The following is a 224,502-nucleotide window of genomic DNA, read 5'->3' as shown; positions in this document are numbered from 1 at the left end:
TAGTTGGTTGCGGGGGCCGGATTTGAACCGACGACCTTCGGGTTATGAGCCCGACGAGCTACCGAGCTGCTCCACCCCGCGTCCGAATTGTACTGCCACCACAAGAGACAGAGCAGTTGCCCCTTGCTGTCTTCGTCTCCACCGCAGGCGCTAGCGCTTGCCATGGATACAAATAGTTGGTTGCGGGGGCCAGATTTGAACTGACGACCTTCGGGTTATGAGCCCGACGAGCTACCGGGCTGCTCCACCCCGCGTCTGAGGTCGCCAATAATAGGCGCCGGCGCTCAGATTGCAAGTAAATATCCTAAAAAAACTTCATTCGAAGATTAAACCGGCACAAATCGCAGGAATTTGCAACAGAGCGCCGATTTTTCAGACAAGCAGGTTTGGGGCCAGCTTGGCGCACTACACTCAGATGGTTTGTAACTCCTCGTTTTGGGTAGGTTTATCATGCGCATCTCCGCCGGTCATTGCCGTCAATTGGGGGCCACACCCGAGCACGACGGCGTCAACTTCGCCATCTGGGCTCGCCTCGCCAGCCGGGTCGAACTGCTGCTGTTCGCCAGTGCCGACGATACCACCCCTGAGGTGATCCCTTTGTCACCCCGTCTCAACCGCACCGCTTACTACTGGCACATCCATATAGAGGGCATCGAGCTCGGTCAACGTTATGCCTATCGCATCCAGGGCCCCTGGCGCCCCTACTACGGCACCCGCTTCGATGCGGACAAGGTGCTGCTGGACCCTTATGGCCGCAGCATCGAGCTGGGTGCCAACTACGATCGCTGGGCGGCGGCCCGCCCCGGCAGCAACCTGGCGGAGTGCGCCAAAAACCGGGTGGTGGACACCCGCCACTACGACTGGGAGGGGGACAAGCTGCCCGCCCACTCCCTCTCCCGCTCAGTGATCTACGAGCTGCACCTGGGGGGCTTCACCAAGTCGCCGAGTTCAGGGGTCGACCCCGCCTTGCGCGGCACCTACCTCGGTCTCATCGAGAAGATCCCCTACCTGCAATCCCTCGGCGTCACCGCGGTCGAGCTGCTGCCGGTGTTCCAGTTCGATCCTCAGGACTCCCCCAGAGGGCTCTCCAACTACTGGGGCTACAGCCCCATGTCGTTCTTTGCCCCCCACGCCCAGTACGCCAGCGGCGAGGATCCCCTCACCGAGTTTCGCGACATGGTCAAGGCGCTGCACCGGGCCAACATCGAGGTGATCCTGGACGTGGTCTACAACCACACCGCCGAGGGGGGCGACGATGGCCCCACCTTCTCGTTTCGCGGCATCGACAACGAGGCCTATTACATCCTCGACGCCAATCAGAAGGACACCAACTATTCGGGCTGCGGCAACACCTTCAACGGTGCCCACCCGGTGGTGCTGCGCATGATCATGGACAGCCTCCACTTCTGGCGCCAGGAGATGCACGTGGACGGCTTTCGTTTCGACCTGGCGGCCATTTTGTCGCGGGACGAATCGGGCCAGCCCCAGGCCAATGCGCCGACCCTGCGCACCATCGATACCGATCCTCGCATCGCCGACATCAAGCTCATCGCCGAGGCCTGGGATGCGGGGGGCCTCTATCAGGTGGGCAGCCTGGCCGGCGCCCGCTGGCGCGAGTGGAACGGTCAGTTCAGGGACGACGTGCGTCGCTTTCTGCGCGGGGATGACAATGCGGTGATGCCCTTCGTGGAGCGGCTGTGCGGCAGCCCGGACATCTACCACTACCATCACGCCGATCCGGAGAAGAGCATCAACTTCGTCACCTGCCATGACGGCTTCACCCTGTGGGACTGGGCCAGCTACAACGGCAAGCACAACGACGCCAACGGCGAGCAGAACCGGGATGGCTGCGATCACAACTTCAGCTGGAACCACGGCCAGGAGGGGCCGAGCGAGGATCCCCAGATCAACGCCCTGCGGCTGCGGCAGGCCAAGAACATGATGGTGGCCACCCTGCTCTCGGTGGGCTCCCCCATGCTGCTGATGGGGGACGAGGTGCTGCGCACCCAGCACGGCAACAACAACGGCTACTGCCAGGACAACGACACCTGCTGGATGCAGTGGCAGCCCGACGCCATGGGCCAGGAGATGTTCCGCTTCATGAAGGAGCTGATCCAGTATCGCAAGCACCTGTTCCAGCGCCCGGAGCAGGAGAGCATGCCGCTGTCGCTGACCGAGATCCTGCGCCACAGCGAGATCTGCTGGCACGGGGTCAACGCCGCCCAACCCGACTTCAGCCCCCACTCCCACGCCATCGCCATGTCGGCCCTGTCGAGCGAAACCCGGCTGGCCCTCTACGTGCTGTTCAACGCCTACTGGGAACCGCTCACCTTCAACTTGCCGAGCCCCCCCAAGGGAGTCGGTGGCTACTGGCGCCGGATCCTGGATACCGCCCTGCCCTCGCCCGAGGACATCAGCACCTTCGGCATGCCGCTGGAGGGGCTGACCCGGGAGTACCTGGCCCAGCCGCGCAGCAGTTGCCTCTTCATCTGCGGCGCCGACGACTTCTACTAAGGGGTGGCTTGCGGCCAGCAAAAAGCCCACCCCGGGCAACCGGGGTGGGCTTTTTCATGACGCCAGTCTGTCAGGCCAGCTGGTGCAGCACGCTGGTCGCCGCAAGCTGGGCGATGATGAGGCCGCACAGGGCGGTGGAGACCACCACCGGCGCCGTCTCCTGCTGGCGATAGAGCGGGCTGAACCAGAGCAGCAAGGCCGCGATCAGCAGGGCAGCCTGGGTCAGCACGCCAGGGATCAGCGCATCGAGGCTGGCGCTGCTCCCCTGCCAGCCCACCAGCACCGCCAGCCAGAGCAGGCTCAGGATGGCGGCCACCAGCCCGGCCAGCGGCAGCAGGGTATTGAACGCCTGCAGGCGGTGACGGGCCCGCAGCAGCATCAGGTGGGCAAAGGCCGCCCCCAGCAGCACCATCTGCAGCAGGCCGCCGAGCCAGCCCTGGATCTGCAGCAAGCCGATGCCATAGACCAGCAGCGGCATGGCCGGCAGCCAGAACAGCGTGGCGGGAATGGCGCGCTTGCCCTCCAGCCGGGACTGGGCCAGCGACAGCACCACCCCCAGGATCAGGGCGGCAGCACCACTCCAGATCAGCCAGTCGGCCGCCTTGGCCTCCACCGCCAGCATCAGGGAGAGGCCGGTGATCACCCAGACCGAGAAGAGCTGGGTGGTGATCCGCGAGCGCTGGCCCGGGCAGAGATCACCGCGCCAGAACACCAGGCCCAGGGCGATGAGGGCCCCCAGCGCCATCAGGCCGGTCAGGGGAAAGAGCCAAAAAGGGAGTTGGACGAACATGACGCCTCCAGCAGCAAGGATTCAGAACGCGCCGATGGGCGCCGGATGAAGGGGCCGAGTATACCCAAAGCCGCCGCCATCCCCAATCCCTCCCGGGAGCACGTCCACCATTGATGGCTGGCGATCAGATGCCGGCAACGGGCGCCGGCCGCCTTGCCTGCCAAGATTTCAAGGCCCTCGCCATCCGCTGCGACCCGAGCCGACAGCGCTCAGCCCTGGCCGCGGGCCAGCGCCACCACCCGGGCGAACATCTGGCGCAGCACCGGCGGGATGTGCTCGCCACCGAGCCGCTCCGCCTCCTCCACCACCGCCAGCGCCATGCCCGGCTTGCTGCGATGGTGAATCGCCTTGTTGATGATGCGCCCGGCATTGAGGGTCGAGCGCCCCCCCACGCCGGCTTCACGCCGGAACACCGCCTCGAAGCCGTTGTGATAGAGGTAGTGCTCTATGTCCGCCGCCGGCAACTGGGTCAAGCGATCCCGCTCCCGCTCACCCTTGAGCAGGGAGCGGGCCGAAGTGGCGTACTTGACCCCCGCCTCGTCGCCGTCGGTGAGCAGATGCCACTCGATGCCAAAATCCCGCGCCACCTTGATAAGCGGAGACTGGCCACACTGGGCGAACTCGATGATCCGCACCCCCTCCGCCCGCAGACTGTAGCCGCAGATCTGGGCGAGCTCGGAGAGCAGCCAGATCTCGGTCTCCCCCTCCACCAGCAGCCAGCAGCGGGCAAACATCGACATGGGGCGGTTGATGCGCACATGGAAGGCTATCTTGCGCAGATCGTCGCTGCTGTAGCGCTCGCCCCCCAGCTGATGGCAGACGATGTCCTGCTGGCGGCGCACCAGCCGACGGATCTGGTTGAGGGGCAGCGAGGAGAGCAGGTCCCCCGAATTGGTGGTGAGCAGCTTCTGCCCCGGCAGCTGCTCCAGCAGCCCCCAGGCCAGCGCCAGCATGGTGGGGTGCAGGCGGCTCTCCGGGTCTTCCAGGATCATGATGGGGCGCGCCCCCTGCTCCAGCTCCCGGTTGCCGCGCGCCTGCAGCAGGGTGGCCGCCATGCCCGCCATCGCCAGTTGCAGCGCCCGGTTGTCGGCATTGCGCAGCAGCGCCTGCAGATTGCCGGGGTTGCGCAGGGTCATGGGGCGATTGACGATCTCCCGCTGGCTGCGCGGCTTGTTCTTGATGGGGGCCAGCGCGTTGAAGTAGTGATCCATCAGCTGGCGCACCGCCTGCAACGCCTCCTTGAGCTCGGGCTCGCCGATGCGCTGGGGCTCGTCGATCAGCTTGTCGGCCAGCTCGCTCAGCCGGTGCTCGGAGAGATCCCCCCACTGCAGGGTCTCCACCCCGTTGCGGGCGGTGCGGGCATCCCGCAGCCGGAACACCGGGTTCATGGTGATGAGCAGGCAGACCAGCTCATGGGCATCGTCGATGGGCAGGCTCTTGCCGATGCCGTCGAGAAAGTCGTGGGTGGTGGTGACGGTGCCGTCACTCTGCAGTTCGGCGCTGGCGCGGTAGTGAATGCGGTGAAACTTGTCCTTGTGCTTGACCCAGGCCGCACCAAGTCTAGCCAGCCGGCGGGAGTGCAGGCACATCTGGGGTCTGTGCTCGCTGAAGGTGAGCACCAGTTGCAGGTGGCGGGCCGGCTCGAGTTCGGGGTCTTCAGGCTGGTGAAAGTCATCGCTGCTGAACTGATAGGGCTCGGCATCCTGACCCAGAAGACACCAGAGGGCGCGCAGCAGGCTGGACTTGCCCCAGGCGTTTTCGCCGATGAGCACTGTGGTGTTGTCCAGCCCGAGCGAGAGGCGATTTATTCCGCGAAAACCTTTGACTTCAATGCGTTCCAGAAACATGCGGCCATATCCAGTCCATCCTGATGGCGCAATAGTGGCAAAGTTGTCGGGAAAATCCTATCGGGTCGTGGCGATTTTCAGCGGGAACTGTGAGGAACGAGCGGTTCGGGCGGGGTCGGCATGCCAAGGCGGCCCTGGGGGGCATTCCAGTGGCTGAACCAGAGGTGGCGGGTACGGGTCTGACGTTTGCGATGATTCAAGGGCAACTCCTGTGCAGGTTGAAGGAACGAGGCTCCTCCTCGTTGCCAACCAATCTGCCGCCTATCTGTGACAGGAGGATGACAGCTGGCTGCGCCACTGGCCTGGGGTCAGACCAAACGCCTCCCGGAAGCGGTTGCCAAGATGAGCCTGGGACGAGAAGCCGCACTGGATGGCGATGCTGGCCAGGGAGTCGGCGCCGGCCAGCAGCTGCTTGGCCCGCTTGAGCCGCAGCCCCAGCAGGTAGCGGTGGGGAGGACAGCCGAGGCTCTGGCCGAACATGCGGGCGAAGTGGTATTCGCTCAGACCCGCCTCCTGCGCCAGCTCGGCCAGAGTGACAGGCTCCGCCAGATGGGCCAGCAGGTACTCCTGCACCCGCCGGATCACCGCCGGCGCCAGGCCACCACGCACCTCGGGCAGGGGCGGCGCCTCCCGGGTGTGGTGGCGATAGGCGTGCAGCATCAGCATCCAGGCGCCGTGGGAGAGCGCCATCCGATCCACCTGATGCTGCCAGTCCAGCTGCATCAGCTGGCCCTGCACCAGGGTGGCGGCCTTGGGATCGTCGATGAAGGTCTTGTCTTCCAGCAGCAGGTGGCGCCCCTCCTTGTCGCACACCTCTTCGGCGATGCGGGTCAGGTGGGCCGGGGTGAAGTAGAGGTGGAAGAAGCGAAACTCCTCGCGCACCAGCCACTCGGATCTGTGGTGATCCGGCATGATGCACACCTTGCCGGTGCCGCCGTGGCCGCCCGGGCCGTCCAGCCGCTCGGTCTGCTCGCCCCCTTGCAGGTAAACGCTCAGGGTATGGTGGCCCGGCTTGTGGTAGCGGGTCTGATCATAACAGTTGCGCCAGCTGGCGACGCCAAGGCCGGGTTCCAGCCAGCAGGCGTTCTCCAGTCGCGCGCCCGTGCTGACCAGTGCATCGAATACTCCCGCCGGCTTAGTCTGCAGCACCCGCTCTGTTCCTCTTGTTGCTTGCCTGATGGCCCTTGTGCGCCATCTTAACGCGGCGCGGCGGCAAAGACTGCGGCTGCCTGCAAAAAACCGCAAGATGGTGTAAGCCCGCCACCGCCGCCCGCGGCATGCTGATCCCATGTCGTTGTCATCTCACCGGATACCCCATGAATCTGATGCTCTATCTTGCCACCATCCTTATCTGGGGCAGCACCTGGATCGCCATCGCCTGGCAGCTTGGCCCCATTCCTATCGAGGTCTCGGTGCTCTATCGCTTCGCCCTGGCGGCGCTGGCGCTGTTTGCCCTGCTCACCGCCAGCGGCCGTTTCCCGCGCCTGCCCTGGGCGGGCCAGCGTTATGCCGCCCTGCTCGGCGGCCTGCTCTTTTCCACCAACTTTCTCTGCTTCTATCACGCCACCCTCTACATTCCGAGCGGCTTGTCGGCGGTGATCTTCGCCAGTGCCAGCATCTTCAACGGCCTCAACCTCTGGCTGTTCGAGGGGAAAAGACCCGGCCTGCGCTGGCTGCAAGGATCCTTGCTGGGGCTCCTTGGCACCCTCTTGCTGTTCTGGCCGGTGCTGGCGGATGCGCAACTGGGTGCAAACGGCTGGAAGGGGCTGCTGCTCGCCTGCGGCGGCACCCTCTGCTTCTCGCTCGGCAACCTGGTCTCGGCCCGCGGCCAGCGCCAGGGCTACCATGTGCTGCAGCTGGTGCCCTGGGGCATGGTCTACGGAGTGGTGTTGCTGCTGGGCTGGGTCACCCTGCTCGGCCAGCAGCTGGTGATCCCGACCGACGGTCACTACCTGGCGGCCATGGTCTATCTCGCCCTGTTCGGCTCTGTCATCGCCTTCACCGCCTACCTCACCCTGGTGGGGCGGATCGGCGCCAGCAAGGCCTCCTACGCCACCGTGCTGTTCCCCCTGGTGGCGCTGACGCTCTCCACCTTCTACGAGGGGTTCGTCTGGCAGCCGGTGTCGGTGGTGGGGGTCATGATCAGCCTGCTTGGCAACCTTGTGATATTCGCACCGCCCCTGCGGGAGTGGCGCCTGCGCCCCGTCAGGACGGCGAAGGATGCTTGATCCCAACCCCGTCAGCCCCTAAGGTAACGCCTTCCTACGAAGACGACGGGAGGCGATATGTTACTGGAAGGGCTGGAGACACTCTGCCTGCTGGCCAGCGAAGGCACCATGGCCAAGGTGGCCAGCCGGCTCTATATCAGCCAGTCCGCGGTGAGCAAGCGCATCGCCCAGCTTGAACAGCGCCTCGGCAAGAAGCTGGTCGAGCCGGACGGGCGCCAGATAAGGCTCACCCCCCAGGCACAAGAGCTGCTGGCCCGGGTCGCACCCAGCCTCGCCGAGATGAAGGGGGTGCTGGCCGACAGTCAGACCCTCACCGACCTGACTCCCCTGCCCGTCGCCTGCTCCGAGACCCTGCTGGCGGGTTACCTCGCCCGCTTCATGCACGACTACCTGCGACAGGATCCCCATCTCGCCCTCTCCACCCACCATACCCCGGTCATTCTGGCGCGAGTGCGCAGCGGCGATGCCCTGCTCGGCATCTGCGCCGGGCGCCTGCCACCTGGCCACGGCCTGGAGGCCAGACTGCTGCTGGAGGAGCCCTTCTATCTGGTGGAGGGCGATCAGCGCGAGGGCGAAAACGCCGATCAAGGGCTGCGTCAGATCCTCACCATGGACCTGGACAACCCCTCCAACCGCTACCTGCGCGAACCGCTGGCGGCCCGTGGCCTCATCCCCGCCATGGAGCTCGACTCCTACCTGGCGCTGATCGAGCTGGCCAAGGCCGGCATCGGCCCTGTGCTGCTGCCGGCCGGCCTGCTGGCGCTGGTCGGCGCACAGGGGACCCAGGCTCGCCCCCTCGCCGGGCTCGCCCGCCCGCTGCACCTGGTCTATCGGCCAAACAGCCTCAAGCGTGCACGCATCGCCCAGCTGGTGCAGGCCCTGCAAGCCCACTTCCAGCCGCTGGCCGGCTGAGCGCCACAATGCAAAGGGGCCCGATCTTGCGGATCGGGCCCCCTTGTGTTGACTGCCAGTGTCAGCGAAAAGCGCTTACCCCAGCCAGGCAAACAGCTCGGGGTACTGGCTCCACACCAGCTTGGCGGACATCAGCAAGGAGACGGTCACCAGCAGCGGCTTGATGAGCTTTACCCCTTGCTTGAGTACCATTTTCGAGCCGAAACGGGCGCCGATGAACTGGCCCAGCGCCATGCAGAAGCCGACGCTCCACACCACCTTGCCCCCCAGCGCGAAAAACAGCAGCGAGGCGATGTTGGAGGTGAAGTTGAGCAACTTGGTGTGGGCGGTAGCCCGCGCCATGCCAAAGCCCGCCAGCGCCACGAAACCGATGGCAAAAAACGATCCTGTGCCCGGCCCGAAGAAGCCGTCATAGAAGCCCACCCCGCCGCCCACCAGCAGGGCGAACGCCATGGGAGCGAGGCGGCGGGAGCTCTCGGCATCGCTCACTCGGGGGGAGAAGAAGAAGTAACAGGCGAAGGCCATCAGCAGGAAGGGCAGCAACCGCTCCAGGATGGCGGCGTCGATGGTCTGCACCGCCAGGGTGCCGAGCGCCGCGCCGATGAAGGTGCAGATCACCGCTGGCCAGATGATGTGCCACTCCAGCAGCCCCTTGCGGGCATAGAACCAGGTGGCGGAGAAGGAGCCAAAACTGCTCTGCAGCTTGTTGGTGCCGAGCACCAGCGCCGGCGGCATGCCGGTGGCGAGCAGGGCGGGCACCGTCAGCAGGCCGCCCCCACCGGCAATGGCATCGATAAAGCCGGCCACCAGGGCCACGCCGAACAGGGCAAGCAGGGTAAACAGTTCCAATTCCATCCATAGCCTCACAACATTGACGGGGCCGGCAAGGGCCCGCACGGCGCAGGCTCGCCATGAGCCTGATGAACAACGCTGGTCGTTATCCTAATGGGGCTTGGCTCATGAAGCTAACGAAACAGTGGCAGGCAATTGATTCCTGATTTTCATCAATTAATCATCCCTGTGAAACGGCTGGCAAGCATGCCGGCTCCCTCACCCCCCTGCTCAGGCAGCATCGGGGGCACAGGTCGCCTCATTGCCCTTGATGTCGGCCAGCGCCTGCTGCAGATGAGCTTCATCCTCGCCGGGGGCCCGGCTGACCCGGCCCGCCATGTAGCGGCTGCTGAAGAGATTGAACCAGAGCTGCAGTGCCTGTCCCGCCGCCAGCTCGCCGGCCACCTCCAGCACGCAGGCCGCCACTTCGGCGGTGCACAGGTGCTCGTCGCAGTGCGCTACCCGCATGCCATAGGTGGAGAGCGCATCGGGCTTGATGGAGAGCACCGGAAAGCCGTCCAGATAGGGGCTCTTGTTGAACATCTTGCGCGCCTCGGGCCAGGTGCCGTCCAGCAGGATGAACAGCGGCTTCTTGCCTGGGAGCGGGGTCACCACCGAGGTGAGCCGGGCCGGATCCTTCTCGCAGGCGGGAAACACCACATAGGGTTGCCAGACGGGATCCGCCAGCAGGGCCAGCAGCTCGGGATGGGGCTTGGTACGCGACCAGAGAAACGCCCAGGTGGTATCCGGCAGCACATCGGCGATGAGGCGGCCGGTGTTGGAGGGCTTCATCGGCTCGCTGTCGTACATCAGCAGGCAGAAGCCGGCCTCGGCCTTGAGCTCGGGGCGCCATTCGCAGGCACACCAGTCGTCGCGCAGCTGGCAGGCTTCGCAGCGCGGCACGCTGCCGCCACGGGCGAGAAAGGGTCGGGTCGAGACGCTCTTGCGCCAGATGCGCAGGCGATTGACGGCGTGATCGGGAATTGGCTTCATGGAACGCGGCTCTGGCGATGCCTGTGGCAGGACAAAAAGGGGGGCAGATTGTAACGAGCCGTCCACCGCGCAGCAAGGCCCCCCATCCGGGGCAAGCCGGGAGGCCACACCTCTCTATACTTGGTCGTCAACCCATGCACCCACGCATGGGACACAGGAGGACGACGATGGCAGAACAAGATATTGCCCGCGAGCACGCCCTGGCCGAAGGCACTACCTTCACCTGGCACGAGCTCTATCTGCCCGATGCCGAGGCCGGGATCCGTTTCTACACCGAGGTGCTCGGCTGGGAGAGCCAGACCATGGCGATGGAGGGCGGCGACTACCCCATGCTGGTTGCCAATGGCAGGCCGATCGCCGGCGTGCAGGCCACCCGGGGTCATCCCGAGATGGCCGGCGTACCACCCCACTGGGCAACCTATATCGCGGTGGATGACGTCGATGCCAGGGTACTCAGGGTCAACCAGCACGGCGGCAGCGTGGTGGTGCCCGCCATGAATATCCCGGGGGTCGGGCGCATGGCGCTGATTGCAGATCCACAAGGGGCGCACATCTGGCTGTTCACCCCGGAAGCTATGTGACATCGCCCACCGCAACAACGACAGAGGGGCCCGCAGGCCCCTCTTCATCATTCAGCTCACCCTGCTCGGACGCCGGCCTCAGACCGCCTTGCGCAGGATCTGCTCAAGGTAGTCGGCGAAGCGGTGACCGTGATGCTCCAGCAGTTTCGGGAACATGGAGATGGAGGTCATGCCCGGGAAGGTATTGATTTCGTTCAGCAGGATCTCGCCCTCTTCGGTCAGGAAGAAGTCGATACGCGACAGGTGGGTCAGTTTGAGCTGACGGAACGCCTTGAGCGCGTACTCGTGAATGGCGTCAGCCTGCGCCTGGGTCAGCCCCTCGGCGCGCAGTGCGGTCTCGGTGTGACTGGCGCTGCTGTACTTCTCTTCATAGGTGTAGAACTTGTCCTGCGGCACGCAGATCTCGCCCGGATAGGTGGCCACCAGCTCGTCACCGTACTGGTACACCGCCACTTCCAGCTCGCGCGGCTTGACCGCTTTTTCGATCAGTACCTGCTCGGAATAACCGAAGGCATCGGCAATGCCCTTCACCAGATCCGCTTCGTTGCTGGCGGAGTAGCAGCCAACGGAAGAGCCCTGGGAGGCCGCCTTGATGAAGACCTTGCCCCACTTGGCCAGCGCGGCTTTCGCCTCGCTCAGCGCCGCGTCGTTCTGCTCGGTCAGGAACAGATAAGGGGTGTTGGGGATGCCGATGGCGGAGAGCCACAGCTTGGTGCTGATCTTGTTGAAGCAGATCTTGCTCGCCTCGGCGTCGCAGCCCAGATAAGGCAGGCCCGCCAGCTCGAGGAAGGATTGCAGGTCGCCGGTCTCGCCAGGGTAGCCGTGGATGCAGGGCACCACGTAATCCACCGGCCGGGCCACGCTGTCAAACGACAGCAGCTTGTCCAGCCCCAGCTTGCATTCGCGGCCGTCGGCGCTGAGCCAGCGGTCGGCAAACATCTCGACCCGGGTCACGTCGACCCCAGGCAAAAGACCGAGCTGTTGCTCGAGAAAATTTGCGCTTCGCAGAGAGACTTCGTGCTCGGAGCCACCGCCGCCGCACAGCAGCAAGACATGCATGTTCTTCATTAGATGTGATCCCTTGGGAAAAGCGGCTTCGCCATCACCATTTAAAACCCAACCGCATTAAAACCGGACGAAGCCAGATACGAAGATAAGTGCGGGCCAGTGTAGCAAGGGAGATCAAGCCTTGTCAGCCGATGGGAGCCCCATCCGCCGACAACGGCCATAAAAATTCCCGCCTGTGTCAGAAATTGGATGAAAAGAGCTCAACGCGGCGGATCGAGCCGGCCGTTGCCGTTGCCGTTGACCCGAAACCAGCCGGCGATGCTGTAACGCTCCTGGTTGGCGGGCAACACCTCGTGGGGGAACTCTTCGGATAAAAACAGCACCAGCCGCCCGCCCCGGGGCGAGACATCCATCAAAAACTGCTCGTCGTCATCGTACATCCGCAGCACCCCGCCCGCCTGGGGTTGCCACTCGTTGTTCAAGTAGAACACCGAGGTGAGGCGGCGGTTGGAGCGCCCGGCGAAGGCGTCGCGATGGGTGGCATAGAAGTCGCCGCTGCGATAGCGGGCAAAGTGGGCCTCGTAGTCGAACAGCCCCAGCATCAGCATCCGGTTGGCGGCCAGCCGCAGTGCCTCCATGCGGGCCAGATAGTCGGCCACCGGCGCGCCGAGGGAGGGTTCGAGCCAGTGGATCTGATCCCGGCGAATGGCGCGGTTGTCCTGATGCAGGGCATCGCGGCCGATCCCCGCCGGCCGCCACGCATCCGGCAGACACGCCTTGAGAGCATCCACCTCGGCGGCGGTTAAAAAATCATCCACTATCACCCATCCCCGGGTGTAAATGGCGTCCATGACGGCTTGATAGTCCAAGATTGACTCGCAACAAGTGGAGAGAGGGCGCTTTTTAGCGACTTCCAGGGCAAGACACAAACCGGTTTGCTTATCCTCAGAAGTCCCACCATCAATACGCTATCCGGGCGCACAAGGCCCCCATTATCTGGTCGCCCTCGCCAGCCTGTGATCCGGCGCACTCAAATGGCCTCAGACCGGGCCAGATCTTTCATGGCAAAGGGGAAAGCGGCGCTTGCTCCGCGCCGTCGTGCCCGTTACCGTGGAGCAATACGCCCTGAATGGGCCCCATGCAACAGGAGTGCTTCATGTCATTGCCCGACCTTATCCTGCAACGCCTTGACGGTACCGAACTGCCCTTGTCCACCCTGCAAGGCCAGGTCGTGCTGGTGGTCAACGTCGCCAGCCGCTGCGGCTTTACCCCCCAGTACACCGGACTGGAGGCGCTTTATCGCGAACTGGGCCCACGCGGGCTGGTGATCTTGGGCTTCCCCTGCGATCAGTTCGGCCATCAGGAGCCGGGAGATGCAGAGGAGATCGCCCGCTTCTGCTCCCTCGACTATCCGGTCAGCTTCCCCATCATGGCCAAGTGCGAGGTCAACGGCGAGCAGGCCCACCCCTTCTATCAATGGCTCAAGAAGGAGAAACCGGGCCTGCTGGGGCTGGAGAGCGTCAAGTGGAACTTCACCAAGTTTCTGATCGACCGGGATGGCAAGGTGGTTGACCGCTTTGCCCCCACCACCAAACCCGAGAGCCTGCGAGACGATATCCTGGCCCTGCTCTGAGGCCGCGGCACGCGGCGGCCGGACAACGCGACACGGCTGCTGCGTGCAGGGCGCGCATCTGCTATATTACGCCCCCGTTATCATTTCCATCTTGTGGCGGGTGCCAGCGCACCTGCCATCCGCTGAGCCCAAGGCTCACCAGAGGAGTCTCTCTCGAACATGTCATTCAACGAACTGGGTCTGTCTCCGCACATCCTGCGGGCCGTCAAGGAGCTGGGTTACGAACAGCCAACCCCCATCCAGCAACAAGCCATCCCCGCCATTCTGGCCGGACAGGATGTGCTCGGCGGCGCCCAGACAGGCACAGGCAAAACGGCCGGTTTCACCCTGCCCATGCTGCAGCGCCTGCTGGCCAACCATGGCCGTGGCCGCCGTCAGGTACGGGCCCTGGTCCTGACCCCGACCCGCGAACTGGCTGCCCAGGTGGGTGAGAGCATCATCAAATATGCCCACCACCTGCCGTTTCGCACCCTGATCGCCTACGGCGGCGTCAGCATCAAGCCCAATCTGGATGCCATCAAGCTCGGCATCGACATCCTGGTGGCTACCCCGGGCCGTCTGCTGGATCTGCTGACCCAGGGGGCGCTGACCCTGTCCGAGCTGGAAGTGCTGGTGCTGGACGAAGCGGATCGCATGCTCGACATGGGCTTCATCGTCGACATTCGCCGTATCATGAAGGCACTGCCGGCCGAACGGCAGACCCTGCTGTTCTCCGCCACCTTCTCAAGCGAGATCAAGGCGCTGGCGGATGATTTGCTCAACGACCCCACCCTGATCGAAGTGGATCCCAGCAACACCGCCGCCGAGCAGGTGACCCAGCGCATCATCCAGGTCGACCGGGAACGCCGCCGTGAACTGCTCTCCCACATGATTGGCCGCGGCAACTGGCAGCGGGTGCTGGTGTTCGTGCGTACCAAGCAGATCGCCGATCGCCTGGCCCAGCAGATGCAAAAAGACGGGCTCGATACCGTCGCCATCCACGGCGACAAGAGCCAGGGTGCCCGCAACCGGGCGCTGGCGGATTTTCGGGAAGGCAAGGTGCGGGTGCTGGTGGCGACCGACATCGCCGCTCGCGGCCTCGACATCGATCAGCTGCCCCACGTGATCAACTTCGAACTGCCCCAGATGGCGGAGGATTACATCCACCGCATCGGCCGCACCGGCCGCGCCGGCCGTGGCGGCGAGGCCATCTCGCTGGTGAGCCAGGACGAGCTGGGCCAGCTCAAGGGGATAGAGGCGCTGATCGGCCAATCCCTCTCGGTGGAGATCCTGGAAGGGTATGAGCCCAGCGGCAAGCCAAGCCGGCAGACCCTGCCGGGCAGCAAGCCGGTACAAAACCCGCCGCGCGCCCGTGGCGCCGCCAATGCCAAGGGTGGCAACGGCAAATCCGCCGCAGGCAAGAGCAAGGCGAAGAGCGATGGTGGCAAGAAGCCAGCCCCAGCCCGCAAGCGGGAAGTGGTGGGCGAGGATATCGGCTTTACCCCCATGCGCCGCCTGCCCAAGGCCCAGCGCGACGACTATCAGGACAACTCCAACGAGGAGTAACAGGCCGCCCTGACCCCGTCATAAACAAAAAACCGCCCGAGGGCGGTTTTTTACTGGGCCGGCACCGCCGGCCTGTCAGTGCCAGCCGTCGCAATGGACATGTGCAGCAATGGATAGGGTCTGCCCTGCCCGTCCAGCGCCGAGCGCCCCACCACCTCGAAGCCCAGGCGGCGATAGAAGCCGAGCGCCTGCTCATTCTGCTCGTTGACGTCCACCCGGCTCGCCCCCAGCCGGTCGATGGCATCGGCCACCAGCAGGCGACCCACCCCGCCCCCGCGCAGTGCGGGGTCGATGAACAGCATCTCGATGTTGCCCTCGTGCACCCCGCAAAAGCCAGCGATCCCCTGCTCACTGCGGGCGCAGGTGAGGGTCACAGCGTCGAAGTAATGTGCCAGGATGAGCTCGCGCAGGGTGGCGATCTCCTCATCCGGCAAAAAATGGTGGGTGGCGCGCACCGACGCCTCCCACAGCGCGATCAGGGCCTGATAATCCGCGCGTACGGCCTGCTCCAGTCTCATATCGTACTCACTCAACAGATTGGTTGTTCGGGGCCAGCCCGGCCGGCGCCATGGCGTCGACCTGCTTGAGGACAAACCCCTTCTCGATACCGGCCTTGAAGCCGAGCGATGCATAGAGCCGGTGGGCCGCCTCGCGCCCTTCCCCCGACAACAGCATCACCTTGTAGCAATCCTGCTGCCAGGCGAGCGCGAGGGCATGGGTCAGCAACTGCCGGCTGATGCCCCGGCGCCGAAACGCAGAGGCCGTCACCACGTGCTCCACCATGCCAAACGGCCGGCCGCCATTGGTCAGGGTCGCTACCACGCCGAGCTGGCAGGTGGCCGCCAGCTGGCCATCCACCTCCGCCACCAGCAGGTGAAGATGAGGCTGCGCCAGCAAGGCCGTCAGCGCCGTGCGGGCCGCATCCGGCGCAAGCACAGGGTCATGGGGGCGCAATTCTCGATAGAGCGCCAGCAGACCGGCCATATCCTGCAGGGTACAGGCCCTGATGAGCGTCATCTTTCTTCTCCTTGAGCTGCGGGCGATGCGGCTTCACGCCTCGCGGGGGGCAAACATGATGATGGCCATGCCGCACAGGGCCACCAGCGACCCCACCAGATCCCACAGGCTGGGCCGGATGCCGTCCACCAGCCAGAGCCAGAGGATGGCCACGAAGATGTAGACACCGCCATAGGCGGCATAAACGCGCCCGGCCGCAGTCGGGTGCAGCGACAGGAGCCAGGCAAACAGCATCAGGCTCAACCCCGCCGGCAGCAGCAGCCAGACGCTGCGCCCCTGGGTCAGCCAGAGATAGGGCAGATAACAGCCCAGGATCTCGGCCAGCGCCGTCACCAGAAACAACCCCATGGTTTTCAACTCGCCCATCGGCTACCCCATTGTTCAACAACCTGCTCGACAACGTGTTCGGCAAAAAGAGCAATGGTAAGCCAAATGGCCGGGCCAGGTAAGCAGGACCAGGCAACAAACCCGAGGGGAAAGATAGCGGATACATGCACGGCCGGCCTTCCCCCGCCAGCACGGGGGAAGGCCGAGTCATCAGCGGGTCTTGACCGCCTGCAGCAGGACAGACAGATCCGGCCCGAACTGACGGGTGCGAATGGCCTCACGGATATCACTTTCGCTATAACGGCTGGCCGGATAGAGCAGCACGCAGGCAGTGTCGCCGGGCTTCAGAAAGTGGGTCTCGCCAAACGGGGTATAGCGGGTGGCCCCGATGCTGATGAGGGCATGGGTCGGACGTCCGGCCTGGGCCAGCAGCCCCTGGATGTGCTCGGCCGGCCCCTCGTCCCGCTGATGGTTGAACTTGTCGATGGCCCACGTCAGCAGCTGGCCGTGGAAATAGCTGTAATCCACCGCTGCGCTATCGACACCGTAGGGGTGCAGCTCACCGTCCCGCTCCAGATAGCAGGCGATGCGGTAGTCATCGAGCTCGCAGCCGGTGGCGAAGTGGGACAGGGGCAGCAACGCGGGGGCCAGCCCCTTGCTCTCTTCGCCCCAGTTCTTCTTCTCGCTGATCTTTTTGGCGTTGGGACGACGGATGGAGCAGTCGTTGTAGGCACCAAAGGCGCGCGGATGGATGGCCACCACCTGCTCCCCCGCGTACTCCAGCTCGCACCAGATCGCCACTTCCGGCTCTATCTGCACCTTCTCATCGCCGCTCACCGCTGCTTCCGGCAAGAAGATGGCGTTGCCGCTCAAGGGGAAGACGCCGAGCTGGCCGGGGTGGCCCGGCACGTAGAAGGGGAACAGCGCCTTGGGGGCGCTGGTGTCGCGCACCACCACCGCCACGAAATCCGAGGCCTCGCCGGCCTGCTCCAGATGACCGGCGAAATTGCCCGCCACCCCGAGTCCGATAAACTTGCTCTCTGCTGTCACTTGCATCTTCTCACCTGCCTCTTGCCAAAGCGAAGGCAGCGGCCCGGCACGGGGCGGCTGCCGCAAACGTGGCGAGGATTAAAACACAGGGATCTGCCCTCGCCCAGCCTGCACGCCCCATCCTGTGCGCCAGCGCGAACTTTTGCCGGCCGCTCGGCGAGCTTGTGAGCAACCGCCATGCCCGAACTGACTCGACCGTGTGCGGTGCCAGCCCTTGATCACGGCGACAGGCTGCGCATTGATCAACCATGGCCCCCGGAAACAGATCGTTTCCACATCCTGCCGCCTTGCCCCTTGGGCCCGCCCGCCAACTTTGCTAGGCTGCCCGCCATGCCAATCCGCACACTCAAGGATGCCTGCCGATGTCAGCACAGCACTTTCAGGGCCGCTTCGAGGTCGAGTTCAAATACAGGCTCGGCGATGTCGAGGCCTTCACCACTGCCCTCGCCGCCCTCAATCCCGAGGTGATGCTGGAGCGCAACCAGGAGCAGGACACCTACTTCGACACGCCGGACCGCAGCCTGAGCGCAGCGGGCAAGAGCCTGCTGATCCGCGCCATGCAGCCCTCCGGCATCCGGCTCTGGATCGTGAAGGGGCCCGAACCCGATCGCTGCGAGGCGGTCAACATCACCGACGCCGACAAGGCCATCAGCATGCTGCACACCCTGGGCTACCAGCCGATACTGACCCTTCGCAAAGTGCGCAGCATCTATTTCGTCGGCCCCTTCCACGTCACCCTGGATCACCTGGCGGGGCTTGGCGATTTTGCCGAGCTGGCCATCATGACCGATGACGAAACCCTGCTGACAGATTATCGCCAGCAACTGCTGTCCCTGGCCGCCCAGCTCGGGCTGGACCCCGACCGGCTGGAGAGCCGCTCCTATCGCACCCTGTGCGAACAAGCCACCACCCCATCACCAGAGAGACATTCATGATCGACAAACTCGCCTGGCTGACCTTCAAGGATCAGCAACTGCTCTGTGCCCGCTCCCACGGCAAGCACATCTACTACATTCCCGGCGGCAAGCGCGAAGCGGGAGAGAGCGACGAGGCGGCGCTGATGCGCGAAATCGAGGAAGAGCTGGCCGTGGCCCTCAAGCCCGACACCCTGGCGTTTGCCTGCGAGTTCAGCGCCCAGGCCGACGGCAAGCCGCAGGGGGTCAACGTCAGGCTACGCTGCTACACCGGCGAGGCTGACGGCACTCCCGTCGCCTCGGCGGAGATCGCCGAGCTGCGCTGGCTCGACAGCCGCCATATGGCCGAGATCTCGCCGGTTTCCCGGCTGCTGTTTGCCTGGCTGGTCGAACAGAAGCTCATCCGCTGAGGGAAACCCGCCTGGAGGGCGTGATCGGGCGCACCCGGCGAGCGACAACGACTTGAAATTGGCGGCAGAAACGGCGAGTCTAGCCAGTCATCCTGCCGCCGGTCCCGTTGGCGGCAGGCGCCGCGGCAGACCGGGCCGGCGGCGTGAACTTCGTTGACAAGGACTCCTGATGGACATAGTTGAGGTTGATACCACCCAGGGCATCAAGCCTGCCCTCATCACTTTGCTGCAAGACAGCGTCGCCAGCGGCGCCTCGGTGGGCTTCCTGCCGCCACTGACCGAAGAGCAGGGGCTCGTCTATTGGCAGGGCATAGAGACGGAGCTGGCCGCGGGCAGCCGCCGGCTCTGGGTCGCCTTCCTGCAACACCAGCTGGTCGGCGCCCTCCAGCTCTCGCTGTGCACCAAGGCTAATGGCCGTCACCGCGCCGAGGTGGAAAAACTGATGGTGCACAGTCTCCACCGTGGCAAGGGGGTCGGCCGTGCCCTGATGGCCAGCATGGAGCAAGGGGCCAGAGAGGCCGGTCGCAGCCTGCTGGTGCTCGACACCCGGGTGGGCGATGCCGCCTCCCGCCTCTATCGCCAGCTCGGCTACCAGGAGGCGGGCCAGATCCCCGCCTTTGCCCGCAGTGCCGACGGCACCCTGGCGGCCACCCTCTTCTTCTACAAGCAGCTCTGAGCCGCGCACCGCCTCCGCTCTGCACGCCTCTACACGGCACACAACAGTGCGCCCTCCCCATGGAGAGCGCGTTGCGTTACCCCTTCAGCTTTCAGAAAACAATCAAAACAGCATCAAGATTAATTTTGAGTCTGCTATAGCCCCATTTGCATATGATTGTTCCTTCACCTCACCCTAGACGAGGCGTATGGTGTGGCAGGAAGACCCGTTTGCATACCAAACGGATACCGCTCACTGCCTTGAGGAATACTGCATGCCTATCCTGCCTCGTACCGTCACCTCCCCCAAAAAGTTCATCATCGGCCACGATCTGCTGCCCCAACTCCATGATCACGTAAAAGATTTCGGCGACAACGCCCTGCTCGTCAGCGACGAGTTCATTCTGGAGCGAGTACGGGAAGAGGCACTGGCCGGCCTGCTGCAGGCAGGTCTGAAGGGGGCGGTCGAGAAGTTCAACTACGAATGCACCGACATCGAGATCCGCCGTCTGTGCGATCTGGCCGAACAACAGGGGGCCAACGTCATCGTCGGCATCGGCGGCGGCAAGACCCTGGACGTTGCCAAGGCGGTGGCCTTTTACCTGCGCCGCCCCGTGGTGCTGTTTCCCACCATTGCCTCCACCGATGCCCCCTGCACCGCCCTCGCGGTGATCTACAACCCAGCGGGAGAGTTCGAGCGCTATCTGTTTCTGCCCCAGAACCCGGACGTGGTGATCGCCGACACCGCCATCATAGCGGCGGCCCCCGCCCGTTTCTTTGCCGCCGGCGTGGGTGATGCGCTCGCCACCTACTTCGAGGCCCGTGCCTGTTACCAGGCGGACGGCATCAATCTGGTGGGCAAGCGCCCCTCCCGCACCGGCCTCGGGCTGGCCCGGCTCTGCTACGAGCTGCTGGGGGAGAACATCGAGCTGGCGATGGACGCGGTGCGCCACCATGTCACCACCCCGGCGCTGGAGCAGACCATCGAAGCCACCATCTATCTGAGCGGTGTGGGCGCCGAAGCGGGCGGCCTGGCGGCGGCCCATGCGGTCAACAACGGCATGTCGGTGGTGGCGGATCTGCATCGGGCCCAGCACGGCGAGAAGGTGGTGTTCGGCTTGCTCACCCAGCTGGTACTCGAGCGCGCGCCCCAGGCCGAACTGGATGAGGTGATGCGCATCATCCAGCTGGCCGGCCTGCCCATGACTCTGCAGGAGATGGGGCTGAGCCGTTTCGTGGAGAGCGAGTGGCGCCAGGTGGCCAAGCTTGCCTGCGATCCCCTCGACACCATGGGCAACATGCCGATGAGCGTCAGCGAGCAGGATGTCTACCACGCCATGATCGCGGCCAATGCCATGGCCGAGCGCTACCGGGCCCGCCACCCACGCGCCTGATCGGCACTCAAGCCAAGCCGTGATCACACCAACAAGGCCGGCCCCTGCGGCCGGCCTTGTCATTCCCTGCCCGACCTGCTGCAATGGCCCCTTTATCCTTGGGACAAGGAGTCACCATGATATTGGAAGTCGCCCCTCTGCAGGTCATCCCCGATCAGGCTGCCGCCTTCGAGCTGGCCTTCTCCCAGGCCCAGCGCATCATCAGCACCATGCCGGGCTACGGCGGACACCAGCTCCAGCGCTCGCTGACTGATCCCCACCGCTATCTGCTGCTGGTCAACTGGCAGCGCCTCGAAGATCACACCCAGGGCTTTCGTGGCTCACCCCAGTACCAGCAGTGGAAGGCCCTGCTCCATCACTTCTACGATCCCTTCCCCACGGTCGAGCACTACCGGCAGGTCACGTTCGATGAGGCAGAGCAGCGGGAACAGGATAACGGCCTGATCTGAACCGGATGCCCGGTGTCAGGGCCAAGGTGACGGCTGAAGCGACATTGCCTCGTTCGGTGTGCAACCAGATAAGCGGCGCAGGAGTGGACTGTTAACTAAGAGATGAGGAAAGATGATCAGGGGGCCAAGCAGAACGTGGATCATCCACGCCCAGACTTGGCCCCTGATGGCGCGATCAGGCCAGCCGTTCGGCCCGCGCCTTGATCAGGGGGGCGGCAAAAGCCTCCTGGGCCGCGATCAGCTGCAACTCATAGGCATCGGCCTGCCAGGTGTGCAGCAGTACCGTATCCACCGCCGCGTTGGTGCGCTCGAACGCGCTGACGGCATCGTAACCCGCCTGCAGATTGGCCAGCATCAGCGCGCTGATGAGATCCCCCACGCCCACCGGCTGGCGGGCAAACTCGTAGAGCGGGCGGTCGATCAGATAATCTCCCTCGGTGGTGGCCAGCAGCATCTCGAAACGACCCGGCTCACGGGCAGCGCGTCCAAGATGCTTGACCAGCACCATCTTCACCCCGCGCGCCAGCAGCTGATGAGCGGCGGCCCGCGTGTGCGCCAAATCCGTCAGATGGACGTCGCACAGGGTCTCCAGCTCCAGCAGATTGGGGGCCATGATGTCGGCTGCCGGCAGCGCTTTTTCGGTCAAAAAACGGGTCACCCCAGGGGCGACGATGCACCCTTTTTCCGGGTGGCCCATCACCGGATCGCAAAAATAGATGGCGGCAGGATTGGCGGCCTTGACCGCGGCCACCACCGCCAGGATCTCGTCCCCCTGCTCCGCCGAGCCCAGATAACCGCTCAGCACGGCGTCACAGTGGGCCAGCACCTCGATGTTCGAGAGCCCCTCGCACAGGGCGCTGATATGCCCTGCGGGCATCGCCATTCCTTGCCATCCGGCCGCATATTGGGTGTGATTGGAGAACTGCACCGTGTTGATGGGCCATACCTCCATACCGAGACGGCGCATGGGAAACACGGCGGCGCTGTTGCCGGCACAGCCGAACACCACGTGGGACTGGATAGAGAGAATGCGTTTCATCGACATCACCGCAGAGAAGAGTCAGGGGAAAAGCGCAATATATCGGATGAAGATATTGATCTTCCACCCTTGATCAGCACAAACCCTTATTTGGTCGGCAAAATTCTCGATGACGCTGGTTGCCATTGCCATCACCGTCCCCCTCTTTACTGACATGCCGCAGTTTGCAAGCACGGCGATGGCAGGCATGGTTCGATAAGGTGATAGAAAACTCTTGTTTGATGGCATATGAGATTAATAAGTGAGCTTTTTTGTGCGCAGAGCCATGCGCTGACGAGTAAACCGGCAGATACCTGCGGCAGCCCCGGCCATCGGCCAGCAAGGCAGCAAGGCAGCAAGGCAGCAAGGCAGCAAGGCAGCAAGGCAGCAAGGCAGCAAGGCAATTGTGGAAGGAGGCCACGGCGTCGGTGCAAGTGAAGGTATAACCAGCCGGCCAAAGGACAGATCGGGTTGGTCGGCCCGATCCGGTTTATCAGGGGCGAGCGAAGTGGTAGACCCAGCCTTCGTCCAAAGCCATCTCGGCAGGTGGCGCCACCAGTGCCGGCAGCAGGGAGACGCTCCCCTTGGCGGCGTGTTGCAGCGCCATCAGGGCGCAGATGGCGGCGTCGTAGCGATCGGTCCCCGCCGTCACATCGGCCGGCAGATGCGGCAACAGCTCGGCGCGCACCGCCGATGCCTTGCCACCCACCTTGGCAAGGGCAGGATAGACCTCCAGCACGGCGCGGTCGGCCTGTGGTTGCTGCTTGGGCACCAGCTGCAAGTCGGCCAGTCGGGGCAGCATGGCGAGCGCCAGGGTCGCGTTGTTGCCGAGCCTGTCGAAGGTGGCCGAGAGCGGCTTCTTGCCATATTGCCGGTGCAGCCAGCGCTCGCAGTCCCGATAGGCATAAGGGTTGTCTATCTCACGCTGGGGCACGGCGCACTCGGTCGCCCTCCCCGCCAGCAGCTCGCCCAAGGCGCGAGGAAACGCCAGCGGCGCGTCGATCCCGAGCGCCAACTGCGGGCAGGCCAGCACCTGCAGCAGGTGGATCTCGTCGTGCAGTGCCGGGCGCAGCAAGGCATCCAGATCCGGCGCAACCCGTGAGCTCAGTCGAAACAGGGGCGATACCCCAAACCAGTGCAGCCGCTGTTCACGCGCCTGCCACCCCACCACGGCCACCGCCTGGGCACTGCCCTGCCAGCCTCTTACGTCCCAGCCGATGCCGATGGCATCCATGTGTTCCATTGTCATGCCAGTGTCACCTCTGCACGCTATCAATGCAGCACAGGGTAATGGCTGGAGCCCCTAAAGCAAGGTTGGCGGCGCCGCTTAGAAGGATTTCTTGAAATTGATCAGCGGCAAGATGGGGAAAACCCCGTTCTCGGCGTAGTTGGCGAGGCCAATCTGTAGACCGTCCAAATGCTTGGTGGCGTTGATGAAGCCCAGCTGGAAGGTGGTGCGCTCGGCATAGTTGACGAAGCCGACGTTGGCCAGGGCATTGCCCTTGGCGATGTTGACGGCCCCCCAGTTGAGGCCCTGCACATTGTTGGTCAGGTTGACGAAGCCAAGGTTGACGCCCTTGTCCTGACCCTCGTGCCAGTTGACCGCGTTGATCGCCACCCCGCCGAACTGGTGGCGTACCCGGCCGGCGCCGAGGAAGATGCCAAGCTGCAGACCGGTGAATTGATCCACGTCGGAGAGGGCGAAGACCGGCAGATCGATCCCCTTCACCTGACCGGTGCGCCCATAGAGCACAGAGGCTCTGGCCCCCTCGACCTGATGGGACGCGGGCAGATTGACGCCGGGCAAGGAGAGCTGGACAGGGGTACTGGCGTGGGCAACGCCGCCAAGGGCAGCAGCCCCCAGGGCAAGCAGCAGGCGAGCAGGTTTCATCGATGCATTCCTCAAGACTCAGGGAGTGGCGTCAGCCTACCAGCCCCGCGGCCTGGGAACGAGACCCGACGGACGTGGCTGCGTCACCCCTCGTCTGAATCAGGCCAATCAAACTGGACAGATCAGAATCAATATTTCGCCAAAAATTAACATTTATATTATTTACATCAAGCCTCATTTGGTAACACAATGCCTAAACGTGCGTTTGAACAGAGCAAACGACACGTGACGACTTAAGGATGTAGTCGAACGGATGTAACCGAAGAATGGGCCCATCGGCCTTTTGCAATACCCTTCTGCCAACCACGGAGACACGCGATGAATATGGACGTAATCAAGACCTTTACCGAGCAGATGCAAGGCTTTGCCGCCCCCCTCACCCGTTATAACCAGCTGCTGGCCAGCAACATCGAACAGCTGACCCGGCTGCAGCTGGCCTCCGCCAACGCCTATGCCGAGCTGGGACTGAACCAGCTGCAGGCCGCCGGCAAGGTGCAGGATGCCCAGAGCCTGGCGGCCCTCGGCACCGTCCAGCTGGAGACCGCCAGCCAGCTCTCCCGCCAGATGCTGGACGACATCCAGAAGCTCAACACCCTCGGCCAGCAGTTCAAGGACGACCTCGACGCCCTGGCTGCCGACGGCATCAAAAAGAGCACGGGCAAGGCCTGATATCCCCCTGGCTGCCCGCGACGGGCAGCCACATCTCCCCATGCTCCGTCACGACAGGCTCGCCCTGCGCCGGGGATGGGTGAAGGAGAGAACATGAGCCAATCATCTTACGGCCCGCTGTTCGAGGCCCTGGCCCACTACAACGACAAGCTGCTGGACATGGCCAAGGCGCAGACAGAGCGCACGGCCCAAGCCCTGCTGCAGACCAATCTCGACGATCTCGGCCAGGTGCTGGAACAGGGGAGCCAGCAGCCCTGGCAACTGATCAATGCCCAGATGAACTGGTGGCAGGATCAGCTCAAGCTGATGCAGCACACCCTGCTCAAAAGCGCAGGCCAGCAGAGCGAACCGCTCATCGCCCCCGAGCGCAGCGATCGTCGCTTCAAGGCCGACGCCTGGAGCGAGCAGCCCATTTATGACTACCTCAAGCAGTCTTATCTGCTGACCGCCAAGCACCTGCTGGCTTCGGTGGATGCCCTCGAGGGAGTGCCCCAGAAGAGCCGGGAGCGGCTGCGTTTCTTTACCCGCCAGTACATCAACGCCATGGCCCCCAGCAACTTTCTGGCCACCAACCCGGAGCTGCTCAAGCTGACCCTGGAGTCTGACGGCCAGAATCTGGTGCGCGGGCTGGCGCTGCTGGCCGAAGATCTCGAGCGCAGCGCCGATCAGCTCAACATCCGGCTGACCGACGAGTCCGCCTTTGAGCTGGGGCGGGATCTGGCGCTGACGCCGGGCCGGGTGGTGCAGCGCACCGAGCTGTATGAGCTCATTCAGTACAGCCCGACCACGGAAACGGTGGCCAGGACGCCGGTGCTGATCGTGCCGCCCTTCATCAACAAGTACTACATCCTGGACATGCGGCCCCAGAACTCTCTGGTGGCCTGGCTGGTCGCCCAGGGCCAGACGGTGTTCATGATCTCCTGGCGCAACCCGGGTCCGGCCCAGGCCGACATCGATCTCGACGACTACGTGGTGGACGGGGTCATCGCCGCGCTGGATGGCGTGGAGGCGGCCACCGGCGAGCGGGAAGTGCACGGCATCGGCTACTGCATCGGCGGTACCGCCCTCTCCCTGGCCATGGGCTGGCTGGCTGCCAGACGCCAGAAGCAGCGGGTTCGATCCGCCACCCTGTTCACCACCCTGCTCGACTTCTCCCAACCGGGGGAACTTGGCATCTTCATCCACGAGCCCATCATTGCGGCGCTGGAAGCCCAGAACGAGGCCAAGGGCATCATGGACGGGCGCCAGTTGGCGGTCTCCTTCAGCCTGCTGCGGGAGAACAGCCTCTACTGGAATTACTACATCGACAGCTACCTCAAGGGGCAGAGCCCGGTGGCGTTCGATCTGCTGCACTGGAACAGCGACAGCACCAACGTGGCGGGCAAGACCCACAGCAGCCTGCTGCGCCGGCTCTATCTGGAGAACCAGCTGGTGAAGGGGGAGCTCAAGATCCGCCACACCCGCATCGATCTCGGCAAGGTGAAGACCCCGGTGCTGCTGGTCTCGGCCATGGACGATCACATCGCCCTCTGGCAAGGAACCTGGCAGGGCATGAAGTTGTTCGGTGGCGAGCAGCGCTTCATCCTGGCTGAATCTGGCCACATCGCCGGCATCGTCAATCCGCCGGACGCCAACAAGTACGGCTTCTGGCAGAACGACGCCGAGACCGCCAGCCCCGAGGCGTGGCTCGCCGGAGCAAGCCACACCCCAGGCTCCTGGTGGCCGCAGATGGCAGCCTTCATCCAGAGCCGGGAAGAGGATCCCGTCCCCCTCCCTGCCCGCATCCCGAGCGAAGGGCTGGAAGCGGCGCCCGGCAGCTACGTCAAGGTCCGGCTCAACCCGGTCTTTGCCCAGACCCCCGAGGAGGAGCCAGCATGAGCACGCTTCCCTTCGACGTGGGCCAACAGGCCAGCCTGACCAAGCGGTTCGGGGCGGCAGAAGTCGAGGCGTTTGCCGGACTGTCGGAGGACTTCAATCCGCTGCACCTGGATCCCGCCTTCGCCGCCACCACGCCGTTCGAGCGCCCCATCGTGCACGGCATGCTGCTGGCCAGCCTCTTCTCGGGGCTGCTGGGCCAGCAGCTGCCGGGCAAGGGCACCGTCTACCTCGGTCAGAGCCTCGCCTTCAAGCAACCGGTGTTTGTGGGAGATGAGGTGACGGCAGAGGTGGAGATCATCGCCCTGCGCAGCGACAAGCCCATCATCACCCTGGCCACCCGCATCCTGACGGCCACCGGCGCCATCGCCGTCAGCGGTGAAGCCGTGGTGAAGTTCGGCTGAAAAGGGTTTGCCCCATGATCTCAGTCAGCCCGGCCACTGCCGGGCTGACTGCTATGGTGTGCGCCCCAAAAATGGTCTTGCAAACCACAATTGCCCGCAGAGAGGTGCCCTTGCCCTTTCTTTGGCGGCCCGAACTGCCTAAAATAACCGCCCTGCTGTTTCAGCCATTCATCCACTAGAGGATTTCCCATGGAGACGTTTCTGCTCGAAGGCCACCCCTTCGTTGCCTTGTGCGACCTTATCAAACATCAGGGTTGGGCCGATTGTGGCGGTGCGGCCAAGGCGCTGGTCGCCGAAGGGCTGGTAGAGGTGGACGGTCAGGTCGAGACCCGCAAACGCTGCAAGATCGTGGCCGAGCAAGTAGTCAACTTCAACGGCATGAAGGTCGTGGTGAAAGAGGGCGTCAGCCCGGAGATCCTCTGATCCCGATGCTCTGCCACGCAAGTGCTACCCAGCACAGTGGCCGAGCAAGTGGTCAACGTCAACGGCATGAAAGTGGTCGTGAAAGAAGGCGTCAGCCCGGAGATCCTCTGACCTCGCTTGAATAAGGGCGCCGACGCGCCCTTTGGCATTAGCTGGCCTTGATCGACAGGGTCAACACGAAGCGCGCCATCGCCTCACCTCCGTTCAGTGACGGACAGGTGGCCACCACCTGGATGGGACGGTTGATGCGCTGACCGCTGGCCAGCGACTCGTCGATCATGGCGTCGATCTCCTCCCCGGCCGCACAGTCAAATTGCACATCCCCCTCGGGCCGTTTCAAAAACTCCCCCTGCACATCCTTGAAGGCGAAGTGCACCTTCTTGCGCCGCTGCCGCCCCTTCTCCATCACCAGCAGACCGCCCACCAGATCGGCGCCGGTCGCCAGCGCGCCGAAGTACATGCTGCCCAGGTGGTTGCGGGTGCGCCAACCAAGCGGAATGCGAATGCGCAGCGCCTTGGCGTTCATCTCTTCGATGACGGGGGCACAAAAACCGATGACGGGGATGTAGCGCCAGGCAAAGAGCCGCAGTGCCAGGTTGGCCTTCAAACGTTGCAAATCCATATGCGAACTGATCCGATGAGTTGATGTAAACAACATGTTGCCAGCATGGCTGGCGTTCGACAAGGACGCGGATCACGCTTGCCACCATTTCACCACCCAAAAAAGAGGGAACCGCACGGGTTCCCTCTGCTCATTCCTGTGGCGGTCGATCAGGCCCGCTTCTCTTCCAGCCAAGCTCCCTGGCTCTGCATCTCGAACAGCTGGGCATAATGGCCACCCAGCGCCATCAACTCGCCATGGCTACCCCGCTCGTTCACCTGACCGCGTGAGAGCAGCAGGATCTCGTCCGCATCGACGATGGTCGAGAGGCGGTGGGCGATGGCGATGGTGGTACGGCCGCGCCGTGCCGCCGCCAGCGCCGAAGAGAGGGCCAGCTCGGTCTGGGAGTCCACGCTGGCGGTCGCCTCGTCCAGAATGAGGATGCGCGGATCGCCCACCAGGGCGCGGGCAAAGGAGAGCAGTTGACGCTGGCCGGCGGAGAGGTTCTTGCCCCCCTCCTCCATCAGGGTGTTCAAGCCCTCCGGCAGGCTCAGCACGAACTCGGCCAGCTGTACCTCGGTCAGCGCCTGCCACAGGCGCGCCTCGTCGATGCCGTCGCGGCCGAGCCGCAGGTTTTCCGCCAAGGTCCCAACGAAGATGAAGGGATCCTGCTGCACCAGCCCGATACTGCGGCGCACCGCCGAGAGCGACAGGCTCGCCATCGGGTGATCATCGAAGCGGATGATGCCCTGATCCAGCGGGTAGAAGCCCATCAGCAGGCTGATGATGGTGGACTTGCCGCTGCCGGTATGACCCACCAGCGCCAGCATCTGGCCCGGTTTGGCGGTAAAGCTCACGTCGCGCAGCACCTGCTGCTCACCATCGTAGGAGAAGCTCACCCGCTCGAAGCGCGCCTGCCCCTTGAGCGGGCGCATCTCGCCGTCGGTGCTCTCGCGCGCTTCATCGAGCAGGGCAAAGACCCGCTCCCCGGCCACCATGGCCTGCTGCAACTGGTTGAGCTGGTTGGTCATCTCGATGAGCGGCTCGATCATCCGCCCCAGATAGCTGATGAAGGCGTAGAGCACCCCCACCTGGATGGCGCCCTCCGCACTCAGCCCCTCGCGGGCAAACAGCGCCAGCAGGCCGATCAGCACCATCATGTAGAACAGATCGATGAGCGGACGCAGCAGGATGCCGTTGATCTTGAGGCTCTTGAGGCGCGCCGCCCAGTGCTGCTGGTTCACCTCGGCAAAGGCATTGGCGAAATGGCGCTCCTGCACCATGGCCTGAATGACCGGCATCCCCTGCAGCGACTCGTTGAGGCGGCTGTTGATGTCGGAAAGCAGGCTGCGGGTCGCCCGCACCACGGGCACGCTCAGTTTCTGATAAAGCCACATCACCCCACCCACCGCCGGCAACAGACAGGCACACACCAGCATCAGCCGCAGATCCAGCAGCGCCATGGAGATGAGGATGCCGCACAGCAGTACCACCTTCTGCACCAGCAGCCCAATCACCTGCACATAGAGGTTCATGATCGCCTCGGTGTCGTTGGTGATGCGGGAGATGAGCGAACCGGAGCGATGCTGGTCAAAGTAGCGGGCCGGCAGCCGGATGGCGGTGGCAAACACCTGCTCGCGCAGCCGCTGCACCACCGCCTGGGCAATGCGGTTGAAGCGCAGAGATTGCAGGTAAAAACCGGCCGCAGACAATACCTGCAGGCCGAGATAGCCGGCGGCGATGGCCGCGATAGCGGGCCATACCAGCTGGCGCGGCGCCAGGTAGTCATCGATGAACAGCTTGATGAGCAAGGGACCGGCCACTTCGGCGCCGGTGGCCAGCAGCAGGCAGATCCCCGCCTGAATGAGCCAGCGTGGATAACGGGCGCAGTACCCGAGCAGTCGTTTGATGGTCGGGTTCACAGGTGCTCCTCCACGTCTTGTTTCAGCCGCTGATGATGAGGCATCAGGCCAGCATACCAGCACTCAGGCTCAGCGCCACACCGAGTGAAGGCGCTCTTGATGAGTGGACTCACAGGCTCTCCTCCACGTCTTGCTCGAGACGCTGGTAACGCACCATGTCGGCGTACCAGCCGTTGTGGGCCATCAGGGCGCCGTGGCGACCGCGCTCACTGACATGGCCCTCTTCCAGCACCAGGATCTCGTCGGCCTGCTCCACCGCCGTCATCCGGTGGCTGACCAGGATCAGGGTACGCTTGTGGGCCTTGAGGGCGTGCAGGATCTGCTGTTCGGTGTGGGCATCCACCGCCGAGAGGGCATCATCGAGCACCAGGATGGGTGCCTCCAGCAGCAGGGCTCGGGCAATGGCGAGCCGCTGTTTCTGACCGCCGGAGAGGGTCACCCCCTTCTCCCCCACTTCAGTCTCATAGCCTTTGGGGAAACGGCTGATGTCGTCGTGCACGCAGGCGATGCGCGCCACCCGCTCAATCTCCTCCCGGCTGGCATCGGGGCGGCCGAGGGCGATGTTGGCGGCAATGGTGGTGGAGAAGAGAAACGGCTCCTGCGGCACATAGGCAAACTGGCCGCGCAGCTCACCCAGCGCCAGTTGCGAAATGGGCACCTCCCCCATGCGGATCTCCCCCGCGGTAGGGTTGGCGAGTCGCATCAACAGCTTGAGCAGGGAACTCTTGCCCGCGCCGGTGCGCCCGACGATCCCCAGCATGCCACCGGCTTGCAGGGTGAAATCCACATTGCGCAGCAGAGTGCGCTGCTCGAGCTGGTAGCTGAGCGCCACGGCACGCAGCGGAAAGGCCGAGGCGAGCGCCACCGGCTGGGCCGGCTCTTCGATGTCGCTGCGCTCGGCCAGCAGGCTTTCAATTCGCGAATAGGCAGCGCTGCCGCGCTCGATGATGTTGAACAACCAGGCGATGGCGAACATGGGCCAGATCAGCTGGCCGAGGTACATGGTGAAGCTGGTTAGCTCCCCCAGGGTCAACTCATCGCGCAGCACCAGGGCGCTGCCGCCGGCCACTGCCAGAAAGTAAGAGCAGCCGATGCAAAGGTAGATCACGGGATCAAACTTGGCATCGATGCGGGCCACCGCCATGTTGCAGGCGCCCGCCTCCCGGGTAAGCTCGGCAAAGCCGCGATCTTCAAGCGATTCCACCGCATAGGACTTGAGCACCCGCACGCCGGAGAGCGCCTCCTGGGTCTTGTTGTTGAGCCGGGAGAAAGCTCCCTGCGCTGCCTTGAACTCCTTGTAGATCTGGGTGCCAAAGCGGTTCATGAAGAATGCCATCACCGGCAACGGCAACAGGGAGAGCAGGGTCAGCTGCCAGGAGTACTGGCTACACATGATGGAGAGCACCAGCACCCCCACGATGATGGAATCCACCAGGGTCAGCACCCCTTCCCCGGCAGTCATCTCCACCGCCTGGATGTCGTTGGTGGCGTGGGCCATCAGATCGCCGGTACGGTGGCGCTGATAAAAGTCCGGGCTCATGCGGGTGAAGTGGCTGAACAGCCGGTTGCGCAGCACATAGGCGAGCCGATAGGAGGCGCCAAACAGCATGACTCGCCACACGTAGCGCAGCAGATAGATGAGCAGGCCAAGACCGAACAGCCCGGCCAGATAGCCCGTCAGGGTTGCACTATCAAGGGACCCTTTGGCGATGCCATCCACCACCCAGCCCACCACCTTGGGGGGGATCACGGTCAACAGGGCCACCATCATCAACAGGGAGATGGCGATCAGGTAACGCCGCCACTGCTCCTTGAAGAACCAGCCCAGCCTTGCAAATACGCTCACGTAGATATCCTTTGTCGCGACCGGCCCAGGGCCGGCGCCCATCACGGGGAAACTCAATGCAATCGCCCCCGGCTGGGGGCGATACGAGGGTGTCATGATAGCCTGAAGCAAGCGGCTTGAGAATTATTGCTATTTCACCTGTTACAACAAGCGATCATCACGCTGTCCGAAGCCGGCGTACGGTGTTTCATGCTGCTCCCCGGTGAGCAGGAAGTGGGACACCTCCTCCCGGGTCAGACTGAACACCTGTTGCAACTGCTCCAGATCCTGCTCGGTCAGCTCCTCCTGCTGGCGCAACCGCCACTCCAGCTCACCGGCCATGATCTGCAGACGGGAGGCGGAAATATTGGCGGAAACCCCCTTGAGGGTATGCAGCAACCGACAGGCGATGTCGGGCTGCTGACGACGCAGGGCGGAGCGGATCTCCCACAGGTCGTCCTTGTGCTCCGACATGAACAGCTTGAACAGGATCTGCAGCGCCTCCTTGTCCTGCTCCAGCCGCCTAAGGGCATCCTCCAGATCCAACACTCCCATCAGGTCGGGCGGTTTCACTTCGAGCGGCACCCGTCGCTCGCCACTGGCGCTCTTCACCCACTGCAGCAGGTTGTTGTAGAGATCGAGCTTGCTGACTGGCTTGGTGACATAGCCGTTCATGCCGACTCCGAGGCAACGCTCCCTGTCCCCCGGCATGGCGCTGGCGGTCAGGGCGATGATGGGTACATCGTGCTTGTCGACCATCTTGCGGATCTGGCGGGTGGCATCCAGCCCGTCCAGCACCGGCATCTGCAAGTCCATCAGGATCACGTCGAAGGGCTGCTCGGCCACCCGTTCGACCGCCTCCCGACCGTTGCCCACCACGGTCACCAGGGCATCGACCCGGCGCAGGTATTCGATGATGAGCTGCTGGTTGACCCGGTTGTCCTCGGCCAGCAGTACCCGGATGCCTTGCAGCAGCTCGCGAAAATGCTGCTGATCCCCCTGTGCCTCGGCCTGACGGAACTGCTGATCGTGGGAGCTGCCGTTGAGCAGCTCGTCCACCTTGGCCAGCAGGGCATTTTCGGTCATCGGCTTGGGCAGGAAGTGGGTCAATCCCATGCTCTCCATCCGCCCATGCAGCCCCTCCTTGGCCCAGGCACTGGTCATCAGGATCGGCAGACGGCGCCACTGACTGTGCTGATACATCTCGAGCGCCAGATCCAGCCCGTCTTCCTGCCCCATGCGCCAGTCCAGAATGGCCAGCCGGATATTCTGCCCCTCTTCCCGCAGCACCTGGCGGGCCCGGGAGAGGCTGTTGACCGCCATCACCCTGGCACCGGCCCGACCCAGGATATCCTTGGCCAGATCCAGCACCAGCTCGTTGTCATCCATCACCAGCACCAGCGGCTGATGTTCGAAGAAGACCCGCCGCCCGGAGACACCATAGACCGCCTTGGTCATGGGGATCTCGAACTGAAAGACCGAACCCGTTCCCGGCTTGCTCTGCACCGTGATCCGGCCCCCCATCAGTTCGACCAGACGCTGGGAGATGTTCAGCCCCAGCCCGGAGCCGCCGTATTTGCGGGTATTGCCTGCCTCCAGCTGGGTGAAGGGCTGGAACAGCTGAGCCTGTTTCTCCTCGGCGATGCCGATGCCCGTGTCACGCACGCTGAAACGCACCTGCATGGGGTGCTGGTTGACCAGGGTGATGGCTACTTCCACCTCGCCCCGCTCGGTAAACTTGATGGCGTTGTTGACCAGATTGACCAGCACCTGGCCGAGGCGCAGCGGATCGCCGCGCAGAAAATCCGGCACGGCCGGTGACTTGTTGATGATGACCTCGACCTGCTTGCGCTCGGCCAGGTCGGCAAACATGCCGGCCAGCGAGTCAATCTGCTCGCTCAGATCGAAGTCGATCTCCTCCAGGGTCAGCTTGCCGGACTCCACCTTGGTCAGATCCAGAATGTCGTTGATGAGCAGCAGCAGGGTATCCGACGAGGATTTGATCTTGCTGAGGTAGTCCCGTTGCTGCTGATCCAGCTCGGTTTGCAGTGCCAGCGAGCTGAACCCGATGATGGCGTTCATGGGGGTGCGGATCTCGTGGCTCATGTTGGCCAGAAAGTCACTCTTGGCCTGGGCCAGCAAGCCAGTCTGGCGCGACAACTCGCTCAGCTTCTGGTTGCGCCGCCACAGGGTCACCGCCACCAGCCCGAAACAGAGCATGGCCCCCCCCAATACCATCAGATAGAAGCGGCTCTTGAGGGAGGAAGCCTGCTCCATCTTGCTCTGCTTCCAGAGTGACAGCCCCTCCAGTTCGTGCATGTCGATCACCTGGTTGCGCAGCACGTGGTACTCCACCACCTGATGGCTGACATCCTCGCTCAGCTGGGCCAGCCCCGCCACTTCGGGATGGGCGGGATAGGCCGTCTTGAGGCGGCGCTGCAGGGCCTGCAGCCGCAGCTGCTCCCCCTTGTCCCAGCTGCGTTTGAGGTAGTGACTGAGCTGGGCCAGCTCGGTCAGGTCGATGGCAAGCGGAGAGTCTGCCGGCAAGGTGGACAGCAAGCCGTTGAGCTGCTTTTGAAAAGGCTGCTCTATGTACTCGATCGCCATCTCCATGGAATAAAGCTTGGCCAAGTCGAGCAAATAGCTGTCGATGTCGTGCAACAGGGATTGGGAGTGGGGATTGTCGGCAGAGTCGGGATCGTTGCGCACCTGGCGCACGAAGCTGTCGAGGTTGCTCGACAACTGGTTGAGACGTTGTTGTACGTTGCCGTCGTTGGCCTTCTCGCGGCCAAGCAGATAGACGGTGTCGGTATTGACCCGGTTGAGGATCAACTCTGCGGCAACGCTGAGCTCGGAAGCCTTCTGCTGCTGGCTGAGCAGCTGCCAGCAATAGCCGGAAAATGCCAGCAGCGATACGATGATCAGGCTAAGCACAACACGATTGACCCGTGTCACATTATTCATCCCGTCTCGATTCTCATGTCATGGCCACGCATCCACCGACATCATGTCGACACAGGATAACTGGCTGTGAAAGATAACTGACTACTATGTTACCGTTACTCTGCCCTGTCAGTGCAATAAGATGTTGCAGGGCTTATGCATACAGGAATCAATTATGTCATTTATCACTACCTATTGTAGCCATTGCTTCACCAGGAACCGTCTGCCTGAAGAAAAAGTGGATTCAAACGCGAAATGCGGCCGCTGCAAGAGCGGGCTGTTCGCCACCACCCCGGTCAACGGCCTGGAGCAGCAGTTCGATACCCTGATCCAGTCTGACATCCCGGTCGTGGTCGACTTCTGGGCCAGCTGGTGCGGGCCATGCCTTCAATTTTCACCTGTTTTTCAACAAGTTGCCAGTGAACTTGAACCAAGACTCCGTTTCGTCAAAGTCGATACCGAGCAACAAGCCGCCATTGCGGCCCGTTACGCCATTCGCAGCATTCCCACCCTGATGGTCTTCAAGCAGGGCAAGATGGTGGCACAGCGCAGTGGCTCCCTTCCTCCCAGTCTGTTCAAGGAGTGGTTGCACAGCTTCATCTAGGCTACAAATGATACCAATATGTTTAATTTGTGTTTATTTAATGTTTTCATTTACCTTGACTCTGTGAGTCCCGGCATGCTTTGACCAGTTCCCCCTGTTTCAAACGGGGGGATGAATGTAATCTCGGCAACACAACAACAACCATAAATTAACCGAGAGAACAATATGCACACATCTGCAGTACCCTCCACTACCCCATCACGCTGGCTAGACATCAAATCCGGGATCGTCATCCTGGATGTGTTGCTGCTCTGTGCCATGCTGGCCTGGCTCCCCTTTGACCCCAACGTCAACAAGGGGCTGGGGATCCTGGTCTTCATCGCCATCCTCTGGCTGACTGAAGCAGTCAACATCACCATCACGGCTCTCTCCATCCCGGTACTTGCCACCCTGCTCGGGGTCTTTGACATGAGCAAGTCGCTGACGGATTTCGCCAACCCGGTGCTGTTTCTGTTCTTCGGCGGCTTTGCACTGGCCGCCGCACTCTCCAAACAGGGGCTGGATACCCAGATCGCCGCCAAGGTGATGCAGCTTGCCAGGGGCCACCTCGGCTGGGCCGCCATCGTGCTCTTCACCATCACGGCCGCGCTTTCCATGTGGATCAGCAACACCGCCACCGCCGCCATGATGATGCCGCTGGCCCTCGGCATGCTGAAAGGTCTCGACGCCCACAAGGAGCGCCGTACCCTGGTCTTCGTCCTGCTGGGGGTCGCCTACAGCGCCAGCATCGGCGGCATCGGCACCCTGGTCGGCAGCCCGCCCAACGCCATCGCAGCTGCCCAGATGGGGCTGGGTTTCACCGACTGGATGAAGTTTGGCATCCCGGTGGTACTCATCTTCATGCCAGTGGGCATCGGCCTGCTTTATATGGTGACCCGTCCCAACCTCTCCCATCAGGTCAGCACCGAGAAGGTCACCATCCAGTGGACCGGTCAACGCAAGATCACCTTGCTCATCTTCCTGACCACAGTACTGCTGTGGATCGGCTCCCAGCCCATTGCCAAGGCAATGGGGGGCATTCCCCAGTTCGATACCCTGATCGCCATGGGTGCCATTGTGGCCATTGCCATCAGCCGAGTGGCCAGCTGGGATGACATCAACCAGAACACCGACTGGGGCGTGCTGATGCTGTTTGGTGGTGGCCTCACCTTAAGCGCCATCCTGAAGCAGACCGGGGCCAACGCCTTCCTGGCGGAGCACCTCTCCAACGGTCTGGCCACCATGCCGATCTTCATCATCCTGCTCTGTCTGGCCGCGTTCGTGGTATTCCTGACCGAGCTGGTCTCCAACACCGCCACCGCCGCCCTGCTGGTGCCGCTGTTTGCCGGGGTAGCCCAGGCGCTGGGCGTATCGCCCATCGTCGTCTCCGTGCTGATCGCCGTCGGCGCCTCCTGCGCCTTCATGCTGCCGGTGGCCACCCCGCCCAACGCCATCGTGTTCGCCAGCGGCCATATCAAGCAGCGTGAGATGATGCGGGCCGGCCTGGTGCTGAACCTGGTCTTCACCGTCATTCTGACCCTGCTCGCCTACTTCATGGGTGACATACTGCACTGATATCCGAGTACCAAGGCCCCTGACGGGGCCTTTTTATTGCCTCTTCTGTATGCAGTTTCGGCCAGACAGCCCTCCTTCTCACCCGTTCACCACCTGTGAACAGCCACTGTTCTCAGCCAAAAGAGCCGTATGGTGAAGGTGGGTGTTTGACGTTTTCTCTTGTACTCTCTTTTCCGCAATCCCCCATCACCAACACCGCCCACTCAAAATAAAAAACCCCCGCATGGCGGGGGTTTGCTGGTTTACCGTCTGGTTAACCGATGCTGCAGGGTTTCAATTGCCAGATGCGATCCACATAGTCCTGGATGGAGCGATCGGAGTTGAATTTGCCCATGGTGGCCGAGTTGATGATGGCCTTCTTCGCCCACAGGGCCGGATCCCGATACCAGCTATCGATCAGCTTGTGGGCTTCCGAGTAGGAGGCGAAATCGGCCAGGGTCAGGTAGGGATCCCCCCCTTCCAGCAAGGAACGCTTGATGGAGGAGAGCTCGCCCGGACGACCCGGCGTGAAGTAGTCGGTATCGAACCAGTCCAGCACCGCTTTGAGCTCGGAGTTGGCATAGTAGAAGTCGTACGGGTTGTAGCCGCGCCCCTTCAATGCCTTCACCTCGTCCACGTTCAGACCGAAGATGGCGCAGTTCTCGGCTCCCGCCTCTTCGGCGATCTCGATGTTGGCGCCGTCCAGCGTACCGATGGTGATGGCGCCGTTCAGTGCCATCTTCATGTTGCCGGTACCGGAGGCTTCGTAGCCTGCGGTGGAGATCTGTTCGGAGACATCAGCCGCCGGGATCAGCTTCTCAGCCAGGCTCACACGGTAGTTCGGCATGAACACCACTTTCAGCTTGCCCTGGATGCGCGCATCGTTGTTGACCCGCTCCGCCAGCTTGTTGATGGCGTAGATGATGTCTTTGGCCAGCTTGTAACCGGGCGCCGCCTTGGAGCCGAAGATGAACACCCGCGGGTGCATGTCATAGTCCGGGTTGGCCAGTAGGCGACGGTAGAGCGCCATGATATGGATGAGGTTCAGCTGTTGACGCTTGTACTCGTGCAGGCGCTTGATCTGGACGTCGAAGATCGCCTCCGAGCTCACCTCGATGCCGGTTTCGGCCTTGATCACCTTGACCAGCTTTTCCTTATTGTGGCGCTTGATGGTCATGAACTGCTGCTGGAACGCCTTGTCGTCGGCAAACTTGACCACGCTGCGCAGCTTGTCGAGCTGCAGCGGCCACTCTTTGCCCACCACCTCGTTGTACAGCTCGGCCAGTTCCGGGTTGCAAGCCAGCAGCCAGCGACGCGGGGTCACCCCGTTGGTGACGTTGCACATCTTCTGGGGCCACAGCTCGGCATACTCGGGGAAGAGATCTTCCTTCACCAGTTTGGAGTGGATCTCGGCCACGCCGTTGACCTTGGAGGAGCCGATGACGCACAGGTTACCCATGCGCACCTTGCGCACATCACCCTCTTCGATGATGGAGAGCTTGGCCTTGATGGCGTCGTTACCCGGCCACTTGGGTTCCACCAGCTCGCTCAGGAAGCGGGCGTTGATCTCATAGATCACCTCAAGATGACGGGGCAGCACCTTCTCGAACAGGCTGACCGACCACTTCTCCAGCGCTTCCGGCAGCAGGGTGTGGTTGGTGTAGGAGAAGACCTGATAGCTGATGGCCCAGGCCGCGTCCCAGGTCAGCCCCTCTTCGTCCACCAGCACCCGCATCAGTTCCGGGATGGCCACGGTGGGGTGGGTATCGTTGAGCTGGATGGCAATCTGGGCGGCAAAGTTGCTGAAGTCGGCGCTATGCACCCGCTTGTAGCGACGCATGATGTCCTTGATGGAGCAGGCACAGAAGAAGTACTGCTGGATCAGGCGCAGCTCTTTGCCCGCATCGGTCTCATCGTTCGGATAGAGCACCTTGGAGATGGTCTCGGCCTGTGCTTTCTCCGCCTGGGAATCGATATAGCCACCGGCGTTGAACACGTCCCAGTCAAAGAACTCGGAGGCGCGGGATTCCCACAGGCGCAGGATGTTGACGGTATGACCGCCAAAACCGACCACCGGGATATCCCAAGGCACCCCTTTGATCTTGCGGCCGGCGTGCCACACCTTCTTGAGGCCACCGTTGTCGCCAAAGACGGTCTCCACATAGCCGTAGAGCGGGATCTCCTGCACGGATTCCGGGCGGCAGATCTCCCAGGGGTTGCCATATTCACGCCAGGAGTCGGGGCGCTCAATCTGGCGACCATCCTGAATTTCCTGACGAAACAGGCCGTGCTCGTAGTGGATACCATAGCCAACCGCCGGGTAGTTCAGGGTCGCCAGGGAATCGATGAAGCAGGCAGCCAGACGGCCCAGACCGCCATTACCGAGCGCCATGTCGGGCTCTTGTTCACACAGATCGGTCAGTTCCAGACCGAGTTCACCCAGCGCCTCTTCGCAAATTTTGTACAGGGAGAGGTTGTGCAGGTTGTTGGAGGTCAAACGCCCCATCAGGAATTCAGCAGAGAGATAGTGAATCGCACGAGTATCTTTCTTGAAGTGAGTCTGCTGAGTACGGGTCAGGCGCTCGTACACCTGTTCGTTGACGGCGGCTGCGGTCGCTTTCCACCACGCTTCTGGCGAGGCTTTCTGTTCGCTTGTACCCAAGGTAGAACGCAGGTGACGCACGATACTCGCCTTGAGCTGATCTTTATCCAGTTGGAGATCCTGGTCTGTCTTCTTCTTGGTAGCCATAAACCATTTCCTTCGTTACAGAATAATAAATTGTTATCCCATCAGGGACCGGCGCTGTTGTTATCTCAGAATATGTTCCGGCGTGGGCATACTAGCTAAAGCCGCTGGTTTAAAAGTTAACGCAAGTCACACTTTAACGCATAAAAATGACAGTTCAAGCTTGAAAACCCTTTCCTGAAAGCTGTCATTATGAATCTTTAATTTCATTAAAAATCATACAGTTAATCTCTTCATGAAAATATAAATACGTGAATAGGTTTTCAATGATTGCCAAGTGCTGAAAATCCTTGAAAATAACTGAAAATTCAGCGCACATTGAAAACGATTTCAATGTGCGCTGTTCATGAAAAGCAAAGACCAAGGCTGTGCGGTTGATTTCAGCGGGTCAACCATGGGCCTTGAACTGGTTGCTCATGGGGTCATAGTGATAGCCTATCTGCAATAAGCGGGTAGCCAGCTGATCTTCCGTCATGTCGTAGTAGGCCAACAACTCTTCCAGCCCGTCACACTCCAGCCGCAGCTTCTCATTGATGATCCCGAGCAGGATATTGGCATCCAGTCGTTGCAAGGTGCTGACGTCCATCTCATCTCTCCTCTGTGCAAGACATACTGTATAACCATGGGCGTCCCCTCCTGCTTTGTCCATAGGCTAAAAAACACCCACCGCCAACATCAAATAAATAACCTTTACAATCAACATCATAGAATCAACCACTGCCAATTCGATCACATTTTTTACCACAAATGGCTTGTCACTGGCACCAACAGCAACTACTGTATACACATACAGCATGGTTATTCATACAGGACAAACATATGAGCCAGCCCATGAGTCAGCACCCGATCATCACCTCAGCCGGGATGAGCAATCCCTGGCCCACCCGGCATCAAGGCAACATGGATGATGAGCGTTATAGCGCAACGATTGCCCATGAAGCCCTGCTGCTTGATGAGCTGGTGAGACTGAGCCATGGTGATACCGGCTGGATCCTGTTGATCGCGCCACCCGGCCTGCCAATAGCCAAGCAGCTGCAGGCACAGGGGATCAATCCCGCCAGAGTATTGGTGGTACACAGCCCCAAAATCAAAAACTGGCAACGTACGCTGGAACAGAGTCTGGGCAACGGCCGCTGCGCCGCCGTGCTGACCTGGCTGCCGGAGCAGGTCATGCTGGATCGCGCCAAGTTGAGCAAGTTGGGACAACGCTGCGGGGTACTGACCCGTTTCTTCGAGCCGGCCGCATCCTCTCCTGTCCACAGTGGTTCACTGGTCTATGGCGGGCAGGATGTCTATCTCAACCACTGACATGCCAAGAATGTGAGGAGACGTCTTGTCGGATTGGCTGGTGAGTTGAACGGGTTTTTCGGTGAGCGCTGAACAGCCCAGCAATCACTCAGTGACAAGAGCCCTGCAGCCATCAGACAACAGCGGCAAGTGCCTGCCGACAGACGGAAGTGGAAGCCGGTTTTGAAAGCGAGGCGCAGAGCTCCTCACAGTGAACATAGTTGGCAGTTAGCCGGTGGCCGTTGACTCAGTCGACTGCACGCAGGCCAAAAGAGAAGGCGACCCTGGGGTCGCCTTCGTTCTGTCTGTTATGACGGCTGCTGTATGACGGCTACATTCATGACGGTCACGTGCCGCGTCAGTTCACGCTGAGCCTTGAGACAAGTCTCCGGACCGTGAGTGAGCAGCCATCAAACAGCTTTCGCTCACGCCAGTTTGCCATCGAGCTCGGCAATCTTGGCAGACCAGTAAGCCGGGCCTGTCTCATGGATATTGTTGCCCCGGGAGTCGACCGCCACGGTCACCGGCATATCTTCCACCTCGAACTCATAGATGGCTTCCATACCCAGGTCGGCAAAGGCCACTACCCGCGCTTTCTTGATGGCCTTGGCCACGAGATAGGCGGCACCACCGACGGCCATCAGATAGACAGCCTGGTGCTGCTTGATGCTCTCGACCGTCTTGGGGCCTCGCTCGGATTTACCGATCATGCCGATAAGGCCGGTTTCTCCCAGCATCATGTCGGTGAACTTGTCCATCCGGGTGGAGGTGGTCGGGCCGGCCGGGCCGACCACTTCGTCACGCACGGCATCGACCGGGCCGACGTAATAGATGAAGCGGTTGGTGAAATCGACCCCTTCCGGTAGCCCCTCACCTTTTTTCAGCATGTCGGCAATGCGTTTGTGAGCGGCGTCGCGACCGGTCAGGATCTTGCCGGAGAGCAGCACGGTATCCCCGCTCTTCCAGCTGGCAAGCTCTGCCTTGGTGATGCCGTCGACATTGACACGGCGCACGTTGCCGCCAGCCGAGCGGGAGATCTCCGGCCAATCTTCCAGCTTCGGCGGTGTCAGCTCGGCCGGGCCGGAGCCATCCAGTTCGAAGTGCACGTGACGGGTCGCCGCGCAGTTGGGGATCATCACCACCGGCTTGGAAGCGGCGTGGGTCGGCGCAGATTTCACCTTCACATCCAGCACGGTAGTGAGACCGCCGAGGCCCTGGGCACCGATCCCCAGCTTGTTGACCTTGTCATAGAGCTCGACCCGCAGCTTCTCTTCGGTGGTTTGCGGGCCACGGGTGATCAGCTCCTGAATGTCGATATGCTCCATCAAGGCTTCTTTGGCCAGTACGGCCGCCTTCTCGGCAGTACCGCCGATGCCGATCCCCAGCATGCCGGGTGGACACCAGCCGGCGCCCATGGTCGGCACGGTTTTGAGCACCCACTCCACCACGTCGTCGGAGGGGTTGAGCATCACCATCTTGGACTTGTTCTCGGAGCCGCCGCCCTTGGCCGCGATGCTCACCTCCACCTTGTCACCCGGGATCATGTCGATGTGCACCACGGCCGGGGCGTTGTCCTTGGTGTTCTTGCGACTGCCGGCGGGGTCGGCCAGCACGGAAGCGCGCAGCGGGTTGTCCGGATTGGTGTAGGCACGGCGGGTGCCCTCGTCAACCATCTCCTGTACCGTCATGTCGCTGTCCCACTGCACCTGCATGCCGATCTTGACGAAGCAGGTGACGATGCCGGTATCCTGACACAAGGGGCGATGCCCTTCGGCGGACATGCGGGAGTTGATCAGGATCTGGGCCAGGGCGTCCTTGGCAGCCGGGTTGATCTCGCGGTCATAGGCAGCCTTGGCGGCCTGCACGAAATCGAGGGGGTGGTAGTAGGAGATGTACTGCAGGGCGTCGGCGATGGAATCGATAAAATCCTGTTTTTTAATGATGCTCATATCATCCTCACTGGTCCTTGTCTCCGGCTCGATGCAGAGCAAGGGCTTCCATATGAGCCGTGCTTCGGTGGGGTGGTGCCAGGCGGCTTGCCTGTCGGCCCGATAAGACAACGGCGTGTTTTTTCTAAAAATTCCGGCGGCTATGATACGCTTGCCACCCCCGTACCGGCTAGGGAGCAGGCTGTAAACTGTTGCCTGTGTAACAAAAAATGAAACCAACGCTGCATATCCACCATTTTGATCACCAGACAGCGCTCCATGCCCTGTTCGCACGCCTTCATCATCTGCCCTGGGCCATGTTGCTGGAATCCGCCGGCCCGCAGGGAGCAGACAACAGCTTTGACATCATCACCGCCGATCCGCTGGCCACTTTGCAGACCGAGGGAACGCTGACCCGCATCGCGCAGGGTGATCAGCACGAATCCCGTGAAGATGATCCGTTGACGCTGCTGGCCCAACGCCAGCACACGTTGCTGGGAGAGGTCATCAGTCAAGCGACGCCCCTGCCCTTCATCGGCGGTGCACTCGGGCTGTTTGGCTATGATCTGGGCCGCCGTTTCGAGCGTCTGCCGAGCCTGGCCGCCCGTGACGTGACCATCCCGGACATGGCGGTCGGCATCTATGACTGGGCCCTGCTGCGGGACGTGGCAACGGGCCAGTGGCAGCTGGTGCACTGGGGCGATGAAGCCGGCCTTGCACGCCGCCTGCTGTGGCTTGAGGCGCAGCAGGCTACCGCCACTGAGCCCTTTGCGCTTCAGGGAAGATGGCAGAGCAACATGAGCCGCGCGCAATACGGTGACAAGTTTGCCAAGGTCCAGGCCTATCTGGCCGCCGGGGACTGCTATCAGATCAACCTGACCCAGCGCTTCAGCGCGCCCTATCGGGGCGACGAGTGGCAGGCCTATCAGGCGCTGTCACAGGCCAACCGCGCCCCCTTCTCGGCCTTCCTGCGCTTGCCGCAGGGCGCCATATTGAGCCTCTCCCCCGAGCGCTTCCTGTTGCTCGACCAGCGCCATATCGAGACCAAGCCCATCAAGGGCACCCGCCCGCGACTGGCCGACCCGGAGCAAGATCAGGCCAGTGCCCTGGAGCTCGCTGGCGCCGACAAGGACAGATCGGAAAATCTGATGATCGTGGATCTGCTGCGCAACGACATCGGCCGGGTGAGTCGGCCCGGCTCGGTCAGCGTGCCCAGCCTGTTTGCGGTAGAGTCTTTTCCGGCGGTGCATCACCTGGTATCCACCATCCACGGCGAGCTGGACGCCCAGTGGCAGGCGGTGGACCTGCTGCGCGCCTGTTTCCCCGGCGGCTCCATCACCGGCGCCCCCAAGATCCGGGCCATGGAGATCATCGAAGAGCTGGAGCCCCAGCGGCGCAACGCCTACTGCGGCAGCATCGGTTATCTGAGCCAGCATGGCCGGATGGATACCAGCATCTGCATCCGCACCCTGATCGCCGCACAGGGACAGCTCCACTGCTGGGCCGGTGGCGGCGTCATTGCCGACTCCGACGTGGACGACGAATATCAGGAAACCTATGACAAGGTGGCCCGCATTCTGCCGCTGCTGGACACACTGCGTTGAAAACCTGACAAAATGGATCACAGCAACTGGAGCGAAAAAGAATCGAGATGGAACGTGCCGAACTGCTGACCCGCTTTTTATTGCAACGCCCCGCCCCCGCCCACCGGCTGACGGTGGCCGGGCTCAAGCCCGCCGCCGTGCTGCTGCCGCTGGTCGAGCGGGCCGACGGCCTGCAACTGCTGCTGACCCGGCGCAGCCCGCACCTGCGCCACCACGCAGGGCAGATAAGCTTCCCTGGCGGCAGGCAGGATCCGGACGACCGGGACTTGATCCACACGGCGCTGCGGGAAACCCAGGAAGAGCTCGGCATAGTCCCTGCCCAGATAGAGGTGCTGGGCACCCTCACGCCCCTCAACACCGTCTCCCAATACGACGTACTGCCGGTGCTGGGGCTGGTCACGGCCGACTATCAGCTCACCCTGAGCCCGGACGAGGTCGACCAGGCTTTTGAGGTGCCGCTCAACCACCTGCTGGATCCACGCCACCATATCGCGCTCACCATTCCCAGAGCCGATCACCTGCACACCATCTACTGGATCCCCTGGCAGCACCACTTCATCTGGGGCGCCACCGCCAGCATGATCCGCCAACTCTCCCGGCAACTTGCCATATAACATTTTGCCTACAAATGATTGTGCAACATTCGTGCATTAACATTAAACCAACGTATGTTTTTATAAAAAATAATTGATTAATTCTTCTTTCGATCACATTTCCACAAAAGAATGCGGGTTTGAGCCCCATAAAGGTGAATTTGATCAACATTTTTGATTAAAAAAACCGTATCCTTGCGCCGATTCAATAAAAACCACAATTCGGGGTGAGACACATGTCTAATACTGTCACCGGCGCACAGGACGTTGCGACCTCACAGGAGCAAGGATCCCGCTCCATCCAATCGCGTGGTTGGACCAAGCAAGACACCAGCTGGGTGATCAGCCTGTTCGGCACCGCCGTCGGCGCCGGCATTCTGTTTTTGCCCATCAACGCCGGCATGGGTGGCTTCTGGCCACTGGTGGTGATGGCGCTGCTGGTCGGCCCCATGACCTACCTGGCCCACCGCGGCCTCGCCCGCTTCGTGCTCTCCTCCAGCAGACCCGATGCCGACATCACGGAAGTGGTGGAAGAGCACTTCGGCGTGGGTGCCGGCAAGTTGATCACCCTGCTCTACTTCTTCGCCATCTACCCCATCGTGCTGATCTACGGGGTAGGCATTACCAACACGGTTGAGAGCTTCATGGTCAACCAGTTGCAGATGACGGCGCCCCCGCGCTGGATCCTCTCCATCGTGCTGATCATGGGCATGATGTCGGTGATGCTGGCCGGTGAAAAACTGATGCTGAAGGTGACCGAGTTTCTGGTCTACCCGCTCATCGCCATCCTGGTGGGGATCTCCTTCTACCTGATCCCGGACTGGACCGGCGCGGCCCTCTCCCAGATGCCGTCCGGCAAGGACTTTGCCATCACCCTGTGGCTGACCATTCCGGTGCTGGTGTTCTCCTTCAACCACAGCCCGGCCATCTCCAGCTTCTCGCTGGCCCAGCGCCGCGATCACGGCGAGAACGCGGTCGAGAAATCTGACGCCATCCTCAAGCGCACCGCCACCATCCTGCTCGGTTTCGTGATGTTCTTCGTCTTCTCCTGCGTGATGAGCCTGACTCCGGCACAGCTGGCAGAAGCCAAGTCCCAGAACATCGCCGTGCTCTCCTACCTGGCCAACCAGCACGCCAGCCCCATCATCTCCTACTTCGGTCCGCTGGTGGCGTTCGTGGCCATCGTCTCCTCCTTCTTCGGCCACTACCTGGGTGCCCGTGAAGGCCTGAAGGGGATGATCGTCCAGAACCTGCGCAAGTCCGGCAAGGAGCCGAACCACAAGAAGGTCGAGATGTTCATCATCGCCTTCTTCATCCTGACCCTGTGGGGCACCGCGGTGATCAACCCCTCCATCCTCGGCATGATCGAGTCGATGGGCGGCCCCATCATCGCCACCATCCTGTTCATCATGCCGATGTACGCCATCAAGCGCGTACCGGCCATGGCGAAGTATCAGGGCCATATCAGCAACGTCTTCGTGGCTGTGATGGGGATGACGGCCATCTCCGCCATCCTCTACCAACTGCTCGGCTGACACTCGGCCATACCAGCAACAATGCCAGCCGGGTAACCGGCTGGCATTTTTTATGGTGCCAACAGCAGCGGATGATGACTCTCCAGCAGGCGAGCATGCACAGGCATCTTGGCCAACCCGCCACTCGCAAAACACCGGCCCTGCTCCCCATCCCTCCTATTCCCCTCTTATCTCGTCATCCCCCCCGAACGGCAACCGGCAATTGGCTAGCCCGTAACGCGTGCAGCTTATACAAGCCGGTGTCACGCAGCCTGCCTGACCATGCGTTCATCCAGGCTCTTGATGCGCCTGCGGTATTCACTGCAGCCTGCTCCCCTCATCTCACGAAGATGCGGACCGGACCAGACCAGCCCCCAGATCACCAGACCATAAAAAACGCCCTCGAATGAGGGCGTTTTCAGTGCGGTGAAGACGGTGCTATCAGGCTTCGCTATTGGGCACCGGCGCGGCATCCAGCAGGGTTTCATCTTCGGCCATGCAGGCCGCGGCGGTGAACAGCACGTCGGTGGAGCTGTTCAGGGCAGTCTCTGCAGAATCCTGCAGTACCCCGATGATGAAGCCCACGGCTACCACCTGCATGGCGATGTCGTTGCTGATACCAAACAGGCTGCACGCCAACGGGATCAGCAGCAGGGAGCCGCCGGCCACGCCGGACGCACCGCAGGCACTGATGGTGGCGACCACGGAGAGCAGAATGGCGGTGGCCAGATCCACTTCCATCCCCAGAGTGTGTACCGCCGCCATGGAGAGCACGGTGATGGTGATGGCGGCACCGGCCATGTTGATGGTGGCACCCAGCGGGATGGAGACCGCATAGGTGTCTTCCGGCAGGCGCAGCTTCTCGGCCAGCGCCATGTTGACCGGGATGTTGGCGGCGGAGCTGCGGGTAAAGAAGGCGGTCACGCCGCTCTCTTTCAGGCAGGTCAGCACCAGCGGATAGGGGTTGCGCTTGATCTTCCAGAACACGATCAGCGGGTTGACCACGAAGGCGATGAACAGCATGCAGCCGATCAGCACCACCAACAGCTGGGCATAGCCGAACAGGGCGTCAAAACCGGTTTCCGCCAGGGTGGAGGCAACCAGGCCCAGAATGCCGAGCGGCGCGCAGCGGATCACCGCTTTCACGATGGTGGAGACGCCGTGGGACAGGTCGGTGATCACCGCCTTGGTGCCCTCGCTGGCGTGGCGCATGGCGATGCCAAGACCGATGGCCCAGGCCAGAATGCCGATGTAGTTGGCATCCAGCAGCGCCTTGACCGGGTTGGTCACCACGTTGAACAGCAGGGTCTGCAGTACCTCGGTGATGCCGCCCGGCGGGGTGATCTCGGCACTGTTGGCCACCAGATGCAGGTTGGAGGGGAACAGGAAGCTGGCCACGACGGCGACCGCAGCAGCCAGGAAGGTACCCAGCAGATAGAGCAGCAGGATCGGTTTCATGTTGGTCTTCTGGCCCTGCTTGTGGCCGATGATCGCCGCCATGACCAGTACAAAGACCAGCAGCGGGGCGACCGCCTTCAGGGCACCGACGAACAGGCTGCCGAGCAGACCCGCTGTTTTGGCCCATTCCGGCATGAACATGGCAAGGAGGATACCGAAGACCAGACCGACCAGGATCTGGCTAACCAGGCTGGTACTGTTGACCAGTCTTACGAGGGGGTGTTGTTGTGTCATCAAATAGTCCCTGAGCACCGAAGTGCGTGAATCATTAGTCCTGTTGGCAACCGCTACGCCAGGCGACACCCATGTCACGGCTGGCGTCATCTGCTCCGGCAAGCCTTCTGTTGAGCCTGTCCGGTAACACACGGGATTGCGGACAAGGAATATCCCATCTGCAACCGCTTTTTTCCATATAATCACTGAAAAATATCCGGTTTACCTCACAAAAAAACCACAACAATGCGATAACACAATATCAACAGCATTCAAATGGATGCCCTTTTCCCTCGTTTGGCCATCCAGACACTCCCTGGCGGTGGTATCATGACGGTTTTTGCGCTGGAGCCCTGCCATGATCTCATCCCTGTTGACCCGTCACTTCGGCTTCGATCGGTTAAGACCGGGACAGGAGGCGGTGATCAGCCGATTACTGGCTGGCCAGAGTGCCGCCGCCATCTTCCCCACCGGCTCCGGCAAGTCCCTCTGTTATCAGTTGCCGGCGCTTGCCCTGCCCCATCTGACCCTGGTGATCTCGCCGCTGATCGCGCTGATGCACGATCAGCTCGCTTTTTTGCGCAGCAAGGGGATCGCCGCCGCCACCCTCGACTCGAGCCTGACCCCGGAAGAGAGCCGCCGGGTGATGCAGCAGGCCAGCGATGGCCAGCTCAAGATCCTGATGATCTCGGTAGAGCGGCTCAAAAACGAACGCTTTCGCCGTTTCATCCAGCAGGTGCCGCTGTCGATGCTGGTGGTGGATGAGGCCCACTGCATTTCGGAGTGGGGCCACAACTTTCGCCCAGATTATCTCAAGCTGCCGGATTACCGCCGTGAATTGCAGATCCCGCAGGTGTTGCTGCTGACGGCCACCGCCACCCCGGCGGTCATGGCCGACATGCAGGCCAAATTCGAGATCGAGGATGAGGGGCTCATCGTCACCGGCTTTTATCGCGCCAACCTGGACTTGGCCGTGGTGCCGCTGCCTGACGAGGCTCGCGATGGCTGGCTGCATGCCGAGCTGGCTCGTGACCCGGCCGCACCGACCATCATCTATGTCACCCTGCAACACACCGCAGAGCAGTGCGCCGCCCGCTTGCAGCAAGCCGGGATCAGGGCGCGCGCCTATCACGCCGGGCTCGATGCCAACCTGCGCAGCCAGATCCAGCACGACTTCATGGCCGGCAAGCTGGACTGCATCGTGGCGACCATCGCCTTCGGCATGGGGATCGACAAGGCCGACATTCGCCGGGTGATCCATTACGATCTGCCCAAATCCATCGAAAACTACAGTCAGGAGATAGGCCGCGCCGGCCGGGATGGTCTGCCTTCCCGCTGCATGGTACTGGCCAATCGCAGCCAGTTGCCGGTGCTGGAAAACTTCATCTATGGCGACACCCCGGACAGAGCGGCCATCGTCACCTTGCTCGAGATCCTGCTGCAAAGCGGCAGCGAGTGGGAATTTGGCTTGCTGCGCCTCTCCAACGACACCAATATCCGCCAGCTGCCGCTCAAGACCCTGTTGGTCTACCTGGAGATGGCGGGCATCATAGCGCCGGCCTACAGCTATTTTGCCGAGTACCGCTTCAAGTTCGTGCTGGACAAGGCCGACATCCTGGCCCGGTTCAATCCGGCGCGACGCCAGTTTCTGGAGCAAGTGTTCGCCAGTGCCCCGCAGGCGCGCAGCTGGTGCACCATGGACTTCGAGGCGCTCTGGCAGGGTTATCAGGGGGAGCGGTCGCGGGCCGCTGCCGCGCTGGATTATCTGCAGCAGCAAGGCTGGATCGAACTGGAGAGCAAGCAGATGACCGAGGTCTATCGGGTGCTGCAACAAGATCTGGACATAGCACCGCTGGCCGATCAGCTGCACGGACTGTTTGAAAAGAAAGAACAAAGCGAGCTGGCGCGTCTGCAGGCATTGCTGGGGTTCTTTACCTCCAGCAGTTGCCTGAGCCATGAGCTGGCCCGCTACTTTGCCGATCAGGCCGCGCCCACCCATTGCGGGCACTGCTCGGTCTGTCGCGGAGAGGTGGCGCAGCTTCCCTCCTTACCCAGCCGGACACTCCCCAATGAACAGGGGCTCAGAGCCTGGTGCGATCCACTGGTGGCCCTGTGTCACAGCCGGGATCCCCGCATCCTGACGCGTTTCCTGTGCGGCATCACCACCCCGCTCACCACCCGGCTCAAGGCCAGAAGCCTGGCTGGATTCGGCCAGCTGGCGTCCCACTCCTTTGCCGATGTGCTGGCGGCCGTATCCAACATTTATACCGCTCGCCAACAGGGACAAACGGCTTAAACATCGGGTAGAGCCCAAAAAATAAGACCCTCGCATCTGCGAGGGTCAAGCCAACGGAAACGTGCTTAAACAGAGCTTTGCATCAGCAACCAGCCACTCTCTTGCTAAAGCGCTGACTGCCTGACACAGGGCCAATCTAGAGCAGTCGCAATGTAGCGTCAATGTAAAAATTAGAGCTAAAACACCAAACAAAACACTTTCCGTGCACGTAAACGTAACACCATTTCGTCTCGTCTACGCCCTGCCCCTTGCCCCGTCTGTGCTGCAGCCAGTTTCCCAAATAAACGCGATGTCATTTCCATTTTCTGACAAACATTTATTTTTTATGTCTTTGACATTTACCTCACTATCGTGGCAAAAATAATTTAACAGTCAGTAACATAGGTGTGTCACTGATTGCGCCTTCCCGCATTGGGTCGGGAAGTACCCTTGCAAATTTAAACCAATAGTTGGTGATGGATTACTGGGGGCTGTTGACTAGGCTTAATGAGGTAAACAGAACAAAAGTAGTGATCCACTCTTTTCAGGGTAAGCGACTATAACGAGGGCAAAGTTATGGGCATCTTCGAGCATTATCAACAGCGATATGAGAAAGCCAGGGAAGAGGAATACACCATCCAGGAATTTCTGGATATGTGTAAGCAGGACAAATCCTGCTACGCCTCCGCCGCCGAGCGTTTGCTGGTCGCCATCGGCGAACCGGAAATGATCGACACCTCGGTCAACCCCAGACTCAGTCGCCTTTTCTCCAACCGCGTCGTGGCACGCTATCCCGCCTTCAAAGATTTCTACGGCATGGAAGAGGCCATCGAACAGATTGTCTCCTATCTCAAGCACTCGGCTCAGGGCTTGGAAGAGAAGAAGCAGATCCTCTATCTGCTGGGGCCGGTTGGCGGTGGTAAATCCTCGCTGGCAGAGAAACTCAAATCCCTGATGCAAAAGGTACCTGTCTATCGCATCAAGGGCTCACCGGTCAACGACCACCCCTTCTGCCTGTTCGACATCGAAGAAGATGGCGAGATTCTGGAGAAGGAGTACGGCATCCCGCGCCGTTATCTGCGCCCCATCATGTCCCCCTGGGTTGCCAAACGACTGCACGAGTTTGGTGGCGACATCACCAAGTTCAAAGTGGAGAAGGTCAATCCCTCCATCCTCGACCAGATTGCCATCGCCAAGACCGAACCGGGCGATGACAACAACCAGGACATCTCCTCGCTGGTCGGCAAAGTGGATATCCGCATGCTGGAGCACTTTGCCCAGGATGATGCCGACGCTTACTCCTACTCGGGCGCGCTGTGCAAGGCCAACCAGGGGATCATGGAGTTCGTCGAGATGTTCAAGGCGCCCATCAAGGTGCTGCACCCGCTGCTGACCGCCACCCAGGAGGGCAACTACAACGGGACCGAGGGGCTCTCCGCCCTGCCCTTCGACGGCATCCTGCTGGCCCACTCCAACGAATCCGAGTGGCAGCAGTTCCGCAACAACAAGAACAACGAGGCTTTCCTCGACCGGGTCTACATCGTCAAGGTGCCTTACTGCCTGCGCGTGTCGGAAGAGGTGAAGATCTACGAGAAGCTGCTGGTCAACAGCGAGCTGACCGATGCCAAGTGCGCCCCGGGCACCCTTGAACTGCTGGGCCAGTTCTCCGTGCTGTCGCGCCTCAAGGAGCCGGAAAACTCGAGCCTCTACTCCAAGATGCGGGTCTATGATGGCGAAAGCCTCAAAGACACGGATCCCAAGGCGAAGAGCTATCAGGAGTATCGCGACTACGCCGGGGTGGACGAAGGGATGAATGGCCTGTCGACCCGCTTCGCGTTCAAAATCCTCTCCCGCGTCTTCAACTTCGACCACGCGGAAGTGGCAGCCAACCCGGTGCACCTCTTCTATGTGCTGGAGCAACAGATCGAGCGCGAGCAGTTCCCGCAAGAGCTGCATGATCGCTACCTCGAGTTCATCAAGGGCTATCTGACCCCGCGCTATGTGGAGTTCATCGGCAAAGAGATCCAGACCGCCTACCTCGAGTCCTACTCCGAGTACGGTCAGAACATCTTCGACCGCTACGTCACCTACGCCGATTTCTGGATCCAGGATCAGGAGTACCGTGACCCCGAGACCGGCCAGCTGTTTGACCGCGCATCGCTCAACAGCGAGCTGGAGAAGATTGAGAAACCCGCCGGGATCAGCAACCCGAAAGATTTCCGCAACGAAATCGTCAACTTCGTGCTGCGTGCCCGGGCCAACAATGCAGGCCGTAACCCCAACTGGACCAGTTACGAGAAGCTGCGCACCGTGATCGAGAAGAAGATGTTCTCCAACACGGAAGAGCTGCTGCCGGTTATCTCCTTCAACAGCAAAACCTCAGCCGAGGAGCAGAAGAAGCACGATAACTTTGTCGAACGGATGATGGAGAAAGGCTACACCCGCAAACAGGTGCGACTGCTCTCCGAATGGTATCTCAGGGTACGCAAGTCATCCTGACCCTGACTGTTCAAGGGGGAGTTATGGCGCATTTTATCGACCGCAGGCTCAACGGCAAAAACAAAAGCGCTGTCAATCGGCAGCGCTTCATCCGCCGCTACAAGAAGCAGATCAAACAAGCGGTCTCTGATGCTGTCTCCAAGCGCAGCATTCAGGACGTAGACACGGGTGAGAGCATCAGCATCCCGACCAAGGATATCGGCGAGCCCCATTTCCATCAGGGGCAAGGCGGCAAACGGGAGATGGTGCATCCCGGCAATGACCAGTTCGTCTCCGGTGACAAGATTGACCGCCCCAAGGGAGGAGGTGGCGGTCAGGGCTCTGGCGAAGGGCAGGCCTCCAACCAGGGAGAAGGAGCGGACGACTTCGTCTTCCAGATCTCCAAGGATGAGTATCTCGATCTGCTGTTTGAAGATCTCGAGCTGCCACGGCTGCAGAAGACCCAGCTCAACCAGCTGATGGAAGTCAAAACCTACCGGGCGGGCTACACCTCCAACGGGGTGCCGGCCAACATCAACGTGGTGCGTTCGCTGCAAAATTCGCTGGCCCGTCGGATGGCGCTGCAGGCCGGCAAGAAACGCCAGCTGCATGAACTGGAAGATAGGCTGGCCCTGCTGGCGGCAGATCCCAACGAACATTTTGCCGAAATAGCCCAGCTCGAGAAGGAGATCAGGGAGCTGAAAAGACGGATCGACGCGGTCCCGTTTATCGACACCTTCGATCTCAAATTCAACAACTTCGTCAAGCGGCCCGTCCCCTCCAGCCAGGCGGTGATGTTCTGCCTGATGGACGTGTCAGGCTCCATGGATCAGGCCACCAAGGAGATGGCCAAGCGCTTCTACATCCTGCTCTATCTGTTCCTGAGCCGGACCTACAAAAACGTCGAGGTGGTCTATATCCGCCACCATACCCAGGCCAAGGAGGTGGACGAGCATGAGTTCTTCTACTCCCAGGAAACCGGTGGCACCATCGTATCCAGCGCCCTCAAGATGATGAACGACATCATCAACGAGCGTTATCCTGCCCATCAGTGGAACATCTATGCGGCGCAAGCCTCGGATGGCGACAACTGGGCCGACGATTCGCCACAGTGCCGGGAGATCCTGGCGCGGGACATCATGCCGCGAGTGCGGTACTACTCCTATATCGAGATCACCACCCGTGCCCACCAGACGCTGTGGCACGAATATGAATCGGTCGCCAGCGAGTTCCCTCACTTCGCGATGGAGCACATTCGCAAGGTAGAGGATATCTATCCGGTATTCCGGGAGCTGTTCAAGAAGCAAGCGGCGTGAGGGAGGCCATATGGTAGAAACCGCAAGAAAAGTCGCACCGCTGGACGATGGCCCGGACTGGAACTTCGACCTGCTGGACATTTACCATCAGGAGATCGCCCGGGTCGCCAAGTTCTATCGACTGGATACCTACCCCAACCAGATCGAGGTGATCACGGCAGAGCAGATGATGGATGCCTACTCCAGCGTCGGCATGCCCATCGGTTATCAGCACTGGTCATTCGGCAAGCGTTTCATTCACACCGAGCGCAACTACAAACGTGGCCAGATGGGGCTGGCCTACGAGATCGTCATCAACTCGGATCCCTGCATCGCCTATCTGATGGAGGAGAACACCATGCCGATGCAGGCACTGGTGATGGCCCACGCCTGCTACGGCCACAACTCCTTCTTCAAGAACAACTACCTGTTCAAGACCTGGACCGATGCCTCCTCCATCATCGACTATCTGCTGTTTGCCAAGAACTACATCACCGAGTGTGAAGAGAAACACGGCATCGATGCGGTGGAAAAGTTGCTCGACTCCTGCCATGCCTTGATGAACTTCGGTGTGGATCGCTACAAGCGGCCCCAGAAGATCTCGCTGGCCGAAGAGAAGCGCCGCCAGAAAGCACGGGAAGACTATCTGCAGACCCAGGTCAATGAGCTGTGGCGAACCCTGCCCAAGCAGCACAAGGCCTCCGGGGTGGAAGACAGACGCTACCCGGCTGAACCACAGGAGAATATTCTCTATTTCATCGAGAAGAATGCCCCTTTGCTGGAACCCTGGCAGCGCGAGATAGTGCGCATCGTGCGCAAGATCAGCCAGTACTTCTATCCGCAAAAGCAGACCCAGGTGATGAACGAAGGGTGGGCCACCTTCTGGCACTACACCATCCTCAATCACCTCTATGACGAGGGCAAGATCAGCGATCGCTTCATGATTGAGGTGCTGCACAGCCACACCAACGTGGTCTACCAGCCCCCCTATAACAGCCGCTACTACTCGGGGATCAACCCTTACGCCCTCGGCTTTGCCATGTTTACCGATCTGCGCCGCATCTGCGAGAACCCGACCGAGGAGGACAGATACTGGTTCCCCGATTACGCCGGCAGCAACTGGGTCGATACCCTGCATTTCGCCATGCAGAACTTCAAAGATGAGAGCTTCATCAGCCAGTTCCTCAGCCCCAAGGTGATGCGCGACATGAAGCTGTTCGCCATTGATGACGACGATCTGAAGAACTATCTCAAGGTCTCCGCCATCCACAATGACGAGGGCTACCGCCAGGTGCGCAATACCCTGTCGGCCCAATACAACCTGAGCAATCTGGAGCCCAACATCCAGGTATTCAACGTGGCGGTGAAGGGAGATCGCTCGCTGACGCTGCGCTACGTGCCGCACAACCGGATCCCGCTGGGGGACTCCCGTCACGAGGTGCTCAAGCATCTGCATCAGTTGTGGGGGTTCGATGTGGTGCTGGAACAGGACAATGGTGAACTGCCTGCCGATATCATCGGCCGTTGCCCGGAGAAAAAACCGGCTTGAACAAGCAGCCATCCACCATAAAAAAACGCGCCATTCGGCGCGTTTTTCTTGCATCAGAATACGATCAGTTGTCGCACAGATTACTCGGCATGTCCTGACGCAGACGGGTCCACAACTTGCCTGACTCGATGCCGTACTGACGTACCGTCATGAACACGGCTTCGTGATTCTTGGTCTCGGCCAGGTTCAGCAAGGTCTTGTAGTAGGCATCGGCTGCTTCACGGGCCTGCTTGTCGGAGAAGTAGTAACGGCCAACCCGGCTATACAGGCCCTTGAAGCCGTTGAGGATCAGGGCATAAATCGGGTTGCCGGAGGCAAAGGAGAGCTGGTGATGCAGGCGATAATCAAACTCTGCATAGGCTTCCGGGGAGTTCTCTACCGCGTCGGCACCGCGCAGGATCTCGGCGGCTTGCTCCGGATTATTGCGGATCGCGCCACGAATGAAGATGGTGCAGATGTTGGTGCGCGCCGACAGCAGCTGGGCCACCAGGTCCGGCACCTTGTCCTGATCCAGCCTGGCCAGGGTCTCCAGAATGTTGAGTCCCGAGGTCTCCCAGAAGTTGTTCACCTTGGTCGGTTTGCCATGCTGAATGGTGAGCCAGCCATCACGGGCCAGACGCTGCAGCACTTCACGCAAGGTGGTTCGAGTCACACCAATCAGCTCGGACAGCTCACGCTCGGCCGGCAAGATGGATCCTGGAGGAAAGCGATTGTTCCAGATGGACTCGATGATATATTCCTCGGCAAACCCTGCAGGGCTCTGCGCTTTTATGACCATGTAGTGACTCTGTTGTAGTACGTAAAAAGGCTCACGAATAATAGCAAAGCAGGGAGGGCTGGCAAGCAGAAGGTCGGTCCTCTGCTCACATAAGCAGGCCATTTTGTTAAAAATATGTATTGATTCCTGTGATGGGTGCCAGCTAACCCCATCGATTGGCGATAAAACGGCCAATCTCGTGGGCAAGGCCGACTATGTTATTTATAGTTAATGCTCTTTTTGATTAAAATCATGAGGAATCAATCTGATAAGGGACAACATCCGGATGTTCTGGTCAAGCCTGTCTTGACTGCATAGACGCAGATACCAACCACAACACAGAGACCCATTATTATGCCAATCAGCTTAGGGCAAGCCTTTGCCAGGAACTTTCTGGGCAATGCGCCCCAGTGGTACAAGGCCGCTATTCTTCTATTCCTGCTGATCAACCCGATCGCCTTTTACCTCGATCCCTTCATCGCCGGCTGGCTGCTGGTCGTCGAGTTCATCTTCACTCTGGCCATGGCCCTCAAGTGCTATCCGCTGCAACCCGGCGGTCTGCTGGCCATTGAGGCGGTGCTGATCGGCATGACCTCGGCAGAGCAGGTCAAACATGAGCTGGTGGCCAATATCGAGGTACTGCTGCTGCTGGTTTTCATGGTGGCCGGCATCTATTTCATGAAGCAGCTGCTGCTCTATGTGTTTACCAAGCTGCTGATCCGGATCCACTCCAAGATCCTGCTTTCTTTGGCATTTTGTCTGGTCTCCGCCTTCCTGTCAGCCTTCCTCGACGCCCTCACCGTGATCGCCGTGGTGATCAGCGTCGCCACCGGTTTCTACGCCATCTATCACAAGGTCTCTTCTGGCAAGGAGTTCGGCAACCCGCACGATCACACCGATGATGACGCCGTCAACGAACTCAATCGCCAACATCTGGACGACTTTCGCGCCTTCCTGCGCAGCCTGATGATGCATGCCGCCATCGGTACCGCCCTCGGCGGTGTCTGCACCCTGGTAGGAGAACCGCAGAACCTGATCATCGGCGAACAGGCGGGCTGGAACTTCGGCGAGTTTGCCATTCGCATGTCTCCGGTCACGGTACCGGTGTTCATCTGCGGCCTGCTCACCTGTGTTCTGGTCGAGAAATGTCGCTGGTTTGGCTATGGTGCCAAGCTGCCGGACGCGGTACGCCGCATCATGGAGGATTACAACCGCTATGAAGAGGCCGGACGTACCGCCCAGGACAAGGCCAAGCTCATAGTGCAGGCCATGATCGCCCTCTGGCTGATCCTGGGACTGGCCATGCACCTGGCGGCGGTGGGCCTCATCGGCCTGTCGGTCATCGTGCTGGCTACCTCGCTCACCGGCATCACCGAGGAGCACTCCCTCGGCAAGGCATTCCAGGAGGCGCTGCCCTTTACCGCCCTGCTGGCCGTCTTCTTCAGCGTGGTCGCCGTCATCATCGACCAGCAGCTGTTCAAGCCGGTGATCCAGTGGGTGCTGGCCGCCGAGCCGGACGCCCAGCTCGCGCTCTTCTACCTGGCCAACGGCCTGCTCTCCATGGTCAGTGACAACGTCTTCGTCGGTACCGTCTACATCAACGAGGTGAAGACGGCACTGCTCAACAACGCCATCAGCCGCGAGCAGTTCGAACTGCTGGCCGTGGCCATCAACACCGGGACCAACCTGCCGTCGGTGGCTACCCCCAACGGCCAGGCCGCCTTCCTGTTCATGCTGACCTCGGCGCTGGCACCGCTGCTGCGCCTCTCCTACGGGCGCATGGTGTGGATGGCGCTGCCCTATACCCTGGTGCTGGGACTGGTGGGTTTCTTCTCGGTGGAGATGCTGCTCGGGCCGCTCACCGACTGGTTCTATCAGGCTGGCTGGCTGGTGCTCGACAACGTCACGCCGGCGGCGCTGCCCGCCCTGCATTGATACCATAAGGGCCCATGCGGGCCCTTTCCTTTTGGCCCCTGCTCTGCTCTAATTCAGCCACTGTTTTTTCTGTGAGATCAACCAGATGATAGAGTTTCTGCGCCGTATTGCCGCCCATCGCCTGGCCTGGAGTCTGCTTGCAGCCTCTGCCCTGTTCCTCGAGTTGAGCGCCCTCTTCTTCCAGCATGTGCTGGGCCTGCATCCCTGCGTCATGTGCGTCTATGAGCGGATCGCCACGCTGGGAGTCCTCACCGCAGGGCTGCTCGGCATGGTGGCACCGCAGAAATGGTACGTGCGCTGGAGCGCTCTGCTGCTGTGGGGATCCAGTGCCTTCTGGGGCCTGAAACTGGCGCTCAAGCATGTGGATTATCAGGTCAATCCCTCCCCCTTCAACGTCTGCGAAGGCTTTGTCGACTTCCCGAGCTGGGCGCCGCTGGATCAGTGGATCCCCTGGATGTTCTACCCGGATGGCGATTGCAGCGAGGTCACCTGGCAGTTCCTGAGCTTCTCCATGCCTCAGTGGCTGGTGGCCATCTTCGCCGCCTACCTGCTGGTGTTCGTTGTGGTGGCCATCGGCAATCTGGTCAAGGGTCGCTGCTGCAGCTAAGCCCGATAACAGCACAAAAAAGAAGGGAGCCAGCGGCTCCCTTCTTTTTTATGTCATTCGGCTTCATCAGCCCAGGTGGCAGAGTGCTCAGGAAGCCGCCTTGCTGGCGTTCATTCTGGCCTTCACCATGCCGATCACCATGGGCAGCAGCGAAATGCCGATGATGCCGAAGATGAGCAGGGTAAAGTTCTGACGCACCACCGGCAGATTACCGAAGAAGTGGCCGGCATAGACGAATGAAAGGACCCACAACAGACCGCCCACCAGATTGAACGCCAGGAAGCGCGGGTAGGTCATGGCACCCATGCCCGCCACGAAGGGCGCGAAGGTGCGCACGATGGGCAGGAAGCGGGTGATGATGATGGTCTTGCCGCCATGCTTGGCGTAGAAGGCATGGGTCTTGTCCAGGTAATCCCGCCGGAAGATCTTGGAGTCAGGATTGCGGAACAGCTGCTCGCCGAAGAAGTGACCTATGGTGTAGTTCACCACGTTGCCGAGCACCGCGGCGATGATCAGCACGGCGGCCAGGGTATGCACATCCAGCACGCTGCCCACGGTGAGCGCACCGGCGGCGAACAGCAGGGAGTCACCCGGCAGGAAGGGAGTCACCACCAGTCCGGTCTCGCAGAAGATGATCAGAAACAGGATGGCGTAAACCCAGATCCCATAGTTTTCAAACAGCTCTTTCAAGTGCACATCGACGTGCAGGATAAAATCAATCGCAAACAGGATCAGATCCATTTTCTCATACCCATAAAGTGAACGGCGTGGAGTCTACGCCAATGCATTGAGCGCCACAATCTCCCCCACCATGCTCTTTCTTATCACGCCCAAACACAACCGGCATGACACTTTTCATCAAATCGATGGCGATGCAGCAGGGACGGCCAAGTCGGCCTACTCCCGCTCGGTGAGCGCCGCCCTCACAACACCGGGCAGGCATAACTCCCAACCCCACAACAGGAGCAGCAGCAGGGTCGCATCGTCGAGCCAACCAACGAATGTCACCACATCGGGGATGAGATCCAGCGGGCTGATGCCGTAGAGCAGGACCAGGATCACCAGCCCTCTGGCCCACCAGGGGGTATCGGGGTGACGAAAACCCCGATAGAGGCGGCGCAAACGCCGCCAGATCAGCCAGCGTCGGGCACCCGGCAAGGCACTCAACTCTCGATCAACTCGTTGCGCAGCCGCTGGATCTGGTCTCGCAGCGCAGCCGCCTGCTCGAACTCCAGATCCCGTGCATGCTGGAACATCTGCTCTTCCATTCGCTTGATCTCCTTGCTGATCTCGCTGGCGGAACGAGCATGGTACTCCCCTTGTGGCTCGGCGGCCTTGCGGCTGCCCCGCCCGCTCTTGCCTGCACTGCGACTGCCTCCCATGTCCATCACATCTCCCACCGACTTGTTGAGCCCCGTCGGGGTGATGCCATGTTCGAGGTTGTGAGCATGCTGCAGGGCGCGGCGCCGCTCAGTCTCTTCGATCGCCACCTGCATGGAGTTGGTGATGGTATCCCCGTAGAGAATGACCTTGCCGTTGAGGTTGCGCGCCGCCCGGCCAATGGTCTGGATAAGGGAGCGGGTGGAGCGCAGGAAACCCTCTTTATCCGCATCCAGGATCGCCACCAACGAGACCTCAGGCATATCGAGCCCCTCCCGCAACAGGTTGATCCCCACCAGCACGTCGAACTTGCCAAGGCGCAGATCGCGAATGATCTCCACCCGCTCGACGGTGTCGATGTCGGAGTGCAGATAACGCACCCGCACCTCGTGATCCGCCAGGTATTCGGTCAGATCCTCCGCCATCCGCTTGGTGAGGGTGGTGACCAGCACCCGCTCCTCCACCGCCACCCGCTTGCGGATCTCGGAGAGCAGGTCGTCCACCTGGGTGGTGACCGGACGCACCTCGATCTCGGGGTCCAGCAGACCGGTGGGGCGCACCACCTGCTGCACCACATCGCCGCCGGACTTCTCCAGCTCGTAGGGGCCAGGGGTGGCCGAGACAAACACCGTCTGCGGCATCAGCGCCTCGAACTCGTCGAACTTGAGCGGCCGGTTGTCGAGCGCCGAGGGGAGCCGGAAGCCGTACTCCACCAGGGTCTCCTTGCGGGATCTGTCCCCTTTGAACATGGCGCCGATCTGCGGCACCGTGACGTGGGATTCGTCGATGATGAGCAGGCCATCCCCCGGCAGATAGTCAAACAGGGTGGGCGGCGGCTCGCCGGGCGCACGGCCGGAGAGGTAGCGGCTGTAGTTTTCGATGCCGGAGCAGTAACCCAGCTCCTGCATCATCTCGATGTCGAACTGGGTACGCTGGCTGATGCGCTGCTCCTCCACTAGCTTGCCCAGCGACAACAGCTGCTCACTGCGGCTCTTGAGCTCCTCCTTGATGTGCTCGATGGCCCCCAAAATGGTCTCGCGCGGGGTAGCGTAGTGGGTCTTGGGATAGATGGTGTAGCGCACCACCGTCTGCTCGATGGCGCCGGTCAGCGGATCGAACAGGGAGAGGCGCTCCACCTCCTCGTCAAACAGCTCCACCCGCAGGGCCAGCTTGTCCGATTCGGCGGGGTAGATGTCGATCACCTCCCCCCGCACCCGGAAGGTGCCGCGCTGGAAGGCCATGTCGTTGCGGGTGTACTGCAGCTCGGCGAGACGACGCAGGATATCCCGCTGATTGATCAGGTCCCCCACTTTCAGGTGCAGCATCATGCTGAGGTAGGCTTGCGGATCCCCCAGACCGTAGATGGCCGACACCGAGGCGACGATCACCACGTCGCGGCGCTCCAGCAGTGCCTTGGTGGCCGACAGCCGCATCTGCTCGATGTGATCGTTGATGGAGGCATCCTTCTCGATGAAGGTGTCGGTGGTCGGCACATAGGCTTCCGGCTGGTAGTAGTCGTAGTAGGAGACGAAATACTCCACCGAGTTGTCGGGGAAGAACTCCTTCATCTCGCCATAGAGCTGGGCCGCCAGGGTCTTGTTGGGAGCCAGGATCATGGTGGGACGATTGAGGGTGGCGATGACGTTGGCCATGGTGAAGGTCTTGCCCGAGCCGGTCACCCCGAGCAGGGTCTGATGGGCAAGGCCGGATTCGATGCCATCGAGCAGCTGGGCGATGGCCCTTGGCTGATCCCCGGCGGGTTGAAACTGGCTGGCCAGCTGGAATAACTTGCTCATGACGACTCCCGGCAAAAAAACGCAAGAGCAGAAGTGTACTCCGAGATGGGGTGGACTGGGTATCCACTCTGCCGGAAGAAGCGGCTATTGACCTCGAAATACGACCTCTGTATGATGCTCCTCCTTGCCTGATGTTCCCCCGTAGTTCAGTCGGTAGAACGGCGGACTGTTAATCCGTATGTCACTGGTTCAAGTCCAGTCGGGGGAGCCAATCTCCTCACCATCTCGGTGCAAGTTATCCACTTTAGTGCTTTCCTCTGCCAATTTTAATGCACAAGCCGTATCCCGCGGTGACGCCTCCCTTTTGATTCCCCATCCGCCCCGGCAGCGTTTTGTTCTGCTGCGCCTAACTATTTGATTTTTATAGAAACAATTTATCTCAGGTATTTTTTGAACAGTCCTTGCAACCCAGTATTGGCGCGGGATACAGCCTGATCACCAAGTTTCATGAACAGGGTTATCCACAGATTCTGTGGGTAAGTAGAGCAAAGCCAATGACGGCCTAGGCTGGCAGGCGATTGCCAGCGACGGGCGATGTTTTTCCCTGCCGACCTGATTTTCTGCTGTTTTTGAGCGCCCCCCTGAATGGGTTGCCATCGCCGCCGACAGATGCCTTTTGCAGATATCTTTTCGCCATCCCGCACAACATGGGTCACTCCCTCTCGACATCCACCGATCAGCTCCCGGACTCATGCCCCCCCCTTCAGTCAGATGTGCTGAAAAACCAGGAAACCGCCCAGCCAAACAGCAGAGAATAAATTTTCAAGCAGAGCGGAAAGACGAGGATCACAGATAGCAGGAATCACTAATTGACAGCGGGGCTGACAGAGGGAAATAGAGGTCATCACCAGACCCGCCCCGCAGTTTCCCCCACACAGGCGGGTCGCGTGGCGGGTTAGTGCCGATTAATCCTCCTTTGACGCTTCTTTATTGGTGAGGGATCCGGCACAATATCGGCCCCACTTTTTTCCTCGGTTTTTCCGGGCATGACCATAGATTTTGTGACACTGCTACATCAAAGCGACTCCCTGCTGCTGTTCGTGGTACTGGCCTTCGGCCTGCTGCTCGGTAAAGTCAGGTTCGGCAACTTCCAGATCGGCAACACCATCGGCGTGCTGTTTACCGCCCTGCTGTTCGGCCAGATGGGTTTTGAATTCACCGCCACCACGGAGAATGTCGGCTTCATGCTGTTCATCTTCTGCGTGGGGATCGAAGCGGGGCCGCACTTCTTCAGCGTCTTCCTGCGTGACGGCATCCACTACATCACTCTCACCCTGGTGATCCTGCTGACCGCCCTCTTCCTCACCGTGGGGCTGGCCAAGTTCTTCAACCTGGGGCCGGGCATGGCGGCCGGCATCCTGGCCGGCTCGCTCACCTCGACCCCGGCGCTGGTGGGCGCGCAGGATGCCCTGCGCAGCGGCCTGCTCAACCTGCCCCATCAGACCGACATGCAGTCGGTGCTCGACAACATGGGCATCGGCTATGCGTTGACCTATCTGGTGGGGCTGGTCGGCCTGATGCTGGTGGTGCGCTATCTGCCTTCACTGGCACGGCTCGACCTCAACACCGAGGCGCAGAAGATCGCCCGCGAGCGCGGCCTCTCCGACAACGAGAGCCGCAAGACCTACCTGCCCATCATCCGTGCCTACCGGGTCGGCCCGGAACTGGCGGCCTGGATCGGCGGCCGCACCCTGCGCGAAACCGGCATCTACCCCCACACCGGCTGCTATGTGGAGCGGATCCGCCGCAACGGCATCCTGGCGAGCCCGGATGGCGACGCCGTCATCCAGGAAGGGGACGAGATCGCCCTGGTGGGTTACCCCGAGAGTCACGAGAAGCTCGACGTCAACTACCGCAACGGCAAGGAGGTGTTCGACCGCAACCTGCTTGACCTGCAGATCGTCACCGAAGAGATAGTGGTGAAAAACGATGCGGTGGTGGGTCGCCATCTGGTGGAGCTCAACCTCACCGAGAAGGGCTGCTTCCTCAACCGGGTGGTGCGCTCCCAGATAGAGATGCCGTTTGATCGCAACATCATGCTGCAAAAGGGCGACGTGCTGCAGATCAGCGGCGAGAAACAGCGAGTCAAGCTGCTGGCCAACAAGATCGGCTTCATCAGCATCCACAGCCAGACCACGGATCTGGTGGCCTTCACCACCTTCTTCGTGCTGGGGCTGCTGATAGGCTCCGTCTCCCTGGTGTTCGGCCAGCTGGAGTTCGGGCTGGGCAACGCCGTCGGCCTGCTGCTGGCGGGGATCCTGATGGGCTACCTGCGCGCCAACCACCCCACGGTCGGTTACGTGCCGCCGGGTGCCCTGCGTCTGGCCAAGGATCTTGGCCTGGCGGTATTCATGGTGAGCACCGGCCTCAAAGCCGGCGGCGGCATTCTGGATCACCTGAGCCAGGTCGGTGCCGTGGTGCTCTTCTCCGGCATGCTGGTGACCACCCTGCCGGTGCTGGTGGGTTACCTGTTCGGGGTCTGGGTGCTGAAGATGAACCCGGCCCTGCTGCTCGGCGCCATCACCGGCGCCCGCACCTGCGCCCCGGCCATGGACGTGGTGAACGAGGCGGCCAACAGCTCCATCCCGGCGCTCGGCTATGCCGGCACCTATGCGGTGGCCAACGTCATGCTGACCCTGGCGGGCTCCTTCATCATCGGCTTCTGGTTCTAGCGCCAACGGTCTAGCACCAGGCCCGCCAACCCAAGGGGAGCCGTTATGGCTCCCCTTTTCGTTTATGCCGCTCTCCTTTTCGCCTAAGCCCCACCACCTCGCCCCCGCAGGATAGGGCCTATCGTGCTATGTGCCCCTCACCGACCAAACCCAATGAGCTAAAGCGCCCGCCCCATGCCGCTTACACTCAATGAAACACACGAGGGCATCGTCATGATACGGTTATGGATCCTTCTGGGCTGGCTGCTGTGCGGCCCGCTGCAGGCCGCCACCGCAGCGCAAACCTCCCCCGCAGAGGAAGCCGAGCCCGAGCCGGCCGCCCTGGCCTTCAGCAGCGACCAGCTGGCCCAGCCCCTGCTTGGCGATCTCGATGCCATGCTGGCACGGCGCACCATCCGGGTGCTCACCACCTACAACAAGACCGGCTATTTCATCTACAAGGGGGTGCAGCGGGGCGTCACCTACGACGCCTTCATCGAGGTGGAGAAGCGGCTCAACGAGCAGTTGCGCAAGCAAAAGAGCCTCAAGCGCCATCTCAAGCTGCACCTGGTCTTCATCCCGGTAGCGCGCGAGGCCCTGCTGGAAGCCCTCATCGCAGGCAAGGGCGACATCGCCGCCGCCAACCTCACCATCACCGAGCGGCGCAAACTGCAGGGGGTGCTCTTTACCGATCCTCTGCTCGAGAACGTGCGGGAACTGCTCATCTCGGGACCGGCCTCTCCCAAGGTGGAGAGCGCCGCCGATCTGGCCGGCCAACGGATCTACGTGCGCCCCTCCTCCAGCTACTTCGAGAGCCTCACGGCCTACAACCAGGCCCACAAGGCGGCGGGAGAACCGCTTGTCGACATCCAGCCCGCCCCGGAGGCGCTGGAAGATGAAGATCTGGTGGAGATGGTCAATGCCGGCCTGCTGCCCTTCATCGTCATGGACGAGCACAAGGCCCGGTTCTGGCAGAAGATCTTCCCCGCCATCCGCATCCATGAGCAGCCGGTGTTCCGGCAAGGGGGGGGTCATCGCCTGGGCGGTGCGCAAGGAGAGCCCGCAACTGCTGGCCATGCTCAACGAACAGATAGCCGCCCTGCGCGGCAAACACAGTGGCGACGCCATCCTGGCCCGCTATCTCAAGCAGAACAAGTTCGTCAAGAGCGCCGCCGCCGATGCCGAGCGCCAGAAGTTTCTGCAGGTGGTGGATCTGTTTCGCGAATATGGCGAGAAGTACGAGGTGGACTGGCTGCTGATGGCGGCCCAGGGCTATCAGGAGTCGGCCCTCAATCACAAGGCGCGCAGCCACGTCGGCGCCATCGGCATCATGCAGATCATGCCCGCAACCGGCAAAGGGCTCAAAGTGGGCGACATTCGCCAGCTCGAGCCCAACATCCACGGCGGCGTCAAGTACATGCGCTGGATGATCGACCACTACTATGCAGACGAGCCCATGACGGCCCTCGACAAGGCACTCTTCTCGTTCGCCTCCTACAACGCCGGCCCCGCCCGGGTGGCGCGGCTGCGCACCGAGGCCAAGAAACGGGGGCTGGATCCCAACGTCTGGTTTCACAACGTCGAGTACGTGGCGGCGGAGAAAATAGGGCCGGAAACCGTCACCTACGTCGGCAACATCTACAAGTACTACATCGCCTACAAGCTGGTGATGGAGCAGTTGCAGCGCAGGCAGCAGGCGACCGAGGCTACCAAGCAGCAGGGCACCGGCGGCGACCAGGTCTCCGCCGCGCCCGCATCACAGGGATAAGCCAGCCCGTCATCCGCGAGGCTCCCCGTCTGACGGGAGCCTCGCGCCTTTTCAGCCGTCGCCGCAATACCATCCTGACCTCCTTCAGCCCCGTCATGACCCTGCCTCACCCTGCCGTGACCAGAATGAACACAATGACCACAACAGCCTTAATAGCCATTACGGTCAGATTGTTTGCCGACCAATCACGATTAATTAACCTTCCAGCAACAATCACAAGGAGAACACCATGTTGCAAGGAACCCTCAAACGCACGTTGCTCTGCTGCCTGCTGGGCGCCAGCCTCGGCGCCCAGGCCAAGATCGACGAAATCCACTTTCTCATTCCGGGCGGCGCCGGCGGCGGTTGGGACAACACCGCCCGCGGCACCGGCGAGGCGCTGACCAAATCCGGCCTCATCACCACCGCCTCCTACCAGAACATCTCGGCCGGTGGCGGCGCCAAGGCCATCGCTCACCTCATCGAGACCTCGGCCCAGTCCGACAAGACCCTGATGGTCAACTCCACCCCCATCATCGTCAAATCCCTCTCCAAGGAGCTGCCGCAATCGTTCCGGGATCTCACCCCGGTGGCCGCCATCATCGCCGACTACCAGGCGCTGGCCGTGCCGCTGGACTCCCCCTATCAGAGCTGGCCCCAGCTGCTGGCCGCCTATCAGGAGAACCCCGCCAAGGTGAAGATTGCCGGCGGCTCCGCCCGTGGCAGCCTGGATCATCTGGTGGCGGCCATGACCTTCAAGAATGCAGGGGCCGATGCCGGCAAGCTGCGCTACGTGGCCTATGACGCCGGCGGCAGCGCCATGGCGGCGGTGCTGGCAGGAGAAACCCAGGTGCTCTCCACCGGCTTTGGCGAGGCGATGGAGGCGGTCAAGTCGGGCCAGATGCGGATCCTCGGCATGACGGCCCCCACCCGGATGCCGGATGCGAGCGAGGTGCCCACCTTCAGCGAGCAGGGCAACCCGACTGTCTTTGCCAACTGGCGCGGCTATTTCGCCTCCCCCGCCGTCAGCGCCGACAAGTCGGCCGAATTCGCGGCCCTGCTCAAGCAGATGTATGACAAGCCGGAGTGGGAGACGGTCCGCGCCCGCAACAACTGGACCAATCTCTACCAGGCCGGCCCCGAGTTCACCGCCTTTCTCATCCAGCAGGAGCAGCAGATCGGCGGCCTGATGCGCGAACTCGGCTTCATCAAGTAATCCCACTGTCGGCGGGCCTGGCCCGCCCATCGGAGTCATTGTCATGCACCTGACCAAGGAGCGACTCGGGGGGCTGCTGTTTTTGCTGCTCTCCCTCGCCTACGGCTATCACGCCACCCAGATCCCCGGCTACCCCGGGGACGAATATGAACCCTTTACCGCCAGCACCCTGCCCTATGCCCTGGCCGGCGCCGGCGCCCTGTTCTCCCTGCTGCTGATCTGCTTTCCGGGCGGCGAGCGGCTGCAGCGGGAGAGCGGCAACTGGCGGCTGGTGTTCGCCCTGCTGCTGCTGATGCTGGCCTACGGCCTGGCCCTTGGCTGGCTCGGCTTTCTGGTCGCCACCACCCTGTTTCTCATCGGCGGGATCCGGCTGATGGGCGAGCAGAGCCTAGCCTTCGCCTGCAAGGTGAGCCTGCCGTTCACCCTCATCTTCTGGGCCCTGCTCACCAAGGGGCTCAACGTCTACCTCGAGCCGGGCCGGCTGTTCACCCAGTTGCTGGGATAAGGAGAACCCATGTTAGACGGCATTCTGCAAGGACTGGGCACCGCCATGATGCCCATCAACATCTTCATGGTGATCGTCGGCTGTTTCGTCGGCACCTTCATCGGCATGCTGCCGGGCCTTGGGCCCGTCACCGCCATCGCCCTGATGATCCCCATCACCTACGGGCTGGATCCCGCCTCCGGCATCATTTTGATGGCCGGGGTCTATTACGGCTCCATGTTCGGCGGCTCCACCTCCTCCATCCTGATCAACACCCCGGGCTGCTCCGCCAGCATGATCACCGCCATCGACGGCTATCCGCTGGCCTGCAAGGGGCAGGCGGGCAAGGCGCTGGCCATCGCAGCCTACGCCTCCTTCACCGGCGGCACCCTGTCTGCCATCTTCCTGATGGTGGCGGCGCCGCTGCTGGCCAAGGTCTCCCTCTCGTTCCAGTCGGCGGACTACTTCGCCCTCATGGTGCTGGGGCTCTCGGCGGTGGCGGCCTTTGCCGGCAAGGGCCAGGTGCTCAAGGCGCTGATCATGGCGCTGTTCGGCATCATGCTCTCCACCGTCGGCATCGACCGCAGCGTCGGGGTGGACAGATTCACCTTCGGTCTGCCGGACTTGCGCGACGGCTTCTCCTTCCTGCTGCTGGCCATGGCCACCTTCGCCCTGGCAGAGATCCTGATGACGGTGCTGCGCCCGGGCAAGGACACCAGCAAGGAGGAGGCGCGCAAGATCCAGCAGCTCGGCTCTCTCAAACTGAGCAGGGACGAGGTCAAAGAGATAGCGCCCCCCATAGCCCGCTCCTCGGTGATGGGTTTCCTCATCGGCGTGCTGCCGGGGGCCGGTGCCACCATCGCCTCCTTCATGGCCTATGGCGCCGAGCGCAACTTCGCCAGCAAGCGCAGGCAGGAGGAGTTCGGCAAGGGCAGCCTGACCGGTATCGCCGCCCCGGAGGCGGCCAACAACGCCGCCTCCAGCGGGGCTTTCGTGCCGCTGCTGACCCTGGGGATCCCGGGCTCCGGCACCACGGCGCTGATGCTGGGGGCCCTCATCGCCTACGGCATCCAGCCGGGCCCGCGCCTGTTCATGGAGCACCCGGACGTGTTCTGGTCGGTGATCATCTCCATGTATCTGGGCAACGTGGTGCTCTTGATCCTCAACCTGCCGCTCATCCCTTATCTTGCCAAGATCCTGCAGGTGCCACGCCCCGTGCTCATCCCCATGGTGCTGCTGTTTTCGCTGATCGGGGTCTATCTGGTCTCTTTCAACACCATGGACATCTATGTGATGGCGCTGGTGACGCTGATCGCCATCGGCCTGCGCCTGCTGGACTTCCCCATGGCGCCCATGCTGCTCGGCTTCATTCTGGGGGGCATGCTGGAGGACAACCTGCGCCGGGCCCTGGTGATCAACGACGGATCCCTGAGCTTCCTGTGGGAGCGCCCCATCACCCTCGCCTTTACGCTGATCACCCTGGTGATGCTGCTGTTGCCGGTGTGGCAGTGGTGGCAGGCGCGCCGCGCACCGGCCGCCACACTGCAATCCGAGCCGAGCTGAGTTGGCAGATCCCACACAGCAAAAGAGCGCCGACAGGCGCTCTTTTTATTGGCAAGACGAGATGGGTGGCTATCCCGCTCAGGGCTGGCGATAACGTCGCTCCGGCCGGCCCACGGTGCCATACTCCAGCTCCGGGCTCGCCAGCTGCTGGCCCACCAGAAACTCCAGATAGCGGCGCGCCGTGGTGCGGCTCACCCCGACCCGGCCGCCGATCTCCTCGGCGCTGGCCCCCTGTGACCCCAGCGCCGCCAGCACCCGCTGCAGGGTGAGCCCGTCGATCCCCTTGGGCAGGCCGCCCGCCGCCACCTGCTGCAACGGCGTCCCCAGCAGGGCGTCCACCGCCTGCTGATCGATGTCGGCCAGCGCCGCCAGGGCGGCGCGGCTTTGGCAATATTTGTCGAGGGTATCGCGCAGCCGCTCAAACACCACGGGCTTGAGGATGAAATCCACCACCCCGAGCCGCATCGCCTCCTGCAGAGCGCCGGCCTCCCGCGCCGCAGTCAGCAGTATCACGTCGAGGGAAGCTCCCGCCTGGCGCAGCTCCCGCAGCAGGGCAAAGCCCTCGCCATCGGGCAGCCAGACGTCCAGCAGTACCAGATCGGGCTTGAGGATCTCTATCTGCTCTCTGGCATCGAACAGGGTGAGCGCCACCCCCAGCACCTCGAACCCCGCCAGCCGCTGCACGAAGCGGCGGTGGATCTCGGCAATGGCCGGGTCATCCTCGATGATCAGGATCTTGATCACTCACACCTCCTTGGGAATGTAACAGACGACGCAACTCCCCTGCGTCGTGGCTTCGATGGTGATCTGCCCCTGCAGGGCATCCAGGGTCTTGCGTACCAGCGCGAGGCCGATGCCGTGATCCGGCTCCGCCTTGCTGCTGACTCCCCGCTCGAACAAACGATCCGCCAGCGCGGGATCGATCCCCCCCGCCCCGTCTTCCACCTCCAGGATCAGATCCTGGCCGAGATCGCTCAGTGCCACCCGCACCGGCTGGTAGGGGGCGCCGTGGCGACGGGTCGCCTCGAAGGCATTGTCGATGAGGTTGCCCAGTACCGTCACCAGCTGGGAGCCGCTGATGCGAAGGGGGATGTCGTGCAGGCGGGAGTCCGGGTCCACCTCCAGCACCAGCCCCAGCTCGTGAGCCCTGTGGTATTTGCCGAGCAGCAGGCCGGCCACCTTGGGCTTGGCGATGGCGCTCAGCAGGAAGCTGAGCAGGCTCTGCTCGGTGGCCGCCTCCCGCCCGATGAAGGCAAGCGCCTCGCGGGTGGCCCCGAGCTCGATGAGCCCGGCGATGGTGCCGAGCTGGTTGTGGTGTTCGTGGGTCTGCACCCGCAGCAGATCGCTGTAGGCCTGCACCTGGGAGAGCTGGGCGCTCAGTTCGGCCAGCTCATCCTTGCGCCGAAAGCTCGACACCGCGCCGATCAGCTTGCCATCGCGAACCAGCGGCAGCCGGTTGACGATGAGGGACTGGCCGTTGAGCACTATCTCCTCGTCAAACTGGGGGCGCGGATCCTGAATGAGGGAGAGCATCCGACTCTCCGGCAGCAGCCGGGTAACGGGCTGGCCGATGGCAGCCCGGGCCGTCTGTTCGTCGAGGCGCAGCAGGCGGATGCCATTGGGATTGAGGGAGGTGAGTCGCCCTTGCTCGTCGATGGTGAGTATCCCCTCGCGCACGGTGCGCAGGGTGCAGTCGAGTTCGGCATAGAGGCGGCCGATCTGCTCGGGCTCAAAGCCAAGGATGGCACGTTTGTAACGGCGGGCCAGCCAGGCGGCGGCCAGGCTGTTGAGCAGCACGATGAGCAGGGTCATGGCGAGACCGAAACGCAGGAAACCCTGCAGGTCCGCCTCGATATCCCGCACCAGATAACCGACCGAGACCACCCCGATGATCTGGCCGAGCTCATCGCGGATGGGGCTCTTGCCGCGCACCGAGACCCCGAGGGACCCTTGCGCGCGGGAGATGTAGGCCTCCCCCTGCAGCGCCCGCTTCGGATCATCCCCCATCATGGGTTGGCCGATGCGATCCGCATTGGGGTGCACCAGCCGGCGCGCCTCTTTATCGCCGATGACGATGTAGCTGGCGCCGACCTCGGCGCGGATCCGCTCCACCAGCACGTTGAGGCGGGCGGTGTCGGCCCGCTTCACCCCGGCCAGCACGCCCGGCTCGCGGGCCACCAGCCGCGCCACGTCGAGGGCCTGATCCCCCACCTCGCGGTAGCGCTGCTCGGACACATAGTAGTAACTGGCCCCGCTCAGCAGCACCAGCTGCAACAGACTGACCAGACAGAGCATGAGGAGGATGCGTCCTTGCAACCCCAGCTTCATGCCTCCTTGTCGCCTCGCAACAAGTCGAGCAGCAGGCTGCCATCGCGCAGGGCCTTGTGCACCTGCACCGAGGTGGGCTTGGTGGGATCTTCGTAAAAGTGGGTGGATTCAATCTGCAGCCGCACCAGGTATTCGGCCGGCAGCTGGCTTGCCAGCGACTGGTGCAGCATGGGGAACAGCAGCCGATCGGCGCGGGTGATTTCGCCTCCCAGCAGCAGCTTGCCCGGATTGAGCAGGCAGATGAGGTTGGAGAGCACCCGGGAGAGCCGTCCCGCCGCCTGATGGAGGATGTCCTGGCAGAGGCTGTTGCCCGCCAGCGCCAGCTCGCACAGCTCGCGGATGGTGACGCTCTCCGGCAGATCGTACTCCTGCATCCGCTCGCGCAGATCCCGGTACTGGGCTTCGAGCGCCTGATTGGTCACCAGCGTGCAGGCACAGCCAAAGCCGCCGCAATAACAGCGCTGACCGTAGGGCTCGAGCTGCAGGTGGCTGAGATCGCCGAGCAGGGCCGATTCGCTCTCGATGAGCTGGCCGTTGACCACCATGCCGACCCCGATGTCGTTGTGCACGAACACCAGCACCGCATCGGCGCAATTCTTGGCGGCCCCCCACTCACGCTCGGCCTGGATCCAGGTGCGCACGTCGCCGCTAACCAGCACGGGCACCGCGAACGCCTCCTGCAGGGTGGGACCGAGCGGCCAGTTGCGCAGATCGTAGAAGGGGAAGTGCTTGACCATGCCGGAGTGGCGCTCCACCTGGCCCGGCAGGCAGAGGGCGATACAGGCGAGGCGCAGCGCCTTCTTGGGCAGGAAGCCCTCGATGGCCCGCACCAGGCTGGCCAGCAGGTCGGCGCGCTCCCCTTCGCTGAAGACATGGCGATGACGGGCAAGCGAGCGGCCGGCCAGATCGAACAGCGCCATGTCCACATAGCCGCGGCCAAGGCGCATGGAAAGAAACTGGAAGCGGCGCTCGTTGATACGCAGCAAGGTCTGGCGGCGACCGCGCCCCACCGAGCTCTCGCCACAGGTGACCACCAGACCGCCGTCGAGCAGCTCGCGGGTGATCTTGGTGATGCTGGCAGGCGAAAGGCCGGTCAAGCGGGAGAGATCGGTACGGGACAGCTCCTTGTGCTCCTCCAGGCTGGCGTAGACCAGGCCATAGTTGAGCTGACGGATCAAATCGATACTGCCTTTCACGATCTCATTCATAGGGTACGGGGCAAGGGCTGACACAGAGGGGGGCAATTTTCACATATTATTGGTCAATCCCCAAATAAAGTGCGGCCTGAACCGGGGTTCAGGCCGCATCTTGTGAGGGACATCCCCCTCTTGTCACCCCATCAGTAGCGGAACTGGGAGACCAGCTTGCGCAGTTTGTCGCCGGTGCTGGCGAGATCGCGGGTGGTGCTGTTGGACTCGACCGCCGCGTCGGTCAGCTCGCTGACGATCTGCTGAATGGCCACCAGGTTCTTGTTGATCTCCTCGGAGACCGCGTGCTGCTCCTCGGCGGCGGTGGCTATCTGGATGTTCATGTCGTTGATGGTGCTGACCGCCATCACCATGCTGTCGAGGGAGGTGGCGATGTGGCTCGCCTCCTGCACCGTCTCCTGGCTGCGCTCCTCGCTCGCCTGCATCACGTCCACTGCCTGCTTCACCCCGCCCTGCAGGCGCTGCAGCATCTCGTTGATCTCCTTGGTGCTCTGCTGGGTGCGACCGGCGAGCGATCGGACTTCGTCCGCCACCACCGCAAAGCCGCGCCCCTGCTCGCCGGCCCGGGCCGCCTCGATGGCGGCGTTGAGCGCCAGCAGGTTGGTCTGCTCGGCAATGCCGCGAATGACCTCCACCACGGATCCTATCTTGGCGGTCTCCTGCGCCAGCTGCTCGATGACGCCGGAGGCGGTGTGCACCTCGCCCACCAGCCGGTTGATGCTGTTGATGGCGGTGCCCACCACGCCGCGAGCGGCATCGGACTCGCGCGCCGCATCGCTGGTGGCGGTCGCCGCGTTGGAGGCGCTGGCCGCCACTTCCTGGGCGGTGGAGCTCATCTCGGTCACCGCGGTGACCACCTGATCGGTCTCCCGGCTGTGGCCGTGCATCTGATGGTCATAGTGCTCGCTCAGGTGGTGCAGCTTTTCCACCGCGCTGAACAGATGATTGCTGGTCTCCCCCACCTGGCTCACCACCGACTGGATCCGCGTCACGAAGCGGTTGAAGGCGGTGGCCAGCTGACCAATCTCGTCATGGCTCTGCACCTTGAGGCGCTGGGTCAGATCCCCCTCCCCGTCGGCGATGTCGTTGAGGGCCGAGACCGCGTCCGCCAGCGGCCGGGTGACCCGGTTGCCGATCACCACGGTGGCGGCCAGGGTCACCCCCAGGATCACCAGGATCAGCAGCACGCTGCTCTGCAGCGAGTCGCGCATGTTGCTCTCGCGCTCGGTGCGCAGCACCGCCAGCTCGTTGTCGATGTCGTCGATATAGAAGCCGGTGCCGATGACCCACTGGTACTTGTCGAGCACCAGGTTGAAGGAGAGCTTGGGCGCATCCCGGCCGATGGAGGGCTTGGCGGTCCAGTATTCGGAGAAGCCATCCCCCTGGCGCGCCGCCTTGACGATCTCCTGGATCAGCAGCTTGCCCTTGGCATCCTTGTCCTGCCAGCGGTTCTTGCCTTCCATCTCGGGGCGGGTGGGCAGCAATATGGTGTTGCCCTGGAAGTCGTAGACGAAGAAGTAGCCGTCACTGCTGTAGCGCAGCGGCCGCAGCAGCTCGGTCACCTGCTTGCGCACCGCCGGGCTGTCCGGCTGGTTGTAGACGGCATCGATGGCAGTCTTGGCCAGCATCAGGTAGCTGCTGAGCAACGCCTTGCGATCCTTGATGGCATTTTCTCGCGCCACCACCAGATCGGCTTCTAGGTCACTCTTTGAAATCATGTAGTTGCTGAGATTGACCACCAGGGCCATCAGGAGCACGGGGACGGCTCCCAACAACAGAATTTTCTGCTTTAGCGTCATCTTTCACATCCTTGCAGCTATTTTTATGGGCGTTCCGTTCCTACCAGACCAGTATAGGATGCTGGTCGACGGGGACCCGCTTTCGCTACAATCCCCGCCCTCTATATCTATCGACTCTGATGGCCAGACACATGAACAAATGTCCTTGCGGTTCAACTCTTTCTCTCGAATTGTGCTGTGGATCACTGCATCGGGGCGCCGCCGCCCAGACCCCGGAGCAGCTGATGCGCTCGCGCTACAGCGCCTTCGTGCTGGGATTGGGGGAGTACCTGGTGCACAGCTGGCACCCTGACTATCTGGGGGATCTGACTGCGGAGCAGCTCGCCCAGACCGACACCCAATGGAACGGGCTCGAGATCATCGCCAGCCAGGGCGGCCCTGATGACACCCTCGGCATGGTGGAGTTCAAGGCCTGGTTCATGGAAGGTGAAGCGCGCCACTGCCTGCATGAGCGCTCCCGCTTCGTGCGCCATCAGGGGCGCTGGGTCTACACCGACGGCGAGCAGGATCCGGCGCCGCTGCGGGTGGGGCGCAATGACCCCTGCCCCTGCGGCAGCGGCAAGAAGTTCAAGAAGTGCTGCGGCTGAGCGCCGTGACTCGTGTCGACAGAGGGGGCCCGGCGGCCCCCTCTGCTGTTGCTGGAGTGTGACAACAATCACGATTTGCTCATTAACACCCCTTAACTTGAGCGTTTGCGAACATTAACTTGGCCCATATCAAACATTTTCGCCCAGAGACAGGCCACACTGGCACCATCTGGAAGAGATGAGACGGGCAAGAATGAAAAGAATAACCACACAAGTCGTCATCATAGGGGGTGGCGCCACCGGAGCCGGCATCATGCGCGATTGCGCACTGCGCGGCATCGACTGCATCCTGCTTGAGCGGGACGACATCGCCGCCGGCACCACGGGCCGCAACCACGGCCTGCTCCACTCCGGCGCCCGCTACGCGGTGACGGATCAGGAGTCCGCCCGCGAGTGCATTCAGGAGAACCGCATCCTCAAGCGGATCGCCAGCCACTGCGTCGAGGACACCGGCGGCCTCTTCCTCACCCTGCCGGAAGATGACATCAATTTCCAAACCACCTTCATGGATGCCTGTGCCCGCGCGGGGATCGAAACCCGTCAGCTCGATCCCCGCGAAGCCTTGCGCATGGAACCCAACGCCAACCCGGCGCTGATCGGCGCCATCCAGGTGCCGGACGGCACGGTCGATCCGTTCCGCCTGGCCGCCGCCAACGTGCTGGATGCCAAGGAGCACGGCGCCCGCATCTTCACCCACAGCAAGGTGCTCGGGCTTTTGCGCACCCAGGATCGGGTGCACGGGGTCAAGGCGATCAACACCCGTACCGGTGAAGCGTTCGAGGTGGAGTGTCAGGAGGTGATCAACGCCGCCGGCATCTGGGGCCAGCAGATCTGCGAATACGCCGATCTCGGCATCCGCATGTTCCCGGCCAAGGGATCCCTGCTCATCATGGATTACCGCATCAATCAGCTGGTGCTCAACCGCGCCCGCAAACCGGCGGACGCGGACATCCTGGTGCCGGGCGATACCATCTCCCTCATCGGCACCACGTCGAGTCGCATCGATTACCACAAGATTGACCAGCTCACCGTCGAGCCTGAAGAGGTGGAGGTGCTGCTGCGCGAGGGGATCAAGCTCGCCCCCATCATGGCCCGCACCCGTCTGCTGCGCGCCTACGCTGGCGTTCGCCCGCTGGTGGCGGTGGATGGCGACGAGTCCGGCCGCAACATCAGCCGTGGCATAGTGCTGCTGGATCACGCCGAACGTGACGGCCTCAAGGGGTTCAACACCATCACCGGCGGCAAACTGATGACCTACCGGCTGATGGCCGAATGGGCCACCGATCTGCTGGCCAAGAAGCTGGGCAACAGCAAGCCCTGCCGCACCGCCGAACTGAGCCTGCCCGGCTCACGGGATCCGGAGAAGGTCTCCGCCCCCGGCCTCTCGGTGCCGGCCGAAGGCTCGGCCCAGTACCGCCACGGCGAGCGGGTCATCGCCTTCTTCCGCGACAATCCCAAGGCCAACGCCCTCATCTGCGAGTGCGAAATGGTCACCGCCGGCGAGATTGAATACGCCCTGCGCGAGCTGGATGTGGACAACCTGGTGGATCTGCGCCGCCGCACTCGCCTCGGCATGGGCCCCTGTCAGGGGGAGCTGTGCGCCTATCGCGCCGCCGGTCTGATGCAGGAGTATGGCAAGGCCGACGGCCGTCAGGCCTGCGTCATGCTGCGCCAGTTCCTGGAGGAGCGCTACAAGGGTACCCGCCCGGTGCTGTGGGGCGATGCCCTGCGCGAAGCCGAATTTACCTACTGGATCTACGAGGGGCTGTTCGGCCTTGGCGAGTGGACGGCCCCCCACCTGGTGGCCGAGCCGCCCTTCCCGCTCGACGCCAGCACCGCAACCCCCACCAAGGAGCGCAGCCATGAAATTTGACAGCATCGTTATCGGCGGCGGCATGGCGGGCCTCTCGGCGGCCCTGCGCCTGGCCGAAGCCGGCCAGAAGACACTGCTGATGGCCTCCGGCCAGAGCGCCCTGCACTTCTCCTCCGGCTCGGTCGATCTGCTGGAGAGCGAGGGGGATCCCCGCGCCGCCCTGCCCGCCTTCATGGCCGCCAACCCCGAGCATCCCTACAACAAGGTGGGGCTGACCCATATCGCGGCGAGCCTCGATGATCTGCAGCGCCACTGCGCCGCGCAGGGATTGCCGCTGTTTCGCCAGGAGCGCAACCACCAGCGGCTGACCCCCATCGGCACCCTCAAAGCCACCTGGCTCTCCCCCGACACCTGCGCCTGCGTGACCGATGCGCCGGCCCCCGACGCCATCCTGCTGGCCACCCTGGAGGGATTTCGCGACTTTCACCCCGAGCTCGCGGCCGCCAACCTGGCGACCCACACGCGCTTCGCCCACTGCCGCATCCTGACCGGGGAGCTCCGCCTGCCCCAGCTGGCCGAGTTCAGCCGTAATCCCCACGAGTTTCGCTCCGCCGACATCGCCCGCCTGTTCGACAAGCAGGGCAATGGCCAGCGTGACCTGCTGACGGATCTGGCCCGCGAGATCAGCCGCCTGGTGCAGGAGAGCGGCGAGCCGCGCTGCCACCACCTGGTGCTGCCCGCCTGCCTGTCACTGGGGCTGGTCGGCCCGCGCCTGGCGGAGCTGGAGCAGCGCACCGGCTGCATCATCAAAGAGGTGGCCACCATGCCGCCGTCCCTCATCGGCATGCGGATGCAGGAGGCGCTCAAGCGCCGCTTCATGGCCCTTGGCGGCACCTTCCTCACCAGCGAGCGGGTGCTGGGCGCCCGCTATGACGGTGACCGGGTGATTGGCGTGCACAGCCAGAATGGCGACGATCAGCTGTTCGAGGCGGACCACTTCGTGCTCGCCTCCGGCAGCTTCTTCAGCCGCGGGCTGGAGTCCCGCCTGCGCGGCATTCGCGAGCCCATCTTCAACGCCGATGTGCTGAGCCTGCCCGAGCGCGACGCCTGGGCTGGCCGCCGCCTGTTCGACCACCACCCCTTCATGGGCTTCGGGGTCAAGACCGACGACAAGCTCAGGGTACTGCGTGGCGGCAAACCACTCACCAACCTCTACGGCGCCGGCAGCGTGCTGGCGCACTACGATCCCATCAAAGAAGGTTCCGGCTCCGGCGTGGCCGTTGCCACCGGCTGGCAGGCTGCCGGTCACATTTTGAGTTCAGCCCAATGATGATTTTGTCCCACATCCCGTGCCTTCATACCCAACGGGAGGAGAACTGACATGCTACTGGATCATGCCAACCAAACTTTCGATCAGTGCATCAAATGCACCGTCTGTACCGCCTACTGCCCGGTGGCCAAGGCCAACCCGGCCTACCCCGGCCCCAAGCAGGCAGGCCCGGATGGGGAGCGGCTGCGCATCAAGAGCCCCGAGCTCTTTGACAGCGCCCTCAAGTACTGCACCAACTGCAAGCGCTGCGAAGTGGCCTGCCCGAGCGGGGTGCGCATCGGCGACATCATCGCCAAGGCCAAGCACCAGTACAGCGGCTTCAAGCCGGGGATCCGCGAGTTCGTGCTCTCCCACACCGATCTGATGGGCAGCATGTCCACCCTGATGGCCCCGGTGGTCAACTTCACCACCGGCCTCAAGCCGATGAAGCTTGTGCTGGACAAGGCGCTGGGGGTCTCCTCCCACCGCGATCTGCCCAAATACTCCCAGGGTACCTTCCGCGGCTGGTACAAGAAGCAGAAAGCGAGTCAGGCCCGCTTCGAGCGCCAGATCGCTTACTTCCACGGCTGCTACGTCAACTACAACCACCCGCAGCTCGGCAAGGAGCTGGTGCAGGTGCTCAACGCCATGAACATCGGCGTCCAGCTGCTGGAGCGGGAGAAGTGCTGCGGCGTGCCGCTGATTGCCAACGGCTTCATGGACAAGGCCAAGCAGCAGGCGGCCTTCAACATCAAACAGCTGGAGAACACCCTGCTTGGCAACGAGATGCCGCTGCTGGCCACCTCCTCCACCTGCGGCTTCACCCTGCGCGACGAATATCCCCACCTGCTGGAGCAGGACAACCACAAGGTGCGCGATCGCATCTCGCTGGTGACCCGCTTCCTGTGGAACGAGTTCTACAAGGGCAACAAGCCGGCGATGAAGCCGCTCAATCTGCACATCGCCTACCACACCCCCTGCCACATGGAGAAGATGGGGGGCGTCATCTATACCCTCGAGCTGCTGCGCGCCATCCCAGGGGTCAAGGTGACCGTGCTGGACTCCCAGTGCTGCGGCATCGCTGGCACCTACGGCTTCAAGTCGGAGAACTACCAGACCAGCCAGGCCATCGGCGAAGGGCTGTTTGATCAGATAAACCGGCTCAAACCCGATCTGGTCATCACCGACTGCGAAACCTGCAAATGGCAGATCGAGATGAGCACGCCGTTCCCTTGTGAACACCCCATCCATCTGCTGGCCCGGGCACTGGCGTGATCCCCTTGCAATGCCGGGCCAGATCGCCCTGGCAAAGGGGCCGATAAGCAAACACCAGATAGAAAAAGAGCCGGCAATTGCCGGCTCTTTTCATTCACATCCGCCCCATCAGGGGTGCTGGATGATCAGGCTGTGCTGATCCAGCATGCTCTGCAGAATGTCGTGGGACGAGGTACCGCCAAGCTGCCAGCTGCTCAAGTCCACCCCCTTCAGGGTGATCTGCTGGGTCACCTGACCATCCCCTGCCGGCGATACCGAGAGGTTCACGTCGCTCAGGCCGTTGCTCACGCTGGTCACCGACGCCTGCAGGTGGCCTAGCAGGCCGTCCACGCTGCTGTCGGTCACCCCCTTGAGCAGGTCCGCCAGATCGATCCTGTCCCCCTCTTCCGGATGGAAGTCGGTGATGGTGTCGATGGCGGGCTGGCTCGCGTTCCCCGCATCCCCCTGCTGCCAGACGAAGAGATCGCTGCCGGCGCCGCCGATGAGGATGTCGTCACCCTTGCCACCCAGCAGGCGATCATCCCCCGCGCTGCCAAACAGCCAATCCCCCTGATCCGAACCCAGCAGGGTATGACCGGCCTGGGTATGGATGGTCACGGTATCGAGGGGGGAGCTGATGGTGGCCCCCCCTGCGCTCGACTCGGCACTCAGCCCCAGCACATGGTCTCCCGCCGTCAGACCGTCCAGGTAGAGCGGCAGCGAATGGCCACCCGGAATAAGCCAGTCACCGTTGCCGTCGGCATGGCCGACCGGCTGCCCCTGCTCATCCAGCACCTGGGCCCCCGCCAGGCCGCTGATGCGCAGCGACAGCTCGCCCGGTGCCGGGTTCACCACGCTGGCGGTCAGATTTAGGGGCACCATGGCGCCCTGCAGGGCATGGATCTCGTGCATCCCCACCGTCAGGCTCGGCAGATCCGGTTCGGCCGTCACCGTGATGGTCACCTGATCGGTGTCGCTCAAGGGCCCGCCTGCACCGCTGTTGCCCTGATCCGAGGTGGTGATGGTGAGGTTGTCCTCGCCCCAGAAATCCCTGGCCGGTTCATAGTGCAGGTTGCCGGCCAGCAGCTGGTTGAGGTCGGCCAGCGATCCCACCAGGGTCATCTCGTTGCTGCCCGTTCCCTGTACCGAGACCGCGCCCGCCGCCCCCAGCAGGGTCAGCACCCCGTGCTCGACCCGCAGCACCATCGCCATGGGCGCACTGCCGGCATCCACATCCTTCACGCTGATGCCGGATAGCGACAAAGATCCATCCTCTTTCACCGTCATGCTGCCGGGCAGCTGATTGACCGGCGCATCGTTGACCGGCAGCACCTCGATGGGCACCACGTCGGTGTCGCTTAAGGGGCCGCCGCTGCCGGTGTTGCCGCGATCATTGGTCACCATGGTGAGCTGATCCTGGCCGTTGAAGTCCTGCTCACCCAGATAGATCACGCCGCCCGCCAGCAATGCATTGATGGCATCGAGCGAGCCGCTCAGCACCAGCGAGCCCGTGCCGTTGCCAGTGAGGGTCACCCCGCTGCCATCCGCCAGAGTGAGGGTGCCATGGCCAACCGAGAGGCGCACCTCGATGGTGCTGTTGCCCGCATCCACATCCTTGACCTGCAGACCATCAATGCGGTAAGGCACATCCTCTTCGGCCACCAGCGGCGCCGTGGGCAGAATGTTCTCGGGCGCGTCGTTGACCGCCACTATGGTGACATCGATGCTGCCCTTCACCTCGGGCCCCAGCGCGCCGTTGTCCAGGCTCTGGGCGATCACCTCGAGTGTGAGGGTGCCATTGACGTCGTTGGTCACCAGCACCAGATTTGCCAGGTTGCCACCCACCGTGGTCACCTGCCAGTCGCCGTTCGGCAGTCTGATGGCCTCACCGGCTACCCCGTCAGGCAGGGCGATGGAGGCCCCTTCCGGCACGTTGCGGAGGGTCACCCGCACCTGCTCGGCGCCATTTTCATGCACATTGCTCGCGCTTCCGCCGGTGGCCTGGGTATCGCGGGTCTCCAGCCCCAGATTGAGCAGGATCCTGTCGCCCTCCACCCCGCTGGCGGTGGGCAGCAGATCGCTGATGAGCGCATCCCCCACCGGATTGACGGTCACGGTGAAGCTGCCGCTGGTTTCAAGCGGCAGCACCAGCCCCTGGTCGAGGGTAAAGGCGCTGAGTGACAGATCCACGCTGCCGCTGAAATCGGCCGGCGGGATCAGGGTCAGCTTGGCAAAATCGGTGCCCACGGGGACCTGCCAGACACCACCGCCATTGTTGACCGCCGGAGCCGAGAGGGTGAAACCATCCGGCACCCCCTTGATCTGCAACGCCACTATCTGCTCGGAGCCATCGTTGTCGATGAGGGCGGCACCAAAGCCAGCCAGGCTGATGGCGCCATCCTCGTTGCCCGATACATCGTGCAGCGTGAGCACAGCCGGGTCGTTGACCGGTCTCACCTCAAAGCCGACCTGCCCGCTCCAGCTGCCACTGTCAGTCACCAGCTGACCGCCGACCAACGCGGTATCGACAACATCGACCTGGATGCCGAGCGGCACCTGACCGCTGAAGTGCGCCTTGGGCACAAACACCAGATCCTTGAGCGCCGCTATGTCGCTCACGATCAGGGTATTGACCGGCTGGCCGCTGTCATCAAGGAAATAGCCATATTTGGCATCCACCGTGATGGTGACCCGCTCCACGGTTTCGAGGCCGCCACTCGCGATGGAGGGGCTGATGTCGGCCAGTTTCACCGAGAGATCGAGGTGGATCTCGCTGTCTTCCAGATTGTCCGGCTGCCCGTCATGGTTGGTATCCAGCACGGTCAGCGTCAGCTCCGGGTGGCCGTCAGCGCCGCCATTCACATCGACCACGGGGGCCACATCGACCCGTACCGTGCTGCTGTCGACCTTGATGTCGCCACTGGCAGTATCCGTGTTGACCACCTTCATCTCGATATCGAGCGAGCCGGCAAAGTCCTGCGGCAAACCGAGGGTCAGCCCTTCGAGGCCCGCCAGTGACGGCGGCACCTTGATGACGTATTCGCCGGTCGAGATGTTGTACTCGGCCCCGCTGATGGTGACGCCCGCCGGCAACCCCTTGAGGACGATGGTCACCTCGTCGCTGGCCTGATCGGCGGCGCCTATGTGGATCACTCCCTTGAGCTGGGCGCCGAAATCGACCCGGATATCCTCCTTGCCCACCAGCACGGCGTGGTCGTCGATATCGACAGTCGCCGCCGGCTCCTTGTTGGTCGTCGGCGTCGCCTCGAAGGTCGCCTCCGTGGTGAGGCTCACCTTGGCATGGGCACTGGCATCGCCATCGTCGCCCCGGTCGATCACCATGGCATCGATGCGGATCGGCTCAACCTTGCCGACAAACCCGTCCGGCGCATGCAGCTGGAAGCTGCCGAGGTTGCCGGCCGGTACGATCCAGCTGCCATCACCGTTGTTGATGCCGCCGATCACCACGAATTGATCCCCTGCGCCACCGTTCAACACCGGCAGGTTGATCACCAGATAGTCGATCTCCTCCACACTGGAGGGGTCGAGATCGGTAAAGAGGAAACGCCCGGCCAGATCGATATCGGCACCGCCCTGCCCCACGAGTGCCCCGCCGGTCTGGGTCAGCACGCCATCGGGCTCCACCACCGCCTGAATATCGACGTGCAGATTGCCGTCGATCACCTTCTCGGCCACCGCGTCCGAATCCACATCATGCTGGGTCACGGTGACGTGGCTCTGGAGAGTGGTATCCCGATCGCTGTCCTCCGGCGCCTTCACCAGCAGTTGGCCCCCTGTGAGCAGGCTGTCGAGCTCGGCCGCGGTCAGAGTGAGCTTGCCATCCAGCACGCTCAGCTGGCTCTCCACGCCGCCGGCGCGCAGCCAGATCTGGTAACCATCTTCCACCCCGGAGAGACTCAGCCCCGTCACCTTTTCGGCGCCATCGGTGAGGGTCGGCTGCCAGTCCAGCACGGTAAACGCATCTTCCAGACCCTGGCTGGTCTTGGCGTAGTCGGTGGCATCGATGGCCGGCTCCACCTTGATGGTGAGCGGCACGTCGAAGCGCTTGCTGTCGCCGTCGTTTTCGGTCACCACCACGTGGCCGATGAGGTGAATATCGGCGGTGCTGTTGGCCGGCGGCTGGATCTGCAGGTTGCCAAGGTTGGACACGTCCACCTGATAGAGGGGGTTGCCCTTGCCATCGAGCCCGGCAAACGTGAGAGTCAACGCCTTGCCGCTGCCATCAAATACCCGGGCCCCTTCCGGCAACCCTTCCAGCACCAGGTTCAAGGTTTCCGAATGATCCAGCGGGGTGTCGGTCCACTCCCCGGAGGTCAGTTTGAAGTCCAGCGGGGCCCGGCCATCCTCCTGAATCGTGGTGGTGTAGCCATTGCCATCGGCGGTCCAGCCGGAGGTATTGAGGTCGAAATGGGGCTCGTCCACCACCCCCACCAGATCCACATGCAGGGTCTGGGAGCCGGTCTCCTTCTCGTTCACCACGATGTGGGTCTGGCCATTGGCATCGGTCAGGGTGGCGCTGTCTTTGACTACCCCCTTGATGGTCAGATCGAAATCAACGTTGCTGTTTTTCGGCGGCAGCAGCTTGAGTTCGTTGATGCGCTCAAAGGGCACCTCGTAATAGCCGGCAGCATGCTGGCTGACGGCAACGCCTCCCAGCAGCAGCGTCGCCCCGACGGGCAGGCCGCCGATGCGCACAAAGAGCTGCTCGGAGCCATCGCTGGTGTCACCCAGGTGGGCCAGGCCAATCTTGCTGCCCAGATCGAGCAAGGTATCCTCTTTGCCCTGAATGTCGCGCACGATGAGCTTGGCGTCATCCGCCAGCGGATTGACGTTGATCACCAGCTCAATCTTCTCTCCCTGCGCCGTTCCCTGCCCCGGCGCAACCGGACTCTTCTCCGTGCTGATCGGGGTCACCGACAGCTTGATGTCACCGCTGAAATCCTTGGCCGGAACCACGCTCACCTTGTTGATGTTGGCGGCAGAGACGCTGTAAAGCCCGCTGGCGTTTGGCTTGATCTCAGCCCCGTTGAGCATCAGCGTACCCTTGCCCGCCTCCCACTTGATCTGGTAGCTCAGGGTCTCGGAGCCATCCGTATCGATGAGGCCCGCCTTCACATTGAGCTTGATGCCACTGCTGTCCTCGCTGATGTCGTAGTGCTTGCTGGTGTGGCCTGCGTCCCACACCGGCTTGTCGGCCACGCCGCGTACCGTGATGGCAAGATCGCCGGTGACTGCAGCAGGGGCATCCCCCTCGGTCACCCCCACCTGCAACTGCACCTGGAAGTGCAGCGGTTGGCCCTGGTTGCTCCAGGTAGACCAGTTGGCATCCGGCACAAAGGTCACCCCCTGGGCGCTGTAGTGCACGTTATCGCTGGTGACCATGGCCGCGGGCGGGACGATAAACCAGTTGCCATCCGCGGTGGTGGCAAGGGCAACCCCGTTGTAATAGAAGGTGCCATGGGCATTGGCCGGCGCCTGGACAAGGAGCTGCTCCACATGCTCGCCCCGGTCGAAATCGCCTATATCGAGCTGCATGTTGATGGGGATGCCGGCGGCCGGATCCTGCGCCCCCTGATCTTCGTTGCCGGTGGCCGCAGTGACGGTGAAGCTCACCGGCTCGTCCCGCAGATGAAGGGTCAGGGTGCTGTCGGCGCAATCACCGTCGCCATCCACCAGATGGGCGGTGATGACCTGACTCAGCTCGGCATTGTCGTGATCAAAGCCGGGTGCCGGCGTGAAACGGTAGCTGCCATCGGCCGAGATGGTGAGAGAACCCATTACCTGCTTGCCATCCGGGCTCATCACGTTCTGGGTGAGGGAGCCATTGACGGCATGGGTCTGGCCATTGATGGTGATCGACTCGACCCGGGCGCCGTCAGCCCCTTCGTTGGCGGCTGGCAGCAGATCGCCGCTGACGGTGGCACTCCCCTCGTTCAGGGTATGCGCCAGCACGGTGCCAATGGGCATGTCATCTTGCACCGTCACGGTCACGCTGACATTGGGGCTGCGATCGCCATCGTGATCGGTGACAAACAGTGGCACCACGATGGCAAGATCATCTTTACCCTGCACGCCGTGATCGAGCTGCCCCACCAGATAGACGCTGTAACTGCCGCTGACGTCGAGGTGGATCCAGAACACTGCCTTGCCACCCTCTGCCGTGGCCAGATACCAGTTCGGGCTGTGGGCAGCCAACGTCACCGCCTGACCGTTGGAGGTCAGCTGATTGGCCTGATTGAAGGCGGCCACGTCGAGCTCAAGGGAGGCAACCCGATCCGAACCGGCGCTGATGGTCACCTTGCCGCTGGCGGTTTCACCCTGATCGGAGGGCATGGTGCCCGGATGCTGGCCGGCAGCGCCATCGAGGGCAGACTCCTTCACTGCAACCGCGTCGATGGCCGAGATGACGGGATCCACGCCATCCGTCACCCTGATGGTGGTGGCGCCCTGGCTCTGGCTGCCATCGCTGTCGGTCACCTGCACCGGCAGTGTCAGCTCAAGCTGGTCATCGGCGCCGTGATCCAGGTTGGTATGCACCGTCACCTGATAATCGATGGTCGCGCTGGTATGAGCGCCTATGGTCGCCGGCACCAGCCCCAGAGTCACCGTCATCACCACCAGGCCGCCGGCCGTGACCGCCTGGAAGCTGTGGCCATCGCTGCCCACCGCCTGCCAGGTCAAGGCCTCGCCATTGTGGGTGATGGGGTTGTCGTTGGCATCCACCACCTGGCCCGCAAAGGCCAGACGCACATCGACCACGGGGTCGGAATCGGCGGTGATGGTGATCGTGCCGGTGGCCTGCTGATCATCCGCAGTCTGGTTGTTGGCGGCCCCATCAAAGCGCCCTTCGCCGAGGGTCACGCCGGTCAGCGTCAGCGTGGGTTTCTCCCCTTCGCCAATCTGGATAGCGAGGGTGCCGCTGGTGCTGTCGTTGTTGCCGCCCGCCTTGTCGTAGTCGTTGACGATCACCTTGATGGGCAACTCGGTCACCTCACTGGCGCCCTGATGGAGCCCCCGATAGAGGGTCACTTGATAGTCAAAACCGTTCTTGCCCGCCTGATCCAGCGTGCCGACCAGCCGCACCTCAAACACCTCGACGCGCTCGCCATCCACCATCACAAAGCCCTTTAGCAGCTGGCTACCGGGAATGGCGCTGTTGCCATCAACCAGCTCGTATTGCACGGGTTTACCCAATGCGGTCAGCGCAGGTTGTTCGTTGGCATCCGCAAACGCCACTTCCACCACCCGATCCGACCCAGCTTGCACATCAAAGTGACCGGTTTGGCTCAGGCTGTTGCTGCCGGTGAGGTCACCCTCATCCAGGGTCACACCGGTGCCCGGAATAAAGCTCGGCGCCTTGCCATCCGCGATGGTGAGCGGCAGCGTGGTACCGATGCGATCGCCATCCTTGTCGGCCAGGGTGACCGCCAGCGGCAGGTTGAGGGATTCGCTCCCTTGATGATCCAGCTCGCCCATAAGCGTGACCTTGGCGGTCACGCTCCAGTTGCCGCTTTGCTCGATCAGGCTCAGCTCGGCGCGCAGGATCTCGCGACCATCCGCCGTTGTGCCAACCAGTTGGCCGTTGCCATCGAGGGAGAAGCTGACCGGATTGCCGTAACTGGTGAGCCCGGTCAGGGTGCTCTGGATGGTGGCGATGTCAAAACCGAGGGATGCGGGATCGAGGGCATCGCTACCGTGGGTCACCACGAAGCTCATGGTGCTGACCGCGGCCGCCTCCCCTTGCGCCATCTCGATGATGGCGGTGCCGGTCACGGCGGAGATGGTCGGGTTGGCGCCATCCCCCACCGCCACGGTAATGGTGGAGGAGACCTTGTCGCCATCGCTGTCGGTCAGGGTCAGCCCCGCCGTCAGCAGCGCATCCGCACTGCCCTGATCCAGCGGTTGATACAGGTTAAAGCTGTACTTGCCATCGTTGCCGAGAGTCAGCTCAAACACCAGCTGGCCATCGGGGGTACGCCCCTCGATGAGATGATCGGCCACCGTCACCGTCACGCTCTGCTGACCCGAGGTGAATCCCTGTAGGCCCGGCTGGCTGGCATCAAACGCGATGCTCACCAGCGGGTCGCTGCCCGCGGTGATGGCAAGCTCGCCGCCAAGGGTCTGGCCCAGCTGCCAGTCGCTGTCTTCGGTGAGGGTCAGGGAAACAGGGCCAACCTGCGGCAAGACGCCGTCGGTGATGGTGATGTTGAGGGTGCCGAGGTTGCTCTGGTCCCCGTCAAAATCGCGCCCCACCACCTGCAGGCCCAGCTTGATGCTGTCGGTGGCCACCGGCTGATCCAGCACGCCGTTGAGCTCAAGATGGTACTTGCCATCGAGATCCAGGGTGACGGTCAGGATGCCCTTGCCCTCTGCGTCCAGCAGGGTGAGGAGATTGCCGTTCACCTGATAGCTGGTCGGCTTGCCGCCGCTGGTGAGGCCCGCCAGGGCCGGCTGGCTTGCCTCAAAGGTGAGAGAGACCAGACGATCGCTGCCTACCGTGACCGGCAGCTGACCATCGATGCTCTGGTTGCCCCCTTCTTGCAACGAAACGCCCTTGTCGAAACCAAGCGAAGGATCACTGCCGTCGTCGATGGTCAGGATCAAGTTGGCACTGGTGGTGTCGCCATCGATCTCTTTGGCGCTCACCTGCAACCCCAGCGAGAGGCTGTCGCTACTCTGATGATCGAGCGGACCGGTGAGGGTGAGCACCACCCGACCGCCCACATCGCTGCCCTGCTGTTCGGCCAGCAGCTGGGCACGCAACACCTCAACCCGCTGACCATTGCTGCCCGGGTAGTAGCCCAGCAGGGTGCGATCATCGGCAAATTCGAAGACAAGCGGATGGCCATCGCTGGCCAGACCCGAGCCATTGAGGGTCGCCAGGGTGTCGCTCTGATGGCTGAACACCAGCGAGTCAGCCAGCAGGGGATCGGCGGTGTGGCCAACCACGAAGCGGCTCTCACCGATCACGGCGGCGCCGTTGATAAAGTCATCCTCGGTGAGGGTGATGGCCTGGATCTCGAAACTCGGCGGATTGCTGTCCAGCAGATTGATCACCAGCGGCGCTGTCACCAGATCACCGTCGCTGTCGCGATATTCGAGGTTGAACGGCAGGCGCAGGGTATCCTGGCCGTGATCCAGGCTCTGACTCCAGACGATGCGATAGCTGCCGTCATTGCCAAGGGTCAGGGTGAAGACAGTCGCCCCACCGGCAGTGGCGGTCAGGGTCTGGCCATTCACGGAGTAACCAAGCGGCGTGCCCTGGCTGGCGAGCCCCAACCCTTCCAATGCACTCTGGTCAGCGGCGAAGGTGACCTGCAGATTGCCATCGATGCCGGCACCGGTATTGAGGCTGCCGGTCGCCGTGACCGGGCCATCGGCCAGCCCGGCTTCGGACAGCGTGAGCGTCTCGCTCTGGCCGATCAGCGGCGCCCCGTCCAAGGCCGAATTGCCCGCCAGATCGGTGACGCTGGCGCGCACCTCAAAAGATTGCGTGATGCCAGAGAGATCAAGACCTGATACCTGCCAGCGGCCATCGGCCCCCACCAGGGCGGAGGTTGTGAGCAGCGCCTGCCCGTTGCTGCCAACCAGGGTGATGGTGACGCTCTGACCTGCTTCCACATTGGCGGTGGTGCCGCTCAGGGTGGCATTGCCGTTGCCAAAAAGAGCTGCCGCGTCGAGATCATCGATGTCGATGGCGGCCTGGGTATCGACCTCAATGGTGAGGATGTCGCTGGCCCGGTTGCCGGCGATATCCACCGAATCGACCCGAAAATCATGGGCCCCGTCTGCCAGCGTATCGGGCAGCTGATATTGCCAGTTGCCGTTGCCATCGACGGTGAGAGTGGCGAGCACGCTGCCGCCAAGAGACAGGGTAACGGTGGCGCCGGGCTCCCCCTTGCCCTGCAGCAGCGGGGTAGTGTCGCGGGTCAGATCATCGCTCTGGCTGGCGCCGGTGTCGCTCTCATCGGCCAGATCGAGGGTGATGGTGGTGATGGTATCGAGCAGGGTCTGGCCCAGATCGCTGGCCCGGTTGCCGGCTGCATCCTGGGTATCGGCCTGAATGATGAGGGGGCCGTCCACCAGCTTACCGGTGAGGTCGCCAAAGTTGGCCTCCCAGATCAGGCCGGGCAGCACCACAGTAGTGACGGTGAGCCGGTTGCCATCCTGATCCAGCAGGGTGACGGTGACCGGCTGGCCGACTTCCACATCCTCCACGGTGCCGCGGATGATGACGCCGGTCGCCTCGTCGGCGTTGATGATGTTGTCGCTGGTCTGCGGCTCGGTGATGGTGATGGCGGCAAACAGATCCCGCTCGCCTTCCAGCAGCGGCTCGTCGCCCCTGGGCATGTCGGCGTGATCCGTGTCGAAGCCGGCCTCGGCCAGGGTGGCGTCATTGGTGCGATCGACCACCACGAAGCCCCCGGAACTGGAACCGGCCACGCCACCGATCGTGCCGCCTGCCGCCGGGTTGCCGGCGGCGCTCGCCTCGAACTGGGCGGTGGGGTCGGTGCCTGCGCGGATCGCCGCCTGCAGGGCGGCCAGCTCGCTGTCGCCACCGCTTGTCGGCTCGGCTGGCTGTGCGGTGGACGACGCGACTCCAGCCGCAGCCTCCTCCTGATGAGCGAGCTCGACGGTGTCGGCCAGCTGGTAGCCACCCCCCTCGCCACTCAGGATCCGGTCGCCCGGTTGCAACAAGACGCCGGCCCTGGCGCGCACTACGGTGCCATCGTCATGAATGACGAAGACGGTTCCCTCCAGTTGAGTCATGACGGTGGGTTTTTCGATACGCAGCTCGGCCATACAACCTCCAGCAAATATTGAGCGGGCCCGGTGCCAGGTCGGGTCATTTTGTGAGCGCTTATTTTATCGACATATCACTGGTGGATCCCCCCATAATTTCGACAGAAAATGTGCCATCCAGACCATTCCATACGCTTTTTTGCACGTAAAACGTTTCCCTTGCGAGACAAGATTCCATATGAAGATGATCTGGCAGGATCCCTTCCTGCGCGGACGGATCCAGTATGGCAAAACGTGACGCAGCCGCCGCAATCCCCCTGATTGAATCCGGCAATCAGGGGATCATCATGGCTCCCTTCCCTGAATTCAATAATGCATATCTATTCACAAAAAATTTTCTATCCCTAAATGAATACAGCTCGCGCCATTTGACGCACATTCCCTTGCGGGACGCGGGCTGGCGGGCCATGGCCGCCACGGTGCGTGGTGCACCGCATTAACAATGATGCAATAAGTTGAGTTTCCTCATAATTTAACCGGGATCTCATTTCCGCTTGTTGCCTGCTCCGACAATTGATCTAGCGCAATCCCGCTCCCGATAAATCATCATTCGTTTTACCCATTTGGTAATATCCAGCTCGAGCAATCGCATAAATACATGGGTTTTATTCACTAATAACAATTAATCGGCCTGCCTGCTCCTGCCTAGTGCGGGGGCTGATGCCCACATCCAGGATGGAACGGTCAGGCTTGGCAATGAGATCGATTTGGGAGTGATGATCGTGAGTTCACACAACAGACAGACCAGGCTGGGCCTCGCCGCCCTGCTGCTTACCACCTGCCTTGGCACCAGCGGCTGGGCACAGGCGGCCGACGAGGCACAACCCAAGGGCAAGATTGAGGCGCGCAGCGAGCTGTTCGCCAAGGATCACGCCGATCAGTTCACCAGCTGGAAAGGCACCAGCGAGAGCCGCGAGCGCACCGATGCCCTGGCGGAAGATCCGCAGATGGTGGTGCTCTGGGCCGGCTACCCCTTCTCCAAGGATTACAACAAGCCGCGCGGCCACTTCTATGCGCTGACCGACGTGCGGGAAACCCTGCGCACCGGCGCCCCCAAGACCGCCGAAGACGGTCCGCTGCCCATGGCCTGCTGGAGCTGCAAAGGCCCGGACGTGGCTCGCGTCATCGACGAGAAGGGTGAGGATGGCTACTTCAAGGGGATGTGGGCAAAAGGCGGCCCCGAGATCGTCAACACCATCGGCTGCGCCGACTGCCACGACACCGCCTCGAAAGAGTTCAAGGAGGGCAAACCCGCCCTGCACCTCTCCCGTCCCTATGCCGACCGGGCCATGACCGCCATCGGCAAGCCGTTCAAGGAGCAGGGGCGCTTTGATCAGCAGTCTCAGGTGTGCGGCCAGTGCCACGTGGAGTACTACTTCAGCGGCCCGACCAAGGCGGTGAAATTCCCCTGGGACAAGGGCACCACAGTGGAGCAGATGGAGCAGTATTACGATGAAATAGGCTTTGCCGACTGGACCCATGCCCTCTCCAAGACCCCCATGCTCAAAGCCCAGCACCCCGAGTACGAGACCTGGCGCGCCGGCATTCACGGCCAGAACAACGTCGCCTGCGTTGACTGCCACATGCCCAAGGTGCAGAACGAACAGGGCAAGGTCTACACCGATCACAAGGTAGGCAACCCCTTCGATCGCTTCGACCAGACCTGCCGCAACTGCCACACCCAGAGCAAGGAGATGCTGCAAGGGGTGGTCAAGCAGCGCAAGGATGCCGTCACCGAGATCAAGCTCAAAGTCGAGAAGCAGCTGGTGCACGCCCACTTTGAAGCCAAGGCCGCCTGGGATGCCGGCGCCACCGAGGCCGAGATGAAGGACATTCTGCAGGACATCCGTCACGCCCAATGGCGCTGGGACTTCTCCATCGCCTCCCACGGGGTGCAGATGCACGCCCCGGAAGTGGCGCTGCGCATGCTGGGAACCGCCCTGGACAAGGCCGCCGATGCCCGCACCAAGCTGGCACGCCTGTTGGCCGCCAAGGGGATCAGCCACGAGATCGCCATTCCTGACATTTCCAGCAAGGATAAGGCCCAGTTCCTCAAGACCACAGTCCCCGCCTGGGATGCCGAGGCCAAAGCGGCCGGACGGCTCGCACAATGACGAGGCATGCGGGCCCGCAGTGTCGGGCCCGCAGCCGGATGGAGGCTTCCTATGGGTGATTTAACGATGGATTTCTTACGACTGATGCTGATGGCAGCCATGCTGCTGACCAGCCTGCAGGGCCAGGCCGCCGATGCGGCCGGCGCGCCTGCGGCCCTCTCTGCCACACCTGTCTCTGCTACACATGAGGTGGAGTTTTTGCGCAATCCCGATGCCGCCTGTACCGACTGCCACAAGGAGCAGGCATACGGCATGCACGGCAAGCATGGTCAGGCGACCAACCCCAACAATCTGGCGCCGGTCACCTGCACCAACTGCCATGGTCAGCCCTCCCCCAAACACCGGGAAGGGGTCAAGGATGTGATGCGCTTTAGCGACAGCTTCAAGGACAAGCAGAGCACCGAGAGCTACCCCATCGCCGAGCAGAACGGGGTCTGCATGAGCTGTCACGAACCCAAACCGCTGCGCGAGGCGCTCTGGGCCCACGACGTGCACGCCACCAAGCTCACCTGCACCAGCTGCCACCAGCTGCACCCGGCCAAGGAGCCCATGGTGGCGATTCCGGAGAAGTCCCGCATCACGCTCTGCGTCGACTGCCACAGCAAGCAGCATGAGGCCGTCAAGGCGGCCAAGGCGAACACCACCCCGGGCAAGGAGGCACAATGAGCTGCTCTCGCCGTCACTTCATGGCGGGGATGAGCGCGGGGGCCCTCATCATGATGACGGGGGCTGCTCGTGCCAACACCCGCTCCCTTGCCACTACCCTCGCCCACAGCCAGACCATCGACGGGGTCCGCTACGGCATGATCCACGACGAGACGGCCTGCATCGGCTGTACCGCCTGCATGGATGCCTGCCGGGAGGTGAATCAGGTGCCAGAGGGGGTCTCGCGCCTCGAGATCATCCGCTCCGGCCCCATCGGCACCTTCCCCGATGCCGAGTACCACTTCTTTCGCAAGTCCTGCCAGCACTGCGACAACGCTCCTTGCGTGCACGTCTGCCCGACCGGTGCCTCCCATATCCGCAAAGAGGATGGCATCGTCGACGTCAACCCGGATCTCTGCGTTGGCTGCATGTACTGTCTGGCCGCCTGCCCCTATCAGGTGCGCTTTATCAACCCTGTGACCAAGGTGGCGGACAAGTGCGACTTTTGCCGCAAGACCAACCTGGCGGCGGGCAAGGAGCCGGCGTGCGTGGAATCCTGTCCCACCAAGGCGCTGGTGTTCGGCAATCTGGATGACCCGGACAGCCCCATCGCCAAACGGCTGGTAAAGGAGACCACCTATCGCTACAAGCAGGCACTCGGCACCTCGCCCAAGATGTACCGCGTGCCCAAAGGGGAGATAAAGTCATGACCATGCAAGAGGCATTTCACTTCCCCTCGCTGGTGTGGGACTGGCCCATCGCCATCTATCTCTTTCTGCTCGGCATCTCCGCCGGGGCCACCACTCTCTCGGTGCTATTGCGCCGCAAGGGGGCCGGCAGCGAGAGCGGCATCATCAAGGCGACCGCCATTCTGGCGCCGGTGAGTGTGGTGCTGGGGTTACTGATCCTCATCTTCCATCTGGCCCGCCCGTGGACCTTCTGGAAGCTGATGTTCCACTACCAGTTCGACTCCGTGATGTCGATGGGGGTCATGCTGTTTCAGGTCTACATGGCGGTGCTGTTCGCCTGGCTGGCGGTGGTGTTTCGCTCCGAGATCGAGACCTTGCGCCGTCACCTGCTGCAAGAGAAGTTCGCCTTTGTGGATGATCTCATCGCCTGGCTTGCCCGCATCGAGCGGCTGCTGGCACCGCTCTTGCTGCTGCTTGCCGTGCTCTTGGGGGCCTACACCGGCTTTCTGCTGTCGGCGCTCAAGACCTATCCGCTGTTGAACAACCCGGTGCTGCCGGTGCTGTTCCTCATCTCCGGCGTCAGCTCCGGCATCGCTTCCACCATCTTGCTGGCGGTCACCCTGTTCAAGGAGAACCATCACAGCCAGGGAGTGAGCTTCGTCCACCGCTTTGAGCGGCCGGTGCTGGCGGTGGAGGTGTTGCTGCTGGTCTGCTTCTTTACCGGCCTCTACTTCGGTGGCGGCCAAAAGGAGGCAGCCATGTGGGCCGCCATCGGCAGCGGCTTCTGGGCTCAGGTGTTCTGGCTCGGGGTGGTGGGCATCGGCATGCTGCTGCCCCAGTTGCTGGCCCTGCTGGCCCCCGCGCCGCTACGGGCCAAAAACGGCTATCTGGTATTGGTCTGCAGCCTGACCCTGGTGGGGATCCTGCTGCTGCGCTACTTCGTGCTCTACGCCGGCCAGATGACGGTAGTTTAAAGGTATGATCACCAGCGCCAGCCACCCTCGGGTGACTGGCGCTGGTTTGTTGCTGGCCCAATGAATTTCTGGTGATGCCACACCCGTTGCTTGGCAATGTTTTCCCCCAAAGGGAGACGACGCGGCGTGTGTGGCATGACATGAATGACATCAAAGATTGAAACGGAGGTTGTGTGCTGGCGGAGCTCGGCTATCTCTCACTGTTGCTGGCGACCGGGCTCGCCCTGCTGCAAGGCACCCTGCCCTGGCTGGGGCTGCGGCTCGCCTCACGTCCGCTGCTGGGCTGCGCAGCACCGCTGGCCCTCCTGGTCGCACTCCTGCTCGGGGCCGCCCTGCTGCTGCTCGCCGGCTGTTTTGGCCTCGATGACTTCACCCTGGTCTATGTGGCCCAGCACGCCAACAGCGCCCTGCCGCTGGGCTTCAAGCTGGCGGCGGTGTGGGGCGGTCACGAGGGCTCCATGCTGTTCTTCGTCTTTGCGCTGGGGCTGTGGGGCGCGCTGGTGGCTCTTTGCTCCAAGCGGGTCGATCCGCTTATTACAACCCGGGTACTGGCCATCATGGGGCTGATCGTCGGGCTGTTCGGCCTCTATACCCTGATCTTCTCCAGCCCGTTTGACCGCCAGTTCCCGGGGCCGCTGGAGGGGCGCGATCTCAACCCCATGCTGCAGGACATCGGCCTCATCATCCACCCGCCCCTGCTCTATCTTGGTTATGTCGGCTTTGCGGTCAACTTCGCCTTCGCCATGGCGGCGCTGCACTCGGGCAGGCTCGATGGCGCCGTGGCCCACTGGAGCCGCCCCTGGGCGCTCGGCTCCTGGGTGTTTCTCACCGCCGGCATCGTGCTGGGCTCCTGGTGGGCTTATTACGAGCTCGGCTGGGGCGGCTGGTGGTTCTGGGATCCGGTGGAAAATGCCTCCCTCTTGCCCTGGCTGCTCGGCACCGCCCTGCTGCACGCCCTGGTGGTGTGCGAGAAGCGCGGCGCTTACGGCCACGCCGTGCTGCTGCTCTCCATCTTCACCTTTTCGCTGAGCCTGCTCGGCACCTTCGTGGTGCGCTCCGGGGTGCTCACCTCGGTGCACGCCTTTGCGGTGGACCCCAGCCGCGGCCTCACCCTGCTGTTGCTGCTCGGCTTGCTATTGACCTGCGCCCTCACCCTGTTTGCCCTGCGGGCGGACATTCGCGCTCCCTATGCCCGCTTTGGCTTGCTGTCAAAAGAGGGGCTGCTCGGCGCCGCCATCCTGCTGCTCAGCGTGGCCTGCGCCAGCGTGCTGCTCGGCACCTTCTACCCCATGGTGTTCCAGTCGCTCCATCTGGGCTCGCTCTCGGTGGGCGCCCCCTATTTCAATACCATCTTCGTGCCGCTGGCCCTCTGCCTGATGGCGCTGATGACCCAGCTGCCGCGCCTGCGCTGGCAGCATCTGGCAACCCAGCGCCGCATCAAGGTGCTGCTCCCATGCCTGTTCGGCCTGCTGGGGGGCGCCTTGCTGAGCCTCGCCTATCCCGAGCCGCTGCGGGGCGGTTGGCTGGGGCTCGCGGCCAACGTGCTGAGCCTCTGGCTGATGGCCAGCCTGCTGCTCCCGCTCTTACAACCGACGTCGCTGCGTGAGCTCACCCTCAATCGGTTCGGCAGCCTGATGGCCCACCTCGGGGTGGCGGTGTGCGCCCTCGGCATCGCGCAGGTGAGTCACCACAGTCAGGAGGGGGGCGCCGTGCTCGCCGCAGGCCAGCCCTATCGGCTCGGCGCCTTCGAGTTTCGCTATGAGGGGAGCGAGCCGATCATCGGCCCCAACTACACCGCCGAGCGCATCACCTTGAGCGTGCATCGGGAGGGCCAGGAGGTAGCCAGGCTCACCCCGGAGCGGCGTCACTACAGCGTGCGCACCATGAACATGAACGAACCCGGGATCAAATGGGGATTGCTCGGCGATCTCTACGTGGTGCTCGGCGATAAGATGGGGCCCGGCGCCTATGCCATGCGGCTGCACTACAAGCCGCTGGTGCGCTGGATCTGGCTCGGCGGCCTGTTGATGATGGCGGGCGGTGCCCTGCGCCTGCTTGCCCGCCGGCCGCTGCTGGCTAGCCATCCTGCGCCAGCTGCCGCCCCCTACCCTCGGCTTGAACAGGAGACCTTATGAACGCCCGTCTGCGCCTGTTCGTGCCGCTCGTGCTCACCCTGGGGCTCGGTGCCCTGCTCTGGCTCGGCCTTGGCAACAACCCCTACAGCCAGGATGAGGCCGTCGCAGGGCGCACCCTGCCCGCCTGGCAGAGTGACGATCTGCTTGGTGGCGCCCCCATCCACACCGCAGCACTCAAGGGGGAGCCCTTCGTGCTCAACGTCTGGGCCAGCTGGTGCCCCAACTGCCGCGCCGAGCATCCGCTGCTGGGTGAGCTGGCCAGCGCCGTGCCCCTCTACGGCCTCAACTACCGGGACAAGGGGGATGCCGCCCGCGCCTGGCTCACCGAGGCAGGCAACCCCTATCGCGCCGTGCTGGCCGACCCCGACGGTCGACTCGCACTGGAGCTCGGCGTCTACGGCACGCCAGAAACCTATCTCTTCGCCGGCGACGGCACCCTGCTGACCCGCCATACCGGCCTGCTCACCCGGGAAGTCTGGCAACGCCAGTTTGCCCCCCTGCTTGCAAAGGCCCGCAGCAACATCGCTAGCCAGCCCGAAGTGGAAAGAGAAGTGGAGAGAGAAGTAAAGAGACAAGAGCAGGAGAGCAAGCCATGAGCCGCCTCGGCCACGCCCTGATCGCGCCGCTCTTGCTGGCCTTGAGCCTCGGGGCCCTTGCCAGCGGGGTCGACACCTATGAGTTTCGCCACCCCGAGCGGCAGACCCGAGCTCAGGATCTGGCCCGCGCCCTGCGCTGCCCCCAGTGCCAGAACCAGAACCTGGTGGAGTCCAACTCCCCCATCGCCCGGGATCTGCGGCTCGAGGTCTACCGCTGGGTGGACGAAGGACAGTCTGATGAGCAGGTGATCGCCCGCATGACGGAGCGCTTCGGCGATTTCGTGCGCTACGATCCCCCCTTAAAGCGCAGCACGGCGCTGCTGTGGGGTGGCCCCGTCCTCTTGCTGTTGCTGGCGCTCAATCGCCTGCGCAGGAGCCTGCATCGCCGGCAACCGGCGCGGGTGCCGCTTATCGGCGACAGAGCCGAGGGGATGCTCGCCCACGACCCCAGGGCCGAGCTGAACCGACTGATCATGGCCGAGCAGCAGACGGGACTTGCCCCCCACAGCCGCCTCTACCGGGAGCTGGAGCTGGCCCGCCTCGCCAACGCCACCCTACCCGCCGAGCAAACTCTGCGCGACCGGCTGGTAAGAGATCGCACCGCCCGTCCGCAGCTCTGGCTGCGCTCATGGATACTGCTTGGGTCCCTGCTGCTGGCGCTGATGGCCGGAATTTATGCCGGCACCGGCCGCTATCAGGCGTGGCAGGCTTATCAGTCGCGCCCCGATCCGCTGGCGGGATTGAGCCCGCGGGATCTGCAAGACAAAGAACTGGGCGCCCTGCACCAGCGCCTGCAAACCAACCCTGCCGATCTCGACGGCTGGGCGGCGCTCGGCCAGCTCTATCTCTACCGGGACGAGTATGCCAACGCCCTGCTCGCCTACCAGCGCCTCGCTCTGCAAGAAGGGGGAGCCAGCGCGGCGACCCAGGCCGCCCAGGCGACGGTGCTCTACTACCAGGCGGGCCAGCAGCTCACCCCGGAGGCGCTGCGTCTGCTTGATAGCGCGCTCAAGCAGGACAAGGGAGAGGTGAGCGCCCTGATGCTGCTCGCCTCCGATCACTTCCTGCACGGCCGCTACTCCCAGGCCATCGCCCTCTGGCAGCAGTTGCTGGACGAGGAGCGCCCCCGCATCAACCGGGCCGCGCTGATCGAGGCGATCCAGACTGCCCGCATGATGGGAGGCTGACCGCACGTATGATGGGGGCTGAATGCCCCTGTCACGTTGGGCCCGCACAAGCGCCGCCGGCAGGGAAATCACTTGCCAAGATCCCGTCTGCGGCCGAACATAGGCGTCCATTGAACCTGTTTCTGGAGCCTCTCCCATGATCCCCATTCGCTGTCACGCCGTCTCCGGCGTTGCACTCTCCACCGTCCTGAGCGAGACCAGGTTGCTGATGATGAAACGGGTCAAGGGCGGCTTCTGGTGTCATGTGGCGGGCACGGTCGAAGCAGGGGAAACCGGTTGGCAAACCATAGTGCGCGAATTTCGCGAGGAGACCGGCATCGTCGTGAATGAACTCTACAACTGCCAGTATCTGGAGCAGTTTTACGAGCACGCCACCAACACCCTCTGTCTGGTGCCGGTGTTCGTGGTCTACTGCCCGCCAACGCAGGCGGTGACCCTCAACCACAAGCACACCGAGTACCGCTGGTGCACCCTGGCCGAGGCCAAGGCACTGGCGGGCTTCCCCGGCCAGCAGGCACTCTATGATCACCTCTGGCACTACTTTGTCGAAAACAGCCCCTCGGCGCTGATGCGGGTGGCCATGACACCATAGCGGGTGCATGCCAAGAGCCCTGCCGTTATCCCCTTGATCCTGTGATGATCCACATCCGGCCATGGCGGCCATAAGCACATGTTGCTGCCCCTGATCAGGCCGTTTTCAGCAGAGATGATCACCCAGAATGAGCGAGAGGAAGGGAATAAGCAGCAGAGAGAGGTAAAAGAGTGACTATCTGGCGGCCAGGGGCCGCCACCAGCCGCGCGCTGCGGCCAGGTTCCCCACTCCTGCCCACCCCATGATTACTCGTATGAAACCACTCATAGCCGCCATTACCGTTATTTCAAGGTGCGCCATCCCATAAAATTGAAATATCGGGCCATTAGACGTTGTGAAGCGTCAATTACCGTCATATAACTTAGCCAAATATCCCTGTCAGCCGTACGGTAGCGTCAAATCATGATTACTCGCCCTTTTCTTACCCTGTTGCTCGGTGCCTTCCTTGTTCCCGTCAGCATGGAGAGCGCCCAGGCCAATCCGTTTTCAGCCCAGTCTCACTCCCCCAACAGCTTTCTGGAGCAGCGCAACGATCTGGCGCTGAGCTCCGCCGCCTTCGTGGTGGCCAACCCGCGCACCGGTGAAGTGCTGTCGGAGCGCAACGCCAATCGGGTGATGCCGATAGCCTCCATCACCAAGCTGATGACGGCACTGGTGGTGCTCGATGCCAATCAGCGTCTCTCCGAGATGCTGACCGTCACCATGGCCGACGTGGACAGACTCAAGGGCACCGGGTCGCGGCTGGCGGTGGGCTCGCGCCTGAGCCGGGCCGACATGCTGCACATCGCCCTGATGTCGTCGGAAAACCGCGCCGCCTCGGCGCTGGCCAGAAACTACCCGGGTGGCCAGCGCGCCTTCATCGAGGCGATGAACGCCAAGGCCCGCATGCTCGGCATGTGGAGCACCCAGTTCTCCGACAGTACCGGCCTCACCCCCCGCAACGTCTCCAGCGCCCACGATCTCGCCAAGCTGGTGGCGGCGGCATCCACCTATCCGCTCATTCGCCAATACTCCTCCACCGAGGAGCGCATGGTGCGCAACGGCAAGCGCCAGCTGCACTACCTCAACTCCAACCGGCTGGTGCGCGAAGGGAGCTGGCCCATCTCCCTCTCCAAGACCGGCTACATCCGCGAGGCGGGTCGCTGCCTGGTGATGGCCACCCAGATCAACCGCGAGCCGGTGATCATGGTGCTGCTCAACGCCGATACCCCCAACGCCCGGGTGGCCGATGCCAAGCGGATCAAATCCTGGCTGGAGACTTCCGGTCGCATGAGCCTGACCGCCCAGTCCAGTCCCCAGACCAAGCTGTTCAGCAGCCAGTAACGCGCCCGGCCATCCTCGTCAAAAAAGCCCCCGCACCTAGGTGCGGGGGCTTTTGTTGTTGAGCCTTTAGCCAAGCCTGCTGGCTACGGCTCCGACGTGCTGGCGATCAGACCGGCTTGAGCCGCGCGGTGAAGTGACGCAGCAGCGGCGGCTCGTAGTCAAAGGTGAGCCCGCGAATGTCGCTGGCCCGCGCTTTCACCGCAATCAGGCAGTCGGCCACATAGTCCATGTGATCCCGGGTGTAGACCCGGCGCGGAATAGTGAGCCGCAACAGCTCAAAATCCGCCGCCTCCTGCTTGCCGGTGGCGGGATCACGCCCCAGCAGCAGGGAGCCAATTTCCACCCCGCGCACGCCCCCTTCCAGATAGAGCTCGCAGGCGAGCGCATGGGCCGGGAACTGCTCGGCCGGAATATGGGGCAGCAACTTTTTGGCATCCACAAACACCGCATGGCCGCCAGTGGGGGTCTGGATCGGGATGCCCGCCTCGGCCAGCCGCTCGCCGAGATACGCCACCTGACTGATGCGGTAGGTGAGATACTCTTCATCCATCCCCTCGCGCAGGCCGATGGCAAGCGCCGCCATGTCCCGCCCGGCAAGGCCGCCATAGGTGACAAACCCCTCCATCGCCACACAGCGCACCTGCACCGCGCGAAACAGCTAGAGATCCTCCTTGAAGCAGCAGAGCCCGCCGATATTGACCAGCCCGTCCTTCTTGGCCGACATGGTGAAAATGTCCCCCAGTGCGAACATCTGGCGCACGATCTCCTTGATGCTGTGCTTGGCATAGGCCGGGTCCCGCTCCTTGATAAACCAGGCGTTCTCGGCAAAGCGGGCGGCATCGATCACCACCGGAATATGGTGGCGACGGGCCAGCTCGGAGACCGCCTCCATATTGGCCATGGAGACCGGCTGACCACCGGCGCTGTTGCAGGTGACCGTGATGATGATGCCGGCCACGTTATCGGCCCCCAGGGTCTCGATGGTGTCGCTCAGGCGAGGGAGATCAAAATCCCCCTTCCAGGCGTAGGGGGCCGTGGTGTCGAGGGCTTTCGGGGTGAGCAGGTTGATGGCCCGCGCGCCAGCCAACTCCACGTGGGCCTTGGTGGTGTCGAAGTGGTAGTTGGAGATGAAAACCGGCGCCTTGCCCTGGCAGCGCTTGACCAGCTCGGGGAAGAGGATCTGCTCCGCCCCGCGCCCCTGGTGGGTGGGCATCACATGCTGGTAGCCAAAGATCTCGCGCACCGCGCGCTCCAGCTCGACGAAGTTGCGGCTGCCCGCATAGGCCTCATCCCCCATCATGATGCCGGCCCACTGACGATCGGACATGGCACCGGTGCCGCTGTCGGTCAGCAGATCGATATAGACATCCTCGGCCAGCAGCAGGAAGGGATTCCAGCCAGCGGCCTCGAGAGCGGCGCGGCGCTCGGCGCCAGTGGTCTGTTTGATGGGCTCGACCATCTTGATACGAAACGGCTCGGGTATACGACGCATAAAAGACTCCTCACCGGCGCAAGGCCAGTGTGTTTGAAATTGGGATTGGCAAAAAGGCCGGGGCGATCAGGGTCGTCCGGCTGACAAATTCAAACGGCGGGTGCCGCCAATCAGCGGTGAGGAAAGTCGAGGGTCAGAATGGGATCCCGGGTGTACCAGTGGGCGAGCAGGCAGGCTGCCCGGGGCGTAGCTGTCACGATTGGCATCACTCCCCTCCATGTCGGTTGTAAACAGTCGGTGGCCAATAAGATCCATTGATGGGTACTGCCAGCAGGCAGCCTCGCCACGTTAACGGCAGGTTAATTGGCAGACAAGAGGCGCACCGCCGGGCTGTGCGCCTGCTCACAAAGCATCCATTCACTTGGCCCGATACCGGCAACGGTGATCCCACCCGCACCCCGCTTCGTTAAGCTGTTATCCCGTTGACTTGACCCTGTTCACGCACCTCGTTGCCCACAGCCGGAAGACCCATGCATCGCAAAGCCCATCTGCCCGAGAAGATCTGCCCCGTCTGCCAACGCCCCTTCAGCTGGCGGCGCAAGTGGGCAAATTGCTGGGAGGAGGTTCGCTACTGCAGCGAGCGCTGTCGCCGCGCTCGTCACCGCAGCCATCCACATAATGGGGAGCATGACTGATGGAGCTGCGCCTCGTGCTCGGCGATCAGCTGAACGCCGGTCACAGCTGGTTTCGCACGCCGGATCCGGCGGTTTGCTATCTGATGGCGGAGCTGCGCCAGGAGACCGACTACTGTCGCCACCATCGCCAGAAGGTGCTGGCCTTCTTTGCCGCCATGCGCGCCTTCGCGGCGGCCCTTGGCAAGGCGGGCCACCGCGTCTGTTACCTGACTCTCGATGAGAGCGCCCGCTGGCCCGACTTGCCCAGCTTGCTGGAGGCTCAGCTCGAAGCACATCAGGCCGACAGCTTCGCCTGGCAGAGCCCGGACGAGTGGCGCCTCGCCAGCCAGTTGAAAAACTGGGCGGCGGGCCTTGCCATCCCTGCCACCGAGGTGGAAAGCGAACATTTTCTCACCTCCCGCGATGGCTGGCAGCGCTACCCCCACAGCCGGATGGAGTTCTTCTACCGCGCCCTGCGCAAGCAATACAGGGTGCTGCTCGATGAGCGCGGCCAGCCCCTTGGTGGGCGCTGGAACTTTGATGATGAGAACCGTGCCAAATTGCCGGCTAATCAGCCCATCCCGGCGCCCCTTACCTTTGCCAACGAAGTGAGCGACATCGATGCCATGCTGACCCGCCACGGGGTCAGCACCATCGGCGAGGCGAATGCCAGCAGACTGTCCTGGCCCATCAGCCGGCGCCAGAGTCGCGAGCTGCTGGCCCATTTTCTGGCCCACTGCCTGCCCCACTTTGGCCGCTATCAGGATGCCCTGAGCGAGCGGGGCTGGAGCCTGTTTCATAGCCGCCTGTCATTTTCCCTCAATAGCAAGATGCTCCACCCGCTCGAGGTGATCCGCGCCGCCGAAGCTCACTGGCAGGCCAATCAGGCAACCATCACCCTGGCGCAGGTTGAGGGATTTATCCGTCAGATCCTCGGCTGGCGCGAGTTCGTGCACGCCCTCTACTGGGAAAAGATGCCCGACTATCAGCAGACCAATTTTCTGGGGGCCAAGCGGCCGCTACCCGGTTTCTTCTGGAATGGCGAAACCAAGATGGCCTGCGTGCGCCACGCCATTGGCCAGTCTCTGGAGCACGGCTACGCCCACCATATCCAGCGGCTGATGGTGACCGGCAACTTTGCCCTGCTGGCGGGGATCTATCCTGACGAGGTGGATGCCTGGTATCTCGGCATCTATGTGGATGCCATCGAGTGGGTGGAGCTGCCCAACACCCGCGGCATGAGCCAGTTTGCCGATGGCGGTCTGATGGGCAGCAAGCCCTACGCCAGCAGCGGCGCCTATCTCGAGCGGATGGGTCACTACTGCAAGGGGTGCCACTATCAGGTCAAAGCCCGCCACGGCGATGGGAGTTGCCCCTTCAACAGCCTCTACTGGCACTTTTTGTGGCGCAATCGGAACAAACTTGGCAGTAATCCCCGCCTCGCCTTGCCCTATGCCAACTGGGATGGCCAGGCCGCCGAACAGCAGCGCGCCATCCTAGGGACGGCGGAGCAGTACCTGATCCGGCTGGAGCAGCTCTGACTGCCACAGCTAATACCAACAAGTCCACACTTTTCAACATTGAAAACCAGTTAAATAAATGTAAATAGATATATATCCCAATTATATCTACACCAGTTGAATATCCTGTGGCGGCTGATTAAGGTGAGGGCCCCAGTCAAGGAGAGACAAGATGGATATAGTGGTACTCGGTGGTGGCGTGGTCGGCGTGACCAGCGCCTGGTATCTGGCCAAGGCGGGTCACAAGGTGACGCTGCTGGAGCGGCGTGACGGAGTGGCCCTTGAAACCAGCCACGCCAATGCCGGCCAGATCTCCCCCGGTTACGCGGCCCCCTGGGCGGCCCCCGGCATTCCCCTCAAGGCCGCCAAGTGGCTGCTGCAAAAGCATGCCCCCTTCACGGTGCGACCGACCTCGGATCCCTTCCAGCTGCGCTGGATGCTGAAGATGTTTGCCAACTGCACCCCGGCGGCCTATGCGGTCAACAAGGGGCGCATGGTGCGGCTGGCCGAATACAGCCGCGACTGCATGAAGCTGCTGCGCGACGAGCTGAGCATCGATTATGAAGGGCGCCAGCTCGGCACCCTGCAGCTGTTTCGCAGTCAGGCCCAGCTCGATGCCAGCAAGCGCGACATCGAGGTGCTGGAAGAGTACGGCGTGCCCTACCAGTCCCTCGATGCCGCTGGCTGTGAAGGGGCAGAGCCGGCGCTGGCCCGGGTACGCGGCAAGATAGTGGGCGGCCTGCGCCTGCCGGGCGATGAGACCGGCGACTGCTTCCGCTTCACCAAGGCCATGGCAGCAGAAGCGCAGCGACTGGGGGTCAAGTTCGTGTTCAACTGCGCCATCGACGAGATCGAGCTGGCGCAGGGACGCGCCGTGGCGGTGCGGGCCGGCGAGCAGCGCTTCAAGGCCGACGCCATCGTCTGTGCCCTCGGCAGCTATGCCACCGGGTTCCTGCGCCCGCTCGGGCTCGATCTGCCCGTCTACCCGGTCAAGGGCTACTCCCTCACCCTGCCGATGATCAACGCCGAGGCCTCGCCGCGCAGTACCGTGCTGGACGAAACCTACAAGGTGGCCATCACCCGTTTCGATGAGCGGATCCGGGTCGGCGGCATGGCGGAGCTGTCGGGCTACAACCTGGCCCTCAACCCGAAACGGCACGACACCCTGGCCATGGTGGTCGGTGATCTCTTCCCCGAGGGGGGCGACATCAGCCGCGCCGACTTCTGGACCGGGCTGCGCCCCATGACGCCGGACGGCACCCCGCTAGTGGGCCCAAGCCCCATCCCCGGCCTCTGGCTCAACACCGGCCACGGCACCCTGGGCTGGACCATGGCGGCAGGCTCGGGTCAGCTGCTGTGCGATCTCATCAGCGGCAGCGACACCGCCATCAGCGACGAAGGGCTCACCCTGGCCCGCTACGGCTGAGACTTGTCCTGCGTCTCTTCCCGTTTCATCCCAAAGAGGGAGTGCCTGGCACTCCCTCTTGTTTTGACCCCTGTTTGTTTTGACCGCAGTTTGTTTTGACCCCAGTGCGATTTATTCAGCCTCTGCCGCCGCACCGCCCAGCATCAGGGCGGGCTGCGCCTGCCACACTCTGGCGGGATCCGGCTCGGCGATGGCGCTCGCCACCAGTTGCTGCAGCCAGTGGCGATGAAGCAGCCAGATGGGATCCCCCAGGCGTCCCTGCTCCTTGGCGCACTGCTTGACCACATCCGCCGTCCGGTAGAAGTAGCGGATCAGGGTGGTGAGCTCGGGTTCGGGCCAGCGGCAGCCAAAATGGCGCAGCCGCTCATGCCAAAATGCCAGCTGGCCGCGCTCGTGCTCCTGCTCGAGCCCATGCAGGGCCGGGATGAGATCCATCGCCTGCCACAGGGCCCCGTAACCGACGAAGCGCTCATCCAGCGCATCCAGCGCCTGATCCAGCATGGCCAGGGTCTGCGGCCAGTTATCGGCCTGCTGGCGGATCTCTGCCTGCGCCTCGCACACCGCCGCCAGCCAGTCCATCGCCAGCCGGCAGATGATCGCCTCCTTGTTGGGATAGAGGTGATAGAGCGACTTGATGCCCACCCCGGCGCGGGCGGCGATGGCATTGGTGTTGAGCGCCGCGAACCCCTGCTCCCGCAGCAGCGCCAGGGTGGCCTGCTCGATGCGGGTCGCTACCTCCTGACTGCGCTGCTGCCGCGGCTGACGCCGCATGCAGAGCTCCTCTGGCAATGCGTGTTCCGCCATTGCGTCTCTCCCTCCATGGTCACCGAGTCTCATCACTACATGATGAGACAGACTCAACACAAGTCAAAAAAAAATGCAGCAATCGCTGGCATTTTCCGGCGCAGCTGCAATAAACAACTGTGCTCATATTTGCAGTAATCACTGCAATCATACAAGGAGAGCACGCAATGGATGGCAAACAACACAACCACCGCCGGGGGCTGGTCTCCCTGCTGATGACAGTCCTGCTCGGCGGCTGCCAGCAGGACAACCGCTCGCAGGAACCGACCAGCACCCTCTACTTCAACGGCAAGATTTACACCCAGGACGGCCAGCGCAGCCTGGCCGAGGCCATGGTGGTCGAGGATGGCAAGTTCCGCTACGTCGGCTCGCGCCAGGGGGCCGAACCCTTCATGACCAACGCCACCCGCCAGGTGGATCTGCAGGGGCGCATGGTGCTGCCGGGGCTGCACGACAACCACATCCACCTGCTCGGCACCGTGGCCCTGCCCATGTGCGATCTGGATGGTCAGGCCGTCGATCTCGATCAGCTGGCCGCCAAGGTCAAGGCGTGTCTGCCCCGCTACGCCGGGCAGCCGGGCGAGTGGCTGGTGGTCAATCAGTGGTCCCCTTACGACGGCAATACCCCGACCGCGAACCATGCCACCCTGCTGGCCGCCCTGGATGCCGTGGCGCCGGACAATCCGGTGGTGCTGCTCGGGGCGGACGGTCACGCCAGTGCCTACAACTCGCAGGCGCTGGCCAGCGCCGAAGATCAGGATGGCAATCAGGTGGGCTTCAACCCCGCCACATTGGCGCCGGGCGGGGTATTCGAGCGGTTCATCCCCTATGTGGACTTGACCAGCGGCGTCATCCGGGAGGGGGCCCGCAGCGCCATCCCGGTGCCGGACAGCGGGGTGCTGAGCGCGAGCGATGAGCGGGCCGCCGCCCAGTACGAGCAGATCCTGCCGGCCATCGCCACCCTGATGGCCTCGCGCGGCATCACCGGCGTGCAGGATGCCTGCGCCACCGACTTCATCCGCCAGCGCCTGCTCAGCATGCAGGCACGGGGGCTGCTGCAGATGCGCATCACCGCCACCACCTGCTTTCACGAGGATGACTACAGCGGCAAGCTGGACATCGAAGGGCACCTGGCCAAGTCCACTCAGGTCAGAAGCGCCTTTGCCGGCAACCCGCTGATCAAGGCCGATGCGGTCAAGATCTTCCTCGACGGAGTGCTGGAAGGTGATCCCTTCACCGCACCGCCTTTCCTGCCCAACGCCGGCATGCTGGAGAACTACCAGAATCCCCATCTGGCGCTGGATCCGGACAGCGGCCGGGTCACCATCACCGCCGACAGCGAAGACGCCGGCAGCAACGGCATCGTCAACTACCGGGAGGCGGATCTGAAGCGCTACGTCACCGCGCTGGACGGGGCGGATTTTGGCATCCACATGCACAGCATCGGTGATCGCAGCACCCGGGTCGGGCTCGATGCGCTGGCAGCCGCCCGCGCCAGCAACGGCGATCGGGGCATCCCCCACACCCTGGCCCACCTGCAGGTGGTGCACCCTGACGATCAGCGCCGCCTCGGCGAGCTCGGCCTCTACCTCACCTTCACCTATGCCTGGACCACGCCCCAGCTCGCCTACGACATGCTGGTCACCCCCTTCATCCAGCCAACCAGGGCCGGCCAGTCCCTGAGCGAGGCGCTCTACGATCCGCTGGGCTATCTGCAGCAGGCCCTCTATCCGGTCGAGAGCAGCCGCAAGGCGGGCGCCATTCTGGTGGCGGGCAGCGACGCGCCGGTCGACAGCCGGGATCCCCGCCCGTTTGAAAACATGGCCGCCGGCATCATGCGAGCAGCCGGCAGCGACGATACATTTCGCGCCAGCCAGCGCATCTCGCTGGCCGAGATGCTGGCCGCCTACACCATCAACGGCGCCAGGGCGGTGCGCCAGGGGGAGATCACCGGCTCCATCGAGGCGGGCAAATCCGCCGACTTCATCGTGCTCGACCGGGATCTGTTCGCCCTGGTCGAGGCCGGCACGCCGGAGCAGATTGCCGACACCCGGGTCGAGCAGACCGTGTTTCAGGGCAACACCATCTACCCGGCCCCCTGAGCCAAGACGCAGACAACAAAAAGGCCCCTCGCGGGGCCTTTTTTATGGACTGACCGGCGCGCCGGTTTCACCCTGCGCCGGGTGCAGCGCCAGGTTGAACAGCGCCGCCACCATGTCCGACTGGGTCAGGATCCCCACCAGTTGCTCGCCATCTACCACCGGCATGTGGTGCAGGCCGCCATCGGAGAAGGCCCCCACCAGATCGTAGAGCGGTTGATAGCGGCGGGCGGTCGACACGTTGCGGGTCATCAGGTCCGCGACCCGCAGCTCGGCCAGATCCGCGGCGCCTCGCGGCTGTTGCAGCGCCCGGTCGATCATCAGGTCGTGCAGGGTGATGATGCCGGTCAGCCGGCCGGCCTCGTCCACCACCGGCAGCGCCTTGACCTGATGGTGGGAGAGCAGTTGCCAGGCCGCCATGGCCGGCTGCTGCGCCGCTATCAGGATCAGATCCCGCGACATCACGTCCTGCACCCGCACCGTGCCCACCCTGGCCCGCAGGGCGTGCAGCTGGGCCTCCTGCAGCAGCGCCTGCAGATCCTGGCGGCTGATGTCGAGCAGCTCGCCGTGCTTTTCCAGCGCAAAGTCGATGTCCGCCGCCTGGGTGGCCACCCGCTCGCTCGGCTGGGGATCGGCGGTCTGATGGCGATTGGGCTGGGCCTGACCGCTGTTGGGATAACGGCGCCCCAGCAGCCGGTTGTAGCAGAGCGCCAGTAGCAGCAACAGCAGCGAATTGAGCAGCACTGGCAGCAGCACATAGCCGACTCCGAGCTGGCGGATCCCCTCGCCGCCGATGACCGCGGTCAAGGCCACGGCGCCACCGGGCGGATGCAGGCTGCGGGTGAGAAACATGGCGGCGATGGCCAACATCACGGCAAGGGCCGCAGCCAGCGCCGGATCCGCCACCAGGCTGGCACTCAGCACCCCCATCAGCGCCGAGACCCCGTTGCCCACCACGATGGACCAGGGCTGGGCCAGCGGGCTGGCAGGCGCGGCAAACAGCAGCACGGCGGAGGCCCCCATGGGGGCGATCAGCCAATGGACCTCAAGCCCCAGCCCCCACCGACACAAGAGGGCGGTACCCAGCAGCCCGACGAAGGCGCCCAGGGCGCCGTAACAACTCTCTTTGATACTGGTATTGGTGGATACCGGAAAAAAATCCCTGAACTGCATGGGGCTCCTGCACGGATAACATTTATTTCAAATGCGCAATTTTAACGGTATCCCCTCGCCCAATACCACAGCCAGATGCAGCCAAGCCCCTCTTAATTTGGTAATGACCGGCCTCATGGGAGTCACACCACCATCCCTCTGCTCCCCGCGCTCGCCAAGAAACTGTGATGCAGCAACAAATTCTTACAAAAAAGCTGCTGACGGCCCCCTTTCCCCCTTCTCTTAACACGCCCTTAAGAATCGCAGTGTCATCTTGAGCTCATCTTCATGCACGGAGCCACTACTTATGAGCACCATCAGAGATGCCCTTCGCCGCTTCGACGGCCAGCGCCGCTGCTGGACCGCCGGGCTGGAGCGGGCCGCCCTCGCCTGGCTCGCGCGTCAAGGCCGACTGCCGGCAAGCAGCCAGCCTCCACGGCGGATCCTGGTCATTCGCAGTACCTGCCGTATCGGCAACAACCTGTTTCTGCTGCCCTTTTTGCAAAAGGTGCGCAGCGCCCATCCCCACGCAGAGATAGAGCTGGTGTGCAGCGGCGGCCAGCTGCTCCCCTTCCTGGCCGATCTGCAACTGCAGCGCATTCATCCGGTCAAGCTGCAGGGCAAGCGGCTGCTGGCCTCCCTGTCGGTGCTGTGGCGGCTGCGCCGTCAGCACTACGATCGGGTCTACGTACCCTTTGCCTCCAGCACCGATCACCTGATCGCCGGCTGGGTGAAGGCGCGCGAGAAGCTGGGCTTTGATGATGCCAAGGGCGACGCCCTGTTCCCCCAGCCCCTCACCCCCAACCAGCACTGCCATTACGCCCACCAGCCGCTGCAACTGCTCGGCATGCACGGCCATCTCGCCGATCAGATTGAGCTCGGCAGCTTGCTGCACAGCGCCAGCCCACGGCTGCTGGCACTCAGGCATGACTACCCGGCGCGGCCGCTCATCGGCTTTTTCACCGGGGCCCGCAAGGGCAAGGGGCTCTCTCTGCCCCAGTGGCAACGCCTGCTCGGGGATCTGCGCCGCCACTATCCCAGCGCCCTGTTGATCCAGCTCGAGGATCCCGCCGACCCCCAGCCCCGGCTCGGCGACGTGCAGGTCTCCCTGTCCAGCCTGAGCGAGCTGGCCCGCTTTGCCGGTGGCCTCTCCCTCTTCGTCAGCGGCGACACCGGACCGCTGCACCTGGCCGCCGCCAGCGGCGTGCCCTGCCTCGGTCTCTTTACCCAGACCGATCCCGCCCGCTACGGCTGCCTCGGCGCCCAGCACCTCAATCTGGTGATCGGTGATCGCAATGCCATCCCCCTCGATCACCACTGGCTGGCCGAGGCGCTGGCAAGGGAACCCCAGCCGCAGCAACTGCCGAGCGCCCCTTCGCCCGTCCCGAGCCCGGGGCTTGCCAGCGGCGCCTTTGTCATCACCCTCTGAGAGGGCTACAAGCGCACAAAAAAGAGGGAAGGCTCGCGCCTTCCCTCGTTCGTTATGCCCGTACTCTCTTGTTGTTTGCTGATGCTCTTCAGGCCAGCTCGGCGCGCAGCGCCTTGGTGGCATCGACCATCACCTTGAGGGCCGCCTCGGTCTCTTCCCAGCCGCGGGTCTTGAGGCCGCAATCCGGGTTCACCCAGAGCCGGTCTGCCGGGATCTGCTTGGCCGCCTTGCGCAGCAGGCCTTCAATCCAGCTCTGGCTCGGCACGTTCGGCGAGTGGATGTCGTAGACGCCCGGGCCGATTTCGTTGGGGTAGTTGAAGCGCTCGAACGCTTCGAGCAGCTGCATCTGGCTGCGGCTGGTCTCGATGGTGATCACGTCCGCATCCAGCGCCGCCACCGCCTCGATGATGAGGTTGAAGTCGCTATAGCACATGTGGGTGTGGATCTGGGTGCTGTCCGCCACCGGGCTTGCGCTCAGGCGGAAGGCGCGCACCGCCCAGTCGAGATAGGCCTGGTGATCCTGCTTGCGCAGGGGCAGTCCTTCGCGGATCGCCGGCTCGTCGATCTGGATGATCTTGATGCCGGCGGCTTCGAGATCTGCCACCTCGTCACGAATGGCGAGGCCAATCTGCAGGGCGGACTGCTCGCGGCTCACGTCTTCACGCGGGAAGGACCAGCAGAGAATGGTCACGGGGCCGGTCAGCATGCCCTTCACCGGCTTGTCGGTCAGGCTCTGGGCAAACTTCGTCCACTCAAGGGTCATGGGGGTCGGACGGTCGATGTCACGGGTAATCACCGGCGGCTTGACGCAGCGGGAGCCATAGCTCTGTACCCAGCCAAAGCGGGTGATGGCAAAGCCGTCCAGCAGCTCCCCGAAATACTCCACCATGTCGTTACGCTCGGCTTCGCCGTGCACCAGCACGTCCAGCCCGATGGCCTCCTGGCGCTCAATCGCATCCTTGATCTGGGCCTGAATGCCCGCCTCGTAGGCCTGGTCGTCGATGCGACCGGCCCGCCAATCCTGGCGCAGCACCCGAATTTCCGAGGTCTGCGGGAAGGAGCCGATGGTGGTGGTCGGCAACAGCGGCAGCTTGAGATCCGAGCGCTGTGCATCGGCCCGCACCGGGTAGGCGCTGTGGCGATCGAAGTCGCTGTTGGTCAGGCTGGCGAGCCGTGACTGCACCGCCTTCTTGTGCACCCGGCTGTCGGACTCCCGATCCACGATAGGCTGGCTGTAGGCAGTGATCTTGTCCAGCTCCCCGCCATTGAGATGGTCAGCCAGCAGCCCCAGCTCGTAGCATTTTTGCAGGGCAAAGGCGAACCAGCTGCGGGTCTGGGCATCCAGCTCCAGTTCGAGGGTCAAGTCCACCGGGCTGTGCAGCAAGGAGCAGGAGGAGCCTACCCAGAGCCGCTCGCCGAGCTTGGCCTTCAGTGCTTTTAGAGTCGGTACCAGCTTGGCCAGGTTGGCACGCCAGACGTTGCGACCGTTGATGACCCCGGCCGAGATGACCCACTGGGCCGGCAGGTGCGGGACTAGCGTCTCCAGCTGCTCGGGGGCCGCCACCAGATCCAGGTGCAGGCCGTCCACCTTCAGGCTGGTAATGATATCGCTCTGATGGGCCACGGACCCGAAGTAGGTAGTGAGCAGCAGCTTGCAGGGGCCGGCCAGACGCTCATAGGCGTTGAGGTAGGCCAGGCGCCACTCGTCCGGCAAGTCCAGCGCCAGCGCCGGCTCGTCGATCTGCACCCACTCCACCCCCTGGGCGGCCAGTTTCGCCAGGATCTCCTGATAGACGATGAGCAGGCGATCGAGCAGTTCGAGGCGGGAGAAGCCGCTCTCTTTCTCCTTGCCGAGCCAGAGGTAGGAGACAGGGCCCAGCAGCACCGCCTTGACCGGTAGCCCCAGCGCCTTGGCCTCTTCCACTTCGTCAAACAGCTGGCTCCAACCCAGTTTGAAACGCTGGTCACGGCTGAACTCGGGCACCAGGTAGTGGTAGTTGGTGTTGAACCACTTGGTCATCTCGGCGGCGGCCGCAGCCGGGCCGGTCGGCGCACGGCCACGGGCGACCCGGAACAGGGTATCGAGATCGGTGTCGCCATGACGGTGGCGGGCGGGGATGGCATCCACCAGCAGGCTGGTGCCGAGCACCTGATCGTACCAGGCGAAGTCACCCACCGGCAGCAGGGTCACACCGGCCTGTTGCTGGGCCTGCCAGTGACGCTCACGCAGGCTCTTGCCGGTGGCGATGAGTTCGGCCTGGCTGGTCTCGCCGCGCCAGTAGGATTCGAGGGCAAATTTCAGCTCGCGCTTGGCGCCGATACGGGGAAAGCCCAGGGTGTGTGCGCAGGTCATAGGTTCCATTCCTTATGCTCATTCATCTGATGGTGAACTGGATGATTTAGCCATCCAGATGTTTACACATCCAAAATGACAAGATAAGGTGGCGTTGGCTATTGAATCCTTTTCAACTGGCTCTCAAGAAATTCTCAAGGCGGGCAACAAGCCGCCGCCCAGGCACAACAAGGAGGGATACCATGGCGGTGTCAAGCAACCCGGGGATCGACATCAAGCACCTGAAAACGGTGAGCGCGCTGGCCGAGCAGGGCTCGCTGGCCGGTGCGGCGCTGACCCTCAACCTCACCCAGTCCGCCCTCTCCCACCAGCTCAAGGAGCTGGAGACCCGCCTCAACCTGGAGCTCTATCTGCGCAAGAGCCGCCCGCTGGTGCTGACCGCGGCCGGCAACCAGCTGCTGGGGCTGGCCCGCCAGGTACTGCCGGCCCTGGCACAGACCGAGAAACAGCTGCAGGCCCTGCACAGCGGTGAGGCCGGTCGCCTTCACCTGGCGCTCGATTGCCACAGTTGCATCCAGTGGCTGCTGCCGCTGTTGCCCGATTTTCGCCGCCAGTGGCCGGGGGTGGATCTGGAGGTGGAGTCGGTGCCGGGCTTTGATGCCATCAGCGCCCTGCTCGGCGGCCAGCTCGACTTGCTGCTCACCTCGGACGTGCAGGCCCGCGGCGATCTCCACTTCGAGCCGCTGTTCGCCTTCGAGCTGGTGCTGGTGATGGCGCCGGATCACCCCCTCTGTGGCCAGCAGACCATCAAGCCTGAGGATCTGCGCCCCGAGGTGCTGCTGGTCTACCCGGTGGAGCGGGCGCGGATGGACGTGTTCAGCCGCTTCCTGCAACCGGCCGGCATCGAGCCCGCCCGCTGCAAGCCGGTGGACAACACCTCAGTGATGCTGCAGATGGCCGCCGCCGGCCTTGGCGTCGCCGCCCTGCCGCGCTGGGCCTGCGAGGAGTTTGTGCGGCAGGGCTTGCTCGAAGCCAGGCCGCTGGGGGTCGGAGTCCGCCGTCATATGTACGGCGCGGTGCGGGCCGCCGACCGGGATCAAGCCTGTCTGCAGAGCCTGTTTGAGCGCATTCGCAGCAAGATGGGCGACGTAAGAGCGCAGTAATCTGCAGGAGCAAGGACGCTGCGCCGACAAGGATCAGTTGTAGCTGTGGACGGCAGAGCCTGCTTGAGCGCATTCGTATCAAGATAGGCGACGTAAAAGCGCAGTAAAAAGCCGCCTGAGGGCGGCTTGTCATCACGCAGGGCTTCTCTGTTCAAGCACCCTCTTCACAGCTCGCCGCCCCCCGCCGCCGCGGGCAGTTGGCACAGAGCTCACCATCGCGGCGCTTGTAGTGCAAGCAGCAGCGCTGGCGCACATAACCGATCAAGCCGGCCGCTGGCTGCCAGCCCGTCAGATGTTCGGCCGGCAGACCACAGGCGGCAAGCCAGTGCGGCGCATGGGCCGCCACCTCGGCGGGGCTTATCTCGTCAAAGAACGCGGGCACCCGCACCAGCGCCGCCAGCAGATCGTCCTCCAAGAGCGGCCGCACGAAGCCGGGTCGCAGCCGCTGCACCTGCCCCAGCGCTGCGAACAGCGCCTGCCAATGGGCCTGCAGCCGCTCGCCCGCCGCCTTGATCAAGAGCTCCAGCTCCCCCTTGATCATCGGCTCGGCCGGCAAAGTAAAACCCGATACCAGCCCATCCTGATAGCCCTGGCCCAGCCTCTCCAGCGCCGGCACGGCCCGCAGTCGATAGACGGCCACCATGGCCAGATAGATGGATTGCCAGCAGAGCATGCCCCAGCTGCGGGTGAGCCAGTAGGCGGGGCCCGCCTCCGGATGGGCCAGCCGCCAATGCTCGTGCAGCGCGGCCGCCACCTCGGCCGGCGTGGCCTGCTTGGTCGCCGTCAACAGCGCCGCAGCCTCGCCGGCAGCCACCAGCCGACCCTTGAGGGATGGGATAAGCCCGGCGGCGGCCGCGAACAGGGCGCCGTGATCCGCCAGCGCCTGCAGATCCGGCTCGCGCCATGCGCCCGGGCTGCGGGCATGACGGCCGGCGCCGCTCATGGGGTGAGAGAGTCCCGGGCGCGGCCCGGGACGCAGGGTCAGAATACGTATTTGAGTCGCGCCTCCACGCTGCGCTCTGCCCCGAACCAGCAGTTGTTCTGGTCGTAGCAGGAGTAGTAGGTCTTGTTTAACAGGTTGCTGGCGCTGAGTGACACCGCCACCCCTTGCAGACGCTGGCTGAGCTGGGCCAGATCGTAGGAGGCGGCCATGTCCATCAGCAGGTAATCCGGCACTGTGTCGGTATTGGCGGCATCAAGCTGGGCTTCCCCCACATAACGCAGGCCAGCCCCCAGGCGCGCCCCTGCCAGCGGGCCGGCCGGCAGGTAGTTGCTCCACAGCGAAGCCATTTGTTTCGGCACCCAGACCGGGGTCTTGCCCTGCAGGCTGGTGGTGTCGCGGGTGATCTCCATATCCTGACGGGTATAGCTCAGCGCCAGATCCCAGCGGCTGGTGAGGTCGACGCGCCCCTCCAGCTCGACCCCCTTGGAGACCATCTCGCCGGTCTGCAGCTTGGGCCCGTAGACATTGTCCGGATCCGTCACCAGGGCATTTTGCTTGGTGATGTGGAAGACCGAAGCGGTAAAGGTCTTGCTCATGTCCTCGGAGAGGAACTTGAGCCCCCCCTCCCACTGCCGGCCGGTGGCCGGTTTGAACGCCTGGCCCTGCTTGTCCGCTCCCGCCACCGGTTCGAAACTCTCGGCATAGCTAACATAGGGCGAGAGGCCGTGATCCAGCTCGTAGAGGGCACCGAGGCGCAGCGAGAGGTTGTCCTGATCAATCTGGGCCAGGGTGTTGCTCGCCGCCGCCTGATAGAGGGTCTGGCTGTCAGTGTCCATCCGGTAGCGGTCGTAGCGGGCGCCGCCGATGGCCACCAGCCGATCGAGGCGCACCTGATCCTGGAGATAGAGGCCGCTTTGGTACTGGCGGATGGTTCGGTTGTCCTGATAGTTGAAGCTGAGGGCCGCCGGCACTATCTGCTGGTGATTCGGGTTGAAGATGTCGATGGCCGGGGCGGCATAGTCGAGGGTATCCCGGTAGAGAATGCGCGCATCCAGATACTGGTAATCGACCCCCAGCAGCAGGTTGTGCTGCGCCTTGCCGGTCTGCACCTTGCCCGCCAGCTGGTTGTCGATGACAAAGCCGCGAGAGTCTTCATCGGTCAGGTAGGCGTTGCGGGCCAGGGTGCGGTGGTCGGCCGCCAGCGCCGCGTTGTAGGTGTTCTGCTGGTTGGCCGACGCATCCATGTAGCGGGCGTTTTGCAGCAGCTGCCAGTTGGCGTTGAAGTCGTGGCTCAGCTTGTAGCCGAGCAGGGTTACCTCCCGGCTGTAGTGGTTCCAGTTTTCATCGCCAAGGAAGGTATCGCTGCCCAGCTGGCCCAGCGGGTTGGACTTGACCGAGCCGCTGGCCGGCACCGTGGTGTAGATGCCGGCTTGCGGGTCTTTCTGGTAATAGAGGTTGAGGTTTAGCAGGGTGCGGTCACTCAACTGCCAGTCGAGAGAGGGCGCCAGCACGTAGCGCTCCTCCTCTGAGGTCACCGCCTGGCCCTCTTTCTGGCGAGCCAGCCCCACCAGCCGATAGGCAAACTGATCGTTGAGGGCGCCGGTGCTGTCGAGGGTCAGCTCCTTGAGGGTGCCCGTCCCGCTCGCCACGCTGACGCTGTGCCTGCTCTCCCGCTGGGGGCGCTTGGCGATGAGGTTGACCATGCCGCCGGGTGGCATGCTGCCGTAGAGCACGGAGGTGGGCCCCTTGAACACTTCCAGCTGCTCGATGGCCACCGGATCGATCTGGGGCTGCAGGTTCCAGTCGTTGTACTGCAGCAGCAGGCCGTCGTAGAAGTTCTGGTAGTTGTCAAAGCCGCGAATGTTGAACAGATCCAGCCGGTTGACCGCCCCGCCCCGCAGCTCGGTGTTGACGCCAGGCACGTAGCGCAGCGCCTCGCTCACCGAGCTGACGCCGCGCTGTTCCAGGGTGTCCCCCTCCACCACCGAGATGGCCTGGGGCGTCTCCAGGGGGTCGAGCCGGGTCTTGGTCGCGGTGTTGCGATAGGTCTCGCCGAGCACGGTCAGGGTCTCGTCGGCCCGGGTCTGTGTCGGGCGATCGGCAACGGCTGCCTGCACAGGGCCAGCCAACAGGGCGGAGATAGTCGCGGCGACCAGGGTCAAGGGGGGGTGAGTGGCGTACATCTGATCCTCGAATGCAATGAGTGAATAGTAACAAATCTCATTTGCATTTTATTGGGTCATTTTGCCCTTGAATTAACAATTTGGGGCATGTTGGCGCGAAAGAGGGAGAAAATGCGGCCACTCTGGCCCCATCCGGCAACCTCAACTGACGGCAGCAACGCAGGCGATGTCGAATGGATAGCAAAGCCTGGCGCAGCAAATAAGGGAAAGAGAGATAGCAGTGCCCGGCATCCGCCGGGCAAGGGAATAGCCCTGTCAGAGAGGCGCGACGGGCAGCCAGTACTCCATGCGGGCATCCGGCTGGTTGCCGTCAAAATCGGGGGCGTAACGCTCCAGCTCGAAACCGTCCACCCCGCGATAACCGGAGCTCGGCAGCCAGTGCAGGATAAACCAGTTGAGGGTCTGCCCCAGCTGGCTGACCGGGCCCACGTGGCTTAGCACCGCGTAGGTCTGGGCCGGCACCGGGAGGCGCGCCAGACCGGCGGGCAAGCTGGCCCCCTCCTCCATCACGCTGCCCGCCCAGTAGGGGAGCGACTCGCCGGCACCAGAAACATCCACCACCCCCACCCGCTCCTGCCCGGGTAGCAAACCGCCCGCTGTGCGCAGGGCGCGCCAGATGGCGGGCACCGTCTGCTGAAAGTCGGGGGCGGCGGCAAACAGCCCGCGGATCTGCCCCTTCACCCCTTGCAGGATAAAGCCCGGCTGGCTCTCGATCCGCACCTGTACCAGCCTGGCAGGCATGGGTTGCAGCAGCGCGGCCCGCACCAGGGGGGTACGCAGCCCCAGCCGCAGACCCCGCTTGCGATAGGCCAGCGGCGAGCAGCCGAACTGCTGCTTGAAGGCGCGGCTGAAGCTCACCTCGGAGCCAAAACCGTAACAGAGCGCCAGATCCAGCACCCGCTGGCGACCAGACAGCAGCGCTTCTGCCGCCTGGCTCAGCTTGAGCTCGCGCACATAGTGGGCCACCGTCAGCCCCGTCTCATGGAGGAACACCCGCTGCAGCTGCCAGCGCGACCAGCAGCTCTGCTCCGCCAGCTCGGCCAGCGCCAGCGGCTGATCCAGGTTGGCGTGGATGTAGTCGAGCACCCGCTCGATGCGGGTCAGCTGGCTGTGCGGTTGGGGCACGGCGCCCGGAATGGGGGACAAGATGGTCATGACGAGATCGGATCTGGGCTGTCGGCAAGGCGCTGCGCGCAAGGGCCCCATTAAACATGGCCGCGACCTTGGCGGCAAGCGCTGGCCGCTGCGCTCACCCTGCCCCCCTTTGCCCAGGGCGTTGCCCGCCCCTTCGCGCCGGCGCGTCAAGCCAGCTTGGCAGACTGTCACAAAAGTGACGCGTTACCCTGTCAGATTGTTTGAAAACAAATATATCAATTACCTCAAAAAGCCCATAAAGTCCTCGTTCGAATCTTTTACGCAGGGAGAGCCAAGATGAAGAAAGTTGCCTTGATCACCGGAGCCCGTGGCGGCATCGGATCCGCCATCACCACCGCCTTGCTGGCCCAGGGGTATCGCATCATCGCCACCCACTCCAGCCCCAACGGGGCGGCGGCGCACGGCTGGTACGGGGAGCAGGGTTTCCGGCCGGATCAGGTACGGCTGCTGGCGCTGGACGTCGCCGACACCGCCATGTGCCGCGACACTCTGGGCCGATTGCTGCAGGATGAAGGGCGGGTGGACGTGCTGGTCAACAATGCCGGCATCACCCGGGACGGGGCCTTCAAGCGGATGACCCCGGAGCAGTGGTTCGAGGTGATCCACACCAACCTGTGCAGCCTCTACAACGTGACCCAGCCGCTGTTCGATGCCATGTGCGAGCAGCGCGATGCCCGCATCATCAACATCTCCTCGGTCAATGGCCAGAAGGGGCAGTTCGGCCAGGTCAACTACTCGGCGGCCAAGGCGGGCATGCTGGGCTTCACCAAGGCGCTGGCGGCGGAAGGAGCCCGCTTCGGGGTGACGGTCAACGCCATCGCCCCCGGCTACACCGCCACCCCCATGGTGGAGGCGATCCGCACCGACATCCTCGACAGCATCAAGGCCGACATCCCCATGCGCCGGCTGGCCAAGCCCGAAGAGATCGCCGCCGCCGTGGTGTTTCTTGCCAGCGAGGCGGGTGCCTATATCACCGGCGAGACCCTGGCCATCAACGGCGGCCTCTACATGAAGTGAGGCCGGGCCTGGTCTCACCGGCATTGCATCGACAGAGGGCAGCCCGCGGGCTGCCCTCTTTGTTTGATCCTTGTTTGCTCTTTGTTTGCTCCGGCCAACCGGAACGGCCTTCTTCCTTGCCCGGGCTACGGACGTGTCGCCGCGGCCCCCACCGGCTCGGCGAAGTGGCTGCGCAGGGCGGCGATCACCCGGCGCACCTTCTCCGGGATCTCCCGCTGCGGGGTGATGGCGTGGATCTCCATGGGCGGCACCCGAAAGCCCGGCAGCAGTTCCAGCAGGCGACCCGAGGCGAGATCGTCGGCGATCTCCCCCTCCGGCTGCAGCGATACTCCCTGCCCCGCCAGGGTGAACTGGCGCAGCGGCAGCACGTTGTTGCAGACCACCCGCGGCTTGGGCTTGACCCTGTGCCCCTGCCCCTTCTCGTCGAAGAAGGTCAGGCCACCGCTCAGCATATCGGCGGCCAGCCAGTCATGATCCAGCAGCGCCTCCGGGCTGCGCGGGGTGCCCTTGCGCGCCAGATAGGCGGGCGAAGCGCACAGCAGCATCCGGGTCTGGCCCAGCTTGCGCGCCACCAGAGTGGAGTCCGAGAGCGTGCCGACCCGCAGCGCCACGTCGATGCGCTCGGCAATGAGATCCCGCTTCTCGTCGTCGGCGATGATCTGGATGCACAAGCCGGGGTGGGCCTGCAGCAGCGGCGAAAGCGCCCGCGCCAGCGGCTGGCCGGCCATCCCCACCGGGGCGGTGATCCGAACTTCACCGAGCAGGCTGTCACGCACCTCCGAGAGGCGCAGCTCGGTCTGGTTGAGGGTCTGTTGCAGGGACTGGCACCCCTGCCACACCACCTCTCCCGCCTCGGTCAGGTTGAGGCGGCGGGTGGAGCGGTGCAGCAGGGTGAGGCCGAGCAGGCTCTCCAGCTGGCTGATATGCTGACTGACGGCGGAGGGTGTCATGCCGAGGGCCTTGGCGGCGCCGGTCATGCTGCCCGCCTCGACCACGGCGGCGAAGATGGCGTAACGCTTTAGCTGTTCCATTATTAAATCCAGCTTATAAGTGAATGCAATTTACAACGGATTATTAAATCACATTCGGGGGCGTAGGATAGCCCCATTCCAACAGTGAAGGAGAATCTCCCATGAAAATTGCCCTGATCGGTGCCAGCGGTTTTGTCGGTACAGCCATCCTCAACGAAGCCGTCAGCCGCGGCCATCACGTCACCGCCATCGTGCGTGACGTGAGCAAGGTCGCCGCTCACCCGCAGGTCACCGCCGTGGCGGTAGATGCCCAGGACAGCCAGGCGCTGGCCAAGGTGCTCAAGGGGCACGATCGGGTGATCAGCGCCTACAACCCGGGCTGGACCGTCCCGGACATCTACGACCAGTACCTCAAGGGGGCCAGCGCCATCGTGGCCGCCGCCGTCGCGGCCAACAGCTGGCTGCTGGTGGTCGGTGGTGCCGGCAGTCTGGAAATTGCCCCAGGCGTACAACTGGTGGATACCCCGGAATTCCCGGCCGAGTGGAAACAGGGGGCCCTGGCCGCCCGCGACGGCCTCACCGCCCTGCGCCGTGAAACCACCCTCGACTGGCGTTTCGTCTCCCCGCCCGTGTTCCTGGAACCCGGCGAGAAGCGCGGTGGCTACCGGCTCGGTGCCGATCAGGTGCTGTTCAGCGGTGAACAACCGGCCGGGATCACGGTCGGCGATCTGGCCGACGGCGTGCTCAACGAAGCGGAAAAACCGGCCCACCTGCGCCAGCGCTTCACCCTGGGTTACTGAGCCTGACCTCGGCACAACACCGGGCAGCAACGTCCGTCACACAAAGGGAGGCATCAGCCTCCCTTTTTGCATCTCTGTATTTGGGTATCTCTGCATTTTGCGCATCTCTGTGCTGCCAACGATGCTCGCCTCTCTATTTGCCCAACTCGCGCTCACATTGCGCTCAAGCCGGCACATGCCGGGTCAGGCCAACATGGGTGCCAAGTGCGCCGCTATATTGCCATTATCGCCGCTCAATCGGCAGCCACCCGGATGAGTGGCGAATTCTATTTCGATTTTTGTATATAACTAAGAATAATTTGTTGTTTCCGTCTTATAACTCCGAACAGTAGCATCTCCCTCAATCCAAATGGCGCCATCCCTGGCAACAGGGTTGCGGCCGGTTCATCGGTCAGGGCGTCGTCGTTTTCATGTCAGGTGTGCGGGTAGCATCCCGCCCCTGGCCAGTGAGGAGGTGCACATGGAACATTCACCACTGCCGATCATCGATCTCGCCGCGCTCGACGGCGCCCCCGAGACCCGTCGCCAGATGCTGGCCACCCTTGGCCGGGCGGCCCGCGAGGTGGGCTTTTTCTATCTGATCGGCCATGGCCTGAGCGAGCAAGAACAGCAGGAAACCCTGGCGCTGGCGGCCCGCTTCTTCGACCTGCCACGGCAGGAGAAGCTGGCGGTACAGATGGTGCACTCCCCCCACTTTCGCGGTTACAACCAGGTGGGGGCCGAGCTCACCCGGGCGCGGCCGGATCTGCGCGAGCAGTTCGACATCATGAACGAAGAGGCCGCCCTCGATGCCGCCAACCTGCAGCATCCCTGGCAACGGCTCGTCGGCCCCAACCAGTGGCCGAGCGCCCTGCCCGAGATGAAATCTCACCTGCTGGCGTGGCAGGAGCGGCTGAGCGCCATCACCCTCACCCTGCTCGCCGCCTTCGCCGAGGTGCTGGAGCAGCCATCCGGGGTGTTTGACGAGAGCATTCGCGGGGCGCCCCATCAGCACATGAAGCTGATCCACTACCCGGGGCAAGCCGCAGGGGGCAGCGGTCAGGGGGTGGGCGCCCACAAGGATCCCGGCTACCTGACCCTGGTGATGCAGGACCATCATTCCGGGCTCGAGGTGGAGACGGCCGACGGCTGGATCTCGGCGCCGCCCCTGCCGGGCGCCCTGGTGGTCAACATCGGCGAGCTGCTGGAGCTGGCCTCCAACGGCTACCTCAAGGCCACCCTGCACCGGGTGCAGAGCCCACCGCCCGGGGTATCGCGCCTCTCCTGCGCCTTCTTCATGGCGGCGCGGCTGGATGCGACCGTGCCGCTGCTCAGCCTCTCCCCCGCACTGGCGGCGCAGGCACAGGGGCCCGAGAGCGACCCGACCAACCCGCTCTTTTATCAGGTGGGGGAGAACGTACTCAAAGGGAGGCTACGCTCCCACCCGGATGTGGCGGCCCGCCACTATGGCGTCGCCCCGGCGTCGGCCAATTCGCAGACCAGCAGCGAGCAGACGGCAAAGCGCGAACGGCGCGAGCCACAACTCGCCTGACGCTGCCATACCTAATAGATGGGGACGCCGCGGCGCCCCCCCCTTCAAACGACACAAGCAGATGACACAAGCAGTTGGGCCACAGCCTGGCAATGACGGAGCAATACAATGAAATTCAAAACCATGAGCGTGCACAGCGGCCAGCGGATCGATCCCCAGACCGGCGCCCTCACCACCCCGCTCTACCAGAGCAGCACCTTCAGCTACTTCAACGCCCAGGCGGGCAAGGAGCGCTTCGCCGGTCAGGCTCCCGGCTTTATCTACAGCCGCTTTGGCAACCCCACCACCGCCGAGCTGGAGCAAAAGCTGGCGGCGCTGGAAGGGGCCGACGAAGCGCTGGTGGTGGCGAGCGGCATGGCGGCGGTGAGCGCCATCATGTATGCCCTGGCCGACAGCGGCGATGAAGTGGCCTATATCGGCCCGCTCTACGGCGGCACCGATGCGTTTCTCAAGCAGACCTTCAGCCGCGCCGGCATCAAGGTCACCGCCTACGAGAGCGATCAGGATCTGCTGGCCAATATCCGCCCCGCCACCAAGGTGGTACTGTTCGAAACCCTGACCAACCCCACCCTCAAGGTGGTGGATCCGCGGGTGGTGGTGGAAGCGGCCCGCAAGGTGGGCGCCATCACCGTGTGTGACAACACCTTCCTCACCCCCTATCTGCTGCGTCCCCTCGAGCTTGGCATCGACATCGTCATGCACAGCGGCACCAAGTACCTCGGCGGCCACGGCGACATCATCGCCGGGGTGGTGGCGGGCTCTCACGCGCTGATGACGTCGATTCGCACCGTGGCCCTCAAGCACATCGGCTCCCCCATCGGCCCGCAGGAGGCCTACCTGCTGCAGCGCGGGGTCAAGACCCTGCCCCTGCGCATGGATGCCCACCTGCACAATGCCCAGAAGGTGGCCGACTTCCTGGCCGCCCACCCGGCGGTGAAGAAGGTGATCTACCCGGGCCTTGCCAGCCATCCGGGCCACGATGCCCTCGGCGCCTTCGCCAGCGGCTTTGGCGGCATGGTGAGTATTGAACTTGAAGGCGGGTTTGCCCGTTGTGCCACCCTGCTCGACAAACTGCAGTTGTTCGTGCAGGCGGTGAGCCTCGGCGATCTCGAGAGCCTCGCCTGCCATCCGGCCAGCACCACCCACGCCGCCATGGACGAGGCGAGCCGCCTCGCCGCCGGGGTCAATGACGACCTCATTCGATTCAGCATCGGGGTGGAAGACGCCGACGATCTGATTGCCGATCTGGCCGCCGCCCTGGCCCTGCTCTGACCGTTCACCTTTTTGAGCGCAAAAAAACAGCCCGCCCCCTGCCAGGGGGCGGGCTGTTTTGCTTGCGGCCGTTGCCCAATAGGGGCAAACCCGCTTAAGGCGTGGCAGAGAAGCGCTGCACCGGCCAGCCCAACGCGGCCAGCTCGGGAGCCAGCGTCTTGGCATCTCCCACCACCAGGATCACCATGTCGTCGGGATCGAGCCAGCGGCGGGCCAGCTCACGCAGGGTAAAGGGAGAGAGCCGGCTCACCTGCTGCACCCGCTGCTCCACATAATCCTCTGGCCACCCCTTGAGCAAGATGGGCAGCATGTACTCCATCTCATTTGGCAGCGTTTCGTAATCGAGCGCCTGACCATTGAGCACCCGATCCCGCAGGGTGCGCACCTCCAGCCTGGTCGGCCCCAGCCGCTGATACTTGTCGAGTTCCTGCAGGATCTGCCGCAGGGCCGCCCCGGTCACGCTGCTGCGCACGCTGCTTTGCAGCATGAAGTGGCCAGCATCGGCGTTGCCGTCGAAGGCGGCGTCGATAAAGTAGGTGTAACCCAACTCCTCGCGCAGCCGGATGTGCAGCCGCTCGGCGAGGGACACATTCATCAGCCGGGTCAGGTAGTGCTCGCCGAAGGCATCTTCCGCCATGGCGCGCCGCCCCACCCGGATCTGGCTGAGCGCCGCCCCGGGATTGTCCAGCAGATAGATGGCCCGTTTGGCCTGCTGACCGCGCCAATCCAGAGAGTGCAGGGCCGCTGGCTGACCTGCTGGCTCGACCAGAAACCCGAGGGCCTTCATCACCCGCTCCTGAGCCAGATCTCCGCTCACCACCACCTGGGCTTCCCCGCTGCGATAGACCGACTGATAAAAATTGCGCACATCGTCGAGCGTCAGCGCGCGCACACTGGCCAGCAGATCCGGCCGCTTGTTCCCCTCGAGCAGGGCGCCGAACTGCCAGTCCGCCTGCCACTCGGGATCGCGAGCAAGCTGCTGCAGCCACTGGCTGTAATCAAATCGGCTGCGCTCAAAATCGGCCAGGCGCATGGCGGGCTGCTGCACCAATTCCCGCACCAGGGCCAGCGTCTCGTCAAAATGGGAGGTGAGCCCCTGGATCTCGATGTAGCTGCGCCCCTCCCCATGATTGAAGCGAATATTGGCCCCCAGCTGACGCGCCCGCTCCTCGATGCTGGCCGCCTGCAGCTGCTCGCTGCCAAGGGAGAGCATGGCATCGGCCAGGGTGGCGACCCCCCCCTTACCCTCCGGCTCGGCACGCTCACCGCCCGGCCAGTTGATGCTCATGGCAAAGGCCGGCACCTCATCGCTGTAGTGACCGAGTAGGGAGATCCGCTCACCCAGCTTGGCCTGCCACAGTGTCGGCATGGGTACCGGCAAGGCGCCACCGCTGGCCGGCTCCTGGCGTCGGTCCAGGGCCTCTTTGATGACATGAGGAGTCAGGGGCGGGGTCGGCCGGGCCAGCGGCAAGGGGGGCGGCTCGACAAAGTTGGGGCTGCCCGCCTGCCATTCAGGGTGCTCGGCCGGCACCACGCTCAGCACCACCCTGGGCTTGTTCAGCACATAGCGCGTCAATACCCGTTGCAGATCGGCCGGCGTCACCCGGGCGATGCGCTTGAGGTTGCGGTACTGAAAGTTGGGGTCATCAAACAGGGTGTGGCCGGTGGCCAGCTGCTCCACCTTGCCAGCCACGCTGTCCAGCGGCCAGATCCGCTGAGCCCGCTGGGCATTGACCGAGTGGGCCAGTTGCTCGCGGGAGACACCCTCGCTGGCGAGCTGGCCGACGATCCGATCGATCTCCGCCTTGATGGGACCCAGCTCACCCCCTTTGGCCAGATTGGGCACCGCCTCAATCACCAGCATGCAGGCCAGCACGCCGCACTCCTGCCTGGCTGTCACCGAGACCAGCCGGCCGCTTTGCTGCAGTTGTCGCTGCAACAGGCCGCTGGCGGAGCCCCCCAGCTGATCCGCCAGCAGATCGAGGGCCTCGAAGTCGGGCTCGCGGGCGGAGACGGTCGGATAGGCCAGCACCAGCATGGGCTCGCTGACCCGATCGACCAGAGTGCGATAACGGCTCTTCTTCAGCGTCACCGGGCGCACTACCGGCCGAGTCTGGGCCGGTGATGGAGGCAGGGCGGCAAAATAGCGCTCGACCCAAGCCAGGGTCTGGGCCGGCTGAATATCGCCACCGATCACCAGGGTGGCGTTATTGGGCCCATACCAGCGCAGGAAGAACTGGCGCACGTCCTCCAGGGTGAGGCGATCCAGGTCAGCCACCCGACCAAACGGCGTATTGAAATAGGGATGATTGGGAGGGTAGAGAGTGCGGTTGAGCACCTCCGGCACCCGGCCATACGGAGCTGCATCTACCAGGGTGGCACGCTCGTTCTTGGCAATATCGCGCTTGGCCTCCAATTTCTGCTGGAAGAGGGTATCGAGCAGAAACCCCATGCGATCCGCTTCCAGCCAGAGCACCTTCTCCAGCTGATTGGCTGGCAGCGTCTGGTAATAGCGGGTCTGATCCCGGGAGGTCAAGCCGTTGATGTTGCGCCCGCCCACCTGTTGCAGCAACCGGATATATCCCTCCTCCCCCACGTGGGCCGAGCCCTGAAACATCATATGTTCGAACAGATGGGCCAGCCCGGACTGGCCGGGGGCCTCTTCCGGCAGCCCAACCCGATAGTGGACCGCCACGTGTACCAGGGGATCGGAGTGATCCTGGGTCAGGATCACCGTCAGGCCATTGTCGAGCCGATATTGCTGATAGGGGACGATCAGCGGATCGGCCACTTTTTTCTGCTCCTTGACCAGCACCGGGCCGGCCAAGGCCAAGACACTGAAGAAATAGAGCAAACTCCACACGACTCTCATGTTATTTCCCAATTTTCAAACCTGAACATTATTATTGGCGGTCGCTGCGCGTCGTTCATATCCAGCGCGCAACAACGGAAAAATGGCGACAGCACTCTGCAGGCGCCTCGCATTATTGATGACATGAATAATATTTTTGCCGGCAGCAAAGTCTGCCCCGAGCCAGTCAATGCAGCTGCCAAAGGCTGGCAGCCTGCACCCCGGCCGTGGTCGTCAGTGTAATCAATCAAGCCCCGCAGGGATATCAGCAACAGACGTGCTTTTGTAACAAGGTATATATCTGGTCCATCCGTCAGCGCCCTTGAATAGCCTGAACGGCACTATTTAACCGTGTTAACTTAACCGTGTTAACCGTGCCGGTTAACAGTGCCGGAAAATATCGTCGGCATGGCGTTGCGCCCACTGATGGGAAATAAGTCTGCCGTTATTGAGTCACGCAAAAATAAGCCCGGCGGTTAGTCAATATTGATTCCATTAATAACAAGCTGATGGCAGGCGCCTTGCCGGCGCCACTCGCCAGCCCACCCTTTTGGCACTCTCTGCCGGCCGGCCAAGGTGGCAAAGGCGCAAAAAAAACAGGGGGCCGCGGCCCCCTGTTCATGCTGGGTGCAACCGGATCAACCGCGATCCAGCAGGATGTTGAGCATGCGGCGCAGCGGCTCGGCGGCGCCCCACAGCAGCTGGTCACCCACGGTGAAGGCGGCCAGGTACTCCGGCCCCATGTTGAGCTTGCGCAGACGACCGACCGGGATGCTGAGGGTGCCGGTGACGGCAGCCGGGGTCAGCTCGCGGGCGGTGATGTCGCGATCGTTGGGGATCACCTTGACCCAGTCGTTGTGGGCAGCCAGCAGGGCTTCGATTTCGGCCAGCGGCACGTCTTTTTTCAGCTTGATGGTGAAGGCCTGGCTGTGGCAGCGCAGGGCGCCGATGCGCACGCACAGACCATCCACCGGAATGGCGGCGTGTTCGATACCCAGGATCTTGTTGGTCTCGGCCTGGCCCTTCCACTCTTCGCGGCTCTGGCCATTGTCGAGCTTGGTGTCGATCCAGGGAATGAGGCCACCGGCCAGCGGCACGCCGAAATTGTCCACCGGCAGGGTGCCGGAGCGGGTCTTCTCGGTGATCTTGCGCTCGATGTCGAGGATGGCGGAGGCAGGATCGGCCAGCTCCACCGCCACTTCATCGCGCAGCATGCCCATCTGGGTGACCAGCTCACGCATGTGGCGCGCACCGCCACCGGAGGCGGCCTGATAGGTGGCCACGCTCACCCACTCCACCAGATCGGCCTTGAACAGGCCACCCAGGGCCAGCAGCATCAGACTGACGGTGCAGTTGCCGCCGACGAAGGTCTTGATGCCATTGTTCAGGGCATGTTCGATGACATCGCCGTTGACCGGATCCAGGATGATGACCGCGTCCTTCTCCATGCGCAGGGAGGAGGCGGCATCAATCCAGTAGCCCTGCCAGCCGGCGGCTTTCAGACGCGGATAGACATCCTTGGTGTAGTCGCCGCCCTGGGCGGTGATGATGACGTCCTGTGCGGCCAGCACCTCGATGTCGAAGGCATCCTGCAGGGTGCCGGCATCGACGCCGAAATTGGGGGCGGCCTCACCGGCCTGGGAGGTGGTGAAGAAGGTGGGCTGAATGCGGGAAAAATCCTTCTCTTCCTGCATCCGGCTCATCAACACCGAACCCACCATGCCACGCCAACCGACCAAACCTACTTTTTTCATAATGTCCTACCCTGGATAGCTGCTTATAGAAACCGAGTGTGATACCCGTGATCCCTTGTCCGGCGCGGGCCGTTTACAAGCGGTTCACAAAATATGGGTTGCGAAAAATGCGTCTGTCCACATTACGGATTGTGACGGCGGGCGCAAGTCGAATTGCGCAATATTCTGTGCCGTTCGCTGCAATATCCGTCAGCTTGGCCGACCTGCGGCCAGCCGGTTGGCATCCCGCTACAACTTGGGGCATCATTGAGACCGACCGGCAGCCCCGCTGCCCCTCGGGGACGACCTCGAGGCCTCCTGATACGCAGGGACGACCCTGCTTCCTGCGGAATCTGCCTTATGTCCTGGTTGCTCCTGCTGTTGGCCGGCCTGTTCGAGGTCGCCTGGGCCATCGGCCTCAAATACACCGACGGTTTCAGCCGTCCCCTGCCCACCCTGCTGACCCTGATCGCCATGGGGGTGAGCGTGCTGCTGCTCGCCATGGCGGTCAAACAGTTGCCCCTTGGCACCGCCTACGCGGTCTGGACCGGCATCGGCGCGGTCGGCACCGTGCTGATGGGGATCTGGCTGTTCAACGAACCGGCCACCCTCGCCCGGGTGCTCTGCCTGCTGCTGATCATCGGCGGGATCCTGGGTCTGAAATTCATCGGCTGAGCCGTGACCGACCTCGGCTGAATGGAGAGCAAAACGGGGCATGGGTCCCGTTTTTTGCCTGCCAAACGCGCCGACCCCTGCTATTATCTGCGGCCAAACATGAGCCAATAAAAATCAGGATATCGTGATGACCGACCACACTTTTATTCCCGGCAAGGACGCGGCGCTGGAAGACTCCATCGAACGCTTCCAGACCAAGCTGCAAGCCCTGGGGTTTGATATCGAAGAGGCCTCCTGGCTCAACCCCGTGCCCAACGTCTGGTCCGTGCACATCCGGGACAAGGAGTGCTCCCTCTGTTTCACCAACGGCAAGGGTGCCAGCAAGAAGGCGGCGCTCGCCTCCGCTCTGGGTGAATATTTCGAGCGCCTCTCCACCAACTACTTCTTCGCCGACTTCTATCTGGGCGAGCAGGTAGCGAACGGCGACTTCGTGCACTACCCGAACGAAAAGTGGTTCCCCATCGAGGGAGATCAGCTGCCCGCCGGTCTGCTCGACAGCTTCACCCGCAAGTTCTACAACCCGGACGGGGAAGTGACCGCCGACATGTTGGTGGATCTGCAATCCGGCAACGAAGAGCGCGGCATCGTCGCCCTGCCCTTCGAGCGCCAGTCTGATCACCAGACCGTCTACATCCCGATGAACATCATCGGCAACCTGTATGTCTCCAACGGCATGAGCGCCGGCAACACCCGCACCGAAGCCCGCACCCAGGGGCTGTCGGAGGTGTTCGAGCGCCACGTGAAGAACAAGATCATCGCCGAGGCCCTCAGCCTGCCGCTGATCCCGAATGAGGTGATCGCCCGTTACCCCGGCATCAAGGCCTCCATCGATGCGCTGGAAGCCGAAGGCTTCCCCATTTACAGCTTCGACGCGTCGCTCGGCGGTCGCTACCCGGTCATCTGCGTGGTGCTGCTCAACCCGAGCAACGGCACCTGCTTTGCCTCCTTCGGCGCCCACCCGCGCTTCGAAGTGGCGTTCGAGCGCACCGTCACCGAGCTGCTGCAGGGCCGCAGCCTCAAGGATCTGGACGTGTTCGTGCCGCCCTCGTTCGACAACGAGCAGGTGGCGGATCACCACAACCTGGAGACTCACTTCATCGACTCTTCCGGCCTCATCAGCTGGGATCTGTTCAAGCAGGATGCGGACTTCGAGTTTGCCGACTGGGACTTCCGCGGCACCTCGCAAGAGGAGTTCGACCACCTGATCGGCATCTTCCACGAGCTGGAGCAGCCGGTCTACATCGCCGACTACGAGCACCTGGGTGTCTACGCCTGCCGCATCCTGGTGCCCGGCATGTCCGACATCTATCCGGCCGAAGACCTGCTGCTGGCCAACAACACCATGGGTGCCCACCTGCGAGAAACCATCCTGGCGCTGCCGGCGCTGGAGTGGGACGCGGAGCAGTACATGGCACTGTTCGACCAGCTGGATGAAGAGGGTCACGACGAGCGCACCCGGGTGCGCGAGCTGCTCGGCATCGCCGCCGCCAAGGGCACCGCCCTGCACACCCTGCGGGTGGGCGAGCTCAAGGCCATGCTGGCACTGGCCGCCGGCGAGCTCGACACGGCGCTCGATCTCATCGACTGGACCATGGAGTTCAACCAGTCGGTGTTCCCGGCCGATCGCGCCAACTACTACCGCGCCCTGCGCGCCTGCGTCGAGCTGTTTCTGGATGAGGATCGCGACCCCGAGCAGTACCGCGCCGTATTCACCCGCATGTATGGCGAGCAGACGCTGGCACAGGCCTGGGCCCACGCCAGTGGCGAAGCGCGCTTCCACGGGTTGGCAGCTGCCGACCTGTCCCTCAGCCAGTTCCCGCTGCATCAGAAGCTGCTGGCAGCCTATGAGAAGCTGCAGAAGGCCAAACGAGCCCACTCATGGGGCTGATGTGGTAGTATGTGAAGGGGCCTTGATGGCCCCTTTTGCTTTATGGTCGCCAGAGAGGCGGTTTGTTATTCAAAGATGAAATAAAAAACAAAAAATACCTCTTAGGGGGTTGCCAAGCCGGGGCAGAGAATGCTGGGGAGATGCAAAGATGCCTTGCCAGTACCATTTTTAGGCAATGAAAAATAAATTGTTTAAAATCATTGCATTAAAAAATCAGCATTTATGTTTCAGCTGAAACCTGGTGTAAAGCAACGCTGCCGGAGGACTCAAATTTTTGTAGTAAAATTACATTCACAATCTGCAATTCTTGATCGGAGTCAATTTTGACGATCTGGCCCTTTGTTATGATTTCCACAGGCAAAACATCAGGTACATGAGAATTGAAAGCAGAATCTCCCTTTGATTGTCTCAAGCCAGAAGCCATCGCTGCACTGGCAGAAGATATCACCTATGCCAAGGCCACCAAGCCTGCATACAAGGTCATCCCCCTGGCCATCACCGCAGGCGCTTTCATCGCCATTGCTTTCGTCTTCTTCATCACGGTGACTACCGGTGCCGGCAATGTGGCCTGGGGCCTTAGCAAGCTGGTCGGCGGTCTCTGTTTCGCACTGGGTCTGATCCTCTGCGTACTGCTCGGTGCCGAGCTGTTCACCTCCACCACTCTGACCCTGGTGGCCAAGGCGGCCAACCGCATCACCTGGGCCCAGCTGTTCAAGAACTGGGGACTGGTCTACTTCGGCAACCTCATCGGCGGTCTCATCATCGTCGGCCTCATCATCATGTCAGCCGAATACATGGCGGCAGATGGTCAGTGGGGTCTGAACGCCCTCAAGGTGGCCCAGCACAAGATCCACCATACCTTCTTCGAGGCCCTTGCCCTCGGTATCCTCTGCAACCTCATGGTGTGTCTCGCCGTGTGGATGGCGTTCGGCGCCCGCAGTGCAACCGACAAGGTGATGGTCATGCTGCTCCCCGTCGCCATGTTCGTGGCCTCCGGTTTTGAGCACAGCATCGCAAACATGTTTATGATCCCGGTCGGTATCGCTATCCATGCGGTAGCAGGCCCGGAATTTTGGCAGGCCATCGGCCAGGACCCGGCGACCTTTGCCGACCTGACCGTATCCAACTTCGTCCTACACAACCTCATTCCCGTCACCATAGGTAATATCATTGGTGGTGGCGTCATGGTTGGTCTGACTTACTGGTTTATCTTCCGTCGTCATCATTAAGGATGATTGCGGGATACTACATCAATACCGTGTGAGGTAATGAAAATGGCAGAACTTAACGAACAGTTCCAAAAAGCATGGGAAGGCTTCGCGGCCGGTGAATGGCAGACCTCTGTCAACACCCGTGACTTCATCCAGAAGAACTACACCCCGTATGAAGGTGACGAGTCCTTCCTGGCTGGCGCGACCGAAGCTACCACCAAGCTGTGGGACAAGGTCATGGAAGGCATCAAGATCGAGAACCGCACCCACGCGCCGGTCGATTTTGATACCGACCTGCCCTCCACCATTACCGCTCACGATGCCGGCTATATCGATCAGAGCCTGGAGCAAATCGTTGGTCTGCAGACCGACAAGCCGCTCAAGCGCGCCATCATCGCCAACGGCGGTATCAAGATGGTCAAGACCTCTTGCGAAGTGTACGGTCGTCAGCTGGACCCGATGGTCGAGAAGATCTTCACCGAGTACCGCAAGACTCACAACCAGGGCGTGTTTGACGTTTACACCAAAGACATCCTGAACTGCCGCAAGTCCGGCGTCATCACCGGTCTGCCGGATGCCTACGGCCGTGGCCGTATCATCGGTGACTACCGTCGTGTTGCCCTGTACGGTATCGACTTCCTGATGGCCGACAAACTGGCCCAGTTCAAGTCCCTGCAGGCTGACCTGGAAAACGGTGTCAACCTGGAAGCCACCATCCGTCTGCGCGAAGAGATCTCCGAGCAGCATCGTGCCCTGGCACAGATGAAGGTGATGGCTGCCAAGTACGGTTGCGATATCTCCGTACCGGCCAAGAACGCCAAAGAAGCCGTCCAGTGGACCTACTTCGCCTACCTGGCGGCTGTCAAGTCCCAGAACGGTGCCGCCATGTCCTTCGGTCGTACTTCCAGCTTCCTGGACGTGTACATCGAGCGTGACCTGAAGAAAGGCCTGATCACCGAGCAAGAAGCCCAGGAGCTGATGGACCACATGGTCATGAAGCTGCGTATGGTTCGCTTCCTGCGTACCCCTGAATACGATTCACTGTTCTCCGGCGACCCGATGTGGGCTACCGAGACCCTGGCTGGTATGGGCGTTGATGGCCGTACCCTGGTCACCAAGAACAGCTTCCGTATGCTGAACACCCTGTACACCATGGGCCCGTCCCCTGAGCCGAACCTGACCATCCTGTGGTCCGAGAAGCTGCCGGTCGGTTTCAAGAAGTACTGCGCCAAGGTATCCATCGAGACCTCTTCTGTTCAGTACGAGAACGACGACCTGATGCGTCCGGACTTCAACAACGATGACTACGCCATCGCTTGCTGTGTGTCCCCAATGATCGTCGGCAAACAGATGCAGTTCTTCGGTGCCCGTGCCAACCTGGCCAAGACCATGCTGTATGCAATCAACGGCGGTATGGACGAGAAGCTCAAGATCCAGGTCGGTCCGAAGACCGAAATGGTCAAGTCCGAGTACCTCGACTACAACGACGTGATGGATCGTCTGGATCACTTCATGGACTGGCTGGCCAAGCAATACGTTGCCGCGCTGAACATCATCCACTACATGCACGACAAGTACAGCTACGAAGCCTCTCTGATGGCGCTGCACGACCGTGACGTATATCGCACCATGGCGTGTGGTATCGCAGGTCTGTCCGTAGCCGCTGACTCCCTGTCTGCCATCAAGTTTGCCAAGGTCAAGCCGGTTCGTGACGAAGATGGCGTTGCCATCGACTTCGAAATCGAAGGCGAGTACCCGCAGTTCGGTAACAACGACGCTCGCGTCGATGACATCGCCTGCGACCTGGTTGAGCGCTTCATGAAGAAAATTCAGAAGCTGAACACATACCGTGGTGCTGTTGCTACCCAGTCCGTGCTGACCATCACCTCCAACGTGGTGTACGGCAAGAAGACCGGTAACACCCCGGATGGTCGTCGCGCTGGTGCGCCGTTCGGCCCGGGTGCCAACCCGATGCACGGTCGTGACCAGAAGGGTGCCGTTGCTTCCCTGACTTCCGTTGCCAAGCTGCCGTTCGCTTACGCCAAAGATGGTATCTCCTATACCTTCTCCATCGTGCCGAACGCGCTGGGTAAAGACATGGAAGCCCAGAAAGCCAACCTGGCCGGTCTGATGGATGGTTACTTCCACCATGAGTCCAACCTGGAAGGCGGTCAGCACCTGAACGTCAACGTGATGAACCGTGAAATGCTGCTGGACGCCATGGAAAACCCGGAAAAATATCCGCAGTTGACCATCCGTGTATCCGGTTATGCCGTTCGCTTCAACTCTTTGACCAAAGAGCAACAGCAAGACGTCATCACCCGTACCTTCACCGCTTCTCTGTAATAGAGTCTCGGTGAACAAAAACCGGCGCCAAGGCGCCGGTTTTTTTATGCCTGATAGTCAGGGAGCATCGGCCTGAAAACCTGCCGGCAAGGCCGGCCCTCCCCTCCTCTCACCCGCCTTGTTCAGGGCCGCTCTCCTGCCGCCAGACGGCGGTTGATGTCGGCGATAACCGGGGCGATGTCGGCCAGAGTGTCGATCACATAGTGCGCCCCCGCAGCCCGCAGTTTGGCCTCGGCCGGTGCGCGCCGGGCGGCGATCTCCGCCTCGCTCATGGCGGCAAACGCTTCCCAGGTGGCACCGAACTCGTTGCCGGAAACTGACAGCCCCACCGTCCACATACCGGCGTTCAACCCTTCGCTGATACCCGGCACGGCGTCATCCACCTTGATGCAGCGATGCACGGCGCTCACTCCCAGCTCAATCACGTTGGCCAGCGCCATCCAGGGGCCAGGGCGACCACCGGCGTTGAGGTCGTCGGTGGCGACCCAGTGATCCGGCCGATAGCCGTGATCGACCGCCGCAGGTACCAGCGCCTCCATCACCGGACGGGGGTAACCGGAGCAGGAGCCGATACGCAGCCCTTGTGCGCGCAGAGCATCCAGCACCGGCAGCACCCCGGGGATGGGTGTGGCGAAGCGGGTCACGGCAGCAATCTGCAGCGGCATGAAGGTGTGATAGAGGTGGTCCACCTCGGCGTGGCTCATTGAGTGGCCAAAGCGGGCCTGCCAGCGCGCATCCACCGAGGGCAGACGGCCCAGCGCGGCGATATGATCCCACTTGCCCAGCCCCATGGGCTGGCGCGCTTCATCCAGGGTCACAGCAAAGTCATAGGCGCGGGCGAAGGCCTCGACGAAGATGGAAGTGGGGGCGAAGGAGCCGAAATCGACGACGGTACCGGCCCAGTCGAGGATCAGCGCCTCTACGTCGGTGGCCGGTTCGATGGCAATTTGCAAGTCAGTCATGGTGGTGTTCCTGTATCGGTGAAAGCGCGATCTCGCCAAGGGCGCGATCGAGAATGGTGATGGCACGCACCAGATCGGCACGGGCGATATTGAGCGGTGGCGAGAGCTGGATGACATTGCCCTGGGAGACCTTGAAGCTGAGCCCCAGTTCCAGACAGCGGTAGAGCAGGCGCTCGGCAGCCTGGCTATTGCGGGTGCGACTCTGGTGATCGACCACCAGATCGAGCGCCCAGAGCAAACCGATGCCGCGCACCTGCCCGATCAGCGGGTGACGCTCGGCAAGCGCCGCGAGCTCGCGCGCCATAAAGCGGCCATCCTCCTGCGCTTTTGCCAACAATCCAGCTTCGCGGATTGTCTCTATAGTGGCGAGAGCCGCCGCGCAGCCGATGGGGCTCTTCTCGTGGGTGTAGTGACCGAGCGAAATAGCTGCGGCCTGATTGAAACGGTCGCGGGTGATGAGCGCGGCAAACGGCACCACCCCGCCCCCCAACCCCTTGCCCAGACAGATGATATCGGGCTCGATGCCGAACTCCTCGAAGCTGAACCAGTGGCCGGTGCGGCCCAGGGCATTGGGGATCTCGTCGACGATCAACAGCACCTTGTGGCGATCGCAGATCTCCCGTACCCGCTGCCAGTAAGCCTTCGAGGGCACCTGCACATCGGTGTTGCGGATGGGCTCGGCGATAAAGGCGCCTATTCCACCCTCCTTCTCGATGACGTACTCCAGATAATCGGCATAGTGCAGGTCATCCCCCTCCCCGCGATACCAGACGCCGCGATAACGGGTGGGGGGAGGAATGCGTTCCACTCCGGCCATCAGCGGGCCCATGCCGGCGCGAAAACAGGTTTCGCCGCCGACCGAGATGGCATCGAGGGAGGCGCCGTGAAACGCATCCCACAGGGATACCACCTTGCTGTTGCCGGTGATGAAACGGGCAAGCTTCAGGGCAATCCCCACCACCTCGCTGCCGCCGGGGGCAAACAGCACCCGGTTGAGATCGCCGGGGGCCAGCTCGGCCAGGGTGCGGGCGCAGTCGATGGCAACCTGATGGGTGTAGCGGCGGGGCGCAAACGGCAGATCGGCGAGTTGCTGCTGCACCGCGGCCACCACCCTGGGATGACCGTGGCCCAGCTGATGAACGCTGTTGCCGTGAAAATCGAGATACCGTTTGCCCGATACGCTGGTCAGCCAGCACCCCTGCGCGCGCGCAAGCAGATCGAGACAGGGGGTGGAGAGCGCCTGATGGAGAAAGTAGCGGCTATCCTCCGCCAATCCCGCCTGCACCGCCTCGCTCTGGCCCGCCCACCAGCGCGCCCGACCCTCGCCGAGGTTGATATCCCCTTCGCTGTCGGCGCGGCCGCTGCCGTGCAGCTTATGGTCGTGCTGATCGCAACCGTGAGGCGCTTGGCTCGTCATCGCGCATCCCCTTCCCAGTAGCAGGCGCTGGCCATGGCGGCGAGCAAGCAGCGCACCCGCTCAGGGGTCACGTCACCGATATTGCCAATGCGGAAGCAGTCGGCCTGCGAGACCTTGCCCGGATAGATGACAAAGCCCTGCGCCTTGAGCCGCTGGTAGAAGTCGGCGAAGCGGTAATCAGGATGGGTCGGAGAGTAGAAGGCGGTAATGATGGGGGATTGCCACTGCTCGGGCAGCAACGGCGCAAAGCCAAGGGCGCCCATGCCATCCACCAGCGTGCGCTGATTGTCGCGGTAACGCCGATAGCGGGCAGCAATGCCCCCCTCTTCGTCCAGCTCGCGCAGCGCCTGGGCAAAGGCGAGCACGGTATGGGTGGGCGAGGTAAAGCGCCACTTGCCCCCCTGCTGCTCCATGGTCTGCCACTGGGCATGCAGGTCGAGGGAGACCGAGCGGGCGCGACCGGCACAGGCCGCCAGTGCGGCGCGGCGAGCGATGACGAAGCCAAAGCCCGGTACCCCCTGAATGCACTTGTTGGCGGAGCTGATGAGAAACTCGATGCCAAGGCGCCCCATGTCGATGGGGATACCGCCAAAGCTGCTCATGGCATCGACGATCAGGCGAATGCCGCGGCGCTGGCAGAGCGCAGCCACCTCCTCCAGCGGGTTGAGCATGCCGGTGGTGGTCTCGCAGTGCACCATGGCCAGATGGGTGATCTCGGGGTGGCGCGCCAGCATCGCCTCGATGGTGGCGGGTTCGGGGCGGGTGGTCTCGCCGCAGTCGATCTCATGGTGGCGCAGGCCAAGGCAGCGGGCCATCTCCCCCATGCGGGCACCGTAGGCGCCGTTGTTGATGATCAGCAGACACTCATCGACACCAATCGCCGAGCCCAACACGCTCTCCACCACATAGCTGCCGCTCCCCTGCAGCAGCACGGCGCTGTAGTCACTTTGATATTCCGGGCCAGCGGCGAGGCGCACCAGCTCGCGGCGGATGGGCTCGACCACGCCCAGGTTATAGTCCGCATCCCAGGTGCAGCTGTCTTGCAGCATGGCGATGCGCACCGTCGCGGTGGTCGAGAGGGGGCCTGGGGTCAGCAGCAGGTAATCGACGGCGGCAGGGGCCGCAGGAATATGGGTCATGACTTCGCTCCTTTTGGTATATACCAGAATGAACGCATTGTGGGTAACTGCCCCGCCAAGGTCAAAGGGGTGGCGCTACGTGCAACAAAAAATTCATTTTCAGCGCCGGGATCGCGATAATCTAGGAGGCCTGAACAACAGGGCCGACGCTGGTATCTACCAACGTGTTTTGACATCGCCGTTTAACGACCGGGCAGATAACCAGCCCTGCGCCCAGCCGATTGCACAACCAGGGATTTTCATGAGCAAACCCCAATATCTGCAGATCAAGGATGCCCTCGCCAACCAGATCCTGGCGGGGGGTCTGGCTCCCAACGACAAGCTCCCCTCCGAGCGCCTGCTGGGGGAACTCTACGGCACCACAAGAGTCACCATCCGCGAGGCACTGGTGCAGCTGGAGGCGAACGGCCTTATCTATCGGGAGGATCGCCGCGGCTGGTTCGTCACCCCGCCGCGTTTCAGCCTCAACCCCAGACGCACCTCCAACTTTCACCAGATAGTGCGGGAGCAAGGGGGCGAGCCGCGCACCGAGCTGCTGGAAAAAAGCCGCCAGGCGGTGCCGCCCGCGCTGATGGCACGGCTGCAGCTCAAGCCGTTTGACAGCCTCTTTCTGCTAAAACGGCTGCGCTACGCCAACGGGCGCGCCATCTGCTACTGCGAGAACCACTGCCTGCCAGAGCGGGTGCCCGGCCTGCTGGAGCTGGATCTCAACGGCAGCCTGACCGAGATCTACCAGGCCCATTACGATCTTCACTACGCCCGCATGCAGGTGCGCTTCTTCCCCACCGCCCTACCGGACGAGGTGGCCAAGGCGCTGGGGGCCACCGCCGGTCTGCCCGCCCTGCGCCTCGAGCGACTCAACTTCGATCAGCACGGCCGGGTACTCGACTTCGATCTGGAGTACTGGCGCCACGACAGTCTGGAGATCGAGGTGGATACCCAGGATTAGTCACGAACAAATCAGGAACGGCAAAACGTCACGGAGCCGTCACGGTCACGTCATAAAGATCCCCTAGCCTCTCTCTCGACCAATCTGGTTTATACCAAGCCAACTTATATGGAGAAGAGGATGAAACAGGGAACCCATCTGCTGGCCGCCGCCGTGCTGGCCACCACGACAGCCCCGGCACTGGCCGCCACCGATCTCACCGTCTACACCGCCTTCGAACCGGAGCAGCTCGGCGAGCTGAAAACCGCGTTCGAGCGCCAGCATCCGGATATCAACATCAAGTGGGTGCGTGACTCCACCGGCGTGGTCACCGCCCGCCTGCTGGCGGAAAAAGCGCAGCCCAAGGCGGATGTGGTGTGGGGACTGGCGGCCACCAGCCTGATGCAGCTCGATCAGCAGCAGATGCTCAATGCCTATGCCCCGAAAGGGCTGGAGAAGCTCGACAGCCGCTTTCGCGACAGCAAGGCCGAGCCGCACTGGATCGGTCTGGACGCCTTCTTCAGCGCCATCTGCTTCAACAAGGTAGAGGCAGAAAAACAGGGGATCCCGGCGCCCACCAGCTGGGCCGACCTCACCAAGCCCATCTACAAGGGCAAGGTGATCATGCCCAACCCCAGCTCCTCCGGCACCGGTTACCTGAGCGTCGCTGGCTGGCTGCAGACCATGGGCGAGCAGCAGGGCTGGCAATTCATGAACGGCCTGCACCAGAACATCGACCGTTACACCCACTCGGGCTCCGCCCCCTGCAAGCTGGCCGCCAGCGGCGAGACGGTGATCGGTATCTCCTTCGATTTCCCGGCAACCAGCCTCAAGGCCAAGGGTGCCCCCATCGAGGTGGTGTTCCCGAAAGAGGGCTCGGGCTGGGACATGGAAGCCGCCGCCATCATCAAGGGTACCCCCAAGCTGGAGGCCGCCAAGCAGCTGCTCGACTTTGCCGCCACCGAACAGGCCAATGCCCTCTACAACAAGTCGTTCGCAGTGGTCGCCATTCCGGATGTGGCCAAGCCCAGAGCCGGTTATCCCGCCAACATCAAGGGCCAGATGATCGACAACGACTTTGGCTGGGCTGCCCGCGAGCGCAATACCATCCTGGCCCAGTGGAGCGCCAGCTTCGACGGCAAGACCGAAGCCAAGCAGTAAGCATGAAGGGCGGCGGTTTGCTCACGCCACACACCGCAGCCAATAAACTGCTTGCCGAAGGCCAACTCAAGTTGGCCTTCGTTTTTTGGCATCAACCCCATGTGTGTGTCGTCCTCAATGGGTGGAGCCCCGTCCATCTACACGGGGCCAAGCCACCAGCTGGCGCCCCGTCGTCATCTGACTGTCATCAAGCTGTCATCCCCCGATCACCTGACCGTCACACTTCACCCGCAAACTGGTATATACCAAATCAGTAGCGAGTCGAACCATGACCCAGCCCTATCTGGATATCCAACATCTCAACAAGCAGTTCGGTGCTTTTCAGGCCCTCAAGGGGATCTCTCTGACCATTGAGCCGGGGGAGTTTATCTGCTTTCTCGGCCCCTCCGGCTGCGGCAAGACCACCTTGCTCAGAGCCATCGCCGGGCTGGATCTGCCGGACAGCGGCGAGATCTGGCAAGGGGGGCGCAATATCTCCCGGCTGCCGCCCCAGCAGCGCGACTTTGGCATCGTGTTTCAATCCTACGCCCTCTTCCCCAACCTGACGGTGGCCCAGAACATCGCCTTCGGCCTTGAGAATCAGGGGCTGGCGCGGGATCTCATCAAGGAGCGGGTCGATCACTGGCTGGGGCTGGTGGATCTCACGGCCCAGTCCCACAAATACCCGAGCCAGATCTCCGGCGGCCAGCAGCAGCGGGTGGCGCTGGCCCGGGCACTCGCCCTCTCCCCCGGCCTGCTGCTGCTGGACGAACCGCTCAGCGCGCTGGATGCGCTGGTGCGCACCCACCTTCGCAGCGAGATCCGCGCCCTGCAGCAGCGCCTTGGCATCACCACCATCATGGTGACCCACGATCAGGAAGAGGCGCTGACCATGGCCGATCGCATCGTGGTGATGGAGGGCGGCCGCATTGTGCAGGTGGGTACCCCGCAGGAGATCTACCACCAGCCTGCCAGCCGTTTCGTGGCAAGCTTTGTCGGCACCATGAACTTCCTCGACACCCTGGTGCTCGGCCCCACTCAGGTGCGCCTTAACGAGCAGCCACTGACACTGACCAACCGGGCCGCGGCCGGTAGCAAATTGCAGGTGGCGATCCGCCCCGAGGCAATCACCCTGAGTGCGCCGAGCGAGCCGTATCTTGGCCAGCACGGCATCGACGCGCAGATCGATCAGGTGGAGTTTCTCGGCGCCGCCCAGCGCCTTATCTGCACCGCCGACACCTATCTGGGCCCGCAGCAAGTTCTGGTGGAGCGCCCGACCCACGAGCTACCCCGCCACGAACAGGGTGGCTGGCGCAGCGGCATGCGCTGCTCGCTGCACTGGCCCGCCGGGGCGATGCAACTGTTTGAAGGAGAGCGCCCATGACTGCCCCTCTTGCGACCTCCTCCCTGTTGCCACCAGCGACCGCCCGGCAAGACGCCCGCTGGCTGCGGCTTTGTCGCGGCTGGAGCCGGGATCAGCTGCTGCAACTGATCCTGCTGGTGCTTGGCATCGCTCTGCTGGTGGGGGGCCTCTTGCTGCCGCTGCTCACCATGCTGCAGAAGAGCCTGCAGGATGAGAACGGCCTCTGGGTAGGCCTTGCCAACTTCAGCGCCTACTTCGACTCCCCGCATCTGGGGCGCACCATCGGCAATACCCTTTGGCTCGGGGTGCTGATCACCGCGCTGGTGGTGACCATCGCCTTTGGCTACGCCTATGCCCTCACCCGCACCAGCATGCCGGGCAAGAGCCTGTTTCGCCTCATCGGCCTTATTCCGCTGTTGATGCCCTCCCTGTTGCCCGCCATCAGTCTGGTCTATTGGTTTGGCAATCAGGGGATCGCCAAGGGGCTGCTCGGCGGCGAGAGCATCTACGGCCCCATCGGCATCGTCATTGGTCTGGGCTTCTGGTGCTTTCCCCACGCCCTGATGATCCTCATCACGGCACTGGGTCAAAGCGACGCCCGCCTCTATGAAGCCTCCCGGGTGCTCGGCAGCAGCGGCTGGCGCACCTTTGTCACCGTCACCCTGCCTACCGCTCGCTACGGTCTTTTGAGCGCCGCCATCGCGGTCTTTACCCTCACCATCTGCGACTTCGGGGTGGCCAAGGTGATTGGTGGCCAGTACAGCGTGCTGGCCACCGACATCTACCGGCAGGTGATCGGGATGCAGAACTTCTCGCTGGGCGCCGTTGCCAGCGTCACCCTGCTGCTGCCGGCGCTCTTGAGCTTTGCCCTGGAGCACAGGGTGCGCAGCAAGATGCAGGAGCAGAGCAGCACCAAGGCTGTGCCCTATCAGCCCAAACCCCATCGGCTGCGGGATCTGCTGGCGCTCGGCTGGTGTTCGCTGTGGGCCCTGCTGTTTCTGGCGCTGGTCGGGATGGCCGTTTACGGCTCCCTGGTGCAGTTCTGGCCCTATAACCTCGCTCTGACGCTGGATCACTACGCCTTTGACAGCAACAGCGTCTATGGCTGGCAGCCCTTTACCAACACCTTGCAGCTGGGCCTCTATACCGCGCTTATCGGTACCATGCTGGTGATGGTGCTGGCCTGGGCGCAGGAGAAGGGGCGCCACTTCGCATGGCTTCGCCAGTTGCTGCATCTGCTTGCCATGCTGTCGCTGGCGGTGCCCGGCATGGTGCTGGGGCTGGGTTACATCTTCTTTTTCAACGGCAATCCGCTCTTTGGCAGCCTATACGGCACCCTGCCGCTGATGGTGCTCTCCTGCGTCATCCACTACTACACGGTGGGCCATATGACAGCGCTGACCAGCCTCAAGCAGTTGCCCAAGGAGCTGGAGCTGGTGGCCATTTCATTGCGCATTCCGCTCTGGAAGGCGTTCTGGCGAGTCACCCTGCCCGCCTCCCTGCCCGCACTGCTGGAGATCTTCATCTATCTGTTCGTCAACGCCATGACCACCACCTCGGCGGTGATCTTCCTCTATTCGAGCGACAGCGTGCTCGCCTCCATCGCCGTGCTCAATATGGAGGATTCCGGCGATACCGCCGCTGCTGCCGCCATGGCTACCCTGATCCTGCTGGCCGCCGCCACCGTCAAGCTGCTCCAGCTCTTTTTGAGCCGCGCCCTGCTGGACCGCACCCAGCGCTGGCGCCACTCATAACCTTGTCGAGGAGTCATCATGTCCACTCTCCCCTTCTGGCTGGCCGAGGCGCTCACCGCCGAACAGCCCGCGCCCCCCACGCCCCTGGTCGGCCACCACGAGGCCGATGTCTGCATCGTCGGCGGCGGCTTTACCGGGCTCTGGAGCGCCATCGCCCTTAAACAGGCCGAGCCACACTTGCGCATCCTGGTGCTGGAAAAAGACCTGTGCGGCAGCGGCGCCTCCGGGCGCAACGGCGGCTGCCTGCTCACCTGGTCGGCCAAATACCTGACCTTAAAGCGCCTCTTTGGCGAGCAGCAGGCGGCCTGGCTGGTGCGCACCTCGGAGCAGGCGGTGCACGAGATCGCCCGCTTCTGCGAACAACACAACATAGAGGCGCAGCTGAGGATCGAGGGCACCTGCTACACCGCCACCAGCGAGGCCCAGCGCGGCCTGATGGAGCCGGTATTGCGGGAGCTGAAACACGCCGGCCTTAACCAGTGGCAGGCAATTGCAGAGGGTGAACTGGCAAGCCAAAGCGGCTCCCACGTTCATCTGGAGGGGCTCTACAGCCCGCACGCGGGTTCGGTGCAACCGGCACTGTTGGTGCGCGGCCTGCTGCGGGTGGCGCGGGAGCTGGGGGTCGAGGTTTATGAACACTCCCCCATGCAGCGCCTTGAGGCGGGCCAGCCGGCGCGGGTGCAAACAGCGCAGGGCGAGGTGCGTGCCCGCAAGGTGGTGCTGGCCCTCAACAGCGCCATGGTGCAGCACTTTCGCGAGTTTCGCCGCAGTATCGTGCTGGTCTCCTCCGATATGGTGATCACCGACCCCGCGCCGGATGCACTGGCCGCCCAGCAGCTTGCGCACGGCCGCTCCGTGGTGGATGGCCGCACCTTTGTGCATTACTACCGCTCGACCCCGCAAGGACGACTGATGCTGGGCAAGGGGGGCAACACCTTCGCCTTTGCCAACCGCCATCTGGCCGAGTTTGATGCGCCGAGCCGTTATCTTGCCCCCCTCACCCGCACCCTGCGCCGCTTCTTTCCAGCGCTCAACGAGGTGCCCATCGCTGCCAGCTGGTGCGGCGCCTCCGACCGCTCGGTAGATGGCCTCCCCTTCTTCGGCCACTGGCGAGGGCAGCCCAATATCGTCTATGGCCTCGGCTATTCTGGCAACGGGGTGGCGCAGAGCTGGATGGGCGGCCAGATCCTGGCGGCCCTGGTGCGCGATGAAGTGCGGGAGGAGGACAAGCCGTGGCGCGAGTGCGCGCTGGTCAGCGGCCCGCGCGGCTATTTTCCACCCGAGCCGTTTCGCTGGCTGGGGGCTATGGCGGTGCGCAATGCCATCCGGCGCAAGGAGCGGGCGGAAGATGAAAACCGCCCGGTGGCCTGGTACGACAAACAGCTGGCCCGGTTGGCGGATGCGGCGGGCAAGGCGGACAAATAGGCGCCTTCGCAGTGCTTCGGAAGAAGCCAGAAAGCCGAAGGGGCAGGAGAGTGATGACTCCCCTGCCCCTTCGCAGTTTGGCTCGACGACTGGCCCGATAGACAGGCCGGCGTTAGCTGGCCCAGGTAATGATGTGATCGATCCAGTCGCCGGCATCCACTTCGTGCACCACCTTTCCGCGCACCGACTGACCGGCCTGGTGCATGGCGCTGCGGCTGCCGGTGATAAGCGGATGCCACTCTGGCAGACTCTGCCCCTCCGCCAGCAGGCGATAGGCACAGGTAGAAGGCAGCCAGTCATATTCGGCAATCTTGTCGTGGGTGATCTGCAGGCAGTCCGGTTCTTTTTTAAAGCGGTTGCCGTAATCGGAGCACTGGCAGGTCTTGGTATTGAGCAGGTTGCAGGCCACGTTGGTGAACACCAGCTCCTCGGTGTCCTCGTCGATCAGCTTGTTCAGGCAGCACTTGCCGCAGCCGTCGCACAGGGACTCCCACTCCGTCATGGTCATCTGTTGCAGGCTTTTTACCTGCCAAAAGGGGGCGTTCTGCACGGGTTCACTCTGCTGCATAAAAGTTGGCTCACTCAATACACTGACAAGCGCGTGGTTATACGCCCTATGGCCCGATTTTTCAAGGCTGGTGGGCATGTACAACTCTGGGAAGCAATGCCAGCTTAGATGAATCATGAACCATCATCTGAATAACCAATAAAGAATTTGTCAATTTCTGCTTATACTATCCAATAATGGCTGCAATGTTTTAACCAAACGAACCTGAATATTAGAAATAAGAGTTGGCAAGCGCAGATTTATTTTGTCCTCTCCACCATAAAATAAGTTTCGATTACTAAATGCATCAAGCCTCCCTTCATTAGTCATGTCAGGAAACAGAATGTATTTTTCAATGCATTTCCCATTTAACACCACCTTGTATATCTTTGGCATGTCATCAATCAAACCATCGTGAACGATATGATTTCTTGTTGCCTCTACCTCATTTAATTCTGAACATTTTTCGAATAGAGTTCCATTCCTGCCATTGAAAGAAACCATTCTTCGATCACTGTAAAGCTTTCCCTTAGAAGATAGACGTGGATATCTTGAAAAATCTGTTTTAAGATTTTCAATCTCTATAGCCAGCTTAGTTGAATAATCAAGAAGGCTGTGTAATCGGATATATATAAAACCAAGCAGTGCAAATATTTTGGTTACGATCGGTGATGTTACCCATCTAACGCCATCTTCTTCTACTACGGCAGGAATGAAAAGCTCCTCTAAATTAAATGCCTGATAGAACTCACCTTGAAGTTGAAATACTTCTTTGCTGCATTCCTGTATGCCAGAAATGAGCTTTCTACAGTCATAAAGATAAAGTGCTTTGTTAACAGGAAAATACGGTGTAAGCCTTTGAAGAACACTTTCTAAATCCGTCTTTGATAGGGAACATTCCGAGTTCATCCCGGCAGTTGAAAGTAGTTCTGGTGCTCCCCGTAAGAAATTCCAGTATTCTTCGTTACTTCCAAATACTTTCTCAGCCAAAGAATTATGGAGTTTCACACATAAATCGTCAATCTGGTAGAAGTTATCTACCTTAACAGGTAGCCATGTTCCTTGATAGTCACGCTGAAAATATATCTCGTCACTGTCAGGAATATCATGAAATGGGATACCATTCAAACCTAAAAAATGTTGTATTTCATCTTTCACTCTGCAGAACCTCGAAATTTTCTTAGCAGCCATCAATGATAAAACCTATCACATAATACTGAATGGGCAAGAGCTATTTCTTGACGATTGGCTGTGATTTTGGAAAATGAGTTATCTACATCAAATCTGTAAACAGGTAGCCAATTTTCCATTTTGTATCGGAACCAGCACAAGTAGCATTTAATGGCTGCCGCTTGGAAGCACATCTACAGGCTACTGCCATAAAAAATGCCGCCCTAAGGCGGCATTTTCAATTAGAGATAACGGGCTGAAAAGAATTACCAGCCGGTCACTTCACGCAGGGCTTTGCCGATATCGGCCAGGGAGCGCACGGTTTTCACGCCGGCATCTTCCAGGGCGGCAAATTTCTCGGCCGCGGTGCCTTTACCACCGGCGATGATGGCGCCCGCATGACCCATGCGCTTGCCAGCCGGGGCGGTGACGCCCGCGATGTAGGAGACCACCGGCTTGGTGACGTGGGCCTTGATGTAGGCCGCCGCGTCTTCCTCGGCGTTGCCGCCGATCTCGCCGATCATCACGATGGCTTCGGTCTGCGGGTCATTCTGGAACATCTCCAGGATGTCGATGAAATTGGAACCCGGGATGGGGTCGCCACCGATGCCGACACAGGTGGACTGGCCGAAGCCCTCGTCCGTGGTCTGCTTGACCGCTTCATAGGTCAGGGTGCCGGAGCGGGAGACGATGCCCACCTTGCCCGGCTTGTGGATGTGGCCCGGCATGATGCCGATCTTGCACTCACCCGGGGTGATGACGCCCGGGCAGTTGGGCCCGATCATGCGCACACCGGTCTCCTGCAGCTTCACCTTGACGTCCAGCATGTCCAGGGTCGGGATACCTTCGGTGATGGTGACGATGAGCTTGATGCCGGCATCGATGGCTTCCAGGATGGCGTCCTTGCAGAACGGGGCCGGTACATAGATGACGGAGGCGGTGGCGCCGGTGGCTTCCACGGCGTCACGGACGGTGTTGAACACCGGCAGGCCCAGGTGAGTGGTGCCACCCTTGCCCGGCGACACGCCGCCGACCATCTGGGTACCGTAGGCAATCGCCTGTTCGGAGTGGAAAGTGCCCTGACCGCCGGTAAAGCCCTGGCAGATCACCTTGGTGTCTTTGTTGATCAGAACGCTCATTATTTGGCCTCCGCTGCTTTTACCACTTGCTGAGCTGCGTCAGTCAGACTCGTTGCGGCGATGATATTGAGGCCGCTGTCGGCCAGTTTACGGGCACCCAGTTCGGCGTTGTTGCCTTCCAGACGCACCACCACGGGCACTTTCACCCCTACTTCCTTGACGGCGCCGATGATGCCTTCCGCGATCATGTCGCAGCGCACGATGCCACCGAAGATGTTGACCAGCACGGCTTGTACCTTGCTGTCGGAGAGGATGATCTTGAACGCCTCGGTCACCCGCTCCTTGGTGGCGCCGCCGCCGACGTCCAGGAAGTTGGCCGGTGAGCCGCCGTGCAGGTTGACGATGTCCATGGTGCCCATGGCCAGGCCTGCGCCGTTGACCATGCAGCCGATGTTGCCATCGAGCGCCACATAGTTCAGCTCCCACTGGGCGGCGTGCGCTTCGCGGGGGTCATCCTGGGACGGATCGTGCATCTGGCGCAGCTTGGGCTGACGGTACAGGGCGTTGGCGTCGATGTTGATCTTGCCGTCCAGGCAGTGCAGGTTGCCCTGGGCGGTGATCACCAGCGGGTTGATTTCCAGCAGGGCGAAGTCGCAGTCCAGGAACATCTGGCCCAGACCCATGAAGATCTTGGTGAACTGCTTGATCTGCTCGCCAACCAGACCCAGTTTGAAGGCCAGCTCGCGCGCCTGATAAGGCTGCGGGCCAACCAGCGGATCGATGGCGGCTTTGTGAATCAGTTCCGGGGTTTCGTGGGCGACTTTCTCAATCTCCACGCCACCTTCGGTAGAGGCCATGAAGACCACGCGGCGCGAACCACGGTCAACCACGGCGCCCAGATAGAGCTCCTTGGCGATGTCGGTGCAAGATTCCACCAGGATCTTGGTGACCGGCTGACCGTTGGCGTCAGTCTGATAGGTCACCAGGTTCTTGCCGAGCCAGTTCTGGGCGAAGGCACGGATCTCGTCCTTGCTCTTGGCCAGCTTGACGCCGCCCGCTTTACCGCGGCCACCGGCGTGGACCTGGCACTTGACGACCCAGGTGTTGCCGCCAATCTTGTCGGCCGCTTCGGCCGCTTCCTGCGGGGTGGCACAGGCATAACCTTCGGAGACCGGCAGGCCATACTCGGCAAACAGCTGTTTTGCCTGATATTCATGCAGATTCATAGATGCTCTATCCGTGTTGTAGGTATTTCCGTCCGGGGCTCGTGTTTCTCAATCCCCTGTGAAAGGGGCCAAGGCGACCCCTCGTTATCTTTCTAATTTCACTTTCACTCAGACGTTCCGTCGGGGCCGGGTTGGCCCCCGCTTGCCGCCGAACGGGAAGTCCGGCGGCAAGCTTGTGGCGCGAGCCGTCAAGCCAGAGGGCTTGCCGGTCCGGCCGATTTCTTTAGACGTCCAGCAGCAGACGGGTCGGATCTTCCAGCAGCTCCTTGATGGAGACCAGGAAGCCCACCGACTCGCGGCCGTCGATGATGCGGTGATCGTAGGAGAGCGCCAGGTACATCATCGGCAGGATCTCGACCTTGCCGTCGACGGCCATGGGGCGGTCCTGGATCTTGTGCATACCCAGAATGGCGCTCTGGGGCGGGTTGATGATCGGGGTGGACATCAGGGAACCGAACACGCCACCGTTGGTGATGGTGAAGTTGCCGCCAGTCAGTTCATCCACGGTCAGCTTGCCGTCACGGCCCTTGCCGGCCAGGTCTTTGATGGCCTTCTCGATGTCGGCCAGACTCATGTTGTCGCAGTCACGCAGCACCGGGGTCACCAGACCACGGGGGGTGGAGACGGCGATGCTGACGTCGAAGTAGTTGTGGTAGACGATGTCGTCACCGTCCAGCGCCGCGTTCACTTCCGGGTAGCGCTTGAGGGATTCCACCACCGCCTTCACGTAGAAGGACATGAAGCCGAGCTTGATGCCGTGCTTCTTCTCGAAGATCTCGCCGTACTGCTTGCGCAGCTTCATGATGGGCGCCATGTTGATCTCGTTGAAAGTGGTCAGCATGGCGGTGGTGTTCTTGGCCTCCAGCAGACGCTCGGCGATGCGCTTGCGCAGACGGGTCATGGGCACGCGCTTTTCGGTGCGACCGGCCAGCGGAGCGACCGGTGCAGCCGGGGCCGCAGCGGCAACCGGTGCGGCGGCAAGCTTGTTGCCACCCTTGATGAAGGCTTCCACGTCTTCCTTGGTGACGCGACCGCCCTTGCCAGTACCGGTCAGCTTGGCAACGTCGATGTCGTGCTCGGCCACCAGGCGGCGCACGGAGGGGCTCAGGCCATCGGCAGCGTCATCGGCCACCGCTTCGACCGGCTTCTCCTTGGTCTCTTCGCCGGCCACCGGGGCAGGCTTGAGCATGGCGATCAGCTGGCGGGAGAGCACGGTGGCCCCTTCGCTTTGCAGGATGTCACCCAGCACGCCGGCTTCCGGCGCCGGCACTTCCAGCACGACCTTGTCGGTCTCGATGTCAACCAGCACTTCATCACGGGCAACCAGATCACCCGGTTTCTTGTGCCAGGTGGCGATGGTGGCATCCGCCACTGATTCCGGCAGGTCCGGTACTTTGATCTCGATAGTCATCTAATCAGTTCCTTGTTACTTCTTGGCCAGCAGGCTTGTTCCAGAGTAGGAGAGGGTCGGCGCAGCGGCGAGCCCTCTCCTTCGCAACGGGTTTATTCCAGGGTCAGCGCGTCTTCCACCAGGGCTTTTTGCTGCTTGGCGTGGACTGACATGTAACCGACGGCCGGTGAAGCCGACGCCGGGCGACCGGCATAACGCAGACGGGCATGGCTTGGCAGCACGCTGTCGTAATGATGACGGGTGCAGTACCAGGCGCCCTGGTTCTGCGGCTCTTCCTGACACCAGACGAAGTCGGTGACATGGCTGTAGTCGGCCAGGATGGCGCGCACTTCCTCTTCCGGGAAGGGGTAGAGCTGCTCAATTCGCACCAGCGCCACATCTTGCTGCTCGGCCTTGCGACGGGCATCGAGCAGGTCGTAGTAGACCTTGCCGGAGCAGAACACCACGCGCTTGACGCCCTTCGGATCCAGCGCATCGATCTCGCCGATGGCGTTCTGGAAGGTACCTTCGGCCAGCTCTTCGAGCTTGCTCACCGCCAGCGGATGGCGCAGCAGGGATTTGGGCGTCATCACGATGAGCGGACGGCGCATCGGACGTACCACCTGGCGGCGCAGCATGTGGAACACCTGCGCCGGGGTGGACGGTACGCACACCTGCATGTTGTGCTGGGCGCACATTTGCAGATAGCGCTCCAGACGGGCGGAGGAGTGCTCCGGGCCCTGCCCCTCGTAGCCGTGCGGCAGCAGCATGGTCAGGCCGCACATCCGGCCCCACTTCTGCTCGCCGGAGGAGAGGAACTGATCCACCACCACCTGGGCACAGTTGGCGAAGTCACCGAACTGGGCTTCCCAGATGGTGAGGCCGGCCGGCTCGGCGCTGGCGTAGCCATATTCGAACGCCAGGACTGCGTTCTCGGTCAGCACCGAGTCGTACACCTCGAACGGGCCCTGCTCGTCGTGCAGGTTGCACAGCGGGGTGTAGGTGCTGGCATCGGTCTGGCTGTGCAGCACGGCGTGGCGATGGAAGAAGGTGCCACGGCCGGAGTCTTCCCCGGTGAAGCGGATGCGCGAGCCCTTGTCCACCAGGGTGGCGTAGGCCAGGGTCTCGGCAAAGCCCCAGTCCAGCAGCTTTTCGCCGGCGGCCATCAGGCGGCGGTCTTCGTAGATCTTCTCGACCTGGCGCTGCAGCACGTGGGTGGCCGGGTACTGGCTGATGCGCTCGCCGAGGGACTTCAGATGATCCATCGGCACTGTGCTGTCATAGGCCATGGCCCAGTCGTGACCGAGATAAGGGGTCCAGTCGACGGAGTGCAGTTCCATCGGCCGCCACTCCTTGCTCACCCGCTCACCGCGATCCAGGGTCTCGCGATATTCGTTGACCAGGGAAGTGGCCAGCTCCTGACTGATGCTGCCTTCCGCCACCAGCTGGTCGGCGTAGATCTTGCGCGGGGTCGGGTGCTGTTTGATCTTCTGGTACATCAGCGGCTGGGTCGCACTCGGCTCGTCGGCCTCGTTGTGACCGTGGCGACGGTAGCAGACCAGCTCGATCACCACGTCGCGCTTGAAGGTGTTGCGGTAATCCAGGGCAATCTGGGTCACCAGCACCACGGCTTCCGGGTCATCGCCGTTGACGTGCAGCACGGGGGCCTGCACGGATTTGGCGATGTCGGTACAATATTCGGTGGAGCGCAGGTCACGGATGTAAGAGGTGGTGAAGCCCACCTGGTTGTTGATGACGATGCGCACGGTCCCGCCCACGCCATAGGCACGGGTCTGGGACATGTTGAAGGTCTCGGCCACCACGCCCTGACCGGCCATGGCCGAGTCGCCGTGGATGGTGATGGGCAGTACGGTCGAGCCGTCCTTGTCACCACGGCGGTCCATGCGGGCACGGACCGAGCCGATGACCACAGGGTTGACGATTTCGAGGTGAGACGGGTTGAAGGCGAGCGCCAGGTGGACGTTGCCGCCCGGGGTGGCGAAGTCGGACGAGAAGCCCATGTGGTACTTCACGTCACCCGTGCCCCAGGATTCGCCGTGTTTGCCGGCAAACTCGTCGAACAGGTCCTGGGCGCGCTTGCCCAGCACGTTGATCAGCACGTTGAGACGGCCGCGGTGGGCCATGCCGATGACGGCCTCTTTGCAGCCCTGCTCACCGGCGCGGCGGATCAGCTCCTTGAGCATGGGCACCATGGCATCGCCCCCTTCTAGGGAGAAACGCTTGGCCCCCGGGAACTTGGCGCCCAGGTATTTTTCCAGCCCTTCGGCGGCGGTCAGGCTCTCGAGGAAGCGGGTCTTCTCTTCCAGGGTGTAGCTGCCCGTCCCTTCGATGGATTCGAGACGCTGTTGCAGCCAGCGCTTCTCCTCGGTGGAGGTGAGGTGCATGTAGTCGGCACCGATGCTGCCGCAGTAGGTTTTTTTCAGCGAGGCATACAGATCGGAGAGCACCATGGTCTCGCGACCGATGGCATAGGAGCCCACGTTGAAGGTGGCCTCCATGTCTGCGCCCTGCAGATTGTGAAACGCGGGATCCAGTTCGGCAACGGTTTCACGCGCCCAGAGGCCGAGCGGATCCAGATTGGCGTTTTGATGGCCACGGAAGCGGAAGGCGTTGATCAGCTGCAATACCCGCACCTGCTTGGCATCCACTTGCGGATCGGAGACGGGGGCACTGTAGCGGGAGGGATCCTTGGCCAGGCGACGGAAATAATCGCGGACTCGGGAGTGAGGTTGTTCTATCGCATGGCCATTGACCTGGGGCAGCGAGCTAAACAGGCTGCGCCACTCTTCGGCTACGGACTCGGGGTCTTCCAGGAAGGATTCGTACAAATCCTCAATATAGCTTGCATTCGCACCAGCCAGGTGAGATGACTCCAACCAGGCCTTCATCACGCCGTTATGCATTTCTATCCCTTGTACATCTTGTTCACTGCAGCGCAGCTTGTAGGGTTTAAATAGCCATCCAGCCATGGTGGTGGATAGCTATCCAGAAGTCGGGCCTGGCGCGTGACGCCCTGGCCCTGATACTAAACAGCCCGATTGAGCAGCATCGACTTGATCTGACCGATGGCCTTGGTCGGGTTCAAGCCCTTGGGACAGACGTTCACGCAGTTCATGATGCCGTGGCAACGGAACACGCTGAAGGCGTCATCCAGATTACCCAGTCGATCGGTAGCCGCGGTATCGCGGCTGTCCGCCAGCCAGCGATAGGCGGCGAGCAGACCGGCCGGGCCGATGAACTTGTCCGGGTTCCACCAGAAGGAGGGGCAAGAGGTGGAGCAGCAGGCACAGAGAATACACTCGTACAGGCCATCCAGCTTGGCGCGCTCTTCGGGGGATTGCAGGTGCTCACGCACCGGCGGCAATTTTTCATCGTTGATGAGGAAAGGTTTGACCTTCTCCCACTGGGTGTAGAACTGGGTCATGTCGATCACCAGATCACGGATCACCGGCAGGCCTGGCAAGGGGCGGATAACGACGTTATTGCCCTTCTTCAGCAGATCGGAGAGCGGGGTGATGCAGGCAAGACCGTTCTTGCCATTCATGTTGAGACCGTCAGATCCACAGACCCCTTCGCGGCAAGAGCGGCGGAAGGCGAGCGTGGGATCCAGCTCTTTGAGCTGGATCAGTGCGTCGAGCACCATCATGTCGGAACCTTCAGGAATATCAAGACGATATTCCTTCATATGGGGGACGTTATCAACATCCGGATTGTATCTGTAGACAGAGAATGTGACGTTCATAGGGCTAGCTCCGCAATCAGTAAGTCCGGACCTTGGGCGGGAACGCCTCACGGGTCTTGGGTGACATGTTGACAGCGCGACGGGTCATGGACTCGGTGTCCGGATGATAGAGGCTGTGGCACAGCCAGCTCTCATCGTCACGCTCCGGGAAATCGAAGCGGCTGTGGGCGCCCCGGCTCTCGGTACGGAAGTTGGCAGCCACCGCGGTGGCATAAGCCGTCTCCATCAGGTTGTCCAGCTCCAGGCACTCGATGCGCTGGGTGTTGAACTCCTTGGAGGTGTCGTCCAGACGGGCGTTCTTGAGGCGCTCGCGGATGAGTTTCAGCTCGGCCAGCCCTTCGGCCATGGCATCGCCTTCCCGGAATACGGAGAAGTTGTTCTGCATGCAGCGCTGCAGGTCCTTGCGGATCTGCACCGGATCTTCACCGTCACGGCAATTTTCCCAGCGGTTGAAGCGGGACAGCGCGGCGTCGATATCGGCGTCGGAGGCGGCGCGGCCGTGCTCCATCTCGCTCAGGGTGTTGACCAGGTGCATGCCGGCGGCGCGGCCAAATACCACCAGGTCCAGCAGCGAGTTGCCGCCCAGACGGTTGGCACCGTGCACCGAGACGCAGGCGATTTCGCCCACCGCAAACAGACCGACCACCGGCACGTCGTTGCCGTCCTTGTCCTGGGTCAGGCACTGACCGTTCACGTTGGTCGGCACGCCGCCCATCATGTAGTGGCAGGTCGGGATAATCGGAATCGGCTCTTTGACCGGATCCACGTGGGCGAAGGTGCGAGAGAGCTCGCAGATGCCCGGCAGACGGGATTCCAGCACCTCTTTGCCGAGGTGATCCAGCTTGAGCTTGATGTGCGGGCCCCAGGGACCGTCACAGCCGCGACCTTCGCGGATCTCGATCATGATGGAACGGGCCACCACGTCGCGACCAGCCAGATCCTTGGCGTTCGGCGCATAACGCTCCATGAAGCGCTCGCCGTCTTTATTGAGCAGGTAGCCGCCTTCACCGCGGCACCCTTCGGTCACCAGCACCCCTGCCCCGGCGATGCCGGTCGGGTGGAACTGCCAGAACTCCATGTCCTGCACGCCGACCCCGGCGCGCAGCGCCATGCCGACGCCGTCACCGGTGTTGATATGGGCGTTGGTGGTGGACTGGTAGATGCGACCGGCGCCGCCGGTGGCCAGTACGGTGGCCTTGGCCTTGAAGTAGACGACTTCACCGCTCTCCATGTCGATGGCGGTACAGCCAACGATGTGGCCGTCCTGGTTCTTCACCAGATCCAGCGCATACCACTCGGAGAAGACGGTGGTCTTGTTCTTGACGTTCTGCTGATAGAGGGTGTGCAGCAGGGCGTGACCGGTACGGTCGGCTGCCGCCGCGGTACGGGCCGCCTGCTCGCCACCGAAATTCTTGGACTGGCCACCAAACGGGCGCTGATAGACGGTACCGTTGTCGAAGCGGGAGAAGGGCAGGCCCATGTTCTCCAGTTCATAGACGGCCTCGGGGCCGGTCTTGCACATATATTCAATGGCTTCCTGATCACCGATGTAATCGGAGCCCTTGACGGTGTCGTACATGTGCCACTGCCAGTTGTCGTCGTGGGCATTGCCCAGCGCAACCGTGATCCCGCCCTGGGCAGAAACCGTGTGAGAACGGGTCGGGAATACCTTGGATAACAGAGCGCAGCTCTTGCCGGATTGGGCAATCTGCAGCGCGGCGCGCATGCCGGCGCCACCGGCACCGATCACCACCGCATCAAATTCACGAGTTGGAATAGTCACCTTACACCCCCCACAGTACAACGAAGCCGGTCATCAGGTAGACGAACAGCACCACTACCAGGGCAAATTGCAGCGCACCGCGCAACCCCACCGGCTTGATATAGTCGGTCAGCACCTGCCACAGACCGATCCAGGCGTGGATCAGTACGCACAGCAGCGCCAACAGGGTGAACACCTTGGTGAAGGTTTTGGCGAAGAAGCCGGTCCACACCTCGTAGCTGATGTCGTTGAACGCGACAAAGCCAACCAGATAGAGGACATAACAGGTCATGATGAGGGCGGTGGCGCGGATCAGGATGTAATCGTGAACGCCGCTGCGCCCGAAGGTTGCAGAATTGGTTACCATACCAGTACCCCCGCCAATACCGCCAAAACCGCGGTGATCACGAAGGCCACACGGGCACTCTGATTACCGGATTCCAGCTCTTCCCAATAGCCCATGTCCATGACCAGGTGACGCAGTCCGCCCACAATGTGGTAAGCCAGCGCAGTCAGGATCCCCCACAGCACGAATTTGACCAGAAAGTTGTCCATGATGGACACCACGGTCTCAAATCCTTCGGGAGAGGCGAGTGAAGTACCAAGCATCCACAGCAAGATTGAGAGCGCCACAAAGGTGATGACCCCTGAGACACGATGCAAGATGGAAGCGATGGCGGTGACAGGAAAGCTGATCGTCTGTAGGTCGAGGTTTACAGGTCTCTGTTTATTTTTCACGGCTTTGCCCACTCAGCTCCATTGAGCACGTTAGTTATTGTTTTTACACGCTTATGAGGGCATGGAGTGGCATTTGTTAGGTTTTTGTTACCAAAACAACTCAGGAAAGCCAAAAATAACATTTTCAATATCACATCTAGCTTTGCGAAAGCGTTTCAAACACCGACAGCCATCACCCACGAGGCGCAGTATATCGGCGGGCTTAACCAATGACAATCAATTAGCTACAAAGAAAACCCAAAACCGTAAACCAGATCTCACAACTCATTTAACAAATCATTAATGATCATCCAGCAAAATTGACAACAGCCCTGAACTCTGTTTCAAATAAGGCGCTCCAGCCGCCCTGGTACGGGTCAGAACCTTTGCCAGCGTCATCAAACTCGTAATAAAGTAGAGCTGGAATCAAATTATAAAAGAGCAAAGGAGACGTGCTATGGCTGATAAGATAGCCACCCTACATCTACCCGGTAAAGACCCGGTAGAACTCCCGATCCTGTCAGGAACTGTCGGACCCGACGTGATCGATGTCAGAAAACTGGGCGCGCAAGGGTACTTCACCTTCGACCCCGGTTTTATGGCAACCGGTTCTTGCAAATCATCCATTACATACATAGATGGCGATCAGGGTGTCTTGCTGCACCGTGGTTACCCCATCGCCCAGTTGGCCACCCAGGCCAGCTATCTGGAAGTCTGCTACATCCTGCTGTACGGCGAGGCGCCCACCAAGGCGCAGTACACGGAATTCGAACGTCTGGTCACCCGCCACACCATGGTGCACGAGCAGATTGCCTTCTTCTTCCGCGGCTTCCGTCGCGACGCTCACCCCATGGCCGTCATGTGCGGCGTGGTCAGTGCGCTCTCCGCCTTCTATCACGATGCCCTCGACATCAACAACGAAGAGCACCGCGAGATCTGCGCCTTCCGTCTGCTCTCCAAGATGCCGACCCTGGCAGCCATGTGCTACAAGTACTCCATCGGTCAGCCGTTTATGCAGCCGCGTAACGCCCTCTCCTATGCCGGCAATTTCCTGCACATGATGTTTGGCGTGCCGACCGAAGAGTACAAGGTCAACCCCATCGTCGAGCGCGCCATGGACCGCATCTTCACCCTGCATGCGGACCACGAGCAGAACGCCTCCACCTCCACCGTGCGTCTGGCCGGCTCCTCCGGCGCCAACCCGTTTGCCTGTATCGCCGCGGGGATCGCCTCCCTGTGGGGACCGGCCCACGGTGGTGCCAACGAAGCCTGCCTCAAGATGCTCGAGGAGATCGGCTCGGTTGACCGCATCCCTGAGTACATCGCCAAGGCCAAGGACAAGAACGATCCGTTCCGTCTGATGGGCTTCGGCCACCGGGTCTACAAGAACCACGACCCCCGTGCCACCGTGATGCGCGAAACCTGTCACGAGGTACTGACCGAGCTGCAGATAAAGGATCCGCTGCTGGACGTGGCCATGGAGCTGGAGCGTATCGCGCTCTCCGACCCCTACTTCATCGAGAAGAAGCTCTACCCGAACGTGGACTTCTACTCCGGCATCATCATGAAGGCCATCGGCATCCCCATGTCCATGTTCACCGTGATCTTCGCCATCTCCCGTACCATCGGCTGGATTGCCCACTGGAACGAAATGCACTCGGATCCGGATCAGAAGATCGGCCGTCCGCGTCAGCTCTATACCGGTCAGCCGCAGCGCGAGTTCACCCCGCTCGACCAGCGTTGAGTCACGGGTTTCAGATTTTTTGTTACAAAGGCGGTCATTGACCGCCTTTTTATTTGCCGCTCTAATGCCCCCCTTTCCATCGAAGGAGTTCATCATGAGACCACTGTTCCTCAGCGCCGCTGCCGCCCTGCTGCTCAGCGCCTGTCAAAGCGCCCCCACGCCAACCGCAGGCGAGACCCTCTACGTCAACAGCCAGCTGGTACACTGCGTCGGCGTCGGCCCCATGCAGTGCATGCAGGTGCGCAGCGACGAGCAGCAGCCCTGGACCCTGTTCTATCAGCAGATTGAAGGCTTTCAGTTTGAATCCGGCTACCGCTATCAGCTGACCGTCAGCAAGGAACAGCTCACCGATGTGCCGGCTGATGCCCCTTCCCTGCGCTACCAGCTCATCAAGGTCGTCAGCAAACAGGTGGCGCGCTGATCAAGATAGGCATCATTTGGAGATGCCTGTTCAGTTCATGACCCGGTTCTGGTACGCTGGTTGACGAATCCATTGTTTAATCAGCGTTTTCGGGCAGCCATGCCCTACCACTATGATCAAGATCCGCACGACCCGGGCCAACGACTGGCCCGCCATCATGGCCATTCAGGACGAGTGTTATCACCAGCTGGATCCTGAGCCCATCGAAGTCATGAGCAACAAGGCCGAACTGGCCCCCGCCTGCTGCTGGGTGGCCGAACATCAGGGCCAGGTGCTGGGCTACCTGCTCTGCCACCCCTGGCGTGCCCACCAGCCCCCGCCCCTCTCCGTCCCCTTTCAGCGCCTGGCCGGCAACGACGAGTTCTATCTGCACGATCTCGCCGTCTCACGGCAGGCCCGCGGCAAGGGCATAGGGCAGCGGCTGCTCGCCACCGCCCTCGCGTTTGCTGCAGACGAAGGGTTCGAGCATGCCGGTCTGGTGGCGGTGCAGGATGCGCCTGCCTTCTGGCGCAAGCAGGGCTTCCAGCCGGCCAGCACCCGCAAGTCCCTCACCGAATATGGCGAGGGCGCGACCTACATGCGACTGCCGCTGCCGCAACGGGGCTGACGACCCCCCAATGAAAAAGGCGCCTTGCGGCGCCTTTTTTTCGACTCATGGTAGGCTCATCAAGCCTTGAACTTGCTGAACACCAGGGAGGCGTTGGTCCCGCCAAAGCCGAAGCTGTTGGACATGACGGTATTGAGCTCGGCCTCTTCGTACGCGCGCACGATGGGCAGGCCTTCGGCCTTCTCGTCCAGAGTCTCGATGTTGATGCTGGGGGCGATGAAGCCGTGTTCCATCATCAACAGGGAGTAGACGGCCTCGTGCACGCCGGCAGCACCCAGGGCATGACCGGTCATGGCCTTGGTGGCGGAGAGCTTGGGCGCATTGCTGCCAAACAGCGTCTGGATGGCTTCCAGCTCCTTGGTGTCACCGACCGGAGTGGAGGTACCGTGGGTGTTGATGTAATCCACCTTGCCGACACCCTGCATCGCCATCTTCATGCAACGCACCGCGCCTTCACCGCTCGGCGCGACCATGTCGTAGCCATCGGAGGTGGCACCGTAACCGGTGATCTCGGCATAGATGTGGGCACCACGGGCCAGGGCATGTTCCAGCTCCTCGACCACCAGGATGCCGCCGCCACCGGAGATGACGAAACCGTCGCGATCCGCATCATAGGTACGGGAGGCTTTTTCCGGGGTGTCGTTGTACTTGGTGGACAGGGCGCCCATGGCATCGAACTGGATGGTGGAAGACCAGTCCAGCTCCTCGCCGCCGCCGGCGAAGACGATGTCCTGCTTGCCGAGCTGGATCAGTTCCAGAGCGTGACCGATGCAGTGGGCAGAGGTGGCGCAGGCGGAGCTGATGGTGTAGTTGACACCCTTGATCTTGAACGGGGTGGCCAGGCAGGCGGAAGTGGTGGAGGACATGGTGCGCGGCACCATGTAGGGGCCCACACGCTTGACGCCCTTCTCGCGGGCGATATCCGCAGACTCGGAGGTGTTCTTGCCGGAGGCGCCACCGGAGCCGGTCACGATACCGGAACGCTCGTTGGACACCATCTCTTCCGGCAAACCGGCGTCTTCGATGGCCTGTTGCATGGAGAGATAGGCATAAGCCGCTGCATCGCCCATGAAACGCATGACTTTACGGTCGATCAGTTCAGACGGGTCGAGTTTGATGTTACCCCAGACACGGCTGCGCAGGTTGTACTGTTCGAACTGCTCGGAATAGGTGATGCCAGATTTGCCTGCTTTCAGGGAGGCCAGCACTTCTTCCTTGTTGTTGCCGATACTGGAGATGACGCCGATACCGGTGATCACTGCTCTTCTCATTAATTCATCTCGTCTGGAAAAACTGGCGCCAAGTCTACCCGCTTTCGGCTGCCAAACTGGTCTGCTTTCACGTAGAATGCCCGCGATTTTGTGACGCGAGCAGAGGAAAACGTGAGTCAAACATCCTTACATCATGCCCGATTGGACTGGAATGAAGCGGGAACTCCAGTCTCCAGTGAGTTCGGGGATGTGTACTTTTCCAATGATAACGGTCTAAGTGAAACCCGCTACGTCTTTTTGCAGCAAAATCGGCTGCCAGCGCGATTTTCGCATCACGATAGTGACATTTTCGTGATAGGTGAGACAGGTTTCGGCACAGGTCTTAACTTTCTGGCGACAATGGCCGCCTTTCTGGAACAGGCGCCCCAATCCGGCAACGGTGCCCGCCTCCACTTCATCAGCTTCGAAAAATACCCGCTGACCCGGGAGGATCTGCGCAAGGCGCTGGCCGCCTGGCCAGAGCTTGCCACCTTCAGCCAGCCCCTCATCGCGCAGTGGCCGCTGCCCGTCGCAGGCTGTCATCGGCTGCTCTTTGCCGGCGGCCGGATCCGGCTCGATCTCTGGTTTGGCGACATCAAGGAGATGCTGCCCCAGGTGCCCCACCCGGTAGACGGGCTGGTGGACGCCTGGTATCTGGATGGCTTCTCCCCCGCCAAGAACCCGGAGATGTGGACGCAAGAATTGTTCGACGGCCTGGCCCGCCTCGCGCGTCCCCACGCCACCATCGCCACCTTTACCTGTGCCGGCTTCGTGCGCCGCGGCCTGATTGCCGCCGGTTTTGCCATGCAGAAGGTGAAAGGACACGGCAGCAAGCGGGAGATGCTGGCCGGGGAGCGCGCAGAGAAACAGCCACAGCAGACCATCGCCCCCTGGTATGCCAGACCCGTCGGCCGCGCAGGCGAGGTGCTCCTCATCGGTGGTGGCATCGCCTCGGCCATGACCGCGCTCTCCTTGGTGGAGCGAGGCCGCAAGGTGACGCTCTTGTGTCAGGATGACGAGCCGGCGACCGGCGCCTCCGGCAACCGGCAGGGAGCCCTCTACCCGCTGCTCAACGGCGAGCACGATGCCCTGTCGCGCTTCTATTCGCTGGCCTTCGGCTTTGCCAGAAGCCGACTGCTGTCCCTGGCCGAGCGCCACCCCGTCGCCTTCTCGCTGTGCGGCGTCACCCAGCTTGGCTATGACGACAAGTCCGCCGCCAAGCTGGCCAAGATGGCGCAAGGCCCCTTCCCGCCCGAGCTGATGCAGGTACTTTCCGAGCCGGAGGTTGAGCAAGTGGTCGGCCTGCCCTGCGGTCACGGTGGCGTCAGCTACCCGCAGGGGGGCTGGCTCTGCCCGGCGGATCTCACCCGCGCCGCCATCAAGGAGGCACAGGCCAGCGGGCTGCTTGAGGTGGCGTTCAATACCGAGGTGGTCGCCATGACCGAACAGGCCGATGGCTGGCTGATCGAGAGCCGTGACGGGCGCCACTGGCAAGCCCCCAATCTGGTGGTGGCCGCCGGCCATCAGTTGCCTGCACTCATCCCCTGTGCCGAGCTGCCGCTCTACCCGGTGCGCGGCCAGGTGAGCCATGTGCCGACCTCGGTGAGCTTGAGCAAGCTCAACACCGTGCTCTGTTACGATGGCTACCTCACCCCGGCTCACCACGATCACCACTGCATCGGTGCCAGCTATGGCCGCAACCAGACCGACCTCGCGTTTCGCACCGACGAGCAGGCCCAGAACCAGGCGCGACTGCAAGCCTGCCTGCCGCAGCAAGCCTGGCCCGCCGAGGTGGATGTGAGTGGCAATCAGGCCCGGGTCGGCGTGCGCAGTGCCAGCCGGGATCACCTGCCGGTGGCGGGGCCGGTCGCCAGCTTGGCCAACCTGGCAGATCACTACGCCGGACTGCAGGGCGATCAGCAGAACGCGGCGCCGTTGCCGCTGCATCCCGGCCTCTATGTGCTGGGGGCGCTCGGCTCACGGGGGCTCTGCTCGGCGCCCCTTTGCGGCGAGCTGCTGGCCAGCGAGATCTGCGGCGATCCGCTGCCGCTGGCAGCCGATCTGCTGGAGGCGCTCCACCCGGCCCGCTACTGGGTACGCAAGCTGCTCAAGGGCAAGTCGCTCCAGTGAGCGATAAGGTCCTCGGCAAGGCGCAACAACAAAAAGGGCTCCCCGGCGGGAGCCCTTTTTGTTCGCTCAAATCCTGTCGGGCTCAGATGCCCTTTGGCCAGTTAAGGCCCAACTTGCGACCGTGATCGGTCTGCTGCTGCAACTGGCTGAAACGCTGGCGCGAGCTGGCCAGCACCCCCTGCCCCCGCTGCCAGGCCTGATATTCCAGGGCGGCGCAGTCGCGCTCCACCGGCAGCTGCGCCAGCTGGATGCCGAGCTGGCTGACGCTCTCCAGCAGTATGTCTTTGTGGCGGCTCTCGTAATCGAACATGGCGGCCACCAGCTTGTCCCACTTCTGGCGCTCGGCGGCGGAGGCCCTGGCCTTGTCCATCCAGTTCGGTACCATCACCTTGATCCGGGTGGTGACCCTGACCTGCTCCAGCTCGCAGCGCTGCGCCTCGGGACGGGTCTGCAACTGCCAGGAGAGTTGGTAACTGGCCATGCCGATGTGGCCGTTGGCCCGGGCTGTTCCCGCGCTGGTCATCTGGCGCGCCAGGCTCGCCACGTCCGGCCCGGAAACCCGATAAAACTGAAAGTCTACCTTGATGTCAGGCACCGCCTTGATACCGGTGTAATGGGAACTCTCGGCCCCGGCCGTGGCGGCAAACAACATCAATGCCACCATGAAAACTTTGCTGACCATTCCCATCTCTGCTGCCTTGACCTCGTTGCTGGCGGGGTTGTTATTTTAATTAATAATCAACGCATTAATACTCGAAGCAGGAGATTAACCGCGATCCCCGCGACTGTCACCTACTCCCGTCACAAAGCCTAAGTGTCAGGTTGACAAGTCGCAACCCCGCACCGCCATTGATTTGCAAGCAAGATCACAAGTGATGCGCAACATCATGGTGAGATACCCCTTATTGGATAATAATCGCCGAGTTTTATGTCGATACATTTCGGGATTGGCCAGATTAACCTCCAAGTTGACGCCAGGAATGCATCCACCTTCATTCGTACTCAGGAACTCACTCTATGATGGAACTCCTTATCGGCACCCTGGTCACCCTGGCTGTGGGTCGCTACATCTTCAAGGGCTATTCGGCCACCGGGGTGTTGCTCAGCGGCGGCTTGCTGCTGCTGGCGATCACCGCCCTGATGGGCAAGGCGGTGCTGCCCACCAGCGTCACCTCCACCGGCCACGTGGCCACCGACATCTTCGAATACGTGCGCTTCCTGCTGGTGGATCGGGGCGGTGGTCTCGGCATGCTGATCATGGTGCTGTGCGGCTTCGCCGGCTACATGAGCCACATCGGCGCCAACACCATTTTGGTGAAGCTGGCCAGCAAGCCGCTTGGCATCATCAAGTCCCCCTACATCCTGCTGGTTGCCGCCTATCTGGTGGCCTGCGCCATGTCGCTGGCGGTGAGCTCCGCCACCGGCCTCGGCGTGCTCTTGATGGCCACCCTGTTCCCGCTGATGGTCAACATGGGGATCTCCCGTGGCGCCGCGGCGGCGGTGTGCGCCTCACCAGCCGCCATCATCCTGGCCCCCACTTCCGGGGACGTGGTGATGGCCGCCCAGGCCGCCAACATGGAGCTGCTCGATTTTGCCTTCAAGCTGACCCTGCCCATCTCGCTGGTGGCCATCGCCGCCATGGCGGTGACTCACTTCTTCTGGCAGCGTTATCTGGATCAGAAGGCCGGCGAGCACAACGAGGCGGTCGCCCCGAGCGATCTCATCACCGATGCCCCCGGCTTCTACGCCATCCTGCCCTTCACTCCCATCATCGGGGTGCTGCTGTTTGACGGCAAACTCGGGCCCAAGCTCGACATCGTCACCATCATTGTCATCTGCCTGGTGCTGGCCGCCCTGCTGGAGCTGGCCCGCAAGCGCAACGGCAAAGAGCTGCTGGACGGACTGCAGGTATGCTGGCGCAGCATGGCCGATGCCTTCGCCGGCGTGGTGATGCTGCTGGTGGGTGCCGGGGTGTTTGCCCAGGGCCTGATGGGGCTCGGCTTCATCGCCAACCTCCTGGATCTGGCCCAGAGCTTTGGTACCGGCGGCATCGTCATCATGCTGGTGCTGGTGGTCATCACCACCCTGGCCGCCTTTACCACGGGGTCCGGCAACGCTCCCTTCTACGCCTTCGTGGAGCTTATTCCCCATCTGGCCACCAGTCTGGGCGTCAACCCCGCCTACCTGGTGATCCCCATGCTGCAGGCCTCCAACCTGGGCCGCACCATCTCGCCGGTCTCCGGAGTGGTGGTCGCCTGTGCGGGGATGGGCAACCTCTCTCCGTTCGAAGTGGTCAAGCGCACCTCGGTGCCGGTCGCGGTCGGCTTGCTGGTGGTGATCCTCGCCACCCAGATCATGGTGCCCGCCTAAATTGACCGGGGCTCCCTGAGCGGATGCCCCGCCTCTATCTCGCGCTATCAGCCCGGCCTGCCGTCGGGCTGGTATCTCCCCCCGCCATTGGAGTAGACTCGGTGCTCTTTTTTCTCTAAGGAGGACCGAGATGAGTATTACGGTTCAACTTGCCCACTTCAGTGACTGCCACTCCCATTTCGATGGCGCTCCCATGCGCTTCGCCCCTGAAGGCGAGTCCGAGTGGCGCACCCAGTGTGGTGGCTACGCCCGCATCCTGACCCGGCTCAACGCCTTGCGCCGACAAGCCGACGCGGCGGGCCAGACCTGCCTGTTCCTGCACGGCGGCGACACCTTTCAGGGCTCGCTCTATTTCAATCGCTTCAAGGGGCGGGCCAACGCCGACCTGCTGAGCCTGCTGCGACCGGACGCCATGGTGATCGGCAATCATGAGTTCGATCTGGGCAACGGGCCGCTGGTGGAATTTTTGCGCCAGCTCGACTTTCCGGTGCTGGCCGCCAACCTCGACAGCAGCCAGGAGCCGGCCGATGCCCCGCTGCGGCTGCGCGGCCTGCCCCAGTTGTATGATGCCAGCCGTCCCTGGTACCAGCGCAGCATCGACGGCGTCCCCTTCGCCCTGCTCGGCATCACGCTGCCGCAGATGGCCGCCATCGCCAGCCCCGATCCCCATACCCGCTTTCACGGCATCGAGCAGACCCTGAAGGCCGCGCTGGCAGAGATCAAGGCCGCCGACATCAGCCACATCATCCTGCTGAGCCACCTGGGGCTGGAGCAGGACAAACAGCTGGCCGAGCATTTCCCCGAGCTCAGCCTCATCATCGGTGGCCACACCCACAGCCAGCTGGGGGATCTGGCGCCGCTCGGTCTGACGAGCGAGGGCAGCTATCCGCTGATGCGAAACGGCGTCGCCATCCTGCACGCCGCCCACAGCGCCCTCTGCCTCGGGGTGTGCGAACTGACGTTTGACCAGCACGGCCGGGTAGCGCGCAGCCGTGGCCAGCTGGAGTGGCTGCCCTGGCAGCCCTGGCCGTTTGCCTCGACGCCGCCGGCCGGGCTGCACTTTTGCGAGCCGGCGCCCGAGCTCGAGCAACTGCTGGCCAAGCGCTACCGGCCCGAGCTCGAGACCATGACCCAGCGCATCGTGACCCGCCTTGGTGGGCCGCTGCACCACCAGCGGCTGCCCGATGCCAGCCTGCCGGCCGGCAGCCAGGTGGCGCCCCTGGTGGCCAGCGCCATGCTGGCCGGGGCCCGCGAGCAAGTCGGCCAAGTGGACTTCGCCCTGCACAATGCCGGCGGGGTACGTTGTTCCCTCGAACCCGGACCGCTCAGCGAGGCGGACATCGCCGGCCGCCTGCTGCCCTTCGCCATCCCGCTCACCCTCTATCGGGTGCACGGTCATGAGCTGGCCGAGGCGCTGGAGGGGGCCATCGACAACGCCACCAACAACGGCGTGACCGGCAATGGCAGCGGCAGCTTCCCCTATACCGCCGGCGTGCGCTTCTGTTATCAGGCAGACAAGCCCAAGGGGCGCCGGATCACCCGGCTGGAGTGGGAGCGCGCCCCCGGCCAGTGGCAGCCGATCGAAGCCGACGCCATCTACCGGGGGGTTTCCAGCGCCTACACCGCCTCCGGCAAGGAGGGCTATACCGCACTGGCCCGCACCCTGACCCAGCACAACCAGGAGCTCGGCATCACCCTGGCGGATGCCTTCATCCGCTGGGCCCGCTATCTGCCCGAGCTCGCCGCTGCGCCGGCACTGGTGGAGTATCAGGGGCCATCCACCCGGTAAGGATCTGCCGGGCCCCTTGGCGGTGGCCCGCCAGATCGCTTTAGCCGGTTTTGTCAGAAAACGTGCCGCTTTCATGCCGTAAAGCGGCACTTTTACAAATTATTTCAAGCACATTCCCCTCGCCCATTGCATCGCGCTGTCAGGCTCGGCAAGATAGGCCCGCTTTCGAGACTTCCCAGCAGGAACAGGTCACCCATGAATCATGCCATCCGTTTTACCCCTCCTCGCGTCAATCCGGGCCTGCGGCCACTGGTGATCCTGCTCACCGGCTTGCTGGCCTTGCTGTTCTGCCTGCGCAACCCGCTGTTCCACGGCATGGCGCCAGGCTTCGACGCCTCGCTGTTTGCAGTGATGGGCAAGATGTGGAGCGAAGGGGGCGTGCTTTACCGGGACATGATCGACATCAAGGGCCCCATGATCTTCGCCCTCGACGCCCTCGGCTACGGCCTTGGCGGCTTCTTCGGGATCTGGCTGCTGGAGTGGGCACTCTGCTGGCTGGGACTGCTGGCCAGCTGGCAGGCGTTCGGCCAGCTCGGCCTCTCGCTGCGGGCCCGGCTCGGCAGCATGCTGGCGGTGCTGGCGCTCTACGGCACCCGCTACTACTACGGCAACATGACCGAGGACTGGACGTTCCATCTGGCCCTCATCGCACAGTGGGCCTTCATCACCATGCTGCTGGACAAGCGCTGCAGCTGGGGACCGGCGCTGGTGGCCGCGCTTACCTTTGCCATCGTCGCCTGGATGCGCACCAACAACGGCGCCTTCTGGGGTGCCTGGTATCTGGTGCTGTTCTGCCACTGGTGCCTGCGCGAGCAGTGGCGCTGCGCCCTCTCCCTGCTCTGCTCCAGCCTGCTGGGGCTGGCGCTCGTCGGCGGCCCGCTGCTGGCCTACTTCCAGCATCACAACCTGCTGGCCGAATTCAAATACTACGCCTTCGACATCTTCTTCGAGGGGAGCTACGGCAACGGCTTCTCGCCGGATGTGGGCAGCGTCGGCCTGCTGCGCACCGGCCTCATCATGCTGTTGCCCGCCTTCATCGTGCTGATGATGGGGCGCCGTCAGGAGTGGTATCTGCCGGCCCTGTGCGCCACCCTGTTTGGGGTCATCTTCACCCTGATCGCCAACTCGGTCTCCGGCCACGTGTTCGATCACTACGATGTGCTCTATCTGCCGCTGGCCCTGCTGCCGCTCGCCTGCCTGCTGGATCGCAGCGAACAGCAGGCCGATGGCCTCGGCCTGCTCTGCATCTCGCTGGTGGTGCTGACCGCCAGCTGGCTCTTGGCCCAGCAGCTGGGTTATGGCTGGAGTACCAAGGAGTGGTCGCTGGAACGGGTGCGCGAAGTGCTCGGCAACAGCCTGTTGTGGGCCCTGCCGGTGCTCATCCTGGTGCCCCTGTGGCGCGCCTGGGATGTGCGCAGCGCCACCCCCTGGCTCGCCTCGCTCGCCATGTTGGCCCTGCTGCTCAACAATGCCTGGGAAGGCACCCTGAAGGGCACGCCGTTCAACCCGCCGGCCCAGGTACGAGTCGATCGGATCAAGGCCGAAACCAGCCCCACCGACAAGATCTGGGTGGATGGCATCCAGCCGCAATATTACCTCTGGACCGATCGCCAGCCGGCCTCCGCCTACCTGTTCTTTGCCAACGTCAACCCACCCTACGACGTGCGTGAACGGGTGCTGGCCGACCTCAAGCGCCAGAGTCCCAAGTTCATCATCGCCAAGCCGGATCGGGTGGCCGATGAGCTCAAAAAGCCGAGCTCCCCCTCCAGTCTCGCCTTCTACCAATATCTGGTGAGCCAGTATGAAGAGGTGGATCCGGGCCTCTATCGCAGGCGTTGAGCCCCCCTTGACCGAACAGGGCCGTCATCCCGTGATGACGGCCCTTTTCATTGCGCCAACGCAGGCAAGGCCCGAAACGGTAGGCAAGCGGCGACGCGCTGACTACAATGGCGCTCTTTTGATATGACGAGTAATGCAGACATGGCGGAACTGACTTACCTCGGTGGCTACCCCGAGCCCCTCAAGGCCCAGGTGCAACAGCTGATCGCGGCGGGCAAGCTGGGGGACGTGCTGGCCAAGCGTTATCCAGAGACCCACCTCATCCAGAGTGACAAGGCGCTGCTCGCCTACACCATGGAGCTGAAGAACCGCTACCTGAAAAGCTCGGCGCCCCTTTCCAAGGTGATCTTCGATGGCAAGATCAACGTGATCAAGGATGCCCTCGGCCTGCACACCTATGTGAGCCGGGTGCAGGGCAACAAGCTCAAGGCCAAGAACGAGATCCGCATCGCCGCCCTGTTCAAGGAGGCCCACCCGGCCTTCCTGAAGATGATCGTGGTGCACGAGCTGGCCCACCTGAAGGAGAAGGATCACAACAAGGGCTTTTATCAGCTCTGTCAGCATATGGAGCCGGACTATCATCAACTGGAGTTTGATCTGCGGCTCTGGCTCACCTGGCGCGATCTCGAACGGGCCACGCGCTGATCCCGACTGTTTCAAGGAGGAGACATGACTTCATTGCGCCGTTACCTTGCCGTGCGCCACTCAGGCCGGCGCCGGCCGCTCGGCCGCTGGCTGGTGGCACTCCTGTTGCTGAGCCCCTGGCTGCAAGCCGCCGAGCGTTGGCAGAGCGATGCCTATCTCACCGAGAGTTTCTTCGAGGTCGCCATGAAGCGGGAGTACGGCCACGAACAGAACGTGCACTTCTCCCGCTGGGAACAGCCCATCCGGCTCAAGCTGGTCAACGAATTTGGCGATAAGGCGCTGCAAAGCGAGGTGGTCAAAGTACAGAGCCAGCATCTGGCCGGCATCATAGGCCGTCCCATCACCCTGGTCAGCGAGCGACCCAACATCACCCTGATCATGACAGAACGCGCCAAGATGGCGAACTGGGCCAAGCGCACCATGGGGCAGGATGCCTCCGTCAAGACGGCGCTCAAGGAGGGGCTCTGCATGGCCAACTTCACCACCAATACCCGCCGCGAGATGGCCCGCGCCACCATCATCATTCCGGTGGATTACAGCCGGGCCAAGGGGCGCTTTCTCGACTGCGTGGTGGAGGAGCTCACCCAGGTGATGGGGTTGCCCAACGATTCGGACAAGGTGTTCCCCTCCATCTTCAACGACAACAGCATCGACAGCTTCCCGACCGGGCTCGATTACGTGCTGCTCAAGCTCGCCTATCACCCGGCCCTGCAGGCCGGCATGACGGCCAGCGAAGTGCGGGCCGCCCTGCCTGTCGCCCTCAAGGCACTGCGCGCCAGCGGCGACATCGCCCAGGCCGATCAGCGGGTGCAGGTCAACAGCCTCAAACGCTGGGCAGGGCTTTGACGGTTGAGAATTAAAGGTTGAGTGCTGACGCACCATCAGCTCGGGAGCTCATCCCACCAGCAACAAAAAACGCAGCCTTGGGCTGCGTTTTTTGCTCGGCAAGAGAGGCGCTAGATAAAATCCCGGCCACCGGGCTCAGGAGGCAACACTCTCCGGCATCCAGCTGTCGGCATTCTCCCACACCTCCTGCACCATGGCTTCTGCCAGCTCCTTGTCCTCCTTGCTGGCGCGGCTGACAGTCAGTGCCATGGCACTGCCGGGGGCGACCCGCACATGCAGGTCGGGGAATTTCTCGCCCAGTTGCTTGAGCAGCTCCTGACGCAGCGCCTCCATGGTCGAGGTGGGCACCTGATGTTTTTTGTCGATGATGATTTCCAGACGCATAGGATACTTCTCCATGATTTATAACTGTATTTTTATACAGTAAAGATCAAAAGTAAAGCGCGTCATCAACCTCTTGTTGCCAACCCTGCTGCGACATCACCAAACCCGGCTGGCTACCCCTCTTGCCGGAGAGGCAGAGCTCCCTTGGGCAATATCATCCCATCATCACACAAGACAAAAAATTGTTGATATCTATTCTCAACAAAGGCATGATTTATTTGTTATGTTATAACAACCAAATTATAAGGCCAGTATCATGCGTCCCGACATTCACCCCGAGTACCGTCAGGTTCTGTTCCACGACCTGACCGCCAACACCTATTTTCTGGTGGGTTCTACCCTCAAGACCGATCGCACCAAGCAGTGGGAAGACGGCAACACCTACCCCTATGTGACGCTGGATGTCTCCAGTGCGTCACACCCCTTCTATACCGGCAAGCAGAAGCAGGTCAGCAAGGAAGGTCAGGTCGCCCGCTTCGGCCAGCGTTTCGGTCAGTTCTTCAACAAAGGAAAAGCGCAGTCATGAAAGTCCTCTCCTCCCTCAAATCAGCCAAGTCGCGCCACCCCGATTGCCAGATTGTCCGCCGCCGCGGCAAGCTGTTCGTGATCTGCAAGAGCAACCCCAGGTTCAAGGCCCGTCAGCGCTGATCCGCAGCCTCATAAAAACAAGGCCCTCATGCGAGGGCCTTGTCCATTTATCACTCCGGCATCACGCCGAATCTGCCGCTGTTGAAGTCATCGATGGCCTGCACTATCTCCTCATGGCTGTTCATCACGAAGGGGCCGTGCCCCACGATGGGCTCCTCGATGGGATCACCGCTCAGCAGCAGCATAGTGGCGTCGCTGTTTGCCTCGATCATGACCTGCCGACCTGCCCGGTCCAGCACCACCATCTGCGCCTCCCGGGCGATGGTACTGCCGTTGACCTGCACGGTCCCCTTGAGCACGATGAGCGCGCCGGTCCAGCCTTCGGGCAACTCGAGTGTGCTGACGCTGCCCTGCACCAGACGCAGATCCCAGACATGCAGCGGGCTGAAGGTATGGGCCGGGCCACGGACCCCCTCAAACTCGCCGGCGATGACCCGCACCGACCCCGCGTCGCTGGCCAGTGCCACGGTCGGAATATCGCGCGCCAGGATGGGCTGGTAGCCGGGCGGCGTCATCTTGTGCCGGCTCGGCAGATTCACCCACAACTGCACCATCTCCAGCTCACCACCCGACTCACTGAAGGCCGGGGCGTGAAATTCCTCGTGCAGGATACCGGCGCCGGCGGTCATCCACTGCACGTCACCCGGGCCTATCACGCCGCCCCGACCGGTCGAATCCCGGTGCGCCACTTCGCCCTTGTAGACGATGGTCACCGTCTCGAAACCGCGATGGGGATGTTCACCCACCCCGCGCGGCTGGCTGGTCGGCGTAAAGTTGGCCGGGCCGGCATAGTCGAGCAGCAGGAAGGGGCTCAGCTGCTTGCCGTGGCTGCTGTAGGAGAAGAGAGAGCGGACGGGAAAGCCGTCGCCTACCCAGTGAGGACGGGGTGCGCTGTAAACACCGAGGATCTTTTTCATCTGTCGCTCCTGACATATCCGGTGGAATTGAACACTGGAGACAGCATAGTTTCGAGACGAACAGGCGGGTAGACTGCTAAATTGGGCATCAGCGTCCTATTTTTGGAACGATGAGAGCACCCTATGCAGGATCTGAACGATCTCTACTATTTCGTCCTGGTGGTGGATCACGGTGGCTTTGCCCCCGCCGGCCGCGCCATCGGCATGCCCAAATCCCGCCTCAGCCGCCGGATAGCACAGCTCGAAGAGCGGCTCGGCGTGCGGCTGCTCCAGCGCTCGACCCGCCAGTTTGCGGTGACCGAGCTGGGCCGCACCTATTACGAGCACTGCAAGGCGATGCTGGTGGAGGCCGAGGCGGCGCAGGCCGCCATCGAGATCACCCGGGCCGAGCCCTGCGGGCTGATCCGCATGAGCTGCCCCATCGCCCTGCTGCACACCCATGTCGGCCCCATGCTGGCGGATTTCATGGCCCGTCACCCGCAGATCAGGGTCGAGCTGGAGGGGACCAATCGGCGGGTCGACCCCATCGCCGAAGGGGTCGATGTGGCCATCCGGGTCAGGCCACCGCCGCTGCAGGACAGCGAGCTGGTGATCCGGATACTGGCGCAGCGTCGCCAGTGCCTGGTGGCCAGCCCGGCACTCGTCACACAGCAGGGCTTGCCCACCGCGCCGGCGGATCTGCACGGCTGGCCCAGCATGGGGCTGGGGGCGCCGCGGCAGCACTACCTCTGGTCGCTGTTCGGACCGCAGGGGGCGCATGCCGACCTCACCCACCAGCCCCGCTTCGTCACCACCGACATGGTGGCGCTGCGCAGTGCGGCGCTGGCCGGGGTCGGGGTGGTGCAGTTGCCGCTGTTGATGGTGCAGGAGCAGCTGACCGCCGCCACCCTGGTCAAGGTAGTGCCTGCCTGGGAGCCGAAGCCCGAACTCATCCACGCCGTGTTCCCCTCCCGGCGCGGCCTGCTCCCCTCAGTGCGGGCCCTGATCGACTATCTGGTGGAGCGCTTCGCCGCCATCGACGAGGAGTGATGAAGAAAGCAGCGGCCCCCTGCCCCAGGCAGCCACCCCATCATGGGGTGGACGCTGAAGTGACAGGATAGGCCGCGGCCTCAGGCAAGAGGGGTCACAGCGGGGTGGCACATTTGCGGTATTCGGTGGGACTGACCCCCACCCGTTTCCTGAACACCCGCGAGAAGTAGAGCTGATCGTCATAGCCCACCTGCTGGCCGATGGTGGCCACCGATAGCGGCGTGGTCTGCAGCAGCAGCTTGGCCCGCATGATGCGCTGATCCTCGCGCCAGCGCACTATGCTCACCCCTACCTGCTCGCGAAACAGGTGCGCGAGGCGCGAAGGGGACAAGAACACCTGCTCCGCCAACGCCTCCACCGAGATCTCGGCGCAGAGCGACTCGCTTAAGATCTGGCACGCCTGGTGAACCCGGTGGTCGATGGCGGGATAGGCATCCAGGGAGGAGGCTTCGTAGCAGCGAATGAGCAGCCGCTCCAGCAGGTTCATGGCCAGTTGCTCCGACATGGGCCGCAGCTGCTGGTGGGTCTCTTCAATGTCGAGGAACAGGGCATCGAACTCGGCGAGCAAGGCGGCGTCCGCCAGTTGCAATCGCCCCACCCGCTCCGTCACCTGCGGCCACTTGAGCCAGTCGGCCCAGTAGGCCCGCGGCCGGAAATAGACCCAGCGGTGGTACCACGCCTGGGCATCCGGCGCCCGGCCGTAATGGTGCACCGCCGCCGGCGGGAACAACAGCAGGTCACCGGGCTCCACGGTGAAGGCCTGCTCCCCCTGGAAGATCTGCCCCTTGCCCCTGATGGTCAGATTGACGATGAAGCCCTTCATCCCCTGGGGCCGGTCGATGATGAAGTCGAGCGCACTCCCCTGCTCGATGGGGGTCATGCCCGAGACCAGGAAGACGTCGAAGGCATAGCCCGGCAGCAGAGGGTTGAGTTGTTTCGGCTTCTCTTTTTGCATCGAGGACATGGCGGAAAACAGCGCTTGGGTAAAAAAATCGGCTTGGGCCATTGTAAAGACTCACCTTGGGAACGCGCTATCCGGCGCGTGGCGCCGTGTGAAATTGGTGAACTGGCTCACAACGGGATGTGTCGTGTGCCGCGGGGCAACCCTAGGCAGGCCCGCAACGCGCGGGCCTGCAGTTGGACAGGGATCAGATGCGCGCCTTGCGTACCTGCTTGTAGCGGTCGAACAGCACGGCGGCGAGCAGGATGAGGCCACGCACCACGTACTGGGCAAACGGGGAGATGTTGAGCAGGTTCATGGCGTTCTCCATCAGCCCCAGGATCAGCACCCCGGCGATGATGTAGGAGATCTTGCCGATCCCCCCCTTCATGGAGACTCCCCCCAGCACGCAGGCGGAGATCACCACCAGCTCGAAGCCGATGGAGGTCATCGGCTGGCCCGAGGTCATGCGCGAAGCGAGTATGATGCCGGCGATGGAGGCAATCAGCCCGGTCATGGTGAAGATGATGATCTTGGTGCGCACCACGTTGACCCCGGCCAGGCGCGCCGCCTCCTCGTTGCCCCCCATGGCCAGGGTGTTGCGGCCGAAGGTGGTCTTGTTGAGCAGCAGGCCGAACAGCACGAAGCAGACGGCGGTCAGCCAGACCGGGGTCGGAATGCCGAGCAGGGCGGAGTTGCCGAGCTCGAAGAAACGCTCCTCGACGATGCCCACCGCCTTGCCGTCGGAGATGATGTAGCCCACCCCGCGCGCCATCTGCATGGTGGCGAGGGTGGTGATGAGGGCGTTGATCTTGAATTTGGCCACGACTATGCCGTTGATGAGGCCAAACAGCACTCCCACCGACATGCCGGCCAGGATACCGACCGTGATGCTCTCGGTGGCGTTGATGCCCACCGCGCAGGCGACGCCGGAGCAGGCCACCACGGAACCGACCGACATGTCGAACTCGCCGGAGGCGAGGCAGAACAGCATGCCGCAGGCCACCATGCCCGACATGGAGACGGCGAGCCCGAGCCCGCGCATGTTGATCAGGCTGGCAAAGTTGGGTACCAGCACGCAGGCCAGCAGGAACAGGATGGCGAAGATCACCAGCATGCCGTATTGATCCCAGACGCGGGCCAGTTGCAGGCGGGAGCCGCTGGCCGCCGCGGTGCTGGCGGCCTGGCCGACTGAGGTAGTAGTTGTCATGGTATTTCTCCTGAAAATTCCGGGTGCTATCTCGTTGCGGTCAGCAGATCAACGGGCCGGCATGGCCAGATTGAGCGCCTTGACCTCGTTGGCCTCGTCGTGGGAAAGCTCGCCGGCGATCTCCCCCTCCCGCATGACCATGATCCGGTCCGCGATGCCCAGCACTTCCGGCAGCTCGCTGGATACCACCACCACGGCGATGCCCACCTTGGCCAGATCGTAAATCACGTTGTAAATCTCGTTCTTTGCCCCGACGTCGATGCCGCGGGTCGGCTCGTCGAGCAAGATGACTTTCATGTCCTCGGAGAGCCAGCGCCCCAGAATGGCCTTCTGCTGGTTGCCGCCGGAGAGGTTCATGATGGCCTGCTGGGGAGATGGGGTCTTGACCCGCATGTCGCGGATCCGCAGCCTGGCATTCTCGTCTTCCCACTGCTGGTTGATCCAGAAGCCCCCCCACGCGTGGTGACGGCGGGCACTGATGTTGATGTTCTCCTGCACCGAGTGAATGGGGATGATGCCGAGCGCCTTCCTGTCTTCGGTGCAGAGCATGATGCCGCTGCGAATGGCGTCGATGGGGCTGCCGATGACCACCGGCTTGCCGAACACCGCTATCTCGCCGCTGTGCATCTTGTCGGCGCCAAAGATGAGCTTCATCAGCTCGCTGCGCCCGGCCCCCACCAGCCCAAAGATGCCGAGGATCTCCCCGCGTTTGACCTCGAACGATACCGGCGCCTTGAGCCCAGGCCCCATCAGATTCGCCACCTTGAGGCCCGCCTCGCCGAGCGGCCTTGGGCTGTAGCCATAGATGTCGGTCAGCTCGCGCCCCACCATGGTCTTGACCAGCAGATCCCGGTCCACCTCGGCCATGGAGGCGAAGGTGCGCACGAACTGGCCATCCTTGAACACCGTGATGGCGTCGCACAGGGCGAAGATCTCGTCCATCCGGTGGGAGACGTAGAGAATGACCTTGCCCTCGTCACGCAGCTGACGGATGACCCGAAACAGCTGCTCGATCTCGCGCGACGACAGGCTGCTGGTCGGCTCGTCGAAGGCGATGACGCTGGCATCCCGGGTCAGTGCCTTGGCGATCTCCACCATCTGCCACTGCCCGAGCAACAGGTACTTGAGCGGCGTCTCGGGGGAGACGTCCATGCCGAGGCGCGCCAGCTGCCTGGCCGCATCCTGATAGAGCTTCTCCCGATCGATGACCCCGCGCCGGGTCGGCAGCTGGCCGAGGTAGATGTTCTCGGCCACCGTCATCTCGGGCACCAGGTGCAACTCCTGATAGATGATGGCGATCCCGCTCTCCAGCGCATCGACCGTGCTCTGAAAGACCCGCTCCTGACCGGCCAGCTTCACCACCCCGGTGGTGGGCGATTGAAAACCGCTCAGGATCTTGAGCAGGGTGGACTTGCCCGCGCCGTTTTCCCCCATCAGCGCGTGCACCGTGCCCTGCTGGCAGCAGAAGGAGACGTTCTTCAGCGCCTTGACGCCGGGAAACTCCTTGCTGATGCCGCAAAACTCCAGATAAGGAACTGACTGATTCATGTTTCACTCCAGCCGACCGGCATGGCGCACTTCGCCATGCCGGTCTCGGTATCAGGGTTTAGATGGCGTCAATCACAGACCTTTCTTCTGCAGCTCGACCTTGAAGTTGTCGCGGGTGATGAGCACCACGTCGGTCACCTCGGTGAACTTGGCCGGTTCTGCGCCGTTGACCACCCAGTCATGGAGCATCTGGATGCTCTTGTAGCCATGCACGTCCGGGCTTGGCAGCAAAGAGCCGAGGAAGCCAGTGGCGCTGGACTTGGATAGCTCGTTCACCGCATCCACCCCGTTGATGCCGATGCCGATGACGTTCTCGGCCTTGAAGCCCTGCCCTTCGGTGGCGCGCACGCCGCCGAGCACCGTGTTGTCATTCATGCCGACGATGAGCCAGTTCTTCACCTCGGGGTGCTGCACCAGCATGGAGTTGGCGGCATCCAGCGCCCCCGGAATGTCGTTGGCCTTGGTGGGTGAGCGGTAGATCTGCCCCTCGGGGAAACCGGCGGCCTTGAGTGCGCTCAGAGAGCCTTCGACCCGGCGGCGGGCGGTGTCGAGCTCGTCGGCGGTGATAGCGAGCACCCCTGTCGCCTTCACGTCCCACTGACGCTTTTGCATCTCCTTGTAGAGCTCCTGGCCCTGGCGTTCACCAATCTTGGTGGCTGCCATCATCACCAGAGGCACCTGCTCCATGGGCTGGCCCTTGGCGTTGACGAACTGGTCGTCCACCGTGATGACCTTCAGATCCATGCTGTTGGCCTTGGCCATGATGGCTGCCCCGAGCTTGGGATCCGGGGTGCAGATGACGAAGCCCTTGGCGCCGTTGGCTGCCAGGCTGTCGATGGCATTGAGGGTCTTCTCGCCATCGGGGACGGCGATCTTGATCACCTCGAAACCGAGATCCTTGCCCGCCTTGTCGGCGAAGTTCCATTCGGTCTGGAACCAGGGCTCCTCCGGTTGCTTGACCAGGTAGCCCAGCTTCAGTGCCTCGGCTGAGAAAGCAGAATTTGCCATACCAAGGGCAAACCCCATTGCGATCATGCTGTTAACGATTTTGTTCATGCGAGTGTCTCCAGGTGTTCTATCAATCCATGTATCCACGCAGTGCTGCTCCTTGAGTCAATCAAGTCACAGCCATATAAAAACATGCTTAAACAGGACGTTATTGTTGTTGCTAGTTGAGCGAACCAAGTTGTAATCGTTTTCACATGGAAAAATGGAGAGCAGGATCACGCCATGAAATTGCAGCCGTTTTGTCTATGTTTTCAGCAAAATAATCACATAGCCGATCTTCGATGGCCGTCACCCTCTTGCCGGCATAGCGTTTAAATCCATATTTCCAGCAGCCAATGGCTAACCGCCCATCCGGTCCATCTCCTATGGTTCCTCACCAGTCACCCCTCATTGATGGTCAGGAGCACTTATGTCTGAGCACCCCAGGTCCGAGCAGATCACCATCGGACTCGATTTCGGCAGCGATTCGGTCAGAGCACTCGCCGTGCGCTGCCACGACGGCGCCGAGCTGGCAACCCAGGTCGTCTATTACCCGCGCTGGCAGGTCGGTCGTTACTGTCAGCCGGTCACCAACCAGTTCCGCCACCACCCCCTCGACTATCTGGAATCCATGGAGCAGGCGGTGGTGGCGGTGGTGAGCCAGCTCACCCCGAGTCAGCGCGCTGCCGTGCGCGGCATCGGGGTGGACAGCACCGGCTCGACGCCAGCCCCCATCGACGAGGAAGGCCGTGTGCTGGCCCTGCGTCCGGAGTTTGCCGACAACCCCAACGCCATGTTCGTGCTGTGGAAGGATCACACCGCCATCGAGGAGGCCGAGGCCATCACCGCCCTGTGCCACTGCGGCCAGTTCCCCGACTACAGCCGCTACATCGGCGGGGTCTACTCCTCCGAGTGGTTCTGGGCCAAGATCCTGCACGTCTCCCGCGCTGACGCAGCGGTGCGCGCCGCCGCCTGCAACTGGATCGAGCTGTGCGACTGGGTTCCCGCCATCCTGAGCGGTACCCAGGCCCCGGCCGACATCCGGCGCGGGCGCTGCTCCGCCGGCCACAAGTCCCTCTGGCACCCGATCTGGGGCGGCCTGCCCCCCGCCGAGTTTCTCAACGCACTGGATCCGCTGTTGACCGAGGATCTCGACTACCCCCTCTTTACCGACAGCTGGACCGCCGATCTGCCGGTCGGTACCCTGACCCCGGAGTGGGCGGAGCGGCTGCATCTCTCCTGTGAAGTGGTGATCGCCGGCGGCGCCTTTGACTGCCACATGGGGGCGGTGGGGGCCGGGGCCGGCAACAATGCGCTGGTCAAGGTGATAGGCACCTCCACCTGCGACATCCTGATCGCCGACGAAGCCACCATCGGTGATCGCGCCATTGCCGGGATCTGCGGCCAGGTGGACGGCAGCGTGGTGCCGGGCATGGTGGGGCTGGAGGCGGGACAATCGGCGTTTGGCGACATCTATGCTTGGTATCAGCGCCAGCTCGGCTGGCCGCTGGAGAGCCTCGCCGCCCAGTATCCGGAGCTGCGCACCGCCATCGAGGCCCACAAGCGGGAGCTGCTGCCAAGCCTCGCCGCCGCCTGGGAGCAGCAGCGCGATCTGGCCCACCTGCCGGTGGTGCTCGACTGGTTCAACGGTCGCCGCACCCCCTACGCCAACCAGCGCCTGCAGGGCACCGTCACCGGGCTCAACCTCGGCACCGATGCGCCCGATCTGTTCGGTGCCCTGGTGGCCTCCACCGCCTTCGGGGCTCGCAGCATCATGGAGTGCATGACCAGTCAGCAGGTGCCGGTGGAACAGGTGATCGCCCTTGGCGGCATCGCCCGCAAGTCGGCCACCGTGATGCAGACCTGCGCCGACGTGATGAACAGGCCCATCCAGGTGGTGGCCTCGGATCAGTGCTGCGCCCTGGGGGCGGCCATCTTTGCCGCCGTGGCGGCTGGCATCCACGCCGATGTGGCCAAGGCCCAGCACCACATGGCGAGCGCCGTGGAGCGCACCCACCAGCCTGACCCTGAGCGGGTCGCCGAATACGAGCGCCTTTACCAGCGCTACCTCGCCTGGGGTGCTGCCGCCGAGCCGCTCTACAACCGGGGAGTACCGGCATGAACCTCAAGATGCTCAAGGAGCAGGTGCTCGTCGCCAACCTGGATCTGCCGCGCCACGAGCTGGTGACCTTCACCTGGGGCAACGTCAGCGGCATCGACAGAGAGCGCAACCTGGTGGTGATAAAGCCGAGCGGCGTCAGTTACGAGCGGATGCTGCTCGAAGACATGGTGGTGCTGGATCTGGCGGGCAAGCAGGTGGAAGGCGCCTTGCGCCCCTCCTCCGACACCGCCACCCACCTGGTGCTCTATCGCGCCTATCCGGAGCTTGGCGGCGTGGTGCACACCCACTCTACCCACGCCACCGCCTGGGCCCAGGCGGGGCGCCCCATCCCCATTTTCGGCACCACCCAGGCCGACTACTTCCACGGCGAGATCCCCTGCTCACGCCTGCTCACCCCGGGTGAAGTGGAGGAGGATTACGAGGGGCTGACCGGTCATCTCATCGTCGAGACCCTCAAGCAGACCCCCATCCTCACCATGCCGGGGGTGCTGGTGGCCAACCACGGCCCCTTCAGCTGGGGCAAGAGCGCCGAGGACGCGGTACACAATGCCGTGGTGCTGGAAGAGGTGGCGCGCATGGCCTGGCTCACCGGCCAGATCAACCCCGCGGCCCGCCCCCTGCCCGATTACCTGCTGGAGAAGCACTACCAGCGCAAACATGGCAAACACGCCTATTACGGCCAGACAAAAGCATAAACAGAGGACACCAAGATGGAATTGATGAAACAGCTGGAAGTGTGGTTCCTGGTCGGCAGCCAGCACCTGTATGGCGCCGCCACCCTGAAGCAGGTGGCCGATCACGCCCACACCATCACCAGCCAGCTCAACGAGCGCACCGGCCTGCCGGTCAAGATAGTGCTCAAGCCCACCGGCACCACCCTCGACGAGATAAGCGCGGTGGCCCGCGATGCCAACCACGACCAGCGCTGCATCGGGCTCATGGTGTGGATGCACACCTTCTCTCCAGCCAAGATGTGGATCCCGGCGCTGAGCCAGTTGCAAAAGCCCCTGCTGCAATTCCACACCCAGTTCAACCGGCATCTGCCGTGGAGCGAGATCGACATGGACTTCATGAACCTGAACCAGACCGCCCACGGCGGCCGTGAGTTCGGCTTCATGGGGGCCCGGCTGCGGCTGCCGCGCACCGTGGTGGTCGGTCACTGGCAGGATGAAGAGGCCCACCGCAAGCTGGGCAACTGGATGCGGGTCGCCGCCGCCATTCACGACAGCCGCCACCTGAAGATCGCCCGCTTTGGTGACAACATGCGCAACGTGGCGGTCACCGAGGGCGACAAGATTGAGGCCCAGATCCAGTTCGGCTATCAGGTGAACTACCACCCGGTCGGCGACCTGGTGAAGGTGATCGACGCCGTGCCCGCAAGCGACATAGAGGCGCTGCTAGCCGAATACGAAGAGATCTACACCCTGACCGAGGCGGTGCAGGCAGGCGGGGAGCTTCGCGCTTCTCTGTATGAGGCGGCGCGCCAGGAGCTGGGGATGAAGAAATTCCTCACCGACGGCGGCTTTGGCGCCTTCACCACCACCTTTGAAGACCTTCACGGCCTGCACCAGCTGCCGGGGCTCGCCTGTCAGCGCCTGATGCAGCAAGGCTTCGGTTTTGGGGCAGAAGGGGACTGGAAGACGGCCGCCCTGCTGCGCACCCTCAAGGTGATGGGGGCCGGTCTTGCGGGCGGCACCTCCTTCATGGAGGACTACACCTACCACCTGGAGGCAGGCAACAACCTGGTGCTGGGGGCCCACATGCTGGAAGTCTGCCCCTCCATCGCCGCTGATAAACCCGTGCTGGATGCCCAGCACTTAGGGATAGGCAAGAAGGCCGACCCGGCCCGCCTGCTGTTCGCGGCCCCCGCCGGCAAGGCGGTCAATGCGAGCCTGATCGATCTGGGCAACCGCTTCCGGCTGGTGGTCAATCAGCTGGACGTGGTGGACCTGCCAGAGGCCATGCCGAAACTGCCGGTGGCCAGCGCCCTGTGGCAGCCCATGCCGGACCTGCAGACCAGCGCCGAGGCCTGGATCCTGGCCGGGGCCGCCCACCACTCGGTGTTCACCCAGTCGGTGGATATCGAGCAGCTGCGCACCTTCGCCGACCTCATGGGCATCGAGTGCGTGGTGATTGACCAGCACACCCGCATCCCCGAGATCAAGCAGACCCTGCAGTGGAACGAGGTCTACTACAAGCTCTGTCACTGAGCCCGCCACCAGAAAACCTGGACAGCCCCGTCAACGGGGCTGTCTCTTTTCATCTACGCTCCCGAACCTCTTTTCACCTACCACTGGCGCCTGCCTGCCCAATAAAGCGGCAGCCGGCTGGTCTGCCCTTCGTTCTGCCTGCGCTATGGTTTACCATGCAGGCAACCGAGGTGCATGGCACCCCCACCCTGGCGCCAGGCGCCACCGTCATCGGATATCCCTCTCGAGCAACATGAGCAAAACAGCACACGCCGGCAGCGAGCCGACCTTCTACTTCCACGACTACGAGACCTTCGGCATCAGCCCGGCCAAGGACAGACCGGCGCAGTTTGCCGGCATTCGTACCGACGGGGATTTCAACCTCATCGGCGAGCCGCTGGTCATCTATTGCAAGCCGCCCGCTGACTATCTGCCGGAGCCGGAGGCGTGCCTGATCACCGGCATCACGCCGCAAAAGGCGATGAAGGACGGGCTGTGCGAGGCGGATTTCATCCGTCAGATCCACGAGCAGTTCGCCACTCCGGGCACCTGCGTGCTGGGCTACAACAGCATCCGCTTCGATGACGAGGTGACCCGCTACACCCTCTATCGCAACTTCTATGACCCCTATGCCTACGCCTGGCAGAATGGCAACTCCCGCTGGGACATTCTCGACATGCTGCGGGCCTGCTACGCCCTGCGCCCGGAGGGAATCGAGTGGGCGTTTGACGAAGAGGGCAAGCCAAGCTTCAAGCTGGAGAAGCTCACCGTCGCCAACGGCGTGACCCACGCCAACGCCCACGATGCGCTCTCCGACGTGCTGGCCACCATCGAGATGGCCAAGCTGGTGAAAAAGGCCCAGCCCAAGCTGTTTGGCTACCTGTTTGACCTTCGCAACAAGAACAAGGTGAAGGCCCTCATCGACGTGGTGACCATGAAGCCGCTGGTGCATGTCTCCGGCATGTTCTCCCCCTGGCAGGGGTGCGCAAGCTGGGTCTCGCCGCTCGCCTGGCACCCCAGCAACCAGAACGCGGTGATCATGGTGGATCTGACCCGCGACCCCACCCCGCTCATCGAGCTCACCAGCGAGGAGATACGCGAGCGCCTCTACACCAAGAAAGAGGAGCTGGGGGATTTGGCCGGTATTCCGGTGAAGCTGGTGCACATCAACAAGTGCCCGGTGCTGGCGCCGGCCGCCACCCTGACGGCGGAGCGTGCCGACCAGCTTGGCATCGACCGGGAGCAGTGCCGCAAGAGCCTGGATCTGCTGCGCGCCCACCCCGAAGTGCGGGAAAAACTGGTGGAAGTGTTCAATCAGGAGTTTGCCGGCAACAATGACGGCGACCCGGATACCCAGCTCTACGCCGGCTTCTTCGGTCACGGCGACAAGTCCACCATGGATCTGGTGCGCGCCACCCCGGCGGATCTGCTGGGCGAGCGGGAGTTTGCCTTCACCGACTCACGGCTGCCGGAGATGCTGTTCCGCTACCGTGCCCGCAACTGGCCACACACCTTGAGCGAAGCGGAGCAAAAGCGCTGGCGGCTGCACTGCAGCGACTACTTCAGCCGCCGTCTGCCCGACTATGTACCGCGCCTCGAGGAACTGGCCGAGCAGAATCAGGGTAACGAACGGAACTTTGCCATCCTCAAGAGCCTCTATCACTACCTCGAAAATCTGTGAGATGTGACCCGCCTCACGGTTAAATGACTGTACGCTCCCCCGCCCCGCGACATAATGGGAAGGGGGAGCAAAGACTCCTGATGTTTCAATTATTTGTGCGCTAACATTGCACTAACGGCCGGTTGGCCTATCGACCCTTGGGGATGCCGCATCCGATGCGTTCAGGATTATCCGGTTTTGGTTTGCTCATCTGCGCCCTGCTGCCATCGGCCAGCATGGCGGGTGTGCGTTTTGATGTCCCCGACTACCTGTTGCAGTTGCCGCAGCAGACCTATCAGCTGATCGAGAGCAACTTCAGCCGCCTCTATCAGCAGACCGACTTTACCCCCCAGATCACCAACAGCTATTTCAATCGCTCCGATCTCTACAACTTCGTCGGCGTGCCGCTGGCCATCACCCCCCAGGCCGGTTTCCAGCTGGAAGTGTTCGGCCAGCTCTACAACCGTGCCTCCCAGAGCTATGTGCACATGAGCCAGGACATGTCGCTCTATCGGATGATCCGGGCCGACATGATGGGCAACACCAACGACGAGGTAGCCCTCGGCATGGGACTCGGCATTCCGCTCACTGCGCAGCTCACCTTCAAGGCCCTGCTCTCCAGCAACGAGATCCCGGGCTATGGCGCCGCCAATTACGCCATCGGCTTCGAGTGGCGTTACTGACCCCGGCATAGCAGCGCCTTTCGCAATACATTCAGGCTCCCGCGGGAGCCTGAATCATGATTGCCAGCCCGCTCAGCGGTAGCGGATCACCCGCCCCTCGCCCCCCTGCAGGGTGAGCGCGGTACCGACGGCCCCCTCATCCCAGAAATCTTCGCCGCCTGCCGGCAACAGGAACTCCTGAGGCTGCGCCTCCCAGTTGAAGAGGCAGAGCAGGGTGCCGCCCCCGGGCAGGCTCACCTCGCCGCAGGCAAAGTCCATCGACTCGAAACGGGCGCCAGGGGCGCGCGCCGCGCAAAGCTCGAGCAGCTTGCGCAGTTGCGCCGCCTGCACCTCGTCGAGATCCTGCAGCCTGTCCCCCGCCAGCATCATGCCGCCGCTTGCCACCAGCGCCGCCAGATGGAAACGGTACTCGGCAGGGCTCGCCTGCTGGCTCGGCAGATCCCGCAGGCAGATGCAGTCAGGGTCGAGGGCCCACAGTCGGTCGTTCTGCCAGGCGCGGCAGAACGCCTCGCGAGCGATCTGGCGATAACGATGACCGTTGCGCTCCACGTCATCGCTCACCCGCATGCCGTGCACCAGCCCAAGGCTTGGCCAGATGGGGGCGTTGCAGCCGAGCAGGAAGGCCCCCTCGCCCGCCCCGCGCAGGATGGCGGCCATGCCGCGTCGGTAGGCCTCGACCCGGGTGGCGGCCGGGTCGTGGAAGCGACCGCCGTGGATGGCTCCCCAGAAGTTGGCGTCGAGCTTGAAATAGTGGATGCCCCACTGCTCGCGCAGGGTACGAAACACCCGCTCGAGGTGAGCCTGCACCTCGGGGTGGGTGCCATCCAGCACATACCAGGGGGTGCAGCGCCAGCCGCCGTAGGTCACCCGCTCGGCGGGCAGCGGCAGCCCGTCATCCCCCTTCACGAACCAGTCGGGGTGCTCCTGAAACACCTGGGAGCCGGGCTCGGCGATAAAGGGGGCCACCCAGAGCGCAGGCTCGCAACCGGCGCCTTTGATCTCGGCGGCCAGGGACGCCACCCCCTGCTCGAACTTGGCCGACGGGGTGAGCCAGTCACCCATCTTGGCTTGATAGCCGTCGTCAATCTGCACGTAGCGCAGGACCGGGAAGCGCTCGGCACGCACTTGCAGGTTCTCGCGAATGTCGGCGGCGCTCACGTCCGCGTAGTAGTGATACCATGAGCACCAGCCGCTGGGGCGCTCACCAAGCTGGCCGATCAGCGAGCCATGCTCGGCTTCGATCCGCTGCGCCAGTTCGGCCAGCAGCGCCTCCCGATCTTTCCCTTCGAGGCAGAGCAGCGCCTCGCTCTGCCAATGCTGGCCGGCAGGGAGTGCACGCCCCTCACCGTTCATCAGGATCTGCAGCCGGCCATCGGGGTAGAGCCGAAACTCCCCGCCAAAGCGCTGACAACTGGCAAAGGCGAGCAGCAGCCAGCCCTTGTCATGCTCCACCAGCAGCAGGTTGTGCACCGTGTGATAACCCTGATCATCGGTGATCCGATAGACACCGGCATCGGGGCAACGGCCGACCGGCTGCGGCGCTTGCCAGCTGCCCATGGTCTGGGCCAGCATCTGGAAGCCTTCGCCGTAGATGGCGCACGCGGGCGAGAGGCCGAGCTTGCCGTCAAACAGCGTCCAGTACCCGACCCGGGCCTCGCTGCGGCCTGTGTTGTCGAGCCGCACCCGGCACAGGGGCCCCTCCCACTGGCGGGTTTGCAGCAACGAAGGGGGCAGATGGTGGTCGTCCGCCAGCTGGCGCAGGCGGGACAAGAGAGATGTCATGGCGACTCCTTGTGGTTCGAAAAGGGTTCTATCTGAAAATCTTCAATTAAATCAGCCTCAAACGAACTGATTTCAGCTGTTATTGTTTTAATGCCGCGACCCTGCCTCTCTGGTAGACTGGCGTATTCCTTACTTCACCGTTACCAAGATGGGGCTCCTGTGATCGCGCAACGTGCCTTGCTGTACCTTCGTGACTTTCTGGTCATCGTCGCCTGCCTGCTGGCGGGCAAAACCCTGGCAGCCATCCTGCCGTTTGCCTTCCCCGGCAGCATCATCGGCATGCTGCTGCTGTTCGTGCTGCTCTCCCTGCAACTGGTGAAACTGCATTGGGTAGAACTCGGCGCCGGCCTGCTGCTGCGCCACATGGGGGTCTTGTTCGTGCCGGTGGCGGTCGGGCTGGTGGCCTGGCTGGAGCCGCTGCGCCAATCCTTCGGCCTCATCATGCTCTGCATCGTGCTCGGGATCGTGCTGATCCTCGGCACCGTCGGCCGCCTCTACCAGAGGATGAACAAATGATCTTCTGGCTGGCCATTCCCTTGACCCTGGCGCTCTACTTCGCCACCCGGGCCCTCTATCGCAAGCTGCCCTGGCCCATCATCAACCCGGTGCTGGTGCCCACCGCCGTCATCATCGGCCTGCTGCTCTGGTTCGATCTGCCGCTGGAACAGTACGAGAGCGGCACCCGCCCCATCACGGCGCTGCTGGAGCCGGCGGTGGTGGCGCTGGCACTGCCCCTTTATCAGCAGGCCCGCCAGATCCAGGCCAGGCTCAAGCCCATCCTAATCTGTACCCTGAGCTCGGTCTTGATCTCGGTCTGCACTACCTTGCTGATCGGTCATTTTATGGGCGCCGATCCGGCATTGCTGGCCTCCCTCGCCACCAAATCCATCACCACGCCGCTCGCCATGAGCGTCAGCCAGTCCCTGGGCGGCATTCCCGCCATCGCTGCCGCCGTGGTGGTGGTCGTCGGGATCGTCGGCGCCCTGATCGGCTTCCCCCTGCTCAAACTGATGCGGGTCACCGACCCCGAAGCCCAGGGGCTGGCCATGGGGGCCTGCGCCCACGCCATCGGCACCGCCACCTCCGCCGAGCAGGGCATCACCCAGGGGGCTTTTGCCTCACTGGCCATGGTGGTGTGCGGCATCCTCACCGCCGCCGTCGCCCCCCTGCTGTTTGCCATTTACCACTGGTTGAGCTGAAGAGCACCCTTTTCCGCGATGGCGGGCCTGCGGGCCCGCCGATGTGCGACCTGCCGCACAATTTGCACAAGACAAACGTTTCCATTACCATCCCCCTCCGTTTGCCCGTCAGGGCGTGAGCATGCTCACACATTTAGCCGAGCTTGCTCCCTACAATGGCCCCCCAATTGGCCTTTGAGGACACACTATGCATCCCCGTTTTGCCAAGCCACTCGATACCCTGTCCGCCCCGCTCAAGGCAGCGCTGCTGCCCATGCTGGGCGATGATTTCCAGGCTCGCTTCACTCCGGATCAGATCGCCACGCTGAAGGCCGCCACCGGTCTTGACGATCGCGCCCTGCGCCTGGCCCTGCTGCCGCTGGCTGCCGCCTGCTCGGTGGCCCCCATCTCCAAGTTCTTCGTCGGTGCCATCGCCTGCGGCCTGAGCGGCAACTGGTATTTCGGCGCCAACATGGAGTTTGCAGGTCAAGGGCTGTTCCACTCGGTCCATGCCGAGCAGTCCGCTATCTCCAACGCCTGGCTGGGCGGCGAGACCGGCATCTCTGAAATCACCGTCAACTACACCCCTTGCGGGCACTGCCGCCAGTTCATGAACGAACTGAGCACCGCCAAGACCCTCAAGATCTCCCTGCCGGATGACTTGAGCGCGCTGCAATCCTTCCTGCCCCACTCGTTCGGCCCGGCGGATCTGGACATCACGGACGCGCTGATGAGCCCGCAGGCCCACGACGAGCTCACGCTTGAGAGCGACGATCCGCTGTGGCAGGCCGCACTGGCCGCCGCCCGCCAGAGCTACGCCCCCTACAGCCAGGGCTATGCCGCGGTGGCGCTGCAGTTCGCCGACGGTCGCATCTTCTGCGGTCGCTACGCCGAAAACGCCGCCTTCAACCCCAGCCTGCCGCCAATGCAGATGGCCTGTGCCCACGCGGTGCTGGGCGGCGAGGATCTCGCCACCATCCGCCGCGCCGTGCTGCTGGAGAGCAAGGATGGCCAGATCAGCCAGCAGGACTCCGCCCGCGCCACCCTCAAGGCGCTCGGTTCGGTCGAGCTGGAGTATCAGGCGGTCTGACCTGCCGTTGCCTGAAACAACAAGGGGAGCCAGTGGCTCCCCTTGTTGTTTTATGGTGTTCAGCAGCAAGCCTGCCGGGCCCCGTCAGGACTCCCAGATGATGCTCTGGGAAGAGGACCAGGCGTCGCCGAGATCGGCATACTTCTGCTCCAGCAGGTGGCGGCGGATCTTCATGGTCGGAGTGAGCACCCCGTTCTCGATGTTCCAGGGGCTCTTCACCACCAGGATGCCCCGGATTTTGGCATGGGACTCCAGCTGCTCGTTGACCCGGTTGCGGGCCGCCTCCAGCTGGGCATTGACCTGATTGCGATCCCCCCTCATGGCGCTCTCCGCCAGCTGCACCAGGGCCACCGGCTGCGGCATGCCGTAGCCAATCACGCACAGTTGCTCGATGATAGGCTCCTGGCCGAGCAGCCCCTCGATAGGCACTGGCGCCACATACTTGCCCTTGGCGGTCTTGAACACGTCCTTCATGCGGCCGGTGATGGTGAGATAGCCCTCCCGATCCAGCTTGCCCATGTCGCCGGTATGCAGCCAGCCCTCTTCGTCGATGGCTTCACGGCTGTGCTCGGGATCCTTGTAGTAACCCAGCATCATCCCCTCGCAGCGACAGAGGATCTCCCCTTCGTCGGAGATCTTGATGGTGACCCCCGGCCCCGCCTTGCCGACCGTGCCTATCTTGTCGGCCCTAAACGGGTAGTTGAGGGTGGAGAAGGCGTGGTTCTCGGTCATGCCCCAGGCCTCGGTGATCTCGATGCCGATGCTGTGATACCACTCGAGCAGGGCCGGTGCCACCGGCGCCGAGCCACAGCCCAGCACCCGCGCCTGATCCAGCCCCAGCCCCTTTTGCAGCTTGCGCTTGATGAGGCTCGACACGAACGGGATCTTGAGCAGCAGCTCGAGTTTTTTCTGGGGCAGCTTCTCGTGGATCTTGATGCGGAACATGGCCCACAGTCGTGGCACCGAGATGAACACGGTGGGACGGCAGCGCTTGACGTCCTCGATGAAGGTATCGAGGGATTCGGGGAAAGCGATCTCGGCGCGGCCATAGAGACTGCCGCCATAGACATAGACCCGCTCGGTGATGTGGGCCAACGGCAGGTAGGAGAAGCCGCGATCCTGCTCGCACAGCCCGACCGCCTCCACCAGCTTCTCGCACGACCAGGCGTAGCGCTCGACGCTCAGCATGGACCCTTTCGGCTTGCCGGTACTGCCGGAGGTGTAGACCAGGCTCAGCAGGGAGTCCGGAGCCTGCACCGGGCTGTCCGGGATGGGTTCGTGTTGCTCCAGCAGATCGTCCCACTGATGGGCCGCCGGCATGGTGTCATAGGGAAAGGCTATGCGCAGCAATTCGGCGGGTACCCCCGCCTCCTGGCTCTTCCAGTCATCGAGCTTGCCGACGAAAATCGCCTTGGCCTCGCTGTGACGCAGCACATATTCGATGGTATCGACGTTGGCGGTGGGGTAGATGGGCACACTCACATACTGCCCCATCTGCATGGCGAGATCGGCGATGAACCACTGGGCGCAGTTCTTGGAGAGCAGCGCCACCTTGTCACCGGCCACCAGCCCCAGCTGACGCAATGCCGTCACCATGCGGCGGGCCTCGTCAGCGACCTCACCCCAGGTGAAGTCCAGGTATTCGCGGTTGATGGTTTGACGCAGATAGACTCGGTCAGGACACTGCCGCTCCCATTGGTAGAGCATTTCGAGCGGCAGTTTATTGGCAATACGCGAGGAGGAAGCCATAGTTTAATCCCTGAAACAAAAGGCGAAACTTATTATTAACCTTTCACTAACCTCAGGGAAGAATAAACTCAAACTTCTGTTTGAACTGTGTAACCGATCAAGCTTCTGCTTGTTGTTGCAAACGAATCCACATTGCCTGCACCAGCTTCTCGTCCTGCTCGGAGAGTTCCCCCTGCAGGATCGCCTCGTTCAGGCTGCGCAGCACATAACTCTTTACATCCCGCACCAGGGTCTTGCCTTCCAGCTCGGCCCGCGCCACCGCCAGCGAGATGTGGCCACGCAGATAACCCCCGGCAAACAGCTCATCGTCGGTCGCCGTGGCCACCATGCCGTCTATCAGTCCCAACAACTTGTGCTCAAAATCATGAATCGTCATTTAACGCAGCCTCATTTTCCGGGGTTGCCGGCAAAATAATTCGGGGGAGTGGAACCGCGATCCGGTTGACCACGGCTCTCTGGCGCCAGGCCAGCCGCATCCTTGATGTCCTATTCCGGGTTGGCCACCGGGTAGATGACCTGATCCTTGTATCCCGTGGTGATCCGCAGATAACCACTTAACGACCGGTTCAGCGCCGGGTCATCGGTATCCACCAGCAAGGGCCTGCCCGCAAGGGCCGCCAGCTTGGCTTTGGTGGCCAGGACCTGGATCTGGTCCCGCCCGATGGCCCGCAACACCTCTGGACTCAGTTGCTGATTTCCGCGCCCGAACAGATGTCCCTGACCGCCGATCAGGGTAATGATCAGCCGGCAGCGACGGCCCCGGATCCGGGTCAGGATCTCGGCGGCGGACAGATCCTGCCCGATAAGCCGGCCATTTTCCACCAGATCCACACCGAGCAGGGTATTTTCGAGGCCGAGCTCCGCCATGCAGGCCGCCACCGTGCTGCCGGAGCCCATCAGATAGAGGGTATCGGGCTCCATCTGCTCGACCACGCCGGCGGCGATGTCCGCCAGCACCAGCTCTTCAGACTCGCGCCCCCCCTGCTTGACCGCCTGCACATAGCGCAAATCGCCGGGCACCTGCAGCTGGCCGTAGTGGCGGGCGCGCACCTTGCCGGCGCGAAACGCCTCCTCGTCGATGTCCATCACCTCGGCATCCACCAGACTCAGCAGCTCGCCGGCGATCATCCTGGCCGCCACCCGGCCGCTGGCGGCGGGCGTCACCCCATAGACCCCGGAGTGGATCTTGCAGCCGGCCGGAATGCCGAGCACGTGGCACGCCTCCCCTACCGCCGCGCAGATGTCCCGCGCGGTGCCGTCACCGCCGGCAAACAGCAGCAGATCGATGCCCGCCTCGCGCATCCGTTCGGCGGCGATACGGGTATCGGCCGCCGTGGTGGCTGCTGCCGCGGGCTGATGGACGATGCGGCAGGGCAGACCGAGCTCGCCGGCAAGCTCGGCCCCCATCTCGCCCGCCACCGTCAGCAGCTCGAAGCGGTCCGCCAGTTCACACAGCGGCAGCAGCGCCTGGCGGGTCCGCTCGCGGGCCTTGGGGACGGCGCCACGGGCCAGCGCCTCGGCCACCATGCCGTCACTGCCCTTGAGACCGACCGCGCCGCCGATGCCGGCGACCGGATTGATGATGAGTCCTAAACGAAACATATGTCCCTCCCGTTGGATGGCCGCCATTTTTATCTTTTCCTGCCACTGGGACAAGCCATAACCCCCTGTTAGAATGCGCGGCTTCAACCCTCAATCAAAGTTCAACCAAGGTTCAATCATGCTGGAATGGATTGCAGACCCCTCCGCCTGGGTCGCGCTCGCCACCCTGACCCTGCTCGAGATCGTACTGGGCATCGACAATATCATCTTTATCTCCATCCTGGTCGGTCGCCTGCCGGAGGCACAGCGCCAGAAGGCGCGGATCCTGGGGCTGGGTCTCGCCATGGGTACCCGCATCCTGTTGCTGCTCTCCCTGGCCTGGGTGATGCGTCTCACCGAGCCGCTGTTCACCGTGCTGGGCGAGGCCATCTCGGGCCGCGATCTCATCCTGCTGCTGGGGGGTCTGTTCCTCATCGGCAAGAGTGCCCACGAGATCCATGCCACCCTGGAGGGCGCCGCCGAGCCTGAGAGCGTGAGCGCCGCCGCGTCCGGCTTCATCAGCACCCTGATCCAGATCGCCATTCTCGACATCGTCTTCAGCCTGGATTCGGTCATCACCGCCGTGGGCATGGCGGATCACGTGCCGGTCATGGTGCTGGCCATCATGATCGCCGTCTTCATCATGATGTTCGCCGCCAAGGCCATCGGCGATTTCGTCGACAATCACCCCACCATCAAGATGCTGGCCCTCTCCTTCCTCACCCTGGTCGGTTTCGCGCTGATGGCCGAGGGGATGGATCTGCACATTCCGAAGGGCTACATCTACTTCGCTATGGCCTTCTCGCTGACGGTGGAGATGATCAACATCCGCCTGCGCAGTCACCACGACCGCGAAAAGCTCAAGCAGGAATAACTGCGAGCCACAAAAAAGAGCGCCATCAGGCGCTCTTTTTTTATCTACACAACCACGTCATTCATTGCTGATGACAATCGCCACGCGGCGGTTCTCGGCCCGACCGGCAGCCGTCTTGTTGTCGGCGATCGGATCGCGTTCACCACGGCCCCGGATGTCCAGGTTGGCCTGCGGCATACCGACCGAAACCAGCACGTCGGCCACCGACTGCGCCCGCTTGTACGAGAGCTGATCGTTATAGTCCGCCGCCCCGTTGGAGTCGGTATGACCATCGATCCGCGCCCGGTTCAAGCCAACCTCCTGCAGGGTCTTGCCCAGTTTTTCCACCACCACACGGGTCTTGGGGGTCAGGGCACCGGCGTTGTTGGCAAACAGCACACGGTTGGAGAAGTCCAGAGTCCAACCCTCATCGGTCAGGCGAAAGCCTTGCTCCTTGAGTACGGCGATCTGCGCTGCGGTCAGGCCGTGGGGGGCGCTTTGGCACCCCGCCAGCACGCTCAACAGCAGGCCGATCAAGCCGGTTTTCATCAGGACATGGATCTTCATTGTTATTTTTCCTCAGCAGAGACATCGAATTCCAGCTGGTCATGGAGCGCAAGCTCCCGACGCAGCCGTTTGGCTTGGTACATGGCATGGTCCGCCTGCTGCAGCAGATCGGCGGCGGTCAGCCCCTGATCCGGATACAGCGCGATCCCGATGCTGACGGCAGCCACCAGCTGGCTGCCATCCCCCAGTACCACGGGGTCTGCCATGGCCTGCTGGATGCGGGCAACCACATCTTCCGCCTCGCCCACCTGGGACAAGGGGGTCAGCAGGATGGCAAACTCGTCCCCCCCCAGACGGCATACCAGATCCATCGGCCGCAGCTGATGTTGTACCCGTCTGGCCAGGGCGATCAGCACGTCATCCCCGGCGGCATGGCCCAGGGTGTCGTTAATCTGCTTGAAGCGATCACAATCGAGGTAGAGCAGTGCAAAGCGCTCATCATGCAGCCGGCCGGTGGTCACCGCCTGATCCAGACGAGCCTCAAACAGAGCACGATTGGGCAAGCCGGTCAAGGCGTCATGGGTGGCCTGGTGCAGCAGGCTGGCATTCTCCCGCCGCTGGTGAGCCTGCCAGGCTTCCAGTTCGTCGAGCAGGGAGTTGAAATCCTGGCCGAGCGCGTGCAGCTCGGCAATGTTGGCCTCCGGCACCCGCATGGCGAGGATCCGCTGGCGGCTGACGCTGTGGGCCACCTGGGCCAGATCCTTGAGCGGCACGGTGAGGGAGTTTTGCATCCGGCGCGCCACGTAAAGCGCCCCCAGGGTGCTGAGCACCAGGCAGAGCAGCATCGCCAGCAGGGTTTGCAACAGGAACAGCAGCAGGTATTGGCCGTGCCCCACCAGATGAATGCGGGCGATCTCCACCCCGCCCCGCAACATGGGCTGATCCACCGGCCCCGGCAGGATGAGCCGCGCCAGATACTGCTCAAGACCGGACCAGGGGGTGCTCATGGCCCGGTTCCAGCTGGCCAGCAATTGGCCGCTCGGCAGATAGATGCTGGCCCGCGCCACATCCTCGTGGGTGGTGATGGCCTGCAGCGCCTCGCGGGCCGCCTCTTCGTCGTGGAACACCACGGCCGCTTCGCTGGTGTAGCTGATGGCCCGCGCCACCAACTCCAGGTTGTGATCCGCATAGAGCCGCAGCGCCAGCAGGGCGATGCCGGTCAGCAGCACACCGGCCATGCAGACCGCCGTCAGGGACGTCACCAGGTGGGTGCGTCCCAGACTCTGTCGCAAGGTGAGGCGCTGGTTGGGGGGGCGGAACAAACCGATCATGAGCCCCCCTCATCGGCCTTGGCCAGCTTGAGCACGGCGGGATGCACCCGCACCCCGCTCCTGGCCAGGGCATCCAGATTGACCCGAAAACGGATCCGCTCCTTGCCGATCTGCTGGCAGAAGACGGAGTCGGCCACGCACTCGGTGCTGTGTTCGCTGATGCTGAGAATGGGGTAACCGCGCAGCCGCTCGAACAGCGGCAGCCGTCGCTCGGGGGACAACACCCCCAGATAGAGCACGTCACACTGGGGGCCGATCGCCTTGTCATCGACGTCGTAGCGATGGACGCTGACCGGCCGGCCGTTGGCCTGCTGCTTGATGGAGAAGAGCGCGGTGGCATACTCCGTCGGCGCCGCCACGCACAGGCGCAGTTCGCTCGGCTCGGTCGGCCAGCGGGTGTAGCTGAGAATGTCGAGCACGGTCTGGCGCACCTGCTCGGCTCGCAGCTCGGCCGAGGTCAGGGGGGGCGGCTCGGTGGAGAGGGCCAGCGTGCAAACCAGCGGCGCCAACCACGCCAGGATCCGGATCAGTGAAAAAGAGTGCATCGTGCCTGCGCTTAAGCCCACATCAGCACCCATGAAGGGCGGTTGCCCGCGAGGGGTGAGCCGGATGGAAATAGTATTGAACTTGTCAGCAGCATGACAAGGCGCAGCCGACAGAGCAAGGGGCTGACCGGGCCGGCATCACAATAATGACGAGGGCCCACCCGTGCGTGAGCCCTGCAATAAAGTGCATTCATGGGGTTACTTCTTGTTGATCCCGTATTCCCGCAACTTGTTGGCGATGGCGGTGTGCGACACGCCCAGCCGTTTGGCCAGCTGGCGGGTGGAGGGAAACGCCGGGTAGAGCCGCTCCAGCAGCCGGCTCTCGAAGCGTTTCACCGCCTCGTCCAGCCCCCCTTCGAACCACTCGTCGATGAGCGGCATGGCGTCGGCCGCCACCGGCAGATCCACGTGCTCAGGGCCAATCTCGTCCCCTTCCAGCAAGGTCATGGCGCGGTAGAGGCAGTTGCGCAGCTGGCGCACGTTGCCCGGCCAGCGGTAGGCGGTCAGGTATTCGGCCATGTTGCGGGTAAAGCGCGGGCGCGGACGCTGCAATTCGCTGGCAAAGCGGGAGACGAACTGCTGGGCCAGCGCCATGATGTCCGCCTTGCGCTCGCGCAGCGGCGGCAGTGCCAGGCTCAGCACGTTGAGGCGATAGTAGAGGTCTTCCCGGAACTTGCCCTCGTGCACCAGATCCAGCAGCTGCTTCTGGGTGGTGCAGATGAAGCGCACGTTGACCTTTACCTCCTGCTCGTCACCGACCCGGCGGAACACGCCATCCTGCAACACCCGCAAAAACTTGGTCTGCAGATGGGGGGACATGTCGCCGATCTCGTCCAGCATCAGAGTGCCGCCGCTCGCCAGCTCCAGTACCCCGCGCTTGCCCTCGGTGTTGTTGCCAAAGGCGCCGGGGGCATAACCAAACAGCTCGCTCTCGGCCACGTTGTCCGGCATGGCCGCACAGTTCAGCGCCATGAAGGGGTGGCTGGAGCGCAGGCTGGCGCCGTGACAGGCGCGGGCAAGCAGCTCCTTGCCGGTGCCGGTCTCGCCGACGATGAGCAGCGGCGCATCCTGCATCGCCAGCTTGCTCGCCTGGGCCAGCACCTGTTTCATCTTCTGGCTCTCGGCCTGCAGGTGTTCAAAGCCCCCCACTTCCACCGCGTGCAGCGCGCTGAAGTGCATGCCGACCCGGCGGGCGGATTTGAGCACCACCACGGCGCCAGCCAGGGCCTGTCTGCCCTTCTCCTCGGCCACGAACAGCGGCATCAGATCCGCCAGATACTCTTCGCCATTGATGCTGAGCTTGCAGGTCTGCGGCCGGATCTCGCTCGCTTCCAGCCAGCGGCTGAAGGAGAAGCCCTTGACCAGGGAGCCGAGCGCCGCGCCGCGCACCTCCTCCACCGGCAGGGCCAGGGTGGTGAGGGCGGACTGGTTGGCCTGGGTCACCTTGCCCTTGGCATCGAGGGAGAAGACCAGATCCGGCAGCGCCTTGAGCAGCGCCTCGATCTCGTGGTGTTCGCGCTCGGAGGGCATGTAGGGGATGGTCTTGACGTCATAGACCCCGGGAATGCGGCGGATCTCCGGCATCAGGTGCTGGAAATCACGAAACTCCAGCTCGGGAAAGTTGAGATAGATGATGCCTGAGGTATCGATTTCGATGCCGCGCAGATCGATGTTGTGCTCAACCAGACGGTCGAGCAGTTCCCGGGTCAGGCCCAGGCGGTCTTCACAGCTGACTTCAAGACGCATTCGGGACACACTTCCTAGCTAACTCTATGAATGACCGGATAATACAGACTCGATCCCGCCAGTGCGAGCGCCAGCCCATAAAAATGCGGGCCCGCCCCGTTTTCACCGGGCAGGCCCGCGCCATCCACAGACGTTTATTTGAGCAGCTGGCCGGTGCGCGCCGCCATGATGAAGTCGTTGCGATGTAATCCACCTATCTTGTGGGTCCACCAGCTGACGGTCACTATCTCGCCCACTCGGTGAGTGAGGGCGTCTTCACTTCAGCAGCTCATCCGTGCGCGCCGCCATGATGAAGTCATTGCGGTGTAAACCGCCAATTTTGTGGGTCCACCAGCTGACGGTCACCATATCGCCCACTCGGTGAGTGATGGCGTCTTCACTTCAGCAGCTCATCCGTGCGCGCCGCCATGATGAAGTCGTTGCGGTGTAATCCACCAATTTTGTGGGTCCACCAGCTGACGGTCACCTTCCCCCACTCGGTCAGAATGGCGGGGTGATGGAATTCCGCCTCTGCCAGTTCACCCAGCCGGTTGGTGAAGGCGAGTGCCTCCTTGAAGTTGCGAAAGGTGAATTCGCGCCGCAGCTGCAGCTCACCTTTCACCACCAGCGGCTGCCAGTCGGGGATGAGGCGCATCAGTTCGCTCAGCTCCTGCTCGCTCACCTTGGGGGCATCGGCGCGGCACGCTTCACACTGCTGGCTGGCCAGTTCGGACATGGGACTCTCCTTGTGTATCGATGAAAAGGGGGTAATCAAACACCGGCGGGCGACTCAGCTCGCCTGCTTGCCGCCGGCCGGTGCAAAACGGGGGGGGCGCAGCCCCAGACGGCGCGCCTCGGCCACCATGGCCATGATGTCCTGCTCCGCCAGACGATAGAGCTCGCCAAGCTCGGGCAGCACGAAATAGGTGGGCTGCATGATGTCGATGCGATACGGGGTGCGCAGCACCTCGATGGGATCAAAGGGTTGCAGCACGGGTTGGCCGCCAAGGGCATAGGCGGTCTCGCCGATGGAGGAGAGAATGCCGCCGCCATAGATGCGCAGTCCGTCCGCCGTGGCCAGCAGGCCAAACTCCACCGTGAACCAGTAGAGCCGCGCCAGAAAAACCCGCACCTCCTTGCCGGCCCGCAGGCCAAGCTGACCGTAGACATGGGTGAAGTGGGCGAAGGCGGGGTTGGTCAGCATGGCGCAGTGGCCGAAGAGCTCGTGAAAGATGTCGGGCTCCTGCAGGTAGTCGAGCTCGTCCCGACGGCGAATGAAGGTGGCCACCGGAAACTGGCGATTGGCCAGCAGGGCAAAGAAGCGGTCAAAGGAGATGAGCGCTGGCACCGCCGCCACCGACCAGCCGGTGGCCGGTTGCAGCACGGCGTTGATCTGGGCCAGCTGGGGGATCCGATCCCGGGGCAGGTCGAGCCGCGCCAGCCCGGCCAGGTACTCGTCACAGGCCTTGCCCTCGAGCGCCGCCAGCTGGCGTGCGATCAGGATCTGCCAGGTGCCGTGCTCCTCGTCCGAGTAGTGGATCGTGCCCGCTTCATCCGGCTGGTGGGCGGTGTAGAGACTTGCCATGGGTGACTCCATCCTCTGGGTTGCGACCCGCCATCCGGGCGGTCAGGCGCCATTGCGCGATGAGATCACTGTAACGGTTTGTCCCTCAAAAAAGCAGCCGACCCAAGGGTCGGCTGCGGCGGATAATTGTAAATAATTTGTGACAACCACAATCGAGCCCTGGCCGGCCGTTCACCCCTTGTTGAGGTAGCCCGCCAGCTGACCGATCAGCCGCTTGCGCAGCTCGCCGAGCCTGGGTTTCTCGTCCGCGCACCAGGGCAACGGGCGACACGCCTCTATGGTGCGCAGGCCGAGGCGAGCGGTGAGCAGCCCGGCCCCGACCCCTTGGGCGGCGCGGGCGGAGAGCTTGGCAGTCAGCTCGGCCCCCAGCAAGTCCATCCCCACCTCGGTCACCAGCTCGGTGGCACCGGCGTAGAGCATGTTGCGAAACACCTGACGGATGAGGCGAATGCGGCTCCAGTAGCCGAGTTCGATGGCATAAACGTCGGCGATGTCCTCGATCATTCGCAGGTTGCGCCACAACATCAGCATCATGTCGACGGTGGCGAGCGGGCTCAGGGCCACCAGCACTGCGGCCTCCCCCGACCATTTGGCCACCCGCGCCTGGGCCAGCTTGTCCCGCTCGCCGAGCACCAGCTGGCTGTAGAGGGTCAGCACTTCCCGATCGCTGTGGCTCTCGTCGAGCTGGGACAGCCAGTTGTTGTACCCCTCCCGCCCCTTGTCCCCACTCTTCTCGGCGAGCGCCTCGCAAAAGACCTGGCCCTGCCCGACGCCCTGACGGGCCAGCAGATCGTCGGCCCGCGAGCGCACATCCTGGCGCCGCTTGAGGGTGCGCAGCCGCAGCCACTCGCGCCCCACCACGCCGGCGGTCCCTGCCGCTACCAGCGCCGAAGCCGCCAGCCAGGCGCCGCCCCAGAGCGGGGTGGTGAGAAATTGATCGTAAAGGAAGGCGCCATATTGGCCCAAGGAGAGCAAACCGACCGCCCCCAGCCCCCAGGCCAACAGCCGATGACGGCGACGCGGCTTGATGACGAGGGCGCTCTCCACCTCGATGAGATCTTCCAGCTCATCGAGGCGCTCGAAGCTCGCCTCCTCCAGCCGCTGGGCCGGCGCCGGCGCCCGCTCCTTCTCGGCTGCCGTCAACGCGGGCTCCAGGATCACCTTGCCCTGCAGCGGTGGCCGCTCTTTTATCTGATCGTTCATCGCCTTGTTCTCCTGAAAACAGTCTCCCGGGTACGGCGCAGGCAACCAGCCCGTGCCGCACACCGGTTATTCGAGGTGATCCCCGAGCAGAAACTCCAGCGCCGCATCGAGCCGGATATGGGGCAGCGCCTGATGGGCGCTCATGGGCAGCGGACGAAATGCCTGAAAATCAAAGCCCTGATTGTTCCACCACTGGGCGGGGGGGATATGGGACGGTACCTCGCCCGGAAACAGCAGCAGCGGCTCACCGCTCAGGCTGGTGCCACGGATGGCGGGGAACTCGCGGCCATCGGCCACCCCCTTGCCCACCTCGGTCGCCTTGATGGCGGCCAGCGCCAGACACTCGGTGGCAATCCCCTCGAAACGGGCCTGACCGCGGCCGCTGCGCACCAGATGCTGCAGCAGGGAGACCATGGGGCCGTGCTGCTCCGGGGTGACGTGATCGGCCTTGCTCGCCACGAACAGCAGCTTGTCGATGCGCGGCGAGAAGAGCCGCCGCCACCAGTTGCTCTTGCCGTAGGCAAAGCTCTCCATGATGCGGGCGATGGCCTGCTGCATGTCGCCAAAGCTGGCCGCGCCGGCGTTGAGGGGCTGCAGGCAATCCACCAGCACGATCTGGCGATCAAAGCCGGCAAAGTGCTGCTCATAAAAACCCTGCACCAGGTGCTGCTTGTACTGCTCGAATCGCTGCTTGAGGGTGGCGTAGAGGGTGCCCTCGGCGGGCTCGCCAACAGGCATCTCCCACACCCAGGGGACAAATTGCAGCATGGGGGCACCGGCATACTCCCCCGGCAGCACGAAGCGACCGGGCTGGATCAGGTGCAATCCCAACTCTTGTTTGCAGGCATGCAGGTAGTCGGTGTAGCGCTCGGCGAGCTGGGCCACCGGCCGCTCCTCGAAGCCCTGATCCGCCTGCCACTCGGGCGCCAGCCAGCCGGCGGCAAGGGCCTGCAGCTCGGGGCGGCGCAGCTGCTCGCGCACCTGCTCGCTCCACTGCTCGTAGCTCATCTCAAGGAGCGGCAAGTCGAGCAGCCACTCCCCGGGGTAGTCCACCAGATCCACGTAGAGGGTGGAGATCTCCCCCAGGTGCTTGCGCAGCGGGTGGCGAGTGCGATAGCGAATTTCGAGGCGCACCTCGGCCACCCCGCGGGTCGGCTCGGGCCAGGCCGGCGGATCGCCAAACAGTGCATCGAGGCCGCGTTCGTAGGCAAAGGTGGGAATGTGGGCATTTTGCTGCGGCACCCGGCGGGCACCGAGGATGCGCCCCTGGCGCAGGGCATCCCACAGGGGCAGGCGGCCATCGATGGCCGCGTGTTCCAGCTGGTTGACCAGCGCCGTGATGAAGGCCGTCTTGCCGCTGCGAGAGAGGCCGGTGACCGCCAGCCGGATGTGGCGATCCCGTACCCGGTTGACCACGTCGTTCGCCTTGTGCTGCAGGCGATTGAACTGCTGTTCCAGTTTATTGAGTATCAAGGCTTGTCCTGTTCTCCCGTCCATCCAGAGCGAAGGGGATGGCCGCTGCCACCCCCGCGCCATGGCCCCCTCGTACGGTGCCCGCCATCAAAGGCCAGCCCGCGCCGGCGGGGCCATCGCGCCGCTCAGGGTTACAAGTTGCGAAACTCCCGCTGCAGGGTGAACTCCTTGGAGGTCACCAGCTTCTCGATGCGCTGCAATCTGGGCTCCAGCCCATCCAGCTCCTGGCCGATGCGGGCAAGGGCCTGATGAGGCGTAACACCCGCCTGCCAGCTGCGCGCCTTCATCCGCACCTCGGCAAAGTCGGCATCCTCCTGGGCGTAGAGGGTGACGGGCTTCTTGTCGAGCAGAAACCAGGCGGCCACGTAGGCGGTAAAGGTGATGAAGCCGGCGAAGATGAGGCCGCTGATAGCCAGCAGCCGCACAATCCAGGTCTCCACCCCGAAGTACTCTGCCAGACCGGCACAGACCCCGGCTATCTTGCCGCGCTGGGGGTCACGATAGAGGTTGCGCCCTTCACGACTGATGCTGCTCATACCTTGTTCCTCCAGCCCGGCACTTCCGCATCCAGAATCGACTCCAGGGCACCGACCCGCTCCTGCATCTTCTCGGCACGCACCAGCAGCCCCTGTAGCTGTTCACGCTCGCCATCGGCAAGACCGGCGCCAATGCGTCCCTTGGCGCGGTAGTGCAGCACCAGCCAGATGGGGGCCACCACCACCATGAAGACCACCATGGGAACCATCAATACACCCAGCAGATCTTCCATCTGTTACTCCCCCTGTTTTGGCGTGGTATCGCCTTGGCCCAGCTTCTGGCGCATGGCCTCGAGCTCTTTGCTTATCTGATCGTCCGCTTCCAGTTCGGCAAACTGCTGGGCCAGCGCCTTGTCGGATTGTCCCAGATCGGCGCGGGCCTCCATCTCGTCGATGCGGCGCTCCATGCGCTCGAACTTGCTCACCACCGCCTGGCTGTCGCCACGGGCGACCTGGCTCTGCACGTTGAGACGGCTGCTGGCCGCTTCGCTGCGAATGGCCATCGCCTTCTGGCGGGCACGGGCGTCTTCCAGCTTGGCTTCCAGCTGACGGATCTCCTCCCCCAGCTTGGCGATGCCGCTGTCCACCGCCTGCTGCTCGCGCTCGAGGCCGTCGGCCAGCTCGGCCTGCTTCTTCTTCTCGATAAGCGCCGCGCGGGCCAAGTCTTCGCGTCCCTTGCTCAGGGCCAGCTCGGCCTTGCCCTGCCACTCGGCGACCCGCTCCTGATGGCGGCTGACCTGGCGGCCGATCTCTTTCTGGTTGGCGAGGAAGCGGGCCAGATTGGAGCGCTCCTTCACCAGCTCGTCTTCCATCTCCTGGATGATCAGGCGCACCATCTTCTGGGGATCTTCTGCCTTGTCGAGCAGGGCCGTCAGGTTGGAATTGATGATGTCGGCCAGGCGGGAAAAAATACTCATGATTGTACTCCTGTGGTTGGCATACGTTGTTTCTCCATTGACAATGGCAACTTGTGTGCCAATCTGGAACAGAATTTAACTTGTTGATTTATATGGGGCAGATAAGTCGAGTTTCAAGATGCACCACACAAGTAATGATTAGAATCACCAACTTTTGGTAAGATTGACCAGCTTTCAACGATTCACGGGGATGACTATGACCACGGCCACGGAAAGCCTGTTGGGAGAATCCAACGCATTTCTCGAGATCATTGAGCAGGCCTCCCGCCTGGCGCCGCTGCGTAAGCCCGTGCTGATCATCGGCGAACGGGGGACCGGCAAGGAGCTCATCGCCCACCGCCTACATTATCTCTCGGCGCGCTGGGATCAAAGCTTTGTCACCGTCAACTGCGCCACCTTGAGCGAGAGTCTGCTGGAGACCGAGCTGTTCGGCCACGAGGCGGGCTCCTTCACCGGTGCCGCCAAACGCCACCAGGGCCGCTTCGAGCGGGCCGACGGCGGCACCCTCTTCCTTGACGAACTGGCCACCACCAGCGCGCGGGTGCAGGAAAAACTGCTGCGGGTCATCGAGTACGGCGAGTTCGAGCGGGTGGGCGGCGCCAAGGCCCTCAAGGTGGATGTGCGGCTAGTGTGCGCCACCAACGAGGATCTGCCGGCGCTGGCCGACAAGGGGCAGTTTCGCCACGACCTGCTGGACCGGCTCGCCTTCGACGTCATCACCCTGCCCCCCCTGCGGGAGCGGCGCGAAGATATTCTGATGCTGGCGGAGCACTTCGCCCACGGCATGACCCGGGAGCTCGGCTATCCGCTGTTTGCCGGTTTCTCGCGCAAGGCGACCCAGTTGCTGCTGGATTACCCCTGGCCCGGCAACGTGCGGGAGCTGAAAAACGTGGTGGAACGCAGCATCTACCGCCAGGGCAACCCCCAGTTGCCGCTGGCCGAGCTGGTGCTCAACCCGTTCGATTCCCCCTGGCGTCCCCGGGCCCAGGCGGCGGTCACGCCCTCCCTCCCGCTGGAGCAGGCGCCGGCGGTGACTCCGGACTCCCCCGCCCTGCCGCTGGATCTCAAACAGGCGGTGGCGGGCTACGAGATTAATTTACTCAAGCAAGCACTGCAGCAATCCCAGTATAATCAGCGCAAAGCCGCCCAACTGCTGGCCCTGAGCTATCACCAGTTCCGCGGCATGCTGCGCAAATACCAGCTGCTGGACAGTGACAACGATGCGGATTAATCACCCGGGCAGCCTGCCCCAGAGCGGCACCCACCCCTTGCCGGCCCCGTCGCCGGCAACTTCGTATAAAAACATGGTTCGACAATGAGAATGCTCAAACCCTTGCTGCTTGGAGTGCTGGTGCTGCTCACCGGTTGTCAGAAACAAGACGACGCGTCCAGGACGGGACTCATCTATTGTGCGGAAGGCTCCCCCCAGACCTTCAATCCCCAGGTCTCCAATTCCGGGGTGACCCTGGATGCCAGCTCACGCCCGCTCTACGACCGTCTGCTGGAGGTGAACCCCAACACCCTGGCGCTGGAGGGAGGGCTCGCCACCCGCTGGACCGCCAGCGAAGACGGCCTCTTCTATACCCTGACCCTGCGCAAGGGCGTCACCTTTCACCATACGCCCTGGTTCAACCCCTCGCGCCCCCTCAACGCCGACGACGTGGTGTTCACCTGGCAGCGGCTGCTCAACAAGCAGCACCCCTATCACGACGTCTCCGGCGGCGAGTACCCCTACTTCTACAGCCTGGGGCTGGATCAGCTGATCAAGCGGGTCTACAAGAAGGGCACGGATCAGGTGGTATTCGAGCTAAACCGACCCGATGCCTCCTTCCTCGCCACCCTGGCCAGCGACTACGCCATCGTGCTCTCCGCCGAGTATGCCGGGCAGTTGCAAAAAGCCGGCACTCCGGGGCTCATCGACAGCCGTCCGGTGGGCACCGGGCCGTTCAGCTTCAAGGAGTATCGCCACAACGAATACGTGCGCTACCTGCGCCACCCCGGTTACTGGGGCGGCGAGGCCAAGATTGAGCAACTTATCTACGACATCACCCCCAAATCGTCCAAGCGGCTGGCCAAGCTGCTGACCGGAGAGTGCGACGTGATGAGCACCCCCTCCGCCAGCCAGCTGTCGGTGATCGACAAGGATCCCGACCTCAGCCTGGCGGTGCAGTCCGGCATGAACGTCGCCTTCCTCGCCCTCAATACCCGCAAGGCACCGTTCAACAAGGTGCAGGTGCGCCAGGCCATCGCCAGCGCCATCAACATCGACAACCTGCTGCAGGCGGTCTATTTCGAGACGGGCCAGCCCGCCAACAGCCTGCTGCCGCCGCTCTCCTGGGGTTACAACCCCTCCCTGCCGATGCGCCAGCCGGATCTCAAGCGGGCGCGCCAGCTGCTCAAGGAGGCGGGACTGGAGCAAGGGTTCGAGATGCAGGTGCTGGTGCAGCCGGGTTCGCGCGCCTACAACCCGGATGCCCTCAAAACCGCCCAGCTGATGCGAAGCGATCTGGCCAAGGTCGGCATCAAGCTCAAAATCGTGCAGCAGGAGTGGCCGGTCATCGAGGCCCGCCTCGCCCAGGGCCAGTACGACAGCCTGCTCAGCGGCTGGATTGCCGACAACGCCGACCCGGACAACTTCTTTCGCCAGCTGCTGAGCTGCGCCGCCGTCGAGCGCGGCAACAACTACAGCCGCTGGTGCAGCCCGGCGTTTGATCAGCTGCTGGACGACGCGGTGACCACGCCCCAACTGGCATTCAGGCTGCGCAACTACTACTACGCCCAGACCCTGCTCAATGAGCAAATGCCGCTCATTCCACTGGCCCATGCCCTGCGCACCCAGGTCAGCCGCAGCGACATCGAGGGGCTCTCCCTGATGCCCTTTGGCGGCACCGTCTTCAACCAGGCCTATCGGGAGTAAGCATGTTTCTCTATATCCTGCGTCGCATCAATCTGCTGCTCATCACCCTGCTGGCGCTGACCTTCGTCGCCTACCTGCTGGACGTGCGCCTCATCGGCCAGCAGGCCAGCTTCTGGAGCGGCTATCCCGACTTCCTGCGCCGCATTCTGGACGGGGATCTGGGGCTCTCCAGCGTCTCCGGCCTGCCGGTGCTGGACGAGATCCGTCACTACTTTCCCGCCACCCTGATCCTCTGCGTGGCGGCCTTCGCCATCTCGCTGCTGGTGGGCATTCCGCTCGGCACCCTGGCGGCCCTCTCCCAGGGCAAGCCGCTCGATCTCACCATCATGACCGCCGGCCTCATCGGCTACGCGGTGCCGGTGTTCTGGCTGGCGCTGCTGGTGGTGATGTTCTTCTCGCTGGATCTGGGCTGGCTGCCCGCCTCCGGCCAGATCAGCCTGCTCTATGACGTGCCCTCCATCACCGGCATCGCCCTCATCGACGTGCTGATGAGCCACGAGCCCTGGCGCCAGGCCGCCCTGCACGACGCTCTGCGCCACCTGATCCTGCCCTCGCTGGTGCTGGCGGTGGTGCCCACCACCGAGGTGATCCGCCACGTGCGCAGCTCCCTCATCGACGTGATGAAGCAAAACTACATCAAGGCGGCGGCCAGCCGCGGCCTCTCCCGTCGCCAGATCGTCTGGCGTCACGGCCTCAAGAACGCCCTGCCACCGGTGCTGCCGCTGCTGGGCCTGCAGCTGGGCAGCGTGCTCACCTCCGCCATGATCACCGAGGTGGTGTTCGAGTGGCACGGTATCGGCCGCTGGCTCATCAACAGCATCGCCCTGCAGGATTACGCCGCCATCCGCGGTGCCACCCTGGTGGTGGCCAGCTTCGTCATCTTCATCAGCGTCAGCACCGAGCTGCTCACCACCATCATCTACCCGGCGCGGCGCAAAGAACTCTATGCAAAACAAGACTGAACGTGCTCATGGCATGACCCGGAGCCAGGAATCCTATGCAAGACAAGACTAGCCTCTACCCCGAGCTCAAGATCCTCTCGCCGCTGGAGCAGACCTGGGCCTCCTATCGCCGTAATCCGCTGGCGATGGCAGGGCTCTGGTGCTTCGTGATCCTGCTGCTCATCACCCTGTTCGGCCCCCTGGTGGTGCCCTACGGCATCGACGAACAGCACAGCGCCCGTTTGCTGCTGGCCCCCTCCTGGGCCAACAGCGGCAACATCGACTACTTCCTCGGCACCGACGATCTGGGGCGCGACATCCTCTCCCGGCTGGTGGTGGGCGCCAGGTTTACCTTTGGCAACGCCCTGCTGGTGGTGGTGATCGCCATGGTGGCGGGTACCACCATCGGCATCCTCGGCGGCATGAGCAAGGGGCTCAAGTCGAGCGTGCTGCACCACCTGCTCGATACCCTGCTCTCCATCCCCTCCCTGCTGCTGGCCATCATCATGGTGGCCATCCTGGGGCCGGGTCTGTTCAACACCCTGATCGCCATCACCCTGGCGCTGATCCCTCCCTTCATCCGGGCCACCTACAACGCGGTCCACACCGAGATGCAAAAGGAGTACATCATCGCCAGCCGGCTCGACGGCTCGCCCCCCTTGCGCATCATGCGGCTGGCCATCTTGCCAAACATCGTCGAGACCCTGGTGGCCCAGACCACCCGCACCCTGTCGGCGGCCATCCTCGACATCTCGGCGGTGGGCTTTCTCGGCCTAGGCGCCCAGTCACCGCAACCGGAATGGGGGGCCATGCTGGCCGACTCGAGCGATCTCATCTATCTCGCCCCCTGGACCGTGACCCTGCCGGGCATGGCCATCCTGTTCAGTGTGCTGGTCACCAACCTGGTTGGCGAAGGCATTCGCGAAGCACTCAAAGAGGGGAATGACTGATGCAATGCTCTGTGCCCAAGATAGGCATGCTCACCCTTGTCCCCTGCCCATTCCTGTACGGCGTGCAGGTCAACCCATCGCTGGTGGGTGAAGGCATTCGCGAAGCACTCAAAGAGGGGAACGACTAATGCCTCTGCTCGACATACGCAACCTCACCATCGAGATCGACACCCCGCAGGGCAAGGTCAAGGCGGTGGACAAGGTGAGCCTGACCCTGGCCGAGGGGGAGATCCGCGGCCTGGTGGGCGAGTCCGGCTCCGGCAAGAGCCTGGTGGCCAAGGTGATCGTCGGCATCCAGAAGGACAACTGGACGGTGCGCGCCGACCGGATGCGCTTCAACGACATGGACCTGCTGACCATGGCGCCCCGCGAGCGGCGCCGCATCATGGGCCGCGAGATCGCCATGATCTTCCAGGACCCCATCAGCTGTCTCGACCCCTCCGAGGAGATCGGTACCCAGCTGGAAGAGGCGATCCCGACCGACTCCTTCGAGGGGCAGTTCTGGCAGCGCTTCCAGTGGCGCAAGAAGAAGGCCATCGCCTTGCTGCACCGGGTCGGCGTCAAGGATCACCGCAAGGTGATGCGGGCCTACCCCCATGAGCTGTCGGACGGCATGTGCCAGAAGGTGATGATCGCCATGGCCATCGCCAACCAGCCGCGCCTGCTGGTGGCGGACGAGCCTACCAGCGCCATGGAGTCCACCACCCATTCGCAGATCCTGCGGCTGCTGGACAAGATGAACAAGCTGGGCAACACCACCATCCTCATCATCAGCAATGACATCGCCGCCATCGCCAACCTGACCGACACCATCAACGTGATGTATTGCGGCCAGATGGTGGAGGTGGGTACCCGGGAGCAGATCCTGGAGACGCCGCACCACCCCTATACCGATGCGCTGCTCAAGTCGATCCCCGACTTTGACAAGCTGGTGCGCCACAAGTCGCGCCTGGAAACCCTGCCCGGCGTGATCCCGCCGCTGCAGCACCTGCCCATCGGTTGCCGGCTCGGCCCCCGCTGCCCCTATGCCCAGAAGCAGTGCGTGCAGACCCCGCTGATGAGCAAGATCAAGGGGCACCAGTTCAGCTGCCACTTCCCGTTGAACATGGAAGAGCCCAAAAAGTGAATTCAATCCCGTATCAAAGCGTGGCTGCATGCCCTCTCACCAAGGAGCCAGGACAGTGATCGAACCCTCCCTGTTGCAGGTCAGGGGCCTGTGCAAGACCTATCAGAACCGCACCGGCCTGTTTCGACGCCGGGCGGTGGAAGCCATCAAGCCGCTCTCCTTTGATCTCGAGGTGGGCCAGACCCTGGCCATCGTCGGCGAGGCCGGCTCCGGCAAGAGCACCCTGGCCCGCATTCTGGCGGGCATGATAGAGCCAAGCGGGGGCGAGATCGCCATCGAGGGGCAGCCGATGACCCACGGTGACTATCAGACCCGCTGCAAGCTGCTACGGATGATCTTCCAGGACCCCAACTCCTCCCTCAACCGCAAGATCCGGGTCGGCCAGATCCTGGAGACGCCACTGCGCCTCAACACCGAGATGACCGAGGAGGAGCGCCGCGACAAGGTGGTGCAGACCCTGCGCATGGTGGGCATGCTGGCCGACCACGCCCTCTTCTATCCGCAGATGCTCTCCGCCGGTCAGCAGCAGCGGGTGGCGTTGGCACGGGCGCTGATCCTCAACCCCAAGATTGTGGTGGCCGACGAGGCGCTCTCTACCCTGGATATCTCGGTGCGCTCGCAGATCATCAACCTGCTGCTGGAGATGCAGGAGACCATGGGGCTGAGCTATGTGCTGGTGGCCAACGATCTGGGGGTGGTGAGCCACATCAGCGACGAGGTGCTGGTGATGCACGAAGGACGGGTGGTGGAGCGCGGCAAGACCCTCAAGGTGTTCGCCGATCCCCAGCACGAGGTGACCCGGCGCCTCATCCAGAACTACAACAACGAATACCGCCGCTGATCCGCGCCCGGCGGCTCGCCGCCGGCCCTTGCTCGCCGTTGTCGCGCCTTAAAAAGAGACAAAAAAATCCCGGCTCAGGGGCCGGGAATTGCGCTCAAAAATGAATGCGTCGCTCGTAGTAGGAACGCTGCAATGGTAGGCAGCGCCCTGCCCGTCAACAACTGTCAGATCTTACAGGAAGACCGCTATGGAACCGGAACTGCGGATCCGGCGAGCGGATCAGCTCCGCCTCCACCTGGCCGAAGAAGGCCACCCGTTCACTGATGTCCTCCCCCGCATATTGCTCGGCCAGCGCCAGATAGTCCTGGTAGTGGCGCGCCTCGGAGCGCAGCAAGGAGACATAGAAACGGCCCAGCTCCTCGTCCAGATGGGGCGCCAGCTTGGCAAACCGCTCGCAGGAGCGCGCCTCGATATAGGCGCCGATGATCAGCTTGTCGACGATGGTGGCGGGCTCGTGGGTGCGCACATGCTGCATCAGGTTGCGGGCATAGCGGGAGGCGGTCACCGGGCCGTAAGGAATGTCGCGGGCCTGCATGATCTCCAGCACCTGCTCGAAGTGGTGCAGCTCCTCCTGAATGAGCCGCACCATGGGAAACAGCAGCGGATTGCGAGAGAGCTCCTCGAACACGGTGCGATCAGACTCCCCCATGCTGCGCTTGCCCAGGATCTCGGCCTTCTCCGGAATCGCATCCAGCTCCCGATAGAACTCCAGCTTGGGCAACAGATGGCGCTTGCCCTTGGGCAGGCAGTAGCGGCGCACCAGGCTGTGGGCAGTGAGCGCGGCCTTGTTCTCGCAGTTGGCGTGATCGATGAGCAGGGTCGGCAACCAGGCGGGATCCCGCGCCATCTCGATCCACGCATCCGGGGTCTCGCAGTGCAAAAACTGGCGCACAGGGGCTAGCAGGTCATCCATCTGAATTCTCGTCTGTTCGGGTTGATACGGCGGCGGCCCATGCTAGCGGATCCCGTCGCCACTGCCCATAGTTGCGGGTACAAACGCTGCTTTTTCAAGCAGATGCCGCACCCTTTTGGCAAGCGGAAACAACAATGGGGGCCAGGGCCCCCATCTCGTTGCAACACGTCAGCGTGGAAAACGTTTAACTACCTTCGTTAAAAATTTCCAGGTTGCTGGTGCCTTCCTGCCACTCGCGCACCGCCTTGTTGTCATCGCTGCGCATGGCGTTGAGGTGGTCGAGGTAGGATTGATCCACGTCGGAGGTGACGTAGTGGCCGTTGAACACCGAGGTTTCGAAGTGGCGCAGCTCGGGGTTGATCTCCCGCACCGCCGCTTCCAGATCTTCCAGATCCTGGAAGATGAGACCGTCGGCGCCAATCAGCTTGCACACCTCTTCCACTTCCCGGCCGTGGGCGATCAGCTCGTTAGCGGTGGGCATGTCGATGCCGTAGACGTTGGGGAAGCGAATTTCCGGCGCCGCCGAGGCGAAGTAGACCTTGGCTGCCCCCGCTTCACGGGCCATCTGGATGATCTGCTCGGAAGTGGTGCCACGCACGATGGAGTCGTCCACCAGCAACACCTTCTTGCCCTTGAACTCGGAGCTGATGGCATTGAGCTTGCGGCGCACCGACTTCTTGCGCTGGGTCTGGCCCGGCATGATGAAGGTACGGCCGATGTAGCGGTTCTTCACGAAGCCCTGACGGTACGGCAGGTCCAGGGTGTGGGCGATCTCCAGCGCCACGTCGCAGGAGGTCTCGGGGATGGGGATGACCACGTCCACGTCGAGATCTTCCCACTCGCGGGCAATCTTCTGGCCCAGCTTGCGACCCATGTTGAGGCGGGCAGCATAGACCGACACCTTGTCGATGCACGAATCAGGGCGGGCGAAGTAGACGTATTCGAAGATGCAGGAGCTCATCTGCGGGTTCTCCGCACACTGCTCGGAGAAGAGCTGGCCCTGCTCGGTGATGTAGATGGCCTCCCCCGGCGCGACGTCGCGCACCGTCTCGAAACCGATGGCGTCAAGTGCCACGCTCTCGGAGGCGAGCATGTACTCCACCTGCCCCTGCTCGTCGACCCGGCGACCCAGGATCAGCGGGCGAATGCCGTTGGGATCGCGAAAACCGATGAGGCCGTGGCCGATCACCAGGGAGACCACTGCATAGGCACCGCGGATCTGCTGGTGCACCTTGCGCACCGCCGAGAAGATGTCTTCCGGGCGCAGCGCCATCTTGTCACAGAGATCCAGCTCGTGCGCCAGCACGTTCAGCAGCACCTCGGAGTCCGAAGTGGTGTTGATGTGGCGACGGGCCACCTTGAACTGCTGCTCCTTGAGCTCCTTGGCGTTGGTGAGGTTGCCGTTGTGGGCCAGCACCATGCCGTAGGGGGAGTTCACGTAAAAAGGTTGGGCTTCAGCGGCACTGGAGCTGCCTGCGGTGGGATATCTGACATGTCCTATGCCGATATGCCCTTTCAAGCGCTGCATGTGACGCACTTCAAACACGTCCTTCACCAGGCCGTTGGCCTTGCGTTGCCGGAAGTTTCCACTGTCAATGGTCACGATCCCGGCGGCATCCTGTCCCCTGTGCTGCAACACCGTCAAGGCGTCGTAGAGGGCCTGATTGACGGGGGTGGTGCCAACTATACCGACAATACCACACATGTCTTTGCTACCTCGAAGTCACTATACCTGTTTAAGAAAACTCGATGAGTTCAACATGAACCCGAAAAACCACTGGATGACCGGCTTGAACTCGGGCACCAGCTTGGACGCCGTCCACCAGTCGCTCTGGGAGAGGTTGGTGAAGGTATCCATGAAAAAAAGCAGGGCACTGACGATCAGTACCCCGCGAATAGCGCCAAAACAGATGCCAAGCACCCGATCGGTCCCGGACAGTCCCGTCTTGTCCACCAGCAGCCCCACCACGTAGTTCACCACGCTGCCGAGGATCAGGGTCGCCACGAACAGGGCGGCGATGGCCAGGCCGTTGCGCACCAGCGGGTCGCTGAACGAAGTGAAGTAGATGGCGAGATCCGAATAGAAATGGCTGGCGATGAAGAAGGCGACGAACCAGGTGACAAGGGACATGGCCTCCTTGACGAAGCCGCGCACCAGGCTGATGAGAGCAGAGAAACCGACGATGCCGATGATGGCGTAATCAATCCAGACCATAGAAAAAGATGTCCTGCGAAATTGCGGCGCAGTCTAACAAAAACGATTGCGCAATGCTTGATAAAAATGTGTTAACGGTTCAAACAGGCGGCGAACCAGCGTATTCACTGCCCATTGAAACGGTTGACCGACGCCAGAATGCACAACGCCATGGCATGCCATGGCGTTGTCGTCTGCAATGAGCGCTTACCCGATGTGGGTCAGGCCGCCCATGTAGGATTGCAGCGCCGCCGGGATGGCGATGCGGCCGTCTTCCTGCTGGTAGTTCTCGATCACCGCCACCAGGGTGCGACCCACCGCCAGGCCGGAGCCATTCAGGGTGTGCAGCAGCTGCGGCTTGCCATCGATGCGCACGCGAGCCTGCATGCGGCGCGCCTGGAAGTCGGTGCAGTTGGAGACGGAGGAGATCTCGCGGTAGGTATTCTGAGCCGGCAGCCACACTTCCAGATCGTAGGTCTTGGCGGCGCAGAAGCCCATGTCACCGGTGGAGAGCGCCATCACGCGATACGGCAGCTCCAGCAACTGCAGCACCTTCTCGGCGTGACCCGCCATCTCTTCCAGCGCTTCCCAGGATTTTTCCGGGTGCACCAGCTGTACCATCTCGACCTTGTCGAACTGGTGCATGCGGATGAGACCACGAGTGTCACGGCCGTAGGAACCGGCTTCGGAACGGAAGCAGGGGCTGTGGGCAGTCATCTTGATGGGCAGTTCCTGCTCGTCGAAGATCTCGTCGCGGGCCATGTTGGTGAGCGGCACTTCGGAGGTCGGGATCAGGGAGAACTTACGTACCTTGCCCTCTTCTTCCCCTTCGCCGTCGATGCCGGTATTGAACAGGTCCTGGGAGAACTTGGGCAGCTGGCCGGTGCCGTACAGGCTGTCCGGGTTGACCAGATAGGGCACGTAGCACTCGGTGTAACCGTGCTGCAGGGTGTGCAGGTCCAGCATGAACTGGGCCAGGGCACGGTGCAGACGGGCAATCTGGCCCTTCATCACCACGAAACGGGAGCCGGAGAGCTTGACGCCGTTCTTGAAGTCAACGCCCTTGGCCGCTTCACCCAGATCGATGTGATCGCGTACCGGGAAGCTGAACTCGCGCGGGGTGCCCCAGCGGCGCACTTCCACGTTGTCGTTCTCGTCACGGCCAACCGGGGTGGTGTCGCTCGGCAGGTTGGGGATGGCGTCTGCGATGACCTTCAGCTCGGCCAGCAGGGCATCCAGCTCGACCTTGCTGGTCTCGAGCTCTTCGTTGATCTTGGTGACCTCGGCCTTGAGCGGGGCAACATCTTCGCCGCGACGGGCAGCCTCACCGATGGATTTGGAGCGGGCGTTGCGCTCGGCCTGCAGCTCCTGGGTACGGGACTGCAGATCCTTGCGTTTCTCTTCCAGAGCATTGACAGCCGCTACGTCCAGAACGTAGCCACGTGTCGCCAGACGAGCGGCAGCTTCGGCGATATCGCTGCGCAGATATTTGGGATCCAGCATGGTTTACCTACTTTTTTAAAATGGGATCTGGGCCTGAGTCATCATGACGGGCTGGAAAACAGATCCGGAAGTTAACATCGGTTGGCGCACCCCTGTCGTCTTTCAGAATCGGGCCTATGGTGAGCAGGCCTTCGAAATCAAGAAGATGGCACCAGGCCAAGACAAGCGGGGTCAGAAGGCCAGTGTATCAGACCGCCCCCCCGCCCGAACAGGGACTATTGCGCCCGTTTTGCCCTGTTTTCCGGGGGATGACGACCTGGATCAAATCGGCTGACCAATTAACGCGCAACCCGGCAACACAGACCCGGGAGAGGCTCGCTACCAGCCACCATTGCATCACTATTTGTCCCGTTGCCGTGGGCTCTGCCGATCCAGTTCATGCAGATAGTCGAGCTTCTGGCCAATCTGCTTCTCCAGCCCCCGCTCAGTGGGCTGATAGTACTGCTTGCCGGCCAGCTCGGGCGGGAAGTACTGCTCGCCGGCAGCATAGGCACCGGGCTCGTCGTGAGCATAACGGTACTCGGCGCCATAGCCCAGCTCGCTCATCAGCTTGGTCGGTGCGTTGCGCAGGTGCGGCGGCACCTCGAAGTCCGGCAGGTTTTTGGCATCGTGAAGCGCCGCCTTCCAGGCGGTGTAGACCGCATTGCTCTTGGGTGCGCAGGCGAGGTAGACGATCGCCTGGGCGATGGCCCGCTCCCCTTCCGCCGGTCCGATACGATGGAAGCAGTCCCAGGCCGAGAGCGCTACCTGCATGGCACGGGGATCGGCATTGCCCACGTCCTCGGAGGCAATCGCCAGCAGCCGGCGGGCAATATAGAGCGGATCGCAACCGGCGCTCACCATGCGGGCATACCAGTAGAGCGCCGCATCCGGCGCCGAGCCGCGAATGGATTTGTGCACCGCCGAGATGAGGTCGTAGAAGTGATCCCCCCCCTTGTCGAAGCGCGCCACGTGCTCCCCCACCACGGCGGCCAGCAGGGTGCTGTCGATAAGCTTGTGGCCGCTGCCGTCGGGCTCGGCCATGTCGGCCAGCAGCTCCAGGTAGTTGAGGGACTTGCGCCCGTCCCCATCCACCGCCTTGGCCAGCGCCTCCTTCACCCCGGGGGCGAAGGTCAGCGCCGGATCATTGAGCCCGCGAGCGTCCTGCATCGCCTGATCGATCAGGGTGAGGATGTCCTCCTCCTCCAATCGTTTGAGCAGATAGACCCGGGCCCGGGAGAGCAGCGCGTTGTTCAGTTCAAACGAGGGGTTTTCGGTGGTGGCGCCGATGAAGGTGATGGTGCCGTCTTCGATGTGAGGCAGGAACACGTCCTGCTGGCTCTTGTTGAAACGGTGCACCTCGTCCACGAACAGGATGGTACGCACCCCACGCCAGCTGTTCTCCTTGGCCTTGTCGATGGCGGCGCGGATCTCCTTGATACCGGAGGTGACCGCCGAGAGCCGCTCGACCTCGGCCTGGCAGTAGTGAGCCATCAGCTCGGCCAGCGTGGTCTTGCCGGTACCGGGAGGCCCCCACAGGATCATGGAGTGGCAGTGACCGGCCAGGATCGCTTTGCGCAGGGGCTTGTCAGGCCCCAGGATATGTTGCTGACCGATATACTGCTCGAGGGTTTGCGGCCGCATCCGGGCCGCCAGCGGACGAAAGTCCGACGAGAAATCCAGCGACAAGTTGCTCATCTGTTTTGACCGTTCAGTATCACGCATACCGCCATGGAAAAACGGGCCGACGAGACATCCAACAAGAGGTTACTCATCGGTATTGACCCCCAGCGTCATGCCCGTCGCCATTGGCAGACGGGCCGACCACAAATCCAGCGACCGTCTGCTCATCAGCGCTGATCGTCCAGCGCGACCCCCTTCGGGATCTTGAAGACAAATTCGTTGCCCTTGAGCACCGGCTTGCGGTTGAAGTTGCTCAGGGTGAACTCGCTCCACTGGCCCTGGGCCTCTTTCACGTCGAAGCGGCTGATGTTGTTCTGCCTGTCGAAGGTGATGCGGAAGGAGGCGATCAGCTCGTCCTGATTACGACTGGTGACGGTATAGACATCCCCTTCCTGGGTCACGTCATAGTTCTTCCAGAGGCTGTTGTCGTTGCCGGCGATCAGCACGAAGGGGGTGTTGAGCACCGCATCCTTCATCTTGAGGGCGGTCACCTGCTCGACGAAGGGATCATAGACCCAGACATCCTTGCCATCGGCCACGATCAGGCTCTCGTCCGGCGAGGTGGTGTGCCAGTTGAAGCGATTGGGGCGCTGCACCAGCAGATCGCCACCGGCGCGCTGCAACTCCTTGCCCTTGCTGTCATAGACGGTCTGGGCAAACTTGGCGGAGAAGAGGCTCACCCCCGCCAGCTTCTGCTTGAGATCGCTGGCCGCGTCGGCCCACACCTGGCTGCTGGCAACCAGCAGCACAGTGCCCATCAACAGTTGTTTTTTCATCATGCTTTTCATAACGGCTATCTCGATAAAAGGCCACGCCCGCAGGGGGCATGGCCAGGATGATAGAGGGCTGAGGCTTAATCCCGTACCGGTGGCGGGGCCAGCACGTCGCGCTGACCATTGCCGCCCGGGGCGCTGACGATGCCCTGGTTTTCCATCTGCTCGATGAGACGGGCCGCCCGGTTGTAACCAATCTTGAACTTGCGCTGCACGCTGGAGGTCGAGCCGCGGCGCGACTCCACCACGAAGGCCACCGCCTCGTCGAACAGGGGGTCGAGCTCTTCGTCGTCACCACCGCCATATTCGCCGCTGCCGCCCTCGCCGCCGGATTCACCGGAGAGGATCTCCTCGATGTAGTTCGGCTCGCCGCGCAGTTTCCAGTCCGCCACCACCTTGTGCACCTCGTGGTCATCGACAAAGGCGCCGTGCACCCGGGTCGGGTTGGAGGTACCGGCCGGCATGTAGAGCATGTCGCCCATGCCAAGCAGGGATTCGGCACCGCCCTGATCGATGATGGTACGGGAGTCGATCTTGCTCGACACCTGGAACGAGATACGGGTCGGGATGTTGGCCTTGATGAGACCGGTAATGACATCCACCGACGGACGCTGGGTCGCCAGGATCAGGTGAATACCGGCCGCCCGCGCCTTCTGGGCGATACGGGCGATCAGCTCCTCCACCTTCTTGCCGACGATCATCATCATGTCGGCAAACTCGTCCACCACCACCACGATGTGGGGCAGTTTTTCCAGCTCAGGCGGCATCTGATCCATGGAGTCGCCCGGACGCCACAGCGGATCCAGCAGGGGTTCCCCCTCCTCGATGGCCGCCAGCACCTTGTCGTTGTAGCCCTTGAGGTTGCGCACCCCGACCGCCGACATCAGCTTGTAGCGACGCTCCATCTCGCCCACGCACCAGCGCAGGGCGTTGGCGGCGTCCTTCATGTCGGTCACCACCTCGGTCAGCAGATGGGGGATCCCCTCGTAGACCGACAGCTCCAGCATCTTGGGGTCGATCATGATGAAGCGCAGATCGTCCGGCGTCGACTTGTAGAGCATGGAGATGATCATGGTGTTCACCCCCACCGACTTACCGGAGCCGGTGGTACCGGCCACCAGCAGGTGGGGCATCTTGGCAAGGTTAACCACCACGGGTTCGCCAGCGATGTCCTGACCCAACCCCATGGTGAGCGGGTTGCGGCTATCGCGGAAGGCGTCGCAGTCGAGGGTCTCGCGCAGGTAGACGGTCTGACGCACCCGGTTGGGCAGCTCGATCCCGACGAACGTCTTGCCCGGGATCACTTCCACCACCCGCACGCTGCTGGCCGACAGAGAGCGGGCCAGATCGCGGGAGAGGTTGGTGATCTTGCTCGCCTTCATGCCAGGCGCCAGATCCAGTTCGAAACGGGTGATGACGGGGCCCGGATAGACACCCACCACCTTGGCCTGCACGTTGTAGTCGGCCAGTTTCGCCTCCACCAGCCGGCCCATGCGCTCCAGCTCGTCCTTGCTCATCATCTGAGTCTTGGCGGGCGGACGGTCCAGCAGCTCGATGCTGGGCAAGGGTGGCAACCCAGGTTGCAGGCGGCGCTTGGGCTTGCCGGGCGTGGGAGCAGCCGGCGCAGGCGCCTCTTCATCCCCTTCTGCCCAGGGCAGGTCGAGATCATCGTCCTCGTCATCGGCCGTCACCAGGGCTGGCTGACGACGGGCGCCGTTGGTGGCGGCTCGCCTGGCCTTGGCCACCGGGGCCGGCTCGTCATCTTCATCGTCAAACTGCGGGTCGAACTGGAAGGTATCCTCGTCAAGCTCGGGCAGCCACTCATCGGACTTGGCCTTCTGGCTCTTGGCGCTGGCCTTTTCCTTGGGACGACGGGTCCAGCTGGAGTGCGGTTCATCTTCCTCGTCATCGAGCTCGATGGCCCCCACGCCCCCTTCCAGCAAGGGATCCGGCCCCTCAACGCGCGGCTGGCGCCAGCCACCGGTCAGCCAGCGGCCAAGGGTGGTGGGAAAATGGTAAACGGCGCTGACCGAACCGGTGCAGGCGGCCCCGATCCGCTCGACGATGGTCAGCCAGGACCAGCCGGTGAACAGGGTGATGCCGGTGGCCACGAAGCAGAGCAGCATCAGGTTGGCACCGACCCCGCCAAACAGCGGCACCACGGCGGAGGAGATCACGTCCCCCACCAGGCCGCCGGCGGAAAAATTCTGCAGATCATTGAAGTTCATGCTGGCGATGGCGGACATGCCGAGCACGGTCAGCACGAAACCGACGATGCGCACCGACAGGGTGAGGTAATCCACATCGAGCAGCCGGCTTGGACGCCAGAACAGGCTCCAGCCCAGCAGCACGACCAGGGGAGGCACCAGATAGGAAAACGCCCCGAAGGTAAACATGGTGATGTCGGCGAGCCAGGCCCCCGCGCTGCCGGCGAGGTTTTTCACCTCCCCTTGCCAGGAGGTCTGGGACCAACCGGGATCGGCGGGGTGGTAGGACAACAGGGCAAGCAAGAGATAGGCAGCCATCAGGGTGATGGCGATCAAGACGGCTTCGAAGATCCGTTGTGTACCTGATAAAGGAGTAAACAGCTTTTTATCGGCCAAACTCCGGCTCCTTTCTGAAAACATGTAATGCAGGGGGATAAGGGGGCCTAGTATCCCTGAAAAGCCCACCGGTTGTCAGCCAGTGCCTGGCGTGGCGGCCATATTCACAACCGACTCGATAAGAAGAAACGAGCGGACCGGCCGCTCGTTTCTGAATGTCGTGACTTGTCGCAAGGCTGGCAAGCCACAGCATAACCCGACTCAACGGGTGCTGATCACCAGACGACTGCTCTGTTTGACCTCTTCCATCACCACATAGGTGCGAGTGTCGTTGACACCGGGCAGACGCAGCAGGGTTTCCCCCAGCAGACGGCGATAGGCCGACATGTCGCTGACTCGGGTCTTGAGCAGATAGTCGAAATCGCCGGAGACCAGATGGCACTCCTGGATCTCCTCGAGCACCTGAACAGCCTTGTTGAACTGTTCAAACACATCGGGGGCACCGCGATTGAGGGTAATTTCCACGAATACCAGCAGAGACGCGTCCAGATAATGAGGGTTCAGAATGGCGGCATACCCTTCGATATACCCTTGTCGCTCGAGGCGACGAACCCGTTCCAGACACGGTGTAGGACTCAGGCCAACTCGTTTGGACAACTCAACGTTCGAAATTCTGCCATCCTTTTGCAGCTCATTCAGAATGTTGCGGTCAATCCTGTCCAAATCCTTTAGCCGACTCTTAGCTTCCATCATTTATTCCATCCTTTGGCTATTTTTTGGTAAGAATCACCAGTCATTTTATAATTATGGTCACAAATCCTGTCAATACCTGAATATGCAAGGCGCAAATGTTGCCAAACTAGCTTGCAACATAAACCACCAATCGATAGTCGAGGGATAGCATGATTATCGGTGTACCTAAAGAAATAAAAAACCATGAATACCGCGTAGGCATGGCTGTGGCCAGTGTACGTGAACTGACAGCACGAAACCATACTGTTTTCGCCCAAAGCGGCGCAGGAAGCGGCATTGATTCAGGTGGTGCAGATTATCGCGCTGCCACTGTCGCTATTTTGTCCTGCATTGCAGTAATTTTCACCGCGGCCGGCGTATCCATCAGACTCAAAACATAACGACTCCCCCTCCCTGCGTCTTCGTCGCAACTGCCCGGCAATGATTTGGCATTCGCCCTGCAGGATAACGAGAGGCCACCATCATGAATGTGCCCATCGAGGAAGCGGCCACCCCAGCGAGATCCCCCCTCATGTCAATGCGCGGCCTGATTAGCTGCCCCCCGCACTAATGAGGCAACCATGGCCAGAGACGCTGTGCTGCAAAGCATCGGCAGCGAGGGCCACTGCGCCAAAACTTGTCAATCGCGCCTAGATCGCCGCCACACCAGCGGGCAGGATCAGCCGGGCGGGCAGCCCCCGCTGGCAAACGCGGCAGCAAGCCCCCTTCCCCACCTTTTCAATAGGAATGCGTGCCACGCCCGGGAAGCGCCAGCGGATACCAAGCGCCACCTCTCACATCACCATGGCGAGAAAGTCAGAGAGAGCCATTGAGCTCCTTATCAAGGCGCACCGGGCCCGGCAGAGGAGCCTTCCGCGACAGGGCATGTTTTCAGCCCTTTCTTACCCTCCTCCCACCCCGCCAGCCGATTGATGCAATCGACTCACTGGCCTTTGACCCCTTATCACGAATTACCTACAATCGCGCAAACTCATCACGTCTCGGAAATCACATCATGAGCCAAGTCACTCATAGCAAACTGCTGATCCTGGGGTCAGGCCCGGCGGGTTACACTGCCGCCGTCTATGCCGCCCGTGCCAACCTCAATCCGCTGCTCATCACCGGCATGCAGCAAGGCGGTCAGCTGACTACCACCACCGAAGTGGAGAACTGGCCCGGTGACCCCGAGGGTCTGACCGGTCCGGCCCTGATGGAGCGCATGAAAGAGCATGCGGAGAAGTTCGACACCCGCATTCTGTTCGACCACATCAATGAAGTACAGCTGACCCAGCGTCCGTTCCGTCTCAAGGGCGACAACGGCGAATACACCTGTGATGCGCTGATCATCGCCACCGGTGCCTCCGCCAAGTATCTGGGCCTGCCTTCCGAAGAGGCCTTCAAGGGCCGCGGCGTCTCCGCCTGCGCCACCTGTGACGGCTTCTTCTATCGCAATCAGGAAGTGGCCGTGGTCGGCGGCGGCAACACCGCCGTGGAAGAGGCGCTCTATCTGGCCAACATCGCCAAGAAGGTGCATCTCATTCACCGTCGCGACGAGTTCCGCGCCGAGAAGATCCTGATCAAGCGTCTGCACGACAAGGTGGCCAGCGGCAATATCGTGCTGCACACCCACCAGACTCTGGACGAAGTGCTGGGCGACGACATGGGGGTGACCGGCGTGCGTCTGCGCAACACCCAGAACGACACCACCACCGACCTGCCCCTGATGGGCGTCTTCATCGCCATCGGTCACCAGCCCAATACCCAGATCTTCGCCGACCAGCTGGATATGCAGAACGGCTATCTGAAGGTGCGTGGCGGCCTCGACGGCTTCGCCACCCAGACCAGTATCGAAGGGGTATTTGCCGCCGGTGACGTGGCTGACCACACCTACCGCCAGGCCATCACCTCGGCCGGCACCGGCTGTATGGCCGCCCTCGATGCCGAGCGCTATCTGGACGCGCAATAAGCACAAGGGATATAAAAGGCATGCCGCGAGGCATGCCTTTTTACTTTAAGGAGCCGGATGAAACAGAAAATATTGATAGTCGAGGACAGTCTGACCATTCGACGGATGCTGATCCAGGCCATTGCCCAGCAAACCGGGCTGGAGATCGATGCATTCGATACCCTGGAGGGGGCCCGCCACTGCCGGGGAGAAGAGTACGTGGTGGCGCTGGTGGATCTGACCCTGCCGGATGCCCCCAGCGGGGAAGCGGTCAAGGTGTTGCTGGAGCGGGGCTTGCCGGTGGTGATCCTCACTGCCGATATCAGCGAGGAGAAGCGCGCAGCCTGGCTGGAGGCAGGAGTACTGGACTATGTGATGAAAGATTCACGCCACTCCCTGCAATACGCCGTCAGCCTGGTTCATCGCCTCTACCTCAACCAGCGCATTGAAGTGCTGGTGGTCGATGATTCACGTACCTCACGCCATCGCACCATGGCCCAGTTGCGCAAGCAGCTGCTGCAGGTGCATGAGGCGAGCCACGCCCGCGAAGCCCTGGCCCAGCTCGAACAGAACCCGGCCATTCGGCTGGTGCTGGTCGACTACTACATGCCAGAAATTGACGGGATCAGCCTGGTGCGCATGCTGCGCGAGCGTTACAGCAAGCAGCAGCTCGCCATCATCGGCATCTCGGTGTCGGACAAGCGCGGCCTCTCTGCCCGCTACCTCAAGCAGGGTGCCAACGACTTCCTCAACCAGCCGTTCGAGCCGGAAGAGCTGCAATGCCGGGTAAGCCACAACCTGGAAGCGCTGGAGCAGTTCAACAGCATCCAGGAGTCGGCCAATCGCGACTACCTGACCGGGCTCTACAACCGGCGCTACTGGTTCAATGAAGGACAGAAATGGTTCGAGGAACACCAGCGTCAGGAGACACCGCTTGCGCTGTGCGTGCTCGATGTGGATCACTTCAAGCAAGTGAACGATCACTGGGGCCATGCCATCGGCGATCAGCTGCTCTGCCACCTCACCCGACTGCTCACCCAGTTCTTCCCAGATGCCATGATCGCCCGTTTTGGTGGCGAAGAGTTTGCCCTGATGGTGCCCCACTGCACCGTGCCGGTGCTGCTCAAACGGCTGGAGGGGCTGCGCCAGCAGATGCGCCAGCAACCCCTGTCCAGGGAGACGCCGCTGTTTGTTCGCGCCAGTTTCGGCGTGATCAAGGTCGGGCGTGGTTCCATGGACGAGGCACTGAGCGAGGCGGATCGCCTGCTCTATCAGGCAAAGAACACCGGCCGTGACAAGATAGTGTCGCAGGACTCATCGGCCTGACGTTACCTCGCCAGATGTTCTCCGTGTAGTACCCGCCCGACAGCTTGCCCAGCCGGCAGCGCGTCGGGTCACTTCTCCCCCCTTGATGACCGCCTGAGCCAGCGCCTGCTTCAATAGGTCTTGTCGACCCGCACGCCATCGTCGAAATAGAGGATGCGCACCTTGTCGCCGTTCATGAACACCATGGCCGGATCGTAATCCTGAATGACGTTCACCAGCCCGTTTTGCTCGTTGCGAATAAGCAGCTCCACCAGCTTGTTCTCCACCACGCTGCCGCCCGATTGATACTGCTGCGCCGCGGCCGCCCCCGCCAATGCACCGACCGCAGTAGCGATTTCACGGCCATGACCGCCACCAAACTGGTTGCCAAGCAGACCGCCCAGGACGGCGCCGCCCAGGGTTTTCCAGCCGGAGTGTTCTGACTCCAGAATTTGGCGCTGGGTGATGTTGCGCACCGTCTCGACCTGGCCAAACACCACCTGATTCACGGGTCTTGCCGTATTGCGCTCGTAGAC

The 224,502-nt window shown here is 62.6% G+C and carries 182 protein-coding genes, 3 tRNA genes and 3 pseudogenes (1 of these 188 cut by a window edge); 97 read left to right on the top strand and 91 right to left on the bottom strand.

Features of this window, described 5'->3' with window-relative positions; all coding sequences use genetic code 11:
* Window positions 1–4: 4 nt before the first annotated feature.
* A tRNA-Met gene (locus OKC29_RS01775) sits at window positions 5–81 on the bottom strand.
* Window positions 82–177: 96 nt separating this feature from the next.
* Window positions 178–254, bottom strand: a tRNA-Met gene (locus OKC29_RS01770).
* 196 nt (window positions 255–450) lie between these two features.
* Here OKC29_RS01770 and glgX point away from each other — a divergent pair.
* Complete coding sequence (glgX, locus tag OKC29_RS01765) at window positions 451–2,514, top strand: glycogen debranching protein GlgX (protein WP_073350133.1); 2,064 nt, start codon at window positions 451–453, stop codon at window positions 2,512–2,514.
* A 70-nt stretch (window positions 2,515–2,584) separates the two neighbouring features.
* On the opposite strand, the gene OKC29_RS01760 is transcribed toward glgX, so the two are convergent.
* The 4 genes from OKC29_RS01760 to OKC29_RS01745 all read right to left on the bottom strand — a co-directional run bounded on the left by OKC29_RS01760 (window position 2,585) and on the right by OKC29_RS01745 (window position 6,300).
* Window positions 2,585–3,304, bottom strand: coding sequence for a hypothetical protein (locus OKC29_RS01760; protein ID WP_073350131.1), 720 nt, complete (start codon window positions 3,302–3,304; stop codon window positions 2,585–2,587).
* 209 nt (window positions 3,305–3,513) lie between these two features.
* The gene (locus tag OKC29_RS01755) at window positions 3,514–5,151 is read right to left on the bottom strand and encodes an ATP-dependent endonuclease (RefSeq protein ID WP_011706231.1); all 1,638 of its coding nucleotides are present in this window, start codon (window positions 5,149–5,151) and stop codon (window positions 3,514–3,516) included.
* Between the two features lie 77 nt (window positions 5,152–5,228).
* On the bottom strand, window positions 5,229–5,351 hold the full coding sequence (locus tag OKC29_RS01750; RefSeq protein WP_254902163.1) for a hypothetical protein: 123 nt from the start codon (window positions 5,349–5,351) through the stop codon (window positions 5,229–5,231).
* Between the two features lie 61 nt (window positions 5,352–5,412).
* On the bottom strand, window positions 5,413–6,300 hold the full coding sequence (locus tag OKC29_RS01745) for a helix-turn-helix domain-containing protein (RefSeq protein WP_011706232.1): 888 nt from the start codon (window positions 6,298–6,300) through the stop codon (window positions 5,413–5,415).
* A gap of 167 nt (window positions 6,301–6,467) precedes the next feature.
* On the opposite strand from OKC29_RS01745, the gene OKC29_RS01740 reads away from it, so the two are divergent.
* Complete coding sequence (locus OKC29_RS01740; protein ID WP_162275679.1) at window positions 6,468–7,379, top strand: DMT family transporter; 912 nt, start codon at window positions 6,468–6,470, stop codon at window positions 7,377–7,379.
* Window positions 7,380–7,436: 57 nt separating this feature from the next.
* Window positions 7,437–8,291, top strand: coding sequence for a LysR family transcriptional regulator (locus tag OKC29_RS01735; protein WP_073350127.1), 855 nt, complete (start codon window positions 7,437–7,439; stop codon window positions 8,289–8,291).
* 75 nt (window positions 8,292–8,366) lie between these two features.
* Here OKC29_RS01735 and OKC29_RS01730 read toward each other — a convergent pair whose 3' ends face one another.
* Both OKC29_RS01730 and OKC29_RS01725 read right to left on the bottom strand, forming a co-directional pair.
* On the bottom strand, window positions 8,367–9,146 hold the full coding sequence (locus OKC29_RS01730; RefSeq protein WP_011706235.1) for a TSUP family transporter: 780 nt from the start codon (window positions 9,144–9,146) through the stop codon (window positions 8,367–8,369).
* 207 nt (window positions 9,147–9,353) lie between these two features.
* Window positions 9,354–10,115: a tRNA-uridine aminocarboxypropyltransferase gene (locus OKC29_RS01725; protein WP_073350125.1), complete on the bottom strand. Its 762-nt coding sequence runs from the start codon at window positions 10,113–10,115 to the stop codon at window positions 9,354–9,356.
* 167 nt (window positions 10,116–10,282) lie between these two features.
* On the opposite strand from OKC29_RS01725, the gene OKC29_RS01720 reads away from it, so the two are divergent.
* Window positions 10,283–10,696, top strand: coding sequence for a VOC family protein (locus OKC29_RS01720; RefSeq protein WP_011706237.1), 414 nt, complete (start codon window positions 10,283–10,285; stop codon window positions 10,694–10,696).
* Window positions 10,697–10,774: 78 nt separating this feature from the next.
* Here OKC29_RS01720 and OKC29_RS01715 read toward each other — a convergent pair whose 3' ends face one another.
* Complete coding sequence (locus OKC29_RS01715) at window positions 10,775–11,764, bottom strand: D-alanine--D-alanine ligase (RefSeq protein ID WP_024944446.1); 990 nt, start codon at window positions 11,762–11,764, stop codon at window positions 10,775–10,777.
* 200 nt (window positions 11,765–11,964) lie between these two features.
* Window positions 11,965–12,573: a 2OG-Fe(II) oxygenase gene (locus OKC29_RS01710; protein WP_162275678.1), complete on the bottom strand. Its 609-nt coding sequence runs from the start codon at window positions 12,571–12,573 to the stop codon at window positions 11,965–11,967.
* Between the two features lie 287 nt (window positions 12,574–12,860).
* Here OKC29_RS01710 and OKC29_RS01705 point away from each other — a divergent pair, with 287 nt between their 5' ends.
* Both OKC29_RS01705 and OKC29_RS01700 read left to right on the top strand, forming a co-directional pair.
* On the top strand, window positions 12,861–13,337 hold the full coding sequence (locus OKC29_RS01705; protein ID WP_073350121.1) for a glutathione peroxidase: 477 nt from the start codon (window positions 12,861–12,863) through the stop codon (window positions 13,335–13,337).
* A gap of 159 nt (window positions 13,338–13,496) precedes the next feature.
* The gene (locus OKC29_RS01700) at window positions 13,497–14,882 is read left to right on the top strand and encodes a DEAD/DEAH box helicase (RefSeq protein ID WP_029301011.1); all 1,386 of its coding nucleotides are present in this window, start codon (window positions 13,497–13,499) and stop codon (window positions 14,880–14,882) included.
* A gap of 50 nt (window positions 14,883–14,932) precedes the next feature.
* Here OKC29_RS01700 and OKC29_RS01695 read toward each other — a convergent pair whose 3' ends face one another.
* The 4 genes from OKC29_RS01695 to OKC29_RS01680 form a co-directional block, all read right to left on the bottom strand.
* A complete protein-coding gene (locus OKC29_RS01695) occupies window positions 14,933–15,400 on the bottom strand; it encodes an acetyltransferase (protein ID WP_073350119.1) in 468 nt (155 codons plus the stop codon).
* Window positions 15,401–15,407: 7 nt separating this feature from the next.
* Window positions 15,408–15,899, bottom strand: coding sequence for a GNAT family N-acetyltransferase (locus OKC29_RS01690; RefSeq protein WP_073350117.1), 492 nt, complete (start codon window positions 15,897–15,899; stop codon window positions 15,408–15,410).
* Window positions 15,900–15,932: 33 nt separating this feature from the next.
* Window positions 15,933–16,265, bottom strand: coding sequence for a YnfA family protein (locus OKC29_RS01685; protein ID WP_011706244.1), 333 nt, complete (start codon window positions 16,263–16,265; stop codon window positions 15,933–15,935).
* Between the two features lie 171 nt (window positions 16,266–16,436).
* Entirely contained in the window at window positions 16,437–17,282 is an 846-nt protein-coding gene (locus OKC29_RS01680) for a DUF5718 family protein (RefSeq protein ID WP_073350115.1), read from the bottom strand.
* A 356-nt stretch (window positions 17,283–17,638) separates the two neighbouring features.
* On the opposite strand from OKC29_RS01680, the gene cyaB reads away from it, so the two are divergent.
* The 5 genes from cyaB (at window position 17,639) to OKC29_RS01655 (ending at window position 21,097) form a co-directional block, all read left to right on the top strand.
* A complete protein-coding gene (gene cyaB / locus OKC29_RS01675) occupies window positions 17,639–18,211 on the top strand; it encodes a class IV adenylate cyclase (protein WP_073350113.1) in 573 nt (190 codons plus the stop codon).
* Window positions 18,208–18,600, top strand: a complete 393-nt coding sequence (locus tag OKC29_RS01670) for an NUDIX hydrolase (protein WP_026141403.1) — start codon at window positions 18,208–18,210, stop codon at window positions 18,598–18,600. The genes cyaB and OKC29_RS01670 overlap by 4 nt, the downstream gene beginning before the upstream one ends.
* Window positions 18,601–18,769: 169 nt before the next feature.
* Window positions 18,770–19,276, top strand: a complete 507-nt coding sequence (locus OKC29_RS01665; protein ID WP_011706248.1) for a GNAT family N-acetyltransferase — start codon at window positions 18,770–18,772, stop codon at window positions 19,274–19,276.
* Between the two features lie 253 nt (window positions 19,277–19,529).
* The gene (locus OKC29_RS01660) at window positions 19,530–20,648 is read left to right on the top strand and encodes a glycerol dehydrogenase (RefSeq protein ID WP_083557445.1); all 1,119 of its coding nucleotides are present in this window, start codon (window positions 19,530–19,532) and stop codon (window positions 20,646–20,648) included.
* Between the two features lie 116 nt (window positions 20,649–20,764).
* Window positions 20,765–21,097: an antibiotic biosynthesis monooxygenase family protein gene (locus OKC29_RS01655; RefSeq protein WP_073350111.1), complete on the top strand. Its 333-nt coding sequence runs from the start codon at window positions 20,765–20,767 to the stop codon at window positions 21,095–21,097.
* Window positions 21,098–21,272: 175 nt separating this feature from the next.
* Here OKC29_RS01655 and pdxY read toward each other — a convergent pair whose 3' ends face one another.
* The 3 genes from pdxY to OKC29_RS01640 all read right to left on the bottom strand — a co-directional run bounded on the left by pdxY (window position 21,273) and on the right by OKC29_RS01640 (window position 24,006).
* Entirely contained in the window at window positions 21,273–22,136 is an 864-nt protein-coding gene (gene pdxY / locus OKC29_RS01650; RefSeq protein ID WP_073350109.1) for a pyridoxal kinase PdxY, read from the bottom strand.
* A gap of 472 nt (window positions 22,137–22,608) precedes the next feature.
* Window positions 22,609–23,364 carry a DUF429 domain-containing protein gene (locus tag OKC29_RS01645; RefSeq protein ID WP_073350107.1) on the bottom strand — a complete coding sequence of 252 codons (756 nt, stop codon included), beginning with the start codon at window positions 23,362–23,364 and terminating at the stop codon, window positions 22,609–22,611.
* A gap of 78 nt (window positions 23,365–23,442) precedes the next feature.
* Window positions 23,443–24,006 carry a VC2662 family protein gene (locus OKC29_RS01640; RefSeq protein ID WP_017409548.1) on the bottom strand — a complete coding sequence of 188 codons (564 nt, stop codon included), beginning with the start codon at window positions 24,004–24,006 and terminating at the stop codon, window positions 23,443–23,445.
* Between the two features lie 318 nt (window positions 24,007–24,324).
* On the opposite strand from OKC29_RS01640, the gene OKC29_RS01635 reads away from it, so the two are divergent.
* The 4 genes from OKC29_RS01635 (at window position 24,325) to ybcJ (ending at window position 27,377) form a co-directional block, all read left to right on the top strand.
* Window positions 24,325–24,675 (top strand): phasin family protein, encoded by a 351-nt coding sequence (locus OKC29_RS01635; RefSeq protein ID WP_011706254.1) that lies wholly within the window; start codon window positions 24,325–24,327, stop codon window positions 24,673–24,675.
* 93 nt (window positions 24,676–24,768) lie between these two features.
* Window positions 24,769–26,553 (top strand): class I poly(R)-hydroxyalkanoic acid synthase, encoded by a 1,785-nt coding sequence (locus tag OKC29_RS01630; RefSeq protein WP_073350105.1) that lies wholly within the window; start codon window positions 24,769–24,771, stop codon window positions 26,551–26,553.
* The gene (locus OKC29_RS01625) at window positions 26,550–26,954 is read left to right on the top strand and encodes a MaoC family dehydratase (RefSeq protein WP_073350103.1); all 405 of its coding nucleotides are present in this window, start codon (window positions 26,550–26,552) and stop codon (window positions 26,952–26,954) included. Before OKC29_RS01630 ends, OKC29_RS01625 begins: the two co-directional genes overlap by 4 nt.
* A gap of 189 nt (window positions 26,955–27,143) precedes the next feature.
* Window positions 27,144–27,377 (top strand): ribosome-associated protein YbcJ, encoded by a 234-nt coding sequence (gene ybcJ / locus OKC29_RS01620; RefSeq protein ID WP_010674882.1) that lies wholly within the window; start codon window positions 27,144–27,146, stop codon window positions 27,375–27,377.
* A 148-nt stretch (window positions 27,378–27,525) separates the two neighbouring features.
* On the opposite strand, the gene OKC29_RS01610 is transcribed toward ybcJ, so the two are convergent.
* The 4 genes from OKC29_RS01610 to OKC29_RS01595 form a co-directional block, all read right to left on the bottom strand.
* A complete protein-coding gene (locus OKC29_RS01610; protein WP_162275677.1) occupies window positions 27,526–27,999 on the bottom strand; it encodes a DUF4442 domain-containing protein in 474 nt (157 codons plus the stop codon).
* Between the two features lie 149 nt (window positions 28,000–28,148).
* Window positions 28,149–29,900 (bottom strand): ABC transporter transmembrane domain-containing protein, encoded by a 1,752-nt coding sequence (locus tag OKC29_RS01605; protein ID WP_073350099.1) that lies wholly within the window; start codon window positions 29,898–29,900, stop codon window positions 28,149–28,151.
* Between the two features lie 109 nt (window positions 29,901–30,009).
* Entirely contained in the window at window positions 30,010–31,746 is a 1,737-nt protein-coding gene (locus OKC29_RS01600; RefSeq protein ID WP_073350096.1) for an ABC transporter transmembrane domain-containing protein, read from the bottom strand.
* 141 nt (window positions 31,747–31,887) lie between these two features.
* The gene (locus OKC29_RS01595; RefSeq protein ID WP_073350095.1) at window positions 31,888–34,689 is read right to left on the bottom strand and encodes a response regulator; all 2,802 of its coding nucleotides are present in this window, start codon (window positions 34,687–34,689) and stop codon (window positions 31,888–31,890) included.
* A gap of 154 nt (window positions 34,690–34,843) precedes the next feature.
* Between OKC29_RS01595 and trxC the strand changes: the two genes are divergently transcribed.
* Window positions 34,844–35,272, top strand: coding sequence for a thioredoxin TrxC (gene trxC / locus OKC29_RS01590; protein ID WP_016350576.1), 429 nt, complete (start codon window positions 34,844–34,846; stop codon window positions 35,270–35,272).
* Between the two features lie 165 nt (window positions 35,273–35,437).
* Entirely contained in the window at window positions 35,438–36,826 is a 1,389-nt protein-coding gene (locus OKC29_RS01585) for an SLC13 family permease (protein WP_043163108.1), read from the top strand.
* 253 nt (window positions 36,827–37,079) lie between these two features.
* Here the strand turns inward: OKC29_RS01585 and OKC29_RS01580 are convergent, their stop codons facing one another.
* Together OKC29_RS01580 and OKC29_RS01575 are read right to left on the bottom strand one after the other, a co-directional pair.
* Window positions 37,080–39,554, bottom strand: a complete 2,475-nt coding sequence (locus OKC29_RS01580; RefSeq protein WP_073350094.1) for a glycogen/starch/alpha-glucan phosphorylase — start codon at window positions 39,552–39,554, stop codon at window positions 37,080–37,082.
* A 385-nt stretch (window positions 39,555–39,939) separates the two neighbouring features.
* Window positions 39,940–40,137, bottom strand: a complete 198-nt coding sequence (locus tag OKC29_RS01575) for a DUF4250 domain-containing protein (protein WP_005300391.1) — start codon at window positions 40,135–40,137, stop codon at window positions 39,940–39,942.
* A gap of 233 nt (window positions 40,138–40,370) precedes the next feature.
* Between OKC29_RS01575 and OKC29_RS01570 the strand changes: the two genes are divergently transcribed.
* A complete protein-coding gene (locus tag OKC29_RS01570) occupies window positions 40,371–40,859 on the top strand; it encodes a cell division inhibitor (RefSeq protein WP_162275676.1) in 489 nt (162 codons plus the stop codon).
* Between the two features lie 404 nt (window positions 40,860–41,263).
* Here OKC29_RS01570 and OKC29_RS01565 read toward each other — a convergent pair whose 3' ends face one another.
* Window positions 41,264–42,787 carry a fumarate hydratase gene (locus OKC29_RS01565; RefSeq protein WP_162275675.1) on the bottom strand — a complete coding sequence of 508 codons (1,524 nt, stop codon included), beginning with the start codon at window positions 42,785–42,787 and terminating at the stop codon, window positions 41,264–41,266.
* A 296-nt stretch (window positions 42,788–43,083) separates the two neighbouring features.
* On the opposite strand from OKC29_RS01565, the gene pabB reads away from it, so the two are divergent.
* From pabB to OKC29_RS01550, 3 genes are all read left to right on the top strand, one after another.
* The gene (pabB, locus tag OKC29_RS01560) at window positions 43,084–44,370 is read left to right on the top strand and encodes an aminodeoxychorismate synthase component I (RefSeq protein ID WP_232091008.1); all 1,287 of its coding nucleotides are present in this window, start codon (window positions 43,084–43,086) and stop codon (window positions 44,368–44,370) included.
* A gap of 47 nt (window positions 44,371–44,417) precedes the next feature.
* Complete coding sequence (locus OKC29_RS01555; RefSeq protein WP_073350091.1) at window positions 44,418–44,984, top strand: CoA pyrophosphatase; 567 nt, start codon at window positions 44,418–44,420, stop codon at window positions 44,982–44,984.
* 215 nt (window positions 44,985–45,199) lie between these two features.
* Window positions 45,200–46,498 (top strand): serine/threonine transporter, encoded by a 1,299-nt coding sequence (locus OKC29_RS01550; protein ID WP_073350090.1) that lies wholly within the window; start codon window positions 45,200–45,202, stop codon window positions 46,496–46,498.
* A gap of 420 nt (window positions 46,499–46,918) precedes the next feature.
* On the opposite strand, the gene sstT is transcribed toward OKC29_RS01550, so the two are convergent.
* Complete coding sequence (gene sstT / locus OKC29_RS01545; protein ID WP_011706271.1) at window positions 46,919–48,169, bottom strand: serine/threonine transporter SstT; 1,251 nt, start codon at window positions 48,167–48,169, stop codon at window positions 46,919–46,921.
* A 337-nt stretch (window positions 48,170–48,506) separates the two neighbouring features.
* On the opposite strand from sstT, the gene OKC29_RS01540 reads away from it, so the two are divergent.
* The 4 genes from OKC29_RS01540 to OKC29_RS01525 all read left to right on the top strand — a co-directional run bounded on the left by OKC29_RS01540 (window position 48,507) and on the right by OKC29_RS01525 (window position 55,745).
* On the top strand, window positions 48,507–50,444 hold the full coding sequence (locus OKC29_RS01540) for a RecQ family ATP-dependent DNA helicase (RefSeq protein WP_073350089.1): 1,938 nt from the start codon (window positions 48,507–48,509) through the stop codon (window positions 50,442–50,444).
* 555 nt (window positions 50,445–50,999) lie between these two features.
* Window positions 51,000–52,922 (top strand): PrkA family serine protein kinase, encoded by a 1,923-nt coding sequence (locus OKC29_RS01535; protein ID WP_011706273.1) that lies wholly within the window; start codon window positions 51,000–51,002, stop codon window positions 52,920–52,922.
* A 23-nt stretch (window positions 52,923–52,945) separates the two neighbouring features.
* Entirely contained in the window at window positions 52,946–54,217 is a 1,272-nt protein-coding gene (locus tag OKC29_RS01530) for a YeaH/YhbH family protein (protein WP_016350566.1), read from the top strand.
* Between the two features lie 10 nt (window positions 54,218–54,227).
* Window positions 54,228–55,745, top strand: a complete 1,518-nt coding sequence (locus OKC29_RS01525; protein WP_011706275.1) for a SpoVR family protein — start codon at window positions 54,228–54,230, stop codon at window positions 55,743–55,745.
* Between the two features lie 64 nt (window positions 55,746–55,809).
* Here OKC29_RS01525 and fadR read toward each other — a convergent pair whose 3' ends face one another.
* Window positions 55,810–56,523: a fatty acid metabolism transcriptional regulator FadR gene (fadR, locus tag OKC29_RS01520; protein WP_016350565.1), complete on the bottom strand. Its 714-nt coding sequence runs from the start codon at window positions 56,521–56,523 to the stop codon at window positions 55,810–55,812.
* Window positions 56,524–56,856: 333 nt separating this feature from the next.
* On the opposite strand from fadR, the gene nhaB reads away from it, so the two are divergent.
* Together nhaB and dsbB are read left to right on the top strand one after the other, a co-directional pair.
* Window positions 56,857–58,437 carry a Na(+)/H(+) antiporter NhaB gene (gene nhaB, locus OKC29_RS01515; RefSeq protein ID WP_073350088.1) on the top strand — a complete coding sequence of 527 codons (1,581 nt, stop codon included), beginning with the start codon at window positions 56,857–56,859 and terminating at the stop codon, window positions 58,435–58,437.
* 85 nt (window positions 58,438–58,522) lie between these two features.
* The gene (dsbB, locus tag OKC29_RS01510; RefSeq protein ID WP_016350563.1) at window positions 58,523–59,044 is read left to right on the top strand and encodes a disulfide bond formation protein DsbB; all 522 of its coding nucleotides are present in this window, start codon (window positions 58,523–58,525) and stop codon (window positions 59,042–59,044) included.
* Window positions 59,045–59,131: 87 nt separating this feature from the next.
* On the opposite strand, the gene OKC29_RS01505 is transcribed toward dsbB, so the two are convergent.
* From OKC29_RS01505 to uvrB, 3 genes are all read right to left on the bottom strand, one after another.
* Window positions 59,132–59,785 (bottom strand): DedA family protein, encoded by a 654-nt coding sequence (locus tag OKC29_RS01505; protein ID WP_011706279.1) that lies wholly within the window; start codon window positions 59,783–59,785, stop codon window positions 59,132–59,134.
* 156 nt (window positions 59,786–59,941) lie between these two features.
* The gene (locus tag OKC29_RS01500; protein ID WP_073350087.1) at window positions 59,942–60,211 is read right to left on the bottom strand and encodes a YkvA family protein; all 270 of its coding nucleotides are present in this window, start codon (window positions 60,209–60,211) and stop codon (window positions 59,942–59,944) included.
* On the bottom strand, window positions 60,208–62,220 hold the full coding sequence (gene uvrB, locus OKC29_RS01495) for an excinuclease ABC subunit UvrB (protein ID WP_073350086.1): 2,013 nt from the start codon (window positions 62,218–62,220) through the stop codon (window positions 60,208–60,210). The genes OKC29_RS01500 and uvrB overlap by 4 nt, the downstream gene beginning before the upstream one ends.
* A gap of 135 nt (window positions 62,221–62,355) precedes the next feature.
* Here uvrB and OKC29_RS01490 point away from each other — a divergent pair.
* The 6 genes and pseudogenes from OKC29_RS01490 to OKC29_RS01465 all read left to right on the top strand — a co-directional run bounded on the left by OKC29_RS01490 (window position 62,356) and on the right by OKC29_RS01465 (window position 69,881).
* A tRNA-Asn gene (locus OKC29_RS01490) sits at window positions 62,356–62,431 on the top strand.
* Between the two features lie 775 nt (window positions 62,432–63,206).
* Complete coding sequence (locus tag OKC29_RS01485) at window positions 63,207–64,892, top strand: aspartate:alanine antiporter (RefSeq protein ID WP_011706282.1); 1,686 nt, start codon at window positions 63,207–63,209, stop codon at window positions 64,890–64,892.
* 213 nt (window positions 64,893–65,105) lie between these two features.
* A pseudogene (locus OKC29_RS01480) lies at window positions 65,106–66,639 on the top strand (transglycosylase SLT domain-containing protein).
* Between the two features lie 229 nt (window positions 66,640–66,868).
* On the top strand, window positions 66,869–67,834 hold the full coding sequence (locus tag OKC29_RS01475; RefSeq protein WP_029301042.1) for a tripartite tricarboxylate transporter substrate binding protein: 966 nt from the start codon (window positions 66,869–66,871) through the stop codon (window positions 67,832–67,834).
* A 43-nt stretch (window positions 67,835–67,877) separates the two neighbouring features.
* Window positions 67,878–68,339: a tripartite tricarboxylate transporter TctB family protein gene (locus tag OKC29_RS01470; protein WP_073350084.1), complete on the top strand. Its 462-nt coding sequence runs from the start codon at window positions 67,878–67,880 to the stop codon at window positions 68,337–68,339.
* A gap of 9 nt (window positions 68,340–68,348) precedes the next feature.
* A complete protein-coding gene (locus OKC29_RS01465; RefSeq protein WP_073350083.1) occupies window positions 68,349–69,881 on the top strand; it encodes a tripartite tricarboxylate transporter permease in 1,533 nt (510 codons plus the stop codon).
* A gap of 78 nt (window positions 69,882–69,959) precedes the next feature.
* On the opposite strand, the gene OKC29_RS01460 is transcribed toward OKC29_RS01465, so the two are convergent.
* The 4 genes from OKC29_RS01460 to OKC29_RS01445 form a co-directional block, all read right to left on the bottom strand.
* Window positions 69,960–70,625: a response regulator gene (locus OKC29_RS01460; RefSeq protein ID WP_073350082.1), complete on the bottom strand. Its 666-nt coding sequence runs from the start codon at window positions 70,623–70,625 to the stop codon at window positions 69,960–69,962.
* The gene (locus OKC29_RS01455; RefSeq protein WP_073350080.1) at window positions 70,626–72,209 is read right to left on the bottom strand and encodes an ATP-binding protein; all 1,584 of its coding nucleotides are present in this window, start codon (window positions 72,207–72,209) and stop codon (window positions 70,626–70,628) included. It lies immediately after the preceding gene.
* On the bottom strand, window positions 72,206–73,417 hold the full coding sequence (locus tag OKC29_RS01450) for an ROK family transcriptional regulator (RefSeq protein WP_024944477.1): 1,212 nt from the start codon (window positions 73,415–73,417) through the stop codon (window positions 72,206–72,208). Before OKC29_RS01450 ends, OKC29_RS01455 begins: the two co-directional genes overlap by 4 nt.
* Window positions 73,418–73,548: 131 nt before the next feature.
* Window positions 73,549–75,216, bottom strand: coding sequence for a methyl-accepting chemotaxis protein (locus OKC29_RS01445; RefSeq protein ID WP_011706289.1), 1,668 nt, complete (start codon window positions 75,214–75,216; stop codon window positions 73,549–73,551).
* Window positions 75,217–75,335: 119 nt separating this feature from the next.
* On the opposite strand from OKC29_RS01445, the gene OKC29_RS01440 reads away from it, so the two are divergent.
* The 4 genes from OKC29_RS01440 (at window position 75,336) to glpC (ending at window position 80,200) form a co-directional block, all read left to right on the top strand.
* Window positions 75,336–75,803 (top strand): YchJ family protein, encoded by a 468-nt coding sequence (locus tag OKC29_RS01440; RefSeq protein WP_333562755.1) that lies wholly within the window; start codon window positions 75,336–75,338, stop codon window positions 75,801–75,803.
* A gap of 193 nt (window positions 75,804–75,996) precedes the next feature.
* Window positions 75,997–77,676 (top strand): anaerobic glycerol-3-phosphate dehydrogenase subunit A, encoded by a 1,680-nt coding sequence (gene glpA, locus OKC29_RS01435; RefSeq protein ID WP_073350076.1) that lies wholly within the window; start codon window positions 75,997–75,999, stop codon window positions 77,674–77,676.
* A complete protein-coding gene (gene glpB / locus OKC29_RS01430; protein ID WP_016350550.1) occupies window positions 77,666–78,946 on the top strand; it encodes a glycerol-3-phosphate dehydrogenase subunit GlpB in 1,281 nt (426 codons plus the stop codon). The genes glpA and glpB overlap by 11 nt, the downstream gene beginning before the upstream one ends.
* 51 nt (window positions 78,947–78,997) lie before the next feature.
* The gene (gene glpC / locus OKC29_RS01425) at window positions 78,998–80,200 is read left to right on the top strand and encodes an anaerobic glycerol-3-phosphate dehydrogenase subunit GlpC (protein ID WP_011706293.1); all 1,203 of its coding nucleotides are present in this window, start codon (window positions 78,998–79,000) and stop codon (window positions 80,198–80,200) included.
* A gap of 108 nt (window positions 80,201–80,308) precedes the next feature.
* Here glpC and OKC29_RS01420 read toward each other — a convergent pair whose 3' ends face one another.
* On the bottom strand, window positions 80,309–91,003 hold the full coding sequence (locus OKC29_RS01420; protein ID WP_073350074.1) for a retention module-containing protein: 10,695 nt from the start codon (window positions 91,001–91,003) through the stop codon (window positions 80,309–80,311).
* 224 nt (window positions 91,004–91,227) lie between these two features.
* Between OKC29_RS01420 and OKC29_RS01415 the strand changes: the two genes are divergently transcribed.
* From OKC29_RS01415 to pbpG, 10 genes are all read left to right on the top strand, one after another.
* Window positions 91,228–91,443 (top strand): hypothetical protein, encoded by a 216-nt coding sequence (locus tag OKC29_RS01415; RefSeq protein ID WP_123785018.1) that lies wholly within the window; start codon window positions 91,228–91,230, stop codon window positions 91,441–91,443.
* A 276-nt stretch (window positions 91,444–91,719) separates the two neighbouring features.
* The gene (gene nrfA / locus OKC29_RS01410) at window positions 91,720–93,117 is read left to right on the top strand and encodes an ammonia-forming nitrite reductase cytochrome c552 subunit (protein ID WP_270668764.1); all 1,398 of its coding nucleotides are present in this window, start codon (window positions 91,720–91,722) and stop codon (window positions 93,115–93,117) included.
* Window positions 93,118–93,168: 51 nt separating this feature from the next.
* Window positions 93,169–93,783, top strand: a complete 615-nt coding sequence (gene nrfB / locus OKC29_RS01405; RefSeq protein WP_073350070.1) for a cytochrome c nitrite reductase pentaheme subunit — start codon at window positions 93,169–93,171, stop codon at window positions 93,781–93,783.
* Entirely contained in the window at window positions 93,780–94,472 is a 693-nt protein-coding gene (gene nrfC, locus OKC29_RS01400; RefSeq protein ID WP_016350544.1) for a cytochrome c nitrite reductase Fe-S protein, read from the top strand. Before nrfB ends, nrfC begins: the two co-directional genes overlap by 4 nt.
* Entirely contained in the window at window positions 94,469–95,425 is a 957-nt protein-coding gene (gene nrfD, locus OKC29_RS01395) for a cytochrome c nitrite reductase subunit NrfD (protein ID WP_073350068.1), read from the top strand. Before nrfC ends, nrfD begins: the two co-directional genes overlap by 4 nt.
* A gap of 173 nt (window positions 95,426–95,598) precedes the next feature.
* Window positions 95,599–97,560 (top strand): heme lyase NrfEFG subunit NrfE, encoded by a 1,962-nt coding sequence (gene nrfE, locus OKC29_RS01390; protein WP_073350066.1) that lies wholly within the window; start codon window positions 95,599–95,601, stop codon window positions 97,558–97,560.
* On the top strand, window positions 97,557–98,156 hold the full coding sequence (locus tag OKC29_RS01385; RefSeq protein WP_073350064.1) for a DsbE family thiol:disulfide interchange protein: 600 nt from the start codon (window positions 97,557–97,559) through the stop codon (window positions 98,154–98,156). Before nrfE ends, OKC29_RS01385 begins: the two co-directional genes overlap by 4 nt.
* A complete protein-coding gene (nrfF, locus tag OKC29_RS01380) occupies window positions 98,153–99,343 on the top strand; it encodes a heme lyase NrfEFG subunit NrfF (protein ID WP_073350062.1) in 1,191 nt (396 codons plus the stop codon). The genes OKC29_RS01385 and nrfF overlap by 4 nt, the downstream gene beginning before the upstream one ends.
* 136 nt (window positions 99,344–99,479) lie before the next feature.
* Window positions 99,480–99,935 (top strand): NUDIX hydrolase, encoded by a 456-nt coding sequence (locus OKC29_RS01375; protein WP_073350060.1) that lies wholly within the window; start codon window positions 99,480–99,482, stop codon window positions 99,933–99,935.
* A 402-nt stretch (window positions 99,936–100,337) separates the two neighbouring features.
* On the top strand, window positions 100,338–101,258 hold the full coding sequence (gene pbpG, locus OKC29_RS01370; RefSeq protein ID WP_005300287.1) for a D-alanyl-D-alanine endopeptidase: 921 nt from the start codon (window positions 100,338–100,340) through the stop codon (window positions 101,256–101,258).
* A gap of 106 nt (window positions 101,259–101,364) precedes the next feature.
* Here pbpG and OKC29_RS01365 read toward each other — a convergent pair.
* Window positions 101,365–102,750 (bottom strand): annotated as a pseudogene (locus tag OKC29_RS01365) (tryptophanase).
* Window positions 102,751–103,220: 470 nt separating this feature from the next.
* Between OKC29_RS01365 and OKC29_RS01360 the strand changes: the two are divergent.
* From OKC29_RS01360 to OKC29_RS01350, 3 genes are all read left to right on the top strand, one after another.
* A complete protein-coding gene (locus OKC29_RS01360; protein WP_073350058.1) occupies window positions 103,221–103,385 on the top strand; it encodes a DUF2256 domain-containing protein in 165 nt (54 codons plus the stop codon).
* The gene (locus OKC29_RS01355) at window positions 103,385–104,905 is read left to right on the top strand and encodes a cryptochrome/photolyase family protein (RefSeq protein ID WP_073350056.1); all 1,521 of its coding nucleotides are present in this window, start codon (window positions 103,385–103,387) and stop codon (window positions 104,903–104,905) included. Before OKC29_RS01360 ends, OKC29_RS01355 begins: the two co-directional genes overlap by 1 nt.
* A 151-nt stretch (window positions 104,906–105,056) precedes the next feature.
* Entirely contained in the window at window positions 105,057–106,310 is a 1,254-nt protein-coding gene (locus tag OKC29_RS01350; protein ID WP_011705831.1) for a D-amino acid dehydrogenase, read from the top strand.
* A gap of 111 nt (window positions 106,311–106,421) precedes the next feature.
* Here OKC29_RS01350 and OKC29_RS01345 read toward each other — a convergent pair whose 3' ends face one another.
* Window positions 106,422–107,114 carry a TetR/AcrR family transcriptional regulator gene (locus OKC29_RS01345; protein WP_162275674.1) on the bottom strand — a complete coding sequence of 231 codons (693 nt, stop codon included), beginning with the start codon at window positions 107,112–107,114 and terminating at the stop codon, window positions 106,422–106,424.
* A gap of 167 nt (window positions 107,115–107,281) precedes the next feature.
* On the opposite strand from OKC29_RS01345, the gene OKC29_RS01340 reads away from it, so the two are divergent.
* Window positions 107,282–109,216, top strand: a complete 1,935-nt coding sequence (locus tag OKC29_RS01340) for an amidohydrolase (protein WP_073350052.1) — start codon at window positions 107,282–107,284, stop codon at window positions 109,214–109,216.
* A gap of 42 nt (window positions 109,217–109,258) precedes the next feature.
* Here the strand turns inward: OKC29_RS01340 and OKC29_RS01335 are convergent, their stop codons facing one another.
* Entirely contained in the window at window positions 109,259–110,386 is a 1,128-nt protein-coding gene (locus OKC29_RS01335) for an HPP family protein (protein ID WP_073350050.1), read from the bottom strand.
* Between the two features lie 286 nt (window positions 110,387–110,672).
* Between OKC29_RS01335 and OKC29_RS01330 the strand changes: the two genes are divergently transcribed.
* Window positions 110,673–111,794: a glycosyltransferase family 9 protein gene (locus OKC29_RS01330; protein WP_073350048.1), complete on the top strand. Its 1,122-nt coding sequence runs from the start codon at window positions 110,673–110,675 to the stop codon at window positions 111,792–111,794.
* 88 nt (window positions 111,795–111,882) lie between these two features.
* Here the strand turns inward: OKC29_RS01330 and metE are convergent, their stop codons facing one another.
* Window positions 111,883–114,147, bottom strand: coding sequence for a 5-methyltetrahydropteroyltriglutamate--homocysteine S-methyltransferase (gene metE / locus OKC29_RS01325; protein ID WP_162275673.1), 2,265 nt, complete (start codon window positions 114,145–114,147; stop codon window positions 111,883–111,885).
* A 182-nt stretch (window positions 114,148–114,329) separates the two neighbouring features.
* Here metE and OKC29_RS01320 point away from each other — a divergent pair, with 182 nt between their 5' ends.
* A complete protein-coding gene (locus OKC29_RS01320; protein WP_073350044.1) occupies window positions 114,330–115,250 on the top strand; it encodes a LysR substrate-binding domain-containing protein in 921 nt (306 codons plus the stop codon).
* Between the two features lie 151 nt (window positions 115,251–115,401).
* Here OKC29_RS01320 and OKC29_RS01315 read toward each other — a convergent pair whose 3' ends face one another.
* The 3 genes from OKC29_RS01315 to OKC29_RS01305 form a co-directional block, all read right to left on the bottom strand.
* Window positions 115,402–116,193: a siderophore ferric iron reductase gene (locus tag OKC29_RS01315; protein ID WP_073350042.1), complete on the bottom strand. Its 792-nt coding sequence runs from the start codon at window positions 116,191–116,193 to the stop codon at window positions 115,402–115,404.
* A gap of 38 nt (window positions 116,194–116,231) precedes the next feature.
* On the bottom strand, window positions 116,232–118,376 hold the full coding sequence (locus OKC29_RS01310; RefSeq protein WP_073350040.1) for a TonB-dependent siderophore receptor: 2,145 nt from the start codon (window positions 118,374–118,376) through the stop codon (window positions 116,232–116,234).
* Window positions 118,377–118,631: 255 nt separating this feature from the next.
* Window positions 118,632–119,609, bottom strand: coding sequence for an AraC family transcriptional regulator (locus tag OKC29_RS01305; protein WP_073352429.1), 978 nt, complete (start codon window positions 119,607–119,609; stop codon window positions 118,632–118,634).
* Window positions 119,610–119,807: 198 nt separating this feature from the next.
* Between OKC29_RS01305 and OKC29_RS01300 the strand changes: the two genes are divergently transcribed.
* Window positions 119,808–120,548 carry an SDR family oxidoreductase gene (locus OKC29_RS01300; protein WP_073350038.1) on the top strand — a complete coding sequence of 247 codons (741 nt, stop codon included), beginning with the start codon at window positions 119,808–119,810 and terminating at the stop codon, window positions 120,546–120,548.
* Window positions 120,549–120,673: 125 nt separating this feature from the next.
* On the opposite strand, the gene OKC29_RS01295 is transcribed toward OKC29_RS01300, so the two are convergent.
* Complete coding sequence (locus OKC29_RS01295; protein WP_011705820.1) at window positions 120,674–121,579, bottom strand: LysR family transcriptional regulator; 906 nt, start codon at window positions 121,577–121,579, stop codon at window positions 120,674–120,676.
* A gap of 101 nt (window positions 121,580–121,680) precedes the next feature.
* Here OKC29_RS01295 and OKC29_RS01290 point away from each other — a divergent pair, with 101 nt between their 5' ends.
* From OKC29_RS01290 to OKC29_RS01280, 3 genes are all read left to right on the top strand, one after another.
* Window positions 121,681–122,319, top strand: coding sequence for an NAD(P)-dependent oxidoreductase (locus OKC29_RS01290; protein WP_073350037.1), 639 nt, complete (start codon window positions 121,681–121,683; stop codon window positions 122,317–122,319).
* 460 nt (window positions 122,320–122,779) lie between these two features.
* Entirely contained in the window at window positions 122,780–123,850 is a 1,071-nt protein-coding gene (locus tag OKC29_RS01285) for an isopenicillin N synthase family dioxygenase (protein WP_073350034.1), read from the top strand.
* A 108-nt stretch (window positions 123,851–123,958) separates the two neighbouring features.
* Window positions 123,959–125,122 carry a trans-sulfuration enzyme family protein gene (locus OKC29_RS01280; RefSeq protein WP_073350032.1) on the top strand — a complete coding sequence of 388 codons (1,164 nt, stop codon included), beginning with the start codon at window positions 123,959–123,961 and terminating at the stop codon, window positions 125,120–125,122.
* Between the two features lie 94 nt (window positions 125,123–125,216).
* On the opposite strand, the gene OKC29_RS01275 is transcribed toward OKC29_RS01280, so the two are convergent.
* Together OKC29_RS01275 and asd are read right to left on the bottom strand one after the other, a co-directional pair.
* A complete protein-coding gene (locus OKC29_RS01275; RefSeq protein ID WP_073350030.1) occupies window positions 125,217–127,994 on the bottom strand; it encodes a M16 family metallopeptidase in 2,778 nt (925 codons plus the stop codon).
* 617 nt (window positions 127,995–128,611) lie between these two features.
* Window positions 128,612–129,727 carry an aspartate-semialdehyde dehydrogenase gene (gene asd / locus OKC29_RS01270; RefSeq protein WP_073350028.1) on the bottom strand — a complete coding sequence of 372 codons (1,116 nt, stop codon included), beginning with the start codon at window positions 129,725–129,727 and terminating at the stop codon, window positions 128,612–128,614.
* A 339-nt stretch (window positions 129,728–130,066) separates the two neighbouring features.
* Here asd and sugE point away from each other — a divergent pair, with 339 nt between their 5' ends.
* The 4 genes from sugE to pflB all read left to right on the top strand — a co-directional run bounded on the left by sugE (window position 130,067) and on the right by pflB (window position 135,826).
* Window positions 130,067–130,381 carry a quaternary ammonium compound efflux SMR transporter SugE gene (sugE, locus tag OKC29_RS01265; protein ID WP_011705814.1) on the top strand — a complete coding sequence of 105 codons (315 nt, stop codon included), beginning with the start codon at window positions 130,067–130,069 and terminating at the stop codon, window positions 130,379–130,381.
* 127 nt (window positions 130,382–130,508) lie between these two features.
* A complete protein-coding gene (gene ycaO, locus OKC29_RS01260; RefSeq protein WP_073350026.1) occupies window positions 130,509–132,269 on the top strand; it encodes a 30S ribosomal protein S12 methylthiotransferase accessory factor YcaO in 1,761 nt (586 codons plus the stop codon).
* Between the two features lie 380 nt (window positions 132,270–132,649).
* Complete coding sequence (gene focA / locus OKC29_RS01255; RefSeq protein WP_011705812.1) at window positions 132,650–133,498, top strand: formate transporter FocA; 849 nt, start codon at window positions 132,650–132,652, stop codon at window positions 133,496–133,498.
* A 45-nt stretch (window positions 133,499–133,543) separates the two neighbouring features.
* Window positions 133,544–135,826 (top strand): formate C-acetyltransferase, encoded by a 2,283-nt coding sequence (pflB, locus tag OKC29_RS01250; RefSeq protein ID WP_016350517.1) that lies wholly within the window; start codon window positions 133,544–133,546, stop codon window positions 135,824–135,826.
* 122 nt (window positions 135,827–135,948) lie between these two features.
* On the opposite strand, the gene phnX is transcribed toward pflB, so the two are convergent.
* Genes phnX through phnW form a run of 3 tightly spaced genes read right to left on the bottom strand, consistent with a single transcriptional unit; the run spans window position 135,949 to window position 139,344 of the window.
* Window positions 135,949–136,788 (bottom strand): phosphonoacetaldehyde hydrolase, encoded by an 840-nt coding sequence (phnX, locus tag OKC29_RS01245; protein ID WP_073350023.1) that lies wholly within the window; start codon window positions 136,786–136,788, stop codon window positions 135,949–135,951.
* Window positions 136,781–138,205, bottom strand: a complete 1,425-nt coding sequence (locus OKC29_RS01240) for an aspartate aminotransferase family protein (RefSeq protein ID WP_073350021.1) — start codon at window positions 138,203–138,205, stop codon at window positions 136,781–136,783. Before OKC29_RS01240 ends, phnX begins: the two co-directional genes overlap by 8 nt.
* A complete protein-coding gene (gene phnW / locus OKC29_RS01235) occupies window positions 138,202–139,344 on the bottom strand; it encodes a 2-aminoethylphosphonate--pyruvate transaminase (protein ID WP_073350019.1) in 1,143 nt (380 codons plus the stop codon). Before phnW ends, OKC29_RS01240 begins: the two co-directional genes overlap by 4 nt.
* A gap of 241 nt (window positions 139,345–139,585) precedes the next feature.
* On the opposite strand from phnW, the gene phnR reads away from it, so the two are divergent.
* The 5 genes from phnR (at window position 139,586) to OKC29_RS01210 (ending at window position 145,954) form a co-directional block, all read left to right on the top strand.
* Window positions 139,586–140,293, top strand: coding sequence for a phosphonate utilization transcriptional regulator PhnR (phnR, locus tag OKC29_RS01230; protein WP_026141379.1), 708 nt, complete (start codon window positions 139,586–139,588; stop codon window positions 140,291–140,293).
* 120 nt (window positions 140,294–140,413) lie between these two features.
* Entirely contained in the window at window positions 140,414–141,433 is a 1,020-nt protein-coding gene (locus OKC29_RS01225) for a putative 2-aminoethylphosphonate ABC transporter substrate-binding protein (RefSeq protein WP_073350015.1), read from the top strand.
* Between the two features lie 268 nt (window positions 141,434–141,701).
* Window positions 141,702–142,796 carry a putative 2-aminoethylphosphonate ABC transporter ATP-binding protein gene (locus OKC29_RS01220; protein ID WP_073350013.1) on the top strand — a complete coding sequence of 365 codons (1,095 nt, stop codon included), beginning with the start codon at window positions 141,702–141,704 and terminating at the stop codon, window positions 142,794–142,796.
* On the top strand, window positions 142,793–144,529 hold the full coding sequence (locus OKC29_RS01215) for a putative 2-aminoethylphosphonate ABC transporter permease subunit (RefSeq protein ID WP_073350011.1): 1,737 nt from the start codon (window positions 142,793–142,795) through the stop codon (window positions 144,527–144,529). Before OKC29_RS01220 ends, OKC29_RS01215 begins: the two co-directional genes overlap by 4 nt.
* An 18-nt stretch (window positions 144,530–144,547) precedes the next feature.
* On the top strand, window positions 144,548–145,954 hold the full coding sequence (locus OKC29_RS01210) for an FAD-dependent oxidoreductase (RefSeq protein WP_073350009.1): 1,407 nt from the start codon (window positions 144,548–144,550) through the stop codon (window positions 145,952–145,954).
* 112 nt (window positions 145,955–146,066) lie between these two features.
* On the opposite strand, the gene OKC29_RS01205 is transcribed toward OKC29_RS01210, so the two are convergent.
* The 10 genes from OKC29_RS01205 to sdhC form a co-directional block, all read right to left on the bottom strand.
* Window positions 146,067–146,522: a YcgN family cysteine cluster protein gene (locus tag OKC29_RS01205; RefSeq protein WP_005300228.1), complete on the bottom strand. Its 456-nt coding sequence runs from the start codon at window positions 146,520–146,522 to the stop codon at window positions 146,067–146,069.
* 150 nt (window positions 146,523–146,672) lie between these two features.
* Window positions 146,673–147,659, bottom strand: a complete 987-nt coding sequence (locus tag OKC29_RS01200) for a hypothetical protein (RefSeq protein ID WP_270668761.1) — start codon at window positions 147,657–147,659, stop codon at window positions 146,673–146,675.
* A gap of 278 nt (window positions 147,660–147,937) precedes the next feature.
* A complete protein-coding gene (gene sucD / locus OKC29_RS01195) occupies window positions 147,938–148,810 on the bottom strand; it encodes a succinate--CoA ligase subunit alpha (RefSeq protein ID WP_005300222.1) in 873 nt (290 codons plus the stop codon).
* Entirely contained in the window at window positions 148,810–149,976 is a 1,167-nt protein-coding gene (gene sucC, locus OKC29_RS01190) for an ADP-forming succinate--CoA ligase subunit beta (protein ID WP_016350506.1), read from the bottom strand. Before sucC ends, sucD begins: the two co-directional genes overlap by 1 nt.
* Window positions 149,977–150,199: 223 nt before the next feature.
* On the bottom strand, window positions 150,200–151,387 hold the full coding sequence (odhB, locus tag OKC29_RS01185) for a 2-oxoglutarate dehydrogenase complex dihydrolipoyllysine-residue succinyltransferase (protein ID WP_073350006.1): 1,188 nt from the start codon (window positions 151,385–151,387) through the stop codon (window positions 150,200–150,202).
* Between the two features lie 92 nt (window positions 151,388–151,479).
* Window positions 151,480–154,290, bottom strand: coding sequence for a 2-oxoglutarate dehydrogenase E1 component (sucA, locus tag OKC29_RS01180; RefSeq protein ID WP_162275671.1), 2,811 nt, complete (start codon window positions 154,288–154,290; stop codon window positions 151,480–151,482).
* Window positions 154,291–154,412: 122 nt separating this feature from the next.
* Window positions 154,413–155,129, bottom strand: coding sequence for a succinate dehydrogenase iron-sulfur subunit (locus tag OKC29_RS01175; RefSeq protein ID WP_011705798.1), 717 nt, complete (start codon window positions 155,127–155,129; stop codon window positions 154,413–154,415).
* A gap of 16 nt (window positions 155,130–155,145) precedes the next feature.
* A complete protein-coding gene (gene sdhA, locus OKC29_RS01170) occupies window positions 155,146–156,912 on the bottom strand; it encodes a succinate dehydrogenase flavoprotein subunit (RefSeq protein ID WP_011705797.1) in 1,767 nt (588 codons plus the stop codon).
* A 1-nt stretch (window position 156,913) separates the two neighbouring features.
* Window positions 156,914–157,258, bottom strand: a complete 345-nt coding sequence (gene sdhD, locus OKC29_RS01165; RefSeq protein ID WP_011705796.1) for a succinate dehydrogenase, hydrophobic membrane anchor protein — start codon at window positions 157,256–157,258, stop codon at window positions 156,914–156,916.
* Window positions 157,252–157,641, bottom strand: a complete 390-nt coding sequence (gene sdhC / locus OKC29_RS01160; RefSeq protein ID WP_011705795.1) for a succinate dehydrogenase cytochrome b556 subunit — start codon at window positions 157,639–157,641, stop codon at window positions 157,252–157,254. Before sdhC ends, sdhD begins: the two co-directional genes overlap by 7 nt.
* A gap of 424 nt (window positions 157,642–158,065) precedes the next feature.
* On the opposite strand from sdhC, the gene OKC29_RS01155 reads away from it, so the two are divergent.
* The 3 genes from OKC29_RS01155 (at window position 158,066) to OKC29_RS01145 (ending at window position 160,380) form a co-directional block, all read left to right on the top strand.
* Window positions 158,066–159,352 (top strand): citrate synthase, encoded by a 1,287-nt coding sequence (locus OKC29_RS01155; RefSeq protein ID WP_005300205.1) that lies wholly within the window; start codon window positions 158,066–158,068, stop codon window positions 159,350–159,352.
* A gap of 94 nt (window positions 159,353–159,446) precedes the next feature.
* Window positions 159,447–159,773 (top strand): DUF4377 domain-containing protein, encoded by a 327-nt coding sequence (locus OKC29_RS01150; RefSeq protein ID WP_073350002.1) that lies wholly within the window; start codon window positions 159,447–159,449, stop codon window positions 159,771–159,773.
* Between the two features lie 112 nt (window positions 159,774–159,885).
* Entirely contained in the window at window positions 159,886–160,380 is a 495-nt protein-coding gene (locus OKC29_RS01145; protein ID WP_073350000.1) for a GNAT family N-acetyltransferase, read from the top strand.
* Window positions 160,381–160,439: 59 nt separating this feature from the next.
* Here OKC29_RS01145 and fabB read toward each other — a convergent pair whose 3' ends face one another.
* Window positions 160,440–161,651, bottom strand: coding sequence for a beta-ketoacyl-ACP synthase I (gene fabB, locus OKC29_RS01140; RefSeq protein WP_049048645.1), 1,212 nt, complete (start codon window positions 161,649–161,651; stop codon window positions 160,440–160,442).
* Between the two features lie 90 nt (window positions 161,652–161,741).
* Between fabB and mnmC the strand changes: the two genes are divergently transcribed.
* On the top strand, window positions 161,742–163,760 hold the full coding sequence (gene mnmC / locus OKC29_RS01135) for a bifunctional tRNA (5-methylaminomethyl-2-thiouridine)(34)-methyltransferase MnmD/FAD-dependent 5-carboxymethylaminomethyl-2-thiouridine(34) oxidoreductase MnmC (RefSeq protein ID WP_174892442.1): 2,019 nt from the start codon (window positions 161,742–161,744) through the stop codon (window positions 163,758–163,760).
* Window positions 163,761–163,842: 82 nt separating this feature from the next.
* Here mnmC and OKC29_RS01130 read toward each other — a convergent pair whose 3' ends face one another.
* Complete coding sequence (locus OKC29_RS01130) at window positions 163,843–164,442, bottom strand: DUF922 domain-containing Zn-dependent protease (RefSeq protein ID WP_162275670.1); 600 nt, start codon at window positions 164,440–164,442, stop codon at window positions 163,843–163,845.
* 335 nt (window positions 164,443–164,777) lie between these two features.
* Between OKC29_RS01130 and dcuC the strand changes: the two genes are divergently transcribed.
* The 5 genes from dcuC (at window position 164,778) to OKC29_RS01105 (ending at window position 171,249) form a co-directional block, all read left to right on the top strand.
* Complete coding sequence (gene dcuC, locus OKC29_RS01125) at window positions 164,778–166,130, top strand: anaerobic C4-dicarboxylate transporter DcuC (RefSeq protein WP_016350497.1); 1,353 nt, start codon at window positions 164,778–164,780, stop codon at window positions 166,128–166,130.
* 130 nt (window positions 166,131–166,260) lie between these two features.
* A complete protein-coding gene (locus tag OKC29_RS01120; RefSeq protein WP_073349996.1) occupies window positions 166,261–167,919 on the top strand; it encodes a bifunctional metallophosphatase/5'-nucleotidase in 1,659 nt (552 codons plus the stop codon).
* A 195-nt stretch (window positions 167,920–168,114) separates the two neighbouring features.
* Entirely contained in the window at window positions 168,115–169,758 is a 1,644-nt protein-coding gene (locus OKC29_RS01115) for a hypothetical protein (protein ID WP_029303209.1), read from the top strand.
* Window positions 169,759–169,899: 141 nt separating this feature from the next.
* Window positions 169,900–170,403, top strand: coding sequence for a M48 family metallopeptidase (locus tag OKC29_RS01110; protein WP_044799844.1), 504 nt, complete (start codon window positions 169,900–169,902; stop codon window positions 170,401–170,403).
* A gap of 24 nt (window positions 170,404–170,427) precedes the next feature.
* Entirely contained in the window at window positions 170,428–171,249 is an 822-nt protein-coding gene (locus OKC29_RS01105; protein ID WP_073349992.1) for a DUF2927 domain-containing protein, read from the top strand.
* A gap of 135 nt (window positions 171,250–171,384) precedes the next feature.
* On the opposite strand, the gene OKC29_RS01100 is transcribed toward OKC29_RS01105, so the two are convergent.
* Window positions 171,385–171,633: a DinI family protein gene (locus OKC29_RS01100; protein WP_011705785.1), complete on the bottom strand. Its 249-nt coding sequence runs from the start codon at window positions 171,631–171,633 to the stop codon at window positions 171,385–171,387.
* A 256-nt stretch (window positions 171,634–171,889) separates the two neighbouring features.
* Between OKC29_RS01100 and OKC29_RS01095 the strand changes: the two genes are divergently transcribed.
* Together OKC29_RS01095 and ykgO are read left to right on the top strand one after the other, a co-directional pair.
* A complete protein-coding gene (locus tag OKC29_RS01095; RefSeq protein WP_073349990.1) occupies window positions 171,890–172,159 on the top strand; it encodes a type B 50S ribosomal protein L31 in 270 nt (89 codons plus the stop codon).
* Window positions 172,156–172,281, top strand: a complete 126-nt coding sequence (gene ykgO, locus OKC29_RS01090) for a type B 50S ribosomal protein L36 (protein WP_005300174.1) — start codon at window positions 172,156–172,158, stop codon at window positions 172,279–172,281. Before OKC29_RS01095 ends, ykgO begins: the two co-directional genes overlap by 4 nt.
* Before the next feature lie 50 nt (window positions 172,282–172,331).
* Here the strand turns inward: ykgO and OKC29_RS01085 are convergent, their stop codons facing one another.
* Complete coding sequence (locus OKC29_RS01085; protein WP_073349988.1) at window positions 172,332–173,198, bottom strand: pirin family protein; 867 nt, start codon at window positions 173,196–173,198, stop codon at window positions 172,332–172,334.
* A 123-nt stretch (window positions 173,199–173,321) separates the two neighbouring features.
* Here OKC29_RS01085 and OKC29_RS01080 point away from each other — a divergent pair, with 123 nt between their 5' ends.
* Window positions 173,322–174,227 carry a LysR family transcriptional regulator gene (locus OKC29_RS01080; protein ID WP_073349987.1) on the top strand — a complete coding sequence of 302 codons (906 nt, stop codon included), beginning with the start codon at window positions 173,322–173,324 and terminating at the stop codon, window positions 174,225–174,227.
* A gap of 94 nt (window positions 174,228–174,321) precedes the next feature.
* Here the strand turns inward: OKC29_RS01080 and araC are convergent, their stop codons facing one another.
* The 4 genes from araC to OKC29_RS01060 form a co-directional block, all read right to left on the bottom strand.
* Complete coding sequence (gene araC / locus OKC29_RS01075; protein ID WP_045790020.1) at window positions 174,322–175,233, bottom strand: arabinose operon transcriptional regulator AraC; 912 nt, start codon at window positions 175,231–175,233, stop codon at window positions 174,322–174,324.
* Window positions 175,234–175,375: 142 nt separating this feature from the next.
* On the bottom strand, window positions 175,376–176,377 hold the full coding sequence (araH, locus tag OKC29_RS01070) for an L-arabinose ABC transporter permease AraH (RefSeq protein ID WP_011705780.1): 1,002 nt from the start codon (window positions 176,375–176,377) through the stop codon (window positions 175,376–175,378).
* Between the two features lie 48 nt (window positions 176,378–176,425).
* Window positions 176,426–177,925, bottom strand: coding sequence for an L-arabinose ABC transporter ATP-binding protein AraG (araG, locus tag OKC29_RS01065; protein ID WP_073349985.1), 1,500 nt, complete (start codon window positions 177,923–177,925; stop codon window positions 176,426–176,428).
* Window positions 177,926–177,997: 72 nt separating this feature from the next.
* Window positions 177,998–178,981, bottom strand: coding sequence for an arabinose ABC transporter substrate-binding protein (locus OKC29_RS01060; RefSeq protein ID WP_011705778.1), 984 nt, complete (start codon window positions 178,979–178,981; stop codon window positions 177,998–178,000).
* 361 nt (window positions 178,982–179,342) lie between these two features.
* On the opposite strand from OKC29_RS01060, the gene OKC29_RS01055 reads away from it, so the two are divergent.
* The 5 genes from OKC29_RS01055 (at window position 179,343) to OKC29_RS01035 (ending at window position 185,566) form a co-directional block, all read left to right on the top strand.
* The gene (locus tag OKC29_RS01055; protein WP_073349983.1) at window positions 179,343–181,034 is read left to right on the top strand and encodes a ribulokinase; all 1,692 of its coding nucleotides are present in this window, start codon (window positions 179,343–179,345) and stop codon (window positions 181,032–181,034) included.
* Complete coding sequence (locus OKC29_RS01050; protein ID WP_011705776.1) at window positions 181,031–181,729, top strand: L-ribulose-5-phosphate 4-epimerase; 699 nt, start codon at window positions 181,031–181,033, stop codon at window positions 181,727–181,729. The genes OKC29_RS01055 and OKC29_RS01050 overlap by 4 nt, the downstream gene beginning before the upstream one ends.
* Window positions 181,730–181,744: 15 nt before the next feature.
* Entirely contained in the window at window positions 181,745–183,244 is a 1,500-nt protein-coding gene (gene araA, locus OKC29_RS01045; protein ID WP_073349981.1) for an L-arabinose isomerase, read from the top strand.
* 232 nt (window positions 183,245–183,476) lie between these two features.
* A complete protein-coding gene (gene sbcB, locus OKC29_RS01040) occupies window positions 183,477–184,904 on the top strand; it encodes an exodeoxyribonuclease I (protein WP_182859524.1) in 1,428 nt (475 codons plus the stop codon).
* A gap of 155 nt (window positions 184,905–185,059) precedes the next feature.
* Entirely contained in the window at window positions 185,060–185,566 is a 507-nt protein-coding gene (locus tag OKC29_RS01035; protein ID WP_039214596.1) for a hypothetical protein, read from the top strand.
* A 72-nt stretch (window positions 185,567–185,638) separates the two neighbouring features.
* Here OKC29_RS01035 and OKC29_RS01030 read toward each other — a convergent pair whose 3' ends face one another.
* On the bottom strand, window positions 185,639–187,348 hold the full coding sequence (locus OKC29_RS01030; protein ID WP_073349916.1) for a glycoside hydrolase family 36 protein: 1,710 nt from the start codon (window positions 187,346–187,348) through the stop codon (window positions 185,639–185,641).
* 159 nt (window positions 187,349–187,507) lie between these two features.
* Between OKC29_RS01030 and OKC29_RS01025 the strand changes: the two genes are divergently transcribed.
* The 3 genes from OKC29_RS01025 (at window position 187,508) to cdd (ending at window position 189,616) form a co-directional block, all read left to right on the top strand.
* Window positions 187,508–187,864 (top strand): CidA/LrgA family protein, encoded by a 357-nt coding sequence (locus OKC29_RS01025; protein ID WP_024944025.1) that lies wholly within the window; start codon window positions 187,508–187,510, stop codon window positions 187,862–187,864.
* Window positions 187,861–188,547 carry an LrgB family protein gene (locus OKC29_RS01020; RefSeq protein ID WP_011705770.1) on the top strand — a complete coding sequence of 229 codons (687 nt, stop codon included), beginning with the start codon at window positions 187,861–187,863 and terminating at the stop codon, window positions 188,545–188,547. The genes OKC29_RS01025 and OKC29_RS01020 overlap by 4 nt, the downstream gene beginning before the upstream one ends.
* 187 nt (window positions 188,548–188,734) lie before the next feature.
* Window positions 188,735–189,616: a cytidine deaminase gene (gene cdd / locus OKC29_RS01015; RefSeq protein WP_073349914.1), complete on the top strand. Its 882-nt coding sequence runs from the start codon at window positions 188,735–188,737 to the stop codon at window positions 189,614–189,616.
* 84 nt (window positions 189,617–189,700) lie between these two features.
* Here the strand turns inward: cdd and OKC29_RS01010 are convergent, their stop codons facing one another.
* The 3 genes from OKC29_RS01010 to OKC29_RS01000 all read right to left on the bottom strand — a co-directional run bounded on the left by OKC29_RS01010 (window position 189,701) and on the right by OKC29_RS01000 (window position 192,967).
* On the bottom strand, window positions 189,701–191,365 hold the full coding sequence (locus tag OKC29_RS01010) for an AMP-binding protein (RefSeq protein ID WP_073349912.1): 1,665 nt from the start codon (window positions 191,363–191,365) through the stop codon (window positions 189,701–189,703).
* Window positions 191,366–191,462: 97 nt separating this feature from the next.
* Entirely contained in the window at window positions 191,463–191,741 is a 279-nt protein-coding gene (locus tag OKC29_RS01005; RefSeq protein WP_011705767.1) for a YfcL family protein, read from the bottom strand.
* 110 nt (window positions 191,742–191,851) lie between these two features.
* On the bottom strand, window positions 191,852–192,967 hold the full coding sequence (locus OKC29_RS01000; RefSeq protein WP_073349910.1) for an ATP-NAD kinase family protein: 1,116 nt from the start codon (window positions 192,965–192,967) through the stop codon (window positions 191,852–191,854).
* 118 nt (window positions 192,968–193,085) lie between these two features.
* On the opposite strand from OKC29_RS01000, the gene OKC29_RS00995 reads away from it, so the two are divergent.
* Window positions 193,086–193,820, top strand: a complete 735-nt coding sequence (locus tag OKC29_RS00995) for a TerC family protein (RefSeq protein ID WP_016350476.1) — start codon at window positions 193,086–193,088, stop codon at window positions 193,818–193,820.
* A gap of 57 nt (window positions 193,821–193,877) precedes the next feature.
* Here OKC29_RS00995 and OKC29_RS00990 read toward each other — a convergent pair whose 3' ends face one another.
* The 13 genes and pseudogenes from OKC29_RS00990 to pspA all read right to left on the bottom strand — a co-directional run bounded on the left by OKC29_RS00990 (window position 193,878) and on the right by pspA (window position 203,621).
* Entirely contained in the window at window positions 193,878–194,366 is a 489-nt protein-coding gene (locus tag OKC29_RS00990; protein WP_029303240.1) for an OmpA family protein, read from the bottom strand.
* Between the two features lie 2 nt (window positions 194,367–194,368).
* On the bottom strand, window positions 194,369–195,637 hold the full coding sequence (locus OKC29_RS00985; RefSeq protein WP_073349908.1) for a diguanylate cyclase domain-containing protein: 1,269 nt from the start codon (window positions 195,635–195,637) through the stop codon (window positions 194,369–194,371).
* Complete coding sequence (locus tag OKC29_RS00980; protein WP_270668758.1) at window positions 195,634–196,215, bottom strand: YfiR family protein; 582 nt, start codon at window positions 196,213–196,215, stop codon at window positions 195,634–195,636. Before OKC29_RS00980 ends, OKC29_RS00985 begins: the two co-directional genes overlap by 4 nt.
* Window positions 196,216–196,380: 165 nt before the next feature.
* Window positions 196,381–197,928 carry a transcriptional regulator TyrR gene (tyrR, locus tag OKC29_RS00975; RefSeq protein WP_016350472.1) on the bottom strand — a complete coding sequence of 516 codons (1,548 nt, stop codon included), beginning with the start codon at window positions 197,926–197,928 and terminating at the stop codon, window positions 196,381–196,383.
* A gap of 134 nt (window positions 197,929–198,062) precedes the next feature.
* Window positions 198,063–198,152, bottom strand: coding sequence for a 4a-hydroxytetrahydrobiopterin dehydratase (locus tag OKC29_RS00970; RefSeq protein WP_404833730.1), 90 nt, complete (start codon window positions 198,150–198,152; stop codon window positions 198,063–198,065).
* Between the two features lie 31 nt (window positions 198,153–198,183).
* Window positions 198,184–198,299: pseudogene (locus OKC29_RS00965) on the bottom strand (4a-hydroxytetrahydrobiopterin dehydratase); the annotation flags it as partial.
* Window positions 198,300–198,304: 5 nt separating this feature from the next.
* Window positions 198,305–198,643, bottom strand: coding sequence for a 4a-hydroxytetrahydrobiopterin dehydratase (locus tag OKC29_RS00960; RefSeq protein WP_005300093.1), 339 nt, complete (start codon window positions 198,641–198,643; stop codon window positions 198,305–198,307).
* A gap of 54 nt (window positions 198,644–198,697) precedes the next feature.
* Window positions 198,698–199,492 carry a phenylalanine 4-monooxygenase gene (gene phhA / locus OKC29_RS00955; RefSeq protein ID WP_073349904.1) on the bottom strand — a complete coding sequence of 265 codons (795 nt, stop codon included), beginning with the start codon at window positions 199,490–199,492 and terminating at the stop codon, window positions 198,698–198,700.
* Window positions 199,493–199,663: 171 nt separating this feature from the next.
* Window positions 199,664–200,695 (bottom strand): YcjF family protein, encoded by a 1,032-nt coding sequence (locus OKC29_RS00950; RefSeq protein WP_073349902.1) that lies wholly within the window; start codon window positions 200,693–200,695, stop codon window positions 199,664–199,666.
* 66 nt (window positions 200,696–200,761) lie between these two features.
* Window positions 200,762–202,168: a YcjX family protein gene (locus OKC29_RS00945; RefSeq protein WP_162275668.1), complete on the bottom strand. Its 1,407-nt coding sequence runs from the start codon at window positions 202,166–202,168 to the stop codon at window positions 200,762–200,764.
* Window positions 202,169–202,299: 131 nt separating this feature from the next.
* The gene (pspC, locus tag OKC29_RS00940; RefSeq protein WP_029301161.1) at window positions 202,300–202,704 is read right to left on the bottom strand and encodes an envelope stress response membrane protein PspC; all 405 of its coding nucleotides are present in this window, start codon (window positions 202,702–202,704) and stop codon (window positions 202,300–202,302) included.
* On the bottom strand, window positions 202,701–202,937 hold the full coding sequence (gene pspB / locus OKC29_RS00935) for an envelope stress response membrane protein PspB (protein WP_005300084.1): 237 nt from the start codon (window positions 202,935–202,937) through the stop codon (window positions 202,701–202,703). Before pspB ends, pspC begins: the two co-directional genes overlap by 4 nt.
* A gap of 3 nt (window positions 202,938–202,940) precedes the next feature.
* Window positions 202,941–203,621 carry a phage shock protein PspA gene (gene pspA / locus OKC29_RS00930; RefSeq protein WP_011705754.1) on the bottom strand — a complete coding sequence of 227 codons (681 nt, stop codon included), beginning with the start codon at window positions 203,619–203,621 and terminating at the stop codon, window positions 202,941–202,943.
* A gap of 196 nt (window positions 203,622–203,817) precedes the next feature.
* Between pspA and pspF the strand changes: the two genes are divergently transcribed.
* From pspF to OKC29_RS00895, 7 genes are all read left to right on the top strand, one after another.
* Window positions 203,818–204,852, top strand: coding sequence for a phage shock protein operon transcriptional activator (pspF, locus tag OKC29_RS00925; protein ID WP_044799825.1), 1,035 nt, complete (start codon window positions 203,818–203,820; stop codon window positions 204,850–204,852).
* Between the two features lie 90 nt (window positions 204,853–204,942).
* Window positions 204,943–206,538: an ABC transporter substrate-binding protein SapA gene (gene sapA / locus OKC29_RS00920; RefSeq protein ID WP_162275818.1), complete on the top strand. Its 1,596-nt coding sequence runs from the start codon at window positions 204,943–204,945 to the stop codon at window positions 206,536–206,538.
* A 2-nt stretch (window positions 206,539–206,540) separates the two neighbouring features.
* Complete coding sequence (locus tag OKC29_RS00915) at window positions 206,541–207,500, top strand: ABC transporter permease (RefSeq protein ID WP_011705751.1); 960 nt, start codon at window positions 206,541–206,543, stop codon at window positions 207,498–207,500.
* Between the two features lie 35 nt (window positions 207,501–207,535).
* Complete coding sequence (locus OKC29_RS00910) at window positions 207,536–208,429, top strand: ABC transporter permease subunit (protein ID WP_073349896.1); 894 nt, start codon at window positions 207,536–207,538, stop codon at window positions 208,427–208,429.
* Window positions 208,429–208,557, top strand: coding sequence for a hypothetical protein (locus OKC29_RS00905; RefSeq protein ID WP_017409657.1), 129 nt, complete (start codon window positions 208,429–208,431; stop codon window positions 208,555–208,557). The genes OKC29_RS00910 and OKC29_RS00905 overlap by 1 nt, the downstream gene beginning before the upstream one ends.
* The gene (locus OKC29_RS00900) at window positions 208,557–209,555 is read left to right on the top strand and encodes a peptide ABC transporter ATP-binding protein (protein ID WP_005300065.1); all 999 of its coding nucleotides are present in this window, start codon (window positions 208,557–208,559) and stop codon (window positions 209,553–209,555) included. Before OKC29_RS00905 ends, OKC29_RS00900 begins: the two co-directional genes overlap by 1 nt.
* 55 nt (window positions 209,556–209,610) lie before the next feature.
* On the top strand, window positions 209,611–210,396 hold the full coding sequence (locus tag OKC29_RS00895; protein ID WP_073349894.1) for a peptide ABC transporter ATP-binding protein: 786 nt from the start codon (window positions 209,611–209,613) through the stop codon (window positions 210,394–210,396).
* A gap of 154 nt (window positions 210,397–210,550) precedes the next feature.
* Here the strand turns inward: OKC29_RS00895 and miaE are convergent, their stop codons facing one another.
* From miaE to lrp, 8 genes are all read right to left on the bottom strand, one after another.
* Complete coding sequence (miaE, locus tag OKC29_RS00890; RefSeq protein ID WP_017409658.1) at window positions 210,551–211,309, bottom strand: tRNA isopentenyl-2-thiomethyl-A-37 hydroxylase MiaE; 759 nt, start codon at window positions 211,307–211,309, stop codon at window positions 210,551–210,553.
* A 184-nt stretch (window positions 211,310–211,493) separates the two neighbouring features.
* Window positions 211,494–213,014 carry an amidophosphoribosyltransferase gene (gene purF / locus OKC29_RS00885; RefSeq protein ID WP_011705746.1) on the bottom strand — a complete coding sequence of 507 codons (1,521 nt, stop codon included), beginning with the start codon at window positions 213,012–213,014 and terminating at the stop codon, window positions 211,494–211,496.
* A 21-nt stretch (window positions 213,015–213,035) separates the two neighbouring features.
* The gene (locus OKC29_RS00880; RefSeq protein ID WP_011705745.1) at window positions 213,036–213,524 is read right to left on the bottom strand and encodes a CvpA family protein; all 489 of its coding nucleotides are present in this window, start codon (window positions 213,522–213,524) and stop codon (window positions 213,036–213,038) included.
* Between the two features lie 186 nt (window positions 213,525–213,710).
* Window positions 213,711–215,006, bottom strand: coding sequence for a serine--tRNA ligase (gene serS / locus OKC29_RS00875; protein ID WP_011705744.1), 1,296 nt, complete (start codon window positions 215,004–215,006; stop codon window positions 213,711–213,713).
* Between the two features lie 339 nt (window positions 215,007–215,345).
* Complete coding sequence (locus OKC29_RS00870; protein WP_162275667.1) at window positions 215,346–216,683, bottom strand: replication-associated recombination protein A; 1,338 nt, start codon at window positions 216,681–216,683, stop codon at window positions 215,346–215,348.
* 152 nt (window positions 216,684–216,835) lie between these two features.
* The gene (gene lolA / locus OKC29_RS00865; protein ID WP_011705742.1) at window positions 216,836–217,444 is read right to left on the bottom strand and encodes an outer membrane lipoprotein chaperone LolA; all 609 of its coding nucleotides are present in this window, start codon (window positions 217,442–217,444) and stop codon (window positions 216,836–216,838) included.
* A gap of 77 nt (window positions 217,445–217,521) precedes the next feature.
* Window positions 217,522–220,044 carry a DNA translocase FtsK gene (locus OKC29_RS00860; protein ID WP_073349888.1) on the bottom strand — a complete coding sequence of 841 codons (2,523 nt, stop codon included), beginning with the start codon at window positions 220,042–220,044 and terminating at the stop codon, window positions 217,522–217,524.
* A 201-nt stretch (window positions 220,045–220,245) separates the two neighbouring features.
* Window positions 220,246–220,737: a leucine-responsive transcriptional regulator Lrp gene (lrp, locus tag OKC29_RS00855; RefSeq protein ID WP_005300047.1), complete on the bottom strand. Its 492-nt coding sequence runs from the start codon at window positions 220,735–220,737 to the stop codon at window positions 220,246–220,248.
* 149 nt (window positions 220,738–220,886) lie between these two features.
* Between lrp and OKC29_RS00850 the strand changes: the two genes are divergently transcribed.
* The 3 genes from OKC29_RS00850 to OKC29_RS00840 all read left to right on the top strand — a co-directional run bounded on the left by OKC29_RS00850 (window position 220,887) and on the right by OKC29_RS00840 (window position 223,987).
* Window positions 220,887–221,117 (top strand): alanine dehydrogenase, encoded by a 231-nt coding sequence (locus OKC29_RS00850; protein WP_083557438.1) that lies wholly within the window; start codon window positions 220,887–220,889, stop codon window positions 221,115–221,117.
* A gap of 614 nt (window positions 221,118–221,731) precedes the next feature.
* Complete coding sequence (gene trxB, locus OKC29_RS00845; RefSeq protein WP_017409663.1) at window positions 221,732–222,682, top strand: thioredoxin-disulfide reductase; 951 nt, start codon at window positions 221,732–221,734, stop codon at window positions 222,680–222,682.
* A 57-nt stretch (window positions 222,683–222,739) separates the two neighbouring features.
* A complete protein-coding gene (locus OKC29_RS00840) occupies window positions 222,740–223,987 on the top strand; it encodes a response regulator (protein ID WP_011705738.1) in 1,248 nt (415 codons plus the stop codon).
* 110 nt (window positions 223,988–224,097) lie between these two features.
* Here the strand turns inward: OKC29_RS00840 and OKC29_RS00835 are convergent, their stop codons facing one another.
* Window positions 224,098–224,502: the 3' portion of a glycine zipper 2TM domain-containing protein gene (locus OKC29_RS00835; RefSeq protein ID WP_016350454.1), read on the bottom strand. 66 nt of this gene lie beyond the right edge of the window; the window shows 405 of its 471 coding nt (coding positions 67–471); its start codon lies off the right edge, out of view — the gene reads right to left on this strand; the stop codon is at window positions 224,098–224,100.

This window comes from Aeromonas sp. QDB34 (assembly GCF_027705405.1).
Classification (GTDB): Bacteria; Pseudomonadota; Gammaproteobacteria; order Enterobacterales; family Aeromonadaceae; genus Aeromonas; species Aeromonas hydrophila.
This window is presented reverse-complemented; position numbering and strand designations above follow the sequence as displayed.

What these genes read in the sequence shown, in the direction of transcription:
- glgX (WP_073350133.1), top strand. Translation starts at nt 451, where the DNA reads ATGCGCATCTCCGCCGGTCATTGCCGTCAATTGGGGGCCACACCCGAG.
- OKC29_RS01760 (WP_073350131.1), bottom strand. Translation starts at nt 3,304, where the DNA reads ATGTTCGTCCAACTCCCTTTTTGGCTCTTTCCCCTGACCGGCCTGATG.
- OKC29_RS01755 (WP_011706231.1), bottom strand. Translation starts at nt 5,151, where the DNA reads ATGTTTCTGGAACGCATTGAAGTCAAAGGTTTTCGCGGAATAAATCGC.
- OKC29_RS01740 (WP_162275679.1), top strand. Translation starts at nt 6,468, where the DNA reads ATGAATCTGATGCTCTATCTTGCCACCATCCTTATCTGGGGCAGCACC.
- OKC29_RS01735 (WP_073350127.1), top strand. Translation starts at nt 7,437, where the DNA reads ATGTTACTGGAAGGGCTGGAGACACTCTGCCTGCTGGCCAGCGAAGGC.
- OKC29_RS01730 (WP_011706235.1), bottom strand. Translation starts at nt 9,146, where the DNA reads ATGGAATTGGAACTGTTTACCCTGCTTGCCCTGTTCGGCGTGGCCCTG.
- OKC29_RS01725 (WP_073350125.1), bottom strand. Translation starts at nt 10,115, where the DNA reads ATGAAGCCAATTCCCGATCACGCCGTCAATCGCCTGCGCATCTGGCGC.
- OKC29_RS01720 (WP_011706237.1), top strand. Translation starts at nt 10,283, where the DNA reads ATGGCAGAACAAGATATTGCCCGCGAGCACGCCCTGGCCGAAGGCACT.
- OKC29_RS01715 (WP_024944446.1), bottom strand. Translation starts at nt 11,764, where the DNA reads ATGAAGAACATGCATGTCTTGCTGCTGTGCGGCGGCGGTGGCTCCGAG.
- OKC29_RS01705 (WP_073350121.1), top strand. Translation starts at nt 12,861, where the DNA reads ATGTCATTGCCCGACCTTATCCTGCAACGCCTTGACGGTACCGAACTG.
- OKC29_RS01700 (WP_029301011.1), top strand. Translation starts at nt 13,497, where the DNA reads ATGTCATTCAACGAACTGGGTCTGTCTCCGCACATCCTGCGGGCCGTC.
- OKC29_RS01695 (WP_073350119.1), bottom strand. Translation starts at nt 15,400, where the DNA reads ATGAGACTGGAGCAGGCCGTACGCGCGGATTATCAGGCCCTGATCGCG.
- OKC29_RS01690 (WP_073350117.1), bottom strand. Translation starts at nt 15,899, where the DNA reads ATGACGCTCATCAGGGCCTGTACCCTGCAGGATATGGCCGGTCTGCTG.
- OKC29_RS01685 (WP_011706244.1), bottom strand. Translation starts at nt 16,265, where the DNA reads ATGGGCGAGTTGAAAACCATGGGGTTGTTTCTGGTGACGGCGCTGGCC.
- OKC29_RS01680 (WP_073350115.1), bottom strand. Translation starts at nt 17,282, where the DNA reads ATGCAAGTGACAGCAGAGAGCAAGTTTATCGGACTCGGGGTGGCGGGC.
- cyaB (WP_073350113.1), top strand. Translation starts at nt 17,639, where the DNA reads ATGTCAGCACAGCACTTTCAGGGCCGCTTCGAGGTCGAGTTCAAATAC.
- OKC29_RS01670 (WP_026141403.1), top strand. Translation starts at nt 18,208, where the DNA reads ATGATCGACAAACTCGCCTGGCTGACCTTCAAGGATCAGCAACTGCTC.
- OKC29_RS01665 (WP_011706248.1), top strand. Translation starts at nt 18,770, where the DNA reads ATGGACATAGTTGAGGTTGATACCACCCAGGGCATCAAGCCTGCCCTC.
- OKC29_RS01660 (WP_083557445.1), top strand. Translation starts at nt 19,530, where the DNA reads ATGCCTATCCTGCCTCGTACCGTCACCTCCCCCAAAAAGTTCATCATC.
- OKC29_RS01655 (WP_073350111.1), top strand. Translation starts at nt 20,765, where the DNA reads ATGATATTGGAAGTCGCCCCTCTGCAGGTCATCCCCGATCAGGCTGCC.
- pdxY (WP_073350109.1), bottom strand. Translation starts at nt 22,136, where the DNA reads ATGAAACGCATTCTCTCTATCCAGTCCCACGTGGTGTTCGGCTGTGCC.
- OKC29_RS01645 (WP_073350107.1), bottom strand. Translation starts at nt 23,364, where the DNA reads ATGACAATGGAACACATGGATGCCATCGGCATCGGCTGGGACGTAAGA.
- OKC29_RS01640 (WP_017409548.1), bottom strand. Translation starts at nt 24,006, where the DNA reads ATGAAACCTGCTCGCCTGCTGCTTGCCCTGGGGGCTGCTGCCCTTGGC.
- OKC29_RS01635 (WP_011706254.1), top strand. Translation starts at nt 24,325, where the DNA reads ATGAATATGGACGTAATCAAGACCTTTACCGAGCAGATGCAAGGCTTT.
- OKC29_RS01630 (WP_073350105.1), top strand. Translation starts at nt 24,769, where the DNA reads ATGAGCCAATCATCTTACGGCCCGCTGTTCGAGGCCCTGGCCCACTAC.
- OKC29_RS01625 (WP_073350103.1), top strand. Translation starts at nt 26,550, where the DNA reads ATGAGCACGCTTCCCTTCGACGTGGGCCAACAGGCCAGCCTGACCAAG.
- ybcJ (WP_010674882.1), top strand. Translation starts at nt 27,144, where the DNA reads ATGGAGACGTTTCTGCTCGAAGGCCACCCCTTCGTTGCCTTGTGCGAC.
- OKC29_RS01610 (WP_162275677.1), bottom strand. Translation starts at nt 27,999, where the DNA reads ATGGATTTGCAACGTTTGAAGGCCAACCTGGCACTGCGGCTCTTTGCC.
- OKC29_RS01595 (WP_073350095.1), bottom strand. Translation starts at nt 34,689, where the DNA reads ATGAATAATGTGACACGGGTCAATCGTGTTGTGCTTAGCCTGATCATC.
- trxC (WP_016350576.1), top strand. Translation starts at nt 34,844, where the DNA reads ATGTCATTTATCACTACCTATTGTAGCCATTGCTTCACCAGGAACCGT.
- OKC29_RS01585 (WP_043163108.1), top strand. Translation starts at nt 35,438, where the DNA reads ATGCACACATCTGCAGTACCCTCCACTACCCCATCACGCTGGCTAGAC.
- OKC29_RS01580 (WP_073350094.1), bottom strand. Translation starts at nt 39,554, where the DNA reads ATGGCTACCAAGAAGAAGACAGACCAGGATCTCCAACTGGATAAAGAT.
- OKC29_RS01575 (WP_005300391.1), bottom strand. Translation starts at nt 40,137, where the DNA reads ATGGACGTCAGCACCTTGCAACGACTGGATGCCAATATCCTGCTCGGG.
- OKC29_RS01570 (WP_162275676.1), top strand. Translation starts at nt 40,371, where the DNA reads ATGAGCCAGCCCATGAGTCAGCACCCGATCATCACCTCAGCCGGGATG.
- OKC29_RS01565 (WP_162275675.1), bottom strand. Translation starts at nt 42,787, where the DNA reads ATGAGCATCATTAAAAAACAGGATTTTATCGATTCCATCGCCGACGCC.
- pabB (WP_232091008.1), top strand. Translation starts at nt 43,084, where the DNA reads ATGTTGCTGGAATCCGCCGGCCCGCAGGGAGCAGACAACAGCTTTGAC.
- OKC29_RS01555 (WP_073350091.1), top strand. Translation starts at nt 44,418, where the DNA reads ATGGAACGTGCCGAACTGCTGACCCGCTTTTTATTGCAACGCCCCGCC.
- OKC29_RS01550 (WP_073350090.1), top strand. Translation starts at nt 45,200, where the DNA reads ATGTCTAATACTGTCACCGGCGCACAGGACGTTGCGACCTCACAGGAG.
- sstT (WP_011706271.1), bottom strand. Translation starts at nt 48,169, where the DNA reads ATGACACAACAACACCCCCTCGTAAGACTGGTCAACAGTACCAGCCTG.
- OKC29_RS01540 (WP_073350089.1), top strand. Translation starts at nt 48,507, where the DNA reads ATGATCTCATCCCTGTTGACCCGTCACTTCGGCTTCGATCGGTTAAGA.
- OKC29_RS01535 (WP_011706273.1), top strand. Translation starts at nt 51,000, where the DNA reads ATGGGCATCTTCGAGCATTATCAACAGCGATATGAGAAAGCCAGGGAA.
- OKC29_RS01530 (WP_016350566.1), top strand. Translation starts at nt 52,946, where the DNA reads ATGGCGCATTTTATCGACCGCAGGCTCAACGGCAAAAACAAAAGCGCT.
- OKC29_RS01525 (WP_011706275.1), top strand. Translation starts at nt 54,228, where the DNA reads ATGGTAGAAACCGCAAGAAAAGTCGCACCGCTGGACGATGGCCCGGAC.
- fadR (WP_016350565.1), bottom strand. Translation starts at nt 56,523, where the DNA reads ATGGTCATAAAAGCGCAGAGCCCTGCAGGGTTTGCCGAGGAATATATC.
- nhaB (WP_073350088.1), top strand. Translation starts at nt 56,857, where the DNA reads ATGCCAATCAGCTTAGGGCAAGCCTTTGCCAGGAACTTTCTGGGCAAT.
- dsbB (WP_016350563.1), top strand. Translation starts at nt 58,523, where the DNA reads ATGATAGAGTTTCTGCGCCGTATTGCCGCCCATCGCCTGGCCTGGAGT.
- OKC29_RS01505 (WP_011706279.1), bottom strand. Translation starts at nt 59,785, where the DNA reads ATGGATCTGATCCTGTTTGCGATTGATTTTATCCTGCACGTCGATGTG.
- uvrB (WP_073350086.1), bottom strand. Translation starts at nt 62,220, where the DNA reads ATGAGCAAGTTATTCCAGCTGGCCAGCCAGTTTCAACCCGCCGGGGAT.
- OKC29_RS01485 (WP_011706282.1), top strand. Translation starts at nt 63,207, where the DNA reads ATGACCATAGATTTTGTGACACTGCTACATCAAAGCGACTCCCTGCTG.
- OKC29_RS01475 (WP_029301042.1), top strand. Translation starts at nt 66,869, where the DNA reads ATGTTGCAAGGAACCCTCAAACGCACGTTGCTCTGCTGCCTGCTGGGC.
- OKC29_RS01470 (WP_073350084.1), top strand. Translation starts at nt 67,878, where the DNA reads ATGCACCTGACCAAGGAGCGACTCGGGGGGCTGCTGTTTTTGCTGCTC.
- OKC29_RS01465 (WP_073350083.1), top strand. Translation starts at nt 68,349, where the DNA reads ATGTTAGACGGCATTCTGCAAGGACTGGGCACCGCCATGATGCCCATC.
- OKC29_RS01455 (WP_073350080.1), bottom strand. Translation starts at nt 72,209, where the DNA reads ATGAAGCTGGGGTTGCAAGGACGCATCCTCCTCATGCTCTGTCTGGTC.
- OKC29_RS01450 (WP_024944477.1), bottom strand. Translation starts at nt 73,417, where the DNA reads ATGAATGAGATCGTGAAAGGCAGTATCGATTTGATCCGTCAGCTCAAC.
- OKC29_RS01445 (WP_011706289.1), bottom strand. Translation starts at nt 75,216, where the DNA reads ATGACGCTAAAGCAGAAAATTCTGTTGTTGGGAGCCGTCCCCGTGCTC.
- OKC29_RS01440 (WP_333562755.1), top strand. Translation starts at nt 75,336, where the DNA reads ATGGCCAGACACATGAACAAATGTCCTTGCGGTTCAACTCTTTCTCTC.
- glpA (WP_073350076.1), top strand. Translation starts at nt 75,997, where the DNA reads ATGAAAAGAATAACCACACAAGTCGTCATCATAGGGGGTGGCGCCACC.
- glpB (WP_016350550.1), top strand. Translation starts at nt 77,666, where the DNA reads ATGAAATTTGACAGCATCGTTATCGGCGGCGGCATGGCGGGCCTCTCG.
- glpC (WP_011706293.1), top strand. Translation starts at nt 78,998, where the DNA reads ATGCTACTGGATCATGCCAACCAAACTTTCGATCAGTGCATCAAATGC.
- OKC29_RS01420 (WP_073350074.1), bottom strand. Translation starts at nt 91,003, where the DNA reads ATGGCCGAGCTGCGTATCGAAAAACCCACCGTCATGACTCAACTGGAG.
- OKC29_RS01415 (WP_123785018.1), top strand. Translation starts at nt 91,228, where the DNA reads ATGGCAAAACGTGACGCAGCCGCCGCAATCCCCCTGATTGAATCCGGC.
- nrfA (WP_270668764.1), top strand. Translation starts at nt 91,720, where the DNA reads ATGATCGTGAGTTCACACAACAGACAGACCAGGCTGGGCCTCGCCGCC.
- nrfB (WP_073350070.1), top strand. Translation starts at nt 93,169, where the DNA reads ATGGGTGATTTAACGATGGATTTCTTACGACTGATGCTGATGGCAGCC.
- nrfC (WP_016350544.1), top strand. Translation starts at nt 93,780, where the DNA reads ATGAGCTGCTCTCGCCGTCACTTCATGGCGGGGATGAGCGCGGGGGCC.
- nrfD (WP_073350068.1), top strand. Translation starts at nt 94,469, where the DNA reads ATGACCATGCAAGAGGCATTTCACTTCCCCTCGCTGGTGTGGGACTGG.
- OKC29_RS01385 (WP_073350064.1), top strand. Translation starts at nt 97,557, where the DNA reads ATGAACGCCCGTCTGCGCCTGTTCGTGCCGCTCGTGCTCACCCTGGGG.
- nrfF (WP_073350062.1), top strand. Translation starts at nt 98,153, where the DNA reads ATGAGCCGCCTCGGCCACGCCCTGATCGCGCCGCTCTTGCTGGCCTTG.
- OKC29_RS01375 (WP_073350060.1), top strand. Translation starts at nt 99,480, where the DNA reads ATGATCCCCATTCGCTGTCACGCCGTCTCCGGCGTTGCACTCTCCACC.
- pbpG (WP_005300287.1), top strand. Translation starts at nt 100,338, where the DNA reads ATGATTACTCGCCCTTTTCTTACCCTGTTGCTCGGTGCCTTCCTTGTT.
- OKC29_RS01360 (WP_073350058.1), top strand. Translation starts at nt 103,221, where the DNA reads ATGCATCGCAAAGCCCATCTGCCCGAGAAGATCTGCCCCGTCTGCCAA.
- OKC29_RS01355 (WP_073350056.1), top strand. Translation starts at nt 103,385, where the DNA reads ATGGAGCTGCGCCTCGTGCTCGGCGATCAGCTGAACGCCGGTCACAGC.
- OKC29_RS01350 (WP_011705831.1), top strand. Translation starts at nt 105,057, where the DNA reads ATGGATATAGTGGTACTCGGTGGTGGCGTGGTCGGCGTGACCAGCGCC.
- OKC29_RS01345 (WP_162275674.1), bottom strand. Translation starts at nt 107,114, where the DNA reads ATGGCGGAACACGCATTGCCAGAGGAGCTCTGCATGCGGCGTCAGCCG.
- OKC29_RS01340 (WP_073350052.1), top strand. Translation starts at nt 107,282, where the DNA reads ATGGATGGCAAACAACACAACCACCGCCGGGGGCTGGTCTCCCTGCTG.
- OKC29_RS01335 (WP_073350050.1), bottom strand. Translation starts at nt 110,386, where the DNA reads ATGCAGTTCAGGGATTTTTTTCCGGTATCCACCAATACCAGTATCAAA.
- OKC29_RS01330 (WP_073350048.1), top strand. Translation starts at nt 110,673, where the DNA reads ATGAGCACCATCAGAGATGCCCTTCGCCGCTTCGACGGCCAGCGCCGC.
- metE (WP_162275673.1), bottom strand. Translation starts at nt 114,147, where the DNA reads ATGACCTGCGCACACACCCTGGGCTTTCCCCGTATCGGCGCCAAGCGC.
- OKC29_RS01320 (WP_073350044.1), top strand. Translation starts at nt 114,330, where the DNA reads ATGGCGGTGTCAAGCAACCCGGGGATCGACATCAAGCACCTGAAAACG.
- OKC29_RS01315 (WP_073350042.1), bottom strand. Translation starts at nt 116,193, where the DNA reads ATGAGCGGCGCCGGCCGTCATGCCCGCAGCCCGGGCGCATGGCGCGAG.
- OKC29_RS01310 (WP_073350040.1), bottom strand. Translation starts at nt 118,376, where the DNA reads ATGTACGCCACTCACCCCCCCTTGACCCTGGTCGCCGCGACTATCTCC.
- OKC29_RS01300 (WP_073350038.1), top strand. Translation starts at nt 119,808, where the DNA reads ATGAAGAAAGTTGCCTTGATCACCGGAGCCCGTGGCGGCATCGGATCC.
- OKC29_RS01295 (WP_011705820.1), bottom strand. Translation starts at nt 121,579, where the DNA reads ATGGAACAGCTAAAGCGTTACGCCATCTTCGCCGCCGTGGTCGAGGCG.
- OKC29_RS01290 (WP_073350037.1), top strand. Translation starts at nt 121,681, where the DNA reads ATGAAAATTGCCCTGATCGGTGCCAGCGGTTTTGTCGGTACAGCCATC.
- OKC29_RS01285 (WP_073350034.1), top strand. Translation starts at nt 122,780, where the DNA reads ATGGAACATTCACCACTGCCGATCATCGATCTCGCCGCGCTCGACGGC.
- OKC29_RS01280 (WP_073350032.1), top strand. Translation starts at nt 123,959, where the DNA reads ATGAAATTCAAAACCATGAGCGTGCACAGCGGCCAGCGGATCGATCCC.
- OKC29_RS01275 (WP_073350030.1), bottom strand. Translation starts at nt 127,994, where the DNA reads ATGAGAGTCGTGTGGAGTTTGCTCTATTTCTTCAGTGTCTTGGCCTTG.
- asd (WP_073350028.1), bottom strand. Translation starts at nt 129,727, where the DNA reads ATGAAAAAAGTAGGTTTGGTCGGTTGGCGTGGCATGGTGGGTTCGGTG.
- sugE (WP_011705814.1), top strand. Translation starts at nt 130,067, where the DNA reads ATGTCCTGGTTGCTCCTGCTGTTGGCCGGCCTGTTCGAGGTCGCCTGG.
- ycaO (WP_073350026.1), top strand. Translation starts at nt 130,509, where the DNA reads ATGACCGACCACACTTTTATTCCCGGCAAGGACGCGGCGCTGGAAGAC.
- pflB (WP_016350517.1), top strand. Translation starts at nt 133,544, where the DNA reads ATGGCAGAACTTAACGAACAGTTCCAAAAAGCATGGGAAGGCTTCGCG.
- phnX (WP_073350023.1), bottom strand. Translation starts at nt 136,788, where the DNA reads ATGACTGACTTGCAAATTGCCATCGAACCGGCCACCGACGTAGAGGCG.
- OKC29_RS01240 (WP_073350021.1), bottom strand. Translation starts at nt 138,205, where the DNA reads ATGACGAGCCAAGCGCCTCACGGTTGCGATCAGCACGACCATAAGCTG.
- phnW (WP_073350019.1), bottom strand. Translation starts at nt 139,344, where the DNA reads ATGACCCATATTCCTGCGGCCCCTGCCGCCGTCGATTACCTGCTGCTG.
- phnR (WP_026141379.1), top strand. Translation starts at nt 139,586, where the DNA reads ATGAGCAAACCCCAATATCTGCAGATCAAGGATGCCCTCGCCAACCAG.
- OKC29_RS01225 (WP_073350015.1), top strand. Translation starts at nt 140,414, where the DNA reads ATGAAACAGGGAACCCATCTGCTGGCCGCCGCCGTGCTGGCCACCACG.
- OKC29_RS01220 (WP_073350013.1), top strand. Translation starts at nt 141,702, where the DNA reads ATGACCCAGCCCTATCTGGATATCCAACATCTCAACAAGCAGTTCGGT.
- OKC29_RS01215 (WP_073350011.1), top strand. Translation starts at nt 142,793, where the DNA reads ATGACTGCCCCTCTTGCGACCTCCTCCCTGTTGCCACCAGCGACCGCC.
- OKC29_RS01210 (WP_073350009.1), top strand. Translation starts at nt 144,548, where the DNA reads ATGTCCACTCTCCCCTTCTGGCTGGCCGAGGCGCTCACCGCCGAACAG.
- OKC29_RS01205 (WP_005300228.1), bottom strand. Translation starts at nt 146,522, where the DNA reads ATGCAGCAGAGTGAACCCGTGCAGAACGCCCCCTTTTGGCAGGTAAAA.
- sucD (WP_005300222.1), bottom strand. Translation starts at nt 148,810, where the DNA reads ATGAGCGTTCTGATCAACAAAGACACCAAGGTGATCTGCCAGGGCTTT.
- sucC (WP_016350506.1), bottom strand. Translation starts at nt 149,976, where the DNA reads ATGAATCTGCATGAATATCAGGCAAAACAGCTGTTTGCCGAGTATGGC.
- odhB (WP_073350006.1), bottom strand. Translation starts at nt 151,387, where the DNA reads ATGACTATCGAGATCAAAGTACCGGACCTGCCGGAATCAGTGGCGGAT.
- sucA (WP_162275671.1), bottom strand. Translation starts at nt 154,290, where the DNA reads ATGCATAACGGCGTGATGAAGGCCTGGTTGGAGTCATCTCACCTGGCT.
- OKC29_RS01175 (WP_011705798.1), bottom strand. Translation starts at nt 155,129, where the DNA reads ATGAACGTCACATTCTCTGTCTACAGATACAATCCGGATGTTGATAAC.
- sdhD (WP_011705796.1), bottom strand. Translation starts at nt 157,258, where the DNA reads ATGGTAACCAATTCTGCAACCTTCGGGCGCAGCGGCGTTCACGATTAC.
- OKC29_RS01155 (WP_005300205.1), top strand. Translation starts at nt 158,066, where the DNA reads ATGGCTGATAAGATAGCCACCCTACATCTACCCGGTAAAGACCCGGTA.
- OKC29_RS01150 (WP_073350002.1), top strand. Translation starts at nt 159,447, where the DNA reads ATGAGACCACTGTTCCTCAGCGCCGCTGCCGCCCTGCTGCTCAGCGCC.
- OKC29_RS01145 (WP_073350000.1), top strand. Translation starts at nt 159,886, where the DNA reads ATGATCAAGATCCGCACGACCCGGGCCAACGACTGGCCCGCCATCATG.
- fabB (WP_049048645.1), bottom strand. Translation starts at nt 161,651, where the DNA reads ATGAGAAGAGCAGTGATCACCGGTATCGGCGTCATCTCCAGTATCGGC.
- OKC29_RS01130 (WP_162275670.1), bottom strand. Translation starts at nt 164,442, where the DNA reads ATGGTCAGCAAAGTTTTCATGGTGGCATTGATGTTGTTTGCCGCCACG.
- dcuC (WP_016350497.1), top strand. Translation starts at nt 164,778, where the DNA reads ATGATGGAACTCCTTATCGGCACCCTGGTCACCCTGGCTGTGGGTCGC.
- OKC29_RS01120 (WP_073349996.1), top strand. Translation starts at nt 166,261, where the DNA reads ATGAGTATTACGGTTCAACTTGCCCACTTCAGTGACTGCCACTCCCAT.
- OKC29_RS01115 (WP_029303209.1), top strand. Translation starts at nt 168,115, where the DNA reads ATGAATCATGCCATCCGTTTTACCCCTCCTCGCGTCAATCCGGGCCTG.
- OKC29_RS01110 (WP_044799844.1), top strand. Translation starts at nt 169,900, where the DNA reads ATGGCGGAACTGACTTACCTCGGTGGCTACCCCGAGCCCCTCAAGGCC.
- OKC29_RS01105 (WP_073349992.1), top strand. Translation starts at nt 170,428, where the DNA reads ATGACTTCATTGCGCCGTTACCTTGCCGTGCGCCACTCAGGCCGGCGC.
- OKC29_RS01100 (WP_011705785.1), bottom strand. Translation starts at nt 171,633, where the DNA reads ATGCGTCTGGAAATCATCATCGACAAAAAACATCAGGTGCCCACCTCG.
- OKC29_RS01095 (WP_073349990.1), top strand. Translation starts at nt 171,890, where the DNA reads ATGCGTCCCGACATTCACCCCGAGTACCGTCAGGTTCTGTTCCACGAC.
- ykgO (WP_005300174.1), top strand. Translation starts at nt 172,156, where the DNA reads ATGAAAGTCCTCTCCTCCCTCAAATCAGCCAAGTCGCGCCACCCCGAT.
- OKC29_RS01085 (WP_073349988.1), bottom strand. Translation starts at nt 173,198, where the DNA reads ATGAAAAAGATCCTCGGTGTTTACAGCGCACCCCGTCCTCACTGGGTA.
- OKC29_RS01080 (WP_073349987.1), top strand. Translation starts at nt 173,322, where the DNA reads ATGCAGGATCTGAACGATCTCTACTATTTCGTCCTGGTGGTGGATCAC.
- araC (WP_045790020.1), bottom strand. Translation starts at nt 175,233, where the DNA reads ATGGCCCAAGCCGATTTTTTTACCCAAGCGCTGTTTTCCGCCATGTCC.
- araH (WP_011705780.1), bottom strand. Translation starts at nt 176,377, where the DNA reads ATGACAACTACTACCTCAGTCGGCCAGGCCGCCAGCACCGCGGCGGCC.
- araG (WP_073349985.1), bottom strand. Translation starts at nt 177,925, where the DNA reads ATGAATCAGTCAGTTCCTTATCTGGAGTTTTGCGGCATCAGCAAGGAG.
- OKC29_RS01060 (WP_011705778.1), bottom strand. Translation starts at nt 178,981, where the DNA reads ATGAACAAAATCGTTAACAGCATGATCGCAATGGGGTTTGCCCTTGGT.
- OKC29_RS01055 (WP_073349983.1), top strand. Translation starts at nt 179,343, where the DNA reads ATGTCTGAGCACCCCAGGTCCGAGCAGATCACCATCGGACTCGATTTC.
- OKC29_RS01050 (WP_011705776.1), top strand. Translation starts at nt 181,031, where the DNA reads ATGAACCTCAAGATGCTCAAGGAGCAGGTGCTCGTCGCCAACCTGGAT.
- araA (WP_073349981.1), top strand. Translation starts at nt 181,745, where the DNA reads ATGGAATTGATGAAACAGCTGGAAGTGTGGTTCCTGGTCGGCAGCCAG.
- sbcB (WP_182859524.1), top strand. Translation starts at nt 183,477, where the DNA reads ATGAGCAAAACAGCACACGCCGGCAGCGAGCCGACCTTCTACTTCCAC.
- OKC29_RS01035 (WP_039214596.1), top strand. Translation starts at nt 185,060, where the DNA reads ATGCGTTCAGGATTATCCGGTTTTGGTTTGCTCATCTGCGCCCTGCTG.
- OKC29_RS01030 (WP_073349916.1), bottom strand. Translation starts at nt 187,348, where the DNA reads ATGACATCTCTCTTGTCCCGCCTGCGCCAGCTGGCGGACGACCACCAT.
- OKC29_RS01020 (WP_011705770.1), top strand. Translation starts at nt 187,861, where the DNA reads ATGATCTTCTGGCTGGCCATTCCCTTGACCCTGGCGCTCTACTTCGCC.
- cdd (WP_073349914.1), top strand. Translation starts at nt 188,735, where the DNA reads ATGCATCCCCGTTTTGCCAAGCCACTCGATACCCTGTCCGCCCCGCTC.
- OKC29_RS01010 (WP_073349912.1), bottom strand. Translation starts at nt 191,365, where the DNA reads ATGGCTTCCTCCTCGCGTATTGCCAATAAACTGCCGCTCGAAATGCTC.
- OKC29_RS01005 (WP_011705767.1), bottom strand. Translation starts at nt 191,741, where the DNA reads ATGACGATTCATGATTTTGAGCACAAGTTGTTGGGACTGATAGACGGC.
- OKC29_RS01000 (WP_073349910.1), bottom strand. Translation starts at nt 192,967, where the DNA reads ATGTTTCGTTTAGGACTCATCATCAATCCGGTCGCCGGCATCGGCGGC.
- OKC29_RS00995 (WP_016350476.1), top strand. Translation starts at nt 193,086, where the DNA reads ATGCTGGAATGGATTGCAGACCCCTCCGCCTGGGTCGCGCTCGCCACC.
- OKC29_RS00990 (WP_029303240.1), bottom strand. Translation starts at nt 194,366, where the DNA reads ATGAAGATCCATGTCCTGATGAAAACCGGCTTGATCGGCCTGCTGTTG.
- OKC29_RS00985 (WP_073349908.1), bottom strand. Translation starts at nt 195,637, where the DNA reads ATGATCGGTTTGTTCCGCCCCCCCAACCAGCGCCTCACCTTGCGACAG.
- OKC29_RS00980 (WP_270668758.1), bottom strand. Translation starts at nt 196,215, where the DNA reads ATGGGTGCTGATGTGGGCTTAAGCGCAGGCACGATGCACTCTTTTTCA.
- tyrR (WP_016350472.1), bottom strand. Translation starts at nt 197,928, where the DNA reads ATGCGTCTTGAAGTCAGCTGTGAAGACCGCCTGGGCCTGACCCGGGAA.
- OKC29_RS00960 (WP_005300093.1), bottom strand. Translation starts at nt 198,643, where the DNA reads ATGTCCGAACTGGCCAGCCAGCAGTGTGAAGCGTGCCGCGCCGATGCC.
- phhA (WP_073349904.1), bottom strand. Translation starts at nt 199,492, where the DNA reads ATGGCAAGTCTCTACACCGCCCACCAGCCGGATGAAGCGGGCACGATC.
- OKC29_RS00950 (WP_073349902.1), bottom strand. Translation starts at nt 200,695, where the DNA reads ATGAACGATCAGATAAAAGAGCGGCCACCGCTGCAGGGCAAGGTGATC.
- pspC (WP_029301161.1), bottom strand. Translation starts at nt 202,704, where the DNA reads ATGAGCAGCATCAGTCGTGAAGGGCGCAACCTCTATCGTGACCCCCAG.
- pspB (WP_005300084.1), bottom strand. Translation starts at nt 202,937, where the DNA reads ATGGAAGATCTGCTGGGTGTATTGATGGTTCCCATGGTGGTCTTCATG.
- pspA (WP_011705754.1), bottom strand. Translation starts at nt 203,621, where the DNA reads ATGAGTATTTTTTCCCGCCTGGCCGACATCATCAATTCCAACCTGACG.
- pspF (WP_044799825.1), top strand. Translation starts at nt 203,818, where the DNA reads ATGACCACGGCCACGGAAAGCCTGTTGGGAGAATCCAACGCATTTCTC.
- sapA (WP_162275818.1), top strand. Translation starts at nt 204,943, where the DNA reads ATGCTCAAACCCTTGCTGCTTGGAGTGCTGGTGCTGCTCACCGGTTGT.
- OKC29_RS00915 (WP_011705751.1), top strand. Translation starts at nt 206,541, where the DNA reads ATGTTTCTCTATATCCTGCGTCGCATCAATCTGCTGCTCATCACCCTG.
- OKC29_RS00910 (WP_073349896.1), top strand. Translation starts at nt 207,536, where the DNA reads ATGCAAGACAAGACTAGCCTCTACCCCGAGCTCAAGATCCTCTCGCCG.
- OKC29_RS00905 (WP_017409657.1), top strand. Translation starts at nt 208,429, where the DNA reads ATGCAATGCTCTGTGCCCAAGATAGGCATGCTCACCCTTGTCCCCTGC.
- OKC29_RS00900 (WP_005300065.1), top strand. Translation starts at nt 208,557, where the DNA reads ATGCCTCTGCTCGACATACGCAACCTCACCATCGAGATCGACACCCCG.
- miaE (WP_017409658.1), bottom strand. Translation starts at nt 211,309, where the DNA reads ATGGATGACCTGCTAGCCCCTGTGCGCCAGTTTTTGCACTGCGAGACC.
- purF (WP_011705746.1), bottom strand. Translation starts at nt 213,014, where the DNA reads ATGTGTGGTATTGTCGGTATAGTTGGCACCACCCCCGTCAATCAGGCC.
- OKC29_RS00880 (WP_011705745.1), bottom strand. Translation starts at nt 213,524, where the DNA reads ATGGTCTGGATTGATTACGCCATCATCGGCATCGTCGGTTTCTCTGCT.
- serS (WP_011705744.1), bottom strand. Translation starts at nt 215,006, where the DNA reads ATGCTGGATCCCAAATATCTGCGCAGCGATATCGCCGAAGCTGCCGCT.
- OKC29_RS00870 (WP_162275667.1), bottom strand. Translation starts at nt 216,683, where the DNA reads ATGAGCAACTTGTCGCTGGATTTCTCGTCGGACTTTCGTCCGCTGGCG.
- lolA (WP_011705742.1), bottom strand. Translation starts at nt 217,444, where the DNA reads ATGAAAAAACAACTGTTGATGGGCACTGTGCTGCTGGTTGCCAGCAGC.
- lrp (WP_005300047.1), bottom strand. Translation starts at nt 220,737, where the DNA reads ATGATGGAAGCTAAGAGTCGGCTAAAGGATTTGGACAGGATTGACCGC.
- OKC29_RS00850 (WP_083557438.1), top strand. Translation starts at nt 220,887, where the DNA reads ATGATTATCGGTGTACCTAAAGAAATAAAAAACCATGAATACCGCGTA.
- trxB (WP_017409663.1), top strand. Translation starts at nt 221,732, where the DNA reads ATGAGCCAAGTCACTCATAGCAAACTGCTGATCCTGGGGTCAGGCCCG.
- OKC29_RS00840 (WP_011705738.1), top strand. Translation starts at nt 222,740, where the DNA reads ATGAAACAGAAAATATTGATAGTCGAGGACAGTCTGACCATTCGACGG.